The following is a 230,686-nucleotide window of genomic DNA, read 5'->3' as shown; positions in this document are numbered from 1 at the left end:
GTACCGGTGTACATCGGTTACGAGCACGTAATGGAAGTAAGCACCTATGCCAAGGAGCTGCAAGGCAAGCGCAAGGAGAAAGAAAGCTTCGGTCAGGTACTGGGGATTGTTCGCAAACTGCGCAACTACGGCAAGGGTTATGTCAACTTTGGTGAGCCTATCACGGTGAACCACTTCCTGAACGAAAAAGTCCCAGAGTGGCAAAAAGACATCAACCCCATTGAGCCACAGCGTCCGAACTGGCTGAATCCCGTGGTCAATGAGCTTGCCGAGCATATGATGACCAAGATCAACGATGCTGCCGCAGCCAACGCCCTGACCCTGTGCACCACTGCATTGCTGGCGTCCCGACAGCGTGCACTGAGCCGGGAAACACTGGAAGAACAGCTGACGATTTACCTCGAACTGCTGCGTCAGGTACCATATTCAGCAACCAGTACGGTGCCGTCAGAGTCAGCACAGGAGCTGGTTGAGCATGCGCTGACCCTGAACAAATTCGTGGTTGAGAAAGACTCGCTGGGCGAAGTGATTTCGCTCGATCGCCAGCAGGCAATCCTGATGACCTTCTACCGCAATAACATCATTCACCTGTTTGCGCTGCCATCACTTATCGCGCAAACGCTGGTGTTCAATAACAGTGTTTCCCGTGAAAACCTGATGGATGCCGTTCGTAAGCTTTACCCACTACTCAAAGCCGAATTGTTTATGAGCTTTGATGAGGCGACGCTGGAAAACTACATCGATGCGATCCTGACTGAAATGGCACGCCAGTCACTGATCACCCTCGACGGTGACACCATCAGCTGCAACAACGCCAAGCTGACCCAGCTTCAGTTATTGGGACGCACCATTACCGAAACCCTGCAACGTTATGCCATCACCCTGACTCTGTTCAGCCATGAGCCAGATGCCTCCAAGTCAGATCTGGAACAACAAAGCCAGATGATGGCACAGCGCCTGAGCCGCCTGCACGGTATCAATGCACCGGAGTTTTTTGACAAGGGCGTATTCAGCACCTTGCTGAATTCCTTAAGAGAAGAAGGTTACCTGAATGATGACGACCATGCCTGTGCAGAGCGGATTGAAGCGCTGCGTGAATGCGTCTTCGGCCTGATCTCGCCGGACGTGCAACTGACTATCCAGGCTATCCTGAACCAGTCCTCAGAAAACTGAACATCTCCCGGAAACAAAAAACTCGCCTAAGTGGCGAGTTTTTTGGCTTTGAACGTGGATTACTTGAACAAAACAGCCAGCGCTATACCTATAAATACCAGCATGCCGACATAGTTATTGTTCAGGAAGGCTTTAAAACAGGGGTCACGCTCGCGACCGCGTGCCAGCCACTGCTGATAGACAAACAGCGTGGAAGCCGCCAGCAGGAACCAGTAGTAGATCGCAGAAAGCCCACAGAGGTCGCCTACCAGTACCAAAAGCAAAACAGTGACCAGTTGCAGGATGCCCACGGCAATCTTGTCAAAGCGGCCAAACAAGATGGCGGATGACTTAATACCGATTTTCAGGTCATCATCACGGTCAACCATGGCATACAGGGTGTCATAGGCCACGGTCCAGGCGACGTTGGCCAGAAACAGCATCCAGGCCACAGGCGGTAATTCACCGGACTGCGCCGCATAGACCATGGGGATCGCCCAGCTGAACGCCATGCCCAGCACCAGTTGCGGCATGTGGGTGTAACGCTTCATAAAGGGGTATACCGATGCCAGTAACACCGCCACCACGGACAATTTGATGGTCAGCGGGTCAAGCGTCAATACCAGCAGGAAGGCACCGAGCACCAACAGCCCAAACAGGGCCAACGCTTCTTTTGCCGTCACCAGACCGGAAGGCAAAGGCCTAGCCTTGGTGCGTTTTACATGGCCATCAAAATTGCGGTCAGCATAGTCGTTAATCACGCAACCGGCTGCGCGCATCATGACAACGCCCAACACAAACACCACCAGAACATGCAGGTCCGGTAACCCGTCAGCAGCCAGAAACAATGCCCACAGCGTTGGCCAGAGCAACAGCAAACTGCCGATAGGCCTGTCCATGCGTGTTAATTGCCAATACGCTTTCGCCTTGGCCGCATCCATTTAGCCTTCCTCCTGATATACCGGGGCGTGAGGTAAAAACAACTCAGAAACCAGCATAGGTTTTTCGTTAACCCACAAACGCGAGCGGCGCGCCAGCAGCGGTTGGCCTTCCACCATTACGGTCGCCACTTCAATCGCATCGCGCCTTGCATTCGCCTGGTTAAAGACACGCTGCCCAAGGGGCACAGCGCCTAGCTCCGCAATATCCTGTTCTTTCTCCGTCAGCGTTGACTTGGGCACTAACGTGCGGGCGCACAACCAAGCTTTGCCATCTCCCGACAACACCACTTCACGTACCATACAGGCTTGATCACCCAGCAGGGTGCTTTCATTGTCAGACAAGGCTGATTGTTCGATTTCATGCAGGCCCAGCAGCTCGACCGTCAGGGTGCGACAATGTGCTTTCAGCCGTTCTGTCATGGAGTGGCGCTCAAGCAGCCACGACCCCACTGGGGATGCTTCAAGCCGTTGCCATTCCGGCTCCTCCCAAGCTGCATCCATGAGAGCTTGCAAGTGTAATTCCTTGAATTTTGACATGTTATCCTGAGCAAAAGAGCAAAAAAAACACAAAACCTTCGCCGAATAGGCCAATAGTGTTTAGTATTAGCAGTGCGCTATTGTACACAGCTGTGTCTTCTGACGCGCAGCTAAACTACCATAAGAGATTGACGAAATCCGGGGTTTGACAAAAACCATGAAAAAAAATATCACGGCGGTTTTCGCCTTAATATTGTCTCTGCTGGTCACCTTCCCTTCAATGGCAAGTGAGGAAGGGAATGACACACAGTTCAGCTATTTTACGCTTGAGCCAGAGATAACCACTAACTTTATTACGGAAGGCCGCAAACTCGGGTTTATTAATGTCCGGGTTGACCTGATGGTGGATGATCCATCGTTGCTCCAGATGCTGGAATATCACCAGCCGCTGATCCGCGATGCCATTATTGAAATGCTAAGTCAGGAAAACGAAGTCCGGATCAAATCACTGTCCGGCAGGGAATCGATCCGTAAAGCGTGTCTGGATAAGGTAAATGCGATGCTGCTCGCCGAAACCAACCAGAAAGTGCTGACCGACCTGTTGTTTACTAAATACCTCTACCAGTAAGTGAACCCGATAGCAAAGGCGGCCCAAAAGCCGCCTTGCGTGTTTGTCTACGCCGTCAATTTAAGCTGTGACCGCCTCATCTTCCTTCTGCAAGCTGCGGGCAATGTAATCTGACAGCGTCGATTGCTGGGCGTTATTAAGATACAGCCCCAGCTTGGTACGTCGCCACAACAGATCTTCTGCACGTTGCACGTATTCTGATGCCATCAGGTAGTCGACCTCTTTCTGGGTCAGCCCTTCACCAAAATCGACACCCAGATCCGCCGCTGTTTTTACACCGTCTAACCACACCCAGACACGGCTGCCATAGGTGGTTGCCAGACGGTGGGCGGTGAATGCGTCCATCCATGGGTATTCACGTTTCAAGCGCTGCTGAACATCATCAAAACTGGCAATCCCCTCCCCGCCCGGCAAAACCTGATCAGCCGTCCAATCCGGCCCCATATCAGGGAAGAAAGGAGCGAGTTTGTTCACGGCTGCACGGGCAAGTTTGCGATATGTGGTCAGCTTGCCGCCGAAAATAGAGAGCATTGGCGCATCGCCGCCGTTGTCATCCAAATCCAGGGTGTAGTCACGGGTAATCGCTTGCGGAGAGTCTGATTCATCATCGCAGAGCGGACGCACACCACTGTAAGTCCATACCACATCGTCATGGCTTAACGGGCGCTTGAAATGCTGGTTGTACACCGACAGGATATAGTCAATCTCTTGCTGCTCAATGGCGACATCACGCGGGTCACCTTTGTATTCCACGTCTGTGGTGCCAATGATTGAGAAACGGTCAAGGTAGGGCAACACAAACACAATACGCCCGTCTTCATTTTGCAAAATGTATGCAGCATCTTCACTGTGGACACGAGGCACCACAATATGGCTACCTTTGATAAGGCGAATGCCACGGGGAGATGTCAGCGAGGTGCTTTCATCATAAAAGGCTTTCACCCAGGGACCGGCCGCATTCACCAGTACTTTGGCGTTGCGGGTCAGGATTTCGCCGGTCAGGGTGTCCTGGATTTCTACGTACCACAGACCTCCCTGACGCTTGGCTTTTACCACCTTACAGCGGTTACGTACCTCGGCGCCGCGCTCAGCTGCATCCATCACATTCAACATCACCAGGCGCGCATCATCGACCCAGCAGTCAGAGTATTCAAACCCTTTTGTGATATCCGTTTTCAGTACCGAGCTGTCACCAAAGCGAATCCCTTTACTGGCAGGGAGCGTTGTCCGTTTGCCAAGGTGGTCGTAGAGAAACAGCCCGATACGGATCATCCAGGCTGGTCGCAGGTGCGGACGGTGTGGTAAGCGAAAGCGCATCGGCCAGGCAAGGAACGGGGCTTTTTTGAGTAGCACTTCACGTTCAGCAAGCGCTTCACTCACCAGGCGGAATTCATAGTGCTCAAGATAGCGCAAGCCACCATGGATCAGTTTGGAACTGGCCGACGAGGTTGCCGATGCAAAGTCTGCGGCCTCATAAAGGCCGACTTTCAGCCCCCGCCCCGCCGCATCTGCCGCAATACCCGCACCGTTGATCCCGCCACCCACCACAATGACATCAAGCACGTCATCATGATGATTGTTTTGGTTGTGGTTTTCCTGTTCCCTGACCTGATTCATTTTACCCTCACGCTCATACGAACATTTGATTTTCGTTTCCGAGCATTTTAGTACAAATATTTCACAATCCCAATGGCTAAATAGTGAAAATTTGTTCAAAATAGGGACAAAAAAACCGCCATACGGCGGTTTCGGTAACAGAAAGAGTATTCATTCGACCATTTCCACCAAGGTTTCAAGCTCTTGCATTCTGGCCTGCAACGGCTCTGGCAATGGGGCATTGGTGAACAACATATCAATTTGTGCGATGTCACCGACATTGACCATGGCGTTGCGGCCAAATTTAGTATGGTCAACCGCCAGCATCACAGAGCGGCTGTTTTGCATGATCGCCTGCTTTACCCGTACTTCGTGGTAGTCAAAGTCAAGCAGACTGCCATCGTGGTCGATACCGCTGATCCCGAGAATGCCGAAGTCGAGACGGAACTGGGAGACAAAATCCAGCGTCGCTTCCCCTATGATCCCACCATCACGGTTACGTACTTCCCCACCCGCCATGATGATACGGAAATCTTCTTTCACCATCAGGATACTGGCAGCGTTGAGGTTATTGGTCACAATACGCAAATCCTGATGATTCAACAAAGCGCGGGCCACCGCTTCAGGGGTGGTGCCAATATCAATAAACAGGGTGGCGCCATCAGGAATGTGTGCCACCAGCGCTTGTGCCAAACGGTTTTTGGCATCCAGCTGCATTACCTTACGGGCATCATAGGCGGTATTCACAGAGCTGGAGGGAATGGTTGCCCCGCCATGCTGGCGGCGAATTTTGTTTTCTGCCGCCAGCTCATTGAGATCGCGACGGATGGTTTGGGGGCTGACATCGAAGTGGGCCACCAGATCATCAGTACTGACGTAACCCTTGCTTCGGACAAGATCGAGTATTTCCCGGTGACGTAATGTTTGTTTCACGGCATCCCCTGCGCAAAAGTAAAAACTGCTCACAGTTTACGTGGCTACACTGGGAATGCCAATCCGGCGTACACAAGGGGTGAGCAAGGTTAGCGTAGGTGTCTCAATTTGGCGTCGATGAAGCCAAGCGCACAGCCGGACACCAAACCAAATAGGTGCGCCATGTTGGCAATCGCCATACCAAACGGTTCGAAAAAGCCCACCACCAGCCAAAGCAGCATAAAGCCAACGTAAGCCGGTTCAATAGAAAGCCCACGATCCGGCGCGAGTGTGCCCATTAACCACAGATAACCCAGCAGCGCATAGACTACCCCGGACATACCGCCGAACGCAGGCCCATCGAAAACATACTGGCCAAGACCGGAAAAGAGGGAAGTAAGGAGAAACAGTGATAGCAACTTGGTGCTGCCACTGTGTTGCTCAATTTTGCCGCCAAGTACCCACCACCACAGCAGGTTAAACACGATATGGGTGGCAGAAAAATGGAGCAGCGCATGGGAAAACAGGCGCCAGAGCTGCCATTGCTGCGCCTCTGTTGCCGGGAAGTGCAGCAGCGAAAATACATCGTTACCCAAGCCCAGCGTCAGCCCGGCATACACCACGATACAAATCACCATCACGGTCAGCGTAAACGGACCTGCGTTTTGTTTCAGTGACGCCAGCAATCCCTGGCGTGGGTAGAAAAATTGGGCAGTACGGCTTTCTGCCATCTCCCACGAGGCAGCCTGATATCTTTCAGCCATAGGATTTTGCAGGAAAACATCAAGCTCCGCTTCTGCTTCAACCTGGTGCTGGCTGTCAGCCAGCCACAAGGCAAACTGGCCTTCCCCTTCCGGCATCATGTGAATCGCAATGTTCCGTGATGCCATATAATCAATAAACGCCTGTGCGGCCCTGGGATTGGAAAGCGCAGTCAGCCTTATCATAGTACCTCTTCGTTATTCGCAATCAGATGCCCGATGCCACCGGGAGGGCCTGTCGGCGCCAGGCCTCAAACCCTCCATCCACACTGTACACTTGCTCAAAACCTTGATTGATCAAATATTGCGCCGCCCCTTGGCTGCTGACGCCGTGATAACACATCACCAGCACAGGCTGCTCGAAATCAACCTCATTCATGAACTCAACAATAGTATCATTGGTAAGGTGGAATGCCCCCTGTGGATGAGATAGCTGAAATGACTGAGGATCTCGGATATCCACCATCACAGCGTGATGATCGTCACTTTCCAGCATCGCCAACGCGTCCGTCACAGAGATATGCGCAAATTGTTCCATGGGTTATTCCACTCCCGTTAAACCAGATAAATCAACGTATCCCTGTCGAAAGGCCCGCAAAGACACGTAAAACCGGCATTGTACATGACTTTTTTCTTCACCAGGCCATAGAGATTTTAAGGGATTTGTATGAACTTTCACCACCTGTGGAAAAAACTGTGGATTGCGTTGATAAAGTAGCTTGATGAAGAAGGATCCACAATATGTAGTGTTGATCGTAATAAAGCTGTGGAAAACATTTCCCGGAGGAGCATATTGACGAATTAACAGAGACAAAAAAACCGGCACGTGGCCGGTTTCTGTCTCGATAACGGGCGATTACAGGGCATCACCCACAGCATCTTTTAATTTACGCATCGCATTCTTTTCAAGCTGACGGATACGCTCTGCTGAGACCTGATAATGATCAGCCAGCTCCTGCAAGGTCACCTTATTGTCATCATCCAGCCAGCGTGAACGGATAATGTGCTGGCTACGTGCATCAAGCCCCGACATGGCTTGCGCCAGACGACGATTGGTATGGTCCTCCCAATTTTGGGATTCCAGGTTGGTGGCAATATCTGAGCTTTTGTCTTCCAGATAGAAAACCGGTGCAACTGCACCACCTTCGCGCTCGTCATCACCGACGCCAGCATCAAACCCTGCATCCTGCGCAGCAAGACGAGATTCCATCTCACGCACTTCTGCTGCATCAACGCCCAACTGCTCTGCAACCATATTCACTTCTTCGGCATTGAACCAGCCCAGACGTTTTTTCGATTTTCGCAGATTGAAGAACAGCTTACGCTGAGCTTTGGTGGTCGCGACTTTCACGATACGCCAGTTACGCAACACGTACTCGTGGATTTCGGCTTTGATCCAGTGAACCGCAAAAGACACCAAACGCACACCCACTTCCGGGTTGAAGCGTTTTACCGCCTTCATCAGGCCGATATTCCCTTCCTGCACAAGATCAGAGATTGGCAAACCGTAACCGGAATAACCACGGGCAATATGAACAACAAAGCGCAGGTGAGACAGGATCAGGCTTTTCGCCGCATCCAGGTCTTCTTCGTAGTGCAGACGTTCTGCCAGCTCACGCTCCTCATCAGCGGTCAACATTGGGTAGCTGTTTACCTGCTGTAGATAGCTGTCCATACTATCCTGGGAGATGGGGGCCAGTGCATGCATCTCTGCTGTCATTTTCACCTCTTTTCGAATGTATCGAAGATTGTGTTGTCCTCAGGGCAACTGCCATACTCTACTTAAGTTCAAAAAAACTGCAAGTAGGTACCCTTTTGTGACCTTTATTTATTAAACAGGTTCAATTTCCCGTAAATGTTTTGTGGCTGCAAGCTTTGCAGCCAGAAGCCCTATCAAGCCCGCCACCATCAACAGAATCAAACCTTCATCCAGGCTGAGACCCGCCAGGCGGAAACCACTGTCATACAGTGTAGCCAATTTCGCGACGGCAGCATCCAAAAGCAGGCTGTTGATCGTGGCGACGATCCAGGCCACCAGTGCCCCAGCCAGTGCCAGCCACACACCGGTATAAAGGTACGGACGCAGGATATAGCTGTCCGTCGCACCAACCAGCTTCATGACCTGAATTTCTTCTTTTTGGCTCAGGACTTGCAAACGCAGGGTATTCCCAATAATGAGAAATACGGCCATTAACATCAGACCGGAAAACACCCAGGTTAATGTCAGCACCAGGGATTCAATCGCAGAAAGGCGCTGCAACCAGTCACTGTCAAGACGCACTTCTTCTACTTCAGGAGCGGCGCGCAATCTGGCCGCCAGCGCAGTCACATCCTCTGCCCGGTCAGAGGATGGCGTCAACACCACCACCGCCGGCAACGGGTTTTCATCCAACAGGCTGACCGCTTCTTCAAAACCCTGAATCTGTCGAAGCTCAGTGAGTCCCTGTTCCGGCGAAATATACTCAGCGGTCGCCACGTCCGGCCAACCGGCCAGCGTTTTGCCAAATGCCTCAGCGCGATCTTCTGACACCGGATTGAGGTACACCGTCAGTTGGTTTGGAGCCTGCCACTCTTGCGTCACCAACATGACGTTTTTTGCCAGCATAAACAGGGTGGCAGGTAAAGCGAGTGAGAATGCCAGTGCAAGAACCGTCAACAGGTTGCCCAACGGCTTCGCCAGTAAATCGCGGAGTGCCTGACTACCCTGTTGTTTATGCACGGAAATAAAATTAGTCACGAACCACCTCTGACAAATGCCCCTGATTGAGTTCAAACCGCCGCATATCGTAACGGTTGAGTAGCGATGTATCGTGAGTCGCCATCAAGACTGTCACGCCGACCTGATTGAACTGACGAAACAGCTCCATGATTTGCGCAGACAGATCAGCATCCAGATTACCGGTTGGCTCGTCAGCCACCAGCACCATTGGGCGGTTAACCACCGCACGGGCTATGCCGACGCGCTGCTGCTCACCACCGGAAAGCTGAATAGGCAAACATGCCGCTTTATCCAGCAAGCCCACTTTATCCAGCGCCGCGGAAACACGTTTTTTGATGTCGTTTTCACTGGCCTGTTCAATGCGCAATGGTAAGGCCACGTTATCGAACACGCTGCGGTCCATCAGGAGTTTGTGATCCTGAAAAATCACGCCGATATGGCGGCGCAGAAAAGGAATGTCTTTTCGCGCAATACGTGAGATGTCATGGTCATTAAACAGTATTTGTCCGTCGCTTGGCCGCTCAATCGCACACAGTAATTTCAGCAGGGTGCTTTTCCCTGCCCCTGAGTGACCGGTCAAAAATGCCATGTCCCCCTTGGGTAAGTGAAAACTCACTTTCTGTAGTGCTTGTTGCCCACCACGGTAGGCTTTGCTTACCTGCTGAAATTGAATCACGTCTATCAGTCCTCCCGACTAAACAGAGCTTCGATAAAGTCTTCCGCAACGAACGGACGCAAGTCGTCGATGCCTTCACCCACGCCGATAAAGCGGATTGGGATATTGAACTGATCTGCCACCGCGAAGATCACGCCACCTTTCGCCGTTCCGTCCAGTTTGGTCAACGTGATACCGGAAAGTGGGGCGATATCGTTAAACAGACGCGCCTGGCTGATCGCATTTTGGCCTGTGCCTGCATCAATGGTCAGCATGATTTCATGCGGCGCATTTTCGTCTAGCTTTTTCATCACGCGGACGATTTTCTTGAGCTCTTCCATCAGGTTAGCTTTGTTTTGCAAGCGACCCGCAGTATCAGCAATCACTACGTCTACATTACGTGCTTTTGCAGCTTCAATCGCGTCATAGATCACTGATGCACTGTCCGCACCTGTGTGCTGTGCAATCACAGGAACGTTATTGCGATCACCCCAAACTTGCAGCTGTTCGACTGCGGCTGCGCGGAAAGTGTCACCTGCCGCCAGCATGACTGATTTGCCCTGCTGCTGAAATTGCTTGGCAAGCTTACCTATGGTGGTGGTTTTACCCACGCCGTTGACGCCAACCATCAAGATGACAAAGGGGCCATCTTTTTTCTCAACGTCCAGCGGCTTTTCCACCTTACTCAGGATATCTGCCATCTCTTGCTTGAGGATGCCGTACAGTGCTTCACCGTCTTTCAACTCTTTGCGTGATGCTTTGTCGGTGAGGCTGTCGATGATCTTAGTGGTGGTCTCCATGCCCACATCGGCAATCAGCAGCTGCTCTTCCAGCTCTTCAAACAGCTCATCATCAATTTTCTTACCGCTGAACAAACCGAAGAAACCCGCGCCCAGATTGGCTTTGGTTTTCTGCAGACCACGTTTCAGGCGGGCAAAGAAACCTTCTTTTTTCGGTTTTTCCTGCTCAGCCTGTGCTGGTTTTTCAGCCGCAAGGCGTGCAGCTTCTTCTGCCGCTTTGGCTTCTGCTTCTGCCTGCTGGCGGGCTTCCTCTTCAGCGCGGGCTTTGGATTCTGCCTCTGCCTGCTGACGGGCTTCCTCTTCAGCGCGGGCCTTAGCTTCTGCCTCTGCCTGCTGGCGGGCTTCCTCTTCAGCGCGGGCCTTAGCTTCTGCCTCTGCCTTCTGGCGGGCTTCCTCTTCAGCGCGGGCCTTGGCTTCTGCCTCTGCCTGCTGGCGGGCTTCCTCTTCAGCGCGGGCCTTAGCTTCTGCCTCTGCCTTCTGGCGGGCTTCCTCTTCAGCGCGGGCCTTGGCTTCTGCCTCAGCCTGCTGGCGGGCTTCCTCTTCAGCGCGGGCCTTGGCTTCTGCCTCAGCCTGCTGGCGGGCTTCTTCTTCAGCGCGGGCTTTAGCTTCTGCTTCTAAGCGTGCTTCTTCGGCTTTTCGCTGTTCTTCTTGTTCGTCATTTTTTCGGCCGAAACCCAGCCAGGACATAAATCCGCGTTTCTTTTTTTCTGCCATTGGCAAATCCTAAAGCTTGATTGGTACAATCAGCCCGGTAACCACGAGCTGATCTAGAAACTGTGAACACTGCGCCCCAGCGAGCGCAGTGGTGTAACGGCGAAACATGCATACCCTATCGACGCAGCCACTCCGGCGAAAAGAGCCGAAAGCCCTGACGTCGCTGACTAACTGAATAAGATTGGGGGAAATGCAGTGCCATTACCGAAAGCGTATAGTCTAACACCTTCTTAGCGGTCAAAAAATCTATGGTAAGACGTAACCCTAAAAACCCTGCGAACCGGAACATGGGTCGCAGACACGCTTCAACGGCCAATACAGGAGGCGGCACCGGTTTTGTCCGCATCATTTCCGGCAAATGGCGAGGCCGTAAGCTGCCGGTAAAGAACGTGGAAGGCTTGCGCCCGACCACAGACCGCGTCAAAGAAACGGTCTTCAACTGGCTGGCAGCCGATCTTTATGAGGCACACTGTCTGGATGTTTTCGCAGGCAGCGGTGGGCTAGGCCTCGAAGCCTTATCCCGCCACGCCGGACACGTCACTTTGCTGGAGCTGGATAAAGGCGCAGCGACACAAATCAGCCAGAATCTCAACACCCTGAAAGCAGATAACGCCACGGTGCACAATACCGATGCCCTGACCTATCTTTCCAATCAGGGGCAGCCGTTTGACGTGGTCTTTATCGACCCGCCATTTCGCAAAGACTTACTGGGTGATGTGATCAACAAACTTGAACACAATGGGTGGCTAAGCCACAACGCGCTGGTCTACATTGAGGCAGAGAAAGAGCTGGGACAACCGGTCGTGCCGGCGCACTGGGACATGGTTAAGGAAAAGCATGCCGGACAAGTCAGTTTCCGGCTGTATCAAAGAGAGGAAAAATGAAAGCACTCATCCTGTTAGCAAAAGCGGCCATCGGCTTTGTCTGGTTTGTCCTGATCGCCAATATCGTCCACCCCTTTCCCGGGGTCGCCGCGATGGCGCTTTATATCATGACCGCCTTTCTATTCTGTATGCACGGCCTGCAGATGCTGATTTTTATCGGTGCCTTCGGTGACAAAATCACTATGACGAAATGGGAAAAGTGGTCAATCCTGCTGTTTGGCATTTTTGCCCTGCTCGATATTCGCCGTAAGTATATGGTCAGTCAATAACATGTTCGACCAGAGTGACAAAGGCCTCTGGTCGATTAAACAGCCTTAGTGGTTACAAACCCGCGCTTCATTAACGGAAAGAGTGCCCATCTCTTCAACGATTTTTTTGCGGCGATGCAAAAACGTGAGCACTTCACTGAAGGAAAGCGCTTGCCGGCTGCAGGTGTGAAAACATGCTTCAGTGCCCCATTGACTCTCAACCCAGTGCGCTAGCGCCTGTTCAGACATAGGTTGCTGCTTGAGATGATTTAAGATCTCGTGGACATGAATAGATGCAGACATGTTAGCTCCGCTCGGTGAAAAAACGCACATATCAAATCACAGCTTCGCTGGTAACAACTTGATATGGCGCAAAGCTTATTGTGCTTTTAGTTAAGGTTTCGATCCATTGTGGGGTGAGCCGCACTGCCAGCATAGTTCAAAACTTCCCCCGTTCTCTTCACCACAACCTGAACAAAACCAGATTGTATCCCCCTGCGCTTCGTACTCTTTCAATGCCGCCAAGGCTTTCTTCTCTCGCAACTCTTCAACCCATAACGTCACCGCAATCACATCGGCCGGCAGCTCTCCCGTCGCACTGGCAAGGGATTCCCCTTTCAGAACCACCTCAATCCCCATGCTCTCCAGCATGCCTTTCAAACTGTGTGCCTCAAGTGAATTACTGGCGCTATACACTTGTACCCACGACATATAAGGCTCCTATAACAATACGGAAAGCGTGATCAGTCCCTGGGCACAGAAGTAGGTACTCATGATCAGCAGTACCGATGTCCTGAACGGACCTTTAAAACGGTCAAACGCCAACACGGTATCTGACACCATAAACAGCAGCGCGCCCCCGAAAGCATGGGCCGCCGCTTGCGACTGGGCATTCATCCAAAATTCACCCGCGCCCCAGGCCATTTGGGCAATCACAGCGATGTAAAGACCCACCGGGATCAGCAAGGTGCCGAGGTTGGGAAGCAGCAGCAGGAAAATAATCACACTTGCAGCACCAATCAGGGAGGGTAACCACCAGACCATCGGCCCCTCAAACTGTTGCCAAAAAGCGATGCTGTAAAGGATATGGGCGACCAGAAAACTGATAAGACCGGGAACAAAACGGTCTTTAGGCAACATCAAAAAGACATCTCCCAGCAGGGAAAATACCAACCCGGCAAGAATAAGGTGGGTATAAATGTTGCTCTCTCCGCTCATCACCGCAATAGTAATCATCAGCGCGATGGTCAGTGGTTTGAACAGGTAGAACTGCCATTGTGGCCCTTTGTAAGCCGCATTGATATGCAGTAAGCCGGAAAAACAGACGGCAACCCAACTCAACATGATGTGTTCCTCTAAACTGCGAGCCAACCAAGTCTAGAGATGCAAGATGGAAAGTCTACTGCCTACCTCTCAGAAAGCGAACAAGGCAGAAAAAACACGCCAGCCCCTCTGCACGGCCTGCTTAAAAAACTGGGTATTTTAATGTGTTACGCTCAGTATCGATAAAAAGAAAAATCATGGAGAACCGTGTTTCATTTCATGTTATTGGCCAACAATATGGCGCCAGTTCTCTACGTAAAACCACACCGCCCCGGCCGTGACCGCAAAGATGAGAAACAGGGCAATCCGCCACATGGTCCGGCTACTACGCGGCAACAGCTCTTTTTCACACTGTTTACACGCGCTCATAAAACCGCGCATATCATCGACCTCATAACCGTCTTCATGCACGGCTTTATTGCGCACCGTGGCAATAAAGCGCAGTTTGGCAATCACATCATGTGGCAGACGCTCCTGACAACTGCTCACCAACTCGTGTAACCCCCGCCCCTTGGCGTGGTAATGCTCTTTGAGAAGCCGTTCCAGGCGCCGACTTTGTCTCACGACAATGGCAATATCCTCCATGAGGGCCTCCTTTCTCTTTGCATGCAATGCGTTCCATGACATTAGATTACGTCATAACACCAAAAGTGAGAATGCACTTTAACTAACGTTAGCGCCATCCCTGCGCTGTATAAGTGCAGTGGATCACGAAATTTCCGTCCGCTGGGTTTGTAGAAACCGTGTGTGAAGTAGACTTTGCCGACTGTATCCCTGCCACATTCCAGCGCGTTGGAATGTGGTTGACCGGAGAAAAGGAGAGAGCCGTGCCAGTTTCACTGTTATTACTTGTAGGCGCCTTGGCGGTGATAGCGGGCGTTTACTTTGTACTGACCATGCAAAAGCACCTGATAGGACAAGTCGCTGAAGAACGGACGATTGATATCCGTATTCTTGATAAGCAGGCCGTCGCGATCCCCAACCCGCAGCAGCATCAAGATCCTGAAGAATACTGGATCTATGTAGAACCAATGGAAGGTGGCCCCAAACGCGAATTCCAGGTCGGGATCCACTACTACCATGCTCTGCACCCAGGTGATTACGGCACCTTGACTTATCGCGGCGCCCAGTTTGTCCACTTTGCCAAAATGCAGCGCCACTGACTCCTTACTGGTTTATGGCACCAGCCATGCGGTGAAACGTGACTTCGACAGCCCCACACTCACGATGTAAGACAGCCCAAACACAGCCAGTGTCATCAGCGGAATGGTCAGCCAGGCCATGGATGGCATAAAAGCGAGCTCCCTCACTGGCCACAAAATCAACGGATGTACCAGATAAATGCCCAGTGAATGTCGGCTGATGTGGGTCACTGTGCACTGGGCAGCACCTGATATATGCGATGCCCAGCCCTGACAAAGCCTGAACACCATGGCTGCAATCAAGACCGTATTCAGTGTCTTATAGGAAAACCAGCCTGCATTTGTGTATCGGTTTTTTGAGACACTTTCAGAAATCGCCGTGTACTCGGTAGCCACCAAGGCCAGCCCCCCCAAAAACAACAGCCACTTCAGCGGCAGTTTGCTTTGGTGGAGCACAAACCCCAGCAGCAGATAACCGCCATACAACACCAGATCCTCGACCCACCCCAGTGACATTCCCATCAGTCTCGCCGCGCAAAGTACCAGCCAGCTGCCGAGTAAAGCGTAAAGCAACCCAGAATCTTCCCGCTGGGCAACAGGACGTAATAGGGGAACCAGAAAATAAAGCGGAATAAAGTAATAGAAAAAACCCAGATGATAGTAGGTTTCTTCAACAGGAAACGCGATGAGACGCTGTATGGTTTCTGACCAATTTACATTTTGTAACGATATTCCCGCCAGCACTGCGTAAAAAACCGACCACGCAACAAACGGTAACAAGACCTTCATTACCCGCCGCTGGACAAAGTACTTCACCGAAAAAGGGCGTGTGTCTGAAAGCAATAATGCACCTGTGATCATGATAAAAACCGGGACGGCCCAACGGCTTGCGCCATTAATGGCAATGGCGGAAACCCAATCTGCGTCGGGCGTTTCCCCCATTAGGAAGCGATAAGGCCCAAGCACATGGATAGCAACAACGGCAAACGCAGCTACAACTCGCAACAGTTCGATATAAAAGACTTTTTTCTGAATTTCCCCATTCATCGTACGTTCGATCCCATATGTATCACTCCAACCCCACCTGACGATGATATTTTCATCAATATGAGCAGAAAGCAAACAATACTAAATGCCGGTTGTTAATTAATATTTAAATTTTATCGCCAATAAAGATCACTTAAATAGCATCAAGTATTGCTTTGTTGCGTTTTTATGACCTAGGATGCTTATCAATCAAAAATGGACAGTTGTAAAACATGGAGGATCTGATGCAGTCATCAGCTTCGCAACAACACCCCCAACGGAAGCAAAGTAAGACACTTTTTTCCCGTTTTCTTGATACCGTTGAATTCCTCGGTAACCTTCTGCCACACCCGGTGACCCTGTTTGCCCTGCTTTGTGTGATCATTTTCTTCGCATCAGGCATCGCCGGCTACTTTGGCCTGTCAGTGACTGATCCACGCCCGGAAGGCGCAGCTGGCCGTGCAGCGGATGGCATGATTTATGTCAACAGCCTGCTTAACGCAGAAGGCGTTCAGCTGATTGTGACCAACCTGGTGAAAAATTTCACTGGCTTTGCCCCTCTGGGTACCGTACTGGTTGCCATGATGGGTGTCGCCATCGCTGAGCACTCTGGCCTGCTGTCTGCCACCATGCGCTCTATGGTCATGGGGGCATCTGCGCGCATGGTGACCCTGACAGTGGTGTTCGCCGGTATCGTCTCTAACACCGCCTCTGAGCTCGGTTATGTAGTACTTATCCCGCTGGCAGCAATGATTTTCCACTCACTGGGCCGACACCCATTAGCCGGTCTGGCAGCTGCATTTGCCGGTGTGTCCGGTGGCTACTCAGCAAACCTGTTGCTGGGTACGGTCGACCCGCTGCTGTCAGGTATTACCGAAACCCCAGCCCAGATGATTGAGCCAGGCTATGTTGTCGGCCCCGAGGCAAACTGGTATTTCATGTTCGCTTCAACCTTTCTGATCACCATCCTTGGTGCATGGGTCACTGAGAAAATCGTTGAGCCAAAACTGGGCAACTATGACCAGTCAATGGCAGCAGAAGACTTTGAAGCCCAGGCTGCTGGCAAGGTCACAGATCTTGAGAAGCGCGGGATGCGCAACGCCGGTATCGCAGCACTCGCAGTGTCCGCCATCCTGGCCCTGACCATCGTGCCAGAATGGGGCATTCTGCGTCATCCTGAAACCGGTGCCGTAGCAGGCTCTCCGTTCCTGAAAGGCATCGTGGCATTCATTCTGGTGTTCTTTGCTATCCCGGGCTTTGTGTACGGCAAAACTGTCGGCACGATGAAAAACGATCGTGATGTGATTGATGCCATGGCAAAGTCCATCAGTGCCATGGGACTTTACATCGTGCTGGTGTTCTTTGCCGCGCAGTTCGTGGCCCTGTTCAAGTGGACCAACTTCGGTCAGGTGATTGCAGTAGGCGGCGCTGACTTCCTGCAAAGTATCGGTTTGACCGGTCCTATGCTGTTCTTCGCCTTTATCTTAATGTGCGGCATCATCAACCTGACCCTCGGTTCAGCATCGGCACAGTGGGCAGTCACCGCCCCTATCTTTGTCCCCATGCTGATGTTGGTGGGTTACGCGCCGGAAACCATTCAGGCGGCATACCGTATCGGTGACTCAGTAACCAACCTGATTACCCCAATGATGAGCTACTTCGGACTTATTCTGGCAGTCGCGGCACGCTACAAACGGGATTTGGGTATCGGCACCCTGATTGCCACCATGCTGCCATACAGCCTGATTTTCCTGGTCGGTTGGAGCCTGTTCTTCTACCTGTGGGTCTTCGTGGCAGGCCTGCCAGTCGGTCCCGGAGCTGAGACCTATTTCAACTTCCAGCAATAAGTGTGAAATATCCCTCCCTAAACAGCCGGTCTTTACTGGCTGTTTTTCTTTTCTGTTGGGCGTGACTCTTTTGCAACTGATAGAATCTTCCACTCAGGCATATTCACCATGGAATGATATGCTAATAAGAAAATAGCACCGGAATCCACATGCCAATTGAACACCCTTTTTTATTTTCCCGCGAGGATGCACTGACAGAGACCATGGAAAAGGCCATTGCCCCATTTTGGGCCAGCCGCCAACAAGGGGAGTTTGTCGGTCATGACGGACTGCGCCTTAACTGGTGTGCCTTTACCAAGCCAGAGCACACCAGGGCGATTGTGGTGGTGAATGGCCGTATCGAAGGGGTCGCCAAGTATCAGGAACTCTTCTTCGATCTTTTCAACCAGGGCTTTGATGTCTACAGCTATGACCATCGTGGACAGGGACACAGCCAGCGTCTGGTTACCGGCAGTGACATCGGCCATGTTGTCGACTTTGAACACTATGTGAACGATCTCGAGACCTTCATTAACGACATTGTCACCCGGAAAACCCACCAGCAACGCATGATTCTGGCCCACTCCATGGGCGGGGCAATCTCAACCCTGTACGCGGCACGTAAACCCAATGCCATTGATGCGCTGGCCCTGAGCGCGCCTATGTTTGGCATTAATCTTTCCCGGACCCTGCAAGTGACCGCCAAACCGCTGTGTAAAGTGCTGTCAAAGCTGCAACATCCTGCAGGCTTTGCACCGGGTCAGGTGCCCTACTGGACCAAACCATTCAAGCACAACCTGTTGACCCAGTCGGAAGCCCGCTACCAGTGGTTCCGCGAACTGTATGACAAAGATGAGACACTAAAAGTCGGCGGCCCCAGTGCTCAGTGGATCTGGCAAAGTATGGAGGCTTGCAGACGCATACATAACGCGGCCACCGACATCGAGATACCCATCCTGTTGATGCAAGCGGCCTGCGATCAGGTCGTTTGCAACCAGGCTATGTTCCAGTTCCACCGTGACCGTCAGGCGGCAGGCCTGCCAATCCAGTTTGAAATTCTGTCAGGTTCCCGCCATGAACTGCTATTTGAAGTTGACGCCATTCGCGATAAATCCCTAACCCTGATACTTGAATTTTTCAACACCCTCAACGGTGAAGGCGTAAAGGAGTAAACCGTCTAGCCCCGGATACAGATGTCGGCTTTTCAGAAACAGGAAATAAACGCCGACATTTTGATCCCTTTTCTTTCCCCTTTTTCTGGATACACTGAGAGCATTAACGCATCTCTGCTTTCCTATTGAGGTATCCATGTACAACATCGTTGCATCCGATCTCGACGGCACCTTGCTAACGCCAAAACACACTATCGCTCCCTTTACCTGCGATGTCCTGCAACGTTTACATGCCAGAGGTAAGCACTTTGTTTTTGCTACAGGCCGTCATCACATCGATGTGGCTCACATCCGCAAAAATGTCGGCATCCCAGCCTGCATGATCACGTCAAACGGTGCGCGGGTGCATGATGAAAACGACCAACTGATCTTCAGTCATAACGTTGACCCTGCGGTGGTTACCCAACTGGTAGAGATGGTAAAAGACGATGAAACCGTAACTATTCACATCTATCGTGAAGACGACTGGCTGCTGAACCGCGTGGATGAAGACCTGGCAAAATACCACAAAGATTCAGGCTTCAGTTTTAAAAAGTTCAACGTCAATAACCCACCGGTTGATGATGTGGCAAAAATATTCTTTATCCGCCATGACCATGATTACCTGATGGGTTATGAGAAAACGTTCATCGACACCTTTGGTGACAACATCAGTGTGGCCTTTTCCACCCCGTTTTGTCTGGAAGTAATGGGCTCTGGCGTTTCTAAAGGTGAAGCGCTCAAAGCAGTCGCAGAAATCAAAGGCTTCAGCCTGGACGACTGTATTGCGTTTGGTGACGGAATGAATGATGTAGAAATGCTGGGTGCGGCGAAAAAAGGCCTCATTATGGCAACCGCACACCCACGCGTAAAAGCGGCCCTTCCAGATAACGAAGTCATTGGCAGTAACGCAGAAGAGGCAGTCGCTCACTACCTTGAAACCCATCTACTGGGCTGAGTCGCGCGGTAGATTCCCAAACGGCAGCACTCCCCCTTGCTGCCGTTTTTTTATGCACACCTTTTTAACATCGCGATATTCTCATGCTATTGCGGCTCGGATTTCATCAGCCAATACGCCATAATTTCCCTATTGCTGCCTTGAGTCCTGTTAGGATTTAATCCAATCAGGCACAGAATGAGAAGAGGAATGTCTGTTGAATACCCAAAAACCCCCTTTCGCCCACACACTGGGATTACTTTGTGCGACTACCCTGCTGTCTGCCTGCAGCTTCACGCTTACAAACCCTGTAGATCAGGGGAGCACCGACGACGTATCCCCGCAAGCAGAAACCGGTGCTTCGCCTCAACGTTTTATGCTGCGTGGAGAAGTGACACTCGGCCATGAAGTTCGTGCTATTACCCCGTGCGGCAGCAATACTCAGTATTGGCTCGATCTTCCTGCTACCTTGGATCAAGGCGGGCAGGCACTGACCATGGGACCGTATCAGAATGTCTACGGCGAACTGATCGGTGAGTTTGTGCAGCCCGCCTATGATGGCTTTGCCGCAGATTACCCGGCAACGTTCAAGGTCACACAACTGAACCTGATGTCCGTCGAAATCGACGGCTGCAACCAACCTCGAAACCGTACGGTGGCATCAGGCAATGAGCCCTTCTGGTCGGTGTCTATTGATGGCAATACACTTAAGTACCAACAACCCGGTGTAGAAGCGGAGCAATTTACCTTGATCGGGCACGACATCTCTTCCGCTGCCCGCGTTTACCGGGCAGACGGTGCGACACTTACCCTGCGCCCAGCGCTTTGCAATGACACCATGAGCGACAGCATTTACGGCTGGACCTCGACCTTCACCAAAGGCAATCAAACCCTGAACGGCTGTGCGACGCTGGCCGCTGATGACCCAACACTGCACTGGGTCGGCGAGTATCAGGGCGTGACCAATATCGGCGGCAATTCACTGACCACCACCTTGGCGCTCAATCCCGACCACACTGCGACCACCCGCTACACTCAGGCAGGGGAAGACGCAGTGGAAGAAACCGGTATTTGGCAACAGATCAGCCAAGATAAAGTACAGGTGATGATGACCCGGCACCAAGGGCAATACCTGGTCAGTGAACGCCTGTTTACCCGCCAGGGATTCACCCTGAATGCCGATAAGGAAACAATCAATGGCCAGGAGTATAGCCTTGGGCCTGAAGGACTTACACTGTCGTTGATGGTCGGCAATCACCAGCAGCCCAATGCCGCCACTGGCGTGAAAGGCTCCGCCACATTCAATGAAAACGTCGATGCTGCATTCAGGGACTATCTCGGTGAGGAAGGTGTAAAGCAGGCTGCAGGCACCCGCTATCGCTGGCTCACGCAGGATCTTAACGGGGATTTTCAGGACGAGCTGCTGATTTTTACTGACTGGTGCGGCAGCGGTGGCTGCACCCTGCTGGTGTTTGCCAACGACAACAAGGTATGGCGCTTTAACAGCCGCATCACGCTGGTGCATTTACCGTTTCAGATGAGTACCACCACCCATCATGGCTGGCATGACCTTGTGATGCCGGTCGGCGGTGGCGGTGCAAAAGCCGCCTCCCGGGTACTGGCATTCGATGGCAAACTCTATCCCGGCAACCCCTCTGTTGCACCGGAAGTCCTGCTACCGGACAGCGCCGAGCTCTACCTGTTTGCTGACGGGGTTTATCCGCAGCAACAGGGCATTGCGCTGGAATAAGTGGACAGGAAATCCGAGATGCCGGAAAAGCCCAGACCCTGTCCATCCTGTGGCTTTCATTACAACTGCCTGTGTGGTGAGGCGCCAACGCTCGACAGTCGGGTGCGTATTGAGCTCTTAATGCACGAAACAGAAGCCGCGCGCACCACCAACACCGGCCAGCTGCTCGAAAAGGCACTGCCCCATTGCAGGCGGCATATCTGGCAACGCAAAACGCCACCAACAGCCTTGCTCACCCTGCTTGCCGACCCGGCGGTACAGCCATATCTGGTGTTTCCGGAAGCGCATGCTATCGCGCTCGATACCGTATTTTCCGGCTCCAATGCCGCACTGCAAACTAAGCCTGTTCACTTCATCATTGTCGATGCCACCTGGCAGCAGGCTCGGAAAATGCTGCGCCAGAGCCCCTGGCTCCAGACTGTCCCTATGATAAAGCTACCGGAGGGGCTTTCCACCCGCTACACACTGCGTCGCAACCAACCAAACGGATCACTGTGCACCTGTGAAGTGGGAACTGTGTTGCTGGCAGCGATGGGAGAAACAGACAATGCTGCCGCGGTAGATAAGTACTTTGAAAAATTTATGCAGATATTTGAAGCAGATAGACACCATCAGCCGTTACAAAAAAGATAAAGGTGAAACATGTACTAACACGGACCAGCGCTCTAAGACCACCCAATATAAGTTTTAAAAATCAATCTATTATCAACATAAATTGGCCGTTCATTTACTTTACAGATGAACGCAATGTAATTTCGCGTAACAAAGCGTTTCACCGTGATCTTCATTTCAAACCATTCCCATAACCCACTCTATGATTGCCGCCAATTTTTCTAGGCAAACCAAACCTCCTGGGATCATAGATAGGTATAAGAATGACGTTTAAGTTAGCCCCTCTTTCTGCATGTATTTTTCTCTCTTTGGCACTCGCGGGATGCAACAATAACGATGTCGTCGTTAACAATAGTGTATCTCTTGATAAATACACCAATATTCTTAACCGTCACGGTAACCCGCAGTTCCTCCGTGACTACGACAGCTACAGCAATCTTAAGTACAACGCTTTTGTCGATAACGGTGCCTGGCATGGCCACTTGTTGCCCGCCGATGAACAAGGCTATGGCGCAGTGGGGGGCATCATGCAAGTCACCCAAGAATACGCCCATTACATGTCAGATCAGACTTTCGATAAGCTCATCCTGACGGATAATGAATCGGGTGATGTGATAGACCTCTCACTTGCAGACGCCAACCTCTACAGTACACCGGATGCCCTGGTCCAGGAGCTCAAAACGCCCACCTTACTGGTCACCATGACACTTCGCTTTGCCACAAACCGCACATCGCTGTTGGAAACCAAATTGTCCGATCTCAGTGGTCAGGACCGCACATTTACCGCCGAGTGGCAAGGCACTTTGCTGACACATGCCATCTCAACCGCTCCCGAGAAAACCGTGGACGAGCAGTACCCAGAGTACGGCCGCCGCATTGAAAAATCAGACCTTGGCCTTTCTATCTCCAGTAATGAAATGAAAGACAACTGGGCCATTCGCAACGATGCTGATGCAACCTTTGTGATAGCACGCTCCGTCGACACGCAAACCCACATTGATGGCCTTTCCTATAAAGAGACCGCGCAACTTCAGTTAAAACACGGTCAAGAACAACGGCTCTACACGACATTTTCCTACCTACACAATGCTCAGGAAGTAAAAGAAGAAGCCTCAAAAATTGCGGATATCCTGCAAAACCCCAACACCTACATGGAGGCAACAAAACAGCGTTGGACAAACTACCTCACACGTGGATTGACGAATACCCACGCAAGTCAGGAACAGGCACGTGTCGGTGTAAAAGCGATGATGACACTGAACGGTAACTGGCGCTCTGCCGCCGGTGACATTGAACACGACACCGTGACCCCATCGGTGACCGCACGTTGGTTCTCCGGCAACCTGACCTGGCCATGGGATACCTGGAAGCAGGCATATGCCATGGCGCACTTCAACCCGGATGTGGCAATGGAAAACATCCGTACCGTGTTCCAGTACCAAGTGCAGGACAACGACCCTATCCGCCCGCAGGACAAAGGGTATCTTCTGGACGTGGTGACCTATACCGCACCGGAATCACGCGGTGGTGCCGGCGCTGAAAACTGGAACGAACGCAACACCAAGCCTTCTTTGGCTGCATGGGCTGTGATGGAGATTTACCATGCCTTGCGTGACGAGTTTAATCGTCCTGCTGATGCGCAGGCATGGATTGACGAAATGTATCCAAAGCTTGTTGCCTACCATGACTGGTGGCTGACCAACCGCGACCACAATGGCAACGGCGTGCCGGAGTACGGTGCCGCTGTCGATCCTGCCCACAATACCAATGATGGCCGGATGTATGTAGAAGTGGTAACCAAAGAAGATCTCGCCACCAAGTTTGGCAACGATGCCATCTTGATTGATAACGTTAATGGCGAGAAGCAGTACCGGGTCATTGGCGTGGACAACTACAACCGCGTATTGGACGAAGTAATCTACTCCGATCTCCATGTCGGCGCTCAGGAAGCGGCAGGCTGGGAGTCCGGTATGGATAACGCTGCCCGCTTTGGCTTTATCGATGAAGAGCAGCTCAAGGCTTACGCAGACAAAACCTACAATGGCGATCTCGACCGTGCCCGTAAAGACTGGCAGGTCCGTTTTGGTGAAAACCGCGATAAAGAAACGGACAAGTTGCTTGGCTTCTCCATGCTGCAGGAGTCAGTCGATCAGGCCTCTTACATGTACTCTGATAACTTCTATCTCGCTGACATGGCTGAGCGAGTGTCTGCTGGGGTTAAGGGCAAAGATCGCGCAGAAGAATTCTGCATTGGCGCAGAGAAGATCAAAACCTACATCAACACCTGCATGTTTGATGAAGCAAGCGGGTTCTACTACGACATCCGCATGGTTGACCAAAACGGTAAAGACACCGCCTATAAAAAGAATGGGGTGATGTGTGCTGGCCAACCTTTGGTGGAACGCGGACGGGGACCTGAAGGCTGGGGGCCATTGTTTAATGGCGCAGCAACACAGGAACATGCTGACAGCGTGATCCGCACCATGACTGACCCGAAAGAGTTTGCAACATCAGAGGCATTCCCGGGCTACGGCATTTCACTGCCCACCGCGAGCCAGACTAACCCGGCTTACGGCAAGGATATTTACTGGCGTGGTCGTGTATGGCTGGATCAGTTCTACTTTGGCGTGAAAGGGATGGAAAAATATGGCTACGGCCCAGAAGCGGTACAAATGGCCCACCAGTTGTTTGAAAACGCAGAAGGCATGACAGCAGATGGGGCGATCCGGGAAAACTACAACCCGGAGACTGGGGCGGTACAGGGTGCATCCAACTTCTCATGGAGTGCAGCGCATCTTTACATGCTCTACCGGGACTTTTTCTAAACGCCAGAAACCAAAAAACGCGCCACTAGGGCGCGTTTTTCATACCCAGGAAATCCCGGATAACTCGACATTAAAGTGCAACGACGTTAGCCGCTTGCGGGCCTTTTTGGCCTTGTTCAACGTCGAAAGAAACTTTTTGGCCTTCAGCCAGGGTTTTGAAACCGTCAGAAGCGATAGCACGGAAGTGAACGAATACGTCTGCACCGCCGTTGTCTTGGGTGATGAAACCAAAACCTTTATCTTCGTTAAACCATTTTACCAGACCAGTTGTTTTATTAGACATAATGTGTCCCTTATATAAATTAAATTCTTTGATTTTTCGCGAAATGCGATGCACTGAAAGCTTGAATTTGAATTATTGAATGTTACGAAAATCTAAGGGAAACGCAGAGGGCACAACAAAAGGAGGGCAAACTGAGATTTTTCTTTTACTTACGTGTTTCAAATAACCCTGTTCAACAGAGCAAGGACTATATTATAGTAAATTCACTTTTTGTAAAGTTTTATTTTTAAACTATAAAAATAAAAGTCCGAAAATTATCATTATTAGATGTGCTAGACGATAATTATTATCTTAACAAAGCACATCCATAATAAAAAACGCGCCACAAAGGGGGGGTTTTTATATCCGGGAAACCCCGGACAAATCGACATTAAAGTGCAACGACGTTAGCCGCTTGCGGGCCTTTTTGGCCTTGTTCAACGTCGAAAGAAACCTTTTGGCCTTCAGCCAGGGTTTTGAAACCGTCAGAAGCGATAGCACGGAAGTGAACGAATACGTCTGCACCGCCGTTGTCTTGGGTGATGAAACCAAAACCTTTATCTTCGTTAAACCATTTTACCAGACCAGTTGTTTTATTAGACATAATGTGTCCCTTATATAAATTAAATTCTTTGATTTTTCGCGAAATGCGATGCACTGAAAGCTTGAATTTGAATTATTGAATGTTACGAAAATCTAAGGGAAACGCAGAGGGCACAACAAAAGGAGGGCAAACTGAGATTTTTCTTTTACTTACGTGTTTCAAATAACCCTGTTCAACAGAGCAAGGACTATATTATAGTAAATTCACTTTTTGTAAAGTTTTATTTTTAAACTATAAAAATAAAAGTCCGAAAATTATCATTATTAGATGTGCTAGACGATAATTATTATCTTAACAAAGCACATCCATAATAAAAAACGCGCCACAAAGGGGGTGTTTTTTATATCCGGGAAACCCCGGACAAATCGACATTAAAGTGCAACGACGTTAGCCGCTTGCGGGCCTTTTTGGCCTTGTTCAACGTCGAAAGAAACCTTTTGGCCTTCAGCCAGGGTTTTGAAACCGTCAGAAGCGATAGCACGGAAGTGAACGAATACGTCTGCACCGCCGTTGTCTTGGGTGATGAAACCAAAACCTTTATCTTCGTTAAACCATTTTACCAGACCAGTTGTTTTATTAGACATAATGTGTCCCTTATATAAATTAAATTCTTTGATTTTTTCGCTAAATGCGATGCACTGAAAGCTTGAATTTGAATTATTGAATGTTACGAAAATCTAAGGGAAACACAGAGGGCACAACAAAAAGGAGGGCAAACTGAGGTTTTACTTTTACTTACGTGTTTCAAATAACCCTGTTCAACAGAGCAAGGACAATACTATAGTAATTCCGACTTTTGTAAAGCTTTATTGTTCGAAATATCAAAATAAATGCTTATTCGCCTGGTTTTCAACCAAAAAAGTAGAAAACAGGGCGACCGACTAACTATAGATCGCCCCAGATTGCACCTAACAGCTATACGTGTTGCCCTGCTACCCAGCCGGAGCTCCAAGCCCACTGGAAATTGTAACCGCCAAGCCAACCGGAGACATCCATCACTTCGCCGACAAAATAGAGCCCCGGCACTTTCTTCGCTTCCATGGTTTTCGATGACAGCTCATTCGTATCCACACCGCCCAGTGTCACCTCTGCGGTGCGGTACCCTTCCGTCCCATTCGGTGCGATATGCCAGTTGTGAAGGTATTCTGCCAGTACATTGAGGTCTTTTGGATTAAGCTGCCTGAGTGGTTTGTCCTGAATGTCACCACGGGCAATTAAGGCTTCCACCAATCGTTTTGGCAACAGGCGTGCCAGGCTGTTTTTCAGGCTCTGCACCGGGTGTTTGCCACGCATGGCAGTGAGAGTGTCTGCCACGTCCAGATCGGGCAAAAGATCGATCGTGACCTTCTCGCCAGGTTTCCAGTAGGAGCTCACCTGTAACACCACAGGGCCTGACAAGCCCCGGTGGGTAAACAGCAGGTTTTCTTTAAACAGCACCCCACTCTCGGTGGTGATGGTCACCGGGATGGCAATACCGGACAGATCGGCAAAGGCCGCCTTGTCTTTATCATGCAGGGTAAAAGGCACCAGTCCTGCCGTGGTCGGTACGCGGGCAAGACCAAACTGCTCGGCAATCTGGTAACCAAACGGTGTCGCACCAAGTTTTGGCATCGACAGGCCGCCCGTTGCCACGACCAGTGACTGGCAACTCACCGTATCTGTGTCCAGCTTTAAGGTGAAACCATCGTCGGTCTTTTCGATATCATGCACGTCGCAGCGGTAGCGTTGCTCCACGGTTGGCAGATCGCACTCTTTCAGCAACATATCCACGATATCTTTGGCCGAATCGATGCAAAACAGCTGACCGTGCTCACGCTCTTCCCATGCGATGCCGTATTCGTTAACCATAGAAAAGAAATCCCACTGGCTGTACTGTGCCAGCGCCGATTTTGGGAAGTGTGGGTTGCGGCAGACGTAGTTGGCGGCAGTCACATCATAATTGGTGAAATTACAACGTCCGCCCCCGGAGATCAGAATTTTCCGGCCCGGTTTCTTGCCATTATCGACTACCAGCACACGGCGGCCACGCTTACCTGCCTGCGCGGCACACATCAGGCCTGCGGCACCTGCGCCAATGATCACCACATCTACTTGTTTCATTTTTACAACCCATCACACGAAATCGGGCGGCATTGTAGCCGCCCGTACACCTTGGAGCCAGTCTAGTTTTTATCCGGCGGGGGCGCCAATTCTGTGCTGGGTGAGATCTGCGCGTCTATCACATCATCGCGGTCAAACGCGACAGTACGGGTCGGGAAGGCAAAATCAGCGCCGTGCGCGTGAACAATGTCGACAATTTTCAGCATCACGTCCTGTTTTACTTCGTGGTAGCGTGCCCAGTTGACGGTTTTGGTGAAGGTGTAGATAAAGAAATTAAGAGAGGAATCAGCAAAAGCATCGAAATTCACCATCAGGGTCGCACGCTGTTCAATGTCCGGGTGGGTTTTCAGCATGTTTTTCACATCATCGACAATGGCTTCCATCTTGTCCGCGTCTTTGTAACGGATGCCGATGGTTTCGTTGATGCGGCGGTTTCGCATCCGCGACGGGTTCTGCACCACGATATTGCTGAACACCGAGTTGGGCACATAGAGTGGACGGCTTTCAAAGGTGCGGATCACTGTCATCCGCATACCTATGCGCTCCACGGTACCTTCGATATTCCTGTCTGGTGAGCTTATCCAGTCCCCGACACTGAAAGGGCGGTCGAAATAAATCATCAGGCCACCGAAAAAGTTCGACAACAAATCCTTGGCCGCAAGACCGACAATCAGGCCGCCGACACCACCAAAGGTGATAAGCCCTGTCAGGCTGATACCAAACTCCTGCAGCAACGTCAGGACACCAATAAAAGCCAGCAGCAGACGCAAGACATGCCCTATGGCAGAAACCGTAGTCTGGTCACGCTTATTGGATTGGGAAAGGTAGGCTTCAATGGCGTTTACCAGGCGCAGCATCACCCACAGCATGAGAATGATCAGTAATGCTCGGCGTGATACAACAAGCCAGTCAGTGCCGACCTTAACTACGCTGGCATCCAGCAAGCTGCCTATCGCAAAGGTGGTTGGCCACAACCAGATAAACACACTGACAGGCGTACTGACAGCCTGAAGCACAATCGTATCCCACTGGGTCCGCGTCTTTTTCGACACCTCCACCAGTTTGCTGAACACAAACCGCCAAACCAGCCAGGCAATAGCTGCTGCACCCAGCATCAGACCAACATGTTCGAACCAGTCTAGATTCAACCCTTCAGTGCTTTGTTGCCACCATGCAAGAAATCTGTTCAAACCCTACTCCGACGTTTTTGTTTGCTATCCGGTCAGGGTAACAAAAAAAACGCGGGCATCTGCCAGCGTTTTCTGAGAATTGAGTGAACGTTTGTTTTTTGCTCTTCAAAGCCCGGCAAACGCCACAAAAAAGAGCGACAGAACCAGTGTCAGCACCAGTGCAGTCGAAAGAATGAAGAGGTGGCGAACCTTATTGCATTTGGCAATAAAAACGTTGTCATGATGATGGAGGTATTCCTGACTGCGGATATAATGGAACAACCTTTTCTGGCGACTGATATCACTCTGAGACGCAAAGAAATTATTCCCACGGGCCACTTGTTGGTAAAGCAACGGGTTAGCTTCACGCATCATGACCAATAACGTACGCAGCGAACTCAGGTAGCGCATGATATTCACCAATGCGACAAAAAAAATCGCGATAATGAGTGCGTCTCCGCTCATGGTTTCATCTCCCAATGCTACTTTCGGAGTCTGACTCTGGCGCCCTTAGGCGACTGACAACTCCTGATACAAACAGCACCCAATGAGGTGGGGCTGCCTGTTGGGTCAATATCAATGAAGAACCGGGCTTGTCCGTCTTCCCCTACAGGTTGCCAACACTTGGCTGAACGTTTTTCCATTTTTTCTTACTGTACAGGCTAGTTGGTCGCACGGTTCATTGCGCGAGAATGAAAGGCCACTCTCAGTCTCTTGGCATGATCTCAGGCTGGACATCACAAACACGCCAACCACTGAGCGCAAACCGCCGTGAATTTGCTGTACTCATTAATAAGTATAGAGTTGATGATAAAAACGCCAAGTCAAAGTGCGTTACGTGCCTCTCTAATCGTGATGACATTGGCTGTAAGTGACTCATTATTTTGAATATACAGGATTAAAATGTCGCTAGACTGCTACTGACCATTGATGGAAGTCTCTCCTTTTTCATCCTGAACCATTGTTCATCGAACAGTGAGATCTGCTCGACAGTCTTCCCACAAAGACAATGGTAGTTTTCGATACACAGACTGCTATCTCTCTGAAAGTTGGGCACTACTAAGGAGCGTGTTCATGAGTTACAAACATATTCTGGTGGCCGTGGATTTATCCTCTGACAGTGACGTGTTGGTGGCAAAAGGCGCCATGCTAGCAACGGCACTTGATGCGAAACTGTCACTTATCCATATTGATGTGAACTATGCCCAACTTTATACCGGGCTTATCGATGTCAACCTGGTAGAAACCCGCAACCACATCATTGAAGAGTCTCAATCACAACTCAATGCATTGGCCAGAAAGGCCGCGTATCCCGTTACCCATACACTGGTGGCCAGCGGCGACCTGGCGGAGGAAATCACAGAATCCATCGGCCATTTTGGTATCGACCTGGTGATTTGCGGTCACCACCAGGATTTCTGGAGCACATTGATCTCGTCAGCCAAGCAACTGATCAACAAAACCCCGGTCGACATGCTGATGGTGCCACTGCCAAGTTGATCGCGACGCTCATCCGTCCAGACGAAGATCGCTACACATTGCCGCCAGGTTCTTTAGAATTGGCGGCAATTTTTATTATGTTAGGGAAAGAAAATGGGGTATCTATCGTTTGTCACCCTACTGTGGGCGTTTTCGTTCAGTTTGATTGGCGTGTATCTGGCGGGGCAGGTCGATGCCTGGTTCTCGGTGGTGACCCGTGTGGCATTGGCAGCCTTGGTATTCCTGCCCTTCCTGCGCCTGAAAGGCGTGCCTAAACCCCTGATGCTGAAACTGATGGCAATCGGAGGCATTCAGCTTGGGCTGATGTACTGCTTCTACTACCAGTCTTTCCTTTACCTGTCTGTGCCAGAAGTACTGCTGTTCACTGTCTTCACCCCGGTGTATGTCACCCTTACTTATGACTTGCTGAACCGCCGTTTCTCCCCCTGGTATCTGATGACAGCAGCGCTCGCTGTTCTCGGTGCGGTAGTGATCAAGTTTGCTTCGGTCAACCCGGACTTTATGCTGGGCTTTCTGGTTGTTCAGGGAGCAAACCTCTGTTTTGCTATTGGTCAGGTCGGTTACAAGGTAGTGATGGAAAGAGCAGGCATTGACGTGTCGCAACACACGGTGTTTGGCCTGTTCTATCTGGGCGCCCTCTGTGTGGCCCTGCCGGCCTTCCTGCTGCTTGGCAATACAGAAAAGCTGCCAACCACCCATCTTCAGTGGGGCATTCTGGTTTACCTTGGCACCATCGCCTCGGGCTTGGGTTATTTTCTCTGGAACAAAGGCGCGACTCTGGTGAATGCCGGCGCGCTGGCGGTAATGAATAATGCTCTGGTGCCTGCAGGTATTGTGGTGAATGTACTGATCTGGAACCGCGATGCTGATTTGGTCACGCTGACGTTTGGCGGTGCGGTGATCCTCGCATCACTGTGGCTCAATGAAACCTGGGTGAAAAAGAAAATCGACGCGACCGCTTAGCGCGCCGGATACACAGACAAAAACACCGCCAGCGTGGCGGTGTTTTTCTGTCTGGTTTTTCTGCCCTGTGGCTTACAGGAAAGCGTAAGCATCCGCAAACAGGTGATCGCGCTCGGCGCCACGCTTATTGCAGAACATCTCACGTGCTGCACCCGCCATTTCAAACCGGCCTGCAATATAAATGTCGTAGGCAGACAGGGAGACGAAATCTTCCATCACTGCCTCCAGCACATTGCCGGTCTTGCCATTCCAGCCTTCCGGGGCCGTTTCCACCACAGGAATGTAAGTCAGGTTGCTGTGTTTCAGCGCCAGCGCTTCCATTTCGTCGTTAGCATAAAGCTGGCTGATATCCCGACCGCCCCAGTAGAGGAAAATCGGCTGCGCAACTCCCTGACCCAGACAATGGTCAACCATGCTGCGCACATAAGAGAAACCGGTTCCGCCGGCAATCAATACCAGCGGACGCTGGCGCTCTTCACGCAGCCAGGCATCGCCGTGTGGCGCATCAATCACAAAAGAGTTGTCACCTTTTTCCAGTGTTGCCTGCGCCGCTTTCACCACATCCATGGCATAGGCGTTTTCTTCTGCAGCACCGATATGCAGTTCCAGCTCACGGCCACCCTGGCGGCATGGGCTGCTGGCAATGGAGAACGGGCGCTTGTCTTTCTCACCCATCACCGCAAGAAGATACTGGCCTGCTTTGTAACCGACCGGTTTCTCGGGCTTCAGCAAAATTCGATAGGTGTTATTGGTCAGCGGTGACACTGACGTTACTTCACATTTAATAGTCATTGCTTTCCTCAAAACTAACCACCAGATCACTGCACGGTATAGCCTGACAGGCAAATATCCAGCCTTGTTGTTTTTCCTGTTCAGTCAGCATGGGGTCGAGGTGATAACGCACCTCACCTTCCACCAGCCGACACAGGCAGCTTGCACAAGCCCCAATCTGGCAACGGTTAGGAAAAGGCACTCCTGCATCAAGCGCGCCCTGTAATAATGTCTGGTGTCCGGAAACGGTAAACTGCGTTCCTGCAGGCATCAGGTGTACCGTATACATCGTCTAGAGATCCAGTTTATCCCACATTTCATCGACATTCGCGACAGTTCGCGGATCTTTGCTGATAGGCGTCCCCCACTCACGGACAGTTTCACCCGGCCATTTGTTGGTGGCATCGAATCCCATCCTGGATCCCGCACGTAAAACTTGTGGCTCTCCTTGCTGTACGTTTTCGCGCAACAGGGTATCACGGGCCGGATCCATACGGGTGGTTATCGCCCAAATTACATCGTTCCAGTCGCGGATGTTGACGTCTTCCTCATCAAACACCATCACAAACTTCACGTCTGCCACTTCCCCAAGTGAATCCCAGATGGCTTCAATGATTCGAGGGCCATCACCCAACGCCTGTTTGTTGATGCTGGCCATCACCATGCCGTTAGCGTGAGCTTCCGGCGGCAAATAGATATCCGCCAGCTCACTGTGCGCGGCTTTCAGGCCGGTAACACGGGATTCAATCTCTGCGCTGTCAACAACGCGCGCATCATGATTGGCGTAACCGGAGAGCTCAGCCTCCCATTTTCTGGTGACATCCAGGCCCATCTTCGAGCCCAGACCAACAACGGGCGACGCAAAGTCCAGCGAGTCAATCGGTGTATGCTCAATCATCAGGGTGTCACGTACCGGATCCATACGGGTGGTCATGGCTTGCACCACGCTGCGCCAGTCGCGCGCATCGACGTCTTCATCACAGACAATCACGTACTTGGTGTACATGAACTGACGCAGGAAGGACCACACACCCATCATCACGCGCTTGGCATGACCGGGATATTGCTTCTTCATGGTCACCACTGCCGCGCGGTAGGAGCAGCCTTCCGGCGGCAGGTAGAAATCAACAATCTCCGGAAACTGCTTTTGCAGGATAGGCACAAACACTTCATTGAGTGCTACGCCAAGCACGGCTGGTTCATCCGGCGGACGGCCGGTGTAAGTGCTGTGGTAAATCGGTTTCCGGCGCATGGTGACATGGGTGACGGTGAACACATGGTGGCGTTCCACTTCGTTGTAATAACCCGTGTGGTCGCCGTACGGGCCTTCATCCGCAAACTCGTTCGGGTCGATGTAGCCTTCCATCACAATTTCCGCGCTCGCTGGCACGTCTAAATCGTTACTGAGGCTTTTTACCACTTCGGTTTTGCTGCCACGCAACAGGCCGGCAAACGCATACTCTGACAGGGTATCCGGCACCGGGGTTACCGCGCCGAGAATCGTGGCCGGATCAGCACCATAAGCGACAGAGACAGGGAAAGGTTTACCCGGGTGAGTTTCCATCCATTCACGCAGGTCAAGCGCTCCGCCGCGGTGGGCCAGCCAACGCATGATGACTTTGTTCTTGCCAATCTTCTGCTGGCGGTAAATTCCCAGATTCTGGCGCTTTTTATTCGGCCCACGGGTGATAGTCAGCCCCCAGGTCAGGAGTGGTGCTACATCACCCGGCCAGCAACTCATGACCGGGATTTTATCCAGATCCACCTCGTCGCCCTGCCATACCACCTCCTGGCACGGTGCTTTGCGCAGGCGCTTGGCCGGCATATTTAACACCTGACGGAACACTGGCAGCTTTTCTATCGCATCCTTAAAGCCTTTCGGTGGCTCAGGTTCTTTGAGGTAAGCCAGCAACTTACCGACTTCACGCAGCTCTTTAACGTCTGTGCGGCCCATGCCCATGGCGACACGCTTGGGGGTGCCAAACAGGTTTGCCAGCACTGGCATGTCATAACCGACGGGGTTTTCGAATAAAAGTGCAGGGCCGCCGGCACGGAGCACACGATCGGCAATTTCGGTCATTTCCTGATCAGGATTGACAGGATGGGAGATGCGCTTAAGCTCGCCCACCGATTCCAGGTGGTCGATAAAAGCACGTAAATCAGTAAATTTCATAACCTTCCCGGTTGAGGTGTGTTGATTCGATTATAACGGGTAAGCCTTGCCAGAACAGATTGATATGTAAGAAACCGTCACGCGGTCAGCTTCCCGCGATCTTAAGCTTGAGTCCATGCTGAATGTTCCGGCGTGTCACGCCTGAAGTGGTTTCCGCCAGGGCTTTCAGCCAGGCATGATGGCCATTTTGGGCCAGCAATGCCGCGACATTTTCCCCGCGCTGGCGGTCACCAAGTTGTTTGGTAAGAAAACGTTTCACGTTTTCTGTCAGCGGGTGCAATCCTGTCAGTTGCCTGATTGCGGTCTGTGCCAGTATGGGATTGACGGTGGCAGCGATCATCAATTGAATATGTTTTTCACTCACTGGCGGCATTTCCAGCTTTTGCAGCGCCGACAGGCTGTAACTGTCGGTGCGGCGGCGCCAGAGTAGGTCATATGCCCGGGTCTCCCCGCTCTTCTCAGCCAATGCTGCGAGCACGGCATTATCCGGGCTCCAGACCATGTCCTTGTCAGCAAAATACAGATCCATCAAGGTATCAAGTTGTGCCTTGGAAAGTTTGTGCACCAAGGTGACCATGGCTTCCCGGCGTAATGCGTAGTCACCTGAGGAGAATGACAGCCACTCTGCGGGCTTGAATTGGTTGTAGCCAAGTAAACGCAGCACTTCATCCTGCATTACTTTGATTTGCCAGCGATTAAGCACCCATTTGGCTTCACCGGCATAATTGAAGGCAGGCATGGTCACCCAAAAACCATTGCCCTGGCTTTTAACCAGATACTTGGGCTGCTGGTGGCTGATGGTCACCAGAAATTTTTCACGCTCTGGAGTCATGCCGGTGAAGTCTTGCGCCTTCTGAGCAAGCACGGTCAGGGTTTCTTCCCGCAATAAGTCCGGCATCCCATCCAGATACTGGTTGAGTGCCGTCATGTCATTGGCATTAAACAGCGTCGTCGCACGGAGAATGGCAGTGACGGACGAGGGATCGGCCATATGTACCGCGACATCATCAGGGGACAGCGTCATAGCCCGAGCCCCCCCAGAAAACAGGGTGGGTAGCAATATGGCAAATAGAATCAGAAAACGTTTCATCCCGGAAATCCTGGGTCAGTCTGTCCTTGTTCGCTGACTGAGTAGCGATTCATCTCAATTTTGATGATCTGTATCAGTTTTGGCAACTTATAACGTTGTGAATAAAGATGACTTTTTCTGTTGTCATAATAAAAAAGCACCGCGCGGGCGGTGCTTTCTCTCTATAAACCATCACGTTATGACTTCTGACGGCGCATAGCGTCAAAAAATTCATCATTGGTTTTGGTCATAGCCAGTTTGTCGATCAGAAATTCCATGCCTTCAATTTCACCCATAGGGTGAACAATCTTACGCAGGATCCACATCTTCTGCAGCTCATCTGGCTTGGTCAGTAACTCTTCACGACGGGTGCCCGAGCGGGTAAAGTCGATCGCAGGGAAAACGCGCTTCTCGGCAATCTTACGGGACAGGTGCAGTTCCATGTTACCTGTACCTTTAAATTCTTCGTAGATAACTTCATCCATCTTCGAGCCGGTATCCACCAGCGCAGTTGCGATGATGGTCAGGCTACCGCCTTCTTCTACATTACGGGCAGCACCGAAGAAACGCTTCGGACGGTGCAAGGCGTTGGCATCCACACCACCGGTCAGAACCTTGCCTGAGCTAGGTACAACGGTGTTGTAGGCACGTGCAAGACGGGTGATGGAATCCAGTAGGATAACCACGTCTTTCTTGTGCTCAACCAGGCGCTTAGCCTTTTCAATGACCATTTCAGCGACCTGAACGTGACGGCTTGCTGGCTCATCAAACGTGGATGCAACCACTTCACCTTTTACCAGACGCTGCATCTCGGTCACTTCTTCTGGGCGCTCGTCAATCAGCAGCACCATCAGCTCACACTCTGGATGGTTGTAAGCAATACTCTGGGCAATGTTTTGCAGCAGCATGGTTTTACCCGCTTTTGGCGGCGCTACAATGAGACCACGCTGGCCTTTACCGATTGGCGATGCCAGGTCCAGTACACGTGCCGTGATGTCTTCTGTCGAGCCATTACCACGCTCCATCACCATACGTTCGTTGGCGTGCAGTGGGGTCAGGTTTTCAAACAGGATCTTGTTGCGGGCATTATCAGGCTTGTCATGGTTAACTTCGTTCACTTTCAGCAGGGCGAAGTAACGCTCACCGTCTTTTGGCGGACGGATTTTGCCTGAAATGGTGTCGCCGGTGCGTAGGTTAAAGCGACGGATCTGGCTAGGGGAAACGTAAATATCGTCGGGGCCAGCCAGGTAAGAACTGTCTGCACTGCGCAGAAAGCCAAAACCGTCCTGAAGAATTTCCAACACGCCGTTACCAAAAATATCTTCGCCGCTTTTGGCGTGTTGCTTGAGAATAGCGAAGATGATGTCTTGTTTACGGAGGCGGGCAAGGTTCTCGAGGCCCATGCTTTCACCCAGGGCTACAAGCTCGGAAACGGCCTGATTCTTCAGTTCGGTAAGATTCATAGTGGTAGGTGTCTTGTCAGTCAAAGTTGAGGTCTGAGTTAGTTAGGGTTTAGCGATCAAGGGTGTGATCGGGAAATGAACAGAAATGTACAATTAACGTGCAATAAGTTAGCACCAGATTGGAAAACTGTCTAGCAGATAGGAAGAATAAAGCCGTGTCCGGAGGTCGTACACGGCTTCTCTGTCACATTACAGGTTTGCATCCAAGAACTCTTTCAACTGAGTCTTGGACAAAGCGCCAACCTTGGTTGCTGCCACGCTACCGTCTTTAAACAGCAGCAGCGTTGGAATACCGCGGATCCCGAACTTAGGTGGCGTACCTGCGTTCTGATCGATATTCAATTTACCGATAGTGACTTTCCCTTCGTACTCTTCAGCGATTTCGTCAAGAATCGGGGCGATCATCTTACAAGGACCACACCACTCTGCCCAAAAATCTACCAACACAGGGCCTGCTGCATTGATAACATCTGCGTCAAAGCTGTCGTCGGTCAGCTGCAAAATCTTGTCGCTCATCTTTCACTCCAATGATTATTTTTCGTCACTGGTGATATATCAACCAGTAAATCATCGCACTATTTGAATGTATTCACTACCGTATTGCAAGCCTAAGCTGATATTCTATGCGGATGAAAATGACACATCTCACAGAGCAGAAATTTGCCGACTTCGGTCTTCACGCCGATGTTCTCAAGGGTTTGGAAGAAAAAGGGTTTCATAATTGTACCCCTATCCAAGCACTGGCATTGCCGGTCCTGCTCACCGGCCAAGACATTGCAGGGCAAGCCCAGACGGGCACAGGTAAGACAATGGCATTCCTGACTGCAACTTTCCACCATTTGCTGACAACGGAGGCACCCGCCGACCGCAAGAAAAACTGTCCGCGCGCCATCATCATGGCACCGACGCGCGAGCTTGCGATCCAGATCTATAACGATGCTGCCCCACTGCTGGCATCGACCTCGCTGACCGCAGGCCTTGCCTACGGCGGCGAAGCATACGAGAAGCAAAAAGACACACTGGAAAACGGCGTCGATATTCTGATCGGCACCTGTGGCCGTATCATCGATTTCTACAAACAGCGCGTGATTGACCTGCGTTGTATCCAGGCCGTTGTGCTGGATGAAGCAGATCGTATGTTCGATCTGGGCTTTATCAAAGACATCCGCTTCCTGTTCCGCCGTATGCCAGAGCCGTCTGAGCGCCTGAACATGCTGTTCTCTGCTACCCTGTCATACCGTGTGCAGGAACTGGCATTTGAACACATGACCAACCCGGAACATGTGGTGGTTGAACCAGAACAAAAAACCGGTCATCGCATTAAGGAAGAGCTGTTCTACCCTTCCAACAAAGACAAAATGCGCCTGCTGCAAACCCTGATTGAGGAAGAATGGCCAGAGCGTGCAATTGTGTTTGCCAACACCAAACACCGTTGTGAAGACATCTGGGGGCACCTGGCGGCCGACGGCCTTCGCGCAGGTCTGCTGACCGGCGATGTGCCACAGAAAAAACGTGTCAGAATTCTGGAAGAGTTCACCAAGGGGAACCTGGACATTCTGGTAGCGACCGATGTGGCTGCACGCGGTCTGCATATTCCACAGGTCACCCATGTATTCAACTACGATCTGCCGGACGACTGTGAAGATTACGTTCACCGTATTGGACGTACTGGCCGTGCCGGTGCCAGCGGTGCATCAATCAGCTTTGCGTGCGAAGAATACGCTGTGAACCTGCCAGCGATCGAAGAGTACATCGATCACAGCATTCCGGTGTCTGAATATAACGAAAATGCCCTGTTGACCGACCTGCCCGCACCGATCAAGGTGCAGCGTCCGCGTCAGGTTAACAGCCGCCGCAGTACGTCTGGCAAAGGGGGCACACCTTCGCGTGGCCGCGGTCGCCGCCGTCCGTCGACCAGTAACCAGGGGTAACCAGAGAGCATGGAACACGCGCGTTCGCCCCTGTATGCTGCTATTGACCTTGGCTCAAACAGCTTTCACATGCTGGTTGTGCGTGAGGTTCAGGGCAGCGTGCAAACGCTGGCAAAAATCAAACGTAAAGTCCGCCTGGCTTCCGGCCTCGACAATCACCTGAACCTCAGCCAGGAAGCTATGCAGCGTGGCTGGGACTGTCTGTCGCTGTTCGCCGAACGTCTTCAGGATATTCCACCCGACAACATCCGTATCGTTGCTACCGCCGCCCTTCGCAGCGCCAAAAACGCCGATGTGTTTATCAAAAACGCCAATCACATTCTGGGGCACCCTATCACGGTGATCAGCGGTGAAGAAGAAGCACGCACCATCTATCAGGGTGTTGCACACACCTCGGGTGGCAAAGGCAAACGTCTGGTGGTCGATATCGGCGGCGCCAGCACTGAAGTGATTATCGGTGAAGGGTTTGATGCCGCTGCACTGACCAGCCTCGATATGGGCTGTGTAACCTGGCTGGAAAAGCACTTCAACGACCGCTCGCTGACGGAAAAAAGCTTCAATAACGCAATTGAAGGGGCGAAAGCCGTGCTCTCCCCTATCGTCAAGCGTTATCGCGAACTGGGGTGGGATGTCTGTGTCGGTGCCAGCGGTACAGTTCAGGCCTTGCAGGAAATCATGGTCGCGCAAGGCATGGACGAAACCATTACCCTCGCCAAGCTCTATCGCCTACGTAAACAAGCAATTGGCTTTGGTCAGGTCGAAGAGCTCGATATCGACGGGCTGACGCTGGAGCGTGCTCTGGTATTCCCAAGCGGCCTCTCCATCCTGATTGCGATTTTCGAAGAGCTGGGGGTGGAGTCCATGACGCTGGCGGGTGGCGCCCTGCGTGAAGGTCTGGTGTATGGCATGATGAATACAATGTCAGAACAAGACATCCGAAAGCGTACGATTAAAAGCATACAGTCGCGGTACCAGCTGGACACCACGCATGCCGGGAGTGTCGCCACCACCGCCAACACGCTGCTCAAACAGTGCGGAGACAGCTGGATCCCAGAGCCTGTTGCCCCTGTCCTGCTCCATGCCGCGGCCTCACTCCATGAAATCGGCATGAGCATTGGCTTTAAAGGCGACGGTGAGCATGCGGCATATCTCATCGACAATCTGGATCTGCCGGGCTTTACCCGCGCACAGAAAACGCTGCTGGCAGAAATGTTGCGTCACTACCGTGAGCAATTGCACCCTGTCGGCCAGCAAAATGCGATTTCACCCAACAGTGCCAACCGCCTTCTACGCCTGTTACGGCTCGCGGTGATCCTCTGTCACCGCCGTGACAGCGAGGCGATTCCAGCCTTTACACTCAAGGCCGAAGGGGATGTCCTGACACTGGCGCTGCCGGCAAACTGGCTGGAGAACAACGCTCTGATGGCGACTGAGCTGACGCTTGAGGCGGAGCGCCAGAGCGACCACCACTGGCCACTGACGGTTGCGTAAGTAAACCGGAAATACCAAAAAGCACGGCCGAAACCGTGCTTTTTCTTTATTGGTCAGCAGTTAACTGCCAATCCCACTGTGGCGCAGCAGCGCATCCGGTGACGGCTCACGGCCACGGAAGCGTTTAAACAGTGCCATCGGCTCTTCACTGCCACCGCGTTCCAGAATATTTTCCAGAAACGACTGGCCGGTTTCCGTATTAAAGATGCCTTCTTCCTCGAAGCGGCTGAAGGCATCTGAAGAGAGCACTTCCGCCCACAGGTAGCTGTAATACCCCGCGCTGTAGCCACCGGCAAAGATATGGCTGAAGGAATGCGGGAAGCGGTTCCATTCCGGCGACGGCACCACGGCGACCTTGCTCTTCACGTCAGCCAGTGTTTCCAGCACTTTCGCCCCTTCTTCCGCATCAAAGCGGGTAAACAGAGTGAAGTCAAACAGGCCAAATTCCAGCTGGCGCAACATGCCCATGGCCGAGTTGTAGTTTTTCGCTGCCAGCATCTTGTCAAGCATGGCTTTAGGCAGCGGCTCACCGGTTTCATAGTGACCGGAGATAAACGCCAGCGCCTCTTCTTCCCAGCACCAGTTTTCGAGGAACTGGCTGGGCAGCTCGACCGCATCCCATGGCACACCATTGATACCGGAGACAGCAGGCACATCCACCTTGGTCAGCATGTGGTGGATCCCATGCCCGAATTCATGGAACAGGGTGACCACTTCATCATGGGTAAACAGGGCCGGTTTCCCGCCAACCGGTTTGTTGAAGTTACAGGTCAGGTACGCCACCGGCGTTTGCAGCTCACCGGAAGTGGTTACGCGGCGCACACGGCACTCATCCATCCATGCCCCGCCACGCTTGTGTTCGCGAGCATACAGGTCAAGGTAGAAGCTGCCACGAAGCGTGCCGCTGGCATCGAAAATATCGAAGAAGGAGACCGACTCATGCCACACATCCACACCGTCACGGCGTTTGACTTCCATGCCAAACACGCGCTTGAGCACTTCAAACAGGCCAGCAACCACCTTGTCTTCCGGGAAGTATGGGCGAAGTTCTTCATCTGAAATGCTGTATTGGTGCTGCTTGAGTTTCTCAGCGTAGTAACCCACATCCCAGGGTTCCAGCGCCTCAACGCCAAAGTTGTCTTTGGCGAATTGCTTGAGGGTGTCGAATTCTTTCAATCCCTGTGGACGCGCTTTTTCCACCAGCTCGTTCAGAAACGTCATCACCTGCTCTGTTGACGCCGCCATTTTGGTTGCCAGCGACAATTCACTGTAGGTCGCAAAGCCCAGCAGGCGTGCAATCTCGCTTTTCAGCAGCAGGGTTTCATTGATAATGTCAGTGTTGTCCCACTTACCGGCATTCGGCCCGCGATCAGAGGCACGCGTCGTATAGGCTTCATACATTTCCTGACGCAACGCACGGTTATCACAGTAGGTCATCACGGGCAGGTAAGACGGGATATCCAGCGTTAACACGTAACCGTCGAGTGATTTACTCTCTGCCATGGCCTGTGCCGCAGCCAGTGCTGACTCCGGCATACCTGCTAGTTCTTTGGCATCGGTAATGTGTTTGGTCCAACCCATGGTGGCATCGAGCACATTGTTCGAAAACGCCGACGACAGCTCAGACAGGCGTTTGCTGATTTCGCCAAAGCGGTGTTGCTCTTTGGAAGGCAGTGCAATGCCGGAAAGTTCAAAATCACGCAGTGCGTCGGTCACAGTCTTTTGTTGTGCCGGGGTCAGGCTGTCAAAATCGTCACGCGCCTTGATGGCTTTATAGGCCTCATAAAGCGGCTTGTGCTGGCCGACCCAGGTCGAGTAATCAGACAGCAGCGGCAGGCAGGCATCATAGGCTTCACGCAATGCCTGGCTGTTCACCACCGCATTCATATGGCCTATCGGTGACCAGATACGGCTCAGCCGGTCATCGCTTTCTGCCAGCGGTGCGCAGATGGTGTCCCAACTTGGATCCGTGTTGTTTTCCAGTACCGCTTCAATCGCAGCGCGGCAATCAGCGATAGCCTGTTCAACTGCGGGTTGCACGTGCTCCGGTTTGATCTGGGAGAAAGGAGGCAAATCGTTAAACGACAGTAGCGGGTTGGACATAGGTCAATTCCTTTATATTTTTTAGTCTTACTATTTATGAAGGTAAATGTGCAGCTTTTCAATGCCGGGGCTGCAGATATCACCCAGTGACCCGGTGCGCCCATTCTTAGGGGGCTTTCTGCGCAGCTTGGGTATAACGCTTTAATAAGCGATAATGCTCCCCTACTTTTCTCTTTTCACCGGATATAGACATGCTCAGCTACCGCCACAGCTTCCATGCTGGCAACCATGCCGATGTGCTGAAACACATCGTGCAGAGCCTTATCATTGAATCGCTTAAACAAAAAGACAAAGCCTTCGTCTACCACGATACCCACAGCGGTGCAGGCCGATATGATTTGTCTGACGAGCGGGCAGAAAAAACCGGTGAATACAAAGAAGGCATTGGCTTGATTTGGGCATGTGATGACGCGCCAGAAGCCATCAAGCCCTATCTTGATACCATTCGCACCCTGAACAACGGCGACACCCTGCGTTATTACCCGGGTTCCCCGAAAGTTGGCCGCAGCCTGCTTCGAGAGCAGGACCGCGCCATTTTCACCGAACTTCACCCAAGTGATTTTCCGCTCCTGCTGCAAGAATTTCGCGGCGATCGCCAGGTAAAAATGTACAAGGAAGATGGCTATGCACGCCTGAAAGCCAGCCTGCCGCCCAAAGAGCGCCGTGGTGTGGTGCTGATTGACCCGCCTTACGAGCTCAAGCACGAATATCAGGATGTGGTTGACGCCATTGGTGAAAGTGTCAAACGCTGGGCAACGGGCACTTACGCGATTTGGTATCCGGTGGTCTATCGCAGGAATATTGACCTTATCACCCAGGGACTGGAGAAGCTCGGCATCCGCAAAATCCTGCAAATCGAGCTCGGCGTGGCGGAAGACAGTGAAGAACGCGGCATGACGGCATCAGGCATGATAGTCATCAACCCGCCGTGGACACTCGAAGCACAGATGAAAGAAATCCTGCCCTGGCTGCAAAGCAAAATTGCACCACAGACAGGGCATCAATTTGTTCAATGGGTTGTACCTGAATAACAGCCGGCGTTAACAAGGTCTGATAACATTAAAGGATAACCAGCCCGCTTTACGGGATTTAAGAATAACCAAACGGAGAAACTCATGGCCAAGCATTTTGATTATATTTGTATCGGTGGCGGCAGTGGCGGTATTGCATCGGCAAACCGCGCCGCGATGTACGGTGCAAAAGTAGCGCTCATCGAAGCGCGTCACCTCGGTGGCACTTGTGTCAACGTAGGTTGTGTACCGAAAAAGGTGATGTGGCATGGCGCGCAAATCGCAGAAGCCATCAAAATGTACGGCCCGGATTACGGCTTTGACACCACGCTGAACCACTTCGACTGGGCCAAACTGGTAGAAAACCGCGAAGCCTATATCGGCCGTATCCACACTTCATACGAAAATGTACTGGGTAAAAACCAGATCGAAGTGATTGAAGGTTTCGGTAAATTTGTCGATGCCAAAACCGTCGAGGTGAACGGTGAGCACTATACGGCTGACCACATTCTGATTGCTGTGGGCGGCGCACCAACTATTCCAAATATTCCCGGCGCAGAATATGGCATCGACTCCAACGGTTTCTTCGCGCTCAACGAGCAGCCAAAACGTGTTGCTGTTGTCGGCGCAGGCTATATTGCGGTTGAGATCGCCGGCGTATTGAGCGCGCTGGGCTCAGATACCCACCTGTTTGTGCGTAAGGAATCCCCGCTTCGCAGCTTCGACCCAATGATCATCGACACCCTGGTGGAAGTGATGGAAAAAGAAGGGCCGGCACTGCACACCCACTCAATTCCAAAAGAAGTGGTAAAAGAGTCAGACGGTTCGTTGACCCTGCACTTTGAAAATGGCCAAACTCACAACACCGACCTTCTGATCTGGGCGATTGGCCGTCACCCTGCAACCGACAAAATCAACCTGGCTGCAGCAGGCGTGGAAACCAATGACCGCGGCTACATCAAGGTAGACGAGTACCAGAACACCAATGTGCCGGGCATCTACTGCGTAGGCGATATTATGGAAGGCGGTATTGAACTGACCCCAGTGGCAGTGAAAGCCGGTCGCCAGCTTTCTGAGCGCCTTTTCAACGGCAAAGCTGACGCCAAAATGGATTACAACCTGGTGCCTACTGTGGTATTCAGCCACCCGCCTATCGGCACCATCGGCCTGACCGAAACTGAAGCCAAAGCACAGTATGGCGAAGAAAATGTGAAGGTTTACACCTCTAGCTTCACCGCCATGTACACCGCCGTCACCCAGCACCGCCAGCCATGTAAAATGAAACTGGTCTGTGCCGGAGAAGACGAAAAAGTCGTGGGGCTCCATGGCATCGGCTATACCGTGGATGAAATGATCCAGGGCTTTGGCGTAGCAATGAAAATGGGCGCAACCAAAGCAGACTTCGACAGTGTGGTCGCCATCCACCCGACCGGTTCGGAAGAGTTTGTTACCATGCGCTGATCGTAAACGCCTTTGAAAAAGCCCCGACAGTCAAGGCTGTCGGGGCTTTTTTATTCATACCACATCACTCACACAAGACATTCAGCGTCAGGGTGTCGGTGATGGCCACAAATGCCATATCGAGCTTGATGTCGTAAACCTTTCCATTATTTAGCCAGTAAGGAATAGTGTTGGATAACGCACCTTGCTTGCCAGATTGTTCAACCGCCCGCCGGAGCCCTTTCTCAGACACTAGCTGTTTCCCTGCATCGCGACAGGCCTGCTGTGCATCGTCAAAAGTAGCGCGCCACCAATCCTGCCGGCCGCGGGTATAGCGGGCATCATCCCTTTTGGGCTGAGGCGTCCAAAGCCCTGCTACCTTATTCAGCGTCCGCGCAGATTGGGATTGACGAGCTGCAGATGGTGACGCTTTAGGCTTGTTTTTTCTGACTTGAGGATAATCGACCTGGCGAATAAACGCATCCGCCGTCAGAGGCAACTGGCGCAGAAGATTGCGGGTTTGGAATGCCACATGATGATGTTCAAACGGCCCCACAAGGCAACGCAACTGGTTGGATTCCTGACGAAACACCAATGGGGCTGCATTATCCAACGCCTGTTCAATCACACGTCTTTTATCCCCTAAGGAGCCCTCAGGATAAATGCCACACTGCACCCAGAAAGGACCACCATTTTTTGCCGGTTTACGCCCCCAAAGTCCTTCGCCAACCGGACATGTCTCTGCCACCAAGCGCACACCGTTTTCCACACTGACACTTTGACACTGTCCGTCCAGATCAGGCTTGGCATGCACCGAAAATCCCATAGAAAACAGTACAACAAAAATTGCACTAAAGAGGGCTGAGTCAAAAGAAAACTGCATGGATGCTTGCCTATTTACTACTACACCCAAACAACCTGAAGTGACAGGTTGTTTGGATACATACCACAAAAAAGCGCTGAATCTGACCGGATAAAGCCGCCAACAATCATGCATTGTAGAGGCGGCGTTATGTATTGGGGGAATTACGATCTGTTTCTACAACAGATTTCACAAACCCTGCTCCATCTCGCGGATGACAAGATTAGGCTCACAAAGCACTAGTAGGGCTGATTCTTTCGATAACGGTATTGAAATGCCTGTATCTGCGTCAAAAGCGTTTCCATCCGCTACCCAATAAGGCAAAGGACTGGACAATTCTTCTTTTGCCGTCGGTATCGTTATCAGCTCTTTCAGCGTCTGCTCAGACACTAAATTCATATTATCTGTCGCGCAGGTCATCTTGGCTTCCTGGAGAGTGGCACGCCACCAAACATTATGTTGATCACTATATCTGGGCTCATCCACTTTTGGCATTGGACTTTTCATTCCAGCAATATCCAAATAACGGCGGGGCGGTTTTTTGACTTCCCGGATAAACGCTAAAGAGAAAGCGTCACTTTGCCTTACTGCCGCCTTCACTCCAGCAGCCTCAGAAAAGTGCATAAATGGCCCCAGCAAACAGCGGTATTGACCGTTTTCAGTGCGAAAAGCCAGTTTATCCAGTGAGATATCACGGGGAAACAGATCGGAAAAACTGGCTGGAGGCGAACGGTTAAACAAACCACATTGCACCCAGAAACGTCCGTCTTCCTTCTCGGGGCGTTTTGACCATAAACCTTGCCCGACGTCACAAGATTCTCCCACCACTTGCCAGTTGCCGTCACTCACAGGTTGACACCCATCACTGGCAACGCTGACCGGTGACAAGAAAGCAGCAATAAACAAGAAAGGTATCAGGTGTGAAAATTTTGCAATCATTACACGTTATCCGTCAAAGAGGTTTATTATTCAGCCTACTCTGAAATCCATGAAATAACGAGAAAAGAGGAATAGAGACAGTTTGATGCTGCCCTTTTTTCTCTTTATCGCACCTAGTGTCACTTATTCACAACATGACAAGCTATTTGTCTGTCTCCATGCGTTTTTAACGAAGGTTGTTCGTGGTGACATTTATCGATAGCGTTACGGCATCGCGCATGGAATGCACAACCTTTCGGCGGATTCAACGGACTGGGTAACTCCCCGGTTAACTTAATGCGCTCTATCCGGTGTTCGGGGTCGAGGCGCGGCGTTGCAGAAAGCAATGCCTGGGTATAAGGATGTTGTGGAGAGGTGAAAAGCTCATCTGCCCTCCCTTTTTCCACGCAGCGTCCCAAATACATCACCATGACGTCGTCTGCGATGTGCTCCACCACCGACAAGTCATGGGAAATAAAGACATAGGAAAGACCAAGCTCTTCCTGTAGGTCCATCATCAGGTTAAGCACTTGCGCCTGCACCGACACATCAAGCGCAGAAACCGGTTCATCAGCAACAACCACTTCAGGATTCAGCATCAAACCACGGGCAATCGCGATACGCTGACGCTGCCCACCGGAGAACATATGGGGGTAGCGATCGTAGTGCTCTTTCTTGAGCCCGACTTTCGCCATCATCTCCATCGCACGCGCTTTCCGCTTGGCCGCGTTCATGTCGGTGTTTATCGCAAGCGGCTCTTCAAGAATCTGGCCGATTTTTTTTCGGGGATTCAAGGAGCCATAGGGATTCTGGAAGACAATTTGAATCTTCTGACGACGTAGCTTGTCTGATTCAGGATCGCGCTTGAGAAGATCTTTGCCTTTAAAATCCAACGTCCCTCCGGTAGGCACTTCGATCATGGTCAGTAACCGGCCAAGCGTTGATTTACCACAGCCTGATTCCCCAACAACAGCAAGGGTTTTGCCACGCTCCAGGGTAAATGACACACCGTCCAGTGCTTTAACCTCTGCATCCGGTTTAAATAGGCCCTGTTTAACTGGATAGTATTTTTTCAGATCCACTGCATGAAGCAGCGGTGCATTCTGTTCACTCATCGTGTTGGCTCTCCCTGCTCATTCAATGGATAATGGCACTTCACCGCACGTTCCGGAGGCCCTTGTACCGCAGGCTCCTGAGTACGGCACTTATCTGTTGCATACGGACAGCGGGGGTTCAGCAAACACCCTCCCGGGCGGTCGAACAGGCCAGGAACCACACCTGACAAAGAATCCAGACGATGCTTACCGGCGGAGGATTCCGGTAAAGAACGCAAAAGCGCCTGGGTATACGGATGCTTTGGCATGCTGAAAATGTCCGTCGCCGCACCGGTCTCAACCACCTGCCCCGCGTACATTACCATCACTTTATGCGCCGCCTCTGCTACCAATGCCAAATCATGGGTGATCAGCACCAGCGCCATGTTTTGCTCTTTCTGTAGTTCGAGCAGCAAGTCAATGATCTGGGCCTGAATCGTTACATCCAATGCCGTGGTGGGTTCGTCGGCAATCAGCAGGCGGGGATTACAGGCTATCGCCATCGCAATCATTACGCGCTGACTCATGCCACCGGAAAGCTGGTGCGGATAAACCTTAAGACGTGAAGCCGGATCGGGGATCCCAACCAGCGTCAACAATTCCTCAGCCCGCGCCCAGCGCGCTTTTTTGCTCCCCCCCTGGTGAACACCCAATGCTTCCATGATTTGATAACCCACGGTAAAGCAGGGGTTAAGGCTGGTCATGGGGTCCTGGAAGATCATCGAAATATCGGCACCAGTGAGCTTTTTCCGCGCGTTATCTGGCATCTCCAGCAGGTTAGAGCCGTAAAAATTCACCGACTGAGCACTCACTCGCCCCGGATAATCAATCAGCCCCATAATCGCCAGTGAGCTGACCGATTTTCCGGAACCAGATTCACCGACAATGCCAAGAATTTCACCTTCATCGACGCTGTAACTGATTTTGTCCACCGCTTTAAACGGCGCGCGCTCATCACCAAAATGCACAGAGAGCCCGTTTACTTCTAATATTGCCATGTCGCTCTCCTACTGCTTCAACTTCGGATCCAGCGCATCACGCAGACCGTCACCCATAAGGTTAAAGGCCAACACCGTGAGCAAAATTGCAAGTCCCGGGAAGGTCACCACCCACCAGGCTGAATTAATGAACTGACGGGCATCGGCCAGCATCACGCCCCATTCAGGCGTGGGCGGCTGTGCCCCCAAGCCAAGAAAGCCGAGCGCAGCCATGTCGAGGATAGCGGCAGAAAAGCCCAGCGTTGCCTGTACAATCAAAGGCGCCAGACAATTGGGCAGCAGGACAGAGAACATCAAACGAATATGCCCCGCACCGGCGACGCGGGAAGCGGTGACATAATCCCGGTTGATTTCTGACAAAACCGACGCGCGGGTCAGGCGCACATAGTGCGGCAGGGAGACAAAGGAAATCGCCAGTGACGCATTGAAAATAGATGGCCCAAGGATGGCAACAATGGCAATCGCCAGAAGCAGGCTTGGTAATGCCAACATGATATCCACCAAGCGCATGATGGAGGTATCGACGACACCTCCGAAATAACCGGCAACCAGTCCAAGCGCCACACCCAGCACCAGTGACAGAACCACCACAAGGCAGCCAATCAACAATGAAAGCCGGGCTCCGTAAATCAAGCGGGAGAGAATATCGCGACCGACATCGTCAGTGCCCAGGATATAACTCCAGCTGCCACCATCAACCCAGGCCGGTGGCATCAAAAGAGCATCGCGAAATTGCTCGGCCGGGTTATGGGGCGCCACTATCGGGGCCAATACAGCAATGACGATGACACAGGCGATATATATCAGTCCCGCCAGCGCCCCCTTATTGGACGAAAAGTATGCCCAGAATTCTGCAAACGGCGACAGCGGCTCACGTTCCTGGGGAAAGTTTGAAGTTTGTGTGGTTTCAGACATCGTTGACCCTCCTACTTACCGTGGCGAATACGTGGGTTAACGATGCCGTAGAGAATATCAACGATAAGGTTAACAACAATGATGATGGTCGCCACCAGCAAAATCCCCCCCTGTACAACGGGGTAATCACGTCGGCCAATAGATTCAATCAACCATTTACCGATCCCCGGCCAGGCAAAGATGGTCTCTGTCAGAATGGCACCGGAAAGCAGGATACCGACCTGTAAGCCAATCACTGTGATGACGGGAATAAGCGCATTGCGCAAACCGTGAATGATAACAACACGCCAAGGCATCAGGCCTTTCGCACGGGCCGTGCGGATATAATCCTCTCCCAGCACTTCCAGCATCGATGAACGGGTCATACGGGCAATCACCGCAAGCGGGATCGTTCCAAGCGCGACAGCAGGCAAGACAAGATGGTGAACAGCAGCGCCAAACGCCCCGTCTTCCCCCGAAAGCCAGCTGTCTATCAACATAAAACCCGTGACTTCATCGACCCAATAAGTGGCATCATCCATGCGTCCGGAGACCGGTGTTATATCAAGGCCGATAGAGAAGAAAAGAATAAGCAACAGCGCCCACCAGAAGATAGGCATGGAGTAACCGGTTAACGATACCGCCATGACAGAGTGGTCAACCACCGTTCCGCGCTTGACCGCTGCAAGTACCCCGGCAGGCAAGCCAATGGCAATGGCAAATAACGCAGCACAGAGAGCCAGTTCCATCGTGGCAGGAAACAGAGTCATAAACTCTTTCATGACAGGCTCTTTGGTAATCAGGGAAGTGCCAAGATCTCCTTGCAGCACGTTGCTGATGTAGACGAAATACTGCTCTAGCAAGGGTTTATCAAGGCCCAGCTCGGCCATCAACTGAGCATGGCGCTTGGGGGATACACCGCGCTCACCGGCCATCACTTCAATGGGGTCACCCGGGATCATCCTGATCAGGGAAAAAGTCAGCAGGGTAATGCCGATAAACGTCGGGATCACCAACCCCAGACGCTTAAGAATAAACTGCAACATAAAACAACTCGCTCAATTGCATGGTGACGCAAAAATCGCGGCAGCATCCTGCGACCGCGGTGTTCTTTTGCTCTGGCGTGATTATTCTTGGATGTCTACACCGTAGAAAACATGACCGCCGAACGGGTCAATTTTGTAGCCTGTTACTTCTTTACGTACAGGTTCAAAGACAACAGAATGCGCGATGGTTGCCCATGGTGCCTGCTCTTTAAAGATCACCTGCGCTTCTTCATACAGCTTGGTACGCTCTTTAACATCAGACGTACGTTTCGCTTTCTGGATCAGCTCTTCGAACGGTTCGTAACACCAGCGTGCGCGGTTTGAACCACCTACACTCGCACAGCCAAGCAGTGCTGCAAGGAAATTATCCGGATCACCGTTGTCACCCGTCCAACCGAGCAGCAAGGTGTCATGCTCACCTTCTTTCGAGCGCTTCAGGTACTCACCCCATTCAAAGGTTACGATTTCAGCCTCAACACCAATCTTCGCCCAATCTGCCTGAATCACTTCTGCCATACGACGCGCATTCGGGTTGTAAGGGCGTTGGACAGGCATTGCCCAGATGTTCGTTTCAAATCCGTTTTCCAGACCCGCTTCTTTTAGAAGTGCTTTCGCTTGCTCCAGATCGAATGGGTAATCCTGGATTGAATCGTTGTAAGACCAAATCGTCGATGGCATTGGGTTTTTCGCTGCTTTACCCGCGCCTTGGAACACCGCATCGATAATGGCTTCTTTATTGACGGCCATATTCAGAGCTTTACGCACACGAACATCGTTGAAAGGCGCTTTCTCTACGTTAAAGGCCAAGTAACCAACATTCAATCCTTCCTGACTCATCAGGTTGACCACGTCATCATTGCCCATGCGCTCAAGGTCTGCCGGGTTCGGGAAAGGCATCACATGACATTCACCTTTCTGCAGTTTCGCATAACGCACTGACGAATCCGGCGTGATGGAAAAGACCAAGCGATCTATTGGCGCTTTGCCTTCATAATATTCTGGGTGAGCCAAGTAGCGGATGGTGGAGTCTTTTTTGTAGCCTGCCAGCGCAAATGGACCCGTACCCGCTGGCTCCAGATCAAGCTTCTCAGGCGTACCCGCCTTTAACATTTGATCCGCCTGCTCAGCAGACATGATTGACGCGAAGTCCATCGCCAGGTTAGCAATGAACGGCGCTTCTGGGCGTGTCAGGTTAAAGCGTACTGTGTAATCATCAACCTTCTCGATGGAGTCAACGAGCGTACCCATTTCGGTGTATCCGAAGTACTCGTAAGTACCACCAGACACTTTATGGTATGGATGATTCTCGTCTTTCTGACGCATAAACGAGAAGATAACGTCATCAGCGTTGAAATCACGTGTCGGTTTGAAATTTTTCGTGGTGTGGAACTTAACACCTTCACGCAGTTTGAAGGTGTAAATCAGGCCATCGTCAGAGACAGTCCATGACTCGGCAAGACCCGGAACGATGTTAGTGGTACCGCGCTCAAACTGCACCAGACGGTTAAAAATTTGGCGAGAGCTTGCATCAAAAGTGGTGCCTGCTGTGTAGAGCGACGGGTTAAATCCTTCTGGAGAGCCTTCTGAACAGTAAACCAAGGTTTTTGCCTGCACGCCGGCCGTCATCGCTGATGCAAGTAACGCTGCACTCAGCTTCAACATTCCTGTTTTCATCGTTTGACTCCATGTGGTTTGAACGACAAACGGCCGCCAAACCACCTTCCTTACAGCGAAAAATGCTTCCCGCACCCTTTCGTGTAAATCAATCCGGTTTGAGGAAGCTATAGATGGAATCAGCGGCCAGTTTTAAATTGCGCAAATTCAAGGCAATTTGTTGATAAATGAATCTGTCAAAAATTTTACAAAAAATCAACAAAGCAGCACTAAGTTCTATCTTTAAAGCTCCACATCGCATATTTAGTCAAACCAATGAGGATATGCAGAGTAATAAAAAACAAAATGTATCACGTATAACTAATTGTTTTACAAATCTTTATTTGGTGAGAAGAGGAATGGGACGAGATATGTAAAATATATAGGAAAAAATAAGTAAGAAATGAAAATCTTAGGATAAAAATTAACCTTTAATGCACATTCTGCCACACTTTCTAGCATTTATCGCTAAAAATAAACCATCAACACCTAACCATATTCGATTGGTCATAAGTAACATAAATGCATAATTAGAAGAGCTAACATGCATTAAACGCTCGATTCAGCACCTCTTTCAGCATGACTTACTTCAAAGAAATGATAATTCGCATGAAGCACTGTCTGGGTGTCCCTATCATGTTAACGAAAAGCAGGCTTCTATATCAGCCATGGATGTAACGATGCCGCCTCAATCCCGCACTGAGAAAACGAAAAAGCCCGCTCTACTGAGCGGGCTTTCCTGAAAGTGGTCGGTGAAGAGGGATTCGAACCCCCGACCCTCTGGTCCCAAACCAGATGCGCTACCAAACTGCGCTATTCACCGAGTGGGGTGGCTAACGGGACTTGAACCCGCGACAACTGGAATCACAATCCAGGGCTCTACCAACTGAGCTATAGCCACCATATTTTTTCGTTCCGGACTGGCGCACCCGACAGGATTCGAACCTGCGACCTTTGGCTCCGGAGGCCAACGCTCTATCCAGCTGAGCTACGGGCGCTTGCCCCTGTCGGCGGAGTCGCATATTACGGATATCGCTCCCTTCCGTCTAGCACTTTTTTTAATTTTTTCTCCGAACGGTTTATTTTTGCCCGATCAGGCTAAAATCAGTGCAAGCAAGGCGTATCATAACGGTTTCACGCAACAATCTAAAGCGCTATAATCACTTAATCTTTACACGGAGTTAACCTGATAATATTCATACTTCGTATTCAAGATTGTCATGATGACTAAAAAGGGAGACTCAGTTAGCCAAACCTTCCCTTCAATTGTGATAAAAATAACTAACCGCATAAAAAGCGTCCGGGTACTCGGGACCAAAAAGATATTGGGAGTGAAACAGTGAGCGCAAAGGGAATTTTTTTACGTCGTCTAGCAGTATCTGCTGTTACTGCTTTCTCTCTGATGGGCGCAGCGCACGCTGCTGATATGTCAGAAGAAGCTATTGCAGAACGCATCGCACCTGTCGGTTCCGTTTACCTGGAAGGCGAAGCGCCGGTTGAAACGGCAGCAGCTGCACCTTCAGGTCCACGTACAGGTGATACAATTTACAACACCTTCTGTATGGCCTGCCACGCAACAGGGGCAGCCGGTGCGCCGAAAGTCGGTGATGCCGCCGCGTGGGAACCACGCCTGGCACAAGGCCGTGACACATTGAACAAGCATGCGATTGAAGGGTTTAATGGTATGCCAGCACGCGGTACATGCATGGATTGTTCAGACGAGGAAATTGTTGCAGCCGTCGACCACTTGCTGTCACTGTAAAGGACACGGCCCGTTAGGGAAAAAGCCGGGTGATCCGGCTTTTTATCACTCTTTCTTCAGCATTGCCCTTAGGTTGGCAATCGCAGCCTGCCCTTTGGCCATCCGTTCTTCCTGGGTCTGGGGCTTTTTCTTCTCTTCCCATTCCACATCATCATACGGCAACTCTTCAAGGAAACGGCTGGGCATTGGCTTTATCAGCTCACCATACTGCCTGCGCTCTTTACACAGGGTAAAGGTCATCTCCTTTTGAGCGCGGGTAATGCCGACGTACGCAAGACGGCGCTCTTCCTCGACGTTATCCTCGTCAATACTCGATTGGTGAGGCAGCAAGCCCTCTTCCATGCCTACCAGATACACATATGGGAACTCCAGACCTTTTGAGGCATGCAGTGTCATCAATTGCACCTGATCAGCATCGTCGTCATCCTCGCCGCGTTCCATCATATCGCGCAGCGTCAGGCGCTGAACCACTTCACGGAGTGTCTTCACTTCGTTGTCGTAGTTATCACCCTCCAGATCGGCCACTATCCAGCTGTAGAGATCAGACACGTTCTTCATCCGCATCTCCGCGGCTTTCGGGCTCGGAGAGGTTTCATACAGCCAGTCTTCATAATGCGAATCACGCACCAGCGAGCGCACGGCATCCACCGCATCCCCCCGTTCAAACTGATCGGAAAGCTCTACCATCCAGCGGGTAAAACGTTGCAGGGACTCAAGCCCACGTCCGCTGAGGTGCGTCTGGAGCCCCAGTTCGAAGCTGGCAGCAAACAGGCTTTTCCCGCGCATGTTGGCGTATGTTCCAAGCTTTTCGAGTGTCACCGGACCAATTTCACGGCGCGGAACATTCACAATGCGCAGGAAGGCATTGTCATCATCCGGGTTGGTCAGCAAACGCAGGTAGGCCATGATGTCTTTGATTTCTGCGCGGGCAAAGAAGGAGGTGCCCCCGGAGATCTTGTAGGGAATACGGTTCTGCATCAGGGCCTTTTCGAACAGGCGTGACTGATGGTTGCCACGGTAAAGGATGGCGTAATCCTTGTAGTGAGTGCGATTCATAAACTTGTGGGCTATGATTTCACCCACCACCCGTTCGGCTTCATGTTCCTCATTGTTGGCTTTAAGCACTTTGAGCATTTCGCCGTCCGGCAGCGCAGAAAACAGGGTTTTCTCAAACACGTGTGGGTTATTAGCGATCAGGATATTGGCTGCACGCAGAATACGGCTGGTCGAACGGTAGTTTTGTTCCAGCTTAATGACTTTCAGCGCTGGGAAGTCCTGGCTCAACATCAGCAGATTTTTCGGCTGTGCGCCGCGCCAGCTGTAAATCGACTGGTCATCGTCCCCTACCACGGTAAAGCGTGCCCGCTCTCCTACCAGCAATTTCACCAACTGGTACTGACTGGTGTTGGTATCCTGATATTCGTCGACCAGAAGGTAACGGATTTTGCTCTGCCAGCGCTCACGCACCTCCTCATTGGTTTTCAGCAGGATCACCGGCATCAGAATAAGGTCATCAAAGTCCAGCGCGTTATAGGCCTTCATCTGTTTTTGGTACATGGCATAACAATGGGCAAACAACTGGTCACGTTCTCCCATGGCGGCAGCTTGTGCCTGCTGCGGTGTCAGCATATCGTTTTTCCAGTTGGAAATGGTATGCAGCAACTGCTTGAGCAAATCCTTATCGCCATCGAGCTCTTTTTCAGTGAGATCTTTTAAAAGTGCTATCTGGTCTTGATCATCAAACAGCGAGAAACCGGCTTTTAGGCCCAGACTCTTATATTCACGACGAATGATGTTAAGTCCAAGGGTGTGAAACGTGGACACCATCAATCCCCGCGTTTCCTGACGGCTGAGAGCCTGCCCAACACGCTCTTTCATCTCCCGGGCGGCTTTATTGGTGAACGTTACTGCCGCAATATGACGCGCTTTATAACCACAATGTTGAACCAGGTAGGCAATTTTGTTCGTAATAACACGCGTTTTACCGGAGCCCGCGCCCGCCAGCACCAGGCAAGGCCCAGAGACATGGTGGACAGCATCATTCTGCGCTGGATTCAGTTTCATGCAGCTCCTCTGTTCGTTTACGCGATAGTTTGCAGGCGCATTGTATACCCAAACGCGGGATAACTTCAGGCCGCAGGTGATAAAAGGGCAAGTCCCGATACTGAAACCTTGTCATCATGAATAACGTGTTGGCAATGTGTGAGCTTATCAATACAATGAATGAACGTTCATTCACCAAAGACGGCGTGTTATGACTGACAAGAAAACGCAAATTCTGGAAGCAACGGAGCGTTTGCTGGCCACCCACGGCTTTGACCGCCTGTCGATACAGATGGTTGCGAAAGAAGCTAAGGTTGCCGCAGGCACGATTTACCGTTATTTCTCGGATAAAGATGATTTGTTACGCCAGCTCAGATGCCACGTGGTTCAGCAATGCGCGACCAAAATGCTTGAGGGTTTCAGCGATAACATGTCCCTGGAGCAACAGTTTGTCACGCTGTGGCGCAATGCCTGGCACCTGACCATCAGTCGTGATGACAATGCGATAAACCGCGAACAATTTGACAGTTTGCCTTACCAGAGAAACGAAGAACAACAGTTGTTGGATTTAAAAGCCTTCGGCCCAATTCACCGTTTTTTTGAACGTGGTATCGCAAGCGGTACATTTAAACCCCTATCCACCTATGTACTGTCCAGCATTGGTATTGAACCGGCGGTGTGTCTGGCTCGCAAACAGGTACAGGGTGTGATTGAACTCGACGAACCAGCAATCGAAGAAGCGATCAATGCTTGCTGGGACGCTATATGCCTTCAAAGATAACCGGAGCAATCTCAATGAAAAAATGGTTGATAATGCTAGCCATTGTGGCCGCGATGGCCACCCCCGTTCTCTACAAACTGAACGACAACCTGGAAAAATTCGAAGCCTTCAAAAACATGCCTGAGGCCGAATTCCCTGTTACAGCGGTAGAAATGACACCCACCGCTTGGATCCCGACCATTGAAGCGATCGGTTTTATCGAACCCAACCAGGGTGTCACGCTGACCAGTGAAGTCAGTGGCGTGATTGAAACGATTAACTTTAAATCTGGCCAGACCGTTAAACAGGGGGATGTGCTGGTGGCGCTGGATTCGAAAGTCGAAGCGGCAAACCTGAAAAGCACCCAGGCACGCCTGCCGGCTGCCGAGGCCAAGTATAAGCGCTATCAGGGACTGTTCGAAAAAGGATCTATCTCTAAAGAAGCGCTGGATGAGGCTGAAGCCAACTTCCGTTCACTCCTGGCCGATGTAGAGAGCCTGAATGCTTCTATTGATCGCCGCACCATTGATGCGCCTTTCGATGGCATTGTAGGCCTACGGAACGTATTTCTGGGCGAGTATCTTCAACCGGGCAATGAAATTGTGCGCCTGGAAGACACATCTATCATGCGCCTTCGCTTTACTGTTCCCCAGACTGACATTGCCAAAATCAAACTGGGCCAGCAAATTGACATTTCTGTCGACGCCTATCCGGACACGCCGTTTACCGGCAAGATCAGCGCCATTGAGCCTGCGGTCAACTTCCAAAGCGGCCTGATCCAGGTGCAGGCGGATATTCCAAACAACCACGGCCAGCTGCGTTCAGGTATGTTTGCCCGTGCTAATATCATCCTGCCTACCATCGAAAACCAAATCGTGGTTGACCAGACCGCCATCAACTTCACCCTGTACGGTGAAAACGTGTATGTGCTGCGGGAAGAAGAGGGCGAATTGCGCGCATACCAGCAGGTAGTGAAAGTCGGCGAACGTAAAGGCCACGTTGTCCACGTACTGGAAGGCCTGAAAGCCGGTGATAAAGTGGTCACTTCCGGTCAGGTTCGCCTAAGTAACGGTGCCAAAGTGCGTGTGGTCGAAAGCGATGCCCTAAACCCACCGGCAGAGCTGCCACAACTGTAAGGGGCTGCTATGAAATTCACTGATATTTTCATCAAACGTCCGGTCCTGGCGGTGTCGATCAGTTTCCTGATCGCCCTGCTCGGCCTGCAATCGATGTTCAAGATGCAGGTACGGGAATACCCGGACATGACCAATACCGTGGTAACCATCTCCACCAGCTACTATGGTGCGAGTGCCGACCTTATCCAGGGTTTTATCACTACCCCGCTTGAACAGGCGGTGGCGCAGGCTGATAACATCGATTTTATGACGTCTGAATCGGTGCTCGGTAAATCGACCATCACGGCATACATGAAGCTCAATACCGACCCAAATGCGGCGCTGGCTGACATTCTGGCCAAGGTGAACTCGGTGCGCGCCCAACTGCCGGGAGAGGCCGAAGATCCATCGGTATCCATGTCGACCGGCTCAACCACCGCGGTGATGTACATCGGCTTTACGTCGGAAGCACTCGACTCCAGCCAGATCACTGACTATCTGGAGCGTGTCACCAAACCACAGCTGTTCACCGTCAATGGTGTAGCCAGCATCGACCTGTACGGTGGCCTTAAATACGCCCTGCGCGTTTGGCTGGATCCGGCAAAAATGGCCGCTTTCAACCTGACAGCCACCGATGTGATGGGCGTGCTGAATGCCAACAACTACCAGTCGGCAACCGGCCAGTCTATCGGTACCTACATGATCTACAACGGCGCAGCAGACACTCAGGTCTCTGACACCGATGAGTTGAAGCGTCTGGTTGTTGCCACCCAGGAAGGTCAGGTGATCCGATTAGGGGATATTGCCAAGGTCACGCTCGAAAAGAGCCATGATATTTACCGTGCTACAGCGAACGGTTCTGAGGCTGTGGTCGCTGCAATTAATGCTGCGCCAACGGCCAACCCAATTAACATTGCCGCCGATGTACTGAAAAAGCTACCAGAGCTTGAGCGCAATATGCCTAGCACGATCAAGATGAACGTGCTTTACGATTCTACCGTTGCCATTAACGAATCAATCAAGGAGGTGGTGAAAACCATCATTGAAGCGGCATTGATCGTGTTGGTGGTGATCACCCTGTTCCTGGGTTCCTTCCGTGCGGTACTCATCCCGATCATTACCATTCCACTGTCGCTGATTGGTGTGGCAATGATGATGGAGCTGTTTGGCTTCTCGCTGAACCTGATGACGCTGCTGGCGATGGTACTGGCTATCGGTCTGGTGGTGGATGACGCCATCGTGGTGCTTGAAAATGTCGACCGGCATATCAAGCTCGGGGAATCCCCGTTCCGCGCGGCCATTATCGGTACCCGCGAAATTGCGGTCCCGGTGATTTCGATGACCCTGACGCTGGCGGCAGTCTATGCCCCTATCGCGTTGATGGGGGGCATCACTGGCTCGCTGTTTAAGGAGTTTGCCCTGACGTTGGCCGGTGCCGTTTTTGTCTCCGGTATCATCGCGCTGACCCTGTCGCCGATGATGTGTTCGAAAATGCTGAAAGCCAACGAGCAGCCGGGCAAGTTCGAAGCGAAAGTCCATCACTTCTTGGATGGCATGACCGAGCGCTACGCAAAAATGCTGAAAAGTGTCATGGGCATGCGTCCAGTGATCATCACTTTCGCCGTGATTGTCTTTGCCAGCCTGCCAATGCTGTTCAAGCTCATTCCGAGTGAACTGGCACCGGCAGAAGACAAAGGTGTGCTGGTTATGATGGGTACCGCGCCGTCTACCGCGAACCTGGACTATATCCAGAATACGATGGCGGAAGTGAACCAGAAGCTGGCTGACCAACCGGAGGTGGCATTCTCACAAGTGTTCTCCGGCGTGCCTAAGTCCAACCAGGCGTTTGGTATCGCTTCCCTGGTGCCTTGGAGCGAGCGTGAAGCCAGCCAGGCGGAAGTGGTTCAGCGCATGGGGGCCGAAGTGAAAGACATCCCGGGCATGGCAGTCACTGCCTTCCAGATGCCAGAATTGCCAGGTGCCTCTTCAGGCCTGCCAATCCAGTTCGTGATCACGACACCGAACAACTTCGAAAGCCTGTTCCAGGTCGCCTCTGACATTTTGGCAGAAGTGAAAAGCAACCCGCAGTTTGTATACTCCGACATGGATTTAAACTTCGACTCTGCGACGATGAAAATCAACATCGACAAAGACAAAGCGGGTGCCTACGGCGTGACCATGCAGGATATTGGTATCACCCTGGGTACTATGATGGCGGACGGCTACGTCAACCGTATCGATCTGGATGGCCGCTCTTATGAAGTGATCCCGCAGGTTGAGCGTAAGTACCGCCTGAATCCGGAATCGATTAAGGGCTACTATGTGCGCTCAGCCAGTGGTGAAGCGGTACCTCTAGGCTCGCTGATCACCATTGACGTTGTCGCAGAGCCCCGCGCCCTGCCACACTTCAATCAGTTAAACTCTGCGACCATCAGCGTGGCTGCTGCAGGTATGCCGATGGGTGATGTAATTGACTGGTTTGAAAATGTCGCCAGGGAAAAACTGCCTGCCGGTTACCAGCACGACTATCTGGGTGAATCCCGTCAGTTCGTGACTGAAGGCAGTGCACTGGTGGGCACCTTTATGCTGGCGCTGGCGGTGATCTTCCTGGTACTGGCTATCCAGTTCGAATCACTGCGTGATCCCTTGGTCATTCTGGTATCGGTGCCTCTAGCTATCTGTGGTGCACTGATTGCACTGGCCTCAGGCGCAGCAACCATGAACATCTACTCCCAGGTCGGCCTTATCACGCTGATCGGCCTTATCACCAAGCACGGTATCCTTATCTGTGAGGTGGCGAAGGAAGAGCAGCTGCACCGGGGTGTGGGCAAGATGGAAGCTGTCATGGAAGCAGCGAAAGTGCGCTTGCGCCCTATCCTGATGACCACAGCAGCAATGATTGCCGGTCTGATCCCACTGATGTACGCCACCGGTGCCGGTGCGGCGCAACGTTTCAGTATCGGTATCGTTATCGTTGCCGGTCTGGCGATTGGTACGCTGTTCACTTTGTTTGTTTTGCCGGTGATCTATACCTATCTGGCAAGCAAACACCAGCCTCTGCCAGAGTTTGAAGAAGATTTTGACGCCAGCAAAAAGCCAGCGCACTGAGTTCAAACCTGACGAAAGGCCTCATTTTGAGGCCTTTTCCTTTTTCCTGCGTATGACTTTATGACTCTGTGCAACAAATGCCTTGCATGACCCTTTCGACAAAAGGGCGAGGGTTGCTTAGAATAGCGGCATCAAAATAAGGAGTAACACATGTTCGACCCAAAAAAGTTGGAGCAAATTGCCAAGCAAATCCATGAGTCTATGCCTAAGCCGGTAAGAGATCTGGGTAACGATGTGGAGCAGAAGGTTCGCGAAGTGATTCAGTCACAGCTGGCTAAACTGGATGTAGTCAGCCGGGAAGAGTTTGATGTCCAGACTCAAGTCCTGCTTCGTACCCGCCAGAAGCTGACCGAAATGGAACAAAAGCTGGCTGAGTTTGAGCAAAAGCTCAACGAAAAGTCTGACGCTTAAATACCATTACGAAAGATATAGAAAACCCGGCGATTGCCGGGTTTCTCGTACTTGCACTCTTCGGTGATTAGTCACCGACTGCGATACGTTTCATATCAGTCATGTAGCCACGCAGCTCCTGGCCAATCCACTCTACCGGGTGGTTGCGCAGCGCATCATTCACGTCAATCAGGGTTTGGTTGTCAACGTGGTTGCCAGTTTCACCCAGACCTTTACCAATCACATCAGTACCCACCAACGGCATGAATTTCTCACGCAGCAGCGGTGTAGCAACGTTGGCAAACAGATAGTTACCGTATTCTGCCGTGTCAGAGATAACCACGTTCATTTCATACAGGCGCTTACGTGCGATAGTATTCGCAATCAGTGGCAATTCATGCAGTGATTCATAGTAGGCAGACTCTTCGATGATGCCGGATGCCGTCATCGCTTCAAATGCCAGTTCAACACCCGCGCGAACCATTGCCACCATCAGGATACCGTTATCGAAGTACTCCTGCTCAGAAATCTTAACGTCAGTTTCTGGGTAGTTTTCAAATGCGGTTTCTGCTGTCTCTGCACGCCAGCTCAACAAGTCCGCATCATCATTCGCCCAGTCAGCCATCATGGTTGATGAAAAGTGACCGGAGATGATGTCATCCATATGCTTGTTATACAGTGGGCGCATCAGATCTTTCAGATCTTCAGAAAGTTCAAACGCTTTCACTTTTGCTGGGTTAGACAGGCGATCCATCATATGGGTGATACCGCCAAACTTCAGCGCTTCAGTGATGGTCTCCCAACCAAATTGCAGCAGTTTACCTGCATAACCTGGATCGATACCCTCAGCAACCATTTTCTCGTAACACACGATAGAACCTGCCTGCAGCATGCCACACAGGATGGTTTGCTCGCCCATCAGGTCAGATTTCACTTCCGCAACAAAAGAAGACTCCAGCACACCTGCGCGGTGACCGCCGGTTGCAGCAGCCCACGCTTTTGCAATCTCCAGGCCATCACCATTTGGGTCGTTTTCTGGGTGAACAGCAATAAGGGTCGGAACACCAAAGCCACGCTTGTATTCTTCACGCACTTCTGTACCCGGACACTTAGGTGCCACCATCACAACAGTGATGTCACTGCGGATTTGCATGCCTTCTTCAACAATATTGAAGCCGTGGGAATAACCCAGTGCCGCACCTTGCTTCATCAGCGGCATCACTGCACTAACGACTGCCGTGTGCTGCTTGTCCGGTGTCAGGTTAACCACGAGATCCGCCTGCGGGATCAGATTTTCGTAGTTATCGACATTAAAACCGTTCTCTTTGGCATTTTTGTAGGACTGACGCTGCTCATCAATCGCCGCCTGACGCAGTGCATAAGACACGTCCAAACCCGAGTCGCGCATATTAAGCCCTTGGTTCAGGCCCTGTGCACCACAACCCACAATAACGACCTTTTTGCCTTTCAGGTAATCCGCTTCGTTTGCGAATTCCGCTTTATCCATAAAACGGCATACACCTAATTGAGCCAATTGCTCTCGCAAGTTCAAGGTATTGAAATAGTTAGACATGTCGAATACTCCATGAAGAAAATGTGTCCCTTAGCGATGCGAACATAACAATCTGTTGCACCAAATTGCCCTCATCATAGATCAGGCATTAGGTTGCCTAAAGTGATATATTCACAACAAGTAATTGCATTTTTTGCAACATGGAAGTTAATCGATGAACATCAAACATCTTCAGCTGTTCATACATCTTTGCAACAGCAGAAGTTTCTCTAAAACCGCATCGGCTATGCATGTCAGTCCATCCGCTCTGAGCCGCCAAATCCAGAAGCTGGAACAGGAAGCGGAACAGCAACTGTTTCTTCGCGATAACCGGAGCGTAGAGCTGACATTGGCTGGAAGAAAGCTGTTACCGGTCGCGTTAAAAATCTTGCAAGAATGGCAGCAGTACCAAAGTCAGTTTAATGCCACAGGAAATGAGTTGGTGGGTGAGATAAGGCTGTTTTGCTCCGTCACTGCAAGCTACAGCCATTTGCCCAAGCTATTGGCTGAGTTCCGCTTAAGGCACCCGTTGATTGAATTGAAAGTCTCAACCGGGGATCCTGCGCAGGCTATCGACAAAGTACTCTCTGACAACGCTGACATTGCAATCTCGGCATTACCAGAACAACTCCCTGCGAAAATTGCGTTCGAGCCTATCAGTGACATTCCGTTATCCGTCATTGCCCCGATAGGGATCAGCAGTTTTACTGATATATTGCAAAGTGAGCATCCGGACTGGTCTTCTATCCACTTTATTGTGCCGGAAGCAGGGACAGCCAGAGAACGAGCCAATACATGGTTCAAGAAAATGAAGATTAGACCCAATATCTATGCTCAGGTATCCGGCCATGAGGCAATAGTCAGTATGGTCGCACTCGGGTGCGGGGTTGGAATTGCACCAGATGTGGTGATCAACAACAGCCCGGTCAGGGACAAAATAGAAAAACTGAAACTGGCACCCATTAAACCATTTGAACTAGGCGTATGCTGCCTTCGTTCCCAGATAGACAATCCGCTGATCAAAGCGCTTTGGGATGTGGCAGAAAGGAAAACGATCTAGCTTTAGATATCAAATAACGCAGACAGCAAAAAGCCCTGCTATTGCCAGCAGGGCTTCTTAATAAGTGGCGGAGCGGACGGGACTCGAACCCGCGACCCCCGGCGTGACAGGCCGGTATTCTAACCAACTGAACTACCGCTCCACTCAAATTACTGTGTGTTCAACACAATAACCTAAATTGGACGCCTGGCGATGTCCTACTCTCACATGGGGAGACCCCACACTACCATCGGCGCTGCTCTGTTTCACTTCTGAGTTCGGCATGGAGTCAGGTGGGTCCAAAGCGCTATGGTCGCCAAGCAAAATTTTGTCAGGAACAAAATTTAACGCACCTCAAGTGCGGCCCGTCAGGGTCAAATACACGGATGTATTTGATAAATTCCTTCCTTAAATCTTGGAAAGCTGTCTGTTCTCAACACATTCAATGTTCTGTTTGAGTCCGTCAAAACCCCTTGGGTGTTGTAGGGTTAAGCCTCTCGGGCAATTAGTACAGGTTAGCTCAACGCCTCACAGCGCTTACACACCCTGCCTATCTACGTCGTCGTCTCCAACAACCCTTCAGGATACTTTAAGTATCAGGGAGAACTCATCTCGAGGCTCGCTTCCCGCTTAGATGCTTTCAGCGGTTATCAATTCCGAACTTAGCTACCGGGCAATGCCACTGGCGTGACAACCCGAACACCAGAGGTTCGTCCACTCCGGTCCTCTCGTACTAGGAGCAGCCCCTCTCAATTCTCCAACGCCCACGGCAGATAGGGACCGAACTGTCTCACGACGTTCTAAACCCAGCTCGCGTACCACTTTAAATGGCGAACAGCCATACCCTTGGGACCGACTTCAGCCCCAGGATGTGATGAGCCGACATCGAGGTGCCAAACACCGCCGTCGATATGAACTCTTGGGCGGTATCAGCCTGTTATCCCCGGAGTACCTTTTATCCGTTGAGCGATGGCCCTTCCATTCAGAACCACCGGATCACTATGACCTGCTTTCGCACCTGCTCGAACCGTCATTCTCGCAGTCAAGCGGGCTTTTGCCATTGCACTAACCTCACGATGTCCGACCGTGATTAGCCCACCTTCGTGCTCCTCCGTTACGCTTTGGGAGGAGACCGCCCCAGTCAAACTACCCACCAGACACTGTCCTCACCCCAGATTATGGGGCCAAGTTAGAACATCAAACATACAAGGGTGGTATTTCAAGGATGGCTCCACGGCAACTGGCGTCACCGCTTCTTAGCCTCCCACCTATCCTACACATGTAGGCTCAATGTTCAGTGCCAAGCTGTAGTAAAGGTTCACGGGGTCTTTCCGTCTAGCCGCGGGTACACAGCATCTTCACTGCGATTTCAATTTCACTGAGTCTCGGGTGGAGACAGCGTGGCCATCATTACGCCATTCGTGCAGGTCGGAACTTACCCGACAAGGAATTTCGCTACCTTAGGACCGTTATAGTTACGGCCGCCGTTTACTGGGGCTTCGATCAAGAGCTTCTCCCTAAGGATAACCCCATCAATTAACCTTCCAGCACCGGGCAGGCGTCACACCGTATACGTCCTCTTTCGAGTTTGCACAGTGCTATGTTTTTAATAAACAGTTGCAGCCACCTGGTATCTGCGACTGCCCATAGCTCCATCCGCCAGGGACTTCACCGCGGGCAGCGTACCTTCTCCCGAAGTTACGGTACCATTTTGCCTAGTTCCTTCACCCGAGTTCTCTCAAGCGCCTTGGTATTCTCTACCCGACCACCTGTGTCGGTTTGGGGTACGGTTACTGATAACCTGAAGCTTAGAGGCTTTTCCCGGAAGCAGGGCATCAATGACTTCACTACCGTAGTAGCTCGACATCGTGTCTCAGTGTATAGCAAGCCGGATTTGCCTAACTCGCCCACCTACGCACTTGAACCAGGACAACCGTCGCCTGGCCCACCTAGCCTTCTCCGTCCCCCCATCGCAGTTATCAGCAGTACGGGAATATTAACCCGTTTCCCATCGACTACGCCTTTCGGCCTCGCCTTAGGGGCCGACTTACCCTGCCCCGATTAACGTTGGACAGGAACCCTTGGTCTTCCGGCGAGGAGGTTTTTCACCCCCTTTATCGTTACTCATGTCAGCATTCGCACTTCTGATACGTCCAGCATGCCTTACAGCACACCTTCAACCGCTTACAGAACGCTCCCCTACCCAATGTGCCTAAACACACTGCCGCAGCTTCGGTGTATCGCTTAGCCCCGTTACATCTTCCGCGCAGGCCGACTCGACCAGTGAGCTATTACGCTTTCTTTAAATGATGGCTGCTTCTAAGCCAACATCCTGGCTGTCTGAGCCTTCCCACATCGTTTCCCACTTAGCGATAACTTGGGGACCTTAGCTGGCGGTCTGGGTTGTTTCCCTCTCCACGACGGACGTTAGCACCCGCCGTGTGTCTCCCGGATACTACTTACTGGTATTCGGAGTTTGCAAAGGGTTGGTAAGTCGGGATGACCCCCTAGCCTTAACAGTGCTCTACCCCCAGTAGTATTCGTCCGAGGCGCTACCTAAATAGCTTTCGGGGAGAACCAGCTATCTCCGGGTTTGATTGGCCTTTCACCCCTAGCCACAAGTCATCCGCTAATTTTTCAACATTAGTCGGTTCGGTCCTCCAATTGATGTTACTCAATCTTCAACCTGCCCATGGCTAGATCACCCGGTTTCGGGTCTACGTCATGCAACTGAACGCCCAGTTAAGACTCGGTTTCCCTACGGCTCCCCTATGCGGTTAACCTTGCTACATAACGTAAGTCGCTGACCCATTATACAAAAGGTACGCAGTCACCTAACAAGTAGGCTCCCACTGCTTGTACGTACACGGTTTCAGGTTCTATTTCACTCCCCTCACAGGGGTTCTTTTCGCCTTTCCCTCACGGTACTGGTTCACTATCGGTCAGTCAGGAGTATTTAGCCTTGGAGGATGGTCCCCCCATCTTCAGACAAGATAACACGTGTCCCGTCTTACTCGTTTTCACTCACTGTGCGTTGTCGTGTACGGGGCTATCACCCTGTATCGCGCCACTTTCCAGAGGCTTCCACTAACGCACAATCAGCTTAAGGGCTGGTCCGGGGTCGCTCGCCGCTACTGCCGGAATCTCAATTGATTTCTTTTCCTTCGGGTACTTAGATGTTTCAGTTCCCCGAGTTCGCCTCATTAACCTATGGATTCAGTTAATGATACTGGCTTATGCCAGTGGGTTTCCCCATTCGGAAATCCGAGAGTATCGTGACTCTTACCGTCTTCTCTCGGCTTATCGCAGGTTAGCACGTCCTTCTTCGCCTCTGACTGCCTAGGCATCCACCGTGTACGCTTAGTCACTTAACCCTACAACCCCAAGAGGTTTCGTAGCTTTAAACAACCAAGGTTTGTCATCGTTCGATGACGATTTCGCCGGACTCAAATTCCAAGAACACTTGAATGTGTTTGGTGTTAACTCTTAAGAGTCAACATTTGAGAACTTTTACAAACAAGCTTTATCTCTTTCGAAACAAAGTTGTTTAGTCAGCTTTCCAGATTGTTAAAGAGCAAAGTGATGTTAAAACCACTTTTTAAATATTCTTGCAAGAACACTTAAAGAGTGGTGGAGCTATGCGGGATCGAACCGCAGACCTCTTGCATGCCATGCAAGCGCTCTCCCAGCTGAGCTATAGCCCCACATCGATACTTAGTTTGTGACCAACAGCTTTCAAAACAAGGCGTGAAAGGAGGACGTTTAGTTCACTAAACGACGAGTTTCACAACGCAGTGTTGGAAGTTGTTGGTGGGTCTGAGTGGACTTGAACCACCGACCTCACCCTTATCAGGGGTGCGCTCTAACCACCTGAGCTACAGACCCATCTAAGTAATGTTCTTTCTCTTTTTGACCGTAGCAATCTGTGTGGACACTCACATTCATAGTATCGTTAAGGAGGTGATCCAGCCCCAGGTTCCCCTAGGGCTACCTTGTTACGACTTCACCCCAGTCATGAACCACACCGTGGTAAACGCCCTCCCGAAGGTTAAGCTATCTACTTCTGGTGCAGCCCACTCCCATGGTGTGACGGGCGGTGTGTACAAGGCCCGGGAACGTATTCACCGTGGCATTCTGATCCACGATTACTAGCGATTCCGACTTCATGGAGTCGAGTTGCAGACTCCAATCCGGACTACGATGCACTTTCTGGGATTCGCTCCACCTCGCGGTCTCGCTGCCCTCTGTATGCACCATTGTAGCACGTGTGTAGCCCTACTCGTAAGGGCCATGATGACTTGACGTCGTCCCCACCTTCCTCCGGTTTATCACCGGCAGTCTCCCTGGAGTTCCCACCCGAAGTGCTGGCAAACAAGGATAAGGGTTGCGCTCGTTGCGGGACTTAACCCAACATTTCACAACACGAGCTGACGACAGCCATGCAGCACCTGTCTCAGAGCTCCCGAAGGCACCAATCCATCTCTGGAAAGTTCTCTGGATGTCAAGAGTAGGTAAGGTTCTTCGCGTTGCATCGAATTAAACCACATGCTCCACCGCTTGTGCGGGCCCCCGTCAATTCATTTGAGTTTTAATCTTGCGACCGTACTCCCCAGGCGGTCTACTTAACGCGTTAGCTCCGAAAGCCACTGTTCTAGACAACAGCCTCCAAGTAGACATCGTTTACGGCGTGGACTACCAGGGTATCTAATCCTGTTTGCTCCCCACGCTTTCGCATCTGAGCGTCAGTCTTTGTCCAGGGGGCCGCCTTCGCCACCGGTATTCCTTCAGATCTCTACGCATTTCACCGCTACACCTGAAATTCTACCCCCCTCTACAAGACTCTAGCCTGCCAGTTCAAAATGCCACTCCCAGGTTAAGCCCGGGGCTTTCACATCTTGCTTAACAGACCGCCTGCATGCGCTTTACGCCCAGTAATTCCGATTAACGCTCGCACCCTCCGTATTACCGCGGCTGCTGGCACGGAGTTAGCCGGTGCTTCTTCTGCCGCTAACGTCAAATTACGCAGCTATTAACTACGTAACCTTCCTCACGGCTGAAAGTGCTTTACAACCCGAAGGCCTTCTTCACACACGCGGCATGGCTGCATCAGGCTTGCGCCCATTGTGCAATATTCCCCACTGCTGCCTCCCGTAGGAGTCTGGACCGTGTCTCAGTTCCAGTGTGGCTGATCATCCTCTCAAACCAGCTAGGGATCGTCGCCTTGGTGAGCCTTTACCTCACCAACCAGCTAATCCCAACTGGGCCCATCCTGACGCGAGAGGCCCGAAGGTCCCCCTCTTTGGTCCGAAGACATTATGCGGTATTAGCCACCGTTTCCAGTGGTTATCCCCCTCGTCAGGGCAGGTTCCCAGCCTTTACTCACCCGTCCGCCGCTCGCCGCCCAATAAATCATCCGAAGAATCTTTATTGTCGCTGCCGCTCGACTTGCATGTGTTAGGCCTGCCGCCAGCGTTCAATCTGAGCCATGATCAAACTCTTCAATTAGAATCTTTTCTGCCCTTCCTCACTTTGAAAAAGTGAACAAAGGCGGCTCGATGAAATACTGTATAAATTGACTGTGCCGATAACCCCGAAGAGCTTTCGTTTTGGTCACTCAGTTTCATCGATAAATCTTTTGTCTATCAATGACGAGCGCCCACACAGATTGCATAGATCAAATTGTTAAAGAACGTTGACTTTAAGAAGCCTCGCTTCTCACCGTCAGGGCTGCGAATTCTACGCTGCCGGGCGATGAAGTCAAGAAGAAATTTTGAGATTTTTCAGCGTGATTTGCACAAACCTCAAAATACCTTGTTGACTTGCCTCTCGGGGTAATTTCCCTTCGAAGCGGGCGGCCATTTTACTGTTCTACTTTAACGCGTCAAGCGTTTATTTTCGTCTCAGTTTTTAAGGCCTTCGCCGTACCGGTTTGGATGAACATTTCCGCATTGGGAGCCGCTCTCCGTGTCGGTGAGGCGGCATTATAGGGAGGCGAAAAAATCTGGCAAGGGCTTTTTTGCGTTTTTTTATCAAAAACATCGCGTTCGACTATTTTTCACTCAAAATGCTATTAAGCCACATGAAAGCGAACAAGAATTGCACTCTTTTTCCCATCGAGATAGTCTGTTTTCTATTCACTTTATTAGGAATGCTCTATGTCTCCTCTCCTTCGCAGCTATAAAGGTCTCTTTCCAACAGTCGGTAAACGCGTCTACCTAGACCCGTCTTCGGTGTTAGTGGGAGATATTACTTTAGGTGACGATGTAAGTATTTGGCCTTTAGTCGCAGCCCGAGGCGATGTAAACCATATCTGTATTGGTAACCGCACTAATATCCAGGACGGCTCTGTTCTCCACGTGACACATAAGAATAAGGAAAACCCGGTAGGACACCCTCTACTCATTGGGGATGACGTGACAATCGGCCACAAAGTCATGCTGCATGGTTGTACCATTGGCAATAAAGTACTGGTCGGAATGGGGACAATTGTTCTCGATGGCGCAGTGATTGAAGATGAAGTGATGGTGGGGGCAGGGAGTCTGGTTCCGCCAGGAAAAAGGCTGATATCCGGTTACCTGTATGTCGGTAGCCCCGTCAAACAAGCACGCCCGCTAAAAGAAGCAGAGCGTGCTTTTCTCCAGAAATCGTCAGATAACTATGTAGTGACAAAAAACGAGTACATCGCAGAAAGTGGTTAACATATCCAAATCTCGCCGTCGGCATTGAAATCTTCATCTTCGATGGCGCGTTCAGCAAGCTCCTCTAAATCGAAGCGGTATTCACAAAAAGCTGCGAGAATGGCCTGCTCTGTAGGCAATGTAGATTGCGTGTGCTTTTCCAGATCTTCGACGCGAATAAAGCACGCAATCAGCGCACCCGACTGCTGTGCCTGAAAACACACCGCCTGCTTTTCATGATCGAAGTAATGAAGATCAGGAAACAAAATACTCTGGTTCATAATATCGTCGTTAACTTATTCTGCCAGATTACGGCGCAGTTCCCTGAGTACCTGACCACTTCCGGGTCTGATACCACGCCAGATAGTAAAACTTTCTGCTGCCTGTCCGACCAGCATGCCAAGTCCATCAATCACGCGTGCGGCTCCATTGTCCAGCGCCCACTGATTACTGCTGGTCATGCCTGCGCCATATACCATGTCGTACACCACAGTATGTTCACCAAATACGGATGGGCTGATTTGCGGGTGATCGCCTGCAAGGCTGGCGGATGTGGAATTGATCACCACATCAAACTGCCCATCTATCGAATCAAAGCTGGTCGCTGATACACAACCATGTTGTTCAAATAAAGACGCCAGCATTTCTGCTTTGCTTTCAGTGCGGTTAGCAATCACTAACGCTGACGGCTCATGTGCCAGCAAAGGCAAGATCACTCCACGCGCTGCACCACCCGCACCGAGCAATAGGATACGAGCCCCCTTGAGAATGATCTGGTTGTTCAGCAAATCCTGCACCAGTCCTTCGCCATCAGTGTTATCACCGAGGATTCCGCCATCATCCAACTTTTTGAGCGTATTCACCGCACCGGCAAGTTTGGCGCGCTCCGTTAACTGAGTCGCGAGCTTAAACGCCTCTTCCTTAAAAGGCACAGTGACATTGCACCCTTTACCGCCGTTTTCAAAAAAAGCGGTAACCGCTTCTTCGAAACCGCCCACTGGCGCCTCGAGGGTGTCATAACACATTGCCTGCGATGTCTGGCGCGCAAACAGGGTATGTATAAAGGGTGACTTACTGTGTGAAACCGGATTGCCGACAACAACGTATTTATCCACGGTATTTGCTTCCTTGCCTTACCATTCCCTTGGTTTGAGATACTCTGTATACAGTTTTTCTTCAGCAGAACCCACTTCGGGCTCGAAACCATATTCCCAGCGAACCAGTGGCGGCATCGACATCAGTATGGATTCGGTTCTGCCACCACTTTGAAGACCAAACAAGGTGCCACGATCATAAACCAGGTTAAACTCGACATAACGCCCACGCCGGTATAGCTGGAACTCACGCTCTCGCTCACCATAAGGAGTGGTTTTCCGTTTCTGGACAATAGGAAGATACGCATCCAGATAACCTTCCCCTACCGCCTTGATGTAACCAAAAGATGCGTCGAAGCCCCACTGGTTCAAATCATCAAAGAAGAGGCCACCGACCCCACGGGTTTCGTTACGGTGAGGCAAAAAGAAATAGCGATCGCACCAGGCTTTGTGCTCGGCATAAACATGCTCGCCAAAAGGCGCACAGAGAGATTTCGCCGTCTGGTGCCAGTGAATGCAGTCTTCCTCCACCGGATAAAATGGCGTGAGATCAAAGCCGCCGCCAAACCACCAGACCGGCGCTTCCCCCTCTTTTTCTGCGATAAAGAAGCGGACGTTGGCATGGGAAGTCGGCACGTGTGGGTTTTTCGGGTGCACCACCAGAGAGACTCCCATCGCTTCAAAACGCCTGCCTGCCAGTTCAGGACGGTGCGCGGTGGCAGAGCCCGGCATCTTATCGCCAAACACATGGGAGAAATTGACACCCGCCTGCTCAAACACCGCACCCTCACGCATCACACGGCTCTTACCGCCGCCACCTGCGGTTCGCTCCCACGCATCTTCCTGAAAGGTCGCGCTGCCATCTTCTTTTTCCAGTGCGGCACAGATAGTGTCCTGCAATGAGAGTAAAAAACGCTTTACCGCCTCTTTATCTACTTGCTGGGGAAGGTTCGGATTCTCCACGTGATTTCCTCGCTCTTTTCTCTAACCTTGACGAAGCACCTTACCAGAACGTGCATCACGGATCTCGGTCGGCTTGTCGCGTCCACCGATCTGTCCCTCCAAGACGTTAGGAACGCGCTCGCCAAGCTGCTTAACGACTTCTTCGACACTACGGCACGGCGCTTCACCGCTCAAATTCGCACTGGTGGATGTGATAGGCTTGCCGTAAGAAAGGCATAACGCACGCACATCAGGGTGATCGGAGACTCGTACAGCCACCGTATCAAACTGGCCTGTGACCCAGTCGGTGGTTTTCTTTCCTGCCGGCATCACCCAGGTAACCGGTCCCGGCCAGGTCGCCAGCACATCCGCTTTTACTTCATCACTCAGGCTGTCAAAGTCGATATAACCTTCCAGCTGAGAGAACTCAGCAGCAATGAGAATCAACCCTTTGGCTTTATCACGTGCTTTAACGTCCAACAGCGCCTGTACCGCCTGAGGGCTGTCAGGATCACACCCGACGCCAAACACACCTTCTGTTGGATAGGCAATCACTTCTCCACGGGCCAGCGCCGAAACGCACTGTTCCACATTCGCCAATGTTCATCTCCTACTCTGCCGAATAAAAATTCGGCTTACTATGACTAACTTTACCCGACGTTCTCAACACTTTTGTCACAAATAGAAACAGATGAACCAAAAACACTCGTCGATAAATTGACAAAAACCAACATAAACAGGTCGACGCAAACGTTTTTCTTGACCTTAATTGCCGATATAATGCGCCGAATTTCTCTGTACCAGTGGTTAGACAGCATTTACAGGAGTCACTATGAAAGTCGGCATCATCATGGGTTCGAAGTCCGATTGGCCAACCATGAAAAACGCAGCAGATATGCTGGAAAGTTTTGGCATTGCCTATGAAACAAAAGTGGTTTCCGCCCACCGCACTCCTGATTTGCTGGCTGAGTATGCCAGCAAAGCGGCATCCCGTGGCCTGAAAGTCATTATCGCAGGTGCTGGCGGCGCTGCCCACTTGCCAGGTATGACCGCCGCCTTTACCAGCCTTCCTGTACTCGGCGTGCCCGTTCAGTCAAAAGCGCTCAAAGGCATGGATTCCCTGCTTTCTATCGTCCAAATGCCAAAAGGCGTGGCTGTCGGTACGCTGGCAATCGGTGATGCCGGTGCCGCCAATGCTGGCCTTCTGGCTGCGCAAATTCTGGCCACCAGCGATGATACACTGATGGCCAAAGTCGATGCCTTCCGCCACAGCCAGACAGAGACTGTGCTTGCCAACCCTGACCCATCGGTAGAATAACCATGAATGTGCTCGTCCTTGGTGCCGGACAGCTGGCACGTATGATGGCACTGGCGGGTGCCCCCTTAAACCTTAAGATCAGTGCATACGATGTGCGAAGCGGCAACCTTGTCCATCCCGTCACACTGGAAGTCATTGGACAAGGGCTGGAAAACGGCATTGCCAATGCCGACGTCATTACTGCTGAATTTGAACATATCGCCCCAGATGTGCTGGAGATTTGCCAGGCCAGCGGTAAATTTTACCCGGGCGAAACCGCGATTCTGACCGGTGGTGACCGCCGTCTAGAAAAAGCGCTGCTGGATAAAGCTGGCGTCGCTAACGCCCGCTATCACGTTATCGAATGTCGGGAAGACTATGATGCCGCCATGGCCAGCATCGGTCTGCCACTCATCCTGAAAAGTGCTCTCAATGGCTACGACGGAAAAGGCCAGTGGCGGTTGAAACCTGACTCAGACACTGAATCAGTGTGGCAAGAGATCGAACAGTTCCTCAAAACCTCACCGCAAGGCGAGCGCCAGTGTGTTATCGCAGAAGAGTTTGTTCCCTTTGACCGTGAGGTGTCACTGATTGGCGCGCGTAATGCCAAGGGCGACCTGGCTGTTTATCCACTGACAGAAAATATCCATACCGACGGTATCTTAAGTGTGTCTATTGCGGCAGGTGACAATGATGCGTTGCAGACGCAGGCAGAAGCCATGTTCAAAGCAGTAGCCGACACACTCAACTATGTCGGCGTGCTGGCGATTGAGTTTTTCGATGTTGACGGAAACCTGAAAGTGAACGAGATTGCGCCGCGTGTGCACAATTCCGGCCACTGGACCCAGCAAGGTGCGGAGGTCTGCCAGTTTGAAAACCACCTTCGCGCCGTATGTGGCTTGCCGCTCGGCAGTGCCAAACGCATTCGCCCAACGGCAATGATCAATATCGTCGGTGACGTGACAGTACCTGCAGATGTCATGGGGTTGGCACATGTGCATTGGTACGACAAAGCACCCCGTCCGGGCCGTAAAATCGGCCACATTAATCTATGTGCCGACAATGTCAGGGCGCTGGGTGCAGCACTTAACGACGTTGCCAGATATTTGGACGATAGCGAGTTTCCGGCCATTCAACGCGCAGTACAAGCACTGGACTAGCTCCCCCTCCAAATACAGGAAAAGCCGCAAACTGCGGCTTTTCCTGCTTCTGTCGCAAAAAATTATTGCGCCTGCCTATGCTGGCACTTTTTATTCGCGCAGACTTTTACGACACCTGACGCCCGCTTTTTCTCCAACAAAAGCGGATAGCCACATGCCTCACAGTTACCCTTGAGAGGCTTAAGGTTGACGGCAAACTTGCATTTCGGATAGGCATCACAGGCATAAAACGCCTTGCCAAAGCGGGATTTCTTCTCGTGAAGTTTTCCTTTGCGGCACACCGGGCAGGTGATGTCCAGTGTCTCTGACTCCGGCTCCTGATCGCGCTTTTCAATGTGCTGACAATCCGGGTAGGCCGAACAGCCAATAAACATCCCATAACGCCCTTGCCGCAACACCAGTTCATTGCCGCACTCCGGGCACGGTATACCCAGTTCTTTGACGATATGGCCATCATTGTGGTGTAGAGACTCAACAAAATCACAGCCAGGATACGCCGTGCAGGCCTTGAACGGCCCACGTTTACTGTGCTTGATAACAAGAACTCTGCCACATTTCGGGCAGCGTTCTTCATTCTCCAGCGCGTGTTCGTGCGCGCTGAACAGGGAATCGTCAATTTTTCCAGCCAAAACAGATCAGCCTCAACAACCTAGTTTTAGTGAAGGTATTCATCTTCTGCTGTGCTGTAGAGTAACTCTTCCATTTGATCGTACGCACGCTCGTTACCGGGCACGTTAAACAGCACCATCAGGATCACCCATTTCAGATCTTCCAAGACAAATTCCTGCGTCTCCAGTTCCATGACACGGTCAATCACCATTTCACGGGTCTCTGGGCTCAGCACACTGATTTGTTCCAGAAACATCAAGAAGCCCCGGCTCTCAATATCCAGCCGAGCCATTTCTTTCGCAGTGTAGATGCGAACAGACGTGAGGGCACCACCGGTAAGGTATGGGGTTCTATCAGCGTCTTGCAATTGCGCCAACTTTTCCAGCCAGTTCAGCGCTTTGTATATATCATCTTGATGAAATCCAGCTCTGGAGAGTTCATCAGCCAACTCATCCTGATCCACCATCAGCTCCACATCACTGTGGATATAGGTTTCAAACAGGTACATTAATATGTCCATCATGGCTATCCCCTCCTCGTTCTGACATAGCCACCGGGTACTGCGGATACAAATCCCTGTAGCTCTAGCTCTAACAACTGCATCATGATTTCGTGAACGGGTTGATCGCAGAGTTCTGCAAGCACATCGACACACCTAACTTCATTTCCTACGTTAGCCAACAGTTCAGGAAATGGCAATTCTTCTGGCAAGTCTTGGGGCTGAGCAACTTCCAGTTGGTGATTAATCGCACAACCTGCAAGAGCCCCTACCTGTTCCAGAATATCGTCCACCGTTTCTACCAGAAAAGCGCCCTGTTTTATCAATCCATTGCTGCCTTTGGCGTGTGGATTGTGAATCGAGCCAGGCAGCGCAAATACATCCCGCCCCTGTTCAAGCGCCAGCCTGGCGGTAATCAAGGAACCGCTCTTCATGGCCGCTTCCACCACCAGCACACCAGTAGAGAGACCGCTGATAATCCGGTTTCGTCTCGGAAAAAATGCCGGCTTGGGTGGCGACCAAGGCCAAAGCTCTGACACCAGCGCGCCAGAGGCCCTCACCTCACCCGCTAGCTGGCGGTGACTTGCAGGATACACCTTATCCAGCCCAGACCCTAGCACGGCGATAGTTTTTCCCTGCCCATCGAGAGCACCACGGTGCGCGCGGCCATCAATGCCCAGAGCCAGACCACTGGTCACCACCACATCATGAGCCACAAGCTCCTTGGCAAACGCATGAGCCAACGCAAGGCCATCATTGGATGCGTGACGACTGCCGACAATGGCAAGTTGAGGGAGAGAAAGCAGCGCGGGGTCACCATCGACAAACAGCAGCGGCGGCGCACCAGAGATCTGCTTAAGCAGATAGGGATAGCGGTTATCGGTCAGGGCAATAATATGTCTGGACGGTACAGATGCCCAGGCCAGACACCTGTCGATGATGGAAGAATCGGGGCGGCGCAATGCCTGAACCTGCGCTGGCTTTAATCCCAGTGCTGCAAGCTCAATATCATCAAGCGCCTCAAGTTTATGGGGCGGATAGCGGCTGATAATTTTACTGACCGCCTGGCCACCTAAACGGGGAACAGCGGCGAGCCTAAGCCACCACTCAAGCTCGTGTGACATCTTATCCTTCCGCAGCGACAACCGGCATATCAGCCTTCAACGGCGTATCCGCATCCACCACCATGGCAAGACTGAAGAAAGGGTAGCTCCGGATCACTAACAATTTGCCTGCGGATGTTACGGGCAAGACTTTCCGTTCACCGCTCGCATTGTCCACCCCAGAGTCATAGCGCATTTTGCCTTTGCTTCCTTTCATGATCGCACCGGGCACCACCACAGAAAGGATATGACCAGCATTGATGCCATCGGTTTCACCCAGATCGACCACCACAATCTGGCGGTGCCCGACATAGTTACTGCCGTAAAGGTGCCCGACCATAGTGCCGGCAACGCCCTGAGGGCCCGGTTTGGGATGGAAAACCTCCCCGGTTTTTGCCCCAAGGGCCGGCAGCAAGATGTCATTGGGTTTAATTTCCTGGCGCTGGCGGGTGAGTTTCATTTCCGCAATGTCATCCAGTGAGCGCACCAGCGTTGCCTCGCCCACTTTTTTCAGGCTCACCATACGCACGACCGATTCACCTTTATTGCGCTCAAAATGGGTCACGGCGCGGTAAATAAACCAGCCCTCACTATCCAGCGGCCTGTCAGCAAAAAAAGGGGTGCGGGTTGAAATATAACTCCACCCTCCCTGAGAACCGAGAACACGTGGTGCGAGACGGTATTCCTGGTCTGAAATCAGAGTGTCAAATGTCAGGTGCTGCTCAAAAATAGAAGAAGAGGCACTGTTGATGGGATCCAGACCGGTTCTTTGGGTGCCTGCAGTGTAAGACAGGACCGGCTTCCCCCCAACCCAGTCAAGACGCAGCAAATCGCCGGGATAAATCAAGTGGGGGTTGGCAATCGACGGGTTATGCTGCCAAAGCGTTGGCCAGTGCCAGGGGTTTTCAAGATAAAGCCCGGCAATGTCCCACAGGGTATCGCCTTTTTTCACGGTGTAAGTTGCTGGCGCGTCTTCACTCAGTCGCACCTCTGCAGCCACCGCCATACCTGACCATCCAACAGCCAGACAAAAAATGATAAGCTTTCCAAACATCCCTTGTCTCCAAAAGCGTACTTTCGTTCGGGATGCTGTCATTTGGACAGCAAAATGTCTAGAATTAGCCCAATTATCGAAGCCGACTACGGCGCAGTTCAACATATTTAAGAGACGTTTATGAGTGTATTGCAGGTTTTGACCTTCCCGGACGATCGCCTACGCACGGTGGCGAAACCGGTAGAGAGCGTCACACCAGAGATCCAGAAGATTGTCGATGACATGCTGGAAACCATGTACGAAGAGGACGGCATTGGCCTTGCGGCGACTCAGGTCGATATTCACCAGCGTATCGTGGTGATTGATATTTCCGAGACCCGTGATGAACCCATGGTGCTGATCAACCCGGAAATTATCGAAAAACGCGGTGAAGACGGCATTGAAGAAGGCTGCCTGTCTGTACCGGGTGCGCGCGCACTGGTGCCCCGTGCATCAGAAGTGACCGTAAAAGCCCTGGATCGCGACGGCAACGAATACCAGTTTGAGGCTGATGACCTTCTGGCCATTTGCGTCCAGCACGAACTGGACCACCTGGAAGGCAAACTGTTTGTGGATTACCTGTCGCCACTCAAGCAACAGCGCATCAAACAGAAACTGGAAAAAATCAAACGCGCTAACCAGAAAGCCAGCTGAGGTGTCCTTGAGCGACTCATTGAAAATCGTATTTGCCGGTACGCCGGATTTCGCCGCCCGTCATCTGGCGGCGTTGTTATCTTCACACCATGAGGTAGTGGCGGTTTATACCCAGCCAGACCGTCCGGCTGGACGCGGCAAAAAACTGACCGCGAGCCCGGTCAAACTGCTGGCACAGGAACATGGCATCCCTGTGTATCAGCCTGCTAGCCTGAAAGCCGAAGAGGCGCAGCAAGAATTGGCTGCAATCGGCGCAGATATTATGGTGGTAGTGGCTTATGGCCTGCTGTTACCCAAAGCCGTACTCGATACACCACGCCTTGGCTGTATCAATGTCCACGGCTCTATCCTGCCCCGCTGGCGTGGCGCTGCCCCTATCCAGCGTGCTATCTGGGCGGGGGATACACAAACCGGTGTCACCATCATGCAAATGGATGAAGGCCTGGATACCGGCGATATGCTCAAGATCGCAACCCTGGATATCGACGCCAAAGAAACCAGTACCACACTGTATGAAAGACTGGCAGAGCTGGGGCCACAGGCGCTGGTTGAGTGCTTAGGCGATATCGCTTCTGGCAACACTGTGGCCGAAAAACAAAACGATGAACTGGCCAACTACGCCAAGAAGCTGAGCAAAGAAGAAGCACAGATTGACTGGAGCATGAGCGCTGTTGCCATTGAGCGCTGTATCCGCGCTTTCAATCCATGGCCGATGAGCCACTTCAGCGTGGCAGACAACAACATCAAGGTCTGGGATGCAGAAGTAGAAGCAGAAAACAGCGACAAAGCGCCGGGCACCATTTTGTCAGCGGACAAGAAAGGGATCCGGGTGGCAACCGGAGAAGGCGTATTGCGCCTGCTCTCTATCCAGCCACCGGGTAAAAAAGCCATGAGTGCGGCAGATATTCTGAATTCCCGCCGTGACTGGTTTGAACCTGGCACCCACCTGTAATTGAGAAGGCCAGCTTGCTGGCCTTTTTTAGTCGTCTGTGGTGACACAGACCATTCGGATTAAGGATCCATGCATGAACGTTAGAGCTGTCGCTGCACAGGTGATTTATCAGGTTGTTGATCAGGGCCAGTCCCTGTCAGCTGCCCTGCCGCCAGCCCAACAAAAAGTCGCACCACGCGATGGTGCCCTATTGCAGGAAATCTGCTATGGCGTCCTGCGCTGGCTGCCACGTCTTGAATCCATCACCCAATCCTTGATGGATAAACCCCTGAAAGGCAAGCAACGGGTATTCCACCACCTGATCCTGGTCGGCCTTTACCAGTTGAGCTATATGCGTATCCCTGCCCACGCAGCGGTAGCAGAAACGGTGAATGCCACCAAGGTACTGAAAAAGCCCCAGCTTCGTGGTCTTGTCAATGCTGTATTGCGTAGCTACCAGCGGAATCAGGAAACCCTGGATGCGGCATCTGTGGCGCACGATGCAGGAAAATATGGTCATCCCGGCTGGCTGTTAAAGCTGCTGCAACAGGCCTACCCCACCCAGTGGGAGCAGGTCGTTGAAGCCAACCATGAAAAAGCGCCGATGTGGCTACGCGTCAACCGTACACACCACACCCGTGAGGCATACAAAGCACTGTTGGATGACGCTGGAATTGAAACCTCAGTGCATCCGGAAGCCGAAGATGCCCTGAAACTGGCAACACCTTGTGATGTCACCGCGCTGCCGGGCTTTTCAGAAGGCTGGGTCTCGGTGCAGGATGGCGCAGCCCAGCTTGCCGTCGATTACCTCAAACCAAAGGCAGGTGAGCTCATCCTTGATTGCTGCGCGGCGCCGGGCGGTAAAACCTGCCATATCCTCGAGCATGAACCAAGCGCAAACGTGGTGGCGATGGACGTGGACGCCACCCGTCTGACCCGCGTGGAAGAGAATCTCAAGCGCCTCAAACTCAAGGCCCGGGTAATTTGCGGTGATGCCCGTACGCCAGGCGAATGGTGGCAGGGTGAGCAGTTTGATCGCATCCTGCTCGATGCCCCCTGCTCGGCAACCGGGGTTATTCGACGCCATCCTGACATCAAATGGCTTCGCCGCGCCGACGATATCAACCAGTTAGTGTCGTTGCAGTCTGAAATTCTTGATGCAATGTGGGCGCAGCTGAAATCTGGTGGTACGCTGGTTTATGCGACCTGCTCGGTCACCCCGCAGGAAAACGCAGAGCAGGTGAAAGCCTTCCTTACCCGAACACCAGATGCGGTGCTGGAAACCGGCACACCAACGCAGCCCGGACGCCAGATCCTGCCGGGACAGGAAGACATGGATGGGTTCTATTACGCCGTGCTCAAAAAAGCATCGTAGAGACCATGCGGGTAGTTCGAACTGCCCGCGATAACAATAAAAACTGAACCGAGGTTCACGAAGACGTTATGAAAATCATCATCCTGGGGGCTGGACAGGTCGGCGGCACACTGGCTGAAAACCTGGTGGGCGAAAACAACGACATCACCATCGTCGACAAAGACCCCGAGCGACTCAGGGAACTGCAGGACAAGTATGATCTCCGTGTGGTGCAGGGCTACGCCAGCCATCCCACCACCCTGCTGGAAGCCGGCGCACAGGATGCCGACATGCTGGTGGCGGTAACCAACTCCGACGAAACCAATATGGTCGCCTGTCAGGTTGCCTTCACCCTCTACAACACCCCAAACCGGGTCGCCCGTATCCGCAGCCCGGAATATCTGGCCACCAAAGATCAGCTGTTCCAGACCGACGCCTGTCCAGTGGACCACCTGATTGCACCGGAAGAACTGGTGATCCAGTACATCCAGCGTCTGATTGAATACCCCGGTGCGCTACAGGTGGTGAACTTTGCCGATAACAAAGTCGGCCTTGTCGCTGTTAAAGCCTACTACGGTGGTCCGCTGGTCGGTAATGCATTATCAGCTCTTCGCGAACACATGCCACATGTGGATACCCGCGTCGCCGCGATTTTCCGCCGCGACCGCCCGATCCGTCCGCAGGGCACCACCATTATCGAAGCGGATGACGAAGTCTTCTTTGTCGCGGCAAGTAATCACATCCGCTCGGTAATGAGTGAGCTCCAGCGCTTGGAGAAGCCATACAAACGCATCATGATTGTCGGCGGCGGTAACATCGGAGCCGGTCTGGCACGAAGCCTCGAGCGCACCTACAGCGTAAAACTGATTGAACGCAACCCCAAACGTGCCGAGCAACTGTCCGAATTGCTTGAAAACACCATCGTGTTCTGTGGTGATGCCGCGGATCAGGAGCTTCTGAGCGAAGAACATATCGACCAGATTGATGTATTCATCGCCGTGACCAACGAAGATGAGTCCAACATCATGTCAGCCATGCTGGCAAAACGCCTTGGCGCGAAGAAAGTGATGGTGCTTATCCAGCGCGGCGCTTACGTGGATCTGGTACAGGGCGGGGCGATTGATGTGGCTATCTCACCGCAGCAAGCAACGATTTCGGCGCTGTTGACCCATGTGCGTAGAGCCGACATTGTCAACGTGTCGTCCCTACGCCGCGGCGCAGCAGAAGCTATTGAGGCGATTGCCCACGGTGACGCCAACACCTCAAAAGTGGTAGGGCGCGCTATCGGCGACATCAAGTTGCCGCCAGGCACCACGATTGGTGCCATAGTCAGGGAAGAGGAAGTGCTGATCGCCCATGATAAAACGGTAATCCAGCAAGACGACCACGTGGTGATGTTCCTGGTGGATAAAAAGTATATTCCGGATGTGGAAAGGCTGTTCCAGCCAAGTCCATTTTTCCTCTAACTGCGCGACAATGCATGATTAACGTTAAGCCGGTACTGTTCGTTATAGGGCTGGTCTTATCCAAGATCGCCCTGTTTATGTACATACCAACCCTCACCGCGTTTTTTACCGGCACTCCCGGCTTTCTTGATTTCGGCCTGGCAGTCATCCTCACCCATGTCGCTGCGTTTGCCTGTTTAACCCTCGGTAAGACCGACACGTTCCGCCTCAATGCCCGTGATATGTTTGTTATCACTACCTTGGTATGGCTGATTGCCAGTGCCTTTGCCGCACTGCCGTTTGTGTTCATTAACCATATCAGCTTCACCGATGCCTATTTTGAAACCATGTCCGGCATTACCACCACAGGGTCAACCGTACTGAGTGGGCTCGACAACATGGCACCGTCCATTCTGCTGTGGCGTTCCATATTGCAATGGCTCGGTGGCGTCGGGTTTATCGTGATGGGCGTGGCCATTCTGCCGTTTCTAAACGTCGGCGGTATGCGCCTGTTCCAGACCGAATCGTCTGACTGGTCCGCCAAATCCAGCCCTCGCACCAAGAATGTCGCCATCAGCATCATGAAGGTTTATGTCTCATTGTCTGCACTTTGCTTCATCGCGTACTGGTTAACCGGCATGACACCCTTTGAGGCAGTCAACCATGCCATGACTACCCTGTCGACTGGCGGTTATTCCACGTCAGACAGCTCAATGAACCGCTTTACCCATGCCGCGCACTGGGTCGCTACCCTGTTTATGTTTGCCGGAGGCCTGCCATTTCTTTTGATGATCAATGCCCTCCGACGCCGCGAGCCCAAAATGCTGCTCGACGATGCTCAGGTGCGCGGTTTCGCCTACCTGGTACTGATAGCATCATTGATGGTGGCAACCTGGCTGGTGCTGGCCAAAGACTACGCCATGGCGGATGCGCTCAGGGTATCAGTGTTCAACATCGTGTCTGTGGTCACCACCACTGGATTTGGCCTGGATGATTTCACCGCCTGGGGACCCTTTGCCTCAGTGGTGTTCGCTTTCGTGTTGCTGGTAGGGGGTTGCTCAGGCTCAACATCCGGTGGTGCAAAAATTTTCCGGTTCCAAATCGCGATGGCGCTGCTCAAAAAGCAAATCCAGCAATTGGTGCACCCATCCGGGGTGTTTATCCAGCGCTACAATGGACGTCCGGTCAATGAAGAGATTGTGCGCTCCGTTGTGGCCTTCGCCATCACTTATGTTATGACGATTCTGGTGGTGGCCCTGGTCTTGGCTGCAACAGGGCTTGATAGCATTACCAGCCTGACGGGTGCCATGACTGCGGTTGCTAATGTGGGCCCAGGCATGGGCACCATAATTGGGCCAACGGGGAACTTTGCCGGTCTGCCGGATACTGCTAAATGGGTGCTGAGTATCGGTATGTTGATGGGAAGGCTGGAAATCCTGACGGTGCTGGTGCTTTTGTTTCCGGTATTCTGGCGCGACTGAGCACGCCACGTTGTAAGTAATACTGGTGTGATCTATACCGGTGGCACATACCAGTAAATTGCCAGGAAGTGCAACACAGTGCCCCCTAAAACAAACAGGTGCCATATCGCATGGTTATAGGGAATGCTGCGCTTAACGTAGAAAATCACCCCGAAGGAATAGACCAGCCCCCCTAACCCAAGCAGTATCATGCCTGCGACTGGCATCACCTGTGCCAGTTGATACACCACCACCAGTGACAGCCATCCCATCGCCAGATAAATAGCAAGCGACAGCGATTTAAACCGGTACACAAAAGCAATCTTCAGGATCACTCCCACCAGCGCAATCCCCCATATCAGCGCCATTACCCAAAATGCCAATGGCGTCCGGAGGCTGACCAACATAAACGGGGTATAAGTACCGGCAATCAGCAGGTAAATCGCACAGTGGTCAAAGGTTTTCAGTGCCCGCTTGGCACCAGCATAGGGGATTGCATGGTATAGCGTGGAGGCAAGATAAAGCAGAATAATACTGGCACCATACACGCTGTAGCTGGCGAAACTGAGCGCATCAGCATGCGCATCCCCAGCTTTCAGCAGCAACATCACCAACGCAACGATACCGAAGATTACCCCCAGTCCATGGCTGACACTGCTGGCGATCTCTTCCTTGACAGAGTATTGATGCTCAGAGGCCACGGTTGCCATACAACACAATCCTTATGGTGAGAACATTGAAACGTCCAGTCACGAGTATGACACATTTCAGCGTACGCGTGTAAGCCTAAATTGTTACAAGACTGGCCGATGCAGATACCCAACATTTATCATGCTGGCACCTCAAAGCATCAATTTCAGACTAAGATTATTAGACTGGTAATCGACGGTATTTTTGCCTTCGTAAAAGAATGGAGAACAAGCCAGCCATGTCAAAAGAGATTTTTGCGCTAAGCTCAGGATACTTAAAGAAAGTTGTTCCTCTCCTGATGAAGTATCAGGTACCGGCGACACCGCCAAATTATGCACTCTGGTATACCTACGTCGCCAATGCCGATACCGAACTGTCCCAAAAAATTGATGCATCTATCAGGGAAACAGGGACACTCAGTACCACTCGCTGCGAAGAGCTCTACAGCGCCCATGTCGCCGATGAAAAAGTGAAAGAGCTGGACGAGTTTCAGCAAGGCCTTCAGGCGCTGGCACTCGAAATGGGTAGCACCATGGAAGATACCCTAAAAGATACCGACACCTTTCAGTCAACGCTCGACAAAACCTTTTCCCAGTTAGCCCGCGTGGATGAAGAAGCCCTGTCAATGGAAGAGACCGTGGCGGTCGTCAGAAAGGCCATGAAGGACTCCAATGCGCTTCGCCAATCCACCGACTTTTTTAAAAACCAACTCGCCGAGGCGCAAAAAGAGATCGTCAGGCTGGAAGACACTCTCCACAAAGCTAACGAGGAAGCCTTACACGACGCGCTGACAGGCATCTATAACCGCCGTGCCCTTGATGCTGAACTTGAAGCCCTGGTCGCCCCCCCACCATCGAAAGGGTTCAGCCTACTGCTGTGTGACTTGGACCACTTCAAACGTTTTAATGACACTTATGGTCACCTGATGGGCGATCAAGTATTAAAACTCACCGCCAAACGCCTTTCTGATTACTGCCGGGATGGCATTAAAGCGTACCGTTATGGCGGGGAGGAGTTTGCGCTGTTAGTCCCTAATCGCCCATTAAGTGGCGCATGCCGTGTGGCGGAAACCATCCGTGCCACCATCGACAAGCTCGCCATCAAAGACAAAAGAACCGGCAAGAAACTCGACAACATCTCGATCTCCATTGGTGTGGCAGCATTTGAACACGGCGAAAGCATCCGCGACCTTATCAGCCGTGCCGATACCCAACTTTATGATGCCAAAAAACTGGGGCGAAACCGGGTCATGCCTGTGACATAAGGGCAAGACGAAAAATGCACAGGCAGGTTGATTCCCCGGGTTCTAGCACGAATTATTTTTCAACTGCTGCTTTTTTCATCATTTCTTTCCTGCTATTATCCGCGCGCATTCGCACCCTGCGAATCCAGAGTGGACACGCAGTAAGGCTTGCAGCCATTGGAACCTCTGACGCCACTCTGCCCGAGAACCCTGTATGGATGCGCAACTGAACTGATGAGAATTGACAATGCGTCCAGTTACTGTTCGTCCTGTCCGTGTCACCCGTACACCTTCACGCATGCGCGCACACTTTTTTGCACCGGCGTTCAAAAACAAAACCCACACGGAGTCGAATGATACCCCAGAACTCACGCTGGTTCGTTCGGCGCCTGCCATGACCAGCGCGCAAAAAGGTAAAGCCGCATGATGACGTTTGACAGATTGGTCTGCCTACCGGAATCTGGTACTGTAAGTAGATAAATCACAACAACGTTAAGGTTTATTGGGAGTCTTCAATGAAGTGTCATCGTGTGAATGAACTTATCGAACTTTTGCATCCTGAATGGCAAAAAGAGCCTGAGTTGAACTTGCTGCAAATGATCAGCAAGCTGGCAGAAGAAGCGGGCTATGAAGGTAAGCTTGAAGACCTGACCGATGACGTCCTGATCTACCACCTGAAAATGCGCAACAGCCAGAAAGACGAAATGATTCCGGGACTGGCAAAAGACTGCGAAGACGACTTCAAAACGGCCATTTTACGCGCCCGTGGCATTATCAGCTAATGGCGGTGTCATACGCCGGATGGAAAAGCGAAGTGGACCACTTCGCTTTTTTTATTTCCAAAACAATTCACTGTTATACCCAATCACATCGCTGCCCGACTGATTTTCCACCACACGCACAGATTTACTCCCTACACCTCAGATATAATCCTCGGTCTATCATTATCTATTGAGTTAGTCGACGAAAGGCACTGGCAATGTATCAGTGTCAGCAATGTGCGGGAATCCCCACTAGGCCCAAGGAATGCAGATGTCATGAGCAAGGATAAAATAGACGTCAAAGACGTCACTCCCAACGTGTTCAATCCGAAAACCCACAAAACCAGTGGCGACCGCTTTAATCCCAGTAACCGTATATATGTGCGCGCAATGACCGGGACGTTTCAAAAACTGCGTCGTAAGATGGGTTGGTTCTTTATGTTGCTTTTTTTACTGACGCCCTGGATCCCTTATGGCGACCGTCAGGCCATTCTATTGGATATCGGCAAACAACAGTTCAATTTTTTCGGCACCACCCTCTGGCCCCAGGATCTGACCCTGCTAGCCACGCTGTTTATGATCGCCGCTTTTGCCCTTTTCTTTGTTACCACTTTTTTAGGACGCGTCTGGTGTGGCTATCTTTGCCCCCAAACCGTGTGGACCTTCATCTACATCTGGTTTGAAGAAAAGCTTGAAGGACCCGCTAACAAGCGGAGAAAACAGGACTCAATGCCACTCACCAGAGACCTGGCAATCAGAAAAATCATCAAGCATTTATGTTGGTTTGCTGTGGCGTTACTCACCGGCCTCACATTTGTCAGCTACTTCGTGCCAGCAAAAACGCTTTTTATCGACTTTTTTACCTTTAACAGCCATTTCTGGGTCGCGTTTTGGGTGCTGTTTTTTAGTGTCTGTACCTATGCCAATGCGGGCTGGATGCGATCTATCGTTTGCATTCACATGTGCCCCTACGCCCGCTTCCAGTCTGCAATGTTCGATAAAGACACCTTTATTGTCGGCTACGACGCCAAACGCGGTGAAACACGAGGCCCCCGCTCGCGCAAAGCTGACCCCAAAACCATGGGGCTGGGTGACTGCATTGACTGCAACCTCTGTGTACAGGTCTGCCCGACTGGTATCGACATCCGTGACGGTCTGCAATACGAGTGCATCAACTGTGGTGCCTGTATCGATGCCTGCGATGAAACCATGAGTAAAATGAATTATGCCAAAGGCCTTATCAGCTATACCACAGAGCACAAACTGGAAGGCCACAACGTCGATATCATCAGACCGAAGCTTATCGGTTATGGTGTGGTGATGGTGGCGATGCTGGGCATTTTCTTTATGCTACTTTCATCGGTTCAGCCAATGGGGTTAGACGTGATCCGTGACCGCACCCAATTGTTTAAAACCAACAGTGATGGGTTAATTGAGAACACCTATACCCTGAAAATTCTCAACAAAACCCAGTCTCCGGAAACCTACTCTCTGAGTGTTAAAGGTCTGGACGGTGTCGAGTGGTACGGTAAACAGCAAGTTACCTTGAGTGCCGGTGAAATCTTCACCCTGCCTATCAGCCTTGGGGTCGATCCTTATGAACTCACAACCCCGGTAACAACCATCACTTTTGTGCTGGAGCGCCACTCCGGAGAGGACAAAAAAACGATTGAAACCGAAAGCCGCTTTATCAGCAAGATGTAAATCAGTTTTCGAATAAACGGGCGATACCCTACGCCCGTTTTTATCTCCAGCCCAAAACTCTGCTACCATCAATAGCCCTATCCCTTGACGCTGTGAACCTATGAGCGACGCCCAATTTAACTACGAACATCTCACGCCCGACACCTTAATCAATGCACTGGAATCCGTCGGCATCCGCCCTGAGTCAGGCCTTCTGGCACTGAACAGCTATGAAAACCGGGTCTATCAGTTTCAGGATGAGGAGCGCCGTCGTCTGGTGACCAAATTTTATCGTCCGCAGCGCTGGACCCGCACGCAAATTCTCGAAGAGCATGCGTTTGCCAACGATCTGGCGGAAGCCGAGATCCCGGTCGCGGCACCTATGAACATCAACGGCGAAACCCTGTTCGAATTCGACGGCTATCTGTTTGCTGTGTTTCCAAGCGTCGGTGGCCGCACTTTCGAAGTGGATAACTGGGATCAGCTTGAGATGGTGGGTCGCTTCCTGGGGCGAATTCATAAAGTCGGTGCCAGTAAGCCCTTCATCCACCGCCCGACTATCGGCCTTGAAGAGTACCTTTTTACGCCACGAAAAACGCTGGAAAATTCCCGTTTCATCCCCACGCATCTTGAAAATGCCTTTTTTGCTGATCTTGACCGCCTGATTGAGACACTGAAACAACGCTGGAATGGTCACATAACGACACTGCGATTACATGGAGATTGCCACCCCAGTAATATTCTCTGGCGCGATGGCCCGATGTTTGTTGATTTGGATGACGCGCGCAACGGACCGGCAATACAGGATATCTGGATGTTGCTAAACGGCGACCGGGCTGACCAACTGGCCCAATTGGATACTCTTTTCGAAGCCTATTCAGAATTTCACGATTTTCCCGCCAATGAGTTGCAACTTATTGAGCCGTTGCGCGGTCTGAGAATGGTACATTACATGGCATGGCTGGCAAAACGCTGGGAAGACCCGGCATTTCCACGTGCATTCCCATGGTTTGCTGAGGCAAAATACTGGGAAAATCAGGTACTCGCCTTTAAAGAACAATTGGCAGCCCTTGAAGAGCCACCACTTACTCTGGCACCTCAATGGTAAATTGCCGCGACTCACATTCAGGGAGAAAATAAATAATGTTGAAAAAACTGTTTACTGTGGCGGCAGCCGCCATGTTGGCCTTCTCAGCGCAGGCTGCACGCTTCGAGGCAGGCGAAGATTATCAGGTACTGGATCTGCCAAAAAGCGACACACCGACCGTGACCGAGTTTTTCTCGTTTTACTGTCCGCACTGCTTTCAAAGCCAACCACTCATGGAAGCGCTGAAAGAAAATACGCCAGACAATACAAGCTTTACCAAAAATCACGTTTCTTTCATGGGCGGAAACATGGGTAGCGCACTGAGCAAAGCTTACGCCACGGCTATGATGCTGGACGTGGAAGACAAAATCGTGCCAGTGATTTTTAACCGTATCCACCTGATGCAAAAGCCACCACGCAATCAGGAAGAACTGCGTCAACTATTTATTGATGAAGGGGTGGATGCCGAGAAGTTTGACGGTACCTACAACAGCTTTGCAGCCAATGCGATGGCTAACCGTTTCGACAAAGCGTTCAGCGATTCAGGCTTGCGTGGTGTTCCGGCGGTTATCGTGAATGGCAAATACCATGTCACACCCAAGACCATCAAAACCAAAGAAGACTACTTTGCACTGGTGAATTTCCTGCTGACCCAGTAAGCCGGACACCTTACAACAAAAGGGCCACCATGGCCCTTTTGTCATTTTTCCGGTCAAACCACCTTTTCTTCCTGTTTAACCACCGCTTTTTCCGCAGGCTGCCTGTCGTAGATACCTGCCAGCATCTTGTCTTTTTCCTGCCAGATGCCATTTAGCCACTGGTGGAAACGCCGCTTGAACGCTTTGTCATTAAAGTAATCCCCTTTCACGTTGTCATCGACAGGAAGGGGGTCGATACGCACCACGATTCTTTTCATCTTTCCATCCAACAAGTCCCTGAATGGCAGGTGCTGGTTGTCCGGATAAGCCACGGTTACGTTGATAATGGCATCAAACTGCTCCCCCATAGCCCCCAATGTATAGGCAATCCCGCCGGTCTTTGGCGGTAACAGGTGGTGATACGGCGCAGGCATAAAAAACACCATTCAGTTAAAAGCGGTTGCATCAGTAAGGCAACGCTGCCCCTCCTAACTTGCCATGGCTGTCAGTTGTTTGAGCAACCTGTCCATCGAACGGTAGCCCAGCGCTTCTGCCAAGTGGCCGCGCTGGATGTTTTCCTCGCCGGACAAATCCGCAATGGTACGCGCCACTTTAATGATCCGGTGGTAGGCACGGATAGAAAGCCCAAGACGGTGCAGAGCAGTTTCAAGAAAATCCGCGTCTGCTTTATCCAGCGGGCAATAGGTTTCAATTTCACGGCTCGAAAGCTGGCTGTTCACTTTTCCAGACCGTGCCAGCATCACCGCTCTGGCTTTGTTCACCCGGGCTTTGACCACAGAGGTTGGTTCCCCGCGATCGCCCCCTTCGGTAAGGGTGCCACGCGGTAGCGCCGGTATTTCAATCGACAGGTCGAAACGATCTAAAAAAGGACCGGAGAGACGGTTAAGATAACGAAGGGTTGCCTGAGGATTAGAGCGGGCAAGCTGGCCTTCGTAGTGCCCGGTTGGACTAGGGTTTAACGCACCAATAAGCTGGAAACGGGCCGGAAAGCAGGTTTTGCCATTAGCACGGGAGATCACCACTTCACCGGATTCCAGCGGCTCACGCAGGGAATCCAGTACCTTGCGCTCGAATTCCGGCATTTCATCAAGGAACAACAAGCCGTTGTGGGCCAGGGAAATCTCACCGGGTTTTGGCATCGAACCACCTCCCACCAGCGCCGCCATAGAGCTGGAATGATGCGGGGTTCGGAACGGACGCTGTCGCCAGTTGCCTTCATGCAAGGGTTTCTCGGTCAGCGACGTAATGGCGGCAGTCTCCAGTGCTTCTTTGTCACTCATTGGCGGCAGCAAATCGGCCATGCGTGAAGCGAGCATGGTTTTACCAGTGCCTGGCGGACCAAGGAAAAGAAGGTTGTGGGACCCGGCGGCGGCAATCTCCAGTGCCCGCTTTCCCTGTTGCTGCCCAATGATATCCTGCATACAGCGGGTTGACGCTGTGGGTTCAATATCACGTGCTTCGGGTTCGTTGAGCATCAGGCTGCCCTGCCCGCACAAATGGCGGCACACAGCCACCAGATCCGGCGCAGACACATGGACATCCCTGCCCACCAACGCGACCTGTCCACCATTTTCATCGGGCACCACCAGACTGCGCCCCGCATCACGGCAGGCAACGGCGGCGGGCAATGTCCCTTTTACCGACCTCAGTTGCCCAGACAATGCCAGCTCTCCGACATACTCATGACCACCCAGTCTGGTCATCGGTATCTGTCCAGACGCCGCCAAAATGCCAAGGGCAATGGGTAAATCAAACCGCCCCCCTTCTTTGGGCAAGTCTGCCGGTGCCAAGTTAACCGTAATCCGCCTGGCTGGAAATTCAAAACCGGAGTTAACGATCGCGCTGCGCACCCTGTCGCGCGCTTCTTTGACTGTGGTTTCTGCGAGTCCGACTAATCCGAATGCAGGTAATCCGTTACTGATATGTACTTCGACGGTAACCTGAGGCGCTTCAACGCCAACACAGGCGCGGCTTTGAATAATGGCAAGATTCATAAGACAGATTTACTATTTAATTTAATTATCAGAAAGTTAGATTCATAAACGGATAGTATTACTGCTTTACGGTACGGAAATTGGAAAATCTGGTCAGTTTTTGCTTGTCATGCGACAGAAGTCTGTGATACCACTATGAGTGAACAACATCTGTGCAAACAAACGTTGACTTGAACATACGCCGTCGACAAAATTGGTGAAAAAAGAGACAAAATGAATCACCTATCTCGCACCCTAATTATTATTATTTCAATTATCGTGGTGGTACTACCGCGAGGGGCAGCGACGGCGAGAACATAGCACACAAACATCGCAACCAGCCCCCGCATCGAAAGGTCCGGGGGCTTTTTTCACATTTGGATGTACGGGTTAACGCCCAGGTTGCAAAACGCAAAAGGAAAACGCGGTATGGAACCGTCTCAGGAAGCAGAGCAGACACACGCCCAGACAGGATGTCACGGGAGGTCACAATGACAGGTGCACAACAGGTGGTAGAAGCCTTAAGGAAGCAAGGCGTAAACACCATTTTTGGTTATCCGGGCGGAGCAATCATGCCCGTCTATGATGCCCTTTATGACGGCGGAGTGGACCATATCCTCTGTCGACATGAACAGGGTGCTGCCATGGCCGCTATCGGTTATGCGCGCGCTACCGGTGGTGTCGGCGTCTGCCTCGCCACATCTGGCCCCGGTGCCACCAACCTTATCACCGGCCTTGCGGATGCCATGATGGACTCTGTGCCCGTCGTCGCCATTACCGGCCAGGTCGCCAGCCCTCTGATTGGCACCGATGCCTTCCAGGAAGTCGATGTTCTCGGTCTTTCCCTTGCCTGTACCAAACACAGTTTTCTAGTGACGGATACCGCAAAACTTGCGTCAACGCTGGCGGAAGCTTTTGTTGTAGCAAAAGAAGGCCGTCCCGGCCCCGTGCTGGTGGATATAGCCAAAGATGTTCAGCTTGCCCACATCGAGGAAGCGTTTACGGCTATCACACCTCAGCCTTCGGCGCCTGAGGTATCTGAAGCGTCGTTGCGGGAAGCCAATGCCCTTATCGCAAAAGCCAAGCAACCCATAGTGTATGTCGGTGGCGGCGTGCAACTGGCCCATGCGACCGATACCCTGCGCCAGTTTTTAAACCATAGCCAGATCCCGGCCACCAGCACCTTGAAAGGGCTGGGTTCTGTCGACAAAGATTATCCTTACTATCTCGGCATGCTCGGTATGCACGGCACCAAGGCAGCCAACCTGGCAGTGCAACAATCTGACTTACTTATCGCCATTGGCGCACGCTTTGATGATCGCGTCACCGGAAAGCTCGATACCTTTGCCCCCCATGCCAACGTTATCCATATCGACATCGATGCCGCCGAATTTAACAAGCTTCGCCGTGCCAATGTGCCACTGCGCGGCGAGTTGAATACTGTGTTGCCGCAGCTGGGAGAGCCCGCGGACATTCATGACTGGCAACAGCGTGTGCTGGCCATGAAAGCCGATTTTGGCTGGCGCTACGACCACCCGGGGGATGCCATCTTTGCGCCGCTCCTGCTCAAGCAGCTTTCTGACCTCATGCCGGATTCTACGGTTGTAGCGACAGATGTGGGCCAGCACCAGATGTGGGTCGCGCAACACGTTGAGCCGCGCCGTCCGGAGAACCTTTTGACCTCAGCAGGGCTCGGTACGATGGGCTTTGGCCTGCCCGCCGCCATGGGCGCAAAAATGGCGCGTCCGGATGACGAAGTTGTGTTAGTGTCGGGAGACGGTTCATTTATGATGAACATTCAGGAGCTTGGCACCCTGAAGCGTCGCAGCATCCCGGTTAAGATGGTACTGCTGGATAATCAGCGTCTGGGGATGGTGCGTCAATGGCAGCAGCTTTTCTTTGAAGAGCGCTATAGCGAGACCAACTTGTCGGATAACCCTGACTTCGTGACATTGGCGTCAGCCTTCAACATTCCAGGCAAAACCATTACCCGGAAAGAGGAAGTGATCCCTGCCCTGCAGGCGTTGCTGGCAAGTGACACAGCCTACCTGCTGCATGTTGCTATCTCAGAGGAAGAGAACGTATGGCCACTGGTTCCACCCGGTGCCGCTAACCAGGATATGTTGGAGCGTACATGAGCCAATCACACACTCTGCTAATCAATGCTGACGACCAGCCAGAATTGCTGGAGCGTCTGCTGCGCATTGTCCGTCACCGTGGATTCCGCCTGACGAGCCTCGACATGCATCATACCGATGACGCCAATGCGGTTGAAATTACCCTGCAAGTGACCAGCGATCGTCCTATCGCCAATCTTCAGAGCCAGTTAGACAAATTATGGGATGTCTCACGCGTACGTCTGCTCCCGCTAGAACAACAGTAATGCGTTATAAGGATTAATAACAATGGCAAACACAGCGGATTATATTTGGTCAAACGGCGAACTGATCCCATGGCAAGACGCCACAGTTCACGTACTGACCCACGCCATGCATTATGGCACCTCGGTTTTTGAAGGGATTCGTTGCTACGACACCCCGAATGGCCCAGTGGTCTTTCGTCACCGCGAACACATGCAACGTCTGAAAGACAGCGCAAAAATCTATCGCTTCCCAATCCCGTATTCGGTCGATGAACTGATGGAAGCCTGCCGTGAAACACTGCGTGCCAATAACCTCAGCTCTGCGTACATCCGCCCGCTGGGTTTTGTCGGCAACGTCGGCCTGGGTGTTTGCCCGCCACCAGACACCAAAATGGATCTCATCATTGCTGCTTTCAGCTGGGGCACTTACCTCGGTGAAGATGCGTTGGCGAATGGTGTCGATGCCATGATTTCTAGCTGGAACCGCGCCGCACCAAACACTATCCCGACCGCAGCTAAAGCAGGTGGCAACTACCTCTCGAGTCTGTTGGTCGGTGGTGAAGCCCGTCGTCACGGCTATGCTGAAGGTATTGCCTTGAGTGTGGATGGCTACCTGTCAGAAGGTGCCGGTGAAAACCTGTTTGTGGTGAAAAACGGCGTGATTTCAACGCCACCAGCCACCAGCGCCATCCTTCCGGGCATCACCCGTGACTCCATCATGACCATCGCCAAAGACATGGGTTATGAGGTACGTGAAGAGAACATCGCGCGCGAAGCCCTCTATCTGGCAGATGAGGTCTTCATGACAGGCACAGCGGCAGAAATCGTGCCGGTTCGCAGCGTAGACCAGATCACTGTGGGTGAAGGCAAACGCGGTCCAATCACAGAGAAAGTACAAACCGCCTTCTTTGGTCTTTTCAATGGCCAAACCGAGGACAAATGGGGATGGCTGGATCCGGTCTCTCCGGACGCCAAATAAGCAGTTGTTAGAGGAATAAGGAAATGCCTAAGTATCGTTCAGCCACCACCACCCACGGCCGTAATATGGCGGGAGCCCGCGCCCTTTGGCGTGCAACCGGCGTAAAAGATGAGGATTTTGGTAAGCCTATCATTGCCGTGGTGAACTCTTTTACCCAGTTTGTACCCGGTCACGTTCACCTGAAAGACCTTGGTCAGCTGGTGGCGAAAGAAATCGAAGCCGCTGGTGGTATCGCCAAAGAATTCAACACCATTGCCGTTGATGACGGTATCGCCATGGGCCATGGCGGCATGCTCTACAGCCTGCCATCACGTGAAATCATCGCGGATTCTGTGGAGTACATGGTGAATGCGCACTGCGCTGACGCCATGGTGTGTATCTCCAACTGTGACAAAATCACCCCGGGAATGCTGATGGCCGCAATGCGCCTCAATATCCCCGCGATTTTCGTCTCTGGTGGTCCAATGGAAGCGGGTAAAACCAAGCTTTCCGATCAGATCCTGAAACTGGATCTGGTGGATGCCATGATCCAGGGTGCCGATCCGAATGTGTCTGACGAGCAAAGCGAGCAGATCGAACGCTCAGCGTGTCCGACCTGTGGTTCCTGTTCGGGCATGTTTACTGCCAACTCGATGAACTGCCTGACCGAGGCCCTTGGCCTCAGCCAGCCGGGTAATGGCTCCATGCTGGCAACCCACGCTGACCGTAGACAGCTATTTATCACCGCAGGCCAGCGCATTGTCGAACTGACCAAACGTTATTATGAGCAGGACGACGCGTCTACTCTGCCACGCAACATTGCCAGCAAAGCCGCACTGGAAAACGCCATGGCGCTGGATATCGCCATGGGGGGCTCCACCAACACTATCCTCCACCTGCTGGCAGCTGCCCAGGAAGGGGAAATCGACTTTGATATGTCAGACATTGACCGTCTTTCCCGTCAGGTTCCACACCTTTGTAAAGTGGCACCTTCTACCCAGAAATATCACATGGAAGACGTTCACCGCGCCGGTGGCGTGATGGGTATCCTGGGTGAGCTTGACCGCGCTGGCCTTCTGAAAACCGACGTGCCAAACGTCTTGGGTGAAACCCTGGCAGACACGCTCAGAAAGTGGGACATCACAGTGACAGACAGCGAAGAGGTGAAAACCTTTTATCGCGCGGGCCCAGCTGGCATCCGCACCACTAAGGCCTTCTCACAGGATTGCCGCTGGGACACGCTGGATGATGATCGCACGGAAGGCTGTATCCGCACCAAAGAAAACGCCTACAGCCAGGACGGCGGTCTTGCCGTACTGAGCGGTAACATTGCTGTTGACGGTTGTATCGTGAAAACCGCCGGTGTGGCCGAGGAAAACCTCACCTTCCGCGGTCCTGCCCACGTGTTTGAAAGCCAGGAAGATGCGGTAAACGGCATTCTTGGTGGTGCGGTGAAAGCCGGTGAAGTGGTGGTTATTCGCTATGAAGGCCCGAAAGGTGGCCCAGGTATGCAGGAAATGCTTTACCCAACCACTTACCTCAAATCCATGGGTCTTGGCAAAGCGTGTGCGCTTATCACTGATGGTCGCTTCTCTGGCGGCACCAGCGGTCTGTCTATCGGACATATTTCTCCCGAAGCGGCTAACGGTGGCACCATTGCGTTGGTTAATCAAGGCGACATCATTGCCATCGATATTCCAAACCGTTCGATCGTTTTAGAAGTGGATGACGCTGAACTGGCTGCACGCCGTGAAGCGCAGGCAGAGAAAGGCTGGAAACCAGCATCGCGCGAGCGCACGGTATCACTGGCGCTGAAAGCCTATGCCAGCCTGGCAACCAGTGCGGATAAAGGCGCAGTGCGCGACAGAAGTAAGCTGGAGGAATAATCATGAGTCAGGCCCGCCAACACAGTGAACCCGCACCGCTCAGCAACGCTGAATATCTGCGTGATATTTTGCGCGCCCCTGTTTATGAGGCTGCGATTGTCAGCCCATTGCAGGACATGCCGCGGATTTCGCAGCGTTTGGGCAATAGCATCCAGCTTAAGCGCGAAGATCGCCAGCCGGTACATTCCTTCAAGTTGCGCGGTGCCTATAACATGATGGCGCAACTGACCGACGCCCAAAAACAAGCCGGTGTTATCGCCGCGTCTGCCGGAAACCACGCCCAGGGGGTGGCGCTTTCCGGCAGTAAGCTTGGGGTGAAAGCCACCATTGTCATGCCGCTTACCACCCCGGATATCAAAGTTGCGTCAGTACGCGGATTTGGTGGCAATGTGGTGCTGCATGGTAATAACTTTGACGAAGCCAAAGCCAAAGCCGTGGAGCTGGCACAGGCACATGGCTACACCTTTGTCCCTCCCTTTGATCATCCGTTGGTCATTGCAGGACAAGGCACCATGGGCATGGAAATGCTGCAACAAAATGGTCATCTGGACTATATCTTCCTGCCAGTCGGTGGTGGCGGTATCGCCGCAGGCGTGGCCGTTATCGTCAAGCAACTGATGCCACAGGTAAAACTGATTGCCGTTGAGGCTGAAGATTCAGCCTGCCTGAAAGCAGCACTGGATGCCGGAGAACCAGTGACCCTCAACAATGTTGGCACCTTCGCTGATGGTGTAGCGGTCAAACGCATTGGCGATGAGACCTTCCGTCTGTGTCAGGAGCATCTTGATGACATCATCACCGTATCGAGCGATGAGATCTGCGCGGCAGTGAAAGATATCTTCGAAGATACCCGGGCAATTTCAGAACCCGCCGGTGCCCTGTCCCTGGCGGGATTAAAGAAATACACCGAGTTACATCAGCTCAAAGGGAAAAAGATGGCGGCAGTGCTTTCTGGTGCCAACACCAATTTCCATAGCCTGCGCTACGTATCAGAACGTGCAGAGCTGGGGGAAAAACGTGAGGGCCTGCTGGCTGTTACCATTCCGGAACGCACCGGTGCATTCCTTGATTTCTGTAAAATCCTGGGAGGACGGGCCGTGACCGAGTTTAACTACCGGTACAGTGATGACACCCTGGCCAATATCTTCGTCGGTGTGCGCCTGCAAACCGGACAGGACGAGCTTGATAGCATCATTGCTGATCTGCGTAAAGGTGGCTATCCCGTGCAGGACCTGTCTGATGATGAAATGGCAAAAGTCCACATTCGCTATATGATTGGCGGACGCCCGACCAAAGCAATGAAAGAGCGTCTCTACAGCTTTGAGTTCCCGGAATACCCGGGCGCCCTGCTGCGTTTTCTCAACACACTGGGCACCCACTGGAACATCAGTATCTTCAACTACCGCAACCACGGTGCAGACTATGGACGTGTGCTGTGCGGCTTTGAACTTGAAGACAAAGATATCCTGTCTTTTACCGCCCATCTCCGCGAACTCGGTTATGCATGGAAGGATGAGACTGATAACCCGTCCTACAAATTCTTTCTTGCTAAAAGCCCGTAAATAGCAAAAAGCCCAGCGAACATACTGGGCTTTTTGTTTTTTTACTTATTTCTATTTATCCCGCGACACCATATTGATCATATATTGTGCCAGCAGCAACGCCTGATCCATCACAAGCTTACGTGCAGAATCAGGTAGCTGGCTGAACAGCGCCAACAGGGTGTTCAAATCATCCCTGTGCGTAAACGCGATATCACTTCGTGTGCTTTCGCCGAATAAAAACCAATTTAATGGACGACCGGTTACATCAGCGATAGTTGCCAGAGAAGACACTTTGGGCTCTGTTTTACCGGACTCAATATCCAGATAGGTTTGACGGGCAACATCCAGATGCTGCGCCATTTCTACCTGGGTGATATCCCGATACTCCCGCGCTTCCCTAATGCGCTGTGCAACATGAGCTTTGACAATCAACATCGCTTGCCCCACAACTCGGCGCCTAGCTACAGACTATAGCCTCTGATCACCGTGACGCACTTTACTGCTAGATCCTGCATTATGCACAGGGGAATTGACGACACATGTAAAGTGTTGTTGAAGTGTGAATCAGGGCAACTGTTGCCTAAGCCAGATGACAAGGAAAATATGCAATACCTATTTTGTCAGGCAAGGCCAGCTAACGCCTACCAAGTAAGTAAGTGCTTAACCTCGTTGCGCTGATTTCGAGTAATTTACCAGAAATGATGCCATGTTGACGCTTTGATTCAAAATGGCAGTGCGCGCTTCATGCGGCAACTTAGAGAAATGCTCCAGCAGACGATTCACATCCTGTTTGTACTGCACATCGTGCAGCTCAACGTCCGCATCGCCATAAACAAACCACACCAGTGGACGTTCAGTGATTTCAGCAATTTCTGACAACATACGAACACGGGGTTCAGTCTTGCCCGTTTCAATGTCCAAATATGTCTGGCGTGCAACCTGCAAGAGTTTGGCCATTTTCACCTGAGTGATCCCTTTCCACTCACGTGCTTCCTTAATGCGTTTTGCTACTTGTGCTTTCGAGTCGATCATACTTCACTCCCTACGACTTACAGCGCTGTGATTTATGTTTAGTTGTGCTGTTTATCGACAATATGCACAATGCAGGCCAACTATTTAGACATTAAAATAAATATTAAATATCAAATAATTAGATTATTCATAGATTGGGGTGTTGGCATTTCTGGACTCCGTGTCTTATTATGAATTCAAAATGATTTGCAAAATGCAAATATTGGTACTTCCCTGCTATTTGCAAAAAGCAAATTAGATGACTTTTATCTCATAAAAAGAAAAAAGGAGCTATACAGCTCCTTTCAGACTGCTGACAAAGCCCTGGCCATTTGGCTGGGGCTTTGATCTAATAAGGGATAAGCAAATCAATCATGGATGTGGTGACATGCTTAAAGACCCTGGCCCTCAGCAATATGAATTCGAGATGGTGACACTCGAACAGTTGGTTCCCAAAAACCATCTTGTTCGCAAAATCGATGCTGCCGTCGACTTTGAGTTTATCCGCGACGAAGTCGCCCATCTCTACTGCCACAACAATGGCCGTCCTGCGATAGACCCCGTTCGCCTGTTCAAAATCCTGCTCCTAGGCTTCCTCTTCGGTGTTAAAAGTGAACGCCAGCTCGTCAAAGACATCGAGGTCAATGTCGCTTACCGCTGGTTCCTTCGCATGTCACTCACTGAAAAGGTGATTGATGCGTCCACCTTGAGCCAGAATCGCCGCCGTCGCTTCAATGATACCGACGTGTTCGAACGCATCTTCATCCGTATCGTCGAACAGGCGATGAGCAAAGGTATGGTCGAGGGACGCGTCTTGTTTACCGACAGCACTCACCTGAAAGCCAATGCCAACAAGCGTAAATACCGTAACGAACTGGTGAAACAAAACGTCAGTGCTTATGCCGAGCTGTTAGATGAAGCGGTTGACGCTGACCGTGCAGCAGAAGGAAAACGCCCACTCAAACCGAAAGATGGTCACATTGAGAAAAACACCAAAGTCAGCACCACCGACCCAGACAGCGGGTTCATGACACGGGACCAAAAACCACAGGGCTTCTTCTACCTTGACCATCGCACCGTCGACGGCAAACACGGCATCATCCTCGACACCCATGTCACGCCAGGCAATGTGAATGACGCCCAACCGTATATCGCCCGTCTGGATACCACGTTAGCGCGCTTTACGCTCTCGCCTGTTGCCGCCGGGCTTGATGCCGGTTACTTCACCGCGACTATCTGCCATGAACTGGAGCAGCGCCAAATCCTGCCGGTGATGGGATACCGCCGGCCGCACCGTACGAAGAATCCTATCAAGAAAAAGCACTTTCATTACGACAAAGAGACGGACCGCTATCTCTGTCCTCAGGGACAGGAGCTGGTTTACAAGACCACCAACCGTCAGGCATACCGCGAGTATCACTCTGACCCACAGATATGCAAAACCTGTCCGCTGCGCGATGATTGCACCAAGAGCAAGAATCACAAACGGGTGATAACCCGGCACCTGTTCGAGAAATCGGTAGAGAATGCCAATGCCTTGAGGCTGACAGCCTGGGGAAAGAAAGTGTACCGACGACGGGCAGAGACGGTGGAGCGAAGCTTCGCAGATGCCAAACAACATCATGGCCATCGCTATGCGAGGTTCCGTGGTCTGTTGAAAGTACAAATCCAATGCTGGTTGGCGGCAGCAGCGCAAAACATCAAGAAGATAGCCTTACTGGAGGCTTATCTTCGCAAAATCGGGCTCAATACACGGCAAATAGTCCAGATAGTGACGCAATTTAGCGTCTATGGGCTAAAAGCAGCCTGAACATAACAATATGGAAAAATAGCGCGATCGCGGCCTTCGGCCGCTAACAAAAGAAAACCCCGCTTGAAAAAGCGGGGTTAGTCAGCAATCTGAAAGGAGCTATACAGCTCCTTTCTACATCAATCAACGTACTCAGGTTGTCATCCGCCTATTCCACAGTAACGGCTTTCGCGAGATTACGGGGTTGATCCACATCGGTGCCTTTAATTAGCGCGACATGGTAAGACAATAATTGCATCGGCAAGGTATAAAAAATCGGCGCGCACACCTCATCAACATGAGGCATCGCAATTATCGTCATCCCTTCACTTTTCTCAAATCCTGCATCTTTATCCGCAAACACATAAAGCTGGCCACCTCGGGCGCGTACCTCTTCAATGTTGGATTTCAATTTCTCCAACAGTTCGTTATTGGGCGCAACCACGATAACCGGCATATCCGCATCAATCAGTGCCAGTGGACCGTGTTTCAGTTCACCGGCTGCATACGCTTCAGCATGGATGTAAGAAATCTCCTTGAGCTTGAGTGACGCTTCCACTGCAATGGGATAATACTCCCCACGTCCCAGAAACAGCGCATGATGTTTATCGGCAAAATCTTCTGCCAGCTGTTCAATCTCCTTATCAAACGCCAGTGCCTGCTCCATGATAGCCGGTAATCGGTTCAGGGCATCAACAATGGTTTTTTCCTTGTCGCTGTTTATCACCCCTTTTTGCTTACCCACTGCGGTGACCAACATCAGCAGGGAGGCCAACTGGGTAGTAAACGCTTTCGTGGATGCCACGCCTATTTCCGCGCCGGCACGGGTCATAAATGCCAGATCTGATTCACGCACCAGCGAGGAGCCTGCCACGTTGCAAATCGTCATTGCAGCCATAAAACCACGCTCTTTGGCTTTGCGTAGCGCCGCCAGGGTGTCAGCTGTTTCACCGGATTGCGACAGGGTGATCAATAAACTGTTCGGACGGGTGACAAAATTGCGGTAACGGAACTCAGACGCAATCTCCACATCACAGCTCACACCGGCAATGTCTTCAAACCAGTAACGCGCGACCATACCCGCGTTGTAAGAGGTTCCACACGCCACGATCTGGATGTGCTCAGTCTTCGCCAGAATATCGCTAGCACCATGACCAATGCTATCTACCAGGACGCTGTCAGTATCAATACGTCCTTCAAGGGTATTCATCAGTGCTAAAGGCTGCTCAAAAATTTCCTTTTGCATGTAGTGCCGATAATGGCCTTTGTCCGCGGCGTCATGCTCTATCGACGATTCATGTATCTGACGCTCAACACGTTCCCCTCGTTCATCAAATATATTCACTTCACGGCGGGTGATTTCTGCAACATCGCCTTCTTCAAGGAAAAGAAAACGACGCGTCACATTCAACAGCGCCAGTTGATCTGATGCGAGGAAGTTTTCACCAATCCCAAGGCCAATCACCAATGGACTGCCAGAGCGCGCAGCAATCAGGCGTTCCGGATCGCGCCTGTCCATCACAACCGTGCCATATGCCCCTTCCAATTGTTTGACTGTGCGCTGGAAGGCCTCCATCAAACTGCCACCCTGAGACAACTCCCAGTCAACGAGGTGCGCAATCACTTCGGTATCGGTTTGGGAAGTAAACGTGTAACCACGGGATACCAACAATTCACGGAGCCGTTCATGATTTTCAATGATGCCGTTGTGAACAATAGCGATATTTTCCCCGGACATGTGGGGATGGGCATTGGCTTCGCTAGGCTCACCATGGGTCGCCCAGCGGGTGTGGGCAATACCGGTGCCACCACTCAACGGTTGGCTTTCCAGTGCCTCTGCCAACATCTGCACTTTACCCAGACGGCGCAGACGGCGAAGCTGGTTTTCACTGTCTGTTACCGCGAGCCCTGCAGAGTCATAGCCTCGGTATTCCAGCCTGCGAAGCCCTTCGAGTAAAATTTCTGCAACATCCCGTTGTGCTACTGCACCCACAATTCCACACATATCAATCCCCAAGGTTTTAATCAGGGGCGCAGATCACTTCTGTGCCCGTATTTTCTATTGCCTGTTTGGTGGCTGTATCCAGCTGGCTATCCGTGATCACGGTGGTGATGGCTTTCCAGGGCAGTTCGAGGTTAGGGATCTTGCGGCCAATTTTTTCCGATTCAATCAACACCACCACTTCCCTTGAAACTTCCGCCATCACCCGGCTTAACCCTATGATTTCGTTAAAGGTTGTCGTACCACGGCTGACATCAATCCCGTCGGCGCCAATAAATAACTGGTCAAAGTCATACGAACGCAGCGCCTGCTCTGCGACCTGGCCCTGAAACGCTTCAGAATGCGGATCCCAAGTTCCGCCCGTCATCAGCAGCGTCGGTTCGTTTTCCAGCTCCTTGATCGCCTGCGCAACAGTCAGGGAGTTAGTCATCACCACCAATCCTCGCTTTTGATTTAAAAGCGGGATCAGTGCCGCTGTTGTCGATCCGCTATCAATCACAATACGATTATGGTCGCGGATCCGGGCTGCTGCCATTTTTGCAATAGATAACTTTTGTTCCGAAACTTTTTCTGAATTTTCCGAAACCATTTCATGAGGAACCGGTACTGCCCCACCATACCGACGTAGCAGTAACCCATTTTTCTCAAGCTCAGCAAGGTCTTTTCGAATGGTTACCTCTGACGTTTCAAACAATGCTGAAAGCATATCAACGCTGACTTCACCCTGTTCAGTCAACATGGCAACAATCGCGTGGCGACGTTGTTGAGTATTACGTTTCGACATGTAACCACCAAACTTTCGTTTCGAAAGATAATATGAATTTTAAACTAAATATCAAGGATGAAATGCAATAGATATCGCGGCACGCATGATTTGATGCACGGAATGAGAGATTATATAGAGAGTTAAGGGAAGATGCGTGAAAGTGGCACCCAAGAAGGACTTGAACAATGCCAGATAGAAAAAAGCAGGCTTAAAGCCTGCTTCAAATCATGGTGCGGAAGGAGAGACTTGAACTCTCACACCTTGCGGCGCCAGAACCTAAATCTGGTGCGTCTACCAATTTCGCCACTTCCGCAAATTGTTGTACTTAACCCTTTCTTACCCAAGGCTTAAGTGAGGTTTGGTGCGAAGGGAGAGACTTGAACTCTCACGTCCGTAAGGACACTAACACCTGAAGCTAGCGCGTCTACCAATTCCGCCACCATCGCATTTTTTCGCCGGATATTGAGTATCACTCTCACAGATACTGACAGCATATCTTATCCAGCTGAAAGTCCTCGACTTTCGTAATAAGTGGTGGCTACGACGGGATTTGAACCTGTGACCCCATCATTATGAGTGATGTGCTCTAACCAACTGAGCTACGTAGCCAACCTGAATTATGGCTGGGGTACCTGGATTCGAACCAGGGAATGACGGGATCAAAACCCGTTGCCTTACCGCTTGGCGATACCCCAATTGCTGTCACGCTCTGAGCATAACGGCACAAATCATGGTGCGGAAGGAGAGACTTGAACTCTCACACCTTGCGGCGCCAGAACCTAAATCTGGTGCGTCTACCAATTTCGCCACTTCCGCATACTAAATTGCTCACCTCAACCCACAAAGGGAAAGAGATGGCGCGTCCGGGAGGATTCGAACCTCCGACCGCCTGGTTCGTAGCCAGGTACTCTATCCAGCTGAGCTACGGACGCGTTGGCTGGGGTACCTGGATTCGAACCAGGGAATGACGGGATCAAAACCCGTTGCCTTACCGCTTGGCGATACCCCAACTGAGGCGCGTATAATAGGGTGGATTGGAAAAGCCGTCAACCCCCTATCTTTTGTTTGCTGCCGATTTAACCAACCTTATAAAAACACCACCTTTGTGGTGTTTTTATTCGGCATTCCGGCTTATCAGCGCTTTTGGGGGCGTTTCCAGCCGTCGATAGTACGCGCCTTGGTTCGGGTGATCACCAATTGCCCTTCGCCCACATCAGAGGTTAGCGTCGTACCCGCTCCCACCGTCGCCCCTTTTTTGATGGTCACCGGTGCAACCAACTGGCTGTCAGAACCAACAAATACATCATCTTCAATCACAGTTTTGTGTTTATTGGCACCGTCATAGTTGCAGGTAATAGTACCCGCACCGATATTGACGCGCTCGCCAATTTCCGCGTCGCCCAGATAAGTCAGATGGTTGGCTTTCGACCCTTTACCAATGCGGGCATTTTTGACCTCGACAAAGTTGCCCACATGGGCATCTTCCACCAGCTCTGCGCCAGGGCGTAAACGGGCAAATGGGCCTACGGTACAACCCTCTCCAACCGATGCACCTTCAATCACGCTGTAAGGGCGAACAACGGTGTTGTCATCAATTTCACAATCTTTCAGCACACAACCAGCCCCGATAACCACGTTATCACCCAGGGTCACAGAGCCTTCAATAACGACATTGACATCGATTTCAACGTCAGTACCGCATTGAAGCTGACCACGCAGATCAAAACGGGCAGGGTCACGCAGCATCACGCCACTTTCCAGCAATTTTTCTGCCTGTGCCGCTTGGTAGGCACGCTCCAACCGCGCCAACTGAATACGGTTATTGACCCCTTCTACTTCAATCGTGCTTTCAGGATGAACCGCTTCTACTGCACGGCCTTCGTCATGGGCTATCGCAATCACGTCTGTCAGGTAGTATTCACCCTGCGCATTGTCGCTCTTGAGCTGGCTAAGCCAGCGACGCAGATCGCGGCCGGTCGCCACCATCACACCGGTGTTGATTTCTTTAATCAACTTTTGTTCTTGTGAGGCATCCTTATCTTCAACAATCGCCACCACAGGGCCATTGCGGCGCACAATACGGCCATAACCGGCAGGGTTATCTAATACCACCGTCAGCAATGCAATACCACCATCTGGCTGGGCATCTAACAGGTTCTCAATGGTTTGCTCAGAAATCAGTGGTACATCACCGTACAGAACCAGTACCTGCTCATCATCAGCAAACTCCGGTGCGGCCTGGTTTACGGCGTGACCGGTCCCCAGTTGTTCTGCCTGCAATACCCAGTTGACCGGTTCATCGGCTAATGCAGCCTTCATCGCTTCACCACCATGACCATAGACCAGATGAAGTCTTTTTGCCCCCAGTGAAGAGCAAGTATCAATGACGTGTTTGACCATGGGTTTCCCCGCCAGGGTGTGAAGCACTTTTGGCAGGTTGGAATACATACGGGTTCCTTTACCCGCCGCCAGAATAACCGCACTAAAATTCATGGAATATATCCTTGGATTAGATGTTCTGCTTCAAAACAATGGCGCTTATTGTAACGTTTCACGAGGAAAAGCGGGATTCACCCCCACAAGAATTTGATAAATATCCGTCAATTCATAGAAAACGCCAGACAGTTTCAGGCCCAAACCCAGAGTCAATAGCCTTTCTGGTTTACCAAACGGCCAACGGAGATAAAAAACAACAACACTGTTATACGTGAAAAGAAAAAAGGCGACCCTCTGGCCGCCTTTTCAGCTTGGTTGTGTCACCTGGTGTTTAGCGTGCCTTTTTCGTCAGCTCGATGACTCGTAGCTGGGCAATCGCTTTGGCCAGATCACTGGCCGCCTGAGCAAAGTCCATGTCTCCGTTCTTATTGAGGATACGCTCCTCTGCACGGCGCTTCGCTTCTTCTGCCTTTGCCTGATCCAGGTCAACACCGCGGATTGCGGTATCAGCCAGCACAGTCACTGTGCTTGGTTGCACTTCCAGCGTACCGCCAGAAAGGTATATCACCTCTTCATGGCCGTGTTGCTTGGTAATGCGGATCATGCCGGGCGTGACGGCGGTCAGCAGCGGGGTGTGACCAGGAAAAATACCCAGTTCACCTTCGCTACCAGTTACCTGAATAGATTCAGCACGACCAGAAAACAGTTGTTTCTCTGCGCTTACTACATCCAGGTGGAAGGTCATCGCTGCCATGTCGCCTCCTACCAGCTATTACAGGTTCTTCGCTTTTTCCAGTACTTCTTCGATACCACCACAGTACAGGAATGCCTGTTCAGGGATATCATCGTACTCACCGTTCAGCAGACCTTTGAAGCCTGCAATGGTGTCTTTCAGCGAAACATACACACCTGGCTGACCGGTAAAGACTTCTGCTACGTGGTAAGGCTGAGTCAGGAAACGTTCAATCTTACGTGCACGTGCCACCACCAGTTTGTCGTCTTCTGACAGTTCGTCCATCCCCAGAATCGCAATGATGTCTTTCAGCTCTTTGTAGCGCTGCAGTACAGACTGCACACCACGGGCCACATCATAGTGCTCTTGGCCGATAACCAGAGGATCCAGTTGACGTGACGTCGAATCCAGTGGGTCGATGGCAGGGTACAGACCCAGCGCTGCAATGTTACGTGAAAGTACAACGGTCGCATCCAAGTGGGCAAACGTAGTCGCCGGTGATGGGTCGGTCAAGTCATCCGCAGGGACGTATACCGCCTGAACCGAGGTAATAGAACCGGTCTTGGTTGAGGTGATACGCTCCTGAAGCACACCCATCTCTTCTGCCAGCGTAGGCTGATAACCTACTGCAGAAGGCATACGGCCAAGCAGTGCTGATACTTCGGTACCGGCCAGGGTGTAACGGTAGATGTTGTCGATAAACAGCAGTACGTCACGGCCTTCGTCACGGAATTTTTCAGCCATGGTCAGGCCAGTCAGTGCGACGCGCAGACGGTTACCCGGTGGCTCGTTCATCTGGCCGTAAACCATTGCTACTTTCGATTCTGCTGGGTTCTCAACGTTTACAACGCCAGCTTCCTGCATCTCATAGTAGAAGTCGTTACCTTCACGGGTACGCTCACCGACACCGGCGAAAACAGACAGACCAGAGTGCTGCAGTGCGATGTTGTTGATAAGTTCCATCATGTTAACGGTCTTACCTACACCCGCACCACCGAACAGACCGATTTTACCACCCTTCGCGAATGGGCAAACCAGGTCAATAACCTTCACGCCGGTTTCCAGCAGTTCAGTTGCATTCGATTGGTCTTCGTAGCTTGGCGCTTCACGGTGGATAGAGTAACGCTCTTTCTCACCAATATCACCACGCTCATCGATTGCGTCACCCAGCACGTTCATGATACGGCCAAGTGTCTCTACACCAACTGGTACTTCAATTGGCTTACCTGTGTTCTCTACTTCCAGTCCACGACGCAGACCATCTGACGAACCCATTGCGATGGTACGGACGATACCACCACCCAGCTGCTGCTGAACTTCCAGCACCAGACGCTCGCCTTCACGTTTCACATTCAGGGCATCATATACCTGAGGTACTGACTCCTGTGGAAACTCTACGTCGACTACCGCACCGATGATCTGAACGATCTTACCTGTAGCCATCGTTATTCCTCTAAAAATAGTTCGTTGGCCCTTGCCTTACACCGCGGCTGCACCGGAGACAATCTCCGACAGCTCTTGGGTAATTGCAGCCTGACGGGCTTTGTTATACACCAGTTGCAGTTCATCAATCAGATTCCCTGCATTGTCTGTTGCAGCCTTCATCGCAACCATTCGCGCTGCTTGCTCACAGGCGAGGTTTTCTACCACGCCCTGATAAACCTGGGATTCAACATAGCGAACCAACAGGGTATCCAGCAGGGGCTTTGGCTCAGGCTCATAGATATAGTCCCAAGCATGGTTGCGCTGCATTTCTTCGTCTTCTGACTTAGGCAAAGGCAGCAATTGATCGATCACTGGCTCCTGCGTCATGGTGTTGATAAATCTATTGAACACCAGATACAGGCGATCCAGTTGGCCTTCATCATATTTCTTCAGCATCACACCGACGGTACCGATAAGGTCTTCCAGTGATGGGCTGTCACCCATACCGGATACCTGTGCAGATACATTTGCGCCGTAGCTGTTAAAGAATGCTGTGGCTTTGGCACCAATCAGTGCGGTTTCTATTTCCACACCTTTTTGGCTCCAGGCCTGCATATCATTGATGGCACGCTTGAACAGGTTGATGTTCAGGCCACCACACAGACCGCGATCTGAAGATACGATGATGTAACCAACGCGCTTGGCTTCGCGCTCTTCCATATAAGGATGGCGGTACTCGAGGTTACCAAGTGCGACGTGACCGATCACTTTGCGCATTGTAGTTGCGTATGGACGGGAGGCTTCCATCGCGTCTTGTGAACGACGCATTTTAGAAGCGGCAACCATTTCCATCGCTTTGGTGATCTTCTGTGTGCTTTTAACACTTCCGATCTTGTTACGAATTTCTTTTGCGCCGGCCATCGTTACTCTCCGTTATTAGAAGGCCGCTAAGCGGCCTTCTACGCATTACCAGGTTTGCGTTGCTTTGAAGTCTTCAACCAGCTTAACCAGTTGAGCCTCAATGTCGCTGTTGTAGTCACCGGTCTCATCGATCTGTGCTACCAGCTCGGCAAACGAACCTTTCGCATATGCAAGCAGAGCAGATTCGAAATCAGCCAGTTTGTTCAGCTCAATGTCTGACAGGTAGCCTTTTTCTGCTGCAAAAATCATCAACCCCTGTTCAAACACAGACATTGGTGCATATTGCTTTTGCTTCATCAGCTCAGTGACTTTCTGACCGTGATCCAGCTGCTTCTTGGTTGCCTCATCCAGATCAGAAGAAAACTGGGCAAACGCCGCCAGTTCGCGATACTGAGCCAGTGCGGTACGGATACCACCAGATAGCTTCTTGATGATCTTGGTCTGCGCAGCACCACCTACACGGGATACCGAAATACCTGGGTCAACCGCTGGACGGATACCGGCGTTAAACAGCTCCGTTTGCAGGAAGATCTGACCATCAGTGATCGAAATAACGTTGGTCGGTACGAATGCAGAGACGTCACCCGCCTGGGTTTCAATGATTGGCAACGCGGTCAGGGAACCGGTTTTGCCTGTCACTTCACCGTTGGTGAATTTCTCAACATAATCAGCATTAACACGCGCAGCACGCTCCAACAGGCGAGAGTGGAGGTAGAAAACGTCACCTGGGAATGCTTCACGACCTGGTGGACGACGCAGCAACAGAGAAATCTGACGGTAAGCAACCGCTTGCTTGGACAGATCATCATACACAATCAGCGCATCTTCACCACGGTCACGGAAGTATTCACCCATCGCACAACCAGCGTAAGGCGCCAGATATTGCAGTGCAGCAGCTTCAGACGCAGATGCGACAACCACGATGGTGTTTTTCAGTGCATCATGCTCTTCCAGTTTACGTACCACGTTAGCGATGGTTGACGCTTTCTGGCCAATAGCCACGTAGATAGAGTAAATGCCAGAGTTTTTCTGGTTGATGATCGCATCAATGGCCAGCGCGGTTTTACCGGTCTGGCGGTCACCGATGATCAGCTCACGCTGGCCACGGCCAATTGGGATCATTGAGTCAACCGCTTTGTAGCCGGTTTGTACTGGTTGGTCTACCGATTGACGTGCAATTACACCTGGTGCAATCACTTCTACAGGAGAAGTCAACGAAGCGTTGATAGGACCTTTACCGTCAATAGGCTCACCCAGAGTGTTGACCACACGGCCCAACAATTCAGGGCCTACCGGTACTTCCAGAATACGACCTGTGCCAGTTACCTTCATGCCTTCCTGAAGGTCGGCATAAGGCCCCATGACAACCGCACCGACTGAATCACGCTCAAGGTTAAGCGCCAGAGCAAAACGGTTGCCAGGTAGTTCAATCATTTCACCTTGCATTGCATCTGCAAGGCCATGGATGCGAATGATACCGTCGCTGACTGACACGATGGTACCTTCGTTGCGCGCTTCACTTACAACGTTGAATTTTTCAATACGCTGTTTGATCAGGTCGCTAATTTCCGTGGAATTAAGTTGCATGCTCCAATTCCCCAAATCAAGACTGCAATGCATCGCTCAGTCGGCGCATACGGCCACTTACTGAGTTATCGATGACCAAGTCTCCAGCTCGAATCACAACCCCGGCAACCAGGGTCTCGTCTACACTACAGTTCAGCTTCACTTTTCGCTCAAGGCGGGCTTCCAGCTTACTGGCAATAGCATCCAGTTGCGCTTGTTCCAGCGCGACAGCAGAAATGACCTCAACGTCAACCTGCTTTTCTAACTCATGGCGAAGCGCCATGAACTGGGCACATACTGCTGGCATTGCTTTTAAGCGTCCGTTTTCGGCCATTACCTTAACCAGGTTCTGGCCGAACTCATTGAGCTGCTCGCCACACACTGAGAGAAAAACCTCAGTCAACTTTTCAGCTGAATTAGAACCATCCAGAAAGTCTGCCATGGTTTCATTGCGGGCAACTTCGGCAGCGAAAGCCAGCATTTCGGACCATTGGTCCAATTCGCCTTTTTCCACGGCCAGATCGAAGGCTGCTTTAGCGTAGGGGCGTGCGATGGTAGTCAGTTCAGACATAGCTGCCCCTCCTTGTTAAAGTTCTGCAGTGATTTTGTCGAGAATATCTTTATGCGCATTCTCGTCGATAGAGCGCTCAAGGATTTTCTCAGCACCCATTACGGCCAGAGTAGCGACCTGTTTGCGCAGTTCATCGCGGGTACGGTTGCGTTCAGCTTCCAGTTCAGCCTTTCCTTGGTTAAGGATGTTCTCACGTTCAGCTTTTGCTTCTTCGCGGGCTTCATCAAGAATTTGTGCTTTACGCTTGTTCGCCGATTCGATGATTTCACTTGCTGCGCGCTTTGCTTCTTTCAATTGATCAGAAGCATTAGCCTGGGCCAAATCCAGGTCTTTCGCGGCACGCTCAGCCGCCGCAAGACCGTCAGCAATTTTTTTCTGACGCTCTTCAATCGCTTGCATGATAGGCGGCCATACATACTTCATGCAGAACCACACAAACATGGTAAACGCGATCGCCTGGCCGATAAGAGTAGCGTTCATATTCATAACGACTTCTCCATCTCCCAATAGTTAACTACAGGTATAATCAGGCGACTTAACCCAGCTGACCAACGAATGGGTTTGCGAAGGTGAACAGCAGTGCAATTACGATACCAATCATTGGAACCGCATCCAGCAGACCAGCGATGATGAACATCTTAACTTGCAGCATTGGAGCCATTTCTGGTTGACGAGCAGCACCTTCAAGGAATTTACCGCCAAGCAATGCGAAGCCGATCGCTGTACCTAGGGAAGCAAGACCTACAATGATGCCAACGGCAATTGCAGAAAAGCTCAATAAAGTTTCCATCACTATCTCCAGTTTCTTGTTGTCGGCTTATTTGCCGGAAGGTCTAACAAAGTTGCTTACTTAAAAAATCTTTTATTAATGTGAGTCTTCATGTGCCTGAGACAGGTACACAATGGTCAGCATCATAAAGACGAACGCTTGGATGGTAATAACCAGAATGTGGAAAATAGCCCACGGTAATGAACCCAACCATTGCGCCCACCACGGCAAAAGAGCCGCAATCAGGATAAATACCACTTCACCGGCAAACATATTACCGAACAAACGCATACCGAGTGAGATGGGTTTCGCCAGCAGCGATACCACTTCAAGCAGCAGGTTGAACGGGATCATGAGTGGGTGATTGAACGGGTGAAGAGCCAGCTCTTTCGCAAAGCCACCCAGGCCTTTGATCTTGATGCTGTAGAAAATCATCAAGAAAAACACACCTAGTGCCATTGCCAATGTGATATTTACATCAGCTGTCGGTACCACCTTCATGTAAGGAATACCAAGCTGCTCCGCTGGATAAGGAATAAAATCGATGGGAATCAAATCCATCGTATTCATCAGGAATATCCAGACGAAAATGGTCAGAGCCAAAGGCGCAATCAGTGGATTCTTTCCATGGAAGGTTTCACGAACGTTGTTATCAACGAACTCCACCAACATTTCTACAATACACTGAAGCTTGCCCGGAACTCCTGTTGTAGCTTTTTTCGCCACTGATCGGAACAGCCATAAAAAGCCGATACCAATGACAATAGAGAAAAACAGGCTATCAATATGCACCGCCCAGAAACTACCTTCCTCCACCAGGCCCAGCTTATCCGTAGACAGATTGGTTAAGTGGTGGGAGATATATCCGGAGGGTGTAAGCGCTTCACCTGGCGCAGCCATAACTCATCCTATTTGTTGTTGTTAATGAATAAAACTGGTGCAAGGATGTTGATCCCAAGAACCAGCAAATAGGTCAGTTTGAGGGGAATAAGTTCCACCTCGGCATACAGGTAAACAACGGAAAACAACGCGACTGTCAGCAAAATCTTAAGCACTTCACCACTGTAGAATGATGCTACAACGAGCTTCGCTGCTCTTGCTCCACTAAAAAGGAATGCGCACAACGCAAAGGCTGCGTTGGCAATGACAAAAATGCCACCGCCAATAAGTGCGGAAACTCCCCAGTCGACATTGATGGCCGCGACCATCAAGATTGCCGTTGCTAACACGACGCACACTTGTAACAGCAGCAACCTTTTCGCAAGCTTGCGACCGGGTCGCGTGAGCGTCGATACCATGTATTCGTTCCTCGATTCCTTTCCTCTTAGCACCTTGGTCGTGCTGGGAAAACTGCGAAAATTATACGGGTCACCCTTTTGAATGCAATCTCATCACATCAAAAAGGGAGGCTAAATTTTACAACAGGGTAACCTGATCACAGTAAGCAAAAATATGTAACAAAAACACAACGCGTTATATCACAATTCCTCTCCAAGAATTGCAAGAATTTGCATGAGTTTTTCGTCCTGATCAAAGTTAATCACCAACTTACCACGACCACTCTTGCTTTGAGACAGATTCACAGAAGTACCCAATTTATCCGCCAATCTATCCTGAACTGCAGCCAGTTCTGGTGACATGAATTTCGATGATTTTTCCGCTGCCGGTGCCAACATTTTTTTCACCAGCGCTTCCGTCTGTCTGACGGTGAGTTTTCTATTCACCGAGGCTAATGCCGCTTCAATCTGGGCTTCACCTTCTAAAGCTAACAGTGCACGGGCATGGCCCATTTCCAGCTGCCGTCCAGACAACAGTTTTTTTACGCCAGCCTCAAGGCCATTCAACCGCAATAAATTACTGATAGTCGTTCGGGATTTCCCCAGCGCTTCGGCCAGTTGTTGGTGGGTAAGCGAAAAGTCATGGACTAAACGGTCCAGCGCTTCCGCTTCTTCCATCGCATTGAGATCTTCACGTTGGATATTCTCAATAAGTGCGATAGCACTGGCCGCTTTATCATTCAATTGACGGACCAGACAAGGGACTTGGGTCAAACCTGCAATTTTGGCCGCACGGAAACGGCGTTCACCGGCAATAATTTCGTACTGCCTGTCGCCGATATGACGTACAACCAAAGGTTGAATGACACCTTGGGCGCGGATGGATTCAGCCAGCTCTTCCAATGCGTCCTGCGCCATATCCTGACGGGGTTGATACACACCGGGACGCAATACCGACAATGGCAGTTGCTGTAATTCACTGTTGTTTACTGCTTCCTGGGTTTCACTGTTCAGATCGACACGGGCCTGTGCTTTGGCACTGGTAGCCAGTAGCGCATCGAGCCCTTTACCCAATCCACGTTTGGTAGCGTTCATTCAGGTTCCTTAAGACGCGTTGGCAACAGCCTGTCTGGTCTGTTCTTCCCGGCGCAATATCTCTCCGGCTAGTGCCAGGTAGGATTTGGCACCACTGGAGTGCTTGTCATAGTACATTGCCGGTTTGCCGTGACTTGGCGCTTCAGCAAGGCGTACGTTGCGAGGAATGACCGTTCGGTAGACCTTGTCTCCAAAGTGCTTTTTGATCTGTTCAGACACTTCTGTCGCCAGACGGTTGCGCGGATCGTACATGGTTCTGAGCAGGCCTTCCACATGCAGGTCAGCATTCACCACACTGGCCAGCTTGCTGATGGTATCCATCAGTGCGGTCAGTCCTTCCAGTGCAAAATATTCACACTGCATCGGAACCAAAACAGAATTCGCTGCTGTCATGGCATTGATTGTAAGAAGGTTCAGAGAAGGGGGACAATCAATGAAGATGAAATCATAGTTTTCACGAACGTCAGCAAGTGCATTACGCAACCTGACTTCGCGGGCAAACACTTCCATGAGTTTGATTTCAGCCGCTGTCACATCACCATTGGCGGCAATCAGGTGGTAACCGCCTGTGGTATCTGTCACAACCACATCGTTAAACGGGGTTTCCTCAACCAGTAAATCATAGGCAGTGGCATGAACATCATATTTATCCACACCACTGGCCATGGTTGCATTGCCCTGTGGGTCAAGGTCTATCACCAGTACCTTGCGCTGTGTTGCTGCCAGCGACGCTGCCAAGTTGATACAGGTCGTTGTTTTACCAACGCCTCCCTTTTGGTTTGCAACAGCTATGACTTTTCCCACAAGACGCCCCTCGCCAATAATCCTAATGAACCAAGATTACTAGATGACGTTGACCTTCCAATCCCGGAACAGTCAAAGGTTTGATATCTGTCACAGAACATCCTGCAGGAAGTTCGTCAATCTCGACCTGATCGACGTGCCCCTTGAGCGCAAGGAACTTACCGCCTGTGGCTGGCAGATGATGACACCAGTTCACCATGTCACTCATGGAGGCAAACGCACGGCTCAGTACACCATCAAATCCCTGCTCAGGCTGGAAGTCTTCTACCCGGCTCTGCACAGGGATGACATTGGTGATATTCAGTTCATGCAGTACCTGGCGAATAAAGCGAATACGCTTACCGAGGCTGTCAAGCAGGGTGAAGGATTTCTCCGGGTTAATGATCGCCAGCGGGATCCCGGGTAGCCCCGGACCGGTTCCGACATCAATATAATTGCGGCCATCCAGGTGCTCACTCACCACAATGCTGTCCATGATGTGTTTGACGATCATGTCATTCGGGTCACGCACCGAGGTCAGGTTGTACGCTTTGTTCCATTTGTGGAGCATCTCCACATAACCAATCAGTTTATCCTGTTGGTCGGCAGGGATTTGCATCCCTGCCTGTTCAATCAGTTGTGCCAGACGTTGTTTCACGGTCTATCAGGCCCCTTTTTTCAGCATGCCTTGTTTTTTCAGGTGTACCAGCAAAATAGAGATTGCTGCTGGTGTAATACCCGAAATACGCGACGCCTTGCCGATAGTTTCCGGACGGGCATCTCGCAATTTGGCAACCACTTCATTGGACAGCCCTTTAATCTGGGTGTAGTCCAAATCAATCGGCAGACGGGTGTTTTCATGGCGGATATATTTTTCAATCTCTTCTTTCTGGCGATTGATATAACCGGCATATTTAACCTGGATTTCAACCTGTTCAGAGGCTTGTACATCCTCATGAGCCGGCGCAAATACCGGGTTTACCACCAGATCGTTATACGTCACTTCCGGACGGCGCAGCAGATCTTCACCGTTCGCCTCACGGGATAGAGGGGTTTTCAGGATCGCATTAAGTGCGTCCGCGTGTTTGGAGGCTGGATGGATCCAGGTACTGCGCAAACGCTGGGTTTCCTGTTCCATATTCTCCAGTTTCTGGTTAAAGCGTGCCCAGCGCTCGTCATCTACCAGTCCCAGCTCACGGCCCATTTCGGTCAGGCGAAGATCCGCGTTGTCTTCACGCAGCAGCAGACGGTATTCAGCACGGGAAGTGAACATACGGTACGGTTCTTTGGTCCCCATGGTCGACAGATCATCAATCAACACACCCATATACGCTTGGTCACGGCGAGGGCACCAACCTTCTTTATCCTGGGTAAATAGCGCTGCATTAGTACCGGCAAGCAGGCCTTGTGCAGCCGCTTCTTCATAACCCGTTGTGCCGTTGATTTGACCGGCAAAGAACAGGCCTTTGATAAATTTGGTCTCAAAGGTTTGTTTCAGATCGCGAGGATCGAAGAAATCATACTCGATCGCATACCCAGGACGGATCACGCGGGCATTCTCAAACCCTTTGATAGAACGGATGATCCCCATCTGGACATCAAACGGTAAGCTGGTGGAAATTCCGTTAGGGTACAGCTCGTTCGTTGTCAGTCCTTCTGGCTCGACGAAAATCTGGTGTTTATCTTTATCGGCAAACCGCATGACCTTGTCCTCAATTGACGGACAATAGCGCGGACCGATCCCTTCAATCACACCGGCATACATAGGGCTGCGATCCAGGTTTTTTCGGATCACATCATGGGTTTTTTCATTGGTATAAGTGATATAACACGGTACCTGACGGGGGTGATCTGACACCTTGCCCATGAAAGAAAATACCGGACATGGTTTATCGCCATGCTGGGTTTGCATCACACTGAAATCAACGGTACGCGCGTCAATACGAGGTGGGGTACCGGTTTTCAGGCGGTCAACACGGAAGGGCAATTCACGGAGACGATCAGCCAAGGCGATCGAAGGGGGATCGCCGGCACGGCCACCTGCGTAGTTCTCCAGGCCGATATGGATCTTGCCACCAAGGAAAGTGCCTACGGTCAAAACCACTGCACGGGCACGGAATTTCAGACCCATTTCGGTCACCACACCGGTCACTTGATCCTGTTCAACAATCAGGTCATTCACCGCCTGTTGGAACAACATCAGGTTTGGTTGGTTTTCCAGCGCTTCACGGACCGCTGCCTTGTACAGTGCCCGGTCAGCCTGTGCCCGGGTTGCACGGACTGCGGGCCCTTTAGACGCATTCAGGGTACGAAACTGAATCCCCCCTTTGTCAATTGCCCGCGCCATCAGGCCGCCCAACGCATCGACTTCTTTCACCAGATGTCCTTTTCCTATCCCGCCAATGGCCGGGTTACATGACATTTGCCCCAATGTATCGATGTTGTGGGTTAGCAAAAGGGTTTGCTGACCCATACGTGCAGCGGCCAATGCAGCTTCCGTACCTGCATGACCACCACCGACAACGATGACATCAAAGTTATCCTGGTAAAACATGGTGTGACCTCAATAAGGAATGGGTTGATCGGTTGGTTGAGCAAAAGAGGATCATTCTAGCGCTTTTCAGATACGGAGAGAACCAAAAGTGTGATCTTTGATCGAAAGGGAACGCGCTAAAAATATATAAGATCTTTATATAGATCTTTATGTTGATCTCTTATTACGGCGAACGATCTTTGTGGATAAGTCATAAATGATCAACATGATCATGGTGTTAGTTGCGATCAATATCTGTGCGTTAGCTTGGATCTAATCTTGTACTGCTTGGGATCAAAATGGGTAGTTATCAACAAGGGGAGGAGATGAGTAAAGTTATTATTGGGATAACTATAGGTTGATCACTGTTTAGATCTATAGTTATCCACAATATAGAGATCACATAATTGAATGTTTTTTACGTTCCCTTTTCTCTGATTTATTCACAGATTGCCAGTTTATGTTGGGATAACCACTTTTCAGCAGGTTCCTCCGGAAGTGGTTGGTCGAGAATATCGATCTCCAGCATCGGGGCACTTTCGCGAGCTCCCAGTGATTTAAACAGTGCTGAAGCGGCTTTTCCTGCACCGCAAAACGTGTCATAACTGGAGTCTCCGATAGCGACAATGGCATATTTGAGTGCGTTTAAATCCGGTTTTGAATCTTTTAGCAGAGCCATCATGGGGGCTAGGTTATCCGGATAATCACCCGCGCCGTGGGTAGAGGTCACCAACAACAGGTGAGTGGCATTGGTGACGTCGGCCAACTCACCTTCATTGATCACGTTGACGTTATAGCCTTCCTGTTCAAGCAATTCTGCCAGATGATCGCCAACATATTCAGCCCCACCCAGGGTGCTGCCGGTGATCAGGGTTAATTCCTTCATAAGATTGTTCTCTAACGGTTTATTCATGTCCGTTAGTATTGAAGGGCGGATGTATGTGCGTCAAGTCAGCTTGGCGGGTAGCTTTCATTACGGAAAAAACAGGTAAAGCTTTTGGGGGGAAGTGCCTGAATTTTGTTTTTTCCCCGTTTCTTGGCATGGTTAACGGCAGTATTGGCCGTATCGACAAGCTTTGCGCCACTGATACAGGCATCGCTTGACGTGGTTACTCCTAGGCTGGCGGTACGTTTCACCGCTGTGTTATCGAGCAGCAGTACGCTGCGCCCAATGGCTAGCTTGATCTGTTCGGCAACGTTCATTGCTTTATTTGCCGAGGTATTTTTCAGCAAAACCACAAAGGTATCTGCATGCAGCCGTCCAATGGGTGTATCGGCGGGAAGCTGTTCCCGCAGCAGATCCGCGATGTGTATTAATACCTGATCCCCGGTTTGCCGGCTATGCATCTCATTGATTTGTGAAAAGTCATCCAAATTGATTGCGATGATTGACAGGGGAGTGTTGCGGCGACGTGATAGGAAAAACAGCTCATCAGCCTGATTGTAGAGGCTCTGGCTGTTGGCGGTGCCGGTCAATAGATCTTCATGCACCAGCTTTCTCGATTGCTCGTCGATGTTATGTAAATCCACGAGATAGAAGTCTGTCAGCGCGACGGATGCCAATACCAGGATCAGGATAACGCATAGGTAGGCTGCCTGTGCATTGGTGCCTGTCAAGCCAAGAACGGGATCGGAAGAAGGGAGCGTTTTAGCCAGAAAAAGCAGGAATATCGCAATAAGGGAAAGACCATAGCGGGGAAAACGTGCTTTGGGATCGAACACCAGTACAACCGCAGTAGGGACCACCAACAACAGTAGTTCAGTTTCGAAGTTATCGGAAAGGACAAACAAGGGAAGGAATAACTGCTGAAGAAAGAAAATAATAAAAATCCAATATTTGGCAATCCAAAGAATACCTTCACGGGTGAGCACGAAGGTAATGAGGTACAACACTGCAAACAATCCATTTAACAGTGCAGCAGTGGCACTGCCAAAGGCAAACCAGAACAGTGCTGAAAACAGCAAGGTCCCCGCTGTGCAAAGACAGGCCAACAGATTTACCATACGGAGATGATGTATCTGGAGTTTGTCGCAGCGTGTTATTCCCATATTGAGAATGGGGTTGAGGCTGTTGATCATTGCGTTGGCTGGTTGAAGGAATTTGCAACTAAGTGTAGCAAAAAGGGGACAGTTCGCCTGTTGGAAAAAAGGCTGCCCGGAGGCAGCCTTGGTGGATTATTTACCGATACAGAAAGTGAAGTTTCCCATAATAGCTGGCCTCGCGCGACGTCTTGGGGACCGATTGGGGACCAAATTGCAATTTATGGTCAAATACTGACTTCCCAAGATGACTTCCATCATAGATCAGGATGGGAAAAGTGGGAATGGTGGGAAACCGGATCAGCTTTCACGTTATTTCTCTTCAGCAGCGACAAACAAAAGTGGTTTTCCACTCTCTAGCAGGTAAGGGGTGGTGATCGTCTGTTTACCAAAGTGAATGTTCCCTTTTGCTATATAGATGAAGATCCAATCGGGCAACTTACTACTGATAGCTGCGTAAAGTGCATCAGAAGGGATGTCACTATTCTTGCCTGGCGAAATTCTAAATCTCTGGTAGTAGACGTGATGGTTGGATTCAAATGCAAAACTTTCCTGTCCATCGTTGACGAAAGATGGTGACATCGTTCTTCTCGGTTCGAAAACTTCTGCGGTGATATAGCATAGGTCCTGGTTTGTCATACCAGCTTGGTATTTTGGACATTGGTAGTCAGCACTATGGAAGTAGAACTCTATCTTTTGTTCTGAATTGCCATTCGTGCGCTCATAGTTAATAGATTGTTCTTGAAGCACGGTTTCGATGGCTGCGTTGAAGTGGTAGAGCAACTTTTGCTGTGCGTCTCGAGCGGATGTCGCTTCTTGTATAGGCATCCAAGCAATAATGCTGTTTCGTGAAGCGATATCAGGCTGTTCCAGCAATGACGTTAGCAAACCAAGGCTTAGTCCTTCACTTAACTCAAGTCCCGCGCCTACTGAAGACGTGAGCAACAATGTATTTCCTGCGGCAGCTTTCGCGAGCTTAAATGCCTCAAAATCTTTCATTGGAATGACTTTGTCTTCTGTTTGGTAGAGCCCACCTGCATGCGCAATGTTATGAGCACGGCTGTGGCTGTTGTCATATTGGATAGGAGTTGATGTAGAGGCGCATCCAGTGAGCAAAATGAGTAACGATAATGGAGTAAACCTAGCCTTCGGTTTCATGAGAAATTTCCTTTTCAAAACAATTTGATTTTGCAGTTATTTATCGGGTGATCACCAAATTGACACATTGTGGATAAGCAGGAGATATCTTTTGATCTTTAAACTCACCAGTTGTTGATCGGGGGCTTTGCTATGGATCGTGGATCATTTTGTTATTACGATCCTTCCCATTAGGAGCAAAAGTGATCATCACCAACCCATATCAATCAATCTTCCAGCCATAAGCTTCACCTGTCATGTCAAAGTGTCTGTTCTTCATCAACAAACCAGTGCTTGGGTTGATGCGTCGAGGCGCTCGCTTAACGCAAGACGAGTCATTGAGTGGAATGTTCTGTTGGTGCAAATGCCAGACATGAATGAAGAAATAGGTGAGGGCGGCGGCACTAGCGAATAGCCAGTTTACATAAAAGAGTACCAACCAAAATAACAACGCGATGTACTTATTTCTGTGGATAACATTCAAAGGCTTATGTAGCCAAATAACGCTTGGGAAGGCCATCAATATCACTCCCCAGCTTTGATATACAGTCACCAACGCACCAAGACAAAAAACGCAAAATAGTGCGAACTTTTTTAGTGTTTTCATCTTAGTCTCCATTTTGTGCTTAGTTTTCCTAAGTATACAGGTATAATTAAAACTTAGAAAATCTAAGCATCGTAGGTTGATGATGATTCTCACTTGTCTAAAACAAATCCATTTCCACAGCGCCTTAAACAGGCAAGAAACCGCGTTGGTATCAGCCAGAGGGAGCTTGGTATCCGTTTGGGTATGGATCCAAGTTCAGCGAGTGGCCGTATGAATCATTATGAAAAGGGGCGTCATATGCCCGATATCGGTACGCTACAAAAGCTTGCTCAGGAGCTTGGTGTGCCTGTTGCATTTTTCTTTTCAGATTCCGACAGCTCAGCGGAACTGGCATGTTTGATTGAAAAGCTCAGTGAAACTAAAAAGCAGGCGCTTATTGAGCAGATCAGGCAGGAACTCGATAACATCGACTAGTAATAAAGCTATCGCTGTCGTCCTGAATACCAAAATACCCCACCGACTGCGGCGACTGTCAGTAATAAACCTCCCAGCCAAATCCAAAGTTCCATATTCACCTCCTGTAAGTATCTTCTATCTCTATTTAGCTTAGCTTTCCTAAGCATGAATTTCATCGAAAGCATGCGTTACCTGAGAAAAAACCGTCACAACCAACTTGTGCTCCGCTAAGGATGCAATTTGAAAGTAAAGATTGCCTGTAGGGTTGGCCCAAATTTCATGTTGCTCGCTTCCGTAACGGAGTAGCTTTTGAAAACGTGTTCTTGATGACAAAGCCAATCTTTCTAGATTTGGATGGGAGAGTTGCTTCTGTAAGCTGTGCCACGGATTGCGAATATCACCTTGCCTGTGTCTTTGTTGGTAGCGTTGCATTGCATGGTTACTGATGGCGATGGTGCCAAGTTTTGCAACCTCAAACGTCGGATAGGGTGAAGCATAAGGCGTAATAATGTCTTTTGTTTCTGGATGAGTGATATCAACAATCTCGTCAGAATAAAGTTTGATACCGGATAGACGGTTGGACAGAAACAGTGCGGCTGCTTTGAGAGCTTCATTCTTGGCCGCTAAAATGGTTTCTTTGGTTAGGCTGAGTGCGAGACCTTTACCGCTGTTTGGTAAGCGCCCGAGTACCTGTTTGTCGAGAATTAAGAACCTAGCCGCCGTTAACTCTGCTACAGCGCACCGGAACTCACTTTGAGCAATTTGAACCGTAACGATACCGTGATTGTTCAACCCCGCGAACCAAGCGATATCGACGCTTGCAGCATTGATTTTTTCAACCTGAACTTTCAATCTCATCACAGCATTTTCTCCTCACTTTACTACCAGCGTATCATCGATTTTGAAAATGCAAACTGTGGTGAGAAGCTTCCAGATTGGATAGAGTTAAATGTGCAGTTTTTTTATCGCTCGCATCGTTTTTCTCACCTGGCTAGACAGCTCTCTTATTGGCTTCACACGCTGTTCCAGTTGGTTGAGTTCGTCTAGCAAATACAGATAAAGTGGAATCTCCCAATCCATCGCATGTGAAAAACGACGTAACACCCCATTTGAAACTTCTTGGGTTTCAAGCTCTGGATACCAGCCTCCACGAGCGATCACGCGATGCCATTTGATTTTAGGTAAGCGCTGTTCACTCGTAACAATGAACTCATAGCGAAATGGGTACTCGACGTTGTACTCTTTTGATAAGGCTTTCTTTAGTTTATCCATTTGTTTCTTCAGTTCTTTTGCTGCTGCCATCAAGTGCTTTGACTCTGTCGCAACGAAATCAGATAAACCATCGATTCTTTCTGGCAAAGGAACTGGCTCAGGCAGCTTCAACTTGAGATTACTTAACTCAATTTCCTTGTTTAGTTGTGTTATGCCGACGTTGGGTGTGGTTTTCTTAGCCATTTTGCTTCTCCATTTTTTGAAAGTGTTCACGAAGCTTGTTAAGTCGTTTTGTACAGATTTGCGCTTTTTGTTTGATGGTGAGGATTTCATGCCGTACTTCGCGGATCAGTGCGAATGCATCCTCTGTGTACTCAATAAGATCGGATTCCCATTCATCGTTGGCTTTTGAAAAGCGCCCCGGTGGGTAACGAAAGCCTTTGCCTTTGGCTAAATGCTTTGAGCGAACGCGTTGTTCTTTGTTGTTTCGCTGTGACATTTGATTGGTACTGAGATACCAGTTGTAATACCAAGCCGCTTCAAATCGATGGTTGCGAATCCGAACCCGACAGCCGTAGCGGCCAGGTGAGGTTGTAACCCTCCCCATTTTAGTGACAGTCTAAATTAGAGCTTTTCCTGCTTTCATACTTAGCCAGATATTCCCAAGGGGTTAGGTCATTGAGAGAGTCATGCGGTCTCTCGTTGTTGTATTCCTTCATCCAGTTTTCGGTGATTTCTCGGACTTCGGACAGCGTTTTAAAAACATACATGTCGAGAACTTCAGTTCGATAGGTTCGGTTAAAGCGTTCAATGTATGAATTTTCTGTTGGCTTGCCTGGTCGGATAAATTCAAGCTCAACGCGGTTCTCTTCCGCCCACTCGGCCAATGCCGTTGAGACAAACTCAGGGCCGTTGTCCATGCGTAGTTTTTGAGGCGCACCGCGCCAAGCAATAATACGCTCTAGGACTCGGATAACTCTCGGTGCGGGGAGGTTCAAGTCCACTTCAATGGCCAACACTTCTCGATTGAAGTCATCAACAACGTTGAAGGTGCGAAAACGCCGGCCACAGACAAGGGCATCGCTCATAAAGTCGATAGACCAACAACTGTTCGCCCAATCAGGACAACAAAGCGGCACTGGTTCTCGCTTAGGGAGGCGTTTCTTACCCTTTCGCCTCAAATTGAGTTTTAGCGAACAATACACGCGATATACCCGTTTATGGTTCCATGCGTGCCCCCAACGTTTAAGGACTTTAAAGAGTTTTCCAAAGCCATACGCAGGGTAACGTTCTACTGCTTCCTGCAGCTTGGCAATGACTTCATCATCACGATGCGGGTCAGGACGATACCGATACACTGAATCACTGATGCCAACCACGCGGCAGGCCATCCTTAAGCTGGCCTGAAAGTGTTGCCGAACGTATTCCACAAGTTCACGTTTAACCGCTGGCGTTACAGCTTTTTTTCTAAGATATCTTTGACAATACGATGCTCGAGGCTGAGATCTGCAAACATCTGTTTGAGCCTTCGATTTTCGTCCTCTAGCTCTTTCAGTCGTTTAACATCAGAAGCTTCCATGCCGCCGTACTTGGATTTCCAGTTGTAGTAAGTTGCATCGGAAATGCCGTATTCACGGCAGACTTCGTTCACTTTTCGACCCGCTTCCACTTCTTTGAGGATCTTGACGATTTGCGATTCCGTGTAGCGTGATTTTTTCATCAGACGTTCTCCGTTCGTTTCAGTGTAAACGGAAAAACTCTAATTGCTAATGACCCGCTTTTCGGGGAGGGTTACAAGGTTTCCTTATGTGTTCGATGGATTCGCCAAAATTGGTTAGCGTAGCAACTGGCTAAAAACTCCAGTAGATAGGGCTCCTGCATTGCAAAGTTCTCGATATCATTAAGGGCTTTTAGCGATTGTGATAGCGCGAGCTCAAAGCAATCTTGTTCATTTTCGGAGTGTCGCTGCTGGGCTCGTTGATGCCATTGATAGGCGGCGGAATGTTCATTTAATACAGTCATATTGGCTCCTTGCTTGTTTTGCTCAAGGTAGCGCAAATGTACTGTTACTTACGCATCTGTAATTGTCCTTTTGGGGTGCGTAATTTTCCTCGTGTCCCACTGCTGATTGGTAGTCATGATATCGATTCCTCTCCCGGGACCTATCCCTGCACTTTCCAGATACCTATCCTTGTGGGACGTTGCTACGGATTATTTTCGTTGCTTTATTGTTTTGGCGGGGATATAGGGATTTGTAGTCCAATCATTGTGGGATCTGGGTGTCGATTATTTCTTTTGATGGGATTGTGACGGTAAATTTCTAGATTATTGTGGGATTTGGTCAGTTTGAAGCGCTTGAGGGCTGATGAACTTTCACATGTGAAAGCCCATGGGGCAGCACGCGGTGGGTTGTGAGCAAGAGCGCTTTGGGGTTGCTTTTCGATAGGAGGATTTGCTACTTGCGCAAGCACTTGAATCCAAAAGCCATCGAAATAATGCCTTGTGATGAACTATCCGGAATTACCGGATAGTTCATTCATTACTCAAATAAATTTTTTGATTCGTGCGCGCTATTTAAAGGTTATTGAACTCCAAGCGCTTTAAACACAGCATCGACGGGGTCTGCATAAAAGCTGATCTGGAATTTTGAGAACAACTCAGCAGGAACCGTTGGAATATCTGAGGCTGAGGCCATTGGGAGCAAAATACGCTTTGCGCCACTGTCCATAGCTAACTGAAGACTGCCTGCAAGATCTTGAACAGGATTGACGACACCACCTAAAGTCATCTCACCCAAAACAACCATCTGCTCTTGAATCGGTCGGTTCATCAGAATTGAACAGAACGCAATTAATGCAGCGAGCGATGACTTTGTACTTGGCCCCGTATTGTGGAGTTCAACAACATGGAGGTGATACTCATGATCAGAAAACTTCGCCGACGCACTGATTCTATTCAGGTTACCTTTGAAATAATCAAAGCCAACACGCACAGCTTCTTTCGCTGCGGTATTCGAACCAAGGCCAGATACCGAGTGTTTACCAGAACCAGCCATCATCTGGGTTTCATAGCGATATAACCCAAGCTGCCCAGTGCTTCCCTGAGTAACCAAGTGCACGACACCAGCGCGAGGTAAGCCCTCAGGAATTAGCTTGCTGCCACCTTGTTCCGGTACATTGACGAAGAATTCTTCTAATGAATCGTTATCGATGTAGCTAAAGTGCACATCAAAAAATTCCATTCCGCCAAGCTTTTTCAACTGCTCTTTGACTCTACGTCTAGTTTCCAGCGCATAGGTCAGGCAGGCTCTTACATCATCTTTTGTGTACTGTGCGTCGGGGTGTAGTAGCTTTAACAAGCCCGAAACCGTTCTGCGTACAGCAATTACATCACGCTGATTAAGGTTATTACCGAGTTTGAAGAACTTATCGATAGCGTCCGCAAAACTTCTTTTGCGCATTTCACGCATGTATTCAGCAAGATAGTCTGTGATTAATCCGTAACTATTGGTGAAAAACTCAGGACGCATCTTCGGTATTTCCCATCCAGGAATATAGGAATGGAAACGGTCAAAAAAAGCAGTGTCAATCATGGCATCAGGAAAAGGTGCCAACAGATGACTGGTCTTCACCAGTGTCTCAACGCTTTGATTGATGTTACCGACGAATACCATGGAAGCCTTCGCTTCGATTGAATCACGGCCACGAGAAAATGAACCCGACGACATATAGTCTTTCATGATCTGAACGCCGTCTTTGTCTTTAAAGGTAATACCCGCTACTTCATCAAAGGCCACAACATCCCACATTCCGACCAACCCAACTTGGCGCGAGCTCATGTTATAGAACAAGTTCGCCACAGTTGTTTGTCCACCCGAGACAAGCAATGAGTTTGGTGAGCACTCTTTGTAGACATGGCTCTTACCTGTCCCTCTTGGTCCGAGCTCACACACGTTGTAGTTGTTTTCAACGAATGGGATCATGCGAGTAATAAGATGCCACTTCACCCGATGCTCTAAATTGGTTGGCTCCATACCCACGGAACGAAGCAACACATCCATCCACTGATCGGTACTAAAATGTCTTCTGGTTGAAAACACCTCATCCATGTTCATGGACGGCATTTGTATCGGTTTTAAACTCATAATGGAGAAAGGTGATGTCTTCTGACCTTCCTCAAAGAAATACTGGACGGTAATAATGCACCAGATGCCGCCAGTTAATAATTTTTCGTTGTCTTGTACTATTTTGGTCGGTACAAGGGCATCCTTGATACCCAGGTTCGACAACGCAGCTTCATAAACGTCTTTTTTCTGATTGAGCTTAACGCTTACTTTGTCGATGATTTTAAACGTGCCGCGTTCACGGATCAGTGACTTCACTTTCTCCGCTTCATCTGGTCGGACATAGTTCTCAGCCAAGATTTTTTTCACATTATCAAGGCCTTGCATTACAACTTCGTCGTCATCGGACGCACAATACATGCCTAGTAAATACTCAAGCACATAGACAGGGACGTTAGCGCCTTCTTTCAATTGCTTTGTCAGATCTTTTCGAACGACACGGCCTTTAAAATATTGGTTGAGCAATGAGTCTAAATCGGCGCTTTGCATCTGATTTTTTTCGTCTTTATGATCTTGTGAAAAATCAGTTGTCATGTTTCACCTCAGCGCCTTAGAAAAAGTCATCTTGGAATGCCAAATCAATGGTTACCGCGTATTGGCTATAACGGGTTCTCATTTCCGCATTCTCAAGAACTAATGTGTATTGAGCGTTCCTGTCGAACTGAGAGCCAATAAGCTTTAACCTAGCTTCGCGAGTACGCTCATCCATCACTTTACTCACGCTATCAAAGTTAATCGTTTCACGACTGGATACTTCATTACCTTGTGCATCGACGATATAGACATCCAACAACCGTGCGACAAAACGCTCGCCTACAGGGTCTGTCTGAATAAATCTGACCTTGTCGATATTGTTTACTAATTTGATGGGCTGAGTGGCTGCTACAACACCTACCGGTTGTTTCTCATGTTTTGCTGCTTGTTCTTTTTGCAGCTCGCGCACATGCAGTACCGGTACGCAGACTTCCTGTAGCATCGCTCCGCCGTGCACAAACTTGGCACCACCAACGAAGTGGAAGCGTTGAGCCGCTTTTGGAAGCAGGAACTCTGTATCACTAGAGCCATGAGCGGTATCGTTAATTGAGCCTTTCCAACAGGCTTCATCAGAAGGTAAGTTATTACCAACGATATAACGCTTCTTGGCTTCTATCGCGCCAGCAGGTTTGGTTTTCAACGAGGTTTTGTCAGCCGCTACAAGTGCTTTTTGTTGGAAGAGGAAGCCATGGTCAGCAGTGATCACAACTCGGCTGCCGTTTAGACGGTTGATGACCCGCCCAACGAGGTCTTTTAGCTCTTCAATGGCACTACGACAGGCTTCAAACGTTTTCTCTTCAGTTGCAGCCTTATCACCAATCGCATCAATGGTATCGTGATAGATATAAACTACTTCTACGTCTCGAACCTTGTCACGCCCCTCCTGGTTACTCCAGCTCATCAGCTCCTTAGAACTCACTGCCATACCACCTACTTTTTGTAGGATGGAATTACGATTGTCTAAACCCTGTGAAGAAATACCATCCACATAAACAGCCGTGCCTTGCTCTGGCTGGTAACTGAGCGCCTTATGAGGCAATAATGCCGCCATCCCAAGTTGGGTATAACTCGGCAAAATGCCCAACTGCGTAGACACCTCAGCCTTAAATCGCTTCTCGTTGTTAATGATAGCGCCAAGCTCATTCGCAATTTCAAAACGCAGGGCATCAGAGATGATGACAAACACTCGTTTTGTCTGTTTCAGACTCAGTCGTGTGCGAACTTCTTTTTCATAGAAGTCATACTGGTGCGGTACGCCAGAAATCTGCCACTTTTCAAGTAATTTCTCATTGGCCAAGTGACGATCCCAGGCAAGGCCAAGCTCATATAAGTACCAGTTGGTATAAATGCTTTCGACTTCGTCGTCGAGCTGACGCAGTATGTCTGCACCTTTACTCAATACAGAGTGCACATGCTCATTGAACAAACGGTAAGCCTGGTCAAAACGATAAATGTCTGTGGTATAGGCGTCGTACATTGCTTTCGCGTTATCAAAGTGGAACCCGTCCACATAGCGATTTCGCAAGTGCATTAACTCTTCAGCGTTGCGGATAGCTTCATAAATTGCGAAGTATTCTTTGCGTGACAATGTCCAGTGGCTAGCAAGACGTCTTGATAAAACCGTATCAAACTGAACCCGGTCTAGCGCTTTACTGCTATCGAGCAAATCACGAACTAAACCACGGATTATGGCCTGTTCCACAGCTTCGAACGTTTCGCATTCGATAAGCTCAACCGGATGGTACTGGCCAGCACGAGTCGAAATTTCCAACTGTTGGCTAAGCACCTTAGAGATGCTTTCGTAGTAAGCGGCGAAAGAGCGGCTGTCGCGCCAGCTCACCATAAACGCCAAGGCTGTCGCCCGGCCTGATGCGCTTTTTAGAACATTGTTAAGCAACCAATCGCGTTCAACACCTTCAATTTGGCTCCAGAATTCAGTACAGAATAATTTCAACACGAAGTCTGAGAAGGTTGGCTCTTCGACTGTATAGCCAAAACCCTCACTCAGATATGCCCAGAGTGAGGTCTCAAGATCAAACTTTCCTAGCTGGCTCCATAAAGGTTGGCCAAGGCTTTCATCTTCGATATAAGCTGCATATTCGCGTAGTAACCCAAGCAGAATGTCCGACAAAGACGCAGAATCAGCTTTTACAACCACTGCCATCATCTTCCTGTCTAACGACAGTTCGTCTTCGTTCTCAGTCACCCACTTTTTTAAACCGGCTATGCGCTGTTTATTGGCAAAAAAGCTCTGGCGCTTACGAATGTGCGTGCGTAGCGCCATTTTCGGGATACCCAGCTCATTAAGCAGCATTGAGCTGTGATCAGCAAAAAACTGTTCGCTATACAAACGCACGTCTAGCAACCAATCGCGGTCAGGCTCTGGCTCAGCGCTTGGAAAATAGATAAGGAATTTAGCTTCACGCTCATCTACTTCAATGCGTTTTTTCACTGCCAATACAGACTCATTGCCCATATTGAGGATGGTCAAATCATTTGGTAGTACCCTAGCAGTTATATCTGCCGCGCTATCGCCTACTTCTTTTGCAATAGATAGGGCGTTAGCTAAATGCTCAAGCTCTTCAGTAAAGCTTTGCTCTGGGTCGTACCAAAACACAATGCGGCTTTGTTCAAGTTTGGCAGCAACGCCTTGTGCCAGTTCACTAATCTGCATTAGTTAACCTCCGGGGCCGAACCGGTAATCGCCTTAACATCAGCCAACAGATCACCAAACTTGCCGTAATTCACTTTCACACCATCATCAAGATCCAGTGAAATACGCATATCGGCGTAGTGTTTTAGCTTGTCATCAAACTCTCGTAGCTCAACCTGTTTCTTGATTAAAGCATCCAACTCTTTCTTGAAGCGGTTCGCTTCACTAGTCGAGTCTGCCGTTTCAGTCTGCTTCTCAAGCTGTTCTGCATAAGCATCGTATTTGCCTAGTAACGGGGTGACATACTCGGTACGCATACGAGAAAGCGTGCCCTCGTTGTACCTATGTAAGTAAACCAAACACTCAAAAGCCTTCTGTTTACCTGAGCTAAACAGCCAATAAATAGGGCGTTTTTTGTAAGTCTTCAGGTGGTCTTTATAGAACTGAGTCGATAAATAGCGGCGGATCGTCTCAAGGGCTGATTCTGATTTCTTGGGCTTTATGGCATTTAAGCACAGAGACTCTGCAACAAAATCGAGATTTTCTTGTAAGTGTTCTTCACCCCAAACAACTTGGACAAACTCGCGAAAACGATTGGTAACATCATCTTTAAACCACTCCTGATCTGTTAATGGAATAATGCCATCTTCGTCTACAGGAAATGTCTCAAAAGCTCTAGCAGTGTACAGTTCGCTGAATTTATTATGATTTGAATGCGCAAATACGATACCTTCCCGGTCGAGCGAATAACGACCTAAAGAGCAACCGATAGCGTATGATATCAACTCTGAAATGGTATCAGATTGAAACTTAACTTCTGAATCAATAGCATTATTATAGCGATAAACTGGATTTGCATTTAAAGTAACATCCTGTAAATCTACTTTTTCGTCCAGCTCATTTGTCAATCCATAAGAATCAATAAATATTCTGTTATTATCCTCTTCTAAAGCCTTTACGTTTACCACCGTGGACTCGCAGGTCTTTCGATAATCCTCATATGATTTAGATAATGAATCTCCCGCATGTTTAACCAGAGAGTTTTTGGTAAAATCCCAAGATACCTCAGATAAATCCCAGTCATTTTTTGATTCTTTTATTATTTCTTCCCACATATTACTAAATGGTACATCACCTAATGGCACTCGCCCAATATTACCAGCCTCATAGTTTAAAGTCTCACTGAGGTTCGAGAGGAAATATGGGAACACTTTAGAGGATAGTAAGCCTTGAATATAAAAGGCGTCTCTTCCAGCACAAACGACCTTCATTCCTGCATCACTAAATACAGCCCCTTCAGGAGAGAATCGACTTGAGAAACTACCACCAGTAATTTTCCCCCAAGTTACTCCTGACTTAAAATATTCATTGGAATTTTTAGCTACGAAGTCGGGATTTCCATTTAAGTAAGGATATTTTTCATTAATACTATCTTTTATTCTCTGACCATCATTCTCCCAATCTACAACAAACTCATTATTCCCGTACCATTTTCTAAAGCTTCCTCCTTTGTCCAAAGGAAACCATCTTTTTTTACTCAATTTTGAGTCATATCGGCTAGTAGATGAAAAGGAGATGCCGTCTATAGAAACCTCATACCACCTCCGTGTAAACAGATCGTTATTTGTTGTAGCAAGCCCCTGTTTTGCTGAGAACTTTTCAGATAACAAAGGCATGGATTGGAAACAATCTCTTATCTTATCCGATGCCCAGTAAGCTATTGGAGAACCAGCTATTTTAGAAAAATCACTCTGAGCAGTAGATGAGAATTCGTTATCTCGTGATCCAAGCGCATCTCGCTTATCACTTTCATTACCTTCAACAAGCCTGTAAAAAGTTGGCTGATAATTATTAATATAATTTGATTTGATAATCCAGGCTGTTGTTTGTACAACTTCTCCGCTGATTTGACTAAAAGCTCTAGCTCCTAAGTGAGCCATAGTGATTATTGTGCGATCTTCCAATAGTTTGCTTCTCAGTTGTTGGTAACTACTTAAAAACATCCAAGACTGCATATTAATCTGTGCATTAAAACCAAGTTTATGAACAAGGGAAAATGCTCGCTCCATAAAAATGGCAAATAAATCAGATTTACTATCTGGATAGTTTTTCTTAGCAAACACTTTCAACTCTGAATTCATACCTTTGCTACCCATATATGGTGGGTTTGCAATAACAGCATCGTAACGAATCGACAGTACCAATGCCTGATGAACAAATTCAATCAACTGCTTCGCCGCAGGCTTCTGCATTGAGTCGCCTGACTCTTGTAGCTCTACTAGCGTGCTCAGGAGCTCTTTTAGCTGTTCATGGTCATCGCTTGGTACATCAATCAATGAACCAAAGGTCTTAGCTTGAGTAAATCTCGCCAATGTTCGCTTCAGCAGTTGGTAGCGGTTGTCTGCATTGAACGAGCTTAAATCTTGCTCTTCATCTGAGAACAAGCCCTGGGACGTGCCGCTTTGCCAACTTCCCGATAGGTTGAGTGCTTTCCATACTGTCGGCAGGTCGATATGGTTACTTTCCTGCAATGACAGTACATTGAGTCGCACGTTACGGGTAAAAATACGCTTATCGTCATCTCTAGCCATCATCATCAGCGCAAAACCAGATAGCTGCGCTGCACGATCATCTATGTCCAAGCCGAAGAGGTTGTTCTCCAGAATCATCTTTGGAATGTCACGAGAGCGGAAACCACGCTCTTCGTAGATGGCTTTTAGCACGTTATAGGCTTCAATCAATATGTGGCCCGAACCACAAGCTGGGTCAAGTACTTTGATGGTTTCAGGTTCAATAGATTCTGGCGTAATAGCCTTTAGCTGTTGGTTAACTTCGTCAGATTGTTCAGCAGGCTCAATGTAGTATTCCATCTGCGTTTTAATGGCAGAGTCTGGGTAGGTTTGCAGCCATTGACGACCGACTGAGTTTTGTACCAGGTACTTCACAATCCAGTTGGGTGTAAATAGCTGAGTGGCGGCAGGGATGTCTTCACTCTTGACCACCTTACCCATTACCTGATCTTTCTTTTCAGAAATGTAGAACTGGTAAAGCCAACCTATCACTTCGACTTGTTGCCAGTCCTCTTCAGGAATGCTGTCTACCAATCCACGCAGTATTGAGTCGGTACGTGTTAGATTGTCTGGTAGAAGAAGCTCAGTTTCATCGTCCAAAGCGTCGAATAAAAAAGGCATCGCTTCATGTAGCTTATGGCACTGGCCTAGCAGCAGTTCACGATACAGCTCTTCGTCTTTGTTGCCCGCAAGCTTGAGTTCAATAATACGAGCTCTATCTAATCCGAGTTCATCCGCAGCATCTTGCGCATGGTCGATAATTTCAAATCCTTTAGGATTGTCTGGGTGCGACAAAACACGAAAACCGTGACCTAGATAGTCATGGATTTCCATGTAGCGAATAGCACACAAGCGGTTGAACCAGGTATAGGCTACTTGTTCCACGAGCTGGTTATAGCCCATTGCCTGAACCTTTTTGACCAATCGCTCTCTGGCAGTTTTTACGCTAGGCTCAAAAGTTTTACCTTCAATTAGTAATACTGAACCTTCTTGTTTTACCTCTGATATCTGTTTGTCGCTGTATATACCTAGCTGATTAAATTGTTTTGAAACAGCGGTAATAAACTCACGCCTTGCTTGAGGCGCATATTTTTTTAGTTTTGCAGTATTCATAAATTAATTCCTCACTTCGCCACAAGCTTTTTCAACAACTGCGATAATATTACTCTTAAATTGACGGAAGCTTGGCATGTCCTCTAATCGGTCAACATCAATTTCCGCTATAAGAGTACTGAGATCTTCACGGCAATAGTCATGATTATTTATTGCATTTCCTAGGACAACTTTCGGAGCTCTATCTGCGGAACGGTCGTTGCCAGAAAGATCCGTTTCTAGGTTCTGGCAGTGACAATATGGGTTTTCTTTAACCGAACAAATGATCCATGACTCAGATGTAGGTTTAGGAATCATGGCAACGCCATGTTCGTACTCTGCTGCCTTAAAACCAGATAAAACGGCTTTGACACGATTAGCTTGCATTTCTGGTTCACGGTCTAATTCAGATCGTGTACCGTCACAGTCATGAAAATATACGGATAGGCTATTAGCCCATGTTTCTGGAAAATTCTCTTTTGCGAATTCAGCAAGCGCAGCAGCTCGTTTAGCATGTTCTAAATGTCCTTTTACCGCTTTATCTTTGCTCGGAAGTCTTACTTTGCTAGCCTTTGCTCTTTGCCCTAACTCTTTACGATAAATAAAGGTATGCGTAAAATCTTGGCCTTGATTCCACTCAGGTAAACAGTTCTCTAACAGCTTGATAAGCAGGGCGTACATTGGGCCTTGTAGAAAGTCTTCACCGTTTGATACCCCTAAACTATTCTGGCTAATACCGATGTCAGTTGGCCCTTCACCTGTAGCAATCAGATGCATAATCATAATTTTTTCAACCCCTCGATTCGAGATTTTTCAGCTTCCATTGCCACATCGGTCAAGTGGAGGTCCAACATAGCTTCGCCGGGAGCTAATGCTTCCAGTTTTCTAGCGGTAGAATCGAGATCGAAAAATTTTGTTGTTTTAGTATGACCCTGGCTATTTTTATAAACTAGGTGCACGGAGTTTTTTGCAAGTTCTTCATCAATGAAATTCAAGATTAGTGGACTATGAGTCGTGATTAATACTTGTTGTGGTGATCGAATAAATGTTTCAACGAGCTTTTCAGTAATCTCAGAGTTTACACCATTCTCAACTTCATCAAATTGCTGGAATTTCGAACTAGATCTTTGACTTGCCAGTATGATTAAAATACGCAACATGCCATCGTTGATATGCTTGGCATTAGTTACAACATCGGTGTGAGAGCCATCCTCATTATAAAACCGCTCTGTTAGCAAAAGGCTTAATGTGCCATCCAACTCAGTTTTAGTATCAATATTCACAACCTGAGGAAAATAACCATACAAGTTTGTTCGCAAAGTATCTCGCGCACTCTTTTCCAAATTGTGGATATAACTAATCAAGTACTCACCAGCACTACCTATTTTTCCTGCTGAAGCAAAACGACCTGAACGCATGACCTTAGGCGATAAAAGGTCATGACTATCAACATTAGTCATAAAATTTCGAAAAATGACTGCTTCTTGCGGCAAAGCCGAATCATCCAAAGCAGACAATATTGAACCTGAATATTTGAAAATAAGGTCCGGAAAACTGTGACGCTTAGTTTTTAGTCTTCCCTGATATAGACGTAACAGCTGCTGACCGTTGGCTAAATCCGTTAGAGTCTCACTTGTACAGAGGCCTCTTTTCCAGTTGTACGTGGCTTCCCAACGCAATTGCTTATCTGAAAGCTCTATATCGAGTACAAGATCAAACGTTTCTCGTGTGGGGAAGAAGTGAGAAACAACATCTTTTTCTTCCCAACCTCTTTCGCTTAACCAACGGTCAATTTTTCCTTCAATAAGAGCAGATACATAACTAAACAGTTGTAAAACCGAACTTTTCCCTGCACCGTTTAAACCAATGATGCAGTTAAACTTCGAGTCAAGGTTTAACTCAAAATCAACTAACGATTTGAATGCGCTAACGCTTATTCTTTTGATCATCATAAGCCCCTTACTTAATTCGTACGCGGTCGCCAGCTTTGACCGCAGCAATCAGCTGCTCTCTTAAAGCGGCAAGATAGGCATCAACTTCGGCTTCACTTTCAATGAATCCGGTTGTTACTGACTTAGCCATGGCATCGGTTGGGTTAATCGTTACGGTACGTTTTGCAACCGGCTGTGGCTGCACCGGTTCAGGGGCTGGCTCAGGTGCTGGAGCTGCCTTACCGGCTTTCGCTGCTTCCTCTTCGCGTTTCTTCTGTTCGAGTTCACGACGTCTATGCTCAGCTTCAGCTTTTTTGCGTTGATCTTCGATAAAGCCATTCAGCAACTCATAAGCTTCGTCCTCGTAACCTTCCGCTTCAGTTTGCTCACTGATAATTTGTGGTATTGAAGAGGTTGCTTCAATGCGCTGTCTGCACATTTGTAACGGGCGCAGTGCTTGGTTCTGTAGTTCAGACGGTGCATGAGCTTCAGCTAGCGCTTCCTTTACACGTCCGATGCGCAGATCAACACGCTCTAAGGCATGAGTGCGTTTTTCTTCAACCAATGTTGAGTTAACTTTTGCCACCTGCTCGATAAGCGGATTAATGTGGCGCAGCTGCTCATACGGTGACGGCATATTGTAAATGCGTTCTAATTCAGTGAGCGCTTTTAATGCTTCATTGTCTTTTTCTAACGCAGGTCTATTGGCCTTAAACTTCTCGTTCAATGCGCCAGCAAGGGCTTGCCAAGTTTGAAATTGGCTATTGTAGAAGTCATCAAGATCCTCAAAGTCCTCAGCAAACTCTTCAAGGGCATCAGCGTCTTCTAAGAATCGGGCGATAAGGGCGAAGCTTGAAGTTTGCTCAAGAATACCCGCGACCAATGCAAGACCATCGTCAATTTGAGATTTACCTGGGAAATGGCCTGTCTGTGACTTGGTTCTGAATGATTTAAGCTCTTCATTCCAAGCCAGTAATTCATCGCGCACTAATTCGTAGAGCTCCTTTTCACCAGAGCCGGTAAAGGTTTTTGAAAAGATCTCTTTAACAAGACCAGCAGCCTTTTTAATTTGGCGCTCGTCATGTTGCCTGATCTTATGTACACGGATCTCGCCGCGTTTACGCACACTGGTAAACGGCTCGTAAGCTTTTTTCAACGCCAGATCTGTGCCTTGGGTACTAAAAGATACCTTTCCAGCCAAGCCCAGCCTTGCAGTGAGCAATAAGATTTCATTGTCTGGCCAGCCATATGGGCGCTTGCCGAAGCGGGCAACGATGTCACGTAAGTAAACAGGCTCATTACGCTCGACTTTTAGCGTTACGTACTGCTCAACCTCACGCGTAGCTTCTGGGTTACATTCATCCGCTTGAAGATCCAGTCCAATCTGAGCAATATCATCAGCAACAAGAACGGCCTGTAGCTCACGCAAAACTTCACCAGGCGTTGCCTTGAGCATATTCAATTTAGCGAAGGTGTTTTCGATAACGTATTTGTATGCTTCTTCGACGATGGCACTTGGCGTTGCTGATTTCTTCGGTAGTTTTGTGCCGATAGCGTAAACGTCCGCCTCTGCAAACAAAGCTTCAAAATCCGTTCTTAAGCGTTTTTCACGCTCAATATTTTCCATCTGCTTTTCGCGGAGAAGGTGTTCTTGCTCTGGTCGCTGTCCTGAATTCTGTTTTAAGAATCGGTCAGTTTTAATAAAGATTGTCAGGTCATCCCAAAGACGCTTATGTTCGCCCAGCTTGACGAGCACGCACCCATCAGCCTCAAGCGTATGATTGATACACGCTTGATCGTGGGAGTAATTTTCAAAGTGCGAATCCAAAGGTGAAATGACTTTAATGACTAGATCTTCCAGCGTGGTGCCATCTTTTGGATGACCATTGCAAAAACGGCTCACCGCAAAGTCTTGCTTATTAATCGGGTAACGATAGGCACGATTACCTTTCAAAATACCGTCAAATACGATTGCTGAAAGCTTGTTAGAGACCTCTGACATTTCAACGTCAGTGTGGCGGATCTCGTTTTCGATCTCTTTTTCTTCGTTGGTCAGGAAGATAAATTCATCACCATTACGGGCAATCAACAATTGGCGTTCAAGACGATTCAAGCTCTCTTCAATTTGTTTACGCAGCGCAATTTTATCTGCATCGATTCGATCAATTGACAGCGTCACAAGGTTGTCTAGTGTGCTTTTGACAACGTCCACATAACGGATCAAGAAAAGAGTTTTTAGAATCTTGCCATCGAATTCTGTTAAGGAATCCAACTCACAGGCTTGGTCAATCGTTCGCTTAACAGCTGGCTCCAAAAAGCTTTCAATCGGTGCATAGAAACTGTAAAACGGGATTAACACATCAAGGGCAGAGTCCTTCATCTGTTTTGCAGCTGATTGGAAAGCATCAAGTAATGAACGCTCACCCATGGCTAAGTGCTTACCCGTCGCGCCTTTTGTTCGAATTGACTCAAACACTTTTTGAACCAGCGTGTAGTGGTAAGGCACAAACGGATAGTTGTCCACGAAAGACGGAGCGTCGGTGTAACCTTTTAGAGAAGCGGTTGTCGTTTTATCAAATGTCAGCTGGTTACGAAGAATGTCGCCCTTTTCTGCAAATATATCTATGAGATGTGTACGAGCTTCTTCCGTTTTGGACAACAAACGCTTTTGAATAACTTCCGAGGTATTCGAGCTCGACAGCTGTAAGCGGGTACTAAAACGCCCCTGAATTTTAGAAAAGTCCTCGCCATCGCGCTTATCCATACCACCAATGGCAGCATCAATGTCTGCCTGAGAGGTAACAACGACCCAAGCTCTGCCACCACAATATGTGCCAAGATCTTCAGTAATGGTCTGAAGCTTCAACATCATTTGTGTGTTCTTACCGATAAACTGACCGACTTCATCGACTAAGAAAAGAAGGTTACGATCCCCAGTTCGATCTAAGTATTCATTAACCCACTTACAGAAGTTTCGGATATCTAGCGGGAAATTGTTTTCAACCTGCTCAACCCATGCTTTGGCAGACTCTAATGATTGCTCACTGGCATGAGCGAGTGCTTCTGAAAGTTCGTCTCGATAGAAGTCATAGGCGTCACGCTCCGTTTCCCAAGTTGATTGGGTCAACTCAGCAAATTTGTCCTTGAAAGACATGTATTGATTACGCTTATCAAGCTCGCGTTCTAAGTGCGCAATATGAGGAAAATCAGCGCAGTATCCTACACGTTCATTAAAGACTTTGAGGAAGACCTTAAGAATGGCATTTTCTCGGTCATCCGTATTGGCTCGTGAATCGATGTTAAAAAGAATAACGTCTGTATCTTTTGTAACAGCGTTTTGGATATCGGCCAACAGCATGGCATCGTTGATTTTGTCTTTAAAAAACTCAAATGCTTGGCGGCCTTGTCCATCCTTTTCGACAGATTTATTTTCGAGGAGGTAAGACAAAATTTTCAGGAAGTGAGACTTACCCGAACCAAAGAAGCCAGAGATCCACACACCTATTTTACCTGACATTGATGCGCCGCTTTGCGTCACAGATGGAACGTAAGCCTCAAAGAAAGCGCGAAAATGTCGATCTAGCTCTCGGGTTACAACATACTCATCAAGTTCGACATACACACTGTCATTGTCTTTCTGTTCCGCTTTAACAACGCCGTTAATGTCACGCATCAACTTCTTGGAAAAAATCTGTTCAATTTTCATTCGGGAGGCTCTCTGCTCTACTTCTTATTGTCAGCAAAAGGTTTTTTACCGTCTTCAGGCACAAGCTTGAAGGCGCGATAATAGTTTTTAGATTCGATCATGCCGAAAGGATGCAAATCCCTTCCACTATATTCACCTGGATAGAAAAGCACTAATGGCGTGCTGCCCATCACGTCTTGCAGAGCACTGAGTAACTCATGCCCTCGTACAAGAGGCCACGCACTGCCTAAGCCTGACAGCAACACAAACTCAAGTTCTGATGGCTTATATTTGTCCGCGATATACCTTGCCACTTTCTCTTGGCTCAGAGGCCCGGCTAGTGTTTTTCGAAGGCCATCAACACCGACTTGCAATTCACGCTGGCAAGCTCGGTCGAAAAGGCCTCGCTCCTCAAGCATATCTATCAAGACTTCAAAAATATTGAGATGGACAAAGCGGTAACCACGCTTGTTGAGTTTTTCGTCAACGTGCTTAAGGTGATCTCGTACGAGCAGTTCATACTTGGCTGGATAGTCAAATACCCAAAATCCAATTTCATTGCCCAATCCATCGTTTTTCAAAAACTTAGGGCTTTCAATTCGTTCCAATATCAGATCAAGCCTGGTCTGAAGAGCCTTCATATTGTGCACTCCATTACATCAATCAAATCTTCCCTGCCCAGACGAACTAACCAGTCTTTAACTTCTGGCATTAGGTAAACAGGTTGTATTTTCTTTGTCCTGCTATCACTCAGGTAGCCACTGTCAACTAATGCCTTAATTGCGTTGTTACCCATTTTTTTGACAGTTGAGTCAGAAAAACCGCCAAGCTCGGCATATGCCCGCACTCTTGTGTCATAAAACTCAGACCATGCATCAGCAGTCAAAGAGGGTTTATAGGTGCGACGAGCCTCGGCCAAGGTAAGTCGCATAAAATCAGCGACAACCGGAGAATGAATGAGTAATGACATCATCAGCATTTGGACATATGCGCGTTCACTCGCGGCTAAAAGATCAGTCATAAACTCATCACCCAGGCCTTCAATACGCCAACGGATTGTTCTGGCATAACGAATAGCTGTCTGGCCGGATTTTTTCTGAAGAACATTTTGCTCAACGATTAGTGACTTCCACTCGTCATCTGGAAGTTTTTTCAGTAGCGATTCTGCGATTATTCTAGATTCAGTTATCAATAAACTGCCTCCGATAAGATCGCCTAAATATTCTTTTATATTCATAAATTCATCTCACGATTCGCTATATCCAGGAGCGAGTGCAGCATTATCAACGCCGTATAATGCTTCTGGGTTTTTAAGTGCTAAATGGAACTCTCGCCCATTGCCCTTACTATTCTTTGAACAATCGATATTCCATAAACGCAGTAAATACCCAGCGAACGCAGCTCTTATCTCTACACGCAACCTATTGTTTTCCATTGCGTAGTCCATCGATACAGCTTCTGGATGTGTTAGTTTTGGATGAGGTATTAGTTCTAACTCAACGATCCTGTTCCATTGCTTATCCCACTGAAGAGTCTCAACTTCGTCGTTAATCTCATCCTCTAACTGCTCAACTTCACTTATTCTGGTTAAAACAAAATCCCTAAATTCTTTATGCTTTCTATCGAATGCTCGGACATGCCATCTCAAGCCATTGTCAATCATGGTATGAGGAACAATTTGCCTGCTCTCATGGCCACTCGATAAAGAGGTATATTCAATATTGATCGCAGCGCGTTTATGTATGGCTTCACTAATAGCAGCCACTACTTCCAATTTTGGCTTATTGAGATGGAATGGTGCTTCACAAGCCATAGGTGGCTTAACCTTGCCAAGAAAACCATCACCAAACCCTTGGCTTATCGTCGCAAGAGTTCGAACAATGTCATAATCAAACAACGGCTTGAATGTGCTCGTCTTCAAGTGCACTCTGCGCTTTTCGTCATACATAACGTTGTTAGGAGCCAACTCTTTGTACCGCGCAAAATCTTGCGTTGCCACAGACGGCGCTACGCTAAAGCGCTCGGTTAAATAACTACGCCCAGCTTCACCTTTAAATAACAAAGTGAAATCAATATGAGCGAGTCGTTCTCTCTGTGCTTGGCTAAGCTCTTCAAGTCCAGTGTTGTCTTGCACTGTCAGCCTCTCAATCCATCCGGGACAAGCCCTAATCATATAAAGTAGGAATGTAACGATTGAATTAAATCAAGTTACCTACTGTTTTGTGTTAGGTTATATGCTAGCAAATTTGCTTTAATTTGACTATTTAAAATCTATCCTCAGGCTGAAGGGAGATTTTCACCTATATCAGTTTCACATGTGAAAGATTCTGATTGATTAAGCTTCTTCTTAATTACTGACTAATAACTTACTGATTAGTGGCGTTTCTTCGTTTTAGCATCAAAAAATGATCTTGTACTTTGTCTTGGCTGTCTGTTTGAGTTGATTTTCTATCAGATTGCCCAAAATGGGCCTGAGCACCGCGCGCCTTTGCGTTGCTCACCCTGCAAACTATTCCTTGATTATCCACTAACTGTCAGGAGTAGTTATGACCGAACAAAAACAATCAAATCAGCTATTAAGCTATCAAGAAGTTTGTCAGTTAACTCAGCTGTCTCAGGCAACCATTCGCCGTTATGTGAAAAATGGTTCTTTTCCTCCTCCAGTGAATTTATCGCCTGGTGCTCGAAGTGTGAGATTTCGTGTTGAAGACGTGCAGAAGTGGCTTTTGAGCCTGTGATAGGGAGGTCATATGAAGTTTCGTCATCACCATGATCAACTACAGTATTTCTGCCGTGAGCTAGGTTGGCGTTCGTTGAGCTCTTCGGTCAAGGTTCTTGCTAGAACGCGTTCACCTGATCGGAAGTCAGGGTTCAGTGCTTGTATTGAAATCATCAATATGGACAGGCAGATGATCAGAATGATAGTGCCTGCCAGAAAGATCATGGGAGGGACCAACTATCAGCTAAGAGATGAATTGTTCGATACCGGTTTTTGGCTGGAGCCTGAGCAAACTGCATGGAGTATGGTCCAGCGCTATTTGCGGGAAGAGCTCAAAGCGGCACAAACGGCCTTTTGTGTCACAAGAACAGGTTGGCATGACAAGGTGTTCGTTACTCCGGATAAAAGCTTCGGACGGTCAGATGAGTCCTACTATTTTTCTGGTGGTATGGCTGATTCACTCTGTTTGGCTGAAGGGAACTTAGCTGAATGGCAAAGTGAAGTCGGTTCTTTGTTGGTCGGTAATCCTCTGCTCATATTTTCTGTTGGTGTTGCGTTGGCCGCGCCGCTTCTCAAGCCTGTTGGAATGGAAAGTGCGGCATTCCATATCATGGGGCCGTCTTCGTCGGGGAAATCTGTCACATCGTTTGTTGCGGCGTCTGTTTATGCTGATAAGTCTTATATCAAGTCATGGAAAACAACCGCTAACGGTATTGAGGCGGTTGCATCAGAACATCATGACATGTTGCTTGTGTTAGATGAGCTAGGGTTGTGCTCGGCGGAAGAAGCCAGTTCTGCGGCTTATCAAATCGTAAACGGATGTGGGAAGCTGCGAGCCACTGAAACAGGCGGCTTGGCGAATATTGCCAATTGGCGAACGTTGACCTTGAGCAATGGAGAGATTGGCCTGACAGAGCTGATGGAGTCCTCTGGTTATCAAGTGAAAGCAGGTCAGCTGATTCGAGTTATCGAAATTCCTGCGGAAGAGCGTTTCGGTTGTTTTGCGGATCTACACCGATTTTCCTCACCATCTCAGTTTGCTGAGCACTTGGAAAAGCAGACTCAAAAGTACTTTGGCACTTTGTTCACGGCTTGGATGACGCTTATTTCAGATAAGCCCGATCTGGATGTTGTCTTACAGCGTGAAATCGAAACGCTGAGGCAGCATTGGTCTAAAAGCAATTATTCCGGCCAGGTTCATCGGGTATTGAAGCGCTTTGTCTTGGTTGGTGTCGCGTTGTCTGTTGCGTCACGAAACCAGTTAGTGCCATGGACTGAAGAAGAGTCGCTCTATTCCGTATATAGCGTTTTTAGCCGCTGGTTATCTCACAGAGGGCACCAGCACAATCAAGAAACGTATGAGGTGTTGAGTGCTTTGAAACAAGCGATTAGCCATTGGGAAAATAAGCTTCCTGAATTCTGTACAAGCAGACCGTCAAAGTTTGGTTACTGGCGGCAGGATGGTGATGACGTCCAGTGGCTTATCCACAAACAAGAATTTGTTAAGCAGCTACGACTGCGGCGTCAGTATAAGAGTCAATTGAGCCCTTTGATTCATAAAGGGTGGTTTGAAACCAATGAAGATCGTAGGGGAACACTTCGGGTTATCGAAAAGAAGAACGGTACTGAGTTTGATCATCGTTTTTTCGCCTTCTGGCCGGAAAAGATCCTCTCTGAGTTGAAGGAGATGGGTATTGATGAATAGTGAATTTCCCAGCTTTCCCACTCTTCCCAGAGATATTCCAATGGGCGAGGAGGTGATACGATGACAACCAACGAGCAAGTTCTTCTTCAATCCATTCTCGCCAAGATTGATCGTGTCGAGCGCGCTGTTCTGGAGCAGCGTTTGCAGCAAAAAAAGGTGGAGCTCCTTGGAAAGGACATTCTAACGATTGATGAATGTGCAGCCTTGTTGGGTTTATCAACCAACCAGCTTTATAAGCTGACCAGCTCTGCGGAAATACCATTTTTCAAAATTGGCAAACACCTTCGATTTGAGCGTCAAGCCATCATGAACTGGGTCGAGGAGCAGCGTGTTTCATCTCATTATGAGATCGAAAAAAGGGCAGCAAACTATGTCGCCACCACTTCTCGTAAGTAATACCGTTATCGCAGCGGCCTCATCAGGCCGCTGAATCCCTTTGAAAATTAACGTCGCCAAAAAGCCCGGTGTTACCAATAAACCTTTTGATTAGATTTGTACTGTCAGTGCAGAGTTTGTTTTGCGCTTGATGTGAGTAAATCAACATCATTAAAGGAGTAACATCATGTCAAAAGGTTCAAGCAAATCAGGTGGTCGCCCTCAATCATCGCATCCTGGGCCAGGAGGAAATTGGCCATCCACGACAGGTCAAAAATCTGGTGGTGGTCGTGGAAATGCTAAAGGTAAGTAATTGATATTTGGTTTGGAGTTAATATGAGCGAAAACCAGATTCAATGTGCAGAGTGCTATTGCACTCTGTACTTCACTGGAAAAAATGGACCATCAGGGGTTACAGGCGAACTTTGTTACGACTGTCAGAAGGAAAATGACTTAATGGATGAATATGATGACGACGATGACTAAGTATTCCTTCCCAACTCTTGGTGAAGCGGTGAAGCTAGTCTTCAATAGCACTGGATTGTTGGCCAAAAAGCACAATAAATCGGCGATATTGGCTGAAGAAACACAGAAGAAGACTATCCAAACCAAGTTGAATAGGCTGGCTAAGGAAGATGGTGATCTTGATAAAACCCTTGAGGAGCTTGAGGTTTACTTTATTGGCTTGGTGTATGAAGCGACTCAAGACCCACGGGTTAGTGAAGCACTTCTAGCAAGTGCGAGAGATTTGTATCAGTCCTACAGAGCCACGTTAAGTGATGAGGGTACCTATCTTTCAAGACAGGAAACGATCAAATGGCTTATTGAATGCGTATTCCGGCCGGATCTGAACAGTAATTCCGGAAACACTTGAACACCTATTCTGGAATCATTTGAACTCTGATTCCGGATTTATTTAGTACAGTTTTGTGCTCATTTCCGGAATCGGTGTTCAAGTACACCGGAATTTTCTCAACGCATTGAAATAACAATTAATTTGATAACTTAACCACTGACTTTTCGTTGGCGAGTGAGGGGTAGGTTTGAAAAGGATCACAATGCGTAAAATCAGAGAGGTTTTAAGGCTGCATTTCTCGGCAGGATTGAGTATCCGAGAGATCCACCGCAGCACCAAAGTCAGTGTCGGTAGTATTCAAACACTGCTCAGCAAAGCCAAGAGCATGAACTTATCCTGGCCACTGCCGGGTGAACTGGATGATGCGCAGTTGGCCCGCTGCTTTTATCCGCAAGCCGATACCCGCCATGCCAAGCGATTCCAAGAGCCGGATTGGGCAGACTTACGTAAGCAACTAAGCCGTAAGGGCGTGACGAAGCTGCTGTTGTGGGAGGAATACACTCAGCAATACCCCAACCGCTGTTACAGTTATTCCCAGTTCTGCGACCGCTATCTGCACTGGCTGAAGAAACAGCGCCGCTCCATGCGTCAGCATCACCGGGCAGGTGACGTCTTGTTCGTCGATTACGCAGGGCAAACCATGCCTGTTGTGAATCCACAGACTGGCGAGATCCGGCACGCCCAAATCTTCGTGGCGGCCATGGGAGCGAGCAGCTATTACTTCGCCGAAGCGACCTGGACGCAAGGTATACAAGACTGGCTGGGCAGCCACGTTCGGGCCTTTGACTATCTCGGTGGCGTCCCCACTATGGTGGTGCCGGACAACTTAAAAAGTGCCGTCACCAAAGCCTGTAAAAGCGACCCAGATATCAACCCGGCCTATCAGCAACTGGCGGCTCACTATGATACGGCCATCGTGCCGGCCAGACCGTATAAGCCGAAGGATAAAGCCAAGGCCGAAGTGGGTGTACAAATCATTGAGCGCTGGATATTAGCCCGGCTTCGCCATCACACTTTCTTCTCACTGTATGAGCTGAATCAGTGCATCAGCGCGTTACTGATAGAAGTAAACAGTAAGCCCTTCAAACAAATGGCTGGAACCCGTCAGCAGTGGTTCGACGAACTGGATAAACCCGCCTTAAAACCGCTACCGTGTCATGCCTATGAATACACTGACATCCGCCAGGCTAAAGTGAACATTGATTACCATGTGCAGTATGAGAGCCATCTTTACTCAGTACCGCATCAACTGGTTGGTGAGCGGGTTGAGCTTCACGCGAAGCCGCGCTTAGTGCAAATCTACTTCCAGGGTAAATGCGTTGCCAGCCACCCCCGTAATGACCGCTACGGGTTTACCACTACACCGCAGCACATGCCTGTACAGCACCAGCATTACCACAAAGTCAGTGAGGGCAGTCTGATGAACTGGGCGAAGGACATCGGCGATGACGTGCTTGTCTGGGTAAAAGCGCAGCTTAAACGCAAACCGCATCCACAGCAGGCGTTCCGCGTCTGTCTGGGCGCATTGCGATTAGCCAGCCAGTATCCACCGCAGCGGCTCAATACCGCCTGTAAACTGGCTAATCAACATCAGCTCTATCGCCTGCAACAGCTCAAAGACATCTTAAACAGTAATCAGGACAAGCTCATCAGTGAATCCAGCCAGGAAACACTGACACTCCCTCAGCACCACGAAAATATCCGTGGCCCACAGAGCTTCCATTAAGGAGAAAACCCATGGTAAACACCACACTCTCCCAACTGCACCAACTCAAACTGAGTGGCATGGCAAAAGCATTGAGCCAGCAACTCGAACAACCGGGCCAGTATCAGGACCTCTGCTTCGCTGAGCGGCTGCAACTGCTGGCCGACCAGGAAATCCATGAACGGGATAACCGTAAACAACAGCGCCTGCTCAGACAGGCCCAACTAAAACTTGCGGCAACCGCCCAGGACATCGATTATCAGCACCCGCGCGGCCTGCAAAAAAGTGTCATGACAGGGTTGCTTCAATGCGACTGGCTACAGCGGCAGCAAAACCTGTTACTGACCGGGCCATGCGGCACCGGGAAAACCTATATCGCCTGTGCGCTTGCTAACACCGCCTGCCTGAAAGGCTACACGGTGAAATACTACCGGGTGAGTCGTCTGCTCATGGAACTCACCCAGGCCAAAGCCGATGGCACTTACAGCAAGAAGCTGAAAAGCCTGGCTAAACTCAACCTGCTCATCCTGGACGACTGGGGACTAGAACCGCTAAAAGCCGCGCAGCGCAACGACCTGATGGAGATCATGGATGACCGCCATGGCAGTAGCTCAACCCTCCTCATCAGCCAACTCCCCACCGACCAATGGTATCAATCCATCGGTGATAACACGTTGGCCGATGCCATCCTCGATCGCCTGATGCACAATGCACACCGGATAAAACTGAAAGGAGAGTCAATGAGGAAAATACTGGCGACCGTTGACGCCACTTGAACACTTAAGTTAAAAATCGGTTAGCCAACGATGCGTTGATCTGAGGTGTTCAAATAAAACCGGAATGGCTGTTCAAGTAAATCGGAATACGCATTGAATACCGTTTGGCTGATCTTGTTATTAAGTCTGCGCATAAATATGCGTTGATGTATGGTGCAGCTGTGAGCAGTTTAAAAGCACCTTGCGAAATTGATTGGTGGTTGCCCACATTTTCGGGAGAGCATGTTTGCTGGCCGTTAGAAAAAGCTTGGCGTTGGATTTATCAAGAATGCGGAACGAATCAAAGTCGATTTCATAATCCTTTAGATTTAGATGGCAGGGCGAGACAAAATTTGGAAAACGTATCTCGTTGGTTTAACCGAGGACGATTACCTAGTTGGGGAGAGCTACAGAAGAACTTTGAGTATTCGGTTGAGCAACTGGCAAGTTGCGGTGACCAGCGACATGGCAGAAAACTGAGTGCTGAAGATGTTCATCGCTTCACATGTATTCTGTTTCTTGCTCGACTATCGACTGATATTTTTCTGCAGATAAATTCTGCTTTCGGGAGCAGATTTATTCAACGCTTGGCTGTTCAAATGAAAGCTCAAAACCGCAGAATGGTTAAGTTTAATCAAGAGCTTAAAAAACAGATTTCCGTTGAGTTGTTTGAAGTTGGCCCTCTAACTTCACAGCGATACTACGAGTTTTGGTTTCAAAAAGTGGATTTGTACTGGAGGCAGTATGCTCAGCATCTAGCCCAGGACGCAAGTATATTTCAATCGATATTGATAGAGCGAAAAGGCTCTCCGTTTTCACTATCAGAAGTTAAAAGGCTTAGGTGGAGATTTGATGCTTATTTTCTTGCCATGTGTCTAAGGGTGCATCACAAACAAATAGATTCAGATAAGAAAAGCTTTATGCTGAATTACATGGATGGCGGAAGGCGGAGAAAGTCATCAACCTTATCACTCACGGATATTCAAGACTATCAGCGCAGTATTGATGACGCTGGACATGGTGATACTTTGCATTGGATGGTTGAATGGATGTTCGCTACATATTTTTACCGAAAAGACGATCATCGTTCAGCCTTAGGGCACTATAAAAAAGCGTTTGAGCTTTCCAAGCATAGCGTGGGTCGTGATACGTATCTACTCGTGAACCAATTTGCTGAGTGTTGTGCAAAAAATGACAAATGGCGCGAGTTTAAGAAGTTAGTCGCTTGGGCTTGCCATCAGAAGGTAGAGATTCGCTGGCATAGAGGATTTGATGAGTCCGAAGATGCTGTGAAGGGAGCCTTTGAAATGTTAAAAATCGCTAATTATCCAATCCTATGACTTCAAATTAAGGTGATAGTGAGCAATGTCACCATCACCAGAATATACGATTTTTAGGCCGCTGAATCCTTTCCAGAAGCAAAAATATCAGGGAATGTCAGCATGGCTTCCATCCTGCGTTGTTCAATGATGTCAGCGTAGATCTCTGTTGTCTTAAGTTCGCTATGACCGAGCAATCGAGACACTGAGTAAATATCTACACCTCTGCTCAATTGGATCACGGCAAAGGTATGGCGGCCACTGTGGAATGTAACGTGTTTACTGATCCCAGCAGCTAGGCTCCATCTAAGCAATTCAACGTTCATGTACGAAGAGTATTTTAATCCCTTAAATACACGCTCGTGTGCCGCTTTGACTGGGCCTAAGAGTGATTCCGCGAACTTTGGTAGGTCTAGGTATTGAAGGCTCTTAGCATCGCCGTGAGAGAGTTTGACTTGGTCGAAGATAATGCGTTTGTGATTATTAAATGTCTCTATTTCTGACCAAGTAAGTCGATGGATATCGCACCAACGCATCCCCGTTGCACATGAGAACAAAAACGCACGTTTAAGGACTGGGTAGCGACATTCTGTTTGAGCTAACGCGTTGACTTCATCCAATGTTAAATAAACCCGCTTAGTTGTTTTGGCTTTGATACTCGTTACTTGTGCAAGCGGGTTATCGCGAATAATACCTTCTCTATGTGCTTCGTTGATCGCCGCGCGAACTTTATTGAAGTAGGAGCTTTGTGTGTTGCGAGACAAAGGCTCATCACTCTTGGTTTTCGCTTCATTGGTCAGGTAATACTTAAATCCGTCTAACCAGTCTTTATCCAGTTCATCAAAGCTAAGATCATGTTTCCCGCAGTAGAACAGCAGGTGCTTACGGGCTGAAAGCCAGATCGAGTGGTTGGAGCTTGAGGTAGTTTGTTCTTTGATGTCAATTTGCCGTTGAAAGTAATCGATGAAGCTAGCTGAGCGCTTGGTTCGATCCTCAAAACCATGCTTCTGAGATTGCCACTCAACCAGTCGTTTACTCTTAATGGTTTCGGCGAGAAGCATATGTTCTTTGTTGTGTTGGCGCTGGGTGGGTGTTTTAGGTTTGTCGTGAACGTACAGGTCTAAGGTTTCGTAGCTGCGCTTACGTTTATTTTGGCGTCCACCTTGCGTATTTGTGGTGTAGCCATAGTCATAAACTAAGCGTAGTGAGCGTGTGCCGTCAGCTCTAAGTGTTCGTTTTTCAATGGAAATTTTCATTTTAGCCCCCAATTGGTCCCCAATACGGCATTTATCATGTCATTGGGGACCAACTGGGGACTAGATTTGGCAATTAACGGCAACGGATGGAAACAAACGGCAAATGACGATCTAATAAAATCAGTGTGTTATCTACCGTTGCTTGCTGTTGTTTTCCGTTATTTGCCCACTTTACTTCCCGATACAGAAGGAGCTGAAGATCCGTCCAAGAAGATCGTCTGAGCTGAATTCCCCGGTTATCTCTGAAAGATGCTGCTGGGCAATACGAAGCTCCTCAGCAAGGATTTCCCCGGCCATATACCCTTCCAGTTGATTTTTTCCTGTTTCCAGATGACGTGCCGCAGCATCCAGTGCTTCCAGGTGGCGGCGGCGTGCCATAAACCCACCTTCAGTTGCGCCTGAGAAGCCCATGCAAGCTTTGAGGTGCTCGCGAAGGGCATCAACACCGGCACCGGTTTTGGCACTCAGACGAATCAATGTAGGCTGGCTGGCGTGGCAGATCCCTAATGTTTCCCCTGTGATATCTGCTTTGTTCCGGATGACCGTCATTCCCATATTGGATGGCAGTCGGTCAATAAATTCTGGCCAGATCTCTTCTGGTGACGTCGCGTCTGTTGTGGTGCCATCCACCATGAACAGTACGCGGTCGGCTTGGGCGATTTCATCCCACGCACGCTCAATGCCGATGCGTTCTACTTCATCTGAAGCATCACGAAGCCCTGCGGTGTCAATGATGTGCAGCGGCATGCCATCAATGTGGATGTGTTCGCGCAATACATCTCGGGTGGTGCCGGCAATGTCGGTGACAATGGCACTCTCTTTACCGGAAAGGGCATTCAAGAGGCTCGATTTACCGGCATTGGGGCGACCGGCAATTACTACTTTCATCCCTTCACGCATTATTGCGCCTTGGTTTGCTGCTTTTCTTACTTCGTCGAGCGAGGTGATAATGTCGTTCAGGTCACCGGCCACTTTTCCGTCTGAGAGAAAGTCGATTTCTTCATCCGGAAAATCAATCGCGGCTTCAACATAGATACGCAAGTGGATCAGTGACTCCACCAGCGCATTAACCTTGCTGGAAAACGCCCCCTGCAGGCTTTGCAGGGCACTTTTGGCTGCCTGTTCAGAGCTGGCGTCTATCAGGTCGGCGATAGCTTCAGCCTGCGCCAAATCCAGTTTGTCATTCAGGAAGGCGCGCTCAGAGAATTCACCCGGACGTGCTGTTCGCACACCGTCAATTTCCACGATGCGTTTTATCAACATGTCCATGATGACCGGACCCCCATGCCCCTGAAGTTCCAGCACATCTTCACCGGTAAAGGAGTTGGGGGCCTGGAAGTACAGGGCAATACCCTGGTCAAGCGCGTTGCCTTCGGCATCTTTAAACGGCAGGTATTCGGCGCGGCGAACTGGCAAATCCCGCCCGGTCACAGCTTGGGCTACGACTTTGGCTTTAGGACCAGATACGCGAATGATGCCCACACCGCCGCGTCCCGGTGGTGTAGCCTGCGCAACAATGGTGTCAGAGTGAGTCATGAAACTTTACCTGCGTGTTGAAAACGTTGCTTAGTGTATACCAATTTTGCCTGACTGCCTGTCGGTGTTCAGAAAGAAGAAAGGCGGCCATAGGGCCGCCTTATCTGTGTGTGGTGCGATTAGCCGCGGCTGTGAAGGCCTTTTTTCTCCAGCGCACGGTAAATCATGGTTTGCTGGATAAGGGTCACGATGTTAGACACCAGCCAGTACAGAACCAGACCTGCCGGGAACCACAGGAAGAACACCGTAAACATCACTGGCATGAAGTTCATGATCTTCTGCTGCATTGGGTCGGTCACTGTGCTTGGGCTCATCTTCTGGATCAGGAACATCGATGCGCCCATCAGCAGTGGCAGCACATAGAACGGATCCGGTGCCGACAAGTCCTGAATCCACAGCATGAACGGTGCATGGCGCAGCTCTACCGATTCCATCAGTGCCCAGTACAGTGCGATGAAGATAGGCATTTGCAGAAGCAGAGGTAAACAGCCGCCGAGCGGGTTCACTTTCTCTTTCTTATACAGCTCCATCATTTCCTGGCTCATGCGCTGGCGGTCATCGCCAATACGCTCACGCATCTCCTGCAGTTTTGGCTGCAGCATGCGCATTTTTGCCATGGAGGTGTACTGTGCTTTGGTCAGCGGGTACATCACACCACGTACAACAAAAGTCAGGATAATGATGGCGACACCCCAGTTACCCACAAAGCCGTGGATGGTTGACAACAACCAGTGCAGCGGACTTGCGATGAACCACAGCCAGCCGTAATCGACAGTCAGGTTCAGGTTAGGCGCCGTTTGTTCCATTTGATCCTGAAGCTTAGGCCCGACCCACAGTGTGGCATCCAGTTGTGCGCTTGAGCCTGCAGTCACTGTCGTGGTCGGGTAACGCACACCGATAAAGCCCTGACCATTGCTGGTACGGGTATACAGGTTAGCTTCACCTTCTGAATGCGGGATCCAGGCCGCAACGAAATAGTGTTGCATCATGCCTGCCCAGCCTTGCTCAGCGATAGTCAGGTTCAGGTTTCTGTCCTTCATATCGTCAAAGCTGTATTTTTCATATTTCGTGTCGTCTGCAGAGTACACACCGCCACGATATGTCGGCATGGTCAGGCTGCCGCCGTCATCCATCAGGTTTTGTTTCAGCTGTGCATACAGCTGCACATTGGCATCTTTACCACTTTGGTTGTCGATGGTGTAGTCCACGTCAACCGCGTAGTTGTCACGTTTCAGGACAAACGTTTTGGTGTAAGTGATACCGTCTTTTTCCAGTGTCAGCGGTACACGCAGCTCATCTTGGCCATCAGCCATGACAAACTCAGTACCGTTGGCAGTAAATTTCGCACGGCCATCCAGGGTATCGATACCATTCGGGCCAATCAGACCGCTTTGGGCGACGAAGACATGGTCAGGCTGGTTTTTCAGCAGAACAAATTTGTTGTCAGAGTCGAACTCTGCATCATATTTATTCAGTTCAGCGTGAATGATGTCACCGCCTTGTGTGTCAACGGTCAAAGTCAGCACGTCACTTTTCAGGGTGATCAGCTTATTTGACACAGCGTCTTGGGTCAGAGGCTGGGACGCATCTGAACTGGCAGGAACATCACCACTGTGTTGTGCTTGCTGTGTTACGCCCTGGCCCTGTGGTTGAGGGTTGGTTGCTTCCGTCCAGTTGAGGTACAACATGAAGGATACAAACATTAGGGCAATCAACAGGATATTGCGTTGAGAATCCATTGTTAATTGTCTCGATTTTTAGGATGACGCGGGGGCACGGGGTCGTACCCACCATGATTAAGAGGGTGGCATTTTAATAAACGTTTGCTGGCGAACCAACACCCTTTTATCACACCGTGACGGTTGACCGCTTCTATGGCGTATTGAGAGCATGTCGGCGTGAAGCGACATCGGGGCCCCAGAAGTGGACTGATAAAGAGTTGGTACCCGCGAAACAGTCCAGTGACTATTTTTTTCGCGGTGGTCGAGACAAACGTTGCCATAACTTATCAAGCAGCTTACTCAGTTCTTCATTGCTGAGCTCATTGGCACTTTTTTTCGCAATCACAACATAGTCTTTTGCCGGCAGGTCATGCTGATGGAGACGGAAACTTTCCCTGACCAGTCGCTTAAAACGATTGCGGTCAACAGCCAGTTTGATTTGTTTTTTTGGCACAGCTTGACCGAGGCGGGGACGCCCAAAAGTGTTGTTTCGTGCAAGAATGGTTAAGTGTGGAGAGCCAGCGCGATGAGGTTGCTGGAAGACAAAGTTGAAATGTTCGGGAGTTAACAGACGTAACTCCCGAGAAAAAGCTAGCTTATTCACAAATCGCTAAGGATTATTTTGAAAGCTTGCTACGGCCTTTCGCACGGCGAGCGGCAATAACCTTACGGCCGTTCTTCGTTGCCATGCGCGCACGGAAACCGTGAGTGCGCTTACGCTTTAGAACTGAAGGTTGAAAAGTGCGTTTCATGGTTTCTACCTTATTACTGATCAGTTTTTAGGTTTGTTAACCCGACGTGGGACAGAATCGTCCGACGCCTCTCAACAAAGAGGGCGGATTGTAATCACTGACTGACTTGTAGTCAATGTTAAAACCACGGGGGCTTTAATCCGACAACCTCCCGGGCGCGCAATTATACGTGGTCGTGGTTCAAGCGCAAGGATCCTTTATCGATCTTATTCACTTATCCTTGTGTAATTCTTGTGAGATCATCAGGGATAATCCTGTATGGAATGTGAAAAGATGATCGGGGTCTGTTTTTTAAGGAAGGGATCGATGATGACGTGTTTGTGGATGAAGGTCATCAACATCGTGATCAGATCTTCATATTTTCCGCCGAGATTTGGATAACTCTGTGAGTAAGTCGGGTGTTTTCTGTGCCGGACTGCCGGCTAATTGTGCGATCTGTGTGTATAACTTAGATCTTATTCACCGCAAAAGGGATCTTCCCGCTAGCGATCCTTGCAGTAGAAGTATAAACTTACATCCCTTTTCAATAATTCAGTGTGGAGTCAGACGTGTCATCTTCGCTTTGGTTGCAGTGTCTTCAGCGCCTTCAGGAAGACCTCCCTGCAACAGAATTCAGCATGTGGGTTCGACCGCTTCAGGCGGAGTTAAATGACAATACCCTGACTTTGTTCGCGCCAAACCGTTTTGTGTTGGATTGGGTTCGCGATAAGTATCTTAATAGTATCAATCAGTTATTGAATGATTTTTGCGGTAACGACTTGCCTTTATTGCGTTTTGAGGTGGGCAGCAAGCCTGTGGCTGTAGCAGCACCTCCGAGCCAACCTGCGGCACCCGCGCCGGTAGCGCCAGTCGCAAAACCGGTTGGGCGTACCTGGGAACCGGCACCGTCTCCAGTGCAGTCTGATGTGAATCACCGTTCTAACGTCAATCCCAAGCATAAGTTCACCAACTTTGTTGAAGGTAAGTCGAACCAGCTGGCGCTGGCGGCGGCCCGTCAGGTGGCTGACAATCCGGGGGCAGCATATAACCCACTTTTCCTGTATGGTGGTACTGGCTTGGGTAAAACTCACCTGTTACATGCTGTGGGTAACGCTATCTCCGATCGCAAGGCGGATGCGCGTGTGGTGTATATGCACTCTGAGCGTTTCGTGCAGGATATGGTCAAAGCGCTGCAAAATAATCAGATCGAAGAGTTCAAGCGCTATTACCGCAGTGTGGATGCGCTGCTTATCGATGACATTCAGTTTTTTGCCAATAAAGAGCGTTCGCAGGAAGAGTTTTTCCATACCTTTAATGCGCTCCTTGAAGGCAACCAGCAAATTATCCTGACGTCAGATCGCTATCCTAAAGAGATAAATGGAGTGGAGGATCGCCTTAAGTCGCGCTTTGGCTGGGGGCTGACAGTGGCGATTGAACCGCCGGAGCTTGAAACCCGGGTGGCAATTTTGATGAAAAAGGCAGAAGACCATAACATCCGCCTGCCGGATGAAGTGGCATTCTTTATTGCCAAACGTCTGCGATCAAATGTCCGGGAACTTGAGGGAGCGCTGAATCGCGTGATAGCGAATGCTAACTTCACCGGCCGTGCCATCACGATTGATTTTGTCCGAGAAGCGCTGCGCGACTTGCTTGCACTTCAGGAAAAACTGGTGACCATCGACAACATCCAGAAGACTGTCGCAGAGTATTACAAAATCAAAATGGCGGATCTGCTGTCAAAACGTCGTAGCCGGTCAGTTGCACGACCACGCCAGGTCGCGATGGCGTTGTCTAAAGAGCTGACTAACCATAGTTTGCCGGAGATCGGCGACGCATTTGGTGGCCGCGATCATACTACGGTACTTCACGCATGCCGAAAGATTGAGCAGCTGCGCGAAGAGAGCCACGATATAAAAGAAGATTACTCCAACCTGATCCGGACTTTGTCGTCTTAATATGAAATTTACCGTTACCCGTGACCAATTTTTAAAACCCCTGCAGCAAGTATCTGGTGCACTTGGGGGACGACCCACACTGCCGATCCTCGGAAATATCCTGTTGAAGGTGGAATCCGGCCAGCTTTCCATGACCTGTACGGATCTTGAGGTAGAGCTGATCGCCAACCTGCCGCTGGAAAGCGAAGCGCATGAGGGGGCAGTGACGGTTCCATCGCGTAAGTTCCTCGATATTTGCCGTGGTTTGCCAGACAGTGCCCCTATCAGTTTTACGCTGGAAGGTGACCGCGCTGTTATCCGTTCGGGCCGCAGCCGCTTTACGCTGTCGACCCTGCCTGCTGCTGATTTTCCGAATATCGAAGACTGGCAGAGCATAGTGGAATTTACCCTGCCACAAGGTAAGCTGCGCCAGCTGATGGAAAGCACTGCTTTTTCCATGGCTAATCAGGATGTGCGTTACTTCCTGAACGGTATGCTGCTTGAAACAGAAGGTACGACGCTGCGTTCTGTCGCGACGGATGGTCACCGAATGGCAGTGGGTACTACCTTGTTGGATAGCGAACTTGCTGCGCAGCAGGTAATCGTGCCACGCAAAGGGGTAACGGAGCTGATGCGTATGCTGGACAACCCGGATGCACCGGTGACTATCCAGATTGGCAGCGCGAATATCCGCGCGCTGGTAAACCAGTTTGTGTTTACCTCCAAGCTGGTTGATGGCCGCTTCCCGGATTATCGCCGGGTATTGCCGCAGTCTTCTAATAAAATCATGGAAGCCGGTTGTGATGACCTTCGCCAGGCGTTTTCTCGTGCCGCTATCCTGTCGAATGAAAAATTCCGTGGTGTGCGTCTTAACCTGAGTGCGGGACAGCTTCGGATTTCTGCCCACAACCCTGAACAGGAAGAAGCGGAAGAGTTTGTTGACGTCAATTATGACGGTGACGACCTCGAGATTGGGTTCAACGTCAGTTATGTGCTTGACGTACTCAACACGCTTAAGTGTGAACAGGTGCGGTTCTCGATGACAGACGGCACCGCCAGTACCTTGGTCGAAGACTGTAACAATGATGACGCCATGTACGTCGTGATGCCTATCCGTCTCTAACATGGCGCTGTCCCGACTCTCGATACATGATTTGAGAAACATTGAAGCCTGTGACCTTAGCCTGTCATCAGGCTTCAATTTTCTTGTGGGGCCAAATGGCAGTGGAAAAACCAGTGTGCTGGAGGCGGTGTATTACCTCGGGCATGGCCGCTCTTTCCGCAGCCCGCTGACGGGCAGGGTGATCCGCCACCATCAGGACAGATTGGTGGTACATGGTCGGATACAATACGGTGAATCCTTACTCCCGGTGGGGATCCAGAAAAACCGGGATGGCAGTACGGAAGTCAAAATTGGTGAAGAGCGCGGGCAGAAGCTGGTGCAACTGGCAGAAGTACTGCCTATGCAGCTCATTACGCCGGAAGGGTTTGAGCTGCTAACCGGCGGCCCCAAATTTCGCCGTGCGTTTATTGACTGGGGCGTGTTTCACGTGGAACCCCAGTTTTATCCTGTGTGGGCAAGAGTGAAGCGTTTGACCAAGCAACGCAATGCGTTGATGAAGACTGCCCGCAGTTACCGCGAGTTGAGCTACTGGGATGCCGAGCTGGCACCGCTTGCCAACCTGATTGATCAGTGGCGTAAAGACTATATCGAAAAGCTGGCCGAACGCGCTTCCAAGCTGTGTGAAGCATTCTTGCCCGAATATGAAATTAAACTCAGCTACAGTCGTGGCTGGGACAAAGAAACAGAGTATGCCGATTTGCTGCGTGATAACTTTCTGCGCGACCAGCAACTTGGCTATACCGTCAGTGGCCCCCACAAAGCCGATTTGCGCCTGCGAGTGGGGGGAACCCCGGTTGAGGATGTCCTGTCGCGGGGACAACTGAAACTGATGGTTTGCGCCCTGCGTTTGGCTCAGGGACAACAACTCACTGACGACAAAAAGAAACAGTGTATTTATCTGATCGACGATTTTGCCTCTGAGCTGGACAGCCAGCGCCGGGCGCTGTTAGCAGAGCAGTTAAAAGCCACTGGGGCACAGGTCTTTGTCAGTGCCATTAGTGCCGATCAGGTCGCTGAAATGTGCGACGAAAATAGTAAGATGTTTCATGTGGAACACGGTAAAATAGCCGCAGAATAAATTAAGCGAGAGTAACTCAATGTCCAATAATTATGATTCATCGAGTATCAAGGTACTCAAGGGTCTGGATGCAGTACGTAAGCGTCCGGGGATGTACATCGGTGATACTGACGATGGTACCGGTCTACACCACATGGTCTTTGAGGTGGTCGATAACTCTATCGATGAAGCTCTCGCGGGTCACTGTAATGACATCGTGGTCACTATCCACGAAGATGGCTCTGTGTCCGTTAAAGATGACGGACGTGGCATCCCGGTAGACATCCATGAAGAAGAGGGGGTGTCGGCTGCCGAAGTTATCATGACAGTGCTTCACGCTGGCGGTAAGTTCGATGACAACTCGTACAAAGTCTCCGGTGGTCTGCACGGTGTGGGGGTTTCCGTGGTTAACGCTCTGTCGGAAAAACTTGAGCTGACTATCTGGCGTCATGGCCACGTACACCAGCAAATCTACAAAATGGGTGTCCCTGAAAAGCCACTTGAAGTGATTGGTGACACTGATGAAACCGGAACGCGTATTCGTTTCTGGCCAAGCGATGAAACCTTCTCGGATACTACGTTCCACTATGACATCTTGGCAAAGCGCCTGCGTGAATTGTCATTCCTGAACTCCGGTGTTTCTATCAAGCTGATCGACGAGCGCGAAGAAAACAAACAGGACCACTTCATGTATGAAGGTGGTATTCGCGCATTCGTTGAGCACCTTAATCGTAACAAAACGCCGATTCACCCAACTGTGTTCCATTTTGAACATGAGCGTGAAGACGGTGTGTCAGTAGAAGTGTCGATGCAATGGAACGATGGCTTCCAGGAAAATATCTACTGCTTTACCAACAACATTCCCCAGCGTGATGGCGGTACTCACCTTGCCGGTTTCCGCGCTGCACTGACCCGAACCCTGAACAACTTCATGGACAAAGAGGGTTACTCCAAGAAAGCGAAAGCGGCGACCTCTGGCGATGATGCGCGTGAAGGCCTGACAGCGGTTGTGTCGGTGAAAGTGCCGGATCCGAAATTCTCAAGCCAGACTAAAGACAAGCTGGTCTCTTCAGAAGTGAAGTCAGCGGTTGAGTCTGCGATGGGTGAGAAACTGGCGGAGTTCCTGATTGAGAACCCGCAGGATTCCAAAATCGTCTGTAGCAAAATTATCGACGCAGCGCGTGCCCGTGAAGCAGCACGTAAAGCCCGTGAAATGACCCGTCGTAAAGGCGCACTGGATTTGGCTGGCCTGCCAGGCAAACTTGCAGACTGTCAGGAGAAAGATCCTGCGCTGTCTGAACTCTACATTGTGGAGGGTGACTCTGCGGGTGGTTCTGCGAAACAGGGCCGTAACCGTAAGAATCAGGCTATCCTGCCGCTGAAAGGTAAGATCCTGAACGTAGAAAAGGCGCGCTTTGACAAAATGCTGTCTTCCCAGGAAGTGGCGACGCTAATCACTGCGCTGGGTTGTGGTATCGGCCGCGACGAGTACAACCCTGACAAACTGCGCTACCACAGCATTATCATCATGACCGATGCCGACGTTGACGGCTCGCACATCCGTACGCTGCTGTTGACCTTCTTCTACCGTCAAATGCCTGAACTGATCGAACGTGGCTACGTTTATATTGCTCAGCCGCCGCTTTACAAAGTGAAGAAGGGCAAGCAGGAGCAATACATCAAAGATGATGAAGCCATGGAGCAGTATCAGGTTTCTATTGCCCTGGAAAATGCGTCACTGTACGTCAACCAGGATGCGCCTGCGCTGAATGGTCTTGCACTTGAAGAGTTGGTGAAACAATACAACGGTGTCATGAAGTTGATTAAGCGCATGAACCGTCGTTACCCATATGCGATGCTAAACGAGTTGATTTATCAACCGCGTTTGAGTGTAGATACGCTGAAAAACGAGGAAGACGTTCGCGCATGGATTGATAATCTGGTAGAGGTTCTGAACAAAAACTCAACCGGTGAAAGCCAGTATCGCGCGGAAGTGAAGTTTGATGAAGAGCATCAGGCCTATCAGCCAGAGTTGATTGTTCGTACTCACGGTGTCGATCACGAATACCTCATCAGCTATGACCTCCTGAATTCGAAAGAGTACGGCCGTATCGCCGATCTGGCAGAAGCGCTTGATGGTCTTCTTGATGATACGGCTTACATCCAGCGTGGTGAACGCAAGCAACCCGTGAAAAGTTTTGCTGATGCGCTGGCATGGCTGATCAAAGAATCTAACCGTGGTCTTTCTCGTCAGCGCTATAAAGGTCTGGGTGAGATGAACCCTGATCAGCTATGGGAAACCACCATGGATCCAGAATCACGCCGTATGATGCGCGTAACCATTCAGGATGCAGTTGCAGCAGATGAACTGTTTACCACGTTGATGGGTGACCACGTTGAACCACGTCGCGCGTTTATCGAAGATAACGCCCTGAAAGTAGCAAACCTCGACGTGTAACCACGTGAATCTACGTAAAATCTGAGTACCAAACGCCGCACTAGCGGCGTTTTTTTACGCAGAGTTGCATAAATATATAACCTGTTGATTGTAAATGTTATTTTGGTGTTATTTGCGGTGGTGTCCGCCTATTTTTTATGAATTACCCGTGATAGGCCTTTTTAGGTCGTCAAGTTATCTTCCTGGTTGTGAAGGCGACATAAAGCCCAGTTGATAGTCAGACTGGGCGATGTTTCACGTGAAACCTTTGGATTGGATTAAGCCTCTGAGTAAGCTCGCTCTACTTCCTCTTTGAGGATTTCAATGCCTCGCGCAATAGCCTCATCATCCTGAACATAGTTCATCCTTAAGCATTCATGAGTGTGGTCCCAATTGAGATCTGAACCAATAAAAAAGTACTCGCCAGGGACAATCAATAAACCACGTTGCTTTAAACGCTGATAGAGCTCGTTGGTGCTGATTGGTAGTCCTTCAAACCAAAGCCAAAGAAAAATAGCACCTTCGGGTTTGTGGATTTTAAAGCGTTCATCAGGAATGGCTTTCTGAAGTCGCTCAATACTACGCTGTGCTTTGGCTTGATAAAAAGGTTTGATCACAGTTTCACTGAGTGACAACAAGTCACCGCTTTTAATCATCTCTAGCGCAATGGCTGGGCCCACACTAGATGGCGATAAACTGACGATGCCATTGATGTTAGAAAGGGCAGTGATAATCTCCTCTTGAGCGATAATGATGCCGCAGCGCACACCGGGTAAACCTAGCTTGGAAAGACTGGAGCAAAGGATAGTGTTGTCATTCCAAAACGGTTTTACATCTTCAAAGATGATGTTGGGGAAGGGCACACCATAAGCGTTGTCGATAATAAGTGGGATGTTGTGTTGTCGTGCAAGTTTATCAAGCTTGGCAATCTCTTCGTCAGTGAGCACATTACCGGTCGGATTCGTTGGGCGTGATGCGCAAATTGCCGCGACTGAGTCATCGATTTCCAGCATATCGAAATCAACGTGATATTTAAATTGGCGATTATCCAGATGCTCAATAGTCGGTTTGAAGCTGGTGAATATATCTGGGTCGATGCCTGAATCGGCATAGCCGATATATTCAGGGGCCAGAGGCAATAAAATCTTTTTGAAACTGCCATCGTCATACTGACCAGCAAACAGATTAAACAGGTAAAAGAAGGCACTTTGGCTGCCATTGGTGAGCATGATGTTTTCAGAGGTTATTTGCCAGCCAAAGGTTTTATTTAGCATTTCTGCTAAAGCAGCAATAAAGGTGGTTTTCCCCTGTGGTCCATCATAGTTGGAAAGTGCGGCTATCAATGAGCCATCATCAAGCATTCTCCGGCTAAGCGCTTTAAAGTGTTCAAGCATTTCGGGAATAGCGGCGGGATTACCACCCCCCAACATAATGGCATCAGGATTACGAAGGCCATCGTTGAGGTCATCCATTAACTGCGTGATACCAGAGTGCTGTGTAAACTTATTTCCAAATTTAGAAAACTGCATGAACGCTTAACCTTGTCCCTTTGAAGTCCCTTTAATATTCGGTAAACAATAACTGATGCATCACCCGATTTGAAATCTATTTCTTTTGTATTGACAGGTTTACTTGACGTGCATGTATCAAGACTGAGTGAGATGAAGTTCGCTTCTGTGGATGTAGAACAGATATGGTCCTTACCGCTTTTGTTCTGAGCAGAGGCTTCACAATACAAACCTTGTCGTATTGTATTCTTTATCAGGCACTACTGATGTATTGTCATTTGGTGTTATATGTAATCATGATTTTCATTTTTGCCTGAGAGAGCCGACCGATGACTTTGCCAACTCATGTGCTTAAAGTACTTACATCACTCTATGCGCTGGTGTTTCTATTCAGCGCGTACAACCCAAATTCTTATGCGGTCTGGATGGCGGAGATTATCCCCGCGATGGGTGTGTTAGCCATTGTTTGGTGGGGGAATTGCTATCACCGTTGGTCTACAACGGCATGTATCTTGATGTTCATTTGGCTTTGTCTTCATACCATAGGTGCGAAGTATACGTTCGCTGAAGTACCGTTTGATTGGTTTAATGATGCCATTGGAGCAGAGAGAAATAATTTTGATAGGGTGGCGCATTTTTCGATTGGGCTTTTCGCGTATCCGATTGCGGAGGTGCTACTCGATAAGAAACTCGCCGGGCCCACTATCGCATTTCTGTTTGCTTTGTTCTCTATTATGGCCGTTGCCGCAGGCTATGAAATTATCGAATGGTGGTATGCAGAATTGGCGGGAGGTGAAGAAGGTATTGCGTTCCTCGGCTCTCAAGGTGATATCTGGGACGCACAAAAGGATATGTTAATGGACACGCTGGGAGGATTGGTTAGTCTTTGCTTACTGGCTTACCAACGAAGATACCACTGAATACACTTACGCAATGTTTCACGTGAAACATTGCGCGACACTCGAATATCTGGCTCCCGAGACAAAATAAAAAGCCTCGCATTCGCGAGGCCTTAAATACTGCGTTATCGAGGTTTATTTCTGAAGCAGAGAGATATCTGCCACATTCATAAACTGACTGCGTAGGGTATTAAGCAGCGCCAGACGGTTCGCTTTCAGTGCGTCGTCTTCAGCCATGACCATCACGTTGTCAAAGAAATTATCGACCGGTTCACGCAGATCTGCCAGCTGTGTCAGGGCAGTTTGGTAATCGCCAGCTGCGAACACTGGCGCCAGTGCCTCTACCATTGCCGTGACTTTATCAGCCAGTGCTTTTTCTGCATCTTCGATTAGCAGATCGCTATTGATAGTAGTAGACAGCTCACCGTCGTATTTGGCCAGAATATTACCCACTCGTTTGTTCGCTGCTGCCAGTGATTCAGCCGCTTCCAGTGAACGGAAGTGGGTCACGGCTTTTACGCGTTTGTCGAAATCAGCCGGTTGGGTCGGGCGCATCGCCAGTACAGCTTGAATCGCATCAACGCTGTGGCCTTCATCCTGATACCAGGTGCGGAAGCGACCCAGCATAAATTCGATCACATCTGCTTCAACATTGTCGTTAGTCAGGCGGCTACTTCCGTCTTCATTAGCGAATAGAGACTTGGCTTTCGCCACCAGATCGGTGAGATCCAGATCGTAGCCGTACTCGACGATGATGCGCAGTACACCCAGGGAAGCACGGCGCAGTGCGAAGGGATCAGAGCCTTTTGGTGCCTGGCCAATACCGAAGATACCAACAATAGTATCCAGCTTATCGGCCATCGCCAGTGCAGAGGATACGCCATTACCTGGCAGTTCATCACCCGCGAAACGCGGCATGTATTGCTCATTCAGCGCAACAGCGACTTCTTCGGCTTCACCATCATGACGCGCATAGTGCATACCCATCACGCCCTGAGTTTCGGTAAATTCGAAAACCATCGAGGTCATCAGGTCACACTTCGCAAGAAGGCCTGCACGTTTTGCCTTTTCGACGTCAGCACCAATCTTGTCAGCAATGTAGCCGGCAAGCTCGGTGATGCGGTCTGTCTTGTCTTTGATGGTCCCCAGTAGCTGCTGGAAGATTGCGGTTTCCAGTTGTGGCAAGCGGTCAATCAAAGGACGTTTGCGGTCAGTATCGAAGAAGAATTCCGCATCCGCTAGGCGAGGGCGAACTACTTTCTCGTTACCTTCGATGACGTGGCGGGGCTCTTTTGATTCGATGTTAGACACGAAGATAAAGTTTGGCAGAAGCTGCTTGTCTTCGCTGTAAACAGGGAAATACTTCTGGTCACCTTTCATGGTGTAAACCAAGGCTTCTGAAGGAACCTTTAGGAACTTCTCTTCGAAGGTTGCAGTAAGTACCACTGGCCATTCAACCAGAGAGGTCACTTCTTCAACCAGATCATCATCCAGATCTGCAACACCCCCAAGCAGCTTCGCCGCTTTCTGGGCATCTGCAATGATAGTAGATTTACGCGCTTCGTAATCGGCGATGACTTTACCGCGCTCTTCGAGAATCGCAGGGTACTGATCGGCATTATCGATGGTAAATTCTGCTTCGCCCATAAAGCGGTGACCACGGACAGTGCGTGCAGAATCCACACCCATAATGGTGCCTTCAACAAGCTCGTCACCCAGCAGAATAGTCAGGGTTTTTACCGGACGGATAAACAGGGTCTCTTTGTCACCCCAGCGCATTGGCTTGGCGATAGGCAGGTTTGCCAGCGCTTTGTCAGCCAGTGCCACAACGATGTCTTTGGTGTTTTGGCCTTTGACTTCTTGCTTGAACAGCAGCCATTCACCTTTGTCTGTGATCATGCGATCGGCGTCTGCCACGTCAATACCGCAACCCCGGGCCCAGCCTTGTGCTGCTTTGGTTGGGTTACCGTCCGCATCAAATGCAGCTGAAACCGCAGGACCGCGTTTCTCAACCACTTTATCTGCCTGCTGCTCTGCCAGTGCGGATACTTTCAGCGCCAGGCGGCGAGGCGTCGCATACCATTTGATGCCTTCATGGGTCAGCTCTGCATTTTTCAGTTCTTGCTCAAAATTCGCTGCAAACGCTTCAGCCAACGTGCGAAGCTGCGTAGGTGGCAGTTCTTCGGTCCCCAGCTCAATCAGGAAATTCTTCGCCATCTTACTTCTCCTCACCCTTTTTACACATTGGGAAGCCTAATGCTTCACGGGATGCGTAGTACGCTTCTGCCACTGACTTGGTCAGGTTGCGGATACGCAGGATGTAACGTTGACGTTCCGTCACGGAGATAGCTTTACGGGCGTCCAGCAGGTTGAATGCATGAGCGGCCTTCAGGATGCGCTCATACGCAGGCAGCGGTAAGGGTTTTTCAAGCTCAAGCAGTGTCTTACATTCTTTTTCGCACTGGTCAAAATACGTGAACAGGAAATCCACGTCAGCGTGCTCAAAGTTGTAAGTTGATTGCTCAACTTCGTTTTGGTGGAAGATGTCGCCGTAAGTTACTTTACCGAATGGGCCATCGGTCCAAACCAGATCGTAAACAGAATCCACGCCCTGAATGTACATAGCCAGACGCTCTATACCGTACGTGATTTCACCGGTAACCGGTTTGCACTCAAGACCGCCCACTTGCTGGAAGTAAGTAAACTGAGTGACTTCCATACCGTTCAGCCACACTTCCCAACCTAGGCCCCAGGCACCCAATGTTGGGTTTTCCCAGTTGTCTTCGACGAAACGGATGTCGTGAACTTCAGGATCAATGCCCAGCACCCGCAGTGAACCAAGGTACAGTTCCTGAATGTTGTCTGGAGACGGTTTCAGAATGGTCTGGAACTGATAGTAATGTTGCAGACGGTTCGGGTTTTCACCGTAACGGCCATCAGTAGGACGGCGAGAAGGTTGAACGTAAGCTGCGGCAATTGGCTCTGGACCAATAGCACGCAGACATGTCATTGGGTGAGAGGTGCCAGCACCTACTTCCATGTCGAGGGGCTGTACGATAGTACAACCTTGTTGGGCCCAGTAATCCTGCAGCGCGAGGATCATGCCCTGAAAAGTTTTAACGTCGAATTTTTGCATCGTCAGGTTCGCGCGATTTAATGAAGTGAAAATAACACGCGATTATAGCGTGCAAGGCTTGGGATAAGTAGGGGTAATGGCGGTTTTTTGTTCGTCAGGCTCAAAGCTAGAGACCAACTCCGAAAGGCCCAGGGATTGCAGGTTGTTTTTAGGGGGCATTAAAAGCTAAAATGCGCTGGCTCTTGGGGAGTAGTCTCTCGCGCCAGCGAGGCCATTATCAACATAGTTGCAGCTCATCTGCATGGTAATGGCGACACACGACAGTGGGTTTGACGAGACCAATGACAATCGACGCGAACCGGGCGGGGCGCGGATATTGTCATGGTTTTCGAATAATAATCCCCGCCCCGGAAGACAATCATGAGCGTGTTAGCCATTTCAATCACGACCGTTGCATTGGCGGAAATCGGTGATAAAACCCAGCTTCTTTCTCTGCTTTTGGCCAGCCGGTACCGCAAGCCAGTGCCTATTATTCTCGCTATCTTCCTTGCCACCATGTTGAACCATGCTGTTGCCGCGTGGCTCGGCGTCATTGTCGCAGACTATTTGACCGAAACCGTGTTGCGTTGGGTGCTGATTATCAGCTTTGCGGTGATGGCACTTTGGGTGCTTATTCCTGACAAGCTTGATGATGAGGAAAGCATTTCAAACCGAGGCCCATTTGTGGCTAGTTTCATCGCATTCTTTATTGCCGAAATTGGTGATAAAACCCAGGTGGCAACGACAGTGCTTGGCGCACAAAATGCCGATGCGCTGACCATGGTGATTATCGGTACTACCATCGGTATGTTGTTGGCCAATGTGCCTGTTGTTTTGTTAGGTAAGAAGGCTGCAAATGCTTTGCCACTGAATATCGTACGGTATGCGACAGCCGCGCTTTTCGGCGTGTTGGCTATCGCGACATTTTTGATGCGATAACGTACAACAAGCAGCCGGTGAATGTGTGATTTTTACTGCTACCTGTTTCGCTATTCCATGCTAGTTTGATAGCAGTGTAATGGTGATGAAGGAGCGCGTTATGAACAGGTTTCTGGCAATCAGTCCTACAAGCCAGATGTGGCTGTTCCATTTAGCACTGGCGCTAAACATTTTGGGCATGGTATTGACAGATATGTGGCTACCTATGGTGGTTGGTGCAATAGTAACCACTTACTTGTCTGTTGATGCAATGGTGCGGGTAAGGTATGTGCTACCCATGAAAAAAGCGTTACGAGACTTGGAACACGAGAATATAACGCTGCGGCGGAAAATGAGCGACCTCGCACAGGCGACAGAGCTTTAACTAAAACCCAAAAGGCAGCATTGCTGCCTTTTCATTTCCAGTGTGGCTACAACCCTTTTTTGATCAGGTAGCGAAACGGAAGAGTGTCGGATTGGTGTGCCACCAGAGTATGGTCCATAAAACGGCAGAAGCTGGGGATGTCCCGGGTGGTGGAAGGGTCATCTGCAGTGATCAACAGGGTTTCTCCGTTTGCCATGTTACGGATTGTTTTTCTCACCATCATTACTGGCTCCGGACAGCGCAGCCCTTCAGCGTTTAAAAAGTGATCTGGATTTTCAAATATTGAGCTCATCTGCAATTATCACATTGAAAACGTCGACCTGATCATACTTATGAAGACTAAATATTCAACAGGGGTTGGCTTTGTAAAATATGTGTGTAAATTGATTAACAGGTTGTTAATGAATCATATTTAGACAAAGTGAATGTCGCGAAACAACTAGGCTAACTCACTCATCGACTACACTCACCCAGTTTTCTTGGGCTTCCCCGCTTTTATGCGGGATTTTTTTTTATCAGGCGTTTACCAATATCGATAAAACCGCCTTTCCAATCAAACTTAACGTCAATCAGCGTGCTTATAATGCCAACGTTACCATTCTTTAGGCATGCTATGGAACTTGAAGATATTTACCGCCGTGATTTAAACCTGCTGGTTGCCCTGCGTGTATTGCTTGAGGAAGGCAGCGTCAGTAAAGCTGCTGTCCGTTTAAGCCTCAGTCAGTCGGCGATGAGCCGTGTGTTAGGGCGTCTGAGAGATCTTACCGGTGATTCGCTTTTTACCCGCCATGGGCAGCAATTAATCCCCACCCAACGGGCACTGGAACTTAATGCGTCACTGACCGCCCCGCTGGATGCGCTTTGCCATGTTCTGTCGCCAGAAGAGTTTGATCCGGCAAAATGTGAACAGTCTTTCAAGATAGCGACCACAGACTACGCCATGCAAACCATTCTTCCCTTTGCATTGCCCCGTATTTATGAAGAAGCACCGGGGCTGTCGCTGGAATTTGCCCCCTTGCAACACGATCAGTTGATGCGTCAGTTAACGACGGAAGGGTGTGATATGGCGATTTGCCGTCCAACAGGGAAGGTTGCGCCATTACAGTCAGACAGTCTTGGGCTGGTGAGTGTGTTTTGTCTGGTGTCGAAAAGTCATCCGCTGGCAGATAAACCCATGACGCTTGATGACTACCTTTCTTATCCACATGCGGTGATAGCCATCAGCGATGGGGTAAAAGCGCTGATAGACGAAGCATTGCGGGGTTACCCTAAACCTAAGCTGGCGCTGCGTGCCTATCACCTGGAAGCTGCCGTGGCGATGGTGGAGAGTTTACCGCTGATCATTACCGTTCCCGCTGACTTGGCCTATCTGGTGGGCGAGAAGTATGGTTTGGTGATTAAACCGTTGCCGTTTGAGTTCAAGCCGTTTGACTATTCACTGATCTGGCATCCAAGAACGGAGCATTCGGCCGCGCAGGTTTGGCTGCGTAACCTGATCAAAGAAGAATGCGGAAGGCTGATTGCAACACGGATTAAAGATATGGGGTTTGTTTGATTTGGCGGAGGATGTAAAGGGGTAAAAACGGAGCCTAAATGACTCCGTTACTGGTTTATTGTGGTGATAAAAGGCTACAGCTTGATCACCACGCGGCCGGTGATTTGACCATTGGTGATAGCTTCTGCGGCTTCCGGCACGTCTTCCAGAGAAATTTCACGGCAGCCGCTTTCGTAATAGCTTGCTGGCAGCAGCTCAGAAATACGTTGCCACGCTTTCTGGCGACGCTCGAACGGTGCGTACACAGAATCCACACCCAGCAGTTTCACGCCGCGCAGGATAAATGGCATCACTGTAGTGGGCAGATCGAAACCGCCTGCCAGACCACAGGCTGCGACCGCACCGTCGTAATCAACCTGCGCCAGCACTTTTGCCAGCATCTTGCTGCCAACGGTATCCACTGCTCCTGCCCACAGTTGTTTTTCCAGCGGGCGGGCAGGCTCTTCAAACTCACTGCGTTCCAACACGCGGGATGCACCGAGGGTTTTCAGCCATTCACCGTTCTCGCTTAAACGGCCTGTTACCGCAACCACTTGGTAACCCAGTTCAGACAGCAGCGTGACCGCCACTGAGCCCACACCGCCACTTGCGCCTGTCACCAGGATTTCACCTTTCTCTGGTGTGATGCCAGCATCTTGCAGTGCCTGCACACACAGCATGGCTGTCAAACCCGCAGTGCCGATTTTCATCGCCTGATCGCCGGAGAGCTTTTCTGGCAGTGGAACCAACCAGTCTGCTTTCAGGCGCGCTTTTTGCGCCATGCCACCCCAATGGGTTTCACCGACGCCCCAGCCAGTCAATACCACTTTCTGTCCTGCGGTAAAACGTGGATCTGAAGATTCTGCCACTGTCCCTGTCAGGTCGATACCCGGCACCATTGGGAACTCGCGACATATTTTGCCTTTACCTGTGATGGCAAGGCCGTCTTTGTAGTTCAGTGAGGAGTAATCCACGTCGACTAGCACATCACCTTGCGGCAGTCTGCTTTCGTCGAGTTCTTGAATGCTTGAGGTGGTAATTTTGTCAGCTTGGTCCAGTACCAGTGCTTTGAACATGGGATGCCCTCCGGAGTGGGAAATAAACGTATGAAATACAGTGTAGAACCAAAATGGTCATGAAAATAATGAAACTAATACATGGTTTATATGCACTCGACGCATAGTATTCCACCTGGCTCTGCGACAAATAATAAAGCCGGGTATCAAACCCGGCTTTAATGACAACACGTATTGTTTACACGCGCTCAAAGACGGTAGCGATACCCTGACCTAAGCCGATACACATGGTGGCAAGACCGAGCTCGACATCATTGTGCTCCATCAGGTTGATAAGCGTAGTAGAGATGCGCGCGCCTGAACAACCCAATGGGTGACCCAGAGCGATCGCGCCACCGTTGAGGTTCACTTTCTCGTCTACCTTATCCAACAAGCCCAGATCTTTGGCGCAAGGCAATGATTGTGCTGCGAAGGCTTCGTTGAGCTCCACCATGCCAATGTCATCCATAGTAACACCAGCACGCTTCAGGGCTTTTTGCGTAGCAGGTACTGGACCATAACCCATGATGGATGGATCGCAACCTGCTACAGCCATTGAACGCACGCGAGCACGAATTGGCAGCCCCAGTGCTTTGGCTTTGTCTTCACTCATCACCAGCATGGCAGCGGCACCGTCAGAGAGCGCAGACGAGGTGCCTGCAGTCACTGTGCCGTTGGCTGGATCGAACACAGGACGCAGGCTTGAAAGTGTTTCCACAGTGGTTTCCGGACGGATAACTTCATCATTCTCCATCAGGAACAGACCCCCTTTCTCATCATGGCCTTCAGTGGGCATGATTTCGTTCTTAAAGCGGCCTTCCACGGTGGCGGCATACGCGCGCTGGTGGGAGCGGGCAGCAAAGGCATCTTGCTGCTCACGGCTGATACCATGAATACGGCCTAACATTTCAGCGGTCAGACCCATCATACCAGCGGCTTTTGCCACTGATTTTGAAAGCCCTGGGTGGAAGTCCACTCCGTGGTTCATCGGTACGTGGCCCATGTGCTCCACGCCACCAATCAAACAGACATCCGCATCGCCTACTTGGATCGCGCGTGCGGCATCATGCAGTGCTTGCATCGAAGAGCCACACAGACGGTTAACCGTAGTCGCGGCGACTGTGTGTGGAATGCCAGCGAGCAGCGCTGCGTTACGGGCGACGTTGAAGCCTTGTTCCAGTGTTTGCTGTACACAGCCCCAATAGATATCTTCGATTTCTGTTGGGTCTAATTGTGGGTTACGTGCCAGCAGTGACGCCATCAGGTGCGCTGACAAATCTTCCGCACGGGTGTGGCGGAAAGCGCCGCCTTTGGAGCGGCCCATCGGGGTTCGAATACAATCGACAATCACGACGTTTTTCATGTTGTTTTCCCTCTCAATTCCTTGTGGTTAGGCAGACTGTCGTTGGGCATCGAAATACCCTTCGCCTTTGGCAGCTTTGTCGCGAAGACCTTGCGGCACTTCATAGGCAGGGCCAAGATTGGCCAGTTGGTCAGCCATAGCAACATAGTTTGCCAGTCCAATGGTATCCAGATAGCGGAATACACCGCCGCGGAATGGAGGGAAGCCAAGGCCGTAAACCAGCGCCATGTCTGCTTCCTGAGGTGTTGCGATAATGCCTTCTTCCAGACAACGCACCACTTCGTTGATCATCGGCACCATCATGCGGTTGATGATCTCTTCGTCGCTGTAATCGGTCGCTGAACCCAATACCGATGAGAGCAGGCCTGCGACATCGGCATCCACGTCTTTCTTCGGCTTGCCTTTACGGTCGACCGAGTATTTGTAGAAACCGACACCGTTCTTCTGACCAAAGCGCTCGGCCTCGAACATCACATCGACAGCATCGCGGTAGCTTTTCGCCATGCGCTCAGGGAAACCTTCCGCCATCACAGCTTGTGCGTGGTGAGCCGTATCAATGCCTACAACATCAAGCAGGTAGGCAGGACCCATTGGCCAGCCGAATTTTTTCTCCATCACTTTGTCGACTTTGGTGAAGTCAGCACCATCACGAAGCAGCATGCTGAAACCGGCAAAGTAGGGGAACAACACGCGGTTTACGAAGAACCCAGGACAGTCGTTGACGACCACTGGGCTTTTACCCATCTTGGCCGCATAGGCCACCACGCGTGCCACGGTTTCTTCTGAGGTGTCTTTACCGCGAATGACTTCTACCAATGGCATGCGGTGCACGGGGTTAAAAAAGTGCATGCCGCAGAAGTTTTCTGGTCGCTTAAGTGATTTCGCTAATAGATCGATAGGAATGGTTGAGGTATTGGAGGTCAGTACTGCATCTTCAGGCAGAAAGGCTTCGACTTCGCTCAGAACCGCCGCTTTTACTTTCGGGTTCTCGACGACCGCCTCAACAACCACGTCCGATTGCTCGATACCGGCGTAGTGAAGGCTAGGGGTAATAGAAGCAAGCACTTCTGCCATCTTCATACCGTTAAGGCGACCACGCTCCAGTTGCTTGTTCAGCAGTTTGGAGGCTTCTTTCATGCCGGTTTCAAGCGACGCCTGGCTGATGTCTTTCATCAGTACCGGCACACCTTTGCTGGCGGACTGGTAAGCGATACCGCCACCCATGATGCCTGCGCCCAGCACAGCGGCGCGCGCCGTAGGCTTGCCTTCTTTTGCTGCTTGCTTGGCCTTGTGTTTCAAGTACTGATCGTTGAGGAAAATGCCAACCAAAGCTTGGGTGACGTCGTTTTTTGCCAGCTTGACGAAGTGCTTGTTCTCAACCAGCAGGGCACCGTCGCGATCTAAGCGAGACGCTTCCTCAATCGCCACAACCGCGGTCATTGGAGCAGGGTAATGAGGGCCTGCTACCTGTGCCACCATGCCTTTGGCCATGGTGAAGCTCATGGTGGCTTCCATCTTGTTCAGCTGCAGTGGTGCTTTTTTCTGCGCGCGGCGTGACTGCCAATTCAACTTGCCTTCAATTGCCTGCTTGGCAAGACCAATGGCGGCATCACGCAGATCATCCGGTGCGGTGACTGCGTCGACGAGACCGATTTTCAGTGCAGCATCCGCTTTGCTTTCTTTACCTGCGGTGATGAGCTCCATTGCGGTATCAGCACCCACCAGGCGTGGCATACGCACGGTACCGCCAAAACCCGGCATGATGCCAAGTTTGGTTTCTGGCAGGCCGATGCGCGCGGTGGTGTCTGCAATACGGAAATCGGTGGCCAGGATACATTCACAGCCACCACCCAGTGCGAAACCGGAAATGACGGAAACGGTTGGGAAAGGCAGATCTTCGAGTTTGTTGAAAATATCGTTCGCGTGCGTGACCCAATTTGAGAGCTCTTCCTCTGGCTTAGCAAAGAGACCAAGGAATTCAGTGATATCTGCACCGACGACAAAGGCGGGTTTGGCAGATGTCAGCAGTAGGCCTTTTACGTCAGACGTTTGCGAGAGAGCATTCAGCGCCTCGTTGAGGCTTTCCAATGTCGCGAGGTCGAATTTGTTGACTGAGCCGGGTGCATCGAGGTTCAGCTCCGCGAGGCCATCTTCCAGATAGCGCACGGACAGGGTGTCACCTTGGTAAATCATGTTCTATCTCCGTATTGCCAGATCTATGTCTGGTTTGGTTTACCTTTAGGTAGAGGGTAGTTGTTTTAGTCTGCTTTAGTCTGAGTCGGGCTGAACAAAAAGGCAATAGAAATGTTAAACATATGTTTGAAATTTGTGTTTAAAGTAACTGTTTAAAATATATGGTGCCGATAATTCAGAGGGTTAGGGTGAGTGCTGTGTTACGATTTTCTTGTGTTAAAATTCCGCCCCTTTCAATCTATGGTGACCTGTATGAACAACTCGCCTTATCTGATCCCGTTATCGCCAGTGGTATCGGAGGAGGAGATCAAGAAGAGTCGCTTTATTACCTATCTGGCTCACACTCCAGGCATTGAGAGCGCCAAAGCGTTTGTTGCGGAAATAAAAGCGAAGCATGCTGATGCTCGCCATAACTGCTGGGCATTTGTTGCGGGGCGACCTGAAGATTCGATGAGCTGGGGCTTCAGTGATGATGGAGAACCTTCCGGCACGGCGGGTAAACCTATCCTCGCGCAGTTGTCTGGCAGCGGTGTTGGTGAAATCACGGCGGTGGTAACCCGCTACTATGGTGGTATCCGTTTGGGTACTGGCGGTTTGGTAAAAGCTTACGGTGGCGGCGTTCAACAGGCGCTACTTCAATTGGCAACGAAAGAAAAAGCGATCACGGTGCAGTTCACTGTAAGCTGTGAATACCCTCACATTGCCTTGATTGAATCAATACTGACATCCTACAACGCGGTTCAGGTTAGTACTGAATTCAGCCATAATGTGGAAATGACAGTGGAAGTGGATGCACGGAATGCCGAACAGATCGCTGCGGAGATATTTCATCGCTCCCGTGGTCAGGTGCGCGTAGCCGGGCTTGATAAAAACATGTAATTCAGGCTCACCCCTGAATATAAGGATGAGCCGTCCAAGGCTATGCAATTTCGTTCAATTATCCGTATTGTCGGGCTTCTTCTTGCCCTCTTTAGTATCACCATGCTGGCGCCAGCCGTGGTGGCATTTATCTATCGCGATGGTGAAGGTTTCCCTTTTGTCCTCACTTTTTTCCTTCTCCTCGCAGGTGGTGGTCTTCTATGGTTCCCAAACCGGCATTTCCGACATGAACTGAAAGCCCGTGATGGTTTTCTTATCGTGGTGTTGTTCTGGACGGTAATCGGCAGTGCGGGTTCGGTCCCGTTTATGCTTTCTGAGCAGCCCAATATGTCGGTGACCGATGCCTTCTTTGAATCATTTTCTGGCCTGACAACCACCGGAGCGACGGTCATGGTGGGGCTTGATGACCTGCCGAAAGCGGTGCTCTTTTATCGCCAGCTTCTGCAATGGTTCGGGGGGATGGGGATCATTGTGCTGGCAGTGGCTATCCTACCCGTGCTGGGTATTGGTGGGATGCAGCTTTACCGTGCTGAAATCCCGGGGCCAGTTAAAGACAGCAAGATGACGCCGCGGATCGCGGAAACGGCAAAGGCGCTTTGGTATATCTATCTGGCATTGACCGTTTCATGTGCTTCCGCGTACTGGCTGGCTGGAATGTCAGTGTTTGATGCCATCAGCCACAGTTTCTCGACCGTCGCAATCGGTGGATTTTCAACCCATGATGCAAGCATTGGCTATTTCAATAGTCCGGCAATTAATGCGATTACGGTTTTTTTCCTCTTCATCTCCGCCTGTAATTTCTCTCTGCATTTTGCTGCGTTTGCAAGTGGTAATATGCATCCAGGGTATTACTTTAAAGATCCTGAGTTCCGTGCGTTTATCGTGATCCAGCTTATCTTGCTGGCGATTGTATTCGGCATGTTGAGTAACCATGGCACTTATGAGTCGGAGTTCGAAGCTTTTAACCAGGCTATCTTCCAGACAGTGTCTATTTCTACCACTGCCGGCTATACCACCACGAGCTTCTCAGAGTGGCCATTATTCTTGCCTGTTCTTCTTTTATTTTCTTCTTTTATTGGTGGTTGCGCAGGCTCGACCGGTGGCGGAATGAAAGTGATTCGAATCCTGTTACTATCACTTCAGGGGTCGCGTGAGCTGAAACGTCTTGTTCACCCGAGGGCAGTGTATACCATCAAAGTTGGCAACAAAGCGTTACCGCAACAGGTCGTGGATGCGGTATGGGGGTTTTTCTCTGCTTATGCTTTGGTGTTCGTGATCTGTATGCTGGGGCTGATTGCTACCGGTATTGACGAGCTGACGGCATTTTCTGCGGTGGCTGCAACTCTTAACAACTTAGGTCCAGGATTGGGAGAAGTAGCGGTGCACTTTGGGGATATCAACAGCAGTGCCAAATGGGTGTTGATCATTTCCATGTTATTTGGCCGCTTGGAAGTGTTCACCTTACTGGTTCTCTTTACGCCGACCTTCTGGCGTAGCTAATCGCTTGGATAGGAATAATGATGAAAAAAGCACTCTTACTTCATTCCAGCCGCGAAGGACAGACAGTAAAGATTCTTCGTACCATTGAGAGCGAGTTATCAGAAAGCTACCAATGTGAGTTGGTGGACTTGCATGAAATGCCCGAAGTGAACTGGGAAGATTACGATAAGGTACTGATTGGTGCTTCAATTCGTTATGGCCATCTGAACAAAAAACTGTATCGGTTTATTGAAACCAACCTTTCATCACTTAAAAATAAGAAAGCGGCTTTTTTCTGTGTCAACCTGACTGCACGCAAGCCCGGCAAGGATACGCCGGAAGGCAGTGTTTACATGAAAAAGTTCCTAAAACGTTCACCCTGGCAACCGCAGCTTTTGGATGTGTTTGCCGGCGCACTCTATTATCCCCGTTATCGACTCTTTGACCGTGTCATGATCCAGTTCATTATGAAGATGACCGGTGGGGAGACTGATCCAACCAAAGAAATTGAGTATACGAATTGGGATAGGGTAAAGGTGTTTTCAGGCCAATTTCGTTCACTTTAAATCCGTTTTGTATGAAAAGTGCTCGAACGCGATGTTTTTGATAAAAAAACGCAAAAAAGCCCTTGCCAGATTTTTTCGCCTCCCTATAATGCCGCCTCACCGACACGGAGAGCGGCTCCCAATGCGGAAATGTTCATCCAAACTGGTACGGCGAAGGCCTTAAAAACTGAGACGAAAATAAACGCTTGACGCGTTAAAGTAGAACAGTAAAATGGCCGCCCGCTTCGAAGGGAAATTACCCCGAGAGGCAAGTCAACAAGGTATTTTGAGGTTTGTGCAAATCACGCTGAAAAATCTCAAAATTTCTTCTTGACTTAATCGCCCGGCAGCGTAAAATTCGCAGCCCTGACGGTGAGAAGCGAGGCTTCTTAAAGTCAACGTTCTTTAACAATTTGACCTATGCAATCTGTGTGGGCACTCGTCATTGATAGACAAAAGATTTATCGATGAAACTGAGTGACCAAAACGAAAGCTCTTCGGGGTTATCGGCACAGTCGATTTATACAGTATTTCATCGAGCCGCCTTTGTTCACTTTTTCAAAGTGAGGAAGGGCAGAAAAGATTCTAATTGAAGAGTTTGATCATGGCTCAGATTGAACGCTGGCGGCAGGCCTAACACATGCAAGTCGAGCGGCAGCGACAATAAAGATTCTTCGGATGATTTATTGGGCGGCGAGCGGCGGACGGGTGAGTAAAGGCTGGGAACCTGCCCTGACGAGGGGGATAACCACTGGAAACGGTGGCTAATACCGCATAATGTCTTCGGACCAAAGAGGGGGACCTTCGGGCCTCTCGCGTCAGGATGGGCCCAGTTGGGATTAGCTGGTTGGTGAGGTAAAGGCTCACCAAGGCGACGATCCCTAGCTGGTTTGAGAGGATGATCAGCCACACTGGAACTGAGACACGGTCCAGACTCCTACGGGAGGCAGCAGTGGGGAATATTGCACAATGGGCGCAAGCCTGATGCAGCCATGCCGCGTGTGTGAAGAAGGCCTTCGGGTTGTAAAGCACTTTCAGCCGTGAGGAAGGTTACGTAGTTAATAGCTGCGTAATTTGACGTTAGCGGCAGAAGAAGCACCGGCTAACTCCGTGCCAGCAGCCGCGGTAATACGGAGGGTGCGAGCGTTAATCGGAATTACTGGGCGTAAAGCGCATGCAGGCGGTCTGTTAAGCAAGATGTGAAAGCCCCGGGCTTAACCTGGGAGTGGCATTTTGAACTGGCAGGCTAGAGTCTTGTAGAGGGGGGTGGAATTTCAGGTGTAGCGGTGAAATGCGTAGAGATCTGAAGGAATACCGGTGGCGAAGGCGGCCCCCTGGACAAAGACTGACGCTCAGATGCGAAAGCGTGGGGAGCAAACAGGATTAGATACCCTGGTAGTCCACGCTGTAAACGATGTCTACTTGGAGGCTGTTGTCTAGAACAGTGGCTTTCGGAGCTAACGCGTTAAGTAGACCGCCTGGGGAGTACGGTCGCAAGATTAAAACTCAAATGAATTGACGGGGGCCCGCACAAGCGGTGGAGCATGTGGTTTAATTCGATGCAACGCGAAGAACCTTACCTACTCTTGACATCCAGAGAACTTTCCAGAGATGGATTGGTGCCTTCGGGAGCTCTGAGACAGGTGCTGCATGGCTGTCGTCAGCTCGTGTTGTGAAATGTTGGGTTAAGTCCCGCAACGAGCGCAACCCTTATCCTTGTTTGCCAGCACTTCGGGTGGGAACTCCAGGGAGACTGCCGGTGATAAACCGGAGGAAGGTGGGGACGACGTCAAGTCATCATGGCCCTTACGAGTAGGGCTACACACGTGCTACAATGGTGCATACAGAGGGCAGCGAGACCGCGAGGTGGAGCGAATCCCAGAAAGTGCATCGTAGTCCGGATTGGAGTCTGCAACTCGACTCCATGAAGTCGGAATCGCTAGTAATCGTGGATCAGAATGCCACGGTGAATACGTTCCCGGGCCTTGTACACACCGCCCGTCACACCATGGGAGTGGGCTGCACCAGAAGTAGATAGCTTAACCTTCGGGAGGGCGTTTACCACGGTGTGGTTCATGACTGGGGTGAAGTCGTAACAAGGTAGCCCTAGGGGAACCTGGGGCTGGATCACCTCCTTAACGATACTATGAATGTGAGTGTCCACACAGATTGCTACGGTCAAAAAGAGAAAGAACATTACTTAGATGGGTCTGTAGCTCAGGTGGTTAGAGCGCACCCCTGATAAGGGTGAGGTCGGTGGTTCAAGTCCACTCAGACCCACCAACAACTTCCAACACTGCGTTGTGAAACTCGTCGTTTAGTGAACTAAACGTCCTCCTTTCACGCCTTGTTTTGAAAGCTGTTGGTCACAAACTAAGTATCGATGTGGGGCTATAGCTCAGCTGGGAGAGCGCTTGATTTGCATTCAAGAGGTCTGCGGTTCGATCCCGCATAGCTCCACCACTCTTTAAGTGTTCTTGCGAGAATATTTAAAAAGTGGTTTTAACATCACTTTGCTCTTTAACAATCTGGAAAGCTGACTAAACAACTTTGTTTCGAAAGAGATAAAGCTTGTTTGTAAAAGTTCTCAAATGTTGACTCTTAAGAGTTAACACCAAACACATTCAAGTGTTCTTGGAATTTGAGTCCGGCGAAATCGTCATCGAACGATGACAAACCTTGGTTGTTTAAAGCTACGAAACCTCTTGGGGTTGTAGGGTTAAGTGACTAAGCGTACACGGTGGATGCCTAGGCAGTCAGAGGCGAAGAAGGACGTGCTAACCTGCGATAAGCCGAGAGAAGACGGTAAGAGTCACGATACTCTCGGATTTCCGAATGGGGAAACCCACTGGCATAAGCCAGTATCATTAACTGAATCCATAGGTTAATGAGGCGAACTCGGGGAACTGAAACATCTAAGTACCCGAAGGAAAAGAAATCAATTGAGATTCCGGCAGTAGCGGCGAGCGACCCCGGACCAGCCCTTAAGCTGATTGTGCGTTAGTGGAAGCCTCTGGAAAGTGGCGCGATACAGGGTGATAGCCCCGTACACGACAACGCACAGTGAGTGAAAACGAGTAAGACGGGACACGTGTTATCTTGTCTGAAGATGGGGGGACCATCCTCCAAGGCTAAATACTCCTGACTGACCGATAGTGAACCAGTACCGTGAGGGAAAGGCGAAAAGAACCCCTGTGAGGGGAGTGAAATAGAACCTGAAACCGTGTACGTACAAGCAGTGGGAGCCTACTTGTTAGGTGACTGCGTACCTTTTGTATAATGGGTCAGCGACTTACGTTATGTAGCAAGGTTAACCGCATAGGGGAGCCGTAGGGAAACCGAGTCTTAACTGGGCGTTCAGTTGCATGACGTAGACCCGAAACCGGGTGATCTAGCCATGGGCAGGTTGAAGATTGAGTAACATCAATTGGAGGACCGAACCGACTAATGTTGAAAAATTAGCGGATGACTTGTGGCTAGGGGTGAAAGGCCAATCAAACCCGGAGATAGCTGGTTCTCCCCGAAAGCTATTTAGGTAGCGCCTCGGACGAATACTACTGGGGGTAGAGCACTGTTAAGGCTAGGGGGTCATCCCGACTTACCAACCCTTTGCAAACTCCGAATACCAGTAAGTAGTATCCGGGAGACACACGGCGGGTGCTAACGTCCGTCGTGGAGAGGGAAACAACCCAGACCGCCAGCTAAGGTCCCCAAGTTATCGCTAAGTGGGAAACGATGTGGGAAGGCTCAGACAGCCAGGATGTTGGCTTAGAAGCAGCCATCATTTAAAGAAAGCGTAATAGCTCACTGGTCGAGTCGGCCTGCGCGGAAGATGTAACGGGGCTAAGCGATACACCGAAGCTGCGGCAGTGTGTTTAGGCACATTGGGTAGGGGAGCGTTCTGTAAGCGGTTGAAGGTGTGCTGTAAGGCATGCTGGACGTATCAGAAGTGCGAATGCTGACATGAGTAACGATAAAGGGGGTGAAAAACCTCCTCGCCGGAAGACCAAGGGTTCCTGTCCAACGTTAATCGGGGCAGGGTAAGTCGGCCCCTAAGGCGAGGCCGAAAGGCGTAGTCGATGGGAAACGGGTTAATATTCCCGTACTGCTGATAACTGCGATGGGGGGACGGAGAAGGCTAGGTGGGCCAGGCGACGGTTGTCCTGGTTCAAGTGCGTAGGTGGGCGAGTTAGGCAAATCCGGCTTGCTATACACTGAGACACGATGTCGAGCTACTACGGTAGTGAAGTCATTGATGCCCTGCTTCCGGGAAAAGCCTCTAAGCTTCAGGTTATCAGTAACCGTACCCCAAACCGACACAGGTGGTCGGGTAGAGAATACCAAGGCGCTTGAGAGAACTCGGGTGAAGGAACTAGGCAAAATGGTACCGTAACTTCGGGAGAAGGTACGCTGCCCGCGGTGAAGTCCCTGGCGGATGGAGCTATGGGCAGTCGCAGATACCAGGTGGCTGCAACTGTTTATTAAAAACATAGCACTGTGCAAACTCGAAAGAGGACGTATACGGTGTGACGCCTGCCCGGTGCTGGAAGGTTAATTGATGGGGTTATCCTTAGGGAGAAGCTCTTGATCGAAGCCCCAGTAAACGGCGGCCGTAACTATAACGGTCCTAAGGTAGCGAAATTCCTTGTCGGGTAAGTTCCGACCTGCACGAATGGCGTAATGATGGCCACGCTGTCTCCACCCGAGACTCAGTGAAATTGAAATCGCAGTGAAGATGCTGTGTACCCGCGGCTAGACGGAAAGACCCCGTGAACCTTTACTACAGCTTGGCACTGAACATTGAGCCTACATGTGTAGGATAGGTGGGAGGCTAAGAAGCGGTGACGCCAGTTGCCGTGGAGCCATCCTTGAAATACCACCCTTGTATGTTTGATGTTCTAACTTGGCCCCATAATCTGGGGTGAGGACAGTGTCTGGTGGGTAGTTTGACTGGGGCGGTCTCCTCCCAAAGCGTAACGGAGGAGCACGAAGGTGGGCTAATCACGGTCGGACATCGTGAGGTTAGTGCAATGGCAAAAGCCCGCTTGACTGCGAGAATGACGGTTCGAGCAGGTGCGAAAGCAGGTCATAGTGATCCGGTGGTTCTGAATGGAAGGGCCATCGCTCAACGGATAAAAGGTACTCCGGGGATAACAGGCTGATACCGCCCAAGAGTTCATATCGACGGCGGTGTTTGGCACCTCGATGTCGGCTCATCACATCCTGGGGCTGAAGTCGGTCCCAAGGGTATGGCTGTTCGCCATTTAAAGTGGTACGCGAGCTGGGTTTAGAACGTCGTGAGACAGTTCGGTCCCTATCTGCCGTGGGCGTTGGAGAATTGAGAGGGGCTGCTCCTAGTACGAGAGGACCGGAGTGGACGAACCTCTGGTGTTCGGGTTGTCACGCCAGTGGCATTGCCCGGTAGCTAAGTTCGGAATTGATAACCGCTGAAAGCATCTAAGCGGGAAGCGAGCCTCGAGATGAGTTCTCCCTGATACTTAAAGTATCCTGAAGGGTTGTTGGAGACGACGACGTAGATAGGCAGGGTGTGTAAGCGCTGTGAGGCGTTGAGCTAACCTGTACTAATTGCCCGAGAGGCTTAACCCTACAACACCCAAGGGGTTTTGACGGACTCAAACAGAACATTGAATGTGTTGAGAACAGACAGCTTTCCAAGATTTAAGGAAGGAATTTATCAAATACATCCGTGTATTTGACCCTGACGGGCCGCACTGAGGTGCGTTAAATTTTGTTCCTGACAAAATTTTGCTTGGCGACCATAGCGCTTTGGACCCACCTGACTCCATGCCGAACTCAGAAGTGAAACAGAGCAGCGCCGATGGTAGTGTGGGGTCTCCCCATGTGAGAGTAGGACATCGCCAGGCTTCTAATACTGAAGAAAAGGCCATCCGTGAGGGTGGCCTTTTTGCGTTGTCCTGACTAACTAATCAGATTCGCCCAGCTCCTAAAGCAAAGTGACATGACAGAGCTTTAGAAGGCAGGTCAAGTGGACTAAACGAACTTAATGCTTAATTTTTTGTATGACAACAGTTTTCGGTAGTACATCCGCGTTCTCTTTTTTTGATTTGATCTCTTGCCGAGAAATCATAAGCTTGCTCAAATTGCGACCAATTGAATTGTCTTCCTCCAATCAATGCTGGCTATTTAAATGGGAATCGATAGAATAGTTCGCACATAGGGGTGTAGCTCCAATTGGCAGAGCAGCGGATTCCAAATCCGCGTGTTGGGGGTTCGAATCCCTCCACCCCTGCCATTTTCGAGCCTCAGCAGAAATGCTGGGGCTTTTTAATATTTAATTCTCCTCTCTCCAACATATTGTTGATATATCTGCTGTCGCCTTAGCGTATAAAACCTATAACACGTATGATGTCAGTCTGACTTTCTCGCTGATACGGTTTAACTATATTGAAATTGAATCACGCTATTTTGCTTTTCTACATTGCGCTAGGCGGAGCTTTAGGGGCCTGCTCGCGATACCTGATCTCTGAGCTCTGTATTGTCCTGTTAGGGCGAGGTTTCCCTTATGGCACGTTGACGGTCAATGTGGTGGGATCCTTCATTATGGGTCTATTAGTCGCAGCATTGGAACAGGAAGCATTCGCCTCAGGTCCTTGGCGTCATTTGATTGGTTTCGGCTTTCTGGGCGCGTTAACCACCTTCTCAACTTTTTCTATGGATAACGTTCTTTTGCTCCAGCAGGGTGAATGGTTAAAAATGGGCCTAAATGTGATGCTCAATGTTATCGTGTGTCTCTTTGCTGCCTGGGCAGGTTTTCAGCTCTTAATGCGCGCTTAATCTCATTGCTGCCATTGTGTATCTGAAGCGCATTTTTTATACTCGTTCGCTGTAACTTGTCGGAGTGCCATTTGGCTGAGACCGCGTAAGCGGGATCCGTTGAACCTGATCAGGCTAATACCTGCGAAGGGAACAAGAGAAAACATGTGCGAGTACGTGCTAAAACCTACCGTTTATCTGCGTCTCAAACCTCTTGCTCAGCAAATCCGGCAAGCATTTATTCCCAAAGGATACTGGAGTAATGCTATGTCGAACCGTAAACAAGCCAGAAACGAAGCAAAAACCTTTATCGACAACCTGTCGGTACAACCCTTCCCGAATTCCCGGAAAGTCCATGTTACAGGCTCAAGGCCTGATATCCGTGTCGGTATGCGCGAGATTTCCCTTGCCGACAGTCTGGTCGGTGGGACGAAGGACAATCCTATGCTTGAGCCTAATGAATCCATTCGTGTCTACGATACGTCTGGCGTATATACCGATCCTGATTATGAAATTGATATTTATGCCGGTCTGCCCAAACTTCGTGAGCGCTGGATAGAAGAACGTAATGATACTGAGCTGCCGGACGGTGTTACTTCTGAATTTGCCAGAACCCGCCTTGACGACAACACATTGGACGAATTGCGGTTCGGTAACCAGCCTCGCGTTCGCCGGGCCAAAGGAGGTAAGTGTGTGACTCAACTGCATTACGCACGCCGGGGCATCATCACGCCGGAAATGGAATACATTGCTATTCGTGAAAATATGGGTCGCCAGAAGTTTGCTGATGAGCAGCTTAACCGCCAGCACCCCGGGCAAAGTTTTGGTGCCAACCTGCCAAAAGAAATCACGCCTGAGTTTGTACGAAACGAAGTAGCACAAGGTCGTGCGATTATTCCTGCTAACATCAACCACCCTGAATCTGAGCCAATGATCATCGGCCGAAATTTTCTGGTGAAAGTGAACGCCAACATTGGTAACTCGTCGGTGACCTCGTCGATTGAGGAAGAGACCGAAAAGCTGGTCTGGTCGACTCGATGGGGTGCGGATACGGTAATGGACTTATCGACAGGCCGGAACATTCATGAAACCCGCGAATGGATCTTGCGAAACAGCCCGGTGCCAATTGGTACGGTTCCTATGTATCAGGCGCTTGAGAAGGTAAACGGCATTGCTGAGAACCTGAACTGGGAAGTGATGCGTGATACCCTGATTGAGCAGGCAGAACAGGGCGTTGATTACTTCACCATTCATGCTGGCGTGCTACTCCGATATGTCCCCATGACCGCCAAGCGCGTGACAGGTATTGTCTCCCGAGGCGGCTCTATCATCGCCAAATGGTGTCTGGCGCACCATCAGGAAAGCTTCCTCTATACCCACTTCCGTGAGATCTGTGAAATTTGCGCCAAGTACGACGTAGCATTGTCGCTGGGCGATGGTCTGCGCCCGGGCTCGGTTGCGGACGCCAATGATGAAGCGCAGTTCGCCGAACTTCGTACTTTAGGTGAGCTGATAAAAATTGCCTGGGAGTACGATGTGCAGGTGATGATTGAAGGGCCGGGTCACGTGCCGATGCACATGATCAAAGAGAACATGGAGGAGCAACTGAAGCATTGCCATGAAGCCCCTTTCTACACACTTGGCCCCCTGACCACCGACATCGCACCGGGTTATGACCACATTACCTCGGGCATTGGTGCGGCGATGATTGGTTGGTTTGGTTGCGCCATGCTTTGCTATGTGACACCCAAAGAGCACCTGGGCCTGCCCAACAAGGACGATGTGAAAGTCGGCCTGATTACTTACAAGCTGTGCGCCCACGCCGCTGATTTGGCGAAAGGCCATCCGGGGGCGCAGGTGCGCGACAATGCGCTGTCGAAAGCGCGGTTTGAATTTCGTTGGGAAGATCAGTTCAACCTTGCGCTTGATCCGGATACGGCCCGTGCCTATCACGATGAAACCTTGCCACAGGAGTCAGGCAAAGTGGCGCACTTCTGCTCAATGTGTGGCCCGAAATTCTGCTCCATGAAAATCAGTCATGAAGTCCGCGACTATGCGAAAGGTCTGGAGTCGGGCGAAGAAATCGAAGTCAAAATGCTGGAAGATCCACTGGAAGGCATGAAGCAAAAATCGGCGGAGTTCCTTGCCAAGGGCAGCGAACTTTATCACCAGAAAGCGTAAGGGGGTGGTATGACTCCTGTTTATTCCTTTCCCCGTTTGGATGGACAATTTGGTCCCCTTTATCCGGTGGTCGACGATATTGACTTGCTCAAGCGCTTGCTGGCGTTGGGCGTTCGCACGGTTCAGCTTCGGGTGAAAGACCCCAACCACCCTGATCTTGATGCCATGATCAACGAGGCCGTGACTTGCGGTTGCCTTTATCAGGCACAGGTGTTTATTAACGATCATTGGGAAAAGGCGCTTGAGGCTGGCGCATATGGCATTCATCTGGGGCAGGACGATCTCAAAACAGCTGATCTTGCGGCGATAGCCAATGCCGGCATGCGCCTTGGTGTGTCCACCCGGACGGCGCAAGATCTGGATCTGGCCTTGTCACTAGCGCCCAGCTATCTCGCGATCGGCCATATCTTCCCGACCCCCACCAAACAAATGCCAACACCGCCGCAGGGCGTGGCGCAGTTGGCCAGGCACTTGCAAACTGTCAATGGTCGTATCCCCACGGTGGCGATTGGCGGTATCGATCTCGCGAAAGCCCCAGAAATTTGGCAAACCGGCGTGGATGCGATTGCCGTTGTGCGGGCGGTCACCCAGTCCTGTGACTTGGCGGTTACGCTCCAGGCATTTTCAGAACTACTGACCGAGGAGGCGAGAAATGCGCGTATCGTTACCTGATAATGCTAACCTGTCAGACAGTGAGTTTGACCGCTATAGCCGCCAGCTTATGCTGCCTGAATGGGACGAAATAAAGCAGCTTCGTCTTTCTAAGGCAACAGTGCTTATCGTTGGCTGTGGAGGGCTTGGTACAGCTGCCGGTCTCTATCTGGCGGGTGCTGGGGTGGGGCAACTGGTGTTGGCTGACAATGATTGTGTGGAGCGTTCTAACCTGCCGCGGCAGGTCGCCTACCGAGAAACTGATCTGGGGAGCCACAAAGCTAGGGCGCTTGTATCCCAGCTCAGGGCGCTGAATGGAAGTATCCAGTGCCGGGCAGTTACCCGTCGCCTCGGTGATACGGCGCTATCTCTGGAAGTGTCTCTTGCTGATCTTGTGCTGGATTGCAGCGATAACATGGCAACGCGGCAGGCGGTAAACGCCGCCTGTGTCATTGCAGGTAAGCCGCTTATCGCCGGGGCGGCGATTGGTTGGGATGGACAACTGATGGTGTTCGATTTCTCCCAGCCGGGAACATCCTGCTATCACTGCCTGTTTCCATCCAATGACGACCCTGATATCCGCAACTGTCAGAGTGCGGGCGTCGCTGGGCCTGTTGTGGGAGCCATCGGCAGCTTTCAGGCTCTGGCAGCGCTGAAACAACTACTCGGTGAATCCACGTCACCTTCGCGATTTTCTCACTTTGATGGCAAGTCCCTGACGCTGCGCTCGATGTCGATCCCAAAAGATACCCGGTGTCCGGTTTGTCATCCCGGAAAAACGGAACTCAAGGAGGCAACCGATGCTGATTTGGCTTAATGAAAAGGCATATACCCCCGTGGCCGCCGATAACCTGTTGGCACTGGTTTATGAACTTTCACTCCCTGAGCAGTCACTGGCGATATCAGTTGCTGGCAACATTATTCCCCGTAGTCAGTGGCCGCAAACCCCACTGACAGAGGGAATTCAGATAGCCATGTTTCAGGCTATTGCCGGAGGTTAACCATGTTAAAGATTGCAGATAAGACCTTTTCCTCCCGCCTGTTTACTGGTACCGGAAAATTCTCCGGCACGGCTATCATGGCACAAAGCATCGCGGCAAGTGGCTCAGAGCTCGTTACCATGGCGCTCAAGCGGGTAGATATCCAACGCCGTGAGGATGACATTCTGGCTCCACTAATCACGTCCGGTGTGAATCTGTTGCCGAATACCTCTGGGGCAAAAACAGCCAAGGAAGCTATCTTTGCGGCAAGACTAGCCCGTGAAGCGCTGGGAACAAACTGGCTCAAACTGGAAATTCATCCTGACCCTAAATACCTGATGCCGGATCCGATTGAAACGCTCAAAGCAGCCGAGCAATTGGTGAGGGAAGGGTTTATCGTCCTGCCTTATTGTCATGCTGACCCTGTGCTGTGTAAGCATCTTGAAGAAGCGGGATGCGCGGCTGTGATGCCATTAGGTGCGCCGATTGGCAGCAACAAAGGCCTGGCGTCCCGCGACTTTCTCGACATCATCATCGATCAGGCCAGAGTGCCCGTGGTGGTGGATGCCGGTATAGGCGCACCCTCTCACGCCGCGGAAGCGATGGAAAAAGGGGCAGATGCGGTGCTGGTCAATACCGCGATTGCTGCCGCGGCAGATCCGGTTACTATGGCGCGGGCGTTCAGGCTGGCGGTTGAATCAGGCCGAATGGCCTATGAAGCGGGGCTTGCCGGGAAAGTGCAGCATGCTGTCGCATCCAGCCCGTTAACCGCGTTTCTTGATGATCTTGGCTGAGAGGAGGCTGCGATGACATTCTCCCATCAATGGGCATCAATGAACTGGGATGATATCCGCCTGTCTATCTACGCCAAGACAGCGGCGGATGTCAGAAAAGCGCTGGCGACACCGAAACGGGATTTGGAGGACTTCAAGGCGCTGATCTCTCCGGCGGCAGAGCCCTTCCTTGAAACCATGGCGCAGCAGGCGGCAGCGCTGACCCGCCGCCGCTTTGGCTACACGGTGAACTTTTATGTGCCGCTTTATCTGTCGAACCTTTGTGCCAATACCTGTACTTACTGTGGCTTTTCAATGGAAAACCGCATCAAACGCCGCACATTGTCCCCCGAGGAAATCGAGCGCGAATGCAAGGCCATCAAGGCCATGAACTTTGACAGTATTCTGCTGGTGACAGGAGAGCATCAGACCAAAGTAGGGATGGATTATTTCCGGCAGGCCTTGCCCGCCATCAAGCAGCACTTCAGCTACCTGGCGATGGAAGTACAGCCGTTGCTGGAAGATGAATACGCAGAACTTCGGGGACTGGGACTGGATGCGGTAATGGTGTATCAGGAAACCTACAACCGTTCGACGTACGCTGAGCACCACCTTCGTGGCAACAAGACCGACTTTGCTTTCCGTCTTGATACCCCGGACAGGCTTGCCCGCGCAGGGATCGACAAGATTGGCATTGGTGCTCTGATTGGACTGGATGAGTGGCGAACTGATTGCTTCTTTGTCGCCAGTCACCTTGAGTACATGGAGCGAACCTACTGGCGAAGCCGTTACTCGATTTCCTTTCCAAGGCTTCGTCCTTGTGAGGGAGCGGTACAGACAAAGTCGGTGATGACCGACAGGCAGCTGGTGCAGCTTATTTGCGCTTACCGGCTGCTGAATCCGGAAGTTGAGTTGTCTCTGTCTACCCGTGAATCGCCAGTGTTTCGGGACAAGGTGCTGCCGCTCGGGATCACCTCGATGTCGGCCGCCTCGAAAACCCAGCCGGGCGGCTACGCGGATGATGTGCCGGAATTGGAGCAGTTTGCTGTTTCCGATGAACGCAGCGCCAGTGCCGTTGCGAGCGCCGTGAAAGCAGCGGGTTTTGAGGTTGTATGGAAAGACTGGGAGCAGGGGTATTCGGGGTGATGAAAGTGGCTGGATAAACAAAGAGCGCCGGCTGGCGCTCTTTGTTCTTTTCCTGTCGGGTTAGCGTGAAAGTGGCGCGGTTGCCTGCTTAAGCCAGTCCAGGTCTTCCCCTTCAAGCGCTGGACTGACATCCTGCCAAACTTTCTGGTGGTAATCGTTCCACCATGCTATCTCGCTGTCAGTCAGGAGCGAGACATCAACCAGACGGCGATCAATCGGTGCGCGGGTGAGTGATTCAAAGCCCAATACCGTCATATCGCCGGATGTCGGCACTTCCACCACCAGTTCCAGGTTTTCGATGCGGATACCGAAGGCATCAGCGCGGTAATAGCCCGGTTCATTTGACAGCACCATACCTGGCAGTAAAGCCACTGTATTCGGTGCTTTGGCAATCCGCTGTGGCCCTTCATGCACACTGAGGAAATGGCCGACACCGTGGCCGGTGCCGTGGTCGTAGTCAAAGCCATGTGCCCACAGGTGCTGGCGCGCCAGTGCGTCCAGCTGACTGCCTGTCGTGCCTTTCGGGAAGCGGGCGGTTGCCAGCGAAATGTGGCCTTTCAGCACCAGGGTGAAGGCACGTTTGATGTCATCAGGGCATTCACCGATGGCGATGGTACGGGTGATGTCCGTGGTGCCGTCCGGGTACTGGCCGCCAGAATCAACCAGATAGACATTGTTCAGCGCAAGCTCGCCGGGCTCGGGTAGATTCTGGTGGTTGTAGTGACACATGGCCGCGTTGCCACCTGCTGCTGAGATAGTATCGAAGCTGAGGTCTGCCAGAGTATCGTCCAATGCACGGAAGCTGTAGAGCTTGTCAGAAAGCTCTGCTTCATTTGGCAGCTTGCCGGCTGCCACTTCTCTATCCAGCCATGCCAGAAAGCGGCTGACTGCCACACCATCGCGCACATGGCAGGCTTTCATCCCGGCAATCTCTACCGCGTTTTTAGCCGCTTTAGGTAACATGCAGGGATCGGCAGCATGCACGAGAACCGCACCGTTTTGGCTCAGTACCTGGCTTGCCCAGGCATTACTGGTTTGTGGGTCAACCATCACTGTCTGGCCCGACAGCGCCGCAAGGGCAGATTCCAGTGACGCCGGAGCCTTTACCGTGACGCCTTCACCGACGTGTGCTGCAAACCCTTCTGGCAGGCGCGTTGGGTCGATAAAGAGGGTCACATCGCCCTGCGCATCAATCAGGGCGCTTGCCAGCAGCACAGGCAGGCGTGACACATCACCACCACGGATATTGAGCAGCCAGCAGATACTGTCGAGCTGGCTGAGAAAAGCCGCATCTGCGCCGGCTTGAGTGATTGCGGCCCCAATCTTGCGGCGTTTCTCTTCGCTGCTTTGGCCAACAACACCGGTGTCCATCAGTCTTGCGCTAGTAAGCTTTGGTGCCGGGCGGTCATGCCATGCTGTGTCTACCGGGTTGGCATCAACGCAAACCAGACTTAACTTACCGTCGACCTGTTTTTCTGCCGTTGCCAGCCAGTTGGCGCTGTGAAGGCGTGGGTCTACAGCGACTTTGCTGCCTGTTGGGAGGTTATTCTGCAGCCACTTCAGTGCGGGCTCTTCAATCAGGTGGCGGTATTCAAAAATGTCGCCGGGAACCTGTTTGCGCACCTGTACTGTGTAGCGCCCATCGACAAATATGGCGGCGTTATCGCGGGTGATCACGGCAGTACCCGCGGAACCGGTAAAACCTGTTGCCCAGTGCAGACGTTCATTGTGCTTGGGAATGTATTCGCCAAGGAACTCGTCTTCGTGAGGAATGATCAGTGCGTCCAGTGCCTGATCGTCCAGCCAGCGTCGCAATGCCTCGACGCGCTCAGCAATAATGGCGTGCATTCTTGGTCCTTCTTGGTGATCGTGTGTAGTGATTGAATAGTTAAGCTATCTGTTTTCACCTGCCGCTGCAATTTCTGTCATATGGCGACAGCGCGAAATAATGAGCTGCCTCAGCCAGGAATGGCCGGGATCGCCTTGCTGGCTCTGGTGCCAGAACAGGGTATATGCCATGGGAGGAAGCGGTGTTGGCAGCGTCAATACCTGTAAATTAAGCTGTTTTGCAACCGCCGCCGCGAAGTGCGATGGCGCGGTGAATACCAAATCGGTATGGGTGCACAGGCTAGCAGCACTGTTGAAATCCGGCACATACATGGCGATGTCCCTTTCTATGCCGCGTTCAGCAAGCTTGTAATCCAGCAGCCAGCGATCGCTGCCATCACAGCGTACCTGCACATGGCGTTGTTTAAGGTAGGTGTCTAAATCCCACTTCTTCCCTAATACCGGATGGTCTTTGCGTACAATTACCCGCTGCTCATCCTGATACAGCTCTTCATAGATGATGCCTTTCGGCGGCATCAGGGTCAGCATGGCATCCGCCGGGTTGAGGTCTTTCCCTGTGATACCGAAATCCACTTCTCCGCGGGCAAGGGCATCAAAGGTCTGTCCGCTCCAGGCCTGGGTATCCAGTGTAATAGAAGGCGCTGCATCGAGAATTTCCCCTAAAAAACGCGGCAGCAGCAGGGGATAGGCACTTTCTACCAGAGCGAAATGAAAGCGCCGGTCGCTGGTGGCAGGGTTGAAATCATCTGACACCGTCAAGCCTTCAATTTGGCTCAGCAGGCTTTTCAGTCCGGGTTTGAGTGACAGTGCCTTCGGGGTTGGGTGGAGCCCCCGTGAAGATCGGTTAAACAGAGGGTCGCCAAACTGATGGCGAAGTTTGGCTAGGTTTTTGCTGACTGCTGACTGGCTGAGATGCAGACGTTGTGCCGTGCGGGTGACGTTGCACTCTTCCAGCAAGACGTGGAGGCAAATAAGCAGACTGAGATCGTAGCGGAGCAATTGACTGAGGTTCATTCTTAGTTATTCCAATCAGGAATGTCTGACCTGACTATAAACCATTTTCATTCATATCAAAATCCCACTAGACTGCGCGACAAATAATAAGGAGAACGTCATGTCTTCCCATTCTTTAAAACCTGACAGTCGTTTAGTGGCACTGATGGTGCTGCTGGTGCTGTTTAGCCCGCTGGCGATTGATATTTATCTGCCGGCGATGCCTGCGATGGCGGCGGAATTTGATGTGTCAGCAGTCCGTATCCAGGACACCATTTCCTGGTTTCTGGTGAGCCTGGGCCTTGGCCAGGTACTGGCAGGACCGCTGGCAGACCGCTTTGGCCGCCGTCCGGTCGCCATTGGCGGTATTGTGATTTACTGCCTGAGCTCGGCGTTTGCCTGGCTGGCCACGTCTCTGGATGCATTGCTGGTGGCCCGTTTGATGCAGGGGGCCGGTGCCTGTGCAACCTCGGTGTGTGCCTTTGCCGCCGTGCGTGACAGCTTTGGCGGTAAACGAAGTGGCCAGATGATCAGCTACCTGAATGGCGCTATCTGCTTTATTCCGGCATTGGCCCCGCTGCTTGGGGCGTGGCTGACTGCCCAGTTTGGCTGGCGGTCAAACTTCAGCTTTATGATGGCGTACGCGCTGGTGGCGCTGGTGCTGGTCTTGACCCTGTTCCGTGAAACCCGCCCGGCCGATACAGACAGCAGTGGTTCACTGTTGAGCCCATCGCGTTATTGGCAGGTGCTGAAAGAGCCGGTATTTGTGTACCACGCATTGCTGTGCATGCTGGCGATGTCTGTCATTCTTGCTTACGTCACGTCGGCACCGGTGCGCCTTATCAACGGCCTGGGGTTGACCATGGAGCAGTTTACTGTGTGGTTCAGTGTCAATGCGGCACTGAATATCACCGCGTCTATGACCACGCCAACGTTGATGGATAAAATCGGCAGCCGTAAAACCCTGAATGCCGGTATGTTGATGCTGGTGTGTGCAGGGGGTGTCATGGCGGGATTAAGTGGCATCCAGCAGGCCTGGGCGTTTATGGTGCCGGTTTTCTTCGCATCCTTTGGCTTTGCCTGGGTTTTGGGGTCGGCTGCCGGGAAAGCGCTGGAGCCGTTTGGACAGCGCGCAGGCACTGCCGCAGCGCTACTGGGTCTTTTCCAGATGAGTGGCTCCGGTGTGTTGGTCAGCCTCACCCAGCGTGCAGGCCTGTCCGAGCCACACCTGTTGGTGTTCCACATGTTGTTGCTTGCACCGGGCCTTTTGCTGCTTTGGTCGTCCAAAGGGAAGCGGTGGCATACCGCTGAAGTGTAAACCGTTTTCTAAATACATTATTAGACGCGTATAGCGCGACGGTCTCGACAACCGTTATTCCAACTATTTGCCCGTTAATTGCTCATTAACGGGTATTTTTTGTTGATTATTTGGCTTGGGAAGTATAATTAAAGGGCGAAATTTTCAAATCAACCCGTGTCTGGGCTGTACGCATGGTGCGGGGCACCCAAACACGCCTTCGTAAATAAATAAAAATACACAGGCAGTTAACTATTATGTCGATGTCGACAATCGAATTGGCGCGTTATCTGGAGATGTTAGATGAATCGCCAGAAAAAATGATGTTTGGTAAGTTGCTCACTGAATTAAGTGGCATGAGTGAAGAGCGTGTAAAAAGCGCTGCACGGCAGGTTCCCATCAGTGGCCTTCGTGAGCTGGTACATCAATTTAACAAAGTGATAGAAGAACGCCGTGGTGAGCGCGTTCGTGAATTGGCGCAGGCGTTGGCCAACGACGGAATTTCTGTCGATGAGCTGCGCGAATATCTCACGCAGCGCTGTGCTTAACCCGTGTTATTTTCCTTTCCACTGCTGAACCACTAAACCTGCCACAATCATGACTAAACCGATTAAGGTCGTGGGATGAATGTGTTCGCCAATGATGTGTGACAGTAAGATCAGCGAAATAAACGGTGAAAGAAAGATCAGGTTACTGATTTTGGCGGTGTTCGTGGCAAGTTTCATGGCATTGAGCCAAAGCACAAAGGTGATGCCCATTTCAAACAGACCCACATAAGTCACCGCCGCCCAGCCCTGCCAGGGAATACCGCTCCACTCACTGGTGTAAAGGCTAAGTCCGACTGAAAATGGTAAAGAGAGAAGAAAACCAAGCAGTAATCCGATGATCGGATCGGCTTGGTTTCTTGCGTTCAAAATCCAGTACCCTGCCCACAACACCGTGGAGAGCAATGCCAATCCCACGCCTAGGGGGCTGTCGAACTGCAACCCGAGAATATTCCCTTTAGTAGCAATTACTACCACGCCAGCATAGCCCAGTGTCGCAGCAACCCAGTCCTGCTTGCGAATTTTCTGCCCCAGAAACAGTGCCGCCATCAGTGTCAGAGTGATCGCCCAGCTGTAATTGAGTGGTTGGGCAAGGGATGCAGGGAGCAAATCGTAGGCTTTAAACAGCACCAAATAATACATCAACGGGTTAATCAGGCCGAGCATCAGGTAATAGAGCGGCCTTGTCATAAACGTAGATGTTAGCAGGTGCAATTTTCCCTGCCAGGCCGCGACCGCAGCCAGGGAGATTGCTGACACCACGCTCGCCGCAGCCAGCATCTGGATAGGTGTCATATAACTGAGGGTGATTTTAAAAGCCGTCGCGACGGTTGACCAAAGCAATACCGCAGCCAATCCGTAGCCTATCGCAAGGCGGTCATTCATAGAAAATACGTGTCCAAAAGAGGGAAAGAATCCGGCAGTCTAGAGCAATTTCTGCGCAATAGAAAAGCTGGACATTTATCCAGTATCTATTTAGCCTGAGAGGCAATGAGATCATTGATATAAAAGGTAAACAGCATGCAACTTGAAGCGCTGTTTTCAGACAGTCTGGTATGGTTGGCAGCAGGCGCTGGTGCAGGTATCACCGCGATGCTGGGCGGGGGATATTACCGCCTGGCACAGCGCAACCAGCGCGAGCTTTACCAGCAACAACGGGACGCGGATGACAGGTTGAGCCAGGCAGAAATCGCCAGGCTGAAACATCAAAACCAGTCGTTGCAGGATGAGTTGGATGACATGGACTTGGAACGTGATCGCCTCAGTTCAGAGCTTCGCACTCAATACGGTAAACTTGCTGCCGCTGCAGAAAAACTGCGCCAGATGGAAACCTTGCGTGCCGAGAAAGCCGATCTGGCTGAAACGGTCGAGCACCTGCGCGAAGCCAACGCTGCGCTGGCGTTAACCTTGCGTGAGCAGCAGGCCCGCACCGAAGAACAGCTCGAGGCGGCAGAAGCTAAAATCAAACTGCTGGAAGGGGCTGAAGAGCGTCTCCGTATCCAGTTTGAAGCACTGGCCAACAAAGTCTTTGACCACAAAACCCGCACTGTGGATGAGCAAAACCGGCAGAGCCTTGAGTCCTTGCTGGGCCCATTGAAAAATGAACTGGAAGGTTTTCGTAAACAGGTCACCGACAGCTTTGGTGAACAGGCCAAAGAGCGTCACACCCTGGTGCATGAAATCAAAAACCTCCAGCAGCTGAACGAAGCCATGACCCGAGAGGCTGTCAACCTGACTCAGGCGCTGAAAGGGGACAACAAGCAACAGGGCAACTGGGGGGAGGTAGTACTGGCCCGTGTTCTGGAAGAATCCGGTCTGCGCGAAGGGCATGAATATCACACCCAGGTCAGTCTGGAGAATGAGCACGGCAAGCGTTATCAACCGGATGTGATTGTGCGCCTGCCGCAGGGGAAAGACGTGGTGATCGATGCCAAGATGGTTCTGGTGGCCTATGAGCGCTATTTCCATGCGGATTCCCTGGCGGACAGAGACGGTGCCCTACGTGAACACATTGCGGCGATCCGCAGCCATATCCGGGGTCTGGGGCGCAAGGATTACCACCAACTGCACGGTATTCAGAGCCTCGACTATGTGCTGATGTTTATTCCGGTTGAGCCTGCGTTCCAGATAGCCATTGAAGCCGAGCCTTCCCTGATCCGTGAGGCGCTCGACCACAATATCATGCTGGTCAGCCCAACCACCTTGCTGGTGGCACTGCGCACCATCAACAACCTCTGGCGCTACGAGCACCAAAACCAGAATGCCCGGTTGATTGCCGACAAAGCAGGCAAGCTGTACGACAAAATCCGCCTGTTTGTTGCTGACATGGAAGCCATGGGTGTTGCGCTGGATAAGGCATCTGACAGCTACCAGAATGCGGTGAATAAACTGTCCAGTGGTCGCGGTAATATTTTGCGTCAGGTCGAGAGCTTTAAATCCCTGGGAGTAGAAGTGAAACGTGACATCAGTCCCACCATGCTGGGAAGGGATGCATCGGGTGATGCACTGGATGACGATGTGGAGGCATTGCCGGTTTCAAAGGATTGACCAGGTTGTTAGTTGACGCATTACGCGTTTCTTGTGGTTGTTTGAGTATGTAAAGTACACTAAGCGCAAAAATATCGGGCGTTTTCTTCTTTCCGGCCCGGTGTTACTCAGGGGTTAATAATGACAGATATGACACAGGGCGTGATGAAAGACGCAGATCAGGATACCACCCACTTTGGCTTCAAAACAGTCGCCAAAGATGAAAAGGTCGGGATGGTTGCTAACGTCTTCCACAGTGTAGCGGCAAAGTACGACATCATGAACGATGTGATGTCGATGGGTATTCATCGTATCTGGAAACGTTTTACTGTTGATTGTAGTGGCGTGCGTCCAGGCCAGCGCGTGTTGGATCTCGCAGGGGGAACCGGCGATCTGACCGCCAAATTTTCCCGCATTGTGGGGGAGAAAGGCCAGGTGATACTGGCTGACATCAACAACTCGATGCTGAACGTGGGCCGCGATAAACTGCGCGATCTGGGCATTGTCGGCAACGTGAATTACGTGCAGGCCAATGCGGAAGAACTGCCGTTCCCTGATGACTATTTCGACTGTATCACCATCGGTTTTGGCCTTCGCAATGTCACCGACAAAGACAAGGCGCTGCGCTCGATGTACCGTGTGCTGAAGCCGGGTGGCCGCCTGCTGGTCCTTGAGTTCTCCAAACCCACTATTGAGCCGCTGTCAAAAGTCTACGATGCCTACTCGTTCCACCTGCTGCCCAAAATGGGTGAAATCATTGCCAATGACAGTGAAAGCTACCGCTATCTGGCAGAGTCCATCCGCATGCACCCGGATCAGGAGACCCTCAAAGGCATGATGGAAGAGGCCGGTTTTGAACAAACCAAATATTTTAACCTGACCGGTGGCATTGTAGCTCTTCACCGCGGCTACAAGTTCTGAGGGATAAGGGATGCCATTAGACCCGTTCGTTACCGCCATGGTTGAAACCAGCCTCAATACACTGCTGAAACAGGATGCGGAAAGCCAGAAACGCTTGGCGAGGCTGAAAGGCAACGTGCTGCGCGTGCGCCTGACCGACATCAACAAACAGCTGGTGTTTGTGTTCAGCCAGCAGATTGATGTGTTGGCGGATTTTGAAGGCGAAGCTGACTGCGATCTGGCGATGGCGATATCGGTTGCGCCACAGCTTAAAGACAAGGCCAACCTGACCCGGCTTATCAAGCAGGACAAACTGCATCTGGAAGGCGACATCGATGTCGCGCAGCAATTTTCCAGCCTCCTGAACGGCCTCAACCCGGATATCGCTGAATGGCTATCCCATTACACCGGGGATGTGGTAGCGCACACCCTGGTGCGTGGCGCGCAGCAAGGGCTGGCGTTTCTCAAACAGATGACCGAGCGTAACCAGCGTTATGTTGGGGAATTGGTCGTGGAGGAGTGGCGCCTGGCGCCGGGTGCGCTGGAAGTGGCCTATTTTGCTGATCAGGTTGATGACGTGCAAAGCCAGGCATCCCGTTTATCTGCCCGTCTTGATGCGATTGAGAAGAAACTGGCTGAGGTGGCGAACATATGACCCCGAGCGAAATCCGCCGCCTGTACAGAATCACCCAGGTCCAGCTTAGCTACGGACTGGATGAGCTGCTGCCGGACCAGCCGATTACCCGCGGCCCACAACTGATGCGCAAAATGCTGTTTTGGATGAAAAATCGTCATCCTGAGAAGCAACTTGGTGAACGCCTGCGTCTGGCATTGCAGGAGCTAGGACCGGTGTGGATCAAGTTTGGCCAGATGATGTCGACCCGCCGCGATCTGTTTCCGCCAGCCATCGCGGACCAACTGGCGATGCTTCAGGATCAGGTCGAGCCGTTTGATGGCAAGCTTGCCAAGGCACAGATGGAAAAAGCCCTCGGCGGCCCGCTGGAAAACTGGTTCGATGATTTCAGTGAAACGCCGCTGGCATCCGCCTCGATTGCCCAGGTTCACACTGCGACACTGAAAGAAAACGGTCGTGAGGTGGTGCTGAAAGTTATCCGTCCTGACATCCTTCCTGTCATTCAGGCCGACATCAAACTCATGTACCGCATGGCGCGTATTGTCGCCCGTTTCCTGCCTGAGGCCAGACGTCTCAAGCCGGTCGAAGTGGTGCGTGAATATGAAAAGACCCTGCTTGATGAGTTGGATTTGATGCGCGAAGCGGCTAATGCCATCCAGCTTCGCCGCAACTTCGAAAACGACCACATTCTCTATGTGCCGGAAGTGTTCAGCGATTATTGCCGTCAGTCACTGATGGTGTCTGAACGTATCTATGGTATTCAGGTTTCTGACATTGAAGGGTTAAAAGCCAACGGTACTGATCTAAAACTGCTGGCGGAACGGGGTGTGCAGGTCTTTTTCACCCAAGTGTTCCGCGACAGCTTCTTCCATGCCGACATGCACCCTGGCAATGTGTTTGTCTCCTACGATCACCCGAAAGACCCGCAGTGGATAGGTCTTGATTGCGGCATTGTCGGCACACTGAACCGCGAAGATAAGCGCTATCTGGCGGAAAACTTCCTCGCCTTCTTTAACCGTGATTACCGTAAAGTAGCAGAACTGCATGTCGATTCTGGCTGGGTGCCGCATGACACCAATGTTGATGAGTTTGAGTTTGCCATCCGCACTGTCTGTGAACCCATTTTTGAAAAGCCGCTGTGTGAAATTTCCTTTGGTCATGTGTTGCTGAACCTGTTTAACACGGCACGACGTTTTAATATGGAAGTGCAGCCACAACTGGTGCTGTTGCAAAAAACACTGCTTTACGTGGAAGGGTTGGGGCGCCAGCTTTATCCGCAACTGGATTTATGGGATACCGCTAAACCATTCCTTGAAGACTGGATGTCGCGTCAGGTTGGGCCGCAGGCGGTGATTAACGCGATCAAAGAAAAAGCGCCATTCTGGGCGGAGAAACTGCCGGAACTGCCAGAGTTGGTGTACGATAGCTTAAAGCAAGGGCGTCAGGTCAACCAGCGTATGGATGCCATGTACCGGGAGTTTATGCAGGCACGTAAGCAACAAAATCGCGCCCGTTTCCTGATGGGGATCGGCGCTACATTGTTGGTGACATCTGCCATACTTTACAGTAATCAGGTCGAGGTTTTGCCTCAGATCACAGGTGCAACCGCGTTGTTTAGCTGGTTATTTGCCTGGCGCGCATTTAACAAGTAAATTGCAGCAAACAAACTGTAACATTGAGCAAATAGAATCCGTTGGCTTGTTTATTCACCACATAACGCAGAGGTATCATTAGCATGGGTGGTATTAGTATTTGGCAACTGCTTATCATTGCCGTTATCGTTATTCTTCTGTTCGGAACCAAGAAACTTCGTAACATCGGCGGTGACTTGGGATCGGCCATCAAAGGCTTCAAAAAAGCCATGTCTGACGATGATAAGGACGACAAGAAAGACGCTGACTTCGGCCAGGAAAAACTGGAAGAGAAAAGCACTAACACTGCGCAAAAAAGCGAAGCGAAAGATAAAGAGCAGGCATAATCCGTGTTTGATATCGGTTTTTGGGAGCTGATCCTGATCGCCGTTGTCGGTCTGGTGGTGCTCGGCCCTGAACGTTTACCTGTGGCTATCCGCAATGTCTCCCGTTGGGTCGGTGCTGCTCGCCGGATGGCTGGCTCTGTGCGTGATGAGCTTGAACAAGAGCTCAAAATCCAGGAGCTGCAGGAAAACCTGAAAAAAGCCGAGCAGATGGGCATGAAAAACCTGTCGCCGGATCTGCAACAGTCTGTCGATGAGCTAAAAAAAGCAGCCGAGGATGTGCAACGCCCTTATTCAAGCACTAATAAGCCAAGTGCTAATAAGCGTGACACTGCCGATACTGCCAATGCTTCTAGCCCCACCAAGGATAAAACCGAGTAAGGTTGTATCCGGGCTCCAGTTTTTATCGAGAAACTATGTCATCTGTTGAAGATACCCAACCACTCATCAGCCATCTCACTGAGCTGAGAGATCGCCTGCTCCGTGCATTACTGGCTGTGCTGGTGGTGTTCATGGGGTTGGTGTATTTTGCCAATGACATCTACACCTTTGTCTCCGAGCCGTTGGTTTCCCAGCTGCCGGAAGGCACCAGCATGATTGCAACGGATGTGGCGTCGCCCTTCTTCACGCCAATCAAGCTGACACTGGTGGTGTCTGTGTTTATTGCCGTGCCAATGATCCTTTATCAGGTCTGGGCGTTTGTGGCGCCGGGCTTGTATAAGCATGAAAAACGCCTGATTCTGCCGTTGTTGGCATCCAGCTCGCTGCTGTTTTACTGCGGTGTGGCTTTTGCCTACTTTGTGGTATTTCCGCTGGTGTTTGGCTTTTTCACCTCAATTGCGCCGGTTGATGTGCAGATAGCCACAGACATTGCCAGTTATCTGGATTTCATCCTGGCACTGTTTATGGCCTTCGGCCTGGCGTTTGAGATCCCAGTGGCGATTCTGTTGCTGACCTGGACCGGTGCGGTAGAGCCTGATGATCTGCGCCAAAAACGCCCTTATATCATTGTGGCGGCGTTTGTGGTAGGGATGCTGCTGACACCGCCGGATATCATTTCGCAAACCCTGTTGGCGATCCCCATGTGCTTGTTGTTTGAGGTAGGTCTTTTCTTCTCGCGTTTTTATAAGCCGCGCGATGATGAAAACGGCGAAAGTGAAGAGCAAAGCCAGGGCTAACCTTAGGGTCAACAGATCCTGGTCGTGATAGTGTATAAAGCCAGTGACACACTGGCTTTTTCTTATTCTGGCCCCTGATCTGCCAGTAAAAAACAAGGATTTTCAGTGATAGATATCGGCGTTAACCTGACAAACAGTCAGTTTGATACAGACAGAGAAGAGGTGGTCGCACGTGCCAAAGAAGCGGGTGTTACGGCGATGGTGCTGACCGGCACCGATCTCCAGTCGAGCCCTGAAGCTGCAGCACTGGCAGCAACTATGCCGGGTTTTGCCTATTCTACTGCCGGGGTACATCCCCATGATGCCAAAACAGTTGACGATTTATCCTTGCCGACAATCCGGGCTTTGGCCCGTGAGCCGCAGGTGGTGGCAATCGGGGAGTGTGGTCTGGACTTTAACCGCGATTTTTCACCCCGTCCACAACAGGAGGCGGTGTTTGAAGCGCAGTTGAAACTTGCCGTCGAACTCCGTATACCGGTATTTCTGCACTGTCGCGACGCCCACGAGCGGTTTATGGCGATACTGTCTCCGTACTTGGATAAATTACCGGGGGCGGTGCTGCATTGTTTTACCGGCTCGGAAGGGGAGCTGAAAGACTGTCTGGAGGCGGGGCTCTATATTGGCATTACCGGCTGGGTTTGCGATGAGCGGCGTGGTGAGGCGCTTCGTGCGATGGTACCGCTGATCCCGGATGACAGGCTGATGATTGAAACCGACGCGCCGTATCTGTTGCCACGCGATCTCAAGCCGAAACCCAAATCGCGCCGTAACGAACCTTGCTATCTGCCGCATGTCGCGTCACAAATTGCTGCATTACGGCAACAGGACACTGAGCAGTTGATCACACAAACCATCCTCAACAGCCGTCGATTCTTTGGCCTGTAACCGCTATGATGCATGCGACGCTACTAACGCACTTGGATTAAGGAGGGTACCGTGACCGTATCCATTCAGGGCGCATTTCCGGCCCGTCGTCTGCGCCGTCTGCGCAAACATAATTTTAGCCGCCGTCTGGTGGCGGAAAACCAGCTGTCAGCCAGCGATCTGATCTACCCGATGTTCATCCTGATGGGAAAGAACCGCCGTGAGGCGGTGGAATCCATGCCGGGTATTGAGCGCCTGTCTATTGACCTGATGCTGTATGAAGCGGAATACCTGGCAAAACTGGGTGTGCCAGCAATTGCCCTGTTCCCGGTAGTGCCGAAAGAATTCAAGTCCGCAACGGCAGACGAAGCACATAATCCGGAAGGTTTGGTACAGCGTGCGGTGCGTCTGTTAAAAGAGCATGTGCCGCAAATGGGGGTGATCACGGATGTCGCTCTTGACCCGTACACTCTGTCCGGCCAGGATGGCCTGACCGACGAAGACGGCTATGTGCTGAATGATGAAACCACCCAGGTGCTGATCAAGCAGGCGCTGTCTCACGCAGAAGCAGGGGCAGATATCGTTGCCCCGTCAGACATGATGGATGGCCGTATCGGTGCTATCCGTGACGCACTGGAAGAGGCCGGTTACATCCACACCCAGATCATGGCGTATTCTGCCAAGTATGCGTCAGCCTACTATGGCCCGTTCCGAGATGCCGTCGGTTCTGCGGCGAACCTTAAAGGCGGCGATAAGAAAACGTATCAGATGGATCCGGCTAACAGCGACGAGGCCATCCATGAAGTGGCGATGGACGTTAACGAAGGCGCGGACATGGTGATGGTGAAACCGGGCATGCCGTATCTGGACGTGGTTCGCCGGGTGAAGAGTGAACTGAAAGTGCCGACGTTTGCTTATCAGGTGTCCGGCGAATACGCGATGCACAAAGCCGCAGCAATGAACGGCTGGCTGGATGAGCGCAAAACTGTGATGGAATCGCTGATGTGTTTCAAGCGTGCCGGTGCGGATGGCATCCTGACTTATTTCGCCAAGGATGTGGCCCGTTGGCTGGCTGAAGAGCAGCAAATGGATATCCCTGAATTGCCAAACCAGGAAAGCGCGGAATAATCAGTGTTTACTGAGCAAAAATGCCAGCGATATGCTGGCATTTTTTGTTGCTATCAAACATGACCTTGGTAGACGCGTAATCTTGCTTTACGGCGACACATTACGCTTGATTGGATTTTGCAGCGAAATCAGGGTTTCAGTGGACTGCACTTCATCAATGGCCTGCAACTTATCAATCAGCACATATTGCAGCTCCTCTATCGAGCGACACATAAGTTTGACGAAAATATTGTAGGCACCGGTGGTGTAATAGGCTTCCACCACCTCATCAAGCTGTTGCAGCTTTTCCAGGGCTGAATGGTAATCCCGGGCGGCATAGAGGTTAATGCCGATAAAACAGCATACGTCATAGCCCAGTGCCTTGGTGTTCACCAAGACTTCCGTGCCGGTGATGATGCCTGCCGCTTTCATTTTTTCTACCCGCACGTGCACCGTGGCGGGACTGACGGAAAACCGCTTTCCCATTTCAGCATAGGGCACTTTGGCATCTGCCATCAGGGTGCGCAGAATTTGGCGATCTAAATCATCTAATTTTGCAATTTCAGTCATTGTTATTCACTAAACTCCATGTTACCCGCAGTTTCCGTGCATGAAACTTGACCAATTGATAGCCTTCCCAATACCGTGTCTTATTACTGTAACCGGTTTGAGAAAACTTTACTTTATTACTATGTGCCAAATACTTAAGTGGCTAATTTTCAGTGTGCTGTTTTTTCAAACCGGCGTAGTTTTTGCGGCCTACAAGGTGCTTGCTATCCATTCCTACCATCCTGACTTTTTCTGGACTGAATCGCTGGTGAATGGCATTGAACAGGGCGTGCAAGGTAAAAATATTGAGGTGGAGCACACCTACCTCGATACCAAACGCATCCAATCTTTTGACTACCATATTGAGCTGAAACGCCTCTACCTCGCCCGTTTTCAGGAACACCATTATGACGCCATCCTGACCACTGACAATGCTGCGCTGTGGCTGGTGAATGAACTGGCGGATGAAATCGGGACCATTCCGGTGGTGTTTTCGGGGCTCAACAGCACCGGCTCCGGGCTGTATGACAACATTGAAATGTTAAGTGGGGTCGAGGAGCTCATCAATGTGCCGGACAATGTCACCCTGATAAAACAACTTCACCCACAAACTGAGCGGGTGTGGATTGCGCTGGATGATGCTTATTCAAGCCGTCAGTATTGGCAGGCCATTGATCGCCAGTTAAAGGTGTTTCCTGATCAAGGAGTCGAGATCCGCCGCTTGCATCAAATTAGTTTTGATGGGCTGGTTGAAAAGGTTGGCACACTGGAAGACGGAGATGTGGTGCTGTTTGTTTCTTTTTTTAAAGATGCCAATGGCGCGTTTATGGAACATGGCGATCTGCTGACCCAGGTGATCGCATCCACCAAGGTGCCGGTGTATGGGGCAAACAGCTTTATGCTGTCATATGGAGTCATTGGCGGCATTATGGTTGATGCTACGCACCATGGGGAAGTGCAGGCAGGGTTGCTGGTAGAAGCACTCGAAAGTGGGGCAATGTCAGCCATTGTCGTCGATGCCAACCAAATGATGTTTGAATACGCAGCAGCCCGTGAGCATCGTATCGATGTAGGACAGTTCCCTGATGCGGTGATTGTCAACAAGCCGCCACCGTTTTGGCAGGCCAACCGTGATGCGATACTCAGTAGCCTGGCTATGATGGCAATTGCTTTGGTGATTATCGGAATCCTGGCAAAACACATGAACCGTCAGAAAAAGGATGAGCGGGCATTGGCACAAAGCCGGGCCCTGTTTAAAGAGGTTTTTGACCAGAGCCATCAATATATTGCCTTGTTGGATGACCACGGGCGGGTAGTATCGGCGAACGGCGCTTTCCAGCGACTCTTCCCCGAACATGCCTGCCGGGGATTTCTGCCACTTTGTCGGTGGCCTGAGTGGCTCAGCGGCGATCGGCTGAAAATCCATCTTGAATCACTGATTGAAGGACAGGTGAGCCGGTTTGAAGTGTGCCTGCTGTCGGATCAGCAAAATGAAGTGATTTTAGATGTGGCACTTAAAGCCCTGCCAGAGCATAGCCATGCTGATGCTCAAATCCTGTTTGAAGCGCGTGATATCAGCCAGCGAAAACTCGCCGAGCAAAAATTGCAGCGCAGCGAAGTGGAATACCGCATGCTCTATGAGCAGCAACCGGTGATGCTGCTGACCATTGACCAACAGTCGCGTATCCAGTCTGTTAACCAGTGCGCTACTGAATGGCTGGGATTTTCCAAGCACCACATGCTTGGACACAAGGTGACGGATTTCTACGCCGATGGCAGTCCGCCGCCACGCAGCCTGTTAAATGGCAAACACCGTGAGCGCTTTGGTATTCGCCGGCGTGAAATTCGCTACCGCACCAGTGATGGCAGCGAGCGCTGGGTCCGGGAAAGTGTCCGCTCGACGCTGGTGCAGTCGCAGTTGTTGTTGGTCGGGGAAGACATCACTGAAAACCGCCGCATGGAGCAGCAACTTCGCTATCAGGCGCAGCATGACTTTTTAACCGGATTGCTGAACCGAAACTACTTTGAAGCCCGGCTGGTGGATGTGCTGGGCACATTGAAGGAAAACGGTGTGGTTCATGCCTTGTTTTATATCGACCTTGACCAGTTCCGCGTGATAAACGACACCGTAGGCCATGAAGCGGGGGATGAGGCATTGAAGCAGACCGCGCAGATACTGCGTGAGTCGCTGCCCATTGGCGCAACCCTGGCCCGCCTTGGTGGGGACGAGTTCGCCGTGATTTGCTATGACTGCAATGAGCAGCAGGCCCTCGAACAGGGAAAACGTATTCTGGACACCCTGAGTGAGCTTGACTTCTATTGGAAAAATACCCGTCTGGCACTGGGTTGCTCGGTGGGTATCCGTATGCTGGATAAAACCGCCAGCACGCCGCAACAGGTGCATGCACAGGCTGATACAGCTTGTTATGCTGCCAAGCATGAGGGGCGTAGCCGGGTGCACCTGTATCGTCCGGACGATCAGGAACTTCGCCGGCATGAGCGCGAGATGTCCTTTGTCAGCAAAATTCATGAGGCACTCGCTGAAGATCGTTTCGAGGTCTATGCCCAGCCTATTGTCAGTGTCAACGCCAACCTCGAAGAGAAGCTCTATTTTGAGGTATTGGTGAGAATGCGTGACAATGAGGGTAACTATGTGCCACCGGGCCAATTTATCCCCGCTGCAGAACGTTTCAATATGGCCCATATGATTGATAAGCGGGTGATTGAAAAGACCCTGGGATGGTTTGACCGCCACCCCGAGCATGTAGATGTCGTCGGCATGGTGTCTATCAACCTTTCCGGGCGTTCCATGAGCGATGAAGGCTTTATCCACTTCCTGCTTGAAGCACTGAAAACCAGCACTATCCCCAGTTCGTCCATCAGTTTGGAGATCACTGAAACTGCCGCTATCGGTAACCTCAGTGATGCAATAGGGCTGTTTACCAAGCTCAAGCAACTGGGCTGCTCCATTGCATTGGATGACTTTGGGTCGGGGTTGTCCTCGTTTGGTTATCTCAAGCGCCTGCCGGTGGATATCATCAAGATTGATGGCCAGTTTGTGCGTGATATTGCTGATGATGAAGCCGACTATGTCATGGTCCGTGCTATCCATGAGCTGGCAACCAAGATGGGCAAGAAAACGGTCGCTGAATTTGTGGAAAATGATGCCATCCTGATGCGCCTGTGCTCCCTTGGAGTCGATTATGCCCAAGGCTATCACTTCAGTGTGCCCAAACCGATGGAAGAGGTGATCCTGACAGAGTCAGCGCGGCTGAGCGCAATTGTCACCGATCGTGCTGAAGCATGACTCCTTTCATCAACAGTCCCTGCACCTGAATCCGGTTTACGGGTATACTCTGGGCGAGAATTACACCGGAGAACTCAGGTGCAGATAGCTTTAACCTGCGAAGCGCCAGAACGCGCTGATACCCTCAAAGAAATAGCCACACGCTGGGGACTGACTCATGATGACAACGCGTTGTTTGCGCTGGTATTGACCCCAAACCAACTTGAACTTCGTAAACGGGATGAGCCCAAGCTGGGGGCTGTGTTTGTCGATCTGGTCGGCGGTGCAGTCGGCCACCGCCGTAAGTTTGGTGGCGGCAAAGGCCAGTCGATCGCCAAAGCGGTGGGGCTTAACAAAGGCGCGACACCTTCCGTGTTGGATGTCACAGCAGGGCTTGGGCGTGACGCTTTTGTGCTGGCTTCCCTTGGTTGCAAGGTACAGATGGTGGAACGCCACCCTGTGGTCGCGGCGCTATTGGATGATGGCCTCGCACGAGCCAAGGCCGATCCGGAAATCGGGAGTTGGGTGAGTGAACGCTTGTCTTTGCTGCATGCATCCAGCCATGACACGCTGGTAAAGCTTGTTGAGCAAGGGGAGGAGCTGGTGCGGCCGGACGTGGTGTATCTTGATCCCATGTATCCCCACAAGAAAAAATCGGCATTGGTGAAAAAAGAGATGCGGGTATTCCAGTCACTGGTGGGGGCAGATAATGACGCGGATAGTCTGTATGAACCTGCGTATACACTGGCAACCAAGCGTGTCGTGGTCAAGCGGCCGGACTATGCTGGCTTCCTTGCCGGGAAAACCCCATCGACTCAGATAACGACCAAGAAAAACCGTTTTGATGTGTATGTGAAAGCGGCGATGCGCTAAGGGTGTGACGCTTGCCGCTGCCAGAAACTAAAACGCCTCCGCAAAGGAGGCGTGGGGGAACAGGTTCTGGATTATTCCATGCCTTTTACCAACAAAACTGTCAGCAGGCCAGTCACAACTGACACTAACAGGCCTGATACCAAGATCCAGGGTAGCATATCCATGATGGGCGGGCTCACTTACTAAAGGGATTGGCAATACCGGTTTGGTTAGCCATCATTATTTGCTAAATGCATGCAAATTGATGAATAACGTCATCCGGCGAAAATTTTCACCTGCCTATTTGATAACAGTGATATTGTCTTAACAATGGATGATAAATAGCCGTTAATCATTATTAACAGCTTGAAACACAATGGATTGCTTTTAGTTCATCTATTGGAAATTGTGCATAAAAAAACGCCTCTCTGGGCGTTTTTTTATGCGTGGAGTGCCTCACTCTTTGTGAGGCAGAGCCAGTTTGAGCGCTTCGCGGGAAAGGTGGTTGGCGGCACTGGGGTCATTCAGTTTTTCCAGTGTGTCAACCAGCCAAGCATAATCGGATACGTCTGGTCGGATATCGAGCGCTTTCTCAAAGTGGGTACGCGCCTCAGCCCATTTACCTTCACGGAAATAGAGTTGTCCCAGAGCGCTGTGGGTTACCGGATTGTTTTCGTTGTAGCGCAACACGTCCTGAAGTTTCAGGATCGCGGGATGATAATCGGGCAACGACAGCTCAGGCACCAGCGAAATCAGGCTTTCATCCGGGTGCTTTTTCAGGTTCTCGCGCAGGATAATATAGGCCTCGGAGTCTGCTTTGCGGGCGATAAGCTGCTTCACCAGACAACCAATCAGTTTGGGTTGCTGGCGGGCTGAGCGGCTCAGGCTGTTCCAGTGGGCCAACAGGCCGTCACTGCCTTTCTGGGTCGCAATATGGGCCATCAGGCCACATTCCGCCTTTAGCTCCAGCCTTTCTGCTTCTGCCTCGCTGACGGCTTTCACACGTTTGAGTGAGGGCATCAGGCGAAGCAATGCCTGCCAATCCTGAAGTTTCAGGTAAGTGTCTTTAAGCAGGCTCAGTAACACTGGATTGCGTGGGTTGGCATCGACCAATCCTTGCAGACTTGCCAGTGCTTCTTCGTATTGGCCCTGGCGATACTGGAGTTTGGCTCGCGTTAACGCGGTGGCGAGGTTATCGATGCCAAAATCCGCTGCCTGTTGCAGGTAACGGTCACGGTTGTCGATATCCCCGCGGCCCTGCGCCGCTTCTGCTGCAGCCAGGTAGTTCAGCAGCGGTGCATCACTGTGGTTAACCCCCTTCAGTAATAACTTCTCGGACTGTTTCCAGTCGCCTTCTAGGAGCTTTAGCAGGCCTTCATTGGTCAGCACCCGGGCTTTCTTATTTTTTCGGCCGGAAAACCAGCCACGGGTAGAGCTTGAAAGGGAAAACAGTTTGCGGATCAGCCATTCGAGGATAAACAGCGCGGCAAACCCGAACACCACCAGGATAACCAGCGTGGAAACGCTCATTTCAATGGTCTGGTTCGCTGCTGAGATCAGTACATATCCCTGATTGCCGGCCAGATCCGGCCCGACAACCAGACCTGCAATTAGCGCGATAACCAGCAGGAGAATTTTTATCATTGGCCATGCTCCCCGCTCAATGGCGCCAGGTTACGGCGCAGGCGCTCGTCAAGCAAATCACTGATCAATGCCTGGCTCTCCAGGTTTTCCGGGTAACTTACTTCGATAGTTTGCTGGCTGAGGTTGGTCAAAGTAGCGATAAAACTCTGGGTAATGCTTGATTCCTGATTGTAGAAACGTTCAGCCCACTCTTTGGCCGTTTTCAGTGATTCTGCATACAGTCGGCCATTTTCCCGGTATACCGAGGTGGCTGCCTGATCGAGTTTCGCTTTCAGGTTTTCCTGCAGGTAAAACGTCTGCGCCGGGGACAGCAGTGGGATCACGTCACCATCACGCTTGCGGTAAGTGATGAATTGGCTGACAAAGTCGCCCAACGACGTTTTCAGGTTCTGCTGCCAGTCACCCACATTGCCGGAGACCTGCTGTGGTGCAACTTCTTGAGCTTCTGGCAGGATGACATTGGCCAGCGGTAGTCTGTCCACTTCTTGTTGCAGCGAGTTCAGACGCAGGACGATACCATCACGGTCGATGCGCTTCACCGCTTTCAGCTGCTGGATGTCTTTTGCCATCGCCTGGCGGATAGGCGTCAGTGACAGGTCATTGAGCTCGGCGATACGTTGATCAGCATCTTGCATCAGGGTCGTTGCCGTCAATGCGTCATGTTCGAGCCAGAGTTTACGTGCGGCCTGGTTTACTAGGTAATCGGCTTCTGCCAGCAGCCAGTCATTGGGACGGCGGCCTTTTACATCAGCCAGCGCTGATTGCAGGCTTTTGATGGTGGTATCCTGCTGGTCGATCAGCACCTGGGTATCCTGAATAGCTTTTTTTACTGCGGCTTGGCTTTGTTGCTCGCTTTGCGCCAGGGCAGATTTCAGGGCACTGATTTCATCGGTCAGTATTGAGATGTTGGCATTGACCTGTTCGCTTTGCTGGTGGCTGTGGTAATAAAGACCGCCACCCAAGGCAACTACCAACACAATCGCCAGTAAAGAAAGCGTGTTACTGCCTTTTTTCTCTTTAACAGGGGTGGCAGTAGACGTTGAGGCGCCGTTTGCTGGTGTGCCTGCGGATGAGGATTTGGCGGCAGGTTGGGCGATCGTGCTGGAAGACGACGAGGGCGTTTCCTTGTCGGTAGGGGATGCTGGCGCCGACGTGTCTTTATCCGTGTCTGATGTCTTATTATTGTCTGTCATCCGAATGTCCCGAGTTAATCATCTCGTTTAATGCGTGGAACAGGGCGGTGTTTGAAGCGCTGTTTACACATCTGATTGCATTAAAACCAAGGCCAATTGCTTGATTGTAAATCCGTTTGCTAGGCACCAGTATATGGCATTCTCGTAACCATTGCTGGTTGCTCTCTGAGATTGTCTGACACAAAAGCGAAAGTTGTTCGCCGCTGGTGATCACCAGGGTATCGACATTTTCCGCCTGCCATTGCATTGCCAATGATAATAGGGAATCACTGGTCCAATGTCTTTGATAGGCTTCAAAGTAGTGCACCTTGGCCCCCTGGCTTGCGAGCGTGTTGCCTAATAGTGCTCGTCCACCGTTGCCGCGAAGGATGAGGACTTCAAGGTGTTCAGGTTCGCCAAATACGGACAGCGAAAGCATCCCCTCACTGTCTTCAGTGGGCGGTTGAAGGGCGTTAATGCCGCTTTCAGCCAGCCATACCTGCGCGGTTTTTTCTCCGACTGCCACGTAATGTAAATCGTCACGCCATGGAGTGTTGTCTTTATCAAACTGTTGCTGGGTATATTCAATCGCCCTTGGGCTGACTGCCACAACTACGCTGCCTGATGGCAGGCGAGTGTAGATGTTGGTCAGGGCCGGGAGATCCTTACCCTCAGAGAAAGACAGCAAAGGCGCGGGCAGCGCCTTTATGCCTGATTGGTTCAGGGCTTCCACCAGTTCATAGCAGGCTGGCGCAGGGCGTACCACCAATACGGTCATACGTTGTCCTGGTACAGTTTTTCTAAAATGGCTCGGGCGCCGTCTTCCAACAGCTGTTCTGCAAGGCCAGTTCCCAGTTCTTCGGCTTTTTCCAGTGGGCCGGTTACTTCACCGCGGATAATCTTGCTGCCATCAGGTTCACCGACCAGCGCTCGCAGGTGAATTTGGTCGCCGTGAATTTCGGCGTAACTGCCGATCGGCACCTGACAGCCTCCCATCAAGCGGTTGTTCATCGCACGTTCACACAACACACGATAGGTGGTGTTGGCGTCAGCGAGCGGTTCCAGCAAGGCGCGGACACGCTCATCATCCAGACGGCATTCGATACCGACCGCACCCTGACCGACCGCCGGCAGGATCTCTTCCGGTTCGATTTCATTGCGGATACGGTCATGAAGGTTAAGGCGTTTCAGGCCCGCAGATGCCAGAATGATGGCATCATACTCGCCGTTATCCAGTTTACCCAGACGGGTGCCGACGTTACCGCGCAGGTCTTTTACTACCAAATCCGGGCGCATGGCACGAAGCTGGCATTGGCGGCGCAGGCTGGATGTGCCGACGGTTGCCCCTTGTGGCAGTTCGCTGATACTGGCGTAGTGATTGGAGACAAAAGCGTCACGTGGGTCTTCGCGCTCACAGATGGTCACCAGTCCCAGGCCTTCAGGAAACTCAACTGGTACGTCTTTCATTGAGTGAACAGCAATGTCAGCCCGTCCGTCCAGCATCGCCTGTTCCAGCTCTTTCACAAACAGCCCTTTTCCGCCAACTTTGGCCAGTGGAGTGTCGAGAATGATGTCACCCTTGGTGACCATAGGGACCAGTTCCACTGTCAGCCCAGGGTGGGTAGCTTCCAGGGCGGCTTTGACGAATTCCGCCTGCCACAGGGCGAGGGGGCTTTGACGAGTCGCGATGCGGATGGGTGTTGAAGTCATAGTCATGTCCATTTAATTTGCGTAGGCTAATCGTACCACCCCTTATGATGCCGTGAGAACTCATGGTGGCAGTAGGGACAAAAAGGTGCGAAATCAGGCGGGTTCGGCTATGATGATGTGATGGAGATCATGGTTAATCAGGTAGGTTCGCGGGCAACGCCCTATTCAGCTGGCTGTATTCCGCATTACATTGGGGATGAAGCGTTGTCTGTCTCTTGCTTGGTGTTGTTCGCAGGGTGAACAAAGTGAAGAAAAAATGGTGGGTTGCTGCTCGCTTTACGCTCTGACAAAAAACTGTTAGATTGATCACGTTTTTATCCATGGGCGCCGGTGTCACTGTTAATCCGGTCCCGTTTCGTTGACTAGGATGTCGGCAACTTTGGATGTTTATCTTGCAAAACTATGTTGATCAGCAAATAGAACGTTTTAACGCCTTTAACCAAGTCAGGTTGGAGCGTGCTCGAAGCGCTATGCATTCTCAGGCGGCTAACGTTTTTAACGTGTTGCCTGCTTTGTTGCATTTTAACCATCCGGCTGTCCCAGGTTACCTGGAACGTAGTGTTGTCCATGGTATCTGTAACTTTTCCCTTTCTGACGTCCAGCAGGATTTCGTCAATGATTGTGCCCATGCACAAGACACCCCCATTCCCGGGAAACCGTTTTCCCAGTCGCACCCTATCAAAGGCCTGTTTTCAATGGGCAGTACGGCGTCGATGGGGCAGAGTCTTTCCAGTGATTTGGATATCTGGGTCTGTGTGCAGCATTGGGTGGGGCAGGATGAACGTGACATATTGGAAGCCAAATGTTCGCTGATTTCTGACTGGGCGATGTCCCAGGGCGTGGAAGTGAATTTCTTTGTGATCTGTGAGCAACGCTTCCGCCAGAATATGGCGCAGGTGATGACCACGGAAAACTGTGGCTCAGCCCAACATTACCTGCTGCTTGACGAATTTTACCGCTCTGCTGTGCATCTGGCTGGCCAGCATCTATTGTGGTACCTGGTTCCTCCTGAGATGGAAGCGTGCTACGAAGATTACGTCGGCAAAATGATCGCCAGTGGTGCCATCAAGCGTGATGACTGGGTGGACTTTGGTGGCTTGCCTTCGATCCCGGCGGAAGAGTATTTCGGATCCAGCCTCTGGCAACTGTATAAGAGCATTGATTCACCGTACAAATCCGTACTGAAAGCCATCCTTCTTGAGGCTTATTCCTGGGAATACCCAGGCACCCAGCTATTAAGTGTGGATGGCAAGCGTCGTTTTTTCTCCGGTATGTTGGACGTTTATCAGTCCGACGCTTACTACCTGATGCTGGAGAAAGTCACGCGTTACCTTGAGCGAATTGATGATCACCGCCGTCTGGATCTGGTGCGGCGTTGTTTCTACCTCAAAACCCACGAGAAACTGACCCGAGAACCGGGGCCGGGCTCTGTACCCTGGCGCCGCGAAGTCCTGTGTATCTTGACCCGTGAATGGGGATGGACGCAGGATAACATTGCGCGTCTGGATAACCGCCGTAACTGGAAAGTGGAAGAGGTGAAGGAAGCACACAATGAGCTGCTTGAAGCCTTGATGCTGAGCTACCGCAACCTGATCCGTTTCGCACGCCGTAACGATATCACGTCGGCAATCAGCCCCGAAGACATCAGTATTCTGGCGCGTAAGCTGTATGCTGCGTTTGAGGTGTTGCCAGGTAAAGTGACCTTGCTGAACCCGCAGTTGTCACCCGATCTGCATGAAGCGGATTTGAGTTTCATCCAGGTACCGGAAGGCCGTAACAACCCGCCGGGTTGGTACCTGTACAAGCAATCGCTGAAGCCGGTGGATATCATTGGCCGCTCACCGCTTGAACATAACCGCTATCTGTCAAAACTGGTGGCGTGGGCGTATTTTAACGGCTTGCTGACGGAATCAACCCGCCTGCATTCGGTCGCGCGTAATAGCGATGTCGATATTGACAAGCTTTACCAGTTGGTGAGCGACCTTCGCAATACCTTCTCTGTAAGCCGGCCCCAGCCATCGCTGCAGGCGCTTTCAAGCCCTTGTGAAGTACGTAAACTGGCGCTTTTTATCAACCTGGAAAATGACCCGACCACAGCACTGAAGCAATCTGCAGTGCGGTTTGATTTCAAGAACACGGATATTTTCAGCTATGGCCCAGAGCAGCAATGTCTGGTTGGCAGTGTGGATTTGGTATATCGAAACAGCTGGAATGAAGTACGCACCCTGAACTTTAAGGGTGAGAATGCGATTCTCGATGTACTGAAAACCTTGCTGGGTAAAATGCACCAGGATGCCATTCCGCCAGAGTCGGTGGATGTGTTCTGTTATGCCGGGAAAATGCGTGGGCTGATCCGCAATCTGGTGTATCAACTGGTAGCTGAGTGTATTGATATGCGCCTGAAACCGGTCGATCAGGAAAAACGCCGCCGTTTTAAAGCCATTCGTGTCGCGGATCAAACCTTTGGCCTGTTTTTCGAACGCCGTGGTGTGTCGGTGCAGAAATTGGAAAATTCCGTGGAATTTTACCGTTCCATTTCCTCCAATAAGGTCAATGGATCACCGCTTGTGGTGCTGGATAAAGATGCTGATATCCATCCGCCGGAGGTGGTTGATGGCTATGCCAGTGAGGGGCTTATCCAGTTTTTCTTTGAAGATTGTGACAAAGGCTTCCACATTTATGTGCTGGATGAAAACAACCGGGTGGAAGTCTATCGCCAGTGCAGCGGTGACAAGGAAGAGATGGTTCAAGGTGTTAACCGTTTCTATACCTCTTCACAGGAATCACAGAATTTTGGTGGCAAGGCAGTAAACTTCAACCTGCCACAATTCTACGACATCATTTATCAGGCCGACGGGCGCGCCCAGGTGATTCCGTACAAGAGTGATCGCCAGTGGCAGCGTAACGAGATCAGTAACGATACGGTCCAGTATGCATCACGTTAAGTGAATCAGTTGCTGACAGCGTTTACTGTCAGCATCTTTTCATACACCTTCCGGTAAACGCACAGTTTCACTACCAATTCACTGTCTCGCCAGCGTGCTTGGAACATTCCTGTTTCACCATCTCGATAAATTCCATGCCGCTTTTGCTGCATAGCCATTTTCCATTCTGATAGCTGAAGTGGAAACCGCCTGAGCGTGATGCCAGCCAGATTTCCTTCATTGGCTCCTGGCGGTTGATAATGATTTGGCTGCGGTCTGCAAAATCCAGCGTCAGTACATTGCCATTGGTCTCGTAATCGATATCTGCACCACTCTCGTCGATACCGTCTTCAATCGCCATCCATTGCGCGTCAACCAGTTCATGGTATTGGCTCGTGTTCATTCTCAGTCGTCCTATTGCTTTTCAGTGTGTTGATGCGATTATAGAGGGCATTCACTTTTGGATCACTGGCAGAAATGATGCGATTACCCCTGAAACTTGCCATGCTGGCGACAGTAGCCCTGCTTTCGGCATGCGGCCAACAAGGCCCTCTCTATTTTCCTGAAGATGCACCTGTACAGAATGGACAGGTAAATCCAGAAACGCCGCAGGCTACTCAGGAATCCACTCAGCCATAATATTTCGGACAGGGAAGGATAACGTTGGACTACTTCAATTATCAGGATGATGGGCAACTGTGGGCGGAAGATTTGCCATTGGCGCAGCTTGCCGGGCAATACGGAACCCCACTTTACGTCTATTCACGCGCGACGCTGGAGCGTCACTGGCATGCGTTTGATAAAGCGGTGGGGGATCACCCGCATCTGATCTGCTATGCCGTAAAAGCAAACAGCAACCTGGGTGTACTGAATGTGCTGGCCCGTCTGGGCTCAGGCTTTGACATCGTCTCCCAGGGCGAACTGGAACGTGTCGTTGCCGCAGGCGGTGACCCGAAGAAAGTGGTGTTTTCCGGCGTGGGCAAAACCGCCCCGGAAATGGCGCGGGCACTGGAGCTGGGTATTAAATGCTTCAATGTCGAATCCGAAGCCGAGCTGGACCGCCTCAATCAGGTTGCGGGTGGGCTGGGTAAAAAGGCGCCGGTCAGCCTGCGCATTAACCCGGATGTGGATGCCAAAACCCATCCCTATATTTCTACCGGCCTGAAAGAGAACAAATTTGGTATTGCGTTTGACCGTGCCCGTGAGGTGTACCATTACGCAAACAGCCTGCCACACCTGGATGTGCATGGTATTGACTGCCATATTGGCTCCCAGCTGACCGATCTGGCGCCGTTTATTGAGTCCACTGATCGCCTGCTGGGCCTGATTGATGACCTGAGGCAGGATGGCATTCACATTACCCATCTGGATGTCGGTGGGGGCCTTGGCGTGACTTACAACGATGAGAAACCACCAGAGCCTTCTGACTATGCGAAAGCGTTGCTGGAAAGGCTTGCCAACCACCAGGAGATTGAGCTGGTGTTTGAGCCGGGCCGTGCTATTGCGGCTAATGCCGGTGTGCTGCTGACCAAAGTGGAATTTTTAAAGCACAACGAAGAGAAAAACTTTGCCATTATCGATGCAGCGATGAACGATTTACTGCGTCCCGCCCTGTATCAGGCGTGGCAGGACATTGTCCCGGTTAAGCCGCGGCAGGGTGAGGCAAAAACCTATGATCTGGTTGGCCCGGTCTGTGAAACCGGCGACTATCTGGGTAAAGACCGTTCTCTGGTGCTGGAAGCCGGAGATTTACTGGCGGTACGTTCATCGGGAGCGTACGGTTTTGTGATGTCGTCCAATTACAACACCCGCTGCCGAGCCGCTGAGGTGATGGTGGATGGCAACCAGTCCCATCTGGTGCGTCAGCGGGAACCGCTGGCATCGTTGTGGGCATTAGAACAGGTTCTGCCTGAGTAAAGGATCCGGATGCAAATACAATTTTCCAAAATGCATGGTCTTGGCAATGACTTTATGGTCGTTGACTGTGTGACACAGAATGCGTATTTCTCTCCGGACATGATCCGCCGTCTGGCGGACAGAAATACCGGAGTGGGGTTCGATCAATTATTGGTGGTTGAGCCGCCGTATGATCCGGAAAGTGATTTCCACTACCGGATTTTTAACGCTGACAGCAGTGAAGTGGCGCAGTGTGGCAACGGTGCACGTTGCTTTGCCCGTTTTGTGCGGATGAAGGGGCTGACCAACAAGAACCAGATTCAGGTCAGCACCAAGTCGGGCAAGATGGTACTCAAAATGGACGGTGACGATCAGGTGACCGTCAATATGGGTGAGCCCATCTGGGCGCCAGCCAAAATCCCCTTTCGCGCTAACGCAGAAGAAAAAACCTATATTTTACGTGTAGAAGATACCACCCTGTTTGTCGGAGCAGTCAGCATGGGTAACCCGCATTGCGTCACGGTAGTCGACGATGTGGATACTTTTGATGTCGAGGGGCTGGGGCCGCTGGTTGAATCCCATGAGCGTTTCCCGGAGCGGGTCAACGCCGGATTTATGCAGATCGTGTCACGCAATGAAATCCGCCTTCGCGTTTATGAGCGCGGTGCGGGCGAAACGCAGGCATGTGGCAGCGGCGCATGTGCCGCTGTTGCGGTGGGCATCCTGCAGGGGTTGCTTGATGAGTCGGTGACTGTGCATTTGCCGGGTGGCGATCTGAAGATTCGCTGGCGTGGACCGGGCCACCCGCTTTATATGACCGGGCCAGCCACACACGTTTATGATGGACAAATAACAGTATGACGGAGCTTTCCAAGCTCGAAGGGCCACTGGCAGAGGCGCTGACCGACGAAGCTGTGGCCGCTTTCCTGAAAGACAATCCCGATTTCTTCTGCCGTCAGCCCCAACTGGTGGCGCAACTGCGTATTCCCCATACGGATCGTGGTGCTGTCTCTCTGGTGGAAATCCAGTTAGGCCGTTTGCGCGAGCGTGTGGCGGAACTGGAAGAAGAGATCACCCAGCTGATGGGGATTGCAGCAGGGAACGAAAACCTGTTCCGTGCTTTCTCACACGCCCACCAGGCGCTGTTTGCTGCAAGAAATAAAGACGATATCCACCGGGCTCTGTGCGCACTGGCAGGGGCGCTGAATCTGTCTGTCAGTCTGCGTCTTTATGACAATGGACACCATGCCCTGAACCGCAAGAGTGTGGACGCTGTGAAAGCAGCGCATTTTTGTGGGCAACGTATTTATCTTGGCCGGTTGCGTAAGGCCGATGGTGACCAGTTTGTCTCGCAGGCGCCGGAACTGGGTTCCTATGCCCTGGTGCCCGTGGTGAAAGACAAAGAACTGGGCTTCCTTTCTTTCGCCAGTCCGGATGGGGGACATTTCCAGCCCAGCATGGATACCCTGTTCGTTGAACAGATTGCCGAACACATCGCGATCTTGTTGACCAAGTGGCAGGAGGCGGAATGAGCCTGCCAGCCAGCATGGAAAAACCGCTGGCGCGCTTCTTTGATTACATGATCCGGGAGCGCGGCCTCAGTCGCCATACCGAAACCAATTACCGCCAGCAGCTGGCAGCCTGTGCCGAATTCCTTGTCGGCGCCGGTGTCAGCCAGTGGCAGGATGTCGATGCTGCCTGGGTACGCCAGATTGCGGCGCAGGCCAAGAGAGAACAGCTGAAAGCAGGCAGTATTGCCCTTCGCCTGTCAGCCCTGCGAAGCTTTTTTGATTTTATGGTGGCAGATGGTGCGATGGCGGCCAATCCTGCCAAGGGCGTCTCTGCGCCCAAGCAGGGACGGACACTGCCGAAAAACCTCGATGTGGATGAGGTAAACCAGCTTCTGTCGGTAGATGCAGACGATCCGCTTTCAGTCCGTGACCGCGCCATGATGGAGCTGATGTACGGTGCAGGCCTTCGCCTGTCTGAACTGATTGGCCTTAACGTACGTGATGTTGCGATGCGAAAGGGCGATCTGCGGGTAATTGGTAAAGGTGACAAAGAACGTATTGTCCCGTTTACCGGCATGGCGAAAGAGTGGCTGATCAACTGGCTGAAAGTACGTAACCAGCTGCTGAAAGGGCCGGAAGATGCCCTCTTCCTGTCGAAGCTTGGTAAACGTATCTCACCGCGGAGCGTACAAAAACGGATGGCGGAGTGGGGTCAGAAGCAGGCAGTCAGCAGCCATATCAATCCTCACAAACTGCGACACAGTTTTGCCACCCATATGCTGGAGTCTTCCGGGGATTTGCGTGCGGTGCAGGAGCTGCTTGGCCACGCTGATCTCTCGACAACCCAGGTGTATACCCACCTTGATTTCCAGCATCTGGCCAAAGTGTACGATGCGGCGCATCCCCGTGCGCGAAAACGCAAACGTGACGGTTAACCGTAAGGAGTGCGCATGAAGTTCTATCGCCGCTGGCAACCTGTCTCTGCCATGACATTTGATTTGGATGACACCCTGTATGACAACCGGGTGGTGATCACCCGTGCAGAGCAGCTGTTACTCGAATGGCTGGCAGCACGCTGTCCTAAAATGGCAGACTTCAGCCGGGCCCAGTGGCAGGCAATGCGTGCAGAGGTTATCGCCGCAGATGTATCGCTGGTGGGGTTTGTGACTGAAATTCGCCACGCCCAGCTGGCACTTGCCGCATCGCGCTGTGGATTGAATGAAGCCGAGGCGAAAGCGCTGGCCGATGACGGTGTAGCATTCTTCCTCCATGAGCGCAGTAATTTTTCCGTACCGTCGGCAGCGATAGATGTGATGTGTAAGCTGGCAGCGCGTTATCCACTGGTGGCGATCACCAACGGTAATGTGGATTGCGAGCGGCTTGGGCTTTCCCCCCTGTTTCAGCAAGTATTATAGGCCGGGCCAGATGGCGCAGCCAAACCGGACAGGGCACTGTTTGCCAAAGCACAGTCCTTGCTGGGCATGCCTGCGGGCAGCATCCTTCATGTTGGCGATCACCTTAAGGCTGACGTGCGTGGGGCTAAACTGGCGGGTTTTCGTGCCTGCTGGTTTAACGACACAAAAAGGCCGCTGACCAAGCAGCGGCACGCTTCACTGTTACCGGATGTGGAAATTACCCACCTTTCCCGGCTGTTAATGCTCAGCCAGTGAGTTAGCTCCGTTTTTTCAGCCAGCTATCGAGTGCGGCCAGGCCCGGTCCCCAAATCATGGTGACCAGCAACATCACGCCCCACATCTGGTGGTCGAAAAAGCCTTTTGGCCATAGCGCCGGATAAGACACCACTGCGATAATATTAAACGCAAACAGCGCAAAGGCCGCTGGCCGTGTTAACAGGCCCAATGCAAGGAACACCGGCAAAATCAGCTCTGCCGCAGTGCCAAGGTATGCGGCCATTTCCCACGGGATCAGGGGAACCTGGTATTCGTATTCAAACAGGAACAGGGTGCTGTCCCAGCTGGCGATTTTGGTCTGGCCTGACTTAAAGAAAACCCACGCCACCCAAAGTCGGCTGATAAGCAACAAAACCGGAACCAAAGGCTTGAGTGTAGATTCCATCACCCCATCAATTTTTTTTAACGCAGCGAACATGTTTGGTTTCCTTTTCTTGTTAGTGTCCGGTGAGGGTAAAGTCACTGAAGACCCCAAGCTGTATGGCACCGGAAATGTGCGGTAACAAAGCAGGGTCGATATTCCCAAAGCAGGTATGCTGGCAGGCAAGGATAAGTGACGCCAGCTCGTCATCCAGTGTGCTGACGCTGATCCCTTGTTGCGTTTTCTGGATCAAAACCGCCTGAGGCTGCGCCAGGTCAAGATCTGCCAGCGCGTCATCATCCCTGTCACTCACCACCTGCCACAGCGTGGCGATCGCAAAGGCACTTTTCATCACTGCTGAGGCAGGAGAAAGCTTCAGCTGGATACGGCCAAAGTCCTCAGGTTGCAGTTCAGCCAGGGCATCGACCGGAAAAGCGGCGGGCAACGGCGCACGGTTCACACACTGGATATGCCATTCAATGTCGGCGATATCGGCAAGGTAAGGTACCGCGTTGATGATATTGGGCAACGAGCAGATGGTGTCAGCAAACCCCGCACCGTAGCGATCGGCACAGGCATCTTCCATGGTGGTGTTGAGTACATGATGGCGGGCAACGGCCTGAAAGCATGTTTCCCCAACCAGTGCGAAAACCACAGGGTAAACAGTTTCAAGGCACTCTGTCAGCGTCATGACAAAGTTGTTGCGGTAAACCTGGAGCAGTGCGTCTGGTTCAGCCACGCCATCAGAAACCGGCAGGCTGTGTGCCTGATAATGCAGGGCGTCACGAAATTGCTGTTGCAGGTCAGTGAGGCTGGGGGCATTCATGATGCTTCCTCCACCGGTTCCCTCAGCGCTTTGATGATATGATCAGCTTTTGCCGCTTCAGCCAATAACACTTCTGGTTCCGGAATATCCCTGTCCCATTCAATCAGGGTGTGGCGGGGACCATGCTCGGCAACCCATTTTTTATACATGGCCCAGACCGGTTCGGAAACCGGCTGGCTGTGGGTATCAATCCAGATCTCACCTTCATCGAGTTGCTTGATGGTAAACCCTGCCAGATGGATTTCCTGCACCCACTCCGGGTCGATGGCAGCAAGATAGGTATCGCTGTCAAAACCGTGGTTAAAGGCGCTGACGTGCACGTTATTCAGGTCGAGCAACAGGCCACAGCCTGTGCGCCTGACAACCTCTGCCAGAAATTCCCATTCCGGGATGGTGGAGTGACTGAATCCGAGGTAACTGGAGGGGTTTTCCACCAGGATCTGGCGGTTGAGATAATCTTGCGTGATGTCCACATTGCGGCAAAACACCTCCAGCGCTTCTTCTGTGTAGGGCAGGGGAAGTAGGTCGTTGAAGTACTCTCCGTTAACAGAGCTCCAGCTTAGGTGATCGGAAATAAACAGGGGATTAATGCAATCAACCAGCCGTTTCAATTGTGCCAGGTGCGTTTTACTCACCGGATCGACAGACCCAAGAGACAAGCCTACGCCGTGACAACTGATGGCATACTGGCACCGCAATTCATGCAGCGCCTTAAAGGCGTTGGAGTGCGGTAGGAAAAAGTTTTCACTGTGGATCTCTAACCATCTTATATCCGGGGAGTGATTAAGAAAGTGTTCATGGTGTGGGTGTCGAAGCCCAACGCCAACCCAGTGAGAAATCTCTTCCATACCTGACTCCCTATGATTTGTTAAGACGACGAGGTTGAACCGCCCGTCAGGCGATCGCACAAGCCCTTGGGTACAACGACAAATGCGTCAGTCTGCCCATCTTTGGTCGAAGTGCCGGCACAAGAGCTATTGTTTGTTGCACAGTCGTTTTTACCGGCTTTTGCCACGCCGTAACACTTCTCTTTCTCTGCTGCCTGGGCAGGCGTGGCTGTCAGGGTCGTGGCACCCACAGCAAGGAGACTGGTAACGGCAGCAGCAACAGCAAAATTGGTTTTTTTCATCTTCGTTCCTCTTTCTACAGACTTTACTAACTTTCAATAAGTTAAAGGGGGAGTTCCCAGCGGCACTGTTGGTTTTCAATGCTCTTTTCATAGGATAGATGTTTTCGTTAAAAACTTTCGATTGTGACGTTAATTTTTATGTGCATATTTTAAGGTCGGAGGACTGTATGATTGTAACCAATTGAATATTTGGAAATAAAATGTGTCATCCCTCTGGTACAGCATGGATAACGGTATCTTTGTGTCAGGAAAATACCGGGCAGGGTGATAAAAGGCGCACCATCACAATCGAAAGGCCAGTTATTCCTCCATAGGTCTGCAACTTCCGGTTGTTTGCGGGTATAATCTTCAACCAGTGTATAAATAACCAGTGGAAGAACGATGGACGTATCCCACCTGATTGACAGTCTGAATGACAAACAACGCGAGGCTGTGGCTGCGCCGCTTGGCAACTACCTGGTCCTGGCCGGTGCGGGCAGTGGCAAAACCCGGGTACTGGTTCATCGTATTGCTTGGTTAATGCAGGTAGAGTACGCCTCGCCGTTTTCAGTGATGGCGGTGACTTTTACCAACAAGGCGGCAGCGGAAATGCGTGGCCGTATTGAGCAGTTAATGCAGGGCACAGCCTCCGGTCTCTGGTGTGGCACTTTCCACGGCCTGTGTCACCGTATCCTGCGTGCGCACCATCTGGATGCAAACCTGCCGCAGGACTTCCAGATCCTGGATTCTGATGATCAGCAGCGCCTGCTTCGCCGCCTGATCAAGGCGCAGAATCTGGATGAAAAACATTGGCCAGCGCGTCAGGCATCCTGGTACATCAATGCCAAGAAAGATGAAGGCCTGCGTGCGCACCATATTGATGCCCAGTTTGATCCGGTCGAAAAAACCTGGTTGCGCGTATACGCTGCGTATCAAGAGGCGTGTGACCGTGCAGGGCTGGTGGACTTTGCCGAGCTGTTGCTGCGCTGCCATGAGCTGCTGCGCGATAAAGCGCACATCCGCGAACACTATCAGGCGCGCTTCAAGCACATTCTGGTCGACGAGTTTCAGGATACCAACAACATCCAGTACGCCTGGCTGCGTATGATGGCCGGAAACAGTGCCAACGTGATGATCGTCGGGGACGATGATCAGTCTATCTACGGCTGGCGTGGTGCGAAAATCGAAAACATCTCCCGCTTTCTGCAAGACTTTCCGGGAGCAGAAACGATTCGTCTGGAGCAGAATTACCGCTCGACCGGCAATATCCTCAAAGCTTCCAACCATCTGATTGAAAACAATGCCGAGCGCATGGGCAAGAGCCTGTGGACCGAGGGGCAGGAAGGTGAATTGATCTCGGTATACAGTGCGTTTAATGAACTGGATGAAGCCCGTTTTGTGGTCGGTAAAATCAAGGCCTGGCAGGACGAAGGTGGCGCCCTGAACGACACGGCTATTTTGTACCGCAATAACGCCCAGTCCCGTGTGCTGGAAGAAGCCTTGATTCAGGCGGGTTTGCCCTACCGTATTTATGGCGGTATGCGATTCTTCGAACGTCAGGAGATCAAGGATGCGCTGGCTTATCTGCGTCTGATTGGCAACCGTTTTGACGATGCGGCCTTTGAGCGTGTGGTTAACACCCCGGCCCGTGGTCTGGGCGATCGCACCCTTGAAACCCTCCGTCTTGCTGCACGTGATCGCGGCGCGACGATGTGGGAAGTAAGCAACCAGTTGCTTGAAGAACAGGCACTGGCAGGCCGCGCGGCAAATTCCCTGCGCCGTTTTATCGAGCTGGTGAATGCACTGGAAGATGATACCCGCGAAATGGCACTGTTCCAGCAGACCGATTACGTGATCCTGCACTCTGGTCTCCGCGCTATGTACGAAGCGGAAAAAGGTGAAAAAGCGCAGGCGCGTATTGATAACCTTGAGGAGCTGGTGACAGCAACCCGCCAGTTTGAAGTGCCCGAAGACGAGCAGGAAGAAATGACCCCGCTGTCAGCCTTCCTTTCCCACGCGGCGCTCGAAGCGGGCGAAGGACAGGCTGATGAGTTTGAGGACGCGGCGCAGCTGATGACACTGCACAGTGCCAAAGGACTCGAATTCCCGGTTGTCTTTATGGTGGGCGTGGAAGAGGGGATGTTTCCAAGCCAGATGTCGGCAGAAGAAGCCGGGCGTCTGGAAGAGGAGCGCCGCCTTTGCTATGTCGGCATGACCCGGGCGATGCAGAAACTCTATATTACCCACGCAGAAATGCGCCGGGTATACGGCAAAGACATGTTCCACAAAGCGTCACGCTTTATCCGTGAGCTGCCGGAAGAGTGCCTTGAAGAGGTGCGGATGCGGGCAAAAGTGTCGCGTCCTGCGGCGGCTAGCGGGCGATTCTCGCAAACCCAGACAAAGGAAAACTTCAACCAGACCGGTTTCACGCTTGGCCAGCGGGTACTGCACCCCAAATTTGGCGAAGGCACCATCATTAACTTTGAAGGCAGTGGCCAGCAAAGCCGTGTGCAGGTGGCTTTTAACGGTGAAGGTATCAAGTGGCTGGTGACTCAGTACGCCAAACTTGAGGCGATGTAAGCGGCGGAAAAACAAAAGGGTGGCGATGGCCACCCTTGTTTTTACGTGTCTATATCGGTTAAGACACTGCGCCCCAGGCGCTGGCCAGATCGGTTGCCTGAAGCTATCCCTAACCGGGTACACAGCGCGATGGTATTCACTATACGTAACATGCAGTTGCTCCTGGTGTTACTCTGCCACCACTAAACCTTCGCGCCTTGGATCGGCGCCGCCCTCCAAGGTGCCTCCGTCGATAACAATACCGTGGATACCTGAGGTTAAGTCACGGACATTGACCTCATAGCCCATGGCTTCGAGCACGGGCTTGAAGCTTTCTGCATCTGTCCCGGCTTCAAGATCATAAGTGCCGAAGCGGTTGACTAGGTGTGGCAGGTCAATCGCAGATTGCATGTCGAGCCCCCAGTCGAGGTGGGCGACCAGGGTTTTGGCCACATAACCGATAATCCGGCTGCCGCCCGGTGAGCCGACAGCCATGTATGGCTTGCCATCACGCATCACAATGGTGGGTGACATCGAAGAGCGGGGACGTTTACCCGGTTCAATGCGGTTGGCAATCGGGTAACCGTCTTGATGGGTGCGGAAAGAAAAATCGGTCAGCTCATTGTTGAGCAGGAATCCACGGGTCATCAGGCGTGAACCGAAGCCGTTCTCAATCGTGGTGGTGATGGAAACAATATTGCCGTCCCTGTCCACGATAGAGAAATGGCTGGTGGAGGGCAGTTCAATGGATTCATCATCCGCTAGTTTCGGTGCCACATTTGCGTGGCTGAACTGAGGGTCACCTGGTGCCACCTCTGTCATTGCACCTTCTGCCGGGATTAGTGAGGCGCGAGTCTTGAGGTATTCCGGTGCCAGCAAGCCTTCTGTCGGTACTGGCACAAAGTCGCTGTCGGCAATGTAGCGCCCGCGGTCTGCAAATGCCAGACGCGAGGCATCACCTATCAAACGCCAGCTTTCCGGGTTGTCCTTGCCCAGGGATTTGATGGGGAAATGGCTCAGAATGCCAAGGATTTGTCCCACAGTAATGCCGCCGGATGTCGGTGGCCCCATGCCGCAGATGCGGTACTGGTGATAAGGGGCGCAAACCGGTGTGCGCTCAACAATGCGGTATCCGGCCAGATCTTCCCTGTCCAGTACGCCCGGGTTACCGGCGGCGTTTTGCACCGTTGCCACGATATCGGCAGCAATGTCGCCTTCATAGAAATGGTCAATGTCTGTGGCGACGAGTTTTAATGTATCAGCGTATGCCTGATTCACCAGCCGATGGCCCACGGTCAACGGGTTGCCATTGTCGTCAAAAAAATACTGGTGGGTGGCGGGATAACGGCGCAGCCTGTCGGCGTCGCCTTCAATCAGTCCTGCCAGACGCGGAGAGACTTCAAAACCTTTCTCAGCCAGCTCAATAGCCGGGGCCAGCACGGCGCGCCATGAAAGGTTGCCGTATCTGGCATGGGTGTCATGCATCAGGCGCAGGGTGCCGGGTGTGCCTACAGAGCGGCCGCCTACTACGGCATCATAAAACTGCAGCGGTTCACCGTTTTCATCTTGGAACAGCGTAGGCGTGGCATTTTTTGGCGCGGTTTCACGACCATCAAACGTGGTCAGTGCCTGTGCCTTATTGTCCCAATACACCAAAAAGGCTCCGCCACCGATGCCGGAACTTTGTGGTTCGACAAGGCCCAGTACGGTTTGTACTGCCACCATGGCATCGATGGCATTACCGCCAGCGCGTAATATCGCTTCACCGGCTTTACTGGCATGTGGGTTGGCAGAAGCGACCATCCATGTTTTGCCTTTGACCGCCTTGCGCATCACACTGCCGGTTGCCAGCTCCGGTGCCACTGCGTCTGCGGCTTCTCCCCGAGGGGTAGCAGAGGTGGGAAAAGTGAGAGCGAAGCCAAGGGCCAGTGCGGAAAGAAAAAGGGTCGGGTGTTTTTGCATGGTAATTCCTTTTACGCCCAAACAATTGGACTTTGAGTATAGCCCGCAAAAGGGAGAGCAGCGTGTTGGATTAATGAGGTGGTGAGGTGAGTTTTCTTTTTCTGGGCAGCAAGATAGCGAAGATGTGTTGCATTAATAGAAACGGCACCCTGACGGTGCCGCTGACTGTTTTCAGGGCTGCTGCCGCTGCTTGTTGCGCTGCCTGACGGCATCAAACGTGAAGATGGCAAGTGCCATCCAGATAAAGGCGAATGTGGTGGCCTTATCCGCCGTAAAAGGTTCGTTATACAGGCCTACAGCCAGCATAAACATAATGCTGGGGCCGATATACTGGAAAAACCCCAGAGTTGAGAGGCGAAGCTTGGTTGCTGCGCCATTAAAGCAAAGCAATGGCAAGGTTGTCACGATACCGGCCGCTACCAGCAACAGGTTGAGGCCAAGGCTATTTTGCATCATGTCAGACGTGGCACTGTTAGCGATAAATAACAGATACACCAGCGCCACAGGCAACAGGACCAAGGTTTCGATAAAGAGCCCGGTTGCCGCATCGATGTTGATTTTTTTTCGCAGCAGGCCGTAACTGCCGAAGCTGCAGGCCAGCACCAGTGCCACCCAAGGTAGGGAGCCAAAGGTGATCACTTGGATAGCCACGCCGGAAAAGGCCAGTGCTACGGCGACCCATTGCAGTTTGCGGAACCGCTCGTCAAGAAACACCATGCCAAGCACGACGTTAATTAGTGGATTGATGTAGTAGCCAAGGCTTGCATCCAGCATCCGATCGTTGTTTACCGCCCAGATAAAGATCAGCCAGTTGGTGGCAATCACCAGGGCAGTCACCGTCAGTAATCCTAGGCGTCTTTTGTCTTTCAGCAGCAGTCTGACGCGGGCAAGGCCTCCGCTGGCGTGGATGATCAGGGCAAGGAAGAAAAACGACCACAGCACGCGGTGCATTAACACCTCCAGAGGAGGCACATTTGTCAGGGCCTTGAAGTATAGTGGGGCCACACCCCACATGGTGTAAGCACCCAACGCCAGTAAGACACCGCGGCGGGTCTGTTGCGCATCATTCACTGCGAAATCTCTACATCTGAAAATACAAAAGGGTAAAAACCGCCGGTTGGCGGCATGTGCAACGAAGATAAGGGCTTGATGCGGATTTTTCTGGTGAACAGTCAGCATCCCCATCGGTAAATGTTTTTGTTACGTTGCCAGTATATGGGCTTCCTCTGTTGAAGCACACCTTTTCCGAGAAGAATAATTGAAAGGGCGGTTCTTCGACATTGTTGATCTTTTATCCCTGTGCCGCTGCGTTTAGAATGAGCGGCTATCCCATGATGAGAAGTGCTATGACCGTTGCCGAATCAGCCGAAATGATGCCACCACTGACGCATGACGAAACCGTTTTGCAGCAGGTGTTCGGCTACCACAGTTACCGTGACGGTCAGAAAGAAATTATCGATGCCGCCATTGGCGGGCGTGATGCATTGGTGATCATGCCAACTGGCGGTGGGAAAAGCCTTTGCTATCAAATACCGGCGCTGGTGCGTGATGGCGTGACTGTTGTGATCTCGCCGCTGATTTCCCTGATGAAAGATCAGGTCGATCAGCTGCTGGCCAACGGCGTGCAGGCAGCGTGCCTGAATTCTTCCATGACACCGGAATCCCAGTCTGACACCTGGCAGGCGCTGCGAAATGGAAACCTCAAGCTGTTGTACGTGTCACCGGAACGTATTCTGATGCGGGATTTCATCGAACGCCTGCAAGCCGTGACACCGGGCCTGATCGCGGTTGATGAAGCGCACTGTATCAGTCAGTGGGGACACGATTTCCGTCCGGAATATGCCCAGCTTGGCAGCCTGAAGCAGTATTTCCCCGGAGTGCCGGTGATGGCACTGACCGCGACGGCAGATGACACCACGCGTCAGGATATCTGCCAGCGCTTGGCACTTGTTGACCCCCATATCTATCTTGGCAGTTTTGATCGCCCCAATATCCGTTACACCCTGGTGGAAAAGCA

General features: G+C 50.7%; 199 protein-coding genes, 16 tRNA genes, 6 rRNA genes, 5 pseudogenes and 1 riboswitch (2 of these 227 running past the window's edge). Of the genes and pseudogenes, 97 read left to right on the top strand and 129 right to left on the bottom strand.

Annotation, left to right across the window (positions count from 1 at the left end; genetic code table 11):
• Nucleotides 1-1,173: the 3' end of a glycerol-3-phosphate 1-O-acyltransferase PlsB gene (plsB, locus tag AC6IB1_RS17430; RefSeq protein ID WP_497567665.1), read on the top strand. Its footprint begins 1,260 nt before the window's first position; the window shows 1,173 of its 2,433 coding nt (coding positions 1,261-2,433); its start codon lies beyond the left edge, outside the window; it ends in the stop codon at nt 1,171-1,173.
• A 59-nt stretch (nt 1,174-1,232) separates the two neighbouring features.
• Here plsB and ubiA read toward each other — a convergent pair whose 3' ends face one another.
• Nucleotides 1,233-2,093, bottom strand: a complete 861-nt coding sequence (ubiA, locus tag AC6IB1_RS17425; protein WP_497567664.1) for a 4-hydroxybenzoate octaprenyltransferase — start codon at nt 2,091-2,093, stop codon at nt 1,233-1,235.
• Entirely contained in the window at nt 2,094-2,630 is a 537-nt protein-coding gene (locus tag AC6IB1_RS17420) for a chorismate--pyruvate lyase family protein (protein ID WP_497567663.1), read from the bottom strand.
• Nucleotides 2,631-2,787: 157 nt separating this feature from the next.
• Here AC6IB1_RS17420 and AC6IB1_RS17415 point away from each other — a divergent pair, with 157 nt between their 5' ends.
• A complete protein-coding gene (locus AC6IB1_RS17415) occupies nt 2,788-3,198 on the top strand; it encodes a flagellar basal body-associated protein FliL (protein ID WP_040528063.1) in 411 nt (136 codons plus the stop codon).
• A 60-nt stretch (nt 3,199-3,258) separates the two neighbouring features.
• Here the strand turns inward: AC6IB1_RS17415 and glpD are convergent, their stop codons facing one another.
• The 8 genes from glpD to ftsY all read right to left on the bottom strand — a co-directional run bounded on the left by glpD (nt 3,259) and on the right by ftsY (nt 11,355).
• On the bottom strand, nt 3,259-4,815 hold the full coding sequence (gene glpD, locus AC6IB1_RS17410) for a glycerol-3-phosphate dehydrogenase (RefSeq protein WP_497567662.1): 1,557 nt from the start codon (nt 4,813-4,815) through the stop codon (nt 3,259-3,261).
• A gap of 150 nt (nt 4,816-4,965) precedes the next feature.
• The gene (locus AC6IB1_RS17405; protein WP_497567661.1) at nt 4,966-5,727 is read right to left on the bottom strand and encodes a DeoR/GlpR family transcriptional regulator; all 762 of its coding nucleotides are present in this window, start codon (nt 5,725-5,727) and stop codon (nt 4,966-4,968) included.
• Between the two features lie 89 nt (nt 5,728-5,816).
• Nucleotides 5,817-6,653: a rhomboid family intramembrane serine protease GlpG gene (gene glpG, locus AC6IB1_RS17400; RefSeq protein WP_497567660.1), complete on the bottom strand. Its 837-nt coding sequence runs from the start codon at nt 6,651-6,653 to the stop codon at nt 5,817-5,819.
• A gap of 22 nt (nt 6,654-6,675) precedes the next feature.
• On the bottom strand, nt 6,676-7,005 hold the full coding sequence (gene glpE, locus AC6IB1_RS17395) for a thiosulfate sulfurtransferase GlpE (protein ID WP_497567659.1): 330 nt from the start codon (nt 7,003-7,005) through the stop codon (nt 6,676-6,678).
• A gap of 318 nt (nt 7,006-7,323) precedes the next feature.
• On the bottom strand, nt 7,324-8,187 hold the full coding sequence (gene rpoH, locus AC6IB1_RS17390; RefSeq protein ID WP_497567658.1) for an RNA polymerase sigma factor RpoH: 864 nt from the start codon (nt 8,185-8,187) through the stop codon (nt 7,324-7,326).
• Nucleotides 8,188-8,298: 111 nt separating this feature from the next.
• On the bottom strand, nt 8,299-9,204 hold the full coding sequence (gene ftsX, locus AC6IB1_RS17385) for a permease-like cell division protein FtsX (protein WP_497567657.1): 906 nt from the start codon (nt 9,202-9,204) through the stop codon (nt 8,299-8,301).
• A complete protein-coding gene (ftsE, locus tag AC6IB1_RS17380; protein WP_497567656.1) occupies nt 9,197-9,862 on the bottom strand; it encodes a cell division ATP-binding protein FtsE in 666 nt (221 codons plus the stop codon). Before ftsE ends, ftsX begins: the two co-directional genes overlap by 8 nt.
• A 5-nt stretch (nt 9,863-9,867) precedes the next feature.
• Nucleotides 9,868-11,355, bottom strand: coding sequence for a signal recognition particle-docking protein FtsY (gene ftsY / locus AC6IB1_RS17375; protein WP_497567655.1), 1,488 nt, complete (start codon nt 11,353-11,355; stop codon nt 9,868-9,870).
• 248 nt (nt 11,356-11,603) lie between these two features.
• On the opposite strand from ftsY, the gene rsmD reads away from it, so the two are divergent.
• Together rsmD and AC6IB1_RS17365 are read left to right on the top strand one after the other, a co-directional pair.
• Nucleotides 11,604-12,239: a 16S rRNA (guanine(966)-N(2))-methyltransferase RsmD gene (rsmD, locus tag AC6IB1_RS17370; RefSeq protein WP_497567654.1), complete on the top strand. Its 636-nt coding sequence runs from the start codon at nt 11,604-11,606 to the stop codon at nt 12,237-12,239.
• Nucleotides 12,236-12,508 (top strand): DUF1145 domain-containing protein, encoded by a 273-nt coding sequence (locus AC6IB1_RS17365; protein WP_005501703.1) that lies wholly within the window; start codon nt 12,236-12,238, stop codon nt 12,506-12,508. Before rsmD ends, AC6IB1_RS17365 begins: the two co-directional genes overlap by 4 nt.
• A 45-nt stretch (nt 12,509-12,553) precedes the next feature.
• Here the strand turns inward: AC6IB1_RS17365 and AC6IB1_RS17360 are convergent, their stop codons facing one another.
• The 4 genes from AC6IB1_RS17360 to AC6IB1_RS17345 form a co-directional block, all read right to left on the bottom strand.
• Entirely contained in the window at nt 12,554-12,790 is a 237-nt protein-coding gene (locus AC6IB1_RS17360; RefSeq protein WP_497567653.1) for a YecH family metal-binding protein, read from the bottom strand.
• Nucleotides 12,791-12,880: 90 nt separating this feature from the next.
• The gene (locus AC6IB1_RS17355) at nt 12,881-13,198 is read right to left on the bottom strand and encodes a putative signal transducing protein (protein ID WP_115659245.1); all 318 of its coding nucleotides are present in this window, start codon (nt 13,196-13,198) and stop codon (nt 12,881-12,883) included.
• Between the two features lie 9 nt (nt 13,199-13,207).
• Complete coding sequence (locus AC6IB1_RS17350) at nt 13,208-13,831, bottom strand: lysoplasmalogenase (RefSeq protein WP_497567652.1); 624 nt, start codon at nt 13,829-13,831, stop codon at nt 13,208-13,210.
• Between the two features lie 201 nt (nt 13,832-14,032).
• Nucleotides 14,033-14,395, bottom strand: a complete 363-nt coding sequence (locus AC6IB1_RS17345) for a hypothetical protein (protein ID WP_005501707.1) — start codon at nt 14,393-14,395, stop codon at nt 14,033-14,035.
• 242 nt (nt 14,396-14,637) lie between these two features.
• Between AC6IB1_RS17345 and AC6IB1_RS17340 the strand changes: the two genes are divergently transcribed.
• Nucleotides 14,638-14,973 (top strand): DUF2500 domain-containing protein, encoded by a 336-nt coding sequence (locus tag AC6IB1_RS17340; RefSeq protein ID WP_497567651.1) that lies wholly within the window; start codon nt 14,638-14,640, stop codon nt 14,971-14,973.
• A gap of 12 nt (nt 14,974-14,985) precedes the next feature.
• On the opposite strand, the gene AC6IB1_RS17335 is transcribed toward AC6IB1_RS17340, so the two are convergent.
• Nucleotides 14,986-15,987: an acyltransferase family protein gene (locus tag AC6IB1_RS17335; protein ID WP_497569168.1), complete on the bottom strand. Its 1,002-nt coding sequence runs from the start codon at nt 15,985-15,987 to the stop codon at nt 14,986-14,988.
• A gap of 236 nt (nt 15,988-16,223) precedes the next feature.
• Here AC6IB1_RS17335 and AC6IB1_RS17330 point away from each other — a divergent pair, with 236 nt between their 5' ends.
• From AC6IB1_RS17330 to ygjK, 6 genes are all read left to right on the top strand, one after another.
• Complete coding sequence (locus tag AC6IB1_RS17330) at nt 16,224-17,825, top strand: AbgT family transporter (protein ID WP_497567650.1); 1,602 nt, start codon at nt 16,224-16,226, stop codon at nt 17,823-17,825.
• Between the two features lie 149 nt (nt 17,826-17,974).
• Entirely contained in the window at nt 17,975-18,976 is a 1,002-nt protein-coding gene (locus AC6IB1_RS17325) for an alpha/beta fold hydrolase (protein WP_497567649.1), read from the top strand.
• A gap of 136 nt (nt 18,977-19,112) precedes the next feature.
• Nucleotides 19,113-19,913: a Cof-type HAD-IIB family hydrolase gene (locus tag AC6IB1_RS17320; protein WP_497567648.1), complete on the top strand. Its 801-nt coding sequence runs from the start codon at nt 19,113-19,115 to the stop codon at nt 19,911-19,913.
• Between the two features lie 196 nt (nt 19,914-20,109).
• Nucleotides 20,110-21,642 carry a COG3650 family protein gene (locus tag AC6IB1_RS17315; protein WP_497567647.1) on the top strand — a complete coding sequence of 511 codons (1,533 nt, stop codon included), beginning with the start codon at nt 20,110-20,112 and terminating at the stop codon, nt 21,640-21,642.
• Between the two features lie 18 nt (nt 21,643-21,660).
• Nucleotides 21,661-22,275, top strand: a complete 615-nt coding sequence (locus AC6IB1_RS17310) for a DTW domain-containing protein (protein WP_497567646.1) — start codon at nt 21,661-21,663, stop codon at nt 22,273-22,275.
• A 242-nt stretch (nt 22,276-22,517) separates the two neighbouring features.
• Nucleotides 22,518-25,079, top strand: coding sequence for an alpha-glucosidase (ygjK, locus tag AC6IB1_RS17305; protein ID WP_497567645.1), 2,562 nt, complete (start codon nt 22,518-22,520; stop codon nt 25,077-25,079).
• A gap of 70 nt (nt 25,080-25,149) precedes the next feature.
• Here ygjK and cspE (AC6IB1_RS17300) read toward each other — a convergent pair whose 3' ends face one another.
• From cspE (AC6IB1_RS17300) to uspB, 6 genes are all read right to left on the bottom strand, one after another.
• Nucleotides 25,150-25,362 (bottom strand): transcription antiterminator/RNA stability regulator CspE, encoded by a 213-nt coding sequence (gene cspE / locus AC6IB1_RS17300; protein ID WP_497567644.1) that lies wholly within the window; start codon nt 25,360-25,362, stop codon nt 25,150-25,152.
• A gap of 370 nt (nt 25,363-25,732) precedes the next feature.
• A complete protein-coding gene (gene cspE / locus AC6IB1_RS17295; RefSeq protein ID WP_497567644.1) occupies nt 25,733-25,945 on the bottom strand; it encodes a transcription antiterminator/RNA stability regulator CspE in 213 nt (70 codons plus the stop codon).
• Between the two features lie 371 nt (nt 25,946-26,316).
• Entirely contained in the window at nt 26,317-26,529 is a 213-nt protein-coding gene (gene cspE, locus AC6IB1_RS17290) for a transcription antiterminator/RNA stability regulator CspE (protein ID WP_497567644.1), read from the bottom strand.
• 331 nt (nt 26,530-26,860) lie between these two features.
• Entirely contained in the window at nt 26,861-28,045 is a 1,185-nt protein-coding gene (locus AC6IB1_RS17285) for a BaiN/RdsA family NAD(P)/FAD-dependent oxidoreductase (RefSeq protein ID WP_497567643.1), read from the bottom strand.
• A 62-nt stretch (nt 28,046-28,107) separates the two neighbouring features.
• A complete protein-coding gene (locus tag AC6IB1_RS17280; RefSeq protein WP_497567642.1) occupies nt 28,108-29,235 on the bottom strand; it encodes a mechanosensitive ion channel family protein in 1,128 nt (375 codons plus the stop codon).
• Nucleotides 29,236-29,340: 105 nt separating this feature from the next.
• Complete coding sequence (gene uspB, locus AC6IB1_RS17275) at nt 29,341-29,679, bottom strand: universal stress protein UspB (RefSeq protein WP_497567641.1); 339 nt, start codon at nt 29,677-29,679, stop codon at nt 29,341-29,343.
• A gap of 609 nt (nt 29,680-30,288) precedes the next feature.
• On the opposite strand from uspB, the gene AC6IB1_RS17270 reads away from it, so the two are divergent.
• Nucleotides 30,289-30,714 carry a universal stress protein gene (locus tag AC6IB1_RS17270; RefSeq protein ID WP_497567640.1) on the top strand — a complete coding sequence of 142 codons (426 nt, stop codon included), beginning with the start codon at nt 30,289-30,291 and terminating at the stop codon, nt 30,712-30,714.
• A gap of 93 nt (nt 30,715-30,807) precedes the next feature.
• Nucleotides 30,808-31,677: a carboxylate/amino acid/amine transporter gene (locus AC6IB1_RS17265; RefSeq protein WP_497567639.1), complete on the top strand. Its 870-nt coding sequence runs from the start codon at nt 30,808-30,810 to the stop codon at nt 31,675-31,677.
• Between the two features lie 72 nt (nt 31,678-31,749).
• On the opposite strand, the gene fre is transcribed toward AC6IB1_RS17265, so the two are convergent.
• From fre to trxA, 7 genes and pseudogenes are all read right to left on the bottom strand, one after another.
• On the bottom strand, nt 31,750-32,469 hold the full coding sequence (gene fre / locus AC6IB1_RS17260; protein ID WP_497567638.1) for an NAD(P)H-flavin reductase: 720 nt from the start codon (nt 32,467-32,469) through the stop codon (nt 31,750-31,752).
• Nucleotides 32,459-32,737, bottom strand: coding sequence for a 2Fe-2S iron-sulfur cluster-binding protein (locus AC6IB1_RS17255; RefSeq protein WP_497567637.1), 279 nt, complete (start codon nt 32,735-32,737; stop codon nt 32,459-32,461). Before AC6IB1_RS17255 ends, fre begins: the two co-directional genes overlap by 11 nt.
• 3 nt (nt 32,738-32,740) lie before the next feature.
• Nucleotides 32,741-33,175 (bottom strand): hypothetical protein, encoded by a 435-nt coding sequence (locus tag AC6IB1_RS17250; protein WP_497569167.1) that lies wholly within the window; start codon nt 33,173-33,175, stop codon nt 32,741-32,743.
• A gap of 62 nt (nt 33,176-33,237) precedes the next feature.
• Nucleotides 33,238-34,621, bottom strand: a pseudogene (gene ubiD, locus AC6IB1_RS17245) (4-hydroxy-3-polyprenylbenzoate decarboxylase); the annotation flags it as partial.
• Between the two features lie 85 nt (nt 34,622-34,706).
• Nucleotides 34,707-35,711 carry a hypothetical protein gene (locus tag AC6IB1_RS17240; RefSeq protein ID WP_497567636.1) on the bottom strand — a complete coding sequence of 335 codons (1,005 nt, stop codon included), beginning with the start codon at nt 35,709-35,711 and terminating at the stop codon, nt 34,707-34,709.
• A 176-nt stretch (nt 35,712-35,887) separates the two neighbouring features.
• Nucleotides 35,888-37,153: a transcription termination factor Rho gene (gene rho, locus AC6IB1_RS17235; protein WP_005501751.1), complete on the bottom strand. Its 1,266-nt coding sequence runs from the start codon at nt 37,151-37,153 to the stop codon at nt 35,888-35,890.
• A 189-nt stretch (nt 37,154-37,342) separates the two neighbouring features.
• Nucleotides 37,343-37,669: a thioredoxin TrxA gene (trxA, locus tag AC6IB1_RS17230; RefSeq protein ID WP_005501753.1), complete on the bottom strand. Its 327-nt coding sequence runs from the start codon at nt 37,667-37,669 to the stop codon at nt 37,343-37,345.
• Nucleotides 37,670-37,782: 113 nt separating this feature from the next.
• On the opposite strand from trxA, the gene rhlB reads away from it, so the two are divergent.
• Nucleotides 37,783-39,084 (top strand): ATP-dependent RNA helicase RhlB, encoded by a 1,302-nt coding sequence (gene rhlB, locus AC6IB1_RS17225; protein ID WP_497567635.1) that lies wholly within the window; start codon nt 37,783-37,785, stop codon nt 39,082-39,084.
• A 9-nt stretch (nt 39,085-39,093) separates the two neighbouring features.
• Nucleotides 39,094-40,575: a guanosine-5'-triphosphate,3'-diphosphate diphosphatase gene (gppA, locus tag AC6IB1_RS17220; RefSeq protein ID WP_497567634.1), complete on the top strand. Its 1,482-nt coding sequence runs from the start codon at nt 39,094-39,096 to the stop codon at nt 40,573-40,575.
• Nucleotides 40,576-40,635: 60 nt separating this feature from the next.
• Here the strand turns inward: gppA and prlC are convergent, their stop codons facing one another.
• Entirely contained in the window at nt 40,636-42,678 is a 2,043-nt protein-coding gene (gene prlC, locus AC6IB1_RS17215; protein WP_497567633.1) for an oligopeptidase A, read from the bottom strand.
• A gap of 191 nt (nt 42,679-42,869) precedes the next feature.
• On the opposite strand from prlC, the gene AC6IB1_RS17210 reads away from it, so the two are divergent.
• Together AC6IB1_RS17210 and gorA are read left to right on the top strand one after the other, a co-directional pair.
• Nucleotides 42,870-43,709, top strand: coding sequence for a 23S rRNA (adenine(2030)-N(6))-methyltransferase RlmJ (locus AC6IB1_RS17210; protein ID WP_497567632.1), 840 nt, complete (start codon nt 42,870-42,872; stop codon nt 43,707-43,709).
• An 84-nt stretch (nt 43,710-43,793) separates the two neighbouring features.
• On the top strand, nt 43,794-45,149 hold the full coding sequence (gorA, locus tag AC6IB1_RS17205) for a glutathione-disulfide reductase (RefSeq protein ID WP_005501763.1): 1,356 nt from the start codon (nt 43,794-43,796) through the stop codon (nt 45,147-45,149).
• A gap of 64 nt (nt 45,150-45,213) precedes the next feature.
• Here gorA and AC6IB1_RS17200 read toward each other — a convergent pair whose 3' ends face one another.
• The 10 genes from AC6IB1_RS17200 to AC6IB1_RS17155 all read right to left on the bottom strand — a co-directional run bounded on the left by AC6IB1_RS17200 (nt 45,214) and on the right by AC6IB1_RS17155 (nt 53,591).
• Complete coding sequence (locus tag AC6IB1_RS17200; protein ID WP_497567631.1) at nt 45,214-46,011, bottom strand: SPOR domain-containing protein; 798 nt, start codon at nt 46,009-46,011, stop codon at nt 45,214-45,216.
• Nucleotides 46,012-46,179: 168 nt separating this feature from the next.
• Nucleotides 46,180-46,839, bottom strand: coding sequence for an SPOR domain-containing protein (locus tag AC6IB1_RS17195; protein ID WP_497567630.1), 660 nt, complete (start codon nt 46,837-46,839; stop codon nt 46,180-46,182).
• 209 nt (nt 46,840-47,048) lie between these two features.
• Nucleotides 47,049-48,023 carry a peptide ABC transporter ATP-binding protein gene (locus tag AC6IB1_RS17190; protein ID WP_497567629.1) on the bottom strand — a complete coding sequence of 325 codons (975 nt, stop codon included), beginning with the start codon at nt 48,021-48,023 and terminating at the stop codon, nt 47,049-47,051.
• Nucleotides 48,020-49,000 carry a dipeptide ABC transporter ATP-binding protein gene (gene dppD / locus AC6IB1_RS17185; RefSeq protein WP_497567628.1) on the bottom strand — a complete coding sequence of 327 codons (981 nt, stop codon included), beginning with the start codon at nt 48,998-49,000 and terminating at the stop codon, nt 48,020-48,022. Before dppD ends, AC6IB1_RS17190 begins: the two co-directional genes overlap by 4 nt.
• A gap of 9 nt (nt 49,001-49,009) precedes the next feature.
• The gene (dppC, locus tag AC6IB1_RS17180) at nt 49,010-49,915 is read right to left on the bottom strand and encodes a dipeptide ABC transporter permease DppC (protein WP_497567627.1); all 906 of its coding nucleotides are present in this window, start codon (nt 49,913-49,915) and stop codon (nt 49,010-49,012) included.
• A gap of 11 nt (nt 49,916-49,926) precedes the next feature.
• Nucleotides 49,927-50,940: an ABC transporter permease subunit gene (locus AC6IB1_RS17175; protein WP_497567626.1), complete on the bottom strand. Its 1,014-nt coding sequence runs from the start codon at nt 50,938-50,940 to the stop codon at nt 49,927-49,929.
• 81 nt (nt 50,941-51,021) lie between these two features.
• On the bottom strand, nt 51,022-52,614 hold the full coding sequence (locus AC6IB1_RS17170) for an ABC transporter substrate-binding protein (RefSeq protein ID WP_497567625.1): 1,593 nt from the start codon (nt 52,612-52,614) through the stop codon (nt 51,022-51,024).
• A gap of 725 nt (nt 52,615-53,339) precedes the next feature.
• Nucleotides 53,340-53,416: transfer RNA gene (locus AC6IB1_RS17165), tRNA-Pro, on the bottom strand.
• Between the two features lie 2 nt (nt 53,417-53,418).
• Nucleotides 53,419-53,494: transfer RNA gene (locus AC6IB1_RS17160), tRNA-His, on the bottom strand.
• Nucleotides 53,495-53,514: 20 nt separating this feature from the next.
• Nucleotides 53,515-53,591, bottom strand: a tRNA-Arg gene (locus AC6IB1_RS17155).
• Nucleotides 53,592-53,932: 341 nt separating this feature from the next.
• Here AC6IB1_RS17155 and AC6IB1_RS17150 point away from each other — a divergent pair.
• A complete protein-coding gene (locus AC6IB1_RS17150) occupies nt 53,933-54,355 on the top strand; it encodes a c-type cytochrome (RefSeq protein ID WP_497567624.1) in 423 nt (140 codons plus the stop codon).
• Between the two features lie 45 nt (nt 54,356-54,400).
• On the opposite strand, the gene rep is transcribed toward AC6IB1_RS17150, so the two are convergent.
• Nucleotides 54,401-56,419: a DNA helicase Rep gene (rep, locus tag AC6IB1_RS17145; RefSeq protein WP_497567623.1), complete on the bottom strand. Its 2,019-nt coding sequence runs from the start codon at nt 56,417-56,419 to the stop codon at nt 54,401-54,403.
• A 190-nt stretch (nt 56,420-56,609) separates the two neighbouring features.
• On the opposite strand from rep, the gene AC6IB1_RS17140 reads away from it, so the two are divergent.
• The 4 genes from AC6IB1_RS17140 to ubiK all read left to right on the top strand — a co-directional run bounded on the left by AC6IB1_RS17140 (nt 56,610) and on the right by ubiK (nt 61,792).
• Nucleotides 56,610-57,179: a TetR/AcrR family transcriptional regulator gene (locus AC6IB1_RS17140; protein WP_497567622.1), complete on the top strand. Its 570-nt coding sequence runs from the start codon at nt 56,610-56,612 to the stop codon at nt 57,177-57,179.
• 14 nt (nt 57,180-57,193) lie between these two features.
• Nucleotides 57,194-58,294, top strand: a complete 1,101-nt coding sequence (locus tag AC6IB1_RS17135) for an efflux RND transporter periplasmic adaptor subunit (protein ID WP_497567621.1) — start codon at nt 57,194-57,196, stop codon at nt 58,292-58,294.
• 9 nt (nt 58,295-58,303) lie between these two features.
• Nucleotides 58,304-61,381, top strand: a complete 3,078-nt coding sequence (locus tag AC6IB1_RS17130; protein WP_497567620.1) for a multidrug efflux RND transporter permease subunit — start codon at nt 58,304-58,306, stop codon at nt 61,379-61,381.
• A gap of 150 nt (nt 61,382-61,531) precedes the next feature.
• Nucleotides 61,532-61,792 (top strand): ubiquinone biosynthesis accessory factor UbiK, encoded by a 261-nt coding sequence (gene ubiK, locus AC6IB1_RS17125; RefSeq protein ID WP_114996310.1) that lies wholly within the window; start codon nt 61,532-61,534, stop codon nt 61,790-61,792.
• Between the two features lie 67 nt (nt 61,793-61,859).
• Here ubiK and ilvC read toward each other — a convergent pair whose 3' ends face one another.
• On the bottom strand, nt 61,860-63,344 hold the full coding sequence (gene ilvC, locus AC6IB1_RS17120; protein WP_497567619.1) for a ketol-acid reductoisomerase: 1,485 nt from the start codon (nt 63,342-63,344) through the stop codon (nt 61,860-61,862).
• 154 nt (nt 63,345-63,498) lie between these two features.
• On the opposite strand from ilvC, the gene ilvY reads away from it, so the two are divergent.
• Nucleotides 63,499-64,383, top strand: a complete 885-nt coding sequence (gene ilvY, locus AC6IB1_RS17115) for an HTH-type transcriptional activator IlvY (RefSeq protein ID WP_497567618.1) — start codon at nt 63,499-63,501, stop codon at nt 64,381-64,383.
• A 65-nt stretch (nt 64,384-64,448) separates the two neighbouring features.
• Here the strand turns inward: ilvY and AC6IB1_RS17110 are convergent.
• From AC6IB1_RS17110 to AC6IB1_RS17085, 6 genes are all read right to left on the bottom strand, one after another.
• Nucleotides 64,449-64,525 (bottom strand) — tRNA-Asp (locus AC6IB1_RS17110).
• Nucleotides 64,526-64,567: 42 nt separating this feature from the next.
• A 5S ribosomal RNA gene (gene rrf, locus AC6IB1_RS17105) occupies nt 64,568-64,683 on the bottom strand.
• A 163-nt stretch (nt 64,684-64,846) separates the two neighbouring features.
• Nucleotides 64,847-67,736 (bottom strand): 23S ribosomal RNA (locus tag AC6IB1_RS17100).
• Nucleotides 67,737-67,990: 254 nt separating this feature from the next.
• Nucleotides 67,991-68,066 (bottom strand) — tRNA-Ala (locus AC6IB1_RS17095).
• 104 nt (nt 68,067-68,170) lie between these two features.
• Nucleotides 68,171-68,247: transfer RNA gene (locus tag AC6IB1_RS17090), tRNA-Ile, on the bottom strand.
• 68 nt (nt 68,248-68,315) lie between these two features.
• Nucleotides 68,316-69,867 (bottom strand): 16S ribosomal RNA (locus tag AC6IB1_RS17085).
• Nucleotides 69,868-70,517: 650 nt separating this feature from the next.
• Between AC6IB1_RS17085 and AC6IB1_RS17080 the strand changes: the two genes are divergently transcribed.
• Nucleotides 70,518-71,060 carry a gamma carbonic anhydrase family protein gene (locus AC6IB1_RS17080; protein WP_497567617.1) on the top strand — a complete coding sequence of 181 codons (543 nt, stop codon included), beginning with the start codon at nt 70,518-70,520 and terminating at the stop codon, nt 71,058-71,060.
• Here the strand turns inward: AC6IB1_RS17080 and AC6IB1_RS17075 are convergent.
• The 4 genes from AC6IB1_RS17075 to tsaC are packed head-to-tail and all read right to left on the bottom strand — an operon-like array spanning nt 71,057 to nt 73,675.
• Nucleotides 71,057-71,320 carry a DUF1488 family protein gene (locus AC6IB1_RS17075; RefSeq protein ID WP_497567616.1) on the bottom strand — a complete coding sequence of 88 codons (264 nt, stop codon included), beginning with the start codon at nt 71,318-71,320 and terminating at the stop codon, nt 71,057-71,059. The genes AC6IB1_RS17080 and AC6IB1_RS17075 overlap by 4 nt on opposite strands.
• A gap of 15 nt (nt 71,321-71,335) precedes the next feature.
• A complete protein-coding gene (aroE, locus tag AC6IB1_RS17070; RefSeq protein ID WP_497567615.1) occupies nt 71,336-72,154 on the bottom strand; it encodes a shikimate dehydrogenase in 819 nt (272 codons plus the stop codon).
• 18 nt (nt 72,155-72,172) lie between these two features.
• A complete protein-coding gene (gene hemF / locus AC6IB1_RS17065) occupies nt 72,173-73,096 on the bottom strand; it encodes an oxygen-dependent coproporphyrinogen oxidase (protein WP_497567614.1) in 924 nt (307 codons plus the stop codon).
• Nucleotides 73,097-73,117: 21 nt separating this feature from the next.
• A complete protein-coding gene (gene tsaC, locus AC6IB1_RS17060) occupies nt 73,118-73,675 on the bottom strand; it encodes an L-threonylcarbamoyladenylate synthase type 1 TsaC (protein WP_497567613.1) in 558 nt (185 codons plus the stop codon).
• 232 nt (nt 73,676-73,907) lie between these two features.
• Between tsaC and purE the strand changes: the two genes are divergently transcribed.
• Together purE and AC6IB1_RS17050 are read left to right on the top strand one after the other, a co-directional pair.
• On the top strand, nt 73,908-74,393 hold the full coding sequence (gene purE / locus AC6IB1_RS17055) for a 5-(carboxyamino)imidazole ribonucleotide mutase (RefSeq protein WP_497567612.1): 486 nt from the start codon (nt 73,908-73,910) through the stop codon (nt 74,391-74,393).
• A gap of 2 nt (nt 74,394-74,395) precedes the next feature.
• A complete protein-coding gene (locus tag AC6IB1_RS17050) occupies nt 74,396-75,532 on the top strand; it encodes a 5-(carboxyamino)imidazole ribonucleotide synthase (protein ID WP_497567611.1) in 1,137 nt (378 codons plus the stop codon).
• 62 nt (nt 75,533-75,594) lie between these two features.
• Here AC6IB1_RS17050 and AC6IB1_RS17045 read toward each other — a convergent pair whose 3' ends face one another.
• The 4 genes from AC6IB1_RS17045 to AC6IB1_RS17030 are packed head-to-tail and all read right to left on the bottom strand — an operon-like array spanning nt 75,595 to nt 78,797.
• Nucleotides 75,595-76,161 carry a topoisomerase DNA-binding C4 zinc finger domain-containing protein gene (locus tag AC6IB1_RS17045; RefSeq protein WP_497567610.1) on the bottom strand — a complete coding sequence of 189 codons (567 nt, stop codon included), beginning with the start codon at nt 76,159-76,161 and terminating at the stop codon, nt 75,595-75,597.
• 26 nt (nt 76,162-76,187) lie between these two features.
• Complete coding sequence (locus AC6IB1_RS17040) at nt 76,188-76,664, bottom strand: DUF494 family protein (RefSeq protein ID WP_497567609.1); 477 nt, start codon at nt 76,662-76,664, stop codon at nt 76,188-76,190.
• A gap of 2 nt (nt 76,665-76,666) precedes the next feature.
• A complete protein-coding gene (gene dprA, locus AC6IB1_RS17035; protein ID WP_497567608.1) occupies nt 76,667-77,764 on the bottom strand; it encodes a DNA-processing protein DprA in 1,098 nt (365 codons plus the stop codon).
• Nucleotide 77,765: 1 nt separating this feature from the next.
• Entirely contained in the window at nt 77,766-78,797 is a 1,032-nt protein-coding gene (locus tag AC6IB1_RS17030) for a LysM peptidoglycan-binding domain-containing protein (RefSeq protein WP_497567607.1), read from the bottom strand.
• 120 nt (nt 78,798-78,917) lie between these two features.
• Here AC6IB1_RS17030 and def point away from each other — a divergent pair, with 120 nt between their 5' ends.
• The 5 genes from def (at nt 78,918) to AC6IB1_RS17005 (ending at nt 84,641) form a co-directional block, all read left to right on the top strand.
• A complete protein-coding gene (def, locus tag AC6IB1_RS17025; RefSeq protein ID WP_114996317.1) occupies nt 78,918-79,430 on the top strand; it encodes a peptide deformylase in 513 nt (170 codons plus the stop codon).
• 7 nt (nt 79,431-79,437) lie between these two features.
• Nucleotides 79,438-80,382: a methionyl-tRNA formyltransferase gene (fmt, locus tag AC6IB1_RS17020; protein WP_497567606.1), complete on the top strand. Its 945-nt coding sequence runs from the start codon at nt 79,438-79,440 to the stop codon at nt 80,380-80,382.
• A 73-nt stretch (nt 80,383-80,455) separates the two neighbouring features.
• Entirely contained in the window at nt 80,456-81,736 is a 1,281-nt protein-coding gene (rsmB, locus tag AC6IB1_RS17015; RefSeq protein ID WP_497567605.1) for a 16S rRNA (cytosine(967)-C(5))-methyltransferase RsmB, read from the top strand.
• 68 nt (nt 81,737-81,804) lie between these two features.
• Nucleotides 81,805-83,181: a Trk system potassium transporter TrkA gene (gene trkA / locus AC6IB1_RS17010; RefSeq protein WP_497567604.1), complete on the top strand. Its 1,377-nt coding sequence runs from the start codon at nt 81,805-81,807 to the stop codon at nt 83,179-83,181.
• 14 nt (nt 83,182-83,195) lie between these two features.
• Nucleotides 83,196-84,641: a TrkH family potassium uptake protein gene (locus tag AC6IB1_RS17005; RefSeq protein WP_497567603.1), complete on the top strand. Its 1,446-nt coding sequence runs from the start codon at nt 83,196-83,198 to the stop codon at nt 84,639-84,641.
• Between the two features lie 32 nt (nt 84,642-84,673).
• Here the strand turns inward: AC6IB1_RS17005 and trhA are convergent, their stop codons facing one another.
• Nucleotides 84,674-85,330 carry a PAQR family membrane homeostasis protein TrhA gene (gene trhA / locus AC6IB1_RS17000; protein ID WP_497567602.1) on the bottom strand — a complete coding sequence of 219 codons (657 nt, stop codon included), beginning with the start codon at nt 85,328-85,330 and terminating at the stop codon, nt 84,674-84,676.
• A 218-nt stretch (nt 85,331-85,548) separates the two neighbouring features.
• Here trhA and AC6IB1_RS16995 point away from each other — a divergent pair, with 218 nt between their 5' ends.
• From AC6IB1_RS16995 to AC6IB1_RS16970, 6 genes are all read left to right on the top strand, one after another.
• Nucleotides 85,549-86,574 (top strand): GGDEF domain-containing protein, encoded by a 1,026-nt coding sequence (locus AC6IB1_RS16995; RefSeq protein ID WP_497567601.1) that lies wholly within the window; start codon nt 85,549-85,551, stop codon nt 86,572-86,574.
• Between the two features lie 226 nt (nt 86,575-86,800).
• Nucleotides 86,801-86,980, top strand: a complete 180-nt coding sequence (locus AC6IB1_RS16990; RefSeq protein ID WP_497567600.1) for a hypothetical protein — start codon at nt 86,801-86,803, stop codon at nt 86,978-86,980.
• Between the two features lie 88 nt (nt 86,981-87,068).
• Nucleotides 87,069-87,335 carry a YihD family protein gene (locus tag AC6IB1_RS16985; protein WP_005500730.1) on the top strand — a complete coding sequence of 89 codons (267 nt, stop codon included), beginning with the start codon at nt 87,069-87,071 and terminating at the stop codon, nt 87,333-87,335.
• 255 nt (nt 87,336-87,590) lie between these two features.
• Nucleotides 87,591-89,018 (top strand): cytochrome c oxidase accessory protein CcoG, encoded by a 1,428-nt coding sequence (gene ccoG / locus AC6IB1_RS16980; RefSeq protein ID WP_497567599.1) that lies wholly within the window; start codon nt 87,591-87,593, stop codon nt 89,016-89,018.
• A 100-nt stretch (nt 89,019-89,118) separates the two neighbouring features.
• Nucleotides 89,119-90,105, top strand: coding sequence for a serine/threonine protein kinase (locus AC6IB1_RS16975; RefSeq protein WP_497567598.1), 987 nt, complete (start codon nt 89,119-89,121; stop codon nt 90,103-90,105).
• Nucleotides 90,106-90,140: 35 nt separating this feature from the next.
• Nucleotides 90,141-90,743, top strand: a complete 603-nt coding sequence (locus tag AC6IB1_RS16970; protein ID WP_005500733.1) for a thiol:disulfide interchange protein DsbA/DsbL — start codon at nt 90,141-90,143, stop codon at nt 90,741-90,743.
• A gap of 53 nt (nt 90,744-90,796) precedes the next feature.
• Here AC6IB1_RS16970 and AC6IB1_RS16965 read toward each other — a convergent pair.
• Together AC6IB1_RS16965 and AC6IB1_RS16960 are read right to left on the bottom strand one after the other, a co-directional pair.
• Nucleotides 90,797-91,144, bottom strand: a pseudogene (locus AC6IB1_RS16965) (hypothetical protein); the annotation flags it as partial.
• Nucleotides 91,145-91,210: 66 nt separating this feature from the next.
• A complete protein-coding gene (locus AC6IB1_RS16960) occupies nt 91,211-92,737 on the bottom strand; it encodes a YifB family Mg chelatase-like AAA ATPase (RefSeq protein ID WP_497567597.1) in 1,527 nt (508 codons plus the stop codon).
• A 470-nt stretch (nt 92,738-93,207) separates the two neighbouring features.
• On the opposite strand from AC6IB1_RS16960, the gene ilvG reads away from it, so the two are divergent.
• From ilvG to ilvA, 5 genes are read left to right on the top strand one after another with little or no spacing between them, the layout of a single operon-like run.
• Nucleotides 93,208-94,854 (top strand): acetolactate synthase 2 catalytic subunit, encoded by a 1,647-nt coding sequence (gene ilvG / locus AC6IB1_RS16955; protein ID WP_497567596.1) that lies wholly within the window; start codon nt 93,208-93,210, stop codon nt 94,852-94,854.
• Entirely contained in the window at nt 94,851-95,099 is a 249-nt protein-coding gene (ilvM, locus tag AC6IB1_RS16950) for an acetolactate synthase 2 small subunit (RefSeq protein WP_497567595.1), read from the top strand. Before ilvG ends, ilvM begins: the two co-directional genes overlap by 4 nt.
• 22 nt (nt 95,100-95,121) lie before the next feature.
• Nucleotides 95,122-96,057 carry a branched-chain amino acid transaminase gene (locus AC6IB1_RS16945; RefSeq protein ID WP_497567594.1) on the top strand — a complete coding sequence of 312 codons (936 nt, stop codon included), beginning with the start codon at nt 95,122-95,124 and terminating at the stop codon, nt 96,055-96,057.
• Nucleotides 96,058-96,080: 23 nt separating this feature from the next.
• Complete coding sequence (ilvD, locus tag AC6IB1_RS16940; RefSeq protein ID WP_497567593.1) at nt 96,081-97,922, top strand: dihydroxy-acid dehydratase; 1,842 nt, start codon at nt 96,081-96,083, stop codon at nt 97,920-97,922.
• A gap of 2 nt (nt 97,923-97,924) precedes the next feature.
• Nucleotides 97,925-99,484, top strand: coding sequence for a threonine ammonia-lyase, biosynthetic (gene ilvA / locus AC6IB1_RS16935; RefSeq protein ID WP_497567592.1), 1,560 nt, complete (start codon nt 97,925-97,927; stop codon nt 99,482-99,484).
• 51 nt (nt 99,485-99,535) lie between these two features.
• Here the strand turns inward: ilvA and AC6IB1_RS16930 are convergent, their stop codons facing one another.
• Both AC6IB1_RS16930 and AC6IB1_RS16925 read right to left on the bottom strand, forming a co-directional pair.
• Complete coding sequence (locus tag AC6IB1_RS16930; RefSeq protein ID WP_005500742.1) at nt 99,536-99,901, bottom strand: helix-turn-helix domain-containing protein; 366 nt, start codon at nt 99,899-99,901, stop codon at nt 99,536-99,538.
• 225 nt (nt 99,902-100,126) lie between these two features.
• Nucleotides 100,127-100,498: a helix-turn-helix transcriptional regulator gene (locus tag AC6IB1_RS16925; protein ID WP_005500743.1), complete on the bottom strand. Its 372-nt coding sequence runs from the start codon at nt 100,496-100,498 to the stop codon at nt 100,127-100,129.
• Nucleotides 100,499-100,865: 367 nt separating this feature from the next.
• Between AC6IB1_RS16925 and AC6IB1_RS16920 the strand changes: the two genes are divergently transcribed.
• Nucleotides 100,866-102,287 carry an IS1182 family transposase gene (locus AC6IB1_RS16920; RefSeq protein WP_497567121.1) on the top strand — a complete coding sequence of 474 codons (1,422 nt, stop codon included), beginning with the start codon at nt 100,866-100,868 and terminating at the stop codon, nt 102,285-102,287.
• 148 nt (nt 102,288-102,435) lie between these two features.
• Here the strand turns inward: AC6IB1_RS16920 and glmS are convergent, their stop codons facing one another.
• From glmS to AC6IB1_RS16785, 27 genes are all read right to left on the bottom strand, one after another.
• Nucleotides 102,436-104,271 (bottom strand): glutamine--fructose-6-phosphate transaminase (isomerizing), encoded by a 1,836-nt coding sequence (gene glmS / locus AC6IB1_RS16915; RefSeq protein ID WP_497567591.1) that lies wholly within the window; start codon nt 104,269-104,271, stop codon nt 102,436-102,438.
• 16 nt (nt 104,272-104,287) lie between these two features.
• Nucleotides 104,288-105,052 (bottom strand): DeoR/GlpR family DNA-binding transcription regulator, encoded by a 765-nt coding sequence (locus tag AC6IB1_RS16910; protein WP_497567590.1) that lies wholly within the window; start codon nt 105,050-105,052, stop codon nt 104,288-104,290.
• A gap of 210 nt (nt 105,053-105,262) precedes the next feature.
• Nucleotides 105,263-105,347: transfer RNA gene (locus AC6IB1_RS16905), tRNA-Leu, on the bottom strand.
• Between the two features lie 46 nt (nt 105,348-105,393).
• A tRNA-Leu gene (locus AC6IB1_RS16900) sits at nt 105,394-105,480 on the bottom strand.
• An 86-nt stretch (nt 105,481-105,566) separates the two neighbouring features.
• Nucleotides 105,567-105,643: transfer RNA gene (locus AC6IB1_RS16895), tRNA-Met, on the bottom strand.
• Between the two features lie 11 nt (nt 105,644-105,654).
• A tRNA-Gln gene (locus AC6IB1_RS16890) sits at nt 105,655-105,729 on the bottom strand.
• A 36-nt stretch (nt 105,730-105,765) separates the two neighbouring features.
• Nucleotides 105,766-105,850, bottom strand: a tRNA-Leu gene (locus AC6IB1_RS16885).
• A 39-nt stretch (nt 105,851-105,889) separates the two neighbouring features.
• Nucleotides 105,890-105,966: transfer RNA gene (locus AC6IB1_RS16880), tRNA-Arg, on the bottom strand.
• A 2-nt stretch (nt 105,967-105,968) separates the two neighbouring features.
• A tRNA-Gln gene (locus AC6IB1_RS16875) sits at nt 105,969-106,043 on the bottom strand.
• A 125-nt stretch (nt 106,044-106,168) separates the two neighbouring features.
• On the bottom strand, nt 106,169-107,527 hold the full coding sequence (gene glmU, locus AC6IB1_RS16870; protein WP_497567589.1) for a bifunctional UDP-N-acetylglucosamine diphosphorylase/glucosamine-1-phosphate N-acetyltransferase GlmU: 1,359 nt from the start codon (nt 107,525-107,527) through the stop codon (nt 106,169-106,171).
• A 274-nt stretch (nt 107,528-107,801) separates the two neighbouring features.
• A complete protein-coding gene (locus AC6IB1_RS16865) occupies nt 107,802-108,224 on the bottom strand; it encodes a F0F1 ATP synthase subunit epsilon (RefSeq protein ID WP_005500760.1) in 423 nt (140 codons plus the stop codon).
• Nucleotides 108,225-108,242: 18 nt separating this feature from the next.
• Nucleotides 108,243-109,646: a F0F1 ATP synthase subunit beta gene (atpD, locus tag AC6IB1_RS16860; protein ID WP_005500762.1), complete on the bottom strand. Its 1,404-nt coding sequence runs from the start codon at nt 109,644-109,646 to the stop codon at nt 108,243-108,245.
• Between the two features lie 36 nt (nt 109,647-109,682).
• Nucleotides 109,683-110,549 carry a F0F1 ATP synthase subunit gamma gene (gene atpG, locus AC6IB1_RS16855; RefSeq protein ID WP_497567588.1) on the bottom strand — a complete coding sequence of 289 codons (867 nt, stop codon included), beginning with the start codon at nt 110,547-110,549 and terminating at the stop codon, nt 109,683-109,685.
• 45 nt (nt 110,550-110,594) lie between these two features.
• Nucleotides 110,595-112,136, bottom strand: coding sequence for a F0F1 ATP synthase subunit alpha (gene atpA, locus AC6IB1_RS16850; protein ID WP_005500765.1), 1,542 nt, complete (start codon nt 112,134-112,136; stop codon nt 110,595-110,597).
• 16 nt (nt 112,137-112,152) lie between these two features.
• The gene (gene atpH / locus AC6IB1_RS16845; protein ID WP_497567587.1) at nt 112,153-112,686 is read right to left on the bottom strand and encodes a F0F1 ATP synthase subunit delta; all 534 of its coding nucleotides are present in this window, start codon (nt 112,684-112,686) and stop codon (nt 112,153-112,155) included.
• Nucleotides 112,687-112,701: 15 nt separating this feature from the next.
• Nucleotides 112,702-113,172: a F0F1 ATP synthase subunit B gene (atpF, locus tag AC6IB1_RS16840; RefSeq protein WP_497567586.1), complete on the bottom strand. Its 471-nt coding sequence runs from the start codon at nt 113,170-113,172 to the stop codon at nt 112,702-112,704.
• Between the two features lie 49 nt (nt 113,173-113,221).
• Complete coding sequence (atpE, locus tag AC6IB1_RS16835; RefSeq protein ID WP_002540812.1) at nt 113,222-113,476, bottom strand: F0F1 ATP synthase subunit C; 255 nt, start codon at nt 113,474-113,476, stop codon at nt 113,222-113,224.
• A 75-nt stretch (nt 113,477-113,551) separates the two neighbouring features.
• The gene (gene atpB / locus AC6IB1_RS16830) at nt 113,552-114,355 is read right to left on the bottom strand and encodes a F0F1 ATP synthase subunit A (RefSeq protein ID WP_005500771.1); all 804 of its coding nucleotides are present in this window, start codon (nt 114,353-114,355) and stop codon (nt 113,552-113,554) included.
• Nucleotides 114,356-114,363: 8 nt separating this feature from the next.
• Nucleotides 114,364-114,753: a F0F1 ATP synthase subunit I gene (locus tag AC6IB1_RS16825; protein ID WP_497567585.1), complete on the bottom strand. Its 390-nt coding sequence runs from the start codon at nt 114,751-114,753 to the stop codon at nt 114,364-114,366.
• A 180-nt stretch (nt 114,754-114,933) separates the two neighbouring features.
• Complete coding sequence (locus tag AC6IB1_RS16820; RefSeq protein WP_497567584.1) at nt 114,934-115,827, bottom strand: ParB/RepB/Spo0J family partition protein; 894 nt, start codon at nt 115,825-115,827, stop codon at nt 114,934-114,936.
• 9 nt (nt 115,828-115,836) lie between these two features.
• Nucleotides 115,837-116,631, bottom strand: coding sequence for a ParA family protein (locus AC6IB1_RS16815; RefSeq protein ID WP_497567583.1), 795 nt, complete (start codon nt 116,629-116,631; stop codon nt 115,837-115,839).
• Between the two features lie 22 nt (nt 116,632-116,653).
• Nucleotides 116,654-117,229, bottom strand: a complete 576-nt coding sequence (gene rsmG / locus AC6IB1_RS16810; RefSeq protein ID WP_497569166.1) for a 16S rRNA (guanine(527)-N(7))-methyltransferase RsmG — start codon at nt 117,227-117,229, stop codon at nt 116,654-116,656.
• 45 nt (nt 117,230-117,274) lie between these two features.
• Complete coding sequence (mnmG, locus tag AC6IB1_RS16805; protein WP_497567582.1) at nt 117,275-119,164, bottom strand: tRNA uridine-5-carboxymethylaminomethyl(34) synthesis enzyme MnmG; 1,890 nt, start codon at nt 119,162-119,164, stop codon at nt 117,275-117,277.
• Between the two features lie 418 nt (nt 119,165-119,582).
• Nucleotides 119,583-120,029, bottom strand: a complete 447-nt coding sequence (gene mioC / locus AC6IB1_RS16800; RefSeq protein WP_497567581.1) for an FMN-binding protein MioC — start codon at nt 120,027-120,029, stop codon at nt 119,583-119,585.
• Nucleotides 120,030-120,094: 65 nt separating this feature from the next.
• Nucleotides 120,095-121,222, bottom strand: coding sequence for a GGDEF domain-containing protein (locus AC6IB1_RS16795; RefSeq protein ID WP_497567580.1), 1,128 nt, complete (start codon nt 121,220-121,222; stop codon nt 120,095-120,097).
• Nucleotides 121,223-121,495: 273 nt separating this feature from the next.
• On the bottom strand, nt 121,496-122,341 hold the full coding sequence (locus tag AC6IB1_RS16790; protein WP_497567579.1) for a hypothetical protein: 846 nt from the start codon (nt 122,339-122,341) through the stop codon (nt 121,496-121,498).
• Between the two features lie 202 nt (nt 122,342-122,543).
• Nucleotides 122,544-122,927, bottom strand: a complete 384-nt coding sequence (locus AC6IB1_RS16785; protein WP_497567578.1) for a hypothetical protein — start codon at nt 122,925-122,927, stop codon at nt 122,544-122,546.
• A gap of 93 nt (nt 122,928-123,020) precedes the next feature.
• Here AC6IB1_RS16785 and AC6IB1_RS16780 point away from each other — a divergent pair, with 93 nt between their 5' ends.
• Nucleotides 123,021-123,341: a helix-turn-helix domain-containing protein gene (locus AC6IB1_RS16780; protein WP_079863607.1), complete on the top strand. Its 321-nt coding sequence runs from the start codon at nt 123,021-123,023 to the stop codon at nt 123,339-123,341.
• A gap of 141 nt (nt 123,342-123,482) precedes the next feature.
• On the opposite strand, the gene AC6IB1_RS16775 is transcribed toward AC6IB1_RS16780, so the two are convergent.
• From AC6IB1_RS16775 to AC6IB1_RS16710, 14 genes and pseudogenes are all read right to left on the bottom strand, one after another.
• Complete coding sequence (locus AC6IB1_RS16775; RefSeq protein ID WP_497567577.1) at nt 123,483-124,181, bottom strand: hypothetical protein; 699 nt, start codon at nt 124,179-124,181, stop codon at nt 123,483-123,485.
• An 87-nt stretch (nt 124,182-124,268) separates the two neighbouring features.
• Complete coding sequence (locus tag AC6IB1_RS16770; RefSeq protein WP_497567576.1) at nt 124,269-124,778, bottom strand: hypothetical protein; 510 nt, start codon at nt 124,776-124,778, stop codon at nt 124,269-124,271.
• Nucleotides 124,771-125,127: pseudogene (mobI, locus tag AC6IB1_RS16765) on the bottom strand (conjugative transfer protein MobI(A/C)); the annotation flags it as partial. The gene AC6IB1_RS16770 and the pseudogene mobI, both read right to left, overlap by 8 nt.
• A gap of 16 nt (nt 125,128-125,143) precedes the next feature.
• Nucleotides 125,144-126,255 (bottom strand): IS3 family transposase gene (locus AC6IB1_RS16760; protein ID WP_497566314.1). Its coding sequence is split into 2 segments (ribosomal slippage): nt 125,144-126,003 and nt 126,003-126,255, totalling 1,113 coding nucleotides; the frame shifts between segments, so codons are not numbered across the junction.
• A gap of 71 nt (nt 126,256-126,326) precedes the next feature.
• Entirely contained in the window at nt 126,327-126,557 is a 231-nt protein-coding gene (locus AC6IB1_RS16755; RefSeq protein WP_497567575.1) for a hypothetical protein, read from the bottom strand.
• 559 nt (nt 126,558-127,116) lie between these two features.
• Nucleotides 127,117-129,192, bottom strand: a complete 2,076-nt coding sequence (brxL, locus tag AC6IB1_RS16750; protein ID WP_497567574.1) for a protease Lon-related BREX system protein BrxL — start codon at nt 129,190-129,192, stop codon at nt 127,117-127,119.
• Nucleotides 129,193-129,208: 16 nt separating this feature from the next.
• A complete protein-coding gene (gene pglZ, locus AC6IB1_RS16745; RefSeq protein ID WP_497567573.1) occupies nt 129,209-131,866 on the bottom strand; it encodes a BREX-1 system phosphatase PglZ type A in 2,658 nt (885 codons plus the stop codon).
• Nucleotides 131,866-135,528 (bottom strand): BREX-1 system adenine-specific DNA-methyltransferase PglX, encoded by a 3,663-nt coding sequence (pglX, locus tag AC6IB1_RS16740; protein WP_497567572.1) that lies wholly within the window; start codon nt 135,526-135,528, stop codon nt 131,866-131,868. Before pglX ends, pglZ begins: the two co-directional genes overlap by 1 nt.
• A gap of 3 nt (nt 135,529-135,531) precedes the next feature.
• Nucleotides 135,532-136,290 (bottom strand): hypothetical protein, encoded by a 759-nt coding sequence (locus AC6IB1_RS16735; RefSeq protein WP_497567571.1) that lies wholly within the window; start codon nt 136,288-136,290, stop codon nt 135,532-135,534.
• The gene (locus tag AC6IB1_RS16730; RefSeq protein WP_249373669.1) at nt 136,287-137,459 is read right to left on the bottom strand and encodes an AAA family ATPase; all 1,173 of its coding nucleotides are present in this window, start codon (nt 137,457-137,459) and stop codon (nt 136,287-136,289) included. Before AC6IB1_RS16730 ends, AC6IB1_RS16735 begins: the two co-directional genes overlap by 4 nt.
• 7 nt (nt 137,460-137,466) lie before the next feature.
• Nucleotides 137,467-141,144 carry a BREX system P-loop protein BrxC gene (gene brxC / locus AC6IB1_RS16725; RefSeq protein ID WP_497567570.1) on the bottom strand — a complete coding sequence of 1,226 codons (3,678 nt, stop codon included), beginning with the start codon at nt 141,142-141,144 and terminating at the stop codon, nt 137,467-137,469.
• A 17-nt stretch (nt 141,145-141,161) separates the two neighbouring features.
• Nucleotides 141,162-141,764 carry a DUF1788 domain-containing protein gene (locus AC6IB1_RS16720; RefSeq protein WP_170894124.1) on the bottom strand — a complete coding sequence of 201 codons (603 nt, stop codon included), beginning with the start codon at nt 141,762-141,764 and terminating at the stop codon, nt 141,162-141,164.
• Nucleotides 141,761-142,360, bottom strand: a complete 600-nt coding sequence (locus AC6IB1_RS16715; RefSeq protein WP_085609363.1) for a DUF1819 family protein — start codon at nt 142,358-142,360, stop codon at nt 141,761-141,763. The genes AC6IB1_RS16720 and AC6IB1_RS16715 overlap by 4 nt, the downstream gene beginning before the upstream one ends.
• Before the next feature lie 9 nt (nt 142,361-142,369).
• Nucleotides 142,370-143,257 carry a WYL domain-containing protein gene (locus tag AC6IB1_RS16710; RefSeq protein ID WP_497567569.1) on the bottom strand — a complete coding sequence of 296 codons (888 nt, stop codon included), beginning with the start codon at nt 143,255-143,257 and terminating at the stop codon, nt 142,370-142,372.
• 412 nt (nt 143,258-143,669) lie between these two features.
• On the opposite strand from AC6IB1_RS16710, the gene AC6IB1_RS16705 reads away from it, so the two are divergent.
• The 7 genes and pseudogenes from AC6IB1_RS16705 to AC6IB1_RS16675 form a co-directional block, all read left to right on the top strand.
• Complete coding sequence (locus AC6IB1_RS16705; protein WP_017044132.1) at nt 143,670-143,861, top strand: helix-turn-helix transcriptional regulator; 192 nt, start codon at nt 143,670-143,672, stop codon at nt 143,859-143,861.
• 12 nt (nt 143,862-143,873) lie between these two features.
• Nucleotides 143,874-145,547, top strand: a complete 1,674-nt coding sequence (locus tag AC6IB1_RS16700; RefSeq protein WP_497567568.1) for a DUF927 domain-containing protein — start codon at nt 143,874-143,876, stop codon at nt 145,545-145,547.
• A gap of 60 nt (nt 145,548-145,607) precedes the next feature.
• Entirely contained in the window at nt 145,608-145,943 is a 336-nt protein-coding gene (locus tag AC6IB1_RS16695; RefSeq protein ID WP_497567567.1) for a helix-turn-helix domain-containing protein, read from the top strand.
• A 439-nt stretch (nt 145,944-146,382) separates the two neighbouring features.
• Nucleotides 146,383-146,796 carry a hypothetical protein gene (locus AC6IB1_RS16690; RefSeq protein WP_497567566.1) on the top strand — a complete coding sequence of 138 codons (414 nt, stop codon included), beginning with the start codon at nt 146,383-146,385 and terminating at the stop codon, nt 146,794-146,796.
• A gap of 184 nt (nt 146,797-146,980) precedes the next feature.
• The gene (istA, locus tag AC6IB1_RS16685; RefSeq protein WP_497566251.1) at nt 146,981-148,504 is read left to right on the top strand and encodes an IS21 family transposase; all 1,524 of its coding nucleotides are present in this window, start codon (nt 146,981-146,983) and stop codon (nt 148,502-148,504) included.
• A gap of 11 nt (nt 148,505-148,515) precedes the next feature.
• On the top strand, nt 148,516-149,259 hold the full coding sequence (gene istB, locus AC6IB1_RS16680) for an IS21-like element helper ATPase IstB (protein WP_497566252.1): 744 nt from the start codon (nt 148,516-148,518) through the stop codon (nt 149,257-149,259).
• A 92-nt stretch (nt 149,260-149,351) separates the two neighbouring features.
• Nucleotides 149,352-150,578 (top strand): annotated as a pseudogene (locus AC6IB1_RS16675) (hypothetical protein); the annotation flags it as partial.
• A gap of 53 nt (nt 150,579-150,631) precedes the next feature.
• On the opposite strand, the gene AC6IB1_RS16670 reads toward AC6IB1_RS16675, so the two are convergent.
• The 6 genes from AC6IB1_RS16670 to rpmH all read right to left on the bottom strand — a co-directional run bounded on the left by AC6IB1_RS16670 (nt 150,632) and on the right by rpmH (nt 155,822).
• The gene (locus tag AC6IB1_RS16670; RefSeq protein WP_497567565.1) at nt 150,632-151,813 is read right to left on the bottom strand and encodes a site-specific integrase; all 1,182 of its coding nucleotides are present in this window, start codon (nt 151,811-151,813) and stop codon (nt 150,632-150,634) included.
• Nucleotides 151,814-151,984: 171 nt separating this feature from the next.
• On the bottom strand, nt 151,985-153,349 hold the full coding sequence (mnmE, locus tag AC6IB1_RS16665) for a tRNA uridine-5-carboxymethylaminomethyl(34) synthesis GTPase MnmE (protein ID WP_497567564.1): 1,365 nt from the start codon (nt 153,347-153,349) through the stop codon (nt 151,985-151,987).
• A 119-nt stretch (nt 153,350-153,468) separates the two neighbouring features.
• Nucleotides 153,469-155,088 (bottom strand): membrane protein insertase YidC, encoded by a 1,620-nt coding sequence (yidC, locus tag AC6IB1_RS16660; protein ID WP_497567563.1) that lies wholly within the window; start codon nt 155,086-155,088, stop codon nt 153,469-153,471.
• Between the two features lie 2 nt (nt 155,089-155,090).
• Complete coding sequence (gene yidD, locus AC6IB1_RS16655) at nt 155,091-155,351, bottom strand: membrane protein insertion efficiency factor YidD (RefSeq protein ID WP_081455976.1); 261 nt, start codon at nt 155,349-155,351, stop codon at nt 155,091-155,093.
• Nucleotides 155,315-155,674: a ribonuclease P protein component gene (rnpA, locus tag AC6IB1_RS16650; RefSeq protein ID WP_497567562.1), complete on the bottom strand. Its 360-nt coding sequence runs from the start codon at nt 155,672-155,674 to the stop codon at nt 155,315-155,317. The genes yidD and rnpA overlap by 37 nt, the downstream gene beginning before the upstream one ends.
• 13 nt (nt 155,675-155,687) lie before the next feature.
• Nucleotides 155,688-155,822 (bottom strand): 50S ribosomal protein L34, encoded by a 135-nt coding sequence (rpmH, locus tag AC6IB1_RS16645; RefSeq protein WP_002540783.1) that lies wholly within the window; start codon nt 155,820-155,822, stop codon nt 155,688-155,690.
• Between the two features lie 548 nt (nt 155,823-156,370).
• Between rpmH and dnaA the strand changes: the two genes are divergently transcribed.
• The 4 genes from dnaA to gyrB are packed head-to-tail and all read left to right on the top strand — an operon-like array spanning nt 156,371 to nt 162,373.
• Nucleotides 156,371-157,756 carry a chromosomal replication initiator protein DnaA gene (gene dnaA / locus AC6IB1_RS16640; protein ID WP_497567561.1) on the top strand — a complete coding sequence of 462 codons (1,386 nt, stop codon included), beginning with the start codon at nt 156,371-156,373 and terminating at the stop codon, nt 157,754-157,756.
• Nucleotide 157,757: 1 nt separating this feature from the next.
• Complete coding sequence (gene dnaN, locus AC6IB1_RS16635; protein WP_497567560.1) at nt 157,758-158,858, top strand: DNA polymerase III subunit beta; 1,101 nt, start codon at nt 157,758-157,760, stop codon at nt 158,856-158,858.
• 1 nt (nt 158,859) lies between these two features.
• Entirely contained in the window at nt 158,860-159,936 is a 1,077-nt protein-coding gene (recF, locus tag AC6IB1_RS16630) for a DNA replication/repair protein RecF (RefSeq protein WP_497567559.1), read from the top strand.
• 19 nt (nt 159,937-159,955) lie between these two features.
• Nucleotides 159,956-162,373: a DNA topoisomerase (ATP-hydrolyzing) subunit B gene (gyrB, locus tag AC6IB1_RS16625; RefSeq protein WP_497567558.1), complete on the top strand. Its 2,418-nt coding sequence runs from the start codon at nt 159,956-159,958 to the stop codon at nt 162,371-162,373.
• Nucleotides 162,374-162,630: 257 nt separating this feature from the next.
• Here the strand turns inward: gyrB and AC6IB1_RS16620 are convergent, their stop codons facing one another.
• Nucleotides 162,631-163,881 carry a valine--pyruvate transaminase gene (locus AC6IB1_RS16620; RefSeq protein ID WP_497567557.1) on the bottom strand — a complete coding sequence of 417 codons (1,251 nt, stop codon included), beginning with the start codon at nt 163,879-163,881 and terminating at the stop codon, nt 162,631-162,633.
• A 308-nt stretch (nt 163,882-164,189) separates the two neighbouring features.
• On the opposite strand from AC6IB1_RS16620, the gene AC6IB1_RS16615 reads away from it, so the two are divergent.
• Nucleotides 164,190-164,780 (top strand): DUF2238 domain-containing protein, encoded by a 591-nt coding sequence (locus tag AC6IB1_RS16615; protein ID WP_497567556.1) that lies wholly within the window; start codon nt 164,190-164,192, stop codon nt 164,778-164,780.
• A 114-nt stretch (nt 164,781-164,894) separates the two neighbouring features.
• Here the strand turns inward: AC6IB1_RS16615 and glyS are convergent, their stop codons facing one another.
• Nucleotides 164,895-166,976, bottom strand: coding sequence for a glycine--tRNA ligase subunit beta (gene glyS / locus AC6IB1_RS16610; protein WP_497567555.1), 2,082 nt, complete (start codon nt 166,974-166,976; stop codon nt 164,895-164,897).
• Between the two features lies 1 nt (nt 166,977).
• Nucleotides 166,978-167,895: a glycine--tRNA ligase subunit alpha gene (gene glyQ / locus AC6IB1_RS16605; protein ID WP_005500805.1), complete on the bottom strand. Its 918-nt coding sequence runs from the start codon at nt 167,893-167,895 to the stop codon at nt 166,978-166,980.
• 360 nt (nt 167,896-168,255) lie between these two features.
• Between glyQ and AC6IB1_RS16600 the strand changes: the two genes are divergently transcribed.
• Both AC6IB1_RS16600 and AC6IB1_RS16595 read left to right on the top strand, forming a co-directional pair.
• Nucleotides 168,256-168,813, top strand: coding sequence for a TMEM165/GDT1 family protein (locus AC6IB1_RS16600; protein ID WP_497567554.1), 558 nt, complete (start codon nt 168,256-168,258; stop codon nt 168,811-168,813).
• Between the two features lie 100 nt (nt 168,814-168,913).
• The gene (locus AC6IB1_RS16595; RefSeq protein ID WP_497567553.1) at nt 168,914-169,177 is read left to right on the top strand and encodes a hypothetical protein; all 264 of its coding nucleotides are present in this window, start codon (nt 168,914-168,916) and stop codon (nt 169,175-169,177) included.
• 46 nt (nt 169,178-169,223) lie between these two features.
• Here AC6IB1_RS16595 and tusA read toward each other — a convergent pair whose 3' ends face one another.
• On the bottom strand, nt 169,224-169,469 hold the full coding sequence (gene tusA, locus AC6IB1_RS16590; protein WP_497567552.1) for a sulfurtransferase TusA: 246 nt from the start codon (nt 169,467-169,469) through the stop codon (nt 169,224-169,226).
• A 321-nt stretch (nt 169,470-169,790) separates the two neighbouring features.
• Here tusA and AC6IB1_RS16585 point away from each other — a divergent pair, with 321 nt between their 5' ends.
• Nucleotides 169,791-170,732: a LysR family transcriptional regulator gene (locus tag AC6IB1_RS16585; RefSeq protein WP_497567551.1), complete on the top strand. Its 942-nt coding sequence runs from the start codon at nt 169,791-169,793 to the stop codon at nt 170,730-170,732.
• A gap of 74 nt (nt 170,733-170,806) precedes the next feature.
• Here the strand turns inward: AC6IB1_RS16585 and acuI are convergent, their stop codons facing one another.
• From acuI to fadB, 3 genes are all read right to left on the bottom strand, one after another.
• Nucleotides 170,807-171,787, bottom strand: a complete 981-nt coding sequence (acuI, locus tag AC6IB1_RS16580) for an acrylyl-CoA reductase (NADPH) (protein ID WP_497567550.1) — start codon at nt 171,785-171,787, stop codon at nt 170,807-170,809.
• A 178-nt stretch (nt 171,788-171,965) separates the two neighbouring features.
• Complete coding sequence (gene fadA, locus AC6IB1_RS16575; protein WP_497567549.1) at nt 171,966-173,129, bottom strand: acetyl-CoA C-acyltransferase FadA; 1,164 nt, start codon at nt 173,127-173,129, stop codon at nt 171,966-171,968.
• A gap of 27 nt (nt 173,130-173,156) precedes the next feature.
• Nucleotides 173,157-175,322, bottom strand: coding sequence for a fatty acid oxidation complex subunit alpha FadB (gene fadB, locus AC6IB1_RS16570; protein ID WP_497567548.1), 2,166 nt, complete (start codon nt 175,320-175,322; stop codon nt 173,157-173,159).
• Between the two features lie 252 nt (nt 175,323-175,574).
• On the opposite strand from fadB, the gene AC6IB1_RS16565 reads away from it, so the two are divergent.
• From AC6IB1_RS16565 to thiH, 16 genes are all read left to right on the top strand, one after another.
• Nucleotides 175,575-176,201, top strand: coding sequence for a YigZ family protein (locus tag AC6IB1_RS16565; RefSeq protein WP_497567547.1), 627 nt, complete (start codon nt 175,575-175,577; stop codon nt 176,199-176,201).
• Nucleotides 176,202-176,243: 42 nt separating this feature from the next.
• Nucleotides 176,244-177,701, top strand: a complete 1,458-nt coding sequence (locus AC6IB1_RS16560; protein ID WP_497567546.1) for a TrkH family potassium uptake protein — start codon at nt 176,244-176,246, stop codon at nt 177,699-177,701.
• A gap of 20 nt (nt 177,702-177,721) precedes the next feature.
• The gene (gene hemG, locus AC6IB1_RS16555; protein ID WP_497567545.1) at nt 177,722-178,246 is read left to right on the top strand and encodes a menaquinone-dependent protoporphyrinogen IX dehydrogenase; all 525 of its coding nucleotides are present in this window, start codon (nt 177,722-177,724) and stop codon (nt 178,244-178,246) included.
• 565 nt (nt 178,247-178,811) lie between these two features.
• A 16S ribosomal RNA gene (locus AC6IB1_RS16550) occupies nt 178,812-180,363 on the top strand.
• Nucleotides 180,364-180,431: 68 nt separating this feature from the next.
• Nucleotides 180,432-180,508 (top strand) — tRNA-Ile (locus AC6IB1_RS16545).
• A gap of 104 nt (nt 180,509-180,612) precedes the next feature.
• Nucleotides 180,613-180,688, top strand: a tRNA-Ala gene (locus tag AC6IB1_RS16540).
• Nucleotides 180,689-180,942: 254 nt separating this feature from the next.
• Nucleotides 180,943-183,832: ribosomal RNA gene (locus AC6IB1_RS16535) — 23S ribosomal RNA — on the top strand.
• Nucleotides 183,833-183,994: 162 nt separating this feature from the next.
• A 5S ribosomal RNA gene (rrf, locus tag AC6IB1_RS16530) occupies nt 183,995-184,110 on the top strand.
• Between the two features lie 312 nt (nt 184,111-184,422).
• Nucleotides 184,423-184,499, top strand: a tRNA-Trp gene (locus AC6IB1_RS16525).
• 158 nt (nt 184,500-184,657) lie between these two features.
• Entirely contained in the window at nt 184,658-185,041 is a 384-nt protein-coding gene (gene crcB, locus AC6IB1_RS16520; RefSeq protein WP_497569165.1) for a fluoride efflux transporter CrcB, read from the top strand.
• 50 nt (nt 185,042-185,091) lie between these two features.
• Nucleotides 185,092-185,190: riboswitch (TPP riboswitch) on the top strand.
• A 97-nt stretch (nt 185,191-185,287) separates the two neighbouring features.
• Nucleotides 185,288-187,201, top strand: a complete 1,914-nt coding sequence (gene thiC, locus AC6IB1_RS16515; RefSeq protein WP_497569164.1) for a phosphomethylpyrimidine synthase ThiC — start codon at nt 185,288-185,290, stop codon at nt 187,199-187,201.
• Between the two features lie 9 nt (nt 187,202-187,210).
• On the top strand, nt 187,211-187,873 hold the full coding sequence (gene thiE / locus AC6IB1_RS16510) for a thiamine phosphate synthase (protein ID WP_497567544.1): 663 nt from the start codon (nt 187,211-187,213) through the stop codon (nt 187,871-187,873).
• Complete coding sequence (locus AC6IB1_RS16505) at nt 187,854-188,669, top strand: HesA/MoeB/ThiF family protein (protein WP_497567543.1); 816 nt, start codon at nt 187,854-187,856, stop codon at nt 188,667-188,669. Before thiE ends, AC6IB1_RS16505 begins: the two co-directional genes overlap by 20 nt.
• Nucleotides 188,653-188,853, top strand: a complete 201-nt coding sequence (gene thiS / locus AC6IB1_RS16500; protein WP_497567542.1) for a sulfur carrier protein ThiS — start codon at nt 188,653-188,655, stop codon at nt 188,851-188,853. Before AC6IB1_RS16505 ends, thiS begins: the two co-directional genes overlap by 17 nt.
• A gap of 2 nt (nt 188,854-188,855) precedes the next feature.
• Complete coding sequence (locus AC6IB1_RS16495) at nt 188,856-189,626, top strand: thiazole synthase (protein WP_497567541.1); 771 nt, start codon at nt 188,856-188,858, stop codon at nt 189,624-189,626.
• Nucleotides 189,627-189,638: 12 nt separating this feature from the next.
• Entirely contained in the window at nt 189,639-190,751 is a 1,113-nt protein-coding gene (thiH, locus tag AC6IB1_RS16490) for a 2-iminoacetate synthase ThiH (protein ID WP_497567540.1), read from the top strand.
• 60 nt (nt 190,752-190,811) lie between these two features.
• On the opposite strand, the gene AC6IB1_RS16485 is transcribed toward thiH, so the two are convergent.
• Both AC6IB1_RS16485 and AC6IB1_RS16480 read right to left on the bottom strand, forming a co-directional pair.
• Nucleotides 190,812-192,599, bottom strand: a complete 1,788-nt coding sequence (locus AC6IB1_RS16485) for an aminopeptidase P family protein (RefSeq protein WP_497567539.1) — start codon at nt 192,597-192,599, stop codon at nt 190,812-190,814.
• A 45-nt stretch (nt 192,600-192,644) separates the two neighbouring features.
• Nucleotides 192,645-193,613 (bottom strand): LysR family transcriptional regulator, encoded by a 969-nt coding sequence (locus tag AC6IB1_RS16480; RefSeq protein ID WP_497567538.1) that lies wholly within the window; start codon nt 193,611-193,613, stop codon nt 192,645-192,647.
• 100 nt (nt 193,614-193,713) lie between these two features.
• Here AC6IB1_RS16480 and AC6IB1_RS16475 point away from each other — a divergent pair, with 100 nt between their 5' ends.
• On the top strand, nt 193,714-194,910 hold the full coding sequence (locus AC6IB1_RS16475) for a multidrug effflux MFS transporter (RefSeq protein ID WP_497567537.1): 1,197 nt from the start codon (nt 193,714-193,716) through the stop codon (nt 194,908-194,910).
• 236 nt (nt 194,911-195,146) lie between these two features.
• Nucleotides 195,147-195,437, top strand: coding sequence for an H-NS-like global regulator TsrA (tsrA, locus tag AC6IB1_RS16470; protein ID WP_497567536.1), 291 nt, complete (start codon nt 195,147-195,149; stop codon nt 195,435-195,437).
• A 6-nt stretch (nt 195,438-195,443) separates the two neighbouring features.
• Here the strand turns inward: tsrA and AC6IB1_RS16465 are convergent, their stop codons facing one another.
• Nucleotides 195,444-196,319 carry a DMT family transporter gene (locus tag AC6IB1_RS16465; protein WP_497567535.1) on the bottom strand — a complete coding sequence of 292 codons (876 nt, stop codon included), beginning with the start codon at nt 196,317-196,319 and terminating at the stop codon, nt 195,444-195,446.
• A gap of 135 nt (nt 196,320-196,454) precedes the next feature.
• On the opposite strand from AC6IB1_RS16465, the gene rmuC reads away from it, so the two are divergent.
• The 9 genes from rmuC to hemB all read left to right on the top strand — a co-directional run bounded on the left by rmuC (nt 196,455) and on the right by hemB (nt 204,639).
• Nucleotides 196,455-197,981 carry a DNA recombination protein RmuC gene (gene rmuC, locus AC6IB1_RS16460; protein ID WP_497567534.1) on the top strand — a complete coding sequence of 509 codons (1,527 nt, stop codon included), beginning with the start codon at nt 196,455-196,457 and terminating at the stop codon, nt 197,979-197,981.
• A 120-nt stretch (nt 197,982-198,101) separates the two neighbouring features.
• Nucleotides 198,102-198,881 carry a bifunctional demethylmenaquinone methyltransferase/2-methoxy-6-polyprenyl-1,4-benzoquinol methylase UbiE gene (gene ubiE / locus AC6IB1_RS16455; protein WP_115660082.1) on the top strand — a complete coding sequence of 260 codons (780 nt, stop codon included), beginning with the start codon at nt 198,102-198,104 and terminating at the stop codon, nt 198,879-198,881.
• 10 nt (nt 198,882-198,891) lie between these two features.
• Nucleotides 198,892-199,515 (top strand): ubiquinone biosynthesis accessory factor UbiJ, encoded by a 624-nt coding sequence (locus AC6IB1_RS16450; protein ID WP_497567533.1) that lies wholly within the window; start codon nt 198,892-198,894, stop codon nt 199,513-199,515.
• A complete protein-coding gene (ubiB, locus tag AC6IB1_RS16445; RefSeq protein ID WP_497567532.1) occupies nt 199,512-201,146 on the top strand; it encodes a ubiquinone biosynthesis regulatory protein kinase UbiB in 1,635 nt (544 codons plus the stop codon). Before AC6IB1_RS16450 ends, ubiB begins: the two co-directional genes overlap by 4 nt.
• Nucleotides 201,147-201,229: 83 nt before the next feature.
• Nucleotides 201,230-201,472 carry a Sec-independent protein translocase subunit TatA gene (gene tatA, locus AC6IB1_RS16440; RefSeq protein ID WP_005500994.1) on the top strand — a complete coding sequence of 81 codons (243 nt, stop codon included), beginning with the start codon at nt 201,230-201,232 and terminating at the stop codon, nt 201,470-201,472.
• Nucleotides 201,473-201,475: 3 nt separating this feature from the next.
• Entirely contained in the window at nt 201,476-201,850 is a 375-nt protein-coding gene (gene tatB / locus AC6IB1_RS16435; RefSeq protein ID WP_497567531.1) for a Sec-independent protein translocase protein TatB, read from the top strand.
• 35 nt (nt 201,851-201,885) lie between these two features.
• Nucleotides 201,886-202,647 (top strand): twin-arginine translocase subunit TatC, encoded by a 762-nt coding sequence (gene tatC, locus AC6IB1_RS16430; RefSeq protein WP_005500992.1) that lies wholly within the window; start codon nt 201,886-201,888, stop codon nt 202,645-202,647.
• Between the two features lie 105 nt (nt 202,648-202,752).
• Entirely contained in the window at nt 202,753-203,532 is a 780-nt protein-coding gene (tatD, locus tag AC6IB1_RS16425) for a 3'-5' ssDNA/RNA exonuclease TatD (RefSeq protein ID WP_497567530.1), read from the top strand.
• A 51-nt stretch (nt 203,533-203,583) separates the two neighbouring features.
• Nucleotides 203,584-204,639: a porphobilinogen synthase gene (gene hemB / locus AC6IB1_RS16420; protein WP_497567529.1), complete on the top strand. Its 1,056-nt coding sequence runs from the start codon at nt 203,584-203,586 to the stop codon at nt 204,637-204,639.
• An 87-nt stretch (nt 204,640-204,726) separates the two neighbouring features.
• Here hemB and asnC read toward each other — a convergent pair whose 3' ends face one another.
• Nucleotides 204,727-205,188, bottom strand: coding sequence for a transcriptional regulator AsnC (gene asnC, locus AC6IB1_RS16415; protein WP_005500980.1), 462 nt, complete (start codon nt 205,186-205,188; stop codon nt 204,727-204,729).
• Between the two features lie 121 nt (nt 205,189-205,309).
• Here asnC and AC6IB1_RS16410 point away from each other — a divergent pair, with 121 nt between their 5' ends.
• Nucleotides 205,310-208,474, top strand: a complete 3,165-nt coding sequence (locus AC6IB1_RS16410) for an EAL domain-containing protein (protein ID WP_497569163.1) — start codon at nt 205,310-205,312, stop codon at nt 208,472-208,474.
• Between the two features lie 78 nt (nt 208,475-208,552).
• Nucleotides 208,553-209,326: a class I SAM-dependent methyltransferase gene (locus tag AC6IB1_RS16405; RefSeq protein WP_497567528.1), complete on the top strand. Its 774-nt coding sequence runs from the start codon at nt 208,553-208,555 to the stop codon at nt 209,324-209,326.
• Nucleotides 209,327-209,761: 435 nt separating this feature from the next.
• Here the strand turns inward: AC6IB1_RS16405 and AC6IB1_RS16400 are convergent, their stop codons facing one another.
• From AC6IB1_RS16400 to hemC, 4 genes are read right to left on the bottom strand one after another with little or no spacing between them, the layout of a single operon-like run.
• Nucleotides 209,762-210,949: a heme biosynthesis HemY N-terminal domain-containing protein gene (locus tag AC6IB1_RS16400; RefSeq protein ID WP_497567527.1), complete on the bottom strand. Its 1,188-nt coding sequence runs from the start codon at nt 210,947-210,949 to the stop codon at nt 209,762-209,764.
• Nucleotides 210,946-212,142 carry a uroporphyrinogen-III C-methyltransferase gene (locus AC6IB1_RS16395; protein WP_497567526.1) on the bottom strand — a complete coding sequence of 399 codons (1,197 nt, stop codon included), beginning with the start codon at nt 212,140-212,142 and terminating at the stop codon, nt 210,946-210,948. The genes AC6IB1_RS16400 and AC6IB1_RS16395 overlap by 4 nt, the downstream gene beginning before the upstream one ends.
• A complete protein-coding gene (locus AC6IB1_RS16390; RefSeq protein ID WP_497567525.1) occupies nt 212,129-212,899 on the bottom strand; it encodes a uroporphyrinogen-III synthase in 771 nt (256 codons plus the stop codon). The genes AC6IB1_RS16395 and AC6IB1_RS16390 overlap by 14 nt, the downstream gene beginning before the upstream one ends.
• Entirely contained in the window at nt 212,896-213,831 is a 936-nt protein-coding gene (gene hemC / locus AC6IB1_RS16385) for a hydroxymethylbilane synthase (protein ID WP_497567524.1), read from the bottom strand. The genes AC6IB1_RS16390 and hemC overlap by 4 nt, the downstream gene beginning before the upstream one ends.
• Before the next feature lie 392 nt (nt 213,832-214,223).
• On the opposite strand from hemC, the gene AC6IB1_RS16380 reads away from it, so the two are divergent.
• Complete coding sequence (locus AC6IB1_RS16380; RefSeq protein ID WP_497569162.1) at nt 214,224-216,776, top strand: class I adenylate cyclase; 2,553 nt, start codon at nt 214,224-214,226, stop codon at nt 216,774-216,776.
• A gap of 70 nt (nt 216,777-216,846) precedes the next feature.
• On the opposite strand, the gene cyaY is transcribed toward AC6IB1_RS16380, so the two are convergent.
• Nucleotides 216,847-217,158 carry an iron donor protein CyaY gene (gene cyaY / locus AC6IB1_RS16375; RefSeq protein WP_497567523.1) on the bottom strand — a complete coding sequence of 104 codons (312 nt, stop codon included), beginning with the start codon at nt 217,156-217,158 and terminating at the stop codon, nt 216,847-216,849.
• A 74-nt stretch (nt 217,159-217,232) separates the two neighbouring features.
• On the opposite strand from cyaY, the gene lptM reads away from it, so the two are divergent.
• From lptM to AC6IB1_RS16345, 6 genes and pseudogenes are all read left to right on the top strand, one after another.
• Entirely contained in the window at nt 217,233-217,394 is a 162-nt protein-coding gene (lptM, locus tag AC6IB1_RS16370) for an LPS translocon maturation chaperone LptM (RefSeq protein WP_497567522.1), read from the top strand.
• A 24-nt stretch (nt 217,395-217,418) separates the two neighbouring features.
• Nucleotides 217,419-218,672, top strand: coding sequence for a diaminopimelate decarboxylase (gene lysA / locus AC6IB1_RS16365; RefSeq protein WP_497567521.1), 1,254 nt, complete (start codon nt 217,419-217,421; stop codon nt 218,670-218,672).
• A gap of 9 nt (nt 218,673-218,681) precedes the next feature.
• A complete protein-coding gene (dapF, locus tag AC6IB1_RS16360; protein ID WP_497567520.1) occupies nt 218,682-219,512 on the top strand; it encodes a diaminopimelate epimerase in 831 nt (276 codons plus the stop codon).
• On the top strand, nt 219,509-220,183 hold the full coding sequence (locus tag AC6IB1_RS16355) for a DUF484 family protein (protein WP_497567519.1): 675 nt from the start codon (nt 219,509-219,511) through the stop codon (nt 220,181-220,183). Before dapF ends, AC6IB1_RS16355 begins: the two co-directional genes overlap by 4 nt.
• Complete coding sequence (gene xerC, locus AC6IB1_RS16350; RefSeq protein ID WP_497567518.1) at nt 220,180-221,097, top strand: tyrosine recombinase XerC; 918 nt, start codon at nt 220,180-220,182, stop codon at nt 221,095-221,097. Before AC6IB1_RS16355 ends, xerC begins: the two co-directional genes overlap by 4 nt.
• 15 nt (nt 221,098-221,112) lie before the next feature.
• A pseudogene (locus AC6IB1_RS16345) lies at nt 221,113-221,832 on the top strand (HAD-IA family hydrolase).
• A gap of 1 nt (nt 221,833) precedes the next feature.
• On the opposite strand, the gene AC6IB1_RS16340 reads toward AC6IB1_RS16345, so the two are convergent.
• Genes AC6IB1_RS16340 through AC6IB1_RS16325 form a run of 4 tightly spaced genes read right to left on the bottom strand, consistent with a single transcriptional unit; the run spans nt 221,834 to nt 224,169 of the window.
• On the bottom strand, nt 221,834-222,271 hold the full coding sequence (locus AC6IB1_RS16340; RefSeq protein ID WP_497567517.1) for a DoxX family protein: 438 nt from the start codon (nt 222,269-222,271) through the stop codon (nt 221,834-221,836).
• A 19-nt stretch (nt 222,272-222,290) separates the two neighbouring features.
• Nucleotides 222,291-223,040: an HvfC/BufC N-terminal domain-containing protein gene (locus AC6IB1_RS16335; protein ID WP_497567516.1), complete on the bottom strand. Its 750-nt coding sequence runs from the start codon at nt 223,038-223,040 to the stop codon at nt 222,291-222,293.
• Nucleotides 223,037-223,888 carry an MNIO family bufferin maturase gene (gene bufB / locus AC6IB1_RS16330; RefSeq protein WP_497567515.1) on the bottom strand — a complete coding sequence of 284 codons (852 nt, stop codon included), beginning with the start codon at nt 223,886-223,888 and terminating at the stop codon, nt 223,037-223,039. The genes AC6IB1_RS16335 and bufB overlap by 4 nt, the downstream gene beginning before the upstream one ends.
• A 20-nt stretch (nt 223,889-223,908) precedes the next feature.
• On the bottom strand, nt 223,909-224,169 hold the full coding sequence (locus tag AC6IB1_RS16325; protein WP_497567514.1) for a BufA1 family periplasmic bufferin-type metallophore: 261 nt from the start codon (nt 224,167-224,169) through the stop codon (nt 223,909-223,911).
• Between the two features lie 381 nt (nt 224,170-224,550).
• Here AC6IB1_RS16325 and uvrD point away from each other — a divergent pair, with 381 nt between their 5' ends.
• Nucleotides 224,551-226,728 (top strand): DNA helicase II, encoded by a 2,178-nt coding sequence (gene uvrD / locus AC6IB1_RS16320; protein ID WP_497567513.1) that lies wholly within the window; start codon nt 224,551-224,553, stop codon nt 226,726-226,728.
• A 168-nt stretch (nt 226,729-226,896) separates the two neighbouring features.
• On the opposite strand, the gene ggt is transcribed toward uvrD, so the two are convergent.
• Entirely contained in the window at nt 226,897-228,669 is a 1,773-nt protein-coding gene (gene ggt / locus AC6IB1_RS16315; protein WP_497567512.1) for a gamma-glutamyltransferase, read from the bottom strand.
• Between the two features lie 171 nt (nt 228,670-228,840).
• Nucleotides 228,841-229,740 (bottom strand): EamA family transporter RarD, encoded by a 900-nt coding sequence (gene rarD / locus AC6IB1_RS16310; protein ID WP_497567511.1) that lies wholly within the window; start codon nt 229,738-229,740, stop codon nt 228,841-228,843.
• 275 nt (nt 229,741-230,015) lie between these two features.
• Here rarD and recQ point away from each other — a divergent pair, with 275 nt between their 5' ends.
• Nucleotides 230,016-230,686 carry the start of an ATP-dependent DNA helicase RecQ gene (gene recQ / locus AC6IB1_RS16305; protein WP_497567510.1) on the top strand. Its footprint extends 1,180 nt past the window's final position, so only the first 671 of its 1,851 coding nucleotides appear in the window; it begins with the start codon at nt 230,016-230,018; its stop codon lies off the right edge, out of view.

This window comes from Grimontia sp. THUN1695 (assembly GCF_059704325.2).
This window is presented reverse-complemented; position numbering and strand designations above follow the sequence as displayed.

Excerpts from the sequence above, each read along its gene's own strand:
- ubiA (WP_497567664.1), bottom strand. The coding sequence starts at position 2,093 with ATGGATGCGGCCAAGGCGAAAGCGTATTGGCAATTAACACGCATGGAC.
- AC6IB1_RS17420 (WP_497567663.1), bottom strand. The coding sequence starts at position 2,630 with ATGTCAAAATTCAAGGAATTACACTTGCAAGCTCTCATGGATGCAGCT.
- AC6IB1_RS17415 (WP_040528063.1), top strand. The coding sequence starts at position 2,788 with ATGAAAAAAAATATCACGGCGGTTTTCGCCTTAATATTGTCTCTGCTG.
- glpD (WP_497567662.1), bottom strand. The coding sequence starts at position 4,815 with ATGAATCAGGTCAGGGAACAGGAAAACCACAACCAAAACAATCATCAT.
- glpG (WP_497567660.1), bottom strand. The coding sequence starts at position 6,653 with ATGATAAGGCTGACTGCGCTTTCCAATCCCAGGGCCGCACAGGCGTTT.
- glpE (WP_497567659.1), bottom strand. The coding sequence starts at position 7,005 with ATGGAACAATTTGCGCATATCTCTGTGACGGACGCGTTGGCGATGCTG.
- rpoH (WP_497567658.1), bottom strand. The coding sequence starts at position 8,187 with ATGACAGCAGAGATGCATGCACTGGCCCCCATCTCCCAGGATAGTATG.
- ftsY (WP_497567655.1), bottom strand. The coding sequence starts at position 11,355 with ATGGCAGAAAAAAAGAAACGCGGATTTATGTCCTGGCTGGGTTTCGGC.
- rsmD (WP_497567654.1), top strand. The coding sequence starts at position 11,604 with ATGGTAAGACGTAACCCTAAAAACCCTGCGAACCGGAACATGGGTCGC.
- AC6IB1_RS17365 (WP_005501703.1), top strand. The coding sequence starts at position 12,236 with ATGAAAGCACTCATCCTGTTAGCAAAAGCGGCCATCGGCTTTGTCTGG.
- AC6IB1_RS17360 (WP_497567653.1), bottom strand. The coding sequence starts at position 12,790 with ATGTCTGCATCTATTCATGTCCACGAGATCTTAAATCATCTCAAGCAG.
- AC6IB1_RS17355 (WP_115659245.1), bottom strand. The coding sequence starts at position 13,198 with ATGTCGTGGGTACAAGTGTATAGCGCCAGTAATTCACTTGAGGCACAC.
- AC6IB1_RS17350 (WP_497567652.1), bottom strand. The coding sequence starts at position 13,831 with ATGTTGAGTTGGGTTGCCGTCTGTTTTTCCGGCTTACTGCATATCAAT.
- AC6IB1_RS17345 (WP_005501707.1), bottom strand. The coding sequence starts at position 14,395 with ATGGAGGATATTGCCATTGTCGTGAGACAAAGTCGGCGCCTGGAACGG.
- AC6IB1_RS17330 (WP_497567650.1), top strand. The coding sequence starts at position 16,224 with ATGCAGTCATCAGCTTCGCAACAACACCCCCAACGGAAGCAAAGTAAG.
- AC6IB1_RS17325 (WP_497567649.1), top strand. The coding sequence starts at position 17,975 with ATGCCAATTGAACACCCTTTTTTATTTTCCCGCGAGGATGCACTGACA.
- AC6IB1_RS17320 (WP_497567648.1), top strand. The coding sequence starts at position 19,113 with ATGTACAACATCGTTGCATCCGATCTCGACGGCACCTTGCTAACGCCA.
- AC6IB1_RS17310 (WP_497567646.1), top strand. The coding sequence starts at position 21,661 with ATGCCGGAAAAGCCCAGACCCTGTCCATCCTGTGGCTTTCATTACAAC.
- ygjK (WP_497567645.1), top strand. The coding sequence starts at position 22,518 with ATGACGTTTAAGTTAGCCCCTCTTTCTGCATGTATTTTTCTCTCTTTG.
- cspE (WP_497567644.1), bottom strand. The coding sequence starts at position 25,362 with ATGTCTAATAAAACAACTGGTCTGGTAAAATGGTTTAACGAAGATAAA.
- cspE (WP_497567644.1), bottom strand. The coding sequence starts at position 25,945 with ATGTCTAATAAAACAACTGGTCTGGTAAAATGGTTTAACGAAGATAAA.
- cspE (WP_497567644.1), bottom strand. The coding sequence starts at position 26,529 with ATGTCTAATAAAACAACTGGTCTGGTAAAATGGTTTAACGAAGATAAA.
- AC6IB1_RS17285 (WP_497567643.1), bottom strand. The coding sequence starts at position 28,045 with ATGAAACAAGTAGATGTGGTGATCATTGGCGCAGGTGCCGCAGGCCTG.
- uspB (WP_497567641.1), bottom strand. The coding sequence starts at position 29,679 with ATGAGCGGAGACGCACTCATTATCGCGATTTTTTTTGTCGCATTGGTG.
- AC6IB1_RS17270 (WP_497567640.1), top strand. The coding sequence starts at position 30,289 with ATGAGTTACAAACATATTCTGGTGGCCGTGGATTTATCCTCTGACAGT.
- AC6IB1_RS17265 (WP_497567639.1), top strand. The coding sequence starts at position 30,808 with ATGGGGTATCTATCGTTTGTCACCCTACTGTGGGCGTTTTCGTTCAGT.
- fre (WP_497567638.1), bottom strand. The coding sequence starts at position 32,469 with ATGACTATTAAATGTGAAGTAACGTCAGTGTCACCGCTGACCAATAAC.
- AC6IB1_RS17255 (WP_497567637.1), bottom strand. The coding sequence starts at position 32,737 with ATGTATACGGTACACCTGATGCCTGCAGGAACGCAGTTTACCGTTTCC.
- AC6IB1_RS17240 (WP_497567636.1), bottom strand. The coding sequence starts at position 35,711 with ATGAAACGTTTTCTGATTCTATTTGCCATATTGCTACCCACCCTGTTT.
- rho (WP_005501751.1), bottom strand. The coding sequence starts at position 37,153 with ATGAATCTTACCGAACTGAAGAATCAGGCCGTTTCCGAGCTTGTAGCC.
- trxA (WP_005501753.1), bottom strand. The coding sequence starts at position 37,669 with ATGAGCGACAAGATTTTGCAGCTGACCGACGACAGCTTTGACGCAGAT.
- rhlB (WP_497567635.1), top strand. The coding sequence starts at position 37,783 with ATGAAAATGACACATCTCACAGAGCAGAAATTTGCCGACTTCGGTCTT.
- gppA (WP_497567634.1), top strand. The coding sequence starts at position 39,094 with ATGGAACACGCGCGTTCGCCCCTGTATGCTGCTATTGACCTTGGCTCA.
- prlC (WP_497567633.1), bottom strand. The coding sequence starts at position 42,678 with ATGTCCAACCCGCTACTGTCGTTTAACGATTTGCCTCCTTTCTCCCAG.
- AC6IB1_RS17210 (WP_497567632.1), top strand. The coding sequence starts at position 42,870 with ATGCTCAGCTACCGCCACAGCTTCCATGCTGGCAACCATGCCGATGTG.
- gorA (WP_005501763.1), top strand. The coding sequence starts at position 43,794 with ATGGCCAAGCATTTTGATTATATTTGTATCGGTGGCGGCAGTGGCGGT.
- AC6IB1_RS17200 (WP_497567631.1), bottom strand. The coding sequence starts at position 46,011 with ATGCAGTTTTCTTTTGACTCAGCCCTCTTTAGTGCAATTTTTGTTGTA.
- AC6IB1_RS17190 (WP_497567629.1), bottom strand. The coding sequence starts at position 48,023 with ATGAGTGAACAGAATGCACCGCTGCTTCATGCAGTGGATCTGAAAAAA.
- dppD (WP_497567628.1), bottom strand. The coding sequence starts at position 49,000 with ATGGCAATATTAGAAGTAAACGGGCTCTCTGTGCATTTTGGTGATGAG.
- dppC (WP_497567627.1), bottom strand. The coding sequence starts at position 49,915 with ATGTCTGAAACCACACAAACTTCAAACTTTCCCCAGGAACGTGAGCCG.
- AC6IB1_RS17175 (WP_497567626.1), bottom strand. The coding sequence starts at position 50,940 with ATGTTGCAGTTTATTCTTAAGCGTCTGGGGTTGGTGATCCCGACGTTT.
- AC6IB1_RS17170 (WP_497567625.1), bottom strand. The coding sequence starts at position 52,614 with ATGAAAACAGGAATGTTGAAGCTGAGTGCAGCGTTACTTGCATCAGCG.
- rep (WP_497567623.1), bottom strand. The coding sequence starts at position 56,419 with ATGAAACTGAATCCAGCGCAGAATGATGCTGTCCACCATGTCTCTGGG.
- AC6IB1_RS17140 (WP_497567622.1), top strand. The coding sequence starts at position 56,610 with ATGACTGACAAGAAAACGCAAATTCTGGAAGCAACGGAGCGTTTGCTG.
- AC6IB1_RS17135 (WP_497567621.1), top strand. The coding sequence starts at position 57,194 with ATGAAAAAATGGTTGATAATGCTAGCCATTGTGGCCGCGATGGCCACC.
- AC6IB1_RS17130 (WP_497567620.1), top strand. The coding sequence starts at position 58,304 with ATGAAATTCACTGATATTTTCATCAAACGTCCGGTCCTGGCGGTGTCG.
- ubiK (WP_114996310.1), top strand. The coding sequence starts at position 61,532 with ATGTTCGACCCAAAAAAGTTGGAGCAAATTGCCAAGCAAATCCATGAG.
- ilvC (WP_497567619.1), bottom strand. The coding sequence starts at position 63,344 with ATGTCTAACTATTTCAATACCTTGAACTTGCGAGAGCAATTGGCTCAA.
- ilvY (WP_497567618.1), top strand. The coding sequence starts at position 63,499 with ATGAACATCAAACATCTTCAGCTGTTCATACATCTTTGCAACAGCAGA.
- AC6IB1_RS17080 (WP_497567617.1), top strand. The coding sequence starts at position 70,518 with ATGTCTCCTCTCCTTCGCAGCTATAAAGGTCTCTTTCCAACAGTCGGT.
- AC6IB1_RS17075 (WP_497567616.1), bottom strand. The coding sequence starts at position 71,320 with ATGAACCAGAGTATTTTGTTTCCTGATCTTCATTACTTCGATCATGAA.
- purE (WP_497567612.1), top strand. The coding sequence starts at position 73,908 with ATGAAAGTCGGCATCATCATGGGTTCGAAGTCCGATTGGCCAACCATG.
- AC6IB1_RS17050 (WP_497567611.1), top strand. The coding sequence starts at position 74,396 with ATGAATGTGCTCGTCCTTGGTGCCGGACAGCTGGCACGTATGATGGCA.
- AC6IB1_RS17040 (WP_497567609.1), bottom strand. The coding sequence starts at position 76,664 with ATGATGGACATATTAATGTACCTGTTTGAAACCTATATCCACAGTGAT.
- dprA (WP_497567608.1), bottom strand. The coding sequence starts at position 77,764 with ATGTCACACGAGCTTGAGTGGTGGCTTAGGCTCGCCGCTGTTCCCCGT.
- AC6IB1_RS17030 (WP_497567607.1), bottom strand. The coding sequence starts at position 78,797 with ATGTTTGGAAAGCTTATCATTTTTTGTCTGGCTGTTGGATGGTCAGGT.
- def (WP_114996317.1), top strand. The coding sequence starts at position 78,918 with ATGAGTGTATTGCAGGTTTTGACCTTCCCGGACGATCGCCTACGCACG.
- rsmB (WP_497567605.1), top strand. The coding sequence starts at position 80,456 with ATGAACGTTAGAGCTGTCGCTGCACAGGTGATTTATCAGGTTGTTGAT.
- trkA (WP_497567604.1), top strand. The coding sequence starts at position 81,805 with ATGAAAATCATCATCCTGGGGGCTGGACAGGTCGGCGGCACACTGGCT.
- AC6IB1_RS17005 (WP_497567603.1), top strand. The coding sequence starts at position 83,196 with ATGATTAACGTTAAGCCGGTACTGTTCGTTATAGGGCTGGTCTTATCC.
- trhA (WP_497567602.1), bottom strand. The coding sequence starts at position 85,330 with ATGGCAACCGTGGCCTCTGAGCATCAATACTCTGTCAAGGAAGAGATC.
- AC6IB1_RS16995 (WP_497567601.1), top strand. The coding sequence starts at position 85,549 with ATGTCAAAAGAGATTTTTGCGCTAAGCTCAGGATACTTAAAGAAAGTT.
- AC6IB1_RS16990 (WP_497567600.1), top strand. The coding sequence starts at position 86,801 with ATGCGTCCAGTTACTGTTCGTCCTGTCCGTGTCACCCGTACACCTTCA.
- AC6IB1_RS16985 (WP_005500730.1), top strand. The coding sequence starts at position 87,069 with ATGAAGTGTCATCGTGTGAATGAACTTATCGAACTTTTGCATCCTGAA.
- ccoG (WP_497567599.1), top strand. The coding sequence starts at position 87,591 with ATGAGCAAGGATAAAATAGACGTCAAAGACGTCACTCCCAACGTGTTC.
- AC6IB1_RS16975 (WP_497567598.1), top strand. The coding sequence starts at position 89,119 with ATGAGCGACGCCCAATTTAACTACGAACATCTCACGCCCGACACCTTA.
- AC6IB1_RS16970 (WP_005500733.1), top strand. The coding sequence starts at position 90,141 with ATGTTGAAAAAACTGTTTACTGTGGCGGCAGCCGCCATGTTGGCCTTC.
- AC6IB1_RS16960 (WP_497567597.1), bottom strand. The coding sequence starts at position 92,737 with ATGAATCTTGCCATTATTCAAAGCCGCGCCTGTGTTGGCGTTGAAGCG.
- ilvG (WP_497567596.1), top strand. The coding sequence starts at position 93,208 with ATGACAGGTGCACAACAGGTGGTAGAAGCCTTAAGGAAGCAAGGCGTA.
- ilvM (WP_497567595.1), top strand. The coding sequence starts at position 94,851 with ATGAGCCAATCACACACTCTGCTAATCAATGCTGACGACCAGCCAGAA.
- AC6IB1_RS16945 (WP_497567594.1), top strand. The coding sequence starts at position 95,122 with ATGGCAAACACAGCGGATTATATTTGGTCAAACGGCGAACTGATCCCA.
- ilvD (WP_497567593.1), top strand. The coding sequence starts at position 96,081 with ATGCCTAAGTATCGTTCAGCCACCACCACCCACGGCCGTAATATGGCG.
- ilvA (WP_497567592.1), top strand. The coding sequence starts at position 97,925 with ATGAGTCAGGCCCGCCAACACAGTGAACCCGCACCGCTCAGCAACGCT.
- AC6IB1_RS16930 (WP_005500742.1), bottom strand. The coding sequence starts at position 99,901 with ATGTTGATTGTCAAAGCTCATGTTGCACAGCGCATTAGGGAAGCGCGG.
- AC6IB1_RS16925 (WP_005500743.1), bottom strand. The coding sequence starts at position 100,498 with ATGATCGACTCGAAAGCACAAGTAGCAAAACGCATTAAGGAAGCACGT.
- AC6IB1_RS16920 (WP_497567121.1), top strand. The coding sequence starts at position 100,866 with ATGCTTAAAGACCCTGGCCCTCAGCAATATGAATTCGAGATGGTGACA.
- glmS (WP_497567591.1), bottom strand. The coding sequence starts at position 104,271 with ATGTGTGGAATTGTGGGTGCAGTAGCACAACGGGATGTTGCAGAAATT.
- AC6IB1_RS16910 (WP_497567590.1), bottom strand. The coding sequence starts at position 105,052 with ATGTCGAAACGTAATACTCAACAACGTCGCCACGCGATTGTTGCCATG.
- glmU (WP_497567589.1), bottom strand. The coding sequence starts at position 107,527 with ATGAATTTTAGTGCGGTTATTCTGGCGGCGGGTAAAGGAACCCGTATG.
- AC6IB1_RS16865 (WP_005500760.1), bottom strand. The coding sequence starts at position 108,224 with ATGGCAGCGATGACCTTCCACCTGGATGTAGTAAGCGCAGAGAAACAA.
- atpD (WP_005500762.1), bottom strand. The coding sequence starts at position 109,646 with ATGGCTACAGGTAAGATCGTTCAGATCATCGGTGCGGTAGTCGACGTA.
- atpG (WP_497567588.1), bottom strand. The coding sequence starts at position 110,549 with ATGGCCGGCGCAAAAGAAATTCGTAACAAGATCGGAAGTGTTAAAAGC.
- atpA (WP_005500765.1), bottom strand. The coding sequence starts at position 112,136 with ATGCAACTTAATTCCACGGAAATTAGCGACCTGATCAAACAGCGTATT.
- atpH (WP_497567587.1), bottom strand. The coding sequence starts at position 112,686 with ATGTCTGAACTGACTACCATCGCACGCCCCTACGCTAAAGCAGCCTTC.
- atpF (WP_497567586.1), bottom strand. The coding sequence starts at position 113,172 with ATGAATATGAACGCTACTCTTATCGGCCAGGCGATCGCGTTTACCATG.
- atpE (WP_002540812.1), bottom strand. The coding sequence starts at position 113,476 with ATGGAAACTTTATTGAGCTTTTCTGCAATTGCCGTTGGCATCATTGTA.
- atpB (WP_005500771.1), bottom strand. The coding sequence starts at position 114,355 with ATGGCTGCGCCAGGTGAAGCGCTTACACCCTCCGGATATATCTCCCAC.
- AC6IB1_RS16825 (WP_497567585.1), bottom strand. The coding sequence starts at position 114,753 with ATGGTATCGACGCTCACGCGACCCGGTCGCAAGCTTGCGAAAAGGTTG.
- AC6IB1_RS16820 (WP_497567584.1), bottom strand. The coding sequence starts at position 115,827 with ATGAACGCTACCAAACGTGGATTGGGTAAAGGGCTCGATGCGCTACTG.
- rsmG (WP_497569166.1), bottom strand. The coding sequence starts at position 117,229 with ATGCAAATCCCTGCCGACCAACAGGATAAACTGATTGGTTATGTGGAG.
- mnmG (WP_497567582.1), bottom strand. The coding sequence starts at position 119,164 with ATGTTTTACCAGGATAACTTTGATGTCATCGTTGTCGGTGGTGGTCAT.
- mioC (WP_497567581.1), bottom strand. The coding sequence starts at position 120,029 with ATGAAGGAATTAACCCTGATCACCGGCAGCACCCTGGGTGGGGCTGAA.
- AC6IB1_RS16795 (WP_497567580.1), bottom strand. The coding sequence starts at position 121,222 with ATGATCAACAGCCTCAACCCCATTCTCAATATGGGAATAACACGCTGC.
- AC6IB1_RS16790 (WP_497567579.1), bottom strand. The coding sequence starts at position 122,341 with ATGAAACCGAAGGCTAGGTTTACTCCATTATCGTTACTCATTTTGCTC.
- AC6IB1_RS16785 (WP_497567578.1), bottom strand. The coding sequence starts at position 122,927 with ATGAAAACACTAAAAAAGTTCGCACTATTTTGCGTTTTTTGTCTTGGT.
- AC6IB1_RS16775 (WP_497567577.1), bottom strand. The coding sequence starts at position 124,181 with ATGAGATTGAAAGTTCAGGTTGAAAAAATCAATGCTGCAAGCGTCGAT.
- AC6IB1_RS16770 (WP_497567576.1), bottom strand. The coding sequence starts at position 124,778 with ATGGCTAAGAAAACCACACCCAACGTCGGCATAACACAACTAAACAAG.
- AC6IB1_RS16755 (WP_497567575.1), bottom strand. The coding sequence starts at position 126,557 with ATGACTGTATTAAATGAACATTCCGCCGCCTATCAATGGCATCAACGA.
- brxL (WP_497567574.1), bottom strand. The coding sequence starts at position 129,192 with ATGACAACTGATTTTTCACAAGATCATAAAGACGAAAAAAATCAGATG.
- pglZ (WP_497567573.1), bottom strand. The coding sequence starts at position 131,866 with ATGCAGATTAGTGAACTGGCACAAGGCGTTGCTGCCAAACTTGAACAA.
- pglX (WP_497567572.1), bottom strand. The coding sequence starts at position 135,528 with ATGAATACTGCAAAACTAAAAAAATATGCGCCTCAAGCAAGGCGTGAG.
- AC6IB1_RS16735 (WP_497567571.1), bottom strand. The coding sequence starts at position 136,290 with ATGATTATGCATCTGATTGCTACAGGTGAAGGGCCAACTGACATCGGT.
- AC6IB1_RS16730 (WP_249373669.1), bottom strand. The coding sequence starts at position 137,459 with ATGATGATCAAAAGAATAAGCGTTAGCGCATTCAAATCGTTAGTTGAT.
- brxC (WP_497567570.1), bottom strand. The coding sequence starts at position 141,144 with ATGAAAATTGAACAGATTTTTTCCAAGAAGTTGATGCGTGACATTAAC.
- AC6IB1_RS16720 (WP_170894124.1), bottom strand. The coding sequence starts at position 141,764 with ATGAAGGCTCTTCAGACCAGGCTTGATCTGATATTGGAACGAATTGAA.
- AC6IB1_RS16715 (WP_085609363.1), bottom strand. The coding sequence starts at position 142,360 with ATGAATATAAAAGAATATTTAGGCGATCTTATCGGAGGCAGTTTATTG.
- AC6IB1_RS16705 (WP_017044132.1), top strand. The coding sequence starts at position 143,670 with ATGACCGAACAAAAACAATCAAATCAGCTATTAAGCTATCAAGAAGTT.
- AC6IB1_RS16700 (WP_497567568.1), top strand. The coding sequence starts at position 143,874 with ATGAAGTTTCGTCATCACCATGATCAACTACAGTATTTCTGCCGTGAG.
- AC6IB1_RS16695 (WP_497567567.1), top strand. The coding sequence starts at position 145,608 with ATGACAACCAACGAGCAAGTTCTTCTTCAATCCATTCTCGCCAAGATT.
- AC6IB1_RS16690 (WP_497567566.1), top strand. The coding sequence starts at position 146,383 with ATGAATATGATGACGACGATGACTAAGTATTCCTTCCCAACTCTTGGT.
- istA (WP_497566251.1), top strand. The coding sequence starts at position 146,981 with ATGCGTAAAATCAGAGAGGTTTTAAGGCTGCATTTCTCGGCAGGATTG.
- istB (WP_497566252.1), top strand. The coding sequence starts at position 148,516 with ATGGTAAACACCACACTCTCCCAACTGCACCAACTCAAACTGAGTGGC.
- AC6IB1_RS16670 (WP_497567565.1), bottom strand. The coding sequence starts at position 151,813 with ATGAAAATTTCCATTGAAAAACGAACACTTAGAGCTGACGGCACACGC.
- mnmE (WP_497567564.1), bottom strand. The coding sequence starts at position 153,349 with ATGACTCACTCTGACACCATTGTTGCGCAGGCTACACCACCGGGACGC.
- yidC (WP_497567563.1), bottom strand. The coding sequence starts at position 155,088 with ATGGATTCTCAACGCAATATCCTGTTGATTGCCCTAATGTTTGTATCC.
- yidD (WP_081455976.1), bottom strand. The coding sequence starts at position 155,351 with ATGGCAACGTTTGTCTCGACCACCGCGAAAAAAATAGTCACTGGACTG.
- rpmH (WP_002540783.1), bottom strand. The coding sequence starts at position 155,822 with ATGAAACGCACTTTTCAACCTTCAGTTCTAAAGCGTAAGCGCACTCAC.
- dnaN (WP_497567560.1), top strand. The coding sequence starts at position 157,758 with ATGAAATTTACCGTTACCCGTGACCAATTTTTAAAACCCCTGCAGCAA.
- recF (WP_497567559.1), top strand. The coding sequence starts at position 158,860 with ATGGCGCTGTCCCGACTCTCGATACATGATTTGAGAAACATTGAAGCC.
- gyrB (WP_497567558.1), top strand. The coding sequence starts at position 159,956 with ATGTCCAATAATTATGATTCATCGAGTATCAAGGTACTCAAGGGTCTG.
- AC6IB1_RS16620 (WP_497567557.1), bottom strand. The coding sequence starts at position 163,881 with ATGCAGTTTTCTAAATTTGGAAATAAGTTTACACAGCACTCTGGTATC.
- AC6IB1_RS16615 (WP_497567556.1), top strand. The coding sequence starts at position 164,190 with ATGACTTTGCCAACTCATGTGCTTAAAGTACTTACATCACTCTATGCG.
- glyS (WP_497567555.1), bottom strand. The coding sequence starts at position 166,976 with ATGGCGAAGAATTTCCTGATTGAGCTGGGGACCGAAGAACTGCCACCT.
- glyQ (WP_005500805.1), bottom strand. The coding sequence starts at position 167,895 with ATGCAAAAATTCGACGTTAAAACTTTTCAGGGCATGATCCTCGCGCTG.
- AC6IB1_RS16600 (WP_497567554.1), top strand. The coding sequence starts at position 168,256 with ATGAGCGTGTTAGCCATTTCAATCACGACCGTTGCATTGGCGGAAATC.
- AC6IB1_RS16595 (WP_497567553.1), top strand. The coding sequence starts at position 168,914 with ATGAACAGGTTTCTGGCAATCAGTCCTACAAGCCAGATGTGGCTGTTC.
- tusA (WP_497567552.1), bottom strand. The coding sequence starts at position 169,469 with ATGAGCTCAATATTTGAAAATCCAGATCACTTTTTAAACGCTGAAGGG.
- AC6IB1_RS16585 (WP_497567551.1), top strand. The coding sequence starts at position 169,791 with ATGGAACTTGAAGATATTTACCGCCGTGATTTAAACCTGCTGGTTGCC.
- acuI (WP_497567550.1), bottom strand. The coding sequence starts at position 171,787 with ATGTTCAAAGCACTGGTACTGGACCAAGCTGACAAAATTACCACCTCA.
- fadA (WP_497567549.1), bottom strand. The coding sequence starts at position 173,129 with ATGAAAAACGTCGTGATTGTCGATTGTATTCGAACCCCGATGGGCCGC.
- fadB (WP_497567548.1), bottom strand. The coding sequence starts at position 175,322 with ATGATTTACCAAGGTGACACCCTGTCCGTGCGCTATCTGGAAGATGGC.
- AC6IB1_RS16565 (WP_497567547.1), top strand. The coding sequence starts at position 175,575 with ATGAACAACTCGCCTTATCTGATCCCGTTATCGCCAGTGGTATCGGAG.
- AC6IB1_RS16560 (WP_497567546.1), top strand. The coding sequence starts at position 176,244 with ATGCAATTTCGTTCAATTATCCGTATTGTCGGGCTTCTTCTTGCCCTC.
- hemG (WP_497567545.1), top strand. The coding sequence starts at position 177,722 with ATGAAAAAAGCACTCTTACTTCATTCCAGCCGCGAAGGACAGACAGTA.
- thiC (WP_497569164.1), top strand. The coding sequence starts at position 185,288 with ATGTCGAACCGTAAACAAGCCAGAAACGAAGCAAAAACCTTTATCGAC.
- thiE (WP_497567544.1), top strand. The coding sequence starts at position 187,211 with ATGACTCCTGTTTATTCCTTTCCCCGTTTGGATGGACAATTTGGTCCC.
- AC6IB1_RS16505 (WP_497567543.1), top strand. The coding sequence starts at position 187,854 with ATGCGCGTATCGTTACCTGATAATGCTAACCTGTCAGACAGTGAGTTT.
- thiS (WP_497567542.1), top strand. The coding sequence starts at position 188,653 with ATGCTGATTTGGCTTAATGAAAAGGCATATACCCCCGTGGCCGCCGAT.
- AC6IB1_RS16495 (WP_497567541.1), top strand. The coding sequence starts at position 188,856 with ATGTTAAAGATTGCAGATAAGACCTTTTCCTCCCGCCTGTTTACTGGT.
- thiH (WP_497567540.1), top strand. The coding sequence starts at position 189,639 with ATGACATTCTCCCATCAATGGGCATCAATGAACTGGGATGATATCCGC.
- AC6IB1_RS16485 (WP_497567539.1), bottom strand. The coding sequence starts at position 192,599 with ATGCACGCCATTATTGCTGAGCGCGTCGAGGCATTGCGACGCTGGCTG.
- AC6IB1_RS16480 (WP_497567538.1), bottom strand. The coding sequence starts at position 193,613 with ATGAACCTCAGTCAATTGCTCCGCTACGATCTCAGTCTGCTTATTTGC.
- AC6IB1_RS16475 (WP_497567537.1), top strand. The coding sequence starts at position 193,714 with ATGTCTTCCCATTCTTTAAAACCTGACAGTCGTTTAGTGGCACTGATG.
- tsrA (WP_497567536.1), top strand. The coding sequence starts at position 195,147 with ATGTCGATGTCGACAATCGAATTGGCGCGTTATCTGGAGATGTTAGAT.
- AC6IB1_RS16465 (WP_497567535.1), bottom strand. The coding sequence starts at position 196,319 with ATGAATGACCGCCTTGCGATAGGCTACGGATTGGCTGCGGTATTGCTT.
- rmuC (WP_497567534.1), top strand. The coding sequence starts at position 196,455 with ATGCAACTTGAAGCGCTGTTTTCAGACAGTCTGGTATGGTTGGCAGCA.
- ubiE (WP_115660082.1), top strand. The coding sequence starts at position 198,102 with ATGACAGATATGACACAGGGCGTGATGAAAGACGCAGATCAGGATACC.
- AC6IB1_RS16450 (WP_497567533.1), top strand. The coding sequence starts at position 198,892 with ATGCCATTAGACCCGTTCGTTACCGCCATGGTTGAAACCAGCCTCAAT.
- ubiB (WP_497567532.1), top strand. The coding sequence starts at position 199,512 with ATGACCCCGAGCGAAATCCGCCGCCTGTACAGAATCACCCAGGTCCAG.
- tatA (WP_005500994.1), top strand. The coding sequence starts at position 201,230 with ATGGGTGGTATTAGTATTTGGCAACTGCTTATCATTGCCGTTATCGTT.
- tatC (WP_005500992.1), top strand. The coding sequence starts at position 201,886 with ATGTCATCTGTTGAAGATACCCAACCACTCATCAGCCATCTCACTGAG.
- asnC (WP_005500980.1), bottom strand. The coding sequence starts at position 205,188 with ATGACTGAAATTGCAAAATTAGATGATTTAGATCGCCAAATTCTGCGC.
- AC6IB1_RS16410 (WP_497569163.1), top strand. The coding sequence starts at position 205,310 with ATGTGCCAAATACTTAAGTGGCTAATTTTCAGTGTGCTGTTTTTTCAA.
- AC6IB1_RS16400 (WP_497567527.1), bottom strand. The coding sequence starts at position 210,949 with ATGATAAAAATTCTCCTGCTGGTTATCGCGCTAATTGCAGGTCTGGTT.
- AC6IB1_RS16395 (WP_497567526.1), bottom strand. The coding sequence starts at position 212,142 with ATGACAGACAATAATAAGACATCAGACACGGATAAAGACACGTCGGCG.
- AC6IB1_RS16390 (WP_497567525.1), bottom strand. The coding sequence starts at position 212,899 with ATGACCGTATTGGTGGTACGCCCTGCGCCAGCCTGCTATGAACTGGTG.
- hemC (WP_497567524.1), bottom strand. The coding sequence starts at position 213,831 with ATGACTTCAACACCCATCCGCATCGCGACTCGTCAAAGCCCCCTCGCC.
- cyaY (WP_497567523.1), bottom strand. The coding sequence starts at position 217,158 with ATGAACACGAGCCAATACCATGAACTGGTTGACGCGCAATGGATGGCG.
- lptM (WP_497567522.1), top strand. The coding sequence starts at position 217,233 with ATGATGCGATTACCCCTGAAACTTGCCATGCTGGCGACAGTAGCCCTG.
- dapF (WP_497567520.1), top strand. The coding sequence starts at position 218,682 with ATGCAAATACAATTTTCCAAAATGCATGGTCTTGGCAATGACTTTATG.
- AC6IB1_RS16355 (WP_497567519.1), top strand. The coding sequence starts at position 219,509 with ATGACGGAGCTTTCCAAGCTCGAAGGGCCACTGGCAGAGGCGCTGACC.
- xerC (WP_497567518.1), top strand. The coding sequence starts at position 220,180 with ATGAGCCTGCCAGCCAGCATGGAAAAACCGCTGGCGCGCTTCTTTGAT.
- AC6IB1_RS16340 (WP_497567517.1), bottom strand. The coding sequence starts at position 222,271 with ATGTTCGCTGCGTTAAAAAAAATTGATGGGGTGATGGAATCTACACTC.
- AC6IB1_RS16335 (WP_497567516.1), bottom strand. The coding sequence starts at position 223,040 with ATGAATGCCCCCAGCCTCACTGACCTGCAACAGCAATTTCGTGACGCC.
- bufB (WP_497567515.1), bottom strand. The coding sequence starts at position 223,888 with ATGGAAGAGATTTCTCACTGGGTTGGCGTTGGGCTTCGACACCCACAC.
- AC6IB1_RS16325 (WP_497567514.1), bottom strand. The coding sequence starts at position 224,169 with ATGAAAAAAACCAATTTTGCTGTTGCTGCTGCCGTTACCAGTCTCCTT.
- uvrD (WP_497567513.1), top strand. The coding sequence starts at position 224,551 with ATGGACGTATCCCACCTGATTGACAGTCTGAATGACAAACAACGCGAG.
- ggt (WP_497567512.1), bottom strand. The coding sequence starts at position 228,669 with ATGCAAAAACACCCGACCCTTTTTCTTTCCGCACTGGCCCTTGGCTTC.